At 68.2% G+C, this 229361-nt stretch carries 215 protein-coding genes, 6 tRNA genes, 1 pseudogene and 1 riboswitch (1 of these 223 cut by a window edge); of the genes and pseudogenes, 103 read left to right on the forward strand and 119 right to left on the reverse strand.

Annotation, left to right across the window (positions count from 1 at the left end; genetic code table 11):
• Window positions 1–112 precede the first annotated feature (112 nt).
• Window positions 113–442: a CAP domain-containing protein gene (locus VV02_RS26470; RefSeq protein WP_245633122.1), complete on the reverse strand. Its 330-nt coding sequence runs from the start codon at window positions 440–442 to the stop codon at window positions 113–115.
• 31 nt (window positions 443–473) lie between these two features.
• On the opposite strand from VV02_RS26470, the gene VV02_RS26475 reads away from it, so the two are divergent.
• The gene (locus VV02_RS26475; protein WP_157063444.1) at window positions 474–725 is read left to right on the forward strand and encodes a hypothetical protein; all 252 of its coding nucleotides are present in this window, start codon (window positions 474–476) and stop codon (window positions 723–725) included.
• A 295-nt stretch (window positions 726–1020) separates the two neighbouring features.
• On the opposite strand, the gene VV02_RS17750 is transcribed toward VV02_RS26475, so the two are convergent.
• The 4 genes from VV02_RS17750 to VV02_RS17765 form a co-directional block, all read right to left on the reverse strand.
• On the reverse strand, window positions 1021–2565 hold the full coding sequence (locus tag VV02_RS17750; protein WP_245633123.1) for an alkaline phosphatase D family protein: 1545 nt from the start codon (window positions 2563–2565) through the stop codon (window positions 1021–1023).
• A gap of 79 nt (window positions 2566–2644) precedes the next feature.
• Entirely contained in the window at window positions 2645–3286 is a 642-nt protein-coding gene (locus tag VV02_RS17755; RefSeq protein ID WP_052593635.1) for a response regulator transcription factor, read from the reverse strand.
• The gene (locus VV02_RS17760; RefSeq protein WP_052593637.1) at window positions 3255–4421 is read right to left on the reverse strand and encodes a sensor histidine kinase; all 1167 of its coding nucleotides are present in this window, start codon (window positions 4419–4421) and stop codon (window positions 3255–3257) included. The genes VV02_RS17755 and VV02_RS17760 overlap by 32 nt, the downstream gene beginning before the upstream one ends.
• A 9-nt stretch (window positions 4422–4430) precedes the next feature.
• The gene (locus VV02_RS17765) at window positions 4431–4838 is read right to left on the reverse strand and encodes a DUF6069 family protein (RefSeq protein WP_052593639.1); all 408 of its coding nucleotides are present in this window, start codon (window positions 4836–4838) and stop codon (window positions 4431–4433) included.
• 124 nt (window positions 4839–4962) lie between these two features.
• On the opposite strand from VV02_RS17765, the gene VV02_RS17770 reads away from it, so the two are divergent.
• Window positions 4963–5574 (forward strand): class I SAM-dependent methyltransferase, encoded by a 612-nt coding sequence (locus VV02_RS17770; RefSeq protein ID WP_052593641.1) that lies wholly within the window; start codon window positions 4963–4965, stop codon window positions 5572–5574.
• On the opposite strand, the gene dapF is transcribed toward VV02_RS17770, so the two are convergent.
• Both dapF and miaA read right to left on the reverse strand, forming a co-directional pair.
• Window positions 5571–6434, reverse strand: coding sequence for a diaminopimelate epimerase (dapF, locus tag VV02_RS17775; RefSeq protein WP_052593643.1), 864 nt, complete (start codon window positions 6432–6434; stop codon window positions 5571–5573). The two genes, VV02_RS17770 and dapF, sit on opposite strands and share 4 nt — an antisense overlap.
• Complete coding sequence (gene miaA / locus VV02_RS17780) at window positions 6431–7390, reverse strand: tRNA (adenosine(37)-N6)-dimethylallyltransferase MiaA (protein WP_052593645.1); 960 nt, start codon at window positions 7388–7390, stop codon at window positions 6431–6433. Before miaA ends, dapF begins: the two co-directional genes overlap by 4 nt.
• 101 nt (window positions 7391–7491) lie before the next feature.
• On the opposite strand from miaA, the gene VV02_RS17785 reads away from it, so the two are divergent.
• From VV02_RS17785 to VV02_RS17820, 7 genes are all read left to right on the forward strand, one after another.
• Window positions 7492–8763, forward strand: a complete 1272-nt coding sequence (locus tag VV02_RS17785) for an NAD(P)/FAD-dependent oxidoreductase (protein WP_052593646.1) — start codon at window positions 7492–7494, stop codon at window positions 8761–8763.
• Complete coding sequence (locus tag VV02_RS17790) at window positions 8760–9506, forward strand: DUF1365 domain-containing protein (RefSeq protein ID WP_052593648.1); 747 nt, start codon at window positions 8760–8762, stop codon at window positions 9504–9506. Before VV02_RS17785 ends, VV02_RS17790 begins: the two co-directional genes overlap by 4 nt.
• Entirely contained in the window at window positions 9503–10765 is a 1263-nt protein-coding gene (locus tag VV02_RS17795) for an SAM-dependent methyltransferase (RefSeq protein ID WP_052593650.1), read from the forward strand. Before VV02_RS17790 ends, VV02_RS17795 begins: the two co-directional genes overlap by 4 nt.
• Window positions 10762–12075 (forward strand): SAM-dependent methyltransferase, encoded by a 1314-nt coding sequence (locus VV02_RS17800; protein WP_052593653.1) that lies wholly within the window; start codon window positions 10762–10764, stop codon window positions 12073–12075. The genes VV02_RS17795 and VV02_RS17800 overlap by 4 nt, the downstream gene beginning before the upstream one ends.
• Window positions 12068–12856 (forward strand): DUF1295 domain-containing protein, encoded by a 789-nt coding sequence (locus VV02_RS17805; RefSeq protein WP_052593655.1) that lies wholly within the window; start codon window positions 12068–12070, stop codon window positions 12854–12856. The genes VV02_RS17800 and VV02_RS17805 overlap by 8 nt, the downstream gene beginning before the upstream one ends.
• A gap of 375 nt (window positions 12857–13231) precedes the next feature.
• Window positions 13232–14116 carry a bile acid:sodium symporter family protein gene (locus VV02_RS17815; RefSeq protein WP_052593660.1) on the forward strand — a complete coding sequence of 295 codons (885 nt, stop codon included), beginning with the start codon at window positions 13232–13234 and terminating at the stop codon, window positions 14114–14116.
• 76 nt (window positions 14117–14192) lie between these two features.
• Window positions 14193–15014: a class I SAM-dependent methyltransferase gene (locus VV02_RS17820; protein WP_052593662.1), complete on the forward strand. Its 822-nt coding sequence runs from the start codon at window positions 14193–14195 to the stop codon at window positions 15012–15014.
• Window position 15015: 1 nt separating this feature from the next.
• On the opposite strand, the gene trpS is transcribed toward VV02_RS17820, so the two are convergent.
• Window positions 15016–16116, reverse strand: coding sequence for a tryptophan--tRNA ligase (gene trpS, locus VV02_RS17825; RefSeq protein WP_052593664.1), 1101 nt, complete (start codon window positions 16114–16116; stop codon window positions 15016–15018).
• 41 nt (window positions 16117–16157) lie between these two features.
• On the opposite strand from trpS, the gene VV02_RS26480 reads away from it, so the two are divergent.
• Entirely contained in the window at window positions 16158–16307 is a 150-nt protein-coding gene (locus VV02_RS26480; RefSeq protein ID WP_157063446.1) for a hypothetical protein, read from the forward strand.
• Here VV02_RS26480 and VV02_RS17830 read toward each other — a convergent pair.
• A complete protein-coding gene (locus VV02_RS17830) occupies window positions 16277–17524 on the reverse strand; it encodes an MFS transporter (RefSeq protein WP_218917438.1) in 1248 nt (415 codons plus the stop codon). The genes VV02_RS26480 and VV02_RS17830 overlap by 31 nt on opposite strands.
• 85 nt (window positions 17525–17609) lie before the next feature.
• Here VV02_RS17830 and VV02_RS17835 point away from each other — a divergent pair, with 85 nt between their 5' ends.
• Both VV02_RS17835 and arsC read left to right on the forward strand, forming a co-directional pair.
• The gene (locus VV02_RS17835; RefSeq protein WP_052593667.1) at window positions 17610–18473 is read left to right on the forward strand and encodes a LysR family transcriptional regulator; all 864 of its coding nucleotides are present in this window, start codon (window positions 17610–17612) and stop codon (window positions 18471–18473) included.
• 32 nt (window positions 18474–18505) lie between these two features.
• Entirely contained in the window at window positions 18506–18862 is a 357-nt protein-coding gene (gene arsC, locus VV02_RS17840; RefSeq protein ID WP_052597203.1) for an arsenate reductase (glutaredoxin), read from the forward strand.
• 3 nt (window positions 18863–18865) lie between these two features.
• On the opposite strand, the gene miaB is transcribed toward arsC, so the two are convergent.
• The 6 genes from miaB to VV02_RS17870 all read right to left on the reverse strand — a co-directional run bounded on the left by miaB (window position 18866) and on the right by VV02_RS17870 (window position 25042).
• The gene (miaB, locus tag VV02_RS17845) at window positions 18866–20383 is read right to left on the reverse strand and encodes a tRNA (N6-isopentenyl adenosine(37)-C2)-methylthiotransferase MiaB (RefSeq protein WP_052593669.1); all 1518 of its coding nucleotides are present in this window, start codon (window positions 20381–20383) and stop codon (window positions 18866–18868) included.
• A 73-nt stretch (window positions 20384–20456) separates the two neighbouring features.
• On the reverse strand, window positions 20457–21296 hold the full coding sequence (locus tag VV02_RS17850) for an ATP synthase subunit B family protein (RefSeq protein WP_052593672.1): 840 nt from the start codon (window positions 21294–21296) through the stop codon (window positions 20457–20459).
• The gene (locus tag VV02_RS17855) at window positions 21283–21852 is read right to left on the reverse strand and encodes a hypothetical protein (protein WP_052593674.1); all 570 of its coding nucleotides are present in this window, start codon (window positions 21850–21852) and stop codon (window positions 21283–21285) included. Before VV02_RS17855 ends, VV02_RS17850 begins: the two co-directional genes overlap by 14 nt.
• 159 nt (window positions 21853–22011) lie before the next feature.
• Window positions 22012–22695 (reverse strand): hypothetical protein, encoded by a 684-nt coding sequence (locus VV02_RS17860; RefSeq protein WP_052593676.1) that lies wholly within the window; start codon window positions 22693–22695, stop codon window positions 22012–22014.
• A gap of 293 nt (window positions 22696–22988) precedes the next feature.
• Complete coding sequence (locus tag VV02_RS17865; RefSeq protein ID WP_052593678.1) at window positions 22989–23216, reverse strand: hypothetical protein; 228 nt, start codon at window positions 23214–23216, stop codon at window positions 22989–22991.
• 62 nt (window positions 23217–23278) lie between these two features.
• Window positions 23279–25042: an HNH endonuclease signature motif containing protein gene (locus VV02_RS17870; RefSeq protein WP_052593680.1), complete on the reverse strand. Its 1764-nt coding sequence runs from the start codon at window positions 25040–25042 to the stop codon at window positions 23279–23281.
• Window positions 25043–25281: 239 nt separating this feature from the next.
• Here VV02_RS17870 and VV02_RS17875 point away from each other — a divergent pair, with 239 nt between their 5' ends.
• Together VV02_RS17875 and VV02_RS17880 are read left to right on the forward strand one after the other, a co-directional pair.
• Window positions 25282–25629, forward strand: coding sequence for an antibiotic biosynthesis monooxygenase family protein (locus tag VV02_RS17875; protein WP_052593682.1), 348 nt, complete (start codon window positions 25282–25284; stop codon window positions 25627–25629).
• A complete protein-coding gene (locus VV02_RS17880; RefSeq protein WP_052593684.1) occupies window positions 25626–26036 on the forward strand; it encodes a YccF domain-containing protein in 411 nt (136 codons plus the stop codon). The genes VV02_RS17875 and VV02_RS17880 overlap by 4 nt, the downstream gene beginning before the upstream one ends.
• Here VV02_RS17880 and VV02_RS17885 read toward each other — a convergent pair.
• A complete protein-coding gene (locus VV02_RS17885; RefSeq protein ID WP_052593687.1) occupies window positions 25942–27222 on the reverse strand; it encodes an MFS transporter in 1281 nt (426 codons plus the stop codon). The genes VV02_RS17880 and VV02_RS17885 overlap by 95 nt on opposite strands.
• A 72-nt stretch (window positions 27223–27294) precedes the next feature.
• Here VV02_RS17885 and VV02_RS17890 point away from each other — a divergent pair, with 72 nt between their 5' ends.
• Entirely contained in the window at window positions 27295–28176 is an 882-nt protein-coding gene (locus VV02_RS17890) for a LysR family transcriptional regulator (protein ID WP_052593689.1), read from the forward strand.
• Between the two features lie 35 nt (window positions 28177–28211).
• Here the strand turns inward: VV02_RS17890 and VV02_RS17895 are convergent, their stop codons facing one another.
• The 5 genes from VV02_RS17895 to VV02_RS17915 form a co-directional block, all read right to left on the reverse strand.
• Window positions 28212–29567, reverse strand: coding sequence for a DUF2786 domain-containing protein (locus VV02_RS17895; RefSeq protein WP_052593692.1), 1356 nt, complete (start codon window positions 29565–29567; stop codon window positions 28212–28214).
• 8 nt (window positions 29568–29575) lie between these two features.
• Window positions 29576–30187 (reverse strand): regulatory protein RecX, encoded by a 612-nt coding sequence (locus tag VV02_RS17900; protein ID WP_245633124.1) that lies wholly within the window; start codon window positions 30185–30187, stop codon window positions 29576–29578.
• A 2-nt stretch (window positions 30188–30189) separates the two neighbouring features.
• A complete protein-coding gene (gene recA, locus VV02_RS17905) occupies window positions 30190–31338 on the reverse strand; it encodes a recombinase RecA (RefSeq protein WP_052593694.1) in 1149 nt (382 codons plus the stop codon).
• A gap of 233 nt (window positions 31339–31571) precedes the next feature.
• Window positions 31572–32372 (reverse strand): transglutaminase-like domain-containing protein, encoded by an 801-nt coding sequence (locus tag VV02_RS17910; protein ID WP_052593696.1) that lies wholly within the window; start codon window positions 32370–32372, stop codon window positions 31572–31574.
• The gene (locus VV02_RS17915; protein ID WP_052593699.1) at window positions 32373–32609 is read right to left on the reverse strand and encodes a DUF3046 domain-containing protein; all 237 of its coding nucleotides are present in this window, start codon (window positions 32607–32609) and stop codon (window positions 32373–32375) included.
• Window positions 32610–32683: 74 nt separating this feature from the next.
• On the opposite strand from VV02_RS17915, the gene VV02_RS17920 reads away from it, so the two are divergent.
• The 8 genes from VV02_RS17920 to VV02_RS17955 all read left to right on the forward strand — a co-directional run bounded on the left by VV02_RS17920 (window position 32684) and on the right by VV02_RS17955 (window position 43673).
• The gene (locus VV02_RS17920) at window positions 32684–33643 is read left to right on the forward strand and encodes a nitrilase-related carbon-nitrogen hydrolase (RefSeq protein WP_052593701.1); all 960 of its coding nucleotides are present in this window, start codon (window positions 32684–32686) and stop codon (window positions 33641–33643) included.
• Complete coding sequence (locus VV02_RS17925; RefSeq protein ID WP_052593703.1) at window positions 33643–34677, forward strand: agmatine deiminase family protein; 1035 nt, start codon at window positions 33643–33645, stop codon at window positions 34675–34677. Before VV02_RS17920 ends, VV02_RS17925 begins: the two co-directional genes overlap by 1 nt.
• 67 nt (window positions 34678–34744) lie before the next feature.
• Window positions 34745–35605 carry an SDR family NAD(P)-dependent oxidoreductase gene (locus tag VV02_RS17930; RefSeq protein WP_052593704.1) on the forward strand — a complete coding sequence of 287 codons (861 nt, stop codon included), beginning with the start codon at window positions 34745–34747 and terminating at the stop codon, window positions 35603–35605.
• Window positions 35605–36138 (forward strand): carboxymuconolactone decarboxylase family protein, encoded by a 534-nt coding sequence (locus VV02_RS17935; RefSeq protein WP_052593706.1) that lies wholly within the window; start codon window positions 35605–35607, stop codon window positions 36136–36138. Before VV02_RS17930 ends, VV02_RS17935 begins: the two co-directional genes overlap by 1 nt.
• 220 nt (window positions 36139–36358) lie before the next feature.
• The gene (locus VV02_RS17940; RefSeq protein ID WP_052593708.1) at window positions 36359–38458 is read left to right on the forward strand and encodes a M4 family metallopeptidase; all 2100 of its coding nucleotides are present in this window, start codon (window positions 36359–36361) and stop codon (window positions 38456–38458) included.
• Window positions 38459–38557: 99 nt separating this feature from the next.
• Window positions 38558–39892 (forward strand): S1 family peptidase, encoded by a 1335-nt coding sequence (locus tag VV02_RS26095; protein WP_083450261.1) that lies wholly within the window; start codon window positions 38558–38560, stop codon window positions 39890–39892.
• 45 nt (window positions 39893–39937) lie between these two features.
• The gene (locus VV02_RS17950) at window positions 39938–41377 is read left to right on the forward strand and encodes a M28 family metallopeptidase (RefSeq protein ID WP_052593710.1); all 1440 of its coding nucleotides are present in this window, start codon (window positions 39938–39940) and stop codon (window positions 41375–41377) included.
• A 151-nt stretch (window positions 41378–41528) separates the two neighbouring features.
• On the forward strand, window positions 41529–43673 hold the full coding sequence (locus tag VV02_RS17955; RefSeq protein ID WP_052593712.1) for an NACHT domain-containing protein: 2145 nt from the start codon (window positions 41529–41531) through the stop codon (window positions 43671–43673).
• Here VV02_RS17955 and VV02_RS17960 read toward each other — a convergent pair.
• From VV02_RS17960 to VV02_RS17970, 3 genes are all read right to left on the reverse strand, one after another.
• Complete coding sequence (locus VV02_RS17960; protein WP_052593714.1) at window positions 43643–44254, reverse strand: class I SAM-dependent methyltransferase; 612 nt, start codon at window positions 44252–44254, stop codon at window positions 43643–43645. The two genes, VV02_RS17955 and VV02_RS17960, sit on opposite strands and share 31 nt — an antisense overlap.
• The gene (locus VV02_RS17965) at window positions 44247–44909 is read right to left on the reverse strand and encodes a phosphatase PAP2 family protein (protein WP_052593716.1); all 663 of its coding nucleotides are present in this window, start codon (window positions 44907–44909) and stop codon (window positions 44247–44249) included. Before VV02_RS17965 ends, VV02_RS17960 begins: the two co-directional genes overlap by 8 nt.
• Before the next feature lie 138 nt (window positions 44910–45047).
• Window positions 45048–45821 carry a protein-L-isoaspartate O-methyltransferase family protein gene (locus tag VV02_RS17970; RefSeq protein WP_342667841.1) on the reverse strand — a complete coding sequence of 258 codons (774 nt, stop codon included), beginning with the start codon at window positions 45819–45821 and terminating at the stop codon, window positions 45048–45050.
• Between VV02_RS17970 and VV02_RS17975 the strand changes: the two genes are divergently transcribed.
• Genes VV02_RS17975 through VV02_RS17985 form a run of 3 tightly spaced genes read left to right on the forward strand, consistent with a single transcriptional unit; the run spans window position 45718 to window position 51385 of the window.
• Window positions 45718–50430 (forward strand): ATP-dependent helicase, encoded by a 4713-nt coding sequence (locus VV02_RS17975; RefSeq protein ID WP_052597207.1) that lies wholly within the window; start codon window positions 45718–45720, stop codon window positions 50428–50430. The genes VV02_RS17970 and VV02_RS17975 overlap by 104 nt on opposite strands.
• Before the next feature lie 4 nt (window positions 50431–50434).
• Complete coding sequence (locus VV02_RS17980) at window positions 50435–50983, forward strand: AAA family ATPase (RefSeq protein WP_052593720.1); 549 nt, start codon at window positions 50435–50437, stop codon at window positions 50981–50983.
• Between the two features lie 45 nt (window positions 50984–51028).
• A complete protein-coding gene (locus tag VV02_RS17985; protein WP_157063448.1) occupies window positions 51029–51385 on the forward strand; it encodes a VOC family protein in 357 nt (118 codons plus the stop codon).
• 55 nt (window positions 51386–51440) lie between these two features.
• Here VV02_RS17985 and VV02_RS17990 read toward each other — a convergent pair whose 3' ends face one another.
• Window positions 51441–52613, reverse strand: coding sequence for an alpha-L-fucosidase (locus VV02_RS17990; RefSeq protein WP_052593725.1), 1173 nt, complete (start codon window positions 52611–52613; stop codon window positions 51441–51443).
• A 164-nt stretch (window positions 52614–52777) separates the two neighbouring features.
• On the opposite strand from VV02_RS17990, the gene VV02_RS17995 reads away from it, so the two are divergent.
• Entirely contained in the window at window positions 52778–55039 is a 2262-nt protein-coding gene (locus tag VV02_RS17995; RefSeq protein ID WP_169787714.1) for a DUF4838 domain-containing protein, read from the forward strand.
• Between the two features lie 37 nt (window positions 55040–55076).
• Here the strand turns inward: VV02_RS17995 and VV02_RS18000 are convergent, their stop codons facing one another.
• Both VV02_RS18000 and VV02_RS18005 read right to left on the reverse strand, forming a co-directional pair.
• Window positions 55077–55733, reverse strand: coding sequence for an RraA family protein (locus VV02_RS18000; protein ID WP_052593728.1), 657 nt, complete (start codon window positions 55731–55733; stop codon window positions 55077–55079).
• On the reverse strand, window positions 55730–56935 hold the full coding sequence (locus VV02_RS18005; RefSeq protein WP_052593731.1) for a mandelate racemase/muconate lactonizing enzyme family protein: 1206 nt from the start codon (window positions 56933–56935) through the stop codon (window positions 55730–55732). The genes VV02_RS18000 and VV02_RS18005 overlap by 4 nt, the downstream gene beginning before the upstream one ends.
• A 267-nt stretch (window positions 56936–57202) precedes the next feature.
• Here VV02_RS18005 and VV02_RS18010 point away from each other — a divergent pair, with 267 nt between their 5' ends.
• Both VV02_RS18010 and VV02_RS18015 read left to right on the forward strand, forming a co-directional pair.
• On the forward strand, window positions 57203–57955 hold the full coding sequence (locus VV02_RS18010) for a FadR/GntR family transcriptional regulator (protein ID WP_083450262.1): 753 nt from the start codon (window positions 57203–57205) through the stop codon (window positions 57953–57955).
• 120 nt (window positions 57956–58075) lie between these two features.
• On the forward strand, window positions 58076–58909 hold the full coding sequence (locus VV02_RS18015) for an Fpg/Nei family DNA glycosylase (protein WP_052593733.1): 834 nt from the start codon (window positions 58076–58078) through the stop codon (window positions 58907–58909).
• 13 nt (window positions 58910–58922) lie between these two features.
• Here VV02_RS18015 and VV02_RS18020 read toward each other — a convergent pair whose 3' ends face one another.
• Window positions 58923–59228 (reverse strand): helix-turn-helix domain-containing protein, encoded by a 306-nt coding sequence (locus VV02_RS18020; protein ID WP_052593735.1) that lies wholly within the window; start codon window positions 59226–59228, stop codon window positions 58923–58925.
• A gap of 208 nt (window positions 59229–59436) precedes the next feature.
• On the opposite strand from VV02_RS18020, the gene VV02_RS18025 reads away from it, so the two are divergent.
• Both VV02_RS18025 and VV02_RS18030 read left to right on the forward strand, forming a co-directional pair.
• Window positions 59437–60555, forward strand: coding sequence for an SPFH domain-containing protein (locus VV02_RS18025; RefSeq protein WP_425412278.1), 1119 nt, complete (start codon window positions 59437–59439; stop codon window positions 60553–60555).
• Between the two features lie 14 nt (window positions 60556–60569).
• A complete protein-coding gene (locus VV02_RS18030; RefSeq protein ID WP_052593737.1) occupies window positions 60570–60794 on the forward strand; it encodes a type II toxin-antitoxin system antitoxin in 225 nt (74 codons plus the stop codon).
• A gap of 26 nt (window positions 60795–60820) precedes the next feature.
• Here the strand turns inward: VV02_RS18030 and VV02_RS18035 are convergent, their stop codons facing one another.
• The 4 genes from VV02_RS18035 to rimO all read right to left on the reverse strand — a co-directional run bounded on the left by VV02_RS18035 (window position 60821) and on the right by rimO (window position 65461).
• Window positions 60821–62827 (reverse strand): OPT family oligopeptide transporter, encoded by a 2007-nt coding sequence (locus tag VV02_RS18035; RefSeq protein ID WP_052593739.1) that lies wholly within the window; start codon window positions 62825–62827, stop codon window positions 60821–60823.
• 96 nt (window positions 62828–62923) lie between these two features.
• Window positions 62924–63391, reverse strand: a complete 468-nt coding sequence (locus tag VV02_RS18040; protein WP_052593740.1) for a CinA family protein — start codon at window positions 63389–63391, stop codon at window positions 62924–62926.
• Entirely contained in the window at window positions 63384–64019 is a 636-nt protein-coding gene (gene pgsA / locus VV02_RS18045) for a CDP-diacylglycerol--glycerol-3-phosphate 3-phosphatidyltransferase (RefSeq protein ID WP_157063449.1), read from the reverse strand. The genes VV02_RS18040 and pgsA overlap by 8 nt, the downstream gene beginning before the upstream one ends.
• Window positions 64016–65461 carry a 30S ribosomal protein S12 methylthiotransferase RimO gene (gene rimO, locus VV02_RS18050; RefSeq protein WP_052593742.1) on the reverse strand — a complete coding sequence of 482 codons (1446 nt, stop codon included), beginning with the start codon at window positions 65459–65461 and terminating at the stop codon, window positions 64016–64018. Before rimO ends, pgsA begins: the two co-directional genes overlap by 4 nt.
• A 57-nt stretch (window positions 65462–65518) precedes the next feature.
• On the opposite strand from rimO, the gene VV02_RS18055 reads away from it, so the two are divergent.
• On the forward strand, window positions 65519–66712 hold the full coding sequence (locus VV02_RS18055; RefSeq protein ID WP_052597212.1) for a dipeptidase: 1194 nt from the start codon (window positions 65519–65521) through the stop codon (window positions 66710–66712).
• Window positions 66713–66823: 111 nt separating this feature from the next.
• Complete coding sequence (locus tag VV02_RS18060; protein ID WP_342667865.1) at window positions 66824–67291, forward strand: SRPBCC family protein; 468 nt, start codon at window positions 66824–66826, stop codon at window positions 67289–67291.
• Here the strand turns inward: VV02_RS18060 and VV02_RS18065 are convergent.
• Window positions 67245–67649: a hypothetical protein gene (locus VV02_RS18065; protein ID WP_157063450.1), complete on the reverse strand. Its 405-nt coding sequence runs from the start codon at window positions 67647–67649 to the stop codon at window positions 67245–67247. The two genes, VV02_RS18060 and VV02_RS18065, sit on opposite strands and share 47 nt — an antisense overlap.
• A 101-nt stretch (window positions 67650–67750) precedes the next feature.
• Here VV02_RS18065 and kdpF point away from each other — a divergent pair, with 101 nt between their 5' ends.
• The 6 genes from kdpF to VV02_RS18090 are packed head-to-tail and all read left to right on the forward strand — an operon-like array spanning window position 67751 to window position 75329.
• Entirely contained in the window at window positions 67751–67837 is an 87-nt protein-coding gene (kdpF, locus tag VV02_RS27460; RefSeq protein WP_083450263.1) for a K(+)-transporting ATPase subunit F, read from the forward strand.
• Entirely contained in the window at window positions 67837–69483 is a 1647-nt protein-coding gene (gene kdpA / locus VV02_RS18070; RefSeq protein WP_052593751.1) for a potassium-transporting ATPase subunit KdpA, read from the forward strand. The genes kdpF and kdpA overlap by 1 nt, the downstream gene beginning before the upstream one ends.
• The gene (kdpB, locus tag VV02_RS18075) at window positions 69480–71492 is read left to right on the forward strand and encodes a potassium-transporting ATPase subunit KdpB (protein WP_052593753.1); all 2013 of its coding nucleotides are present in this window, start codon (window positions 69480–69482) and stop codon (window positions 71490–71492) included. The genes kdpA and kdpB overlap by 4 nt, the downstream gene beginning before the upstream one ends.
• 5 nt (window positions 71493–71497) lie before the next feature.
• Entirely contained in the window at window positions 71498–72073 is a 576-nt protein-coding gene (gene kdpC / locus VV02_RS18080) for a potassium-transporting ATPase subunit KdpC (protein ID WP_052597214.1), read from the forward strand.
• Window positions 72074–72126: 53 nt separating this feature from the next.
• Window positions 72127–74652, forward strand: a complete 2526-nt coding sequence (locus VV02_RS18085; RefSeq protein ID WP_052597216.1) for a DUF4118 domain-containing protein — start codon at window positions 72127–72129, stop codon at window positions 74650–74652.
• On the forward strand, window positions 74649–75329 hold the full coding sequence (locus tag VV02_RS18090; protein WP_052593755.1) for a response regulator: 681 nt from the start codon (window positions 74649–74651) through the stop codon (window positions 75327–75329). Before VV02_RS18085 ends, VV02_RS18090 begins: the two co-directional genes overlap by 4 nt.
• An 84-nt stretch (window positions 75330–75413) precedes the next feature.
• On the opposite strand, the gene VV02_RS18095 is transcribed toward VV02_RS18090, so the two are convergent.
• Window positions 75414–75974: a hypothetical protein gene (locus tag VV02_RS18095; RefSeq protein WP_157063451.1), complete on the reverse strand. Its 561-nt coding sequence runs from the start codon at window positions 75972–75974 to the stop codon at window positions 75414–75416.
• 181 nt (window positions 75975–76155) lie between these two features.
• Between VV02_RS18095 and VV02_RS18100 the strand changes: the two genes are divergently transcribed.
• Entirely contained in the window at window positions 76156–77466 is a 1311-nt protein-coding gene (locus VV02_RS18100) for a DUF1906 domain-containing protein (RefSeq protein ID WP_052593759.1), read from the forward strand.
• Window positions 77467–77472: 6 nt separating this feature from the next.
• On the opposite strand, the gene VV02_RS18105 is transcribed toward VV02_RS18100, so the two are convergent.
• The 3 genes from VV02_RS18105 to VV02_RS18115 are packed head-to-tail and all read right to left on the reverse strand — an operon-like array spanning window position 77473 to window position 81655.
• Window positions 77473–78159: an ion channel gene (locus tag VV02_RS18105; protein WP_052593761.1), complete on the reverse strand. Its 687-nt coding sequence runs from the start codon at window positions 78157–78159 to the stop codon at window positions 77473–77475.
• Window positions 78156–78863 (reverse strand): hypothetical protein, encoded by a 708-nt coding sequence (locus VV02_RS18110; RefSeq protein ID WP_052593762.1) that lies wholly within the window; start codon window positions 78861–78863, stop codon window positions 78156–78158. The genes VV02_RS18105 and VV02_RS18110 overlap by 4 nt, the downstream gene beginning before the upstream one ends.
• Before the next feature lie 38 nt (window positions 78864–78901).
• Window positions 78902–81655 (reverse strand): DNA translocase FtsK, encoded by a 2754-nt coding sequence (locus VV02_RS18115; RefSeq protein WP_425412279.1) that lies wholly within the window; start codon window positions 81653–81655, stop codon window positions 78902–78904.
• Window positions 81656–81792: 137 nt separating this feature from the next.
• Window positions 81793–81908, forward strand: a riboswitch (SAM riboswitch).
• Window positions 81909–81922: 14 nt separating this feature from the next.
• On the opposite strand from VV02_RS18115, the gene VV02_RS18120 reads away from it, so the two are divergent.
• The gene (locus tag VV02_RS18120) at window positions 81923–83320 is read left to right on the forward strand and encodes an aminotransferase class V-fold PLP-dependent enzyme (RefSeq protein WP_083450264.1); all 1398 of its coding nucleotides are present in this window, start codon (window positions 81923–81925) and stop codon (window positions 83318–83320) included.
• A 4-nt stretch (window positions 83321–83324) separates the two neighbouring features.
• Here the strand turns inward: VV02_RS18120 and VV02_RS18125 are convergent, their stop codons facing one another.
• A complete protein-coding gene (locus tag VV02_RS18125; protein ID WP_052593766.1) occupies window positions 83325–84269 on the reverse strand; it encodes an endonuclease/exonuclease/phosphatase family protein in 945 nt (314 codons plus the stop codon).
• Window positions 84270–84306: 37 nt separating this feature from the next.
• On the reverse strand, window positions 84307–84951 hold the full coding sequence (locus VV02_RS18130) for an alpha/beta hydrolase (protein WP_052593768.1): 645 nt from the start codon (window positions 84949–84951) through the stop codon (window positions 84307–84309).
• Window positions 84952–85015: 64 nt separating this feature from the next.
• Here VV02_RS18130 and VV02_RS18135 point away from each other — a divergent pair, with 64 nt between their 5' ends.
• The 3 genes from VV02_RS18135 to VV02_RS18145 all read left to right on the forward strand — a co-directional run bounded on the left by VV02_RS18135 (window position 85016) and on the right by VV02_RS18145 (window position 87550).
• Entirely contained in the window at window positions 85016–85666 is a 651-nt protein-coding gene (locus VV02_RS18135; RefSeq protein WP_052593771.1) for a SatD family protein, read from the forward strand.
• Window positions 85663–86415: a hypothetical protein gene (locus tag VV02_RS18140; RefSeq protein WP_052593773.1), complete on the forward strand. Its 753-nt coding sequence runs from the start codon at window positions 85663–85665 to the stop codon at window positions 86413–86415. The genes VV02_RS18135 and VV02_RS18140 overlap by 4 nt, the downstream gene beginning before the upstream one ends.
• A 151-nt stretch (window positions 86416–86566) precedes the next feature.
• Window positions 86567–87550, forward strand: a complete 984-nt coding sequence (locus VV02_RS18145) for a helix-turn-helix domain-containing protein (protein ID WP_052593775.1) — start codon at window positions 86567–86569, stop codon at window positions 87548–87550.
• On the opposite strand, the gene VV02_RS18150 is transcribed toward VV02_RS18145, so the two are convergent.
• Together VV02_RS18150 and dapA are read right to left on the reverse strand one after the other, a co-directional pair.
• Window positions 87537–89219, reverse strand: coding sequence for a ribonuclease J (locus tag VV02_RS18150; RefSeq protein WP_052593777.1), 1683 nt, complete (start codon window positions 89217–89219; stop codon window positions 87537–87539). The two genes, VV02_RS18145 and VV02_RS18150, sit on opposite strands and share 14 nt — an antisense overlap.
• Window positions 89216–90103 carry a 4-hydroxy-tetrahydrodipicolinate synthase gene (dapA, locus tag VV02_RS18155; RefSeq protein WP_052593780.1) on the reverse strand — a complete coding sequence of 296 codons (888 nt, stop codon included), beginning with the start codon at window positions 90101–90103 and terminating at the stop codon, window positions 89216–89218. The genes VV02_RS18150 and dapA overlap by 4 nt, the downstream gene beginning before the upstream one ends.
• Before the next feature lie 251 nt (window positions 90104–90354).
• Here dapA and VV02_RS18160 point away from each other — a divergent pair, with 251 nt between their 5' ends.
• The gene (locus VV02_RS18160; RefSeq protein WP_052593782.1) at window positions 90355–91149 is read left to right on the forward strand and encodes a thymidylate synthase; all 795 of its coding nucleotides are present in this window, start codon (window positions 90355–90357) and stop codon (window positions 91147–91149) included.
• Window positions 91146–92081: a dihydrofolate reductase gene (locus VV02_RS26965; protein WP_218917439.1), complete on the forward strand. Its 936-nt coding sequence runs from the start codon at window positions 91146–91148 to the stop codon at window positions 92079–92081. The genes VV02_RS18160 and VV02_RS26965 overlap by 4 nt, the downstream gene beginning before the upstream one ends.
• A gap of 102 nt (window positions 92082–92183) precedes the next feature.
• Here VV02_RS26965 and VV02_RS27465 read toward each other — a convergent pair.
• Window positions 92184–92981 (reverse strand): annotated as a pseudogene (locus VV02_RS27465) (DUF3626 domain-containing protein); the annotation flags it as partial.
• A 325-nt stretch (window positions 92982–93306) separates the two neighbouring features.
• Between VV02_RS27465 and VV02_RS18180 the strand changes: the two are divergent.
• Entirely contained in the window at window positions 93307–94476 is a 1170-nt protein-coding gene (locus VV02_RS18180) for an MFS transporter (protein ID WP_218917440.1), read from the forward strand.
• Here VV02_RS18180 and paaE read toward each other — a convergent pair.
• Genes paaE through paaA form a run of 5 tightly spaced genes read right to left on the reverse strand, consistent with a single transcriptional unit; the run spans window position 94464 to window position 98203 of the window.
• Window positions 94464–95579 carry a 1,2-phenylacetyl-CoA epoxidase subunit PaaE gene (gene paaE, locus VV02_RS18185; protein WP_052593789.1) on the reverse strand — a complete coding sequence of 372 codons (1116 nt, stop codon included), beginning with the start codon at window positions 95577–95579 and terminating at the stop codon, window positions 94464–94466. The two genes, VV02_RS18180 and paaE, sit on opposite strands and share 13 nt — an antisense overlap.
• On the reverse strand, window positions 95579–96076 hold the full coding sequence (gene paaD / locus VV02_RS18190) for a 1,2-phenylacetyl-CoA epoxidase subunit PaaD (RefSeq protein ID WP_157063452.1): 498 nt from the start codon (window positions 96074–96076) through the stop codon (window positions 95579–95581). The genes paaE and paaD overlap by 1 nt, the downstream gene beginning before the upstream one ends.
• Window positions 96070–96879 (reverse strand): 1,2-phenylacetyl-CoA epoxidase subunit PaaC, encoded by an 810-nt coding sequence (gene paaC, locus VV02_RS18195; RefSeq protein WP_083450265.1) that lies wholly within the window; start codon window positions 96877–96879, stop codon window positions 96070–96072. Before paaC ends, paaD begins: the two co-directional genes overlap by 7 nt.
• A complete protein-coding gene (gene paaB, locus VV02_RS18200; RefSeq protein WP_052593791.1) occupies window positions 96876–97160 on the reverse strand; it encodes a 1,2-phenylacetyl-CoA epoxidase subunit PaaB in 285 nt (94 codons plus the stop codon). The genes paaC and paaB overlap by 4 nt, the downstream gene beginning before the upstream one ends.
• The gene (gene paaA, locus VV02_RS18205) at window positions 97157–98203 is read right to left on the reverse strand and encodes a 1,2-phenylacetyl-CoA epoxidase subunit PaaA (protein WP_083450266.1); all 1047 of its coding nucleotides are present in this window, start codon (window positions 98201–98203) and stop codon (window positions 97157–97159) included. Before paaA ends, paaB begins: the two co-directional genes overlap by 4 nt.
• Before the next feature lie 84 nt (window positions 98204–98287).
• Between paaA and VV02_RS18210 the strand changes: the two genes are divergently transcribed.
• From VV02_RS18210 to VV02_RS18220, 3 genes are read left to right on the forward strand one after another with little or no spacing between them, the layout of a single operon-like run.
• Window positions 98288–98830, forward strand: coding sequence for a GNAT family N-acetyltransferase (locus VV02_RS18210; protein WP_052593793.1), 543 nt, complete (start codon window positions 98288–98290; stop codon window positions 98828–98830).
• Window positions 98827–99528 carry an AzlC family ABC transporter permease gene (locus tag VV02_RS18215; RefSeq protein WP_052593795.1) on the forward strand — a complete coding sequence of 234 codons (702 nt, stop codon included), beginning with the start codon at window positions 98827–98829 and terminating at the stop codon, window positions 99526–99528. The genes VV02_RS18210 and VV02_RS18215 overlap by 4 nt, the downstream gene beginning before the upstream one ends.
• On the forward strand, window positions 99525–99839 hold the full coding sequence (locus tag VV02_RS18220; protein ID WP_052593797.1) for an AzlD domain-containing protein: 315 nt from the start codon (window positions 99525–99527) through the stop codon (window positions 99837–99839). Before VV02_RS18215 ends, VV02_RS18220 begins: the two co-directional genes overlap by 4 nt.
• Before the next feature lie 28 nt (window positions 99840–99867).
• Here VV02_RS18220 and VV02_RS18225 read toward each other — a convergent pair whose 3' ends face one another.
• From VV02_RS18225 to rpsO, 7 genes are all read right to left on the reverse strand, one after another.
• A complete protein-coding gene (locus VV02_RS18225) occupies window positions 99868–100752 on the reverse strand; it encodes a hypothetical protein (RefSeq protein ID WP_169787715.1) in 885 nt (294 codons plus the stop codon).
• Entirely contained in the window at window positions 100650–101369 is a 720-nt protein-coding gene (locus tag VV02_RS18230; RefSeq protein ID WP_052593802.1) for a hypothetical protein, read from the reverse strand. Before VV02_RS18230 ends, VV02_RS18225 begins: the two co-directional genes overlap by 103 nt.
• Window positions 101370–101496: 127 nt before the next feature.
• Window positions 101497–102144 (reverse strand): DedA family protein, encoded by a 648-nt coding sequence (locus VV02_RS18235; protein ID WP_052593804.1) that lies wholly within the window; start codon window positions 102142–102144, stop codon window positions 101497–101499.
• A gap of 69 nt (window positions 102145–102213) precedes the next feature.
• Window positions 102214–102960: a 4-hydroxy-tetrahydrodipicolinate reductase gene (gene dapB, locus VV02_RS18240; protein ID WP_083450267.1), complete on the reverse strand. Its 747-nt coding sequence runs from the start codon at window positions 102958–102960 to the stop codon at window positions 102214–102216.
• A 52-nt stretch (window positions 102961–103012) separates the two neighbouring features.
• Window positions 103013–105079, reverse strand: coding sequence for an SDR family oxidoreductase (locus VV02_RS18245; RefSeq protein WP_052593806.1), 2067 nt, complete (start codon window positions 105077–105079; stop codon window positions 103013–103015).
• Window positions 105080–105358: 279 nt separating this feature from the next.
• Window positions 105359–107869: a polyribonucleotide nucleotidyltransferase gene (locus VV02_RS18250; RefSeq protein WP_052593807.1), complete on the reverse strand. Its 2511-nt coding sequence runs from the start codon at window positions 107867–107869 to the stop codon at window positions 105359–105361.
• Between the two features lie 180 nt (window positions 107870–108049).
• Window positions 108050–108319 (reverse strand): 30S ribosomal protein S15, encoded by a 270-nt coding sequence (rpsO, locus tag VV02_RS18255; RefSeq protein ID WP_052593809.1) that lies wholly within the window; start codon window positions 108317–108319, stop codon window positions 108050–108052.
• 212 nt (window positions 108320–108531) lie between these two features.
• Here rpsO and VV02_RS18260 point away from each other — a divergent pair, with 212 nt between their 5' ends.
• From VV02_RS18260 to VV02_RS18285, 6 genes are all read left to right on the forward strand, one after another.
• Entirely contained in the window at window positions 108532–108948 is a 417-nt protein-coding gene (locus VV02_RS18260; protein WP_157063453.1) for a hypothetical protein, read from the forward strand.
• Between the two features lie 46 nt (window positions 108949–108994).
• Window positions 108995–109567, forward strand: a complete 573-nt coding sequence (locus tag VV02_RS18265) for a hypothetical protein (protein ID WP_052593814.1) — start codon at window positions 108995–108997, stop codon at window positions 109565–109567.
• 65 nt (window positions 109568–109632) lie between these two features.
• Complete coding sequence (gene dhaK, locus VV02_RS18270; RefSeq protein ID WP_052593816.1) at window positions 109633–110637, forward strand: dihydroxyacetone kinase subunit DhaK; 1005 nt, start codon at window positions 109633–109635, stop codon at window positions 110635–110637.
• Entirely contained in the window at window positions 110637–111260 is a 624-nt protein-coding gene (gene dhaL / locus VV02_RS18275) for a dihydroxyacetone kinase subunit DhaL (protein ID WP_052593818.1), read from the forward strand. Before dhaK ends, dhaL begins: the two co-directional genes overlap by 1 nt.
• A gap of 10 nt (window positions 111261–111270) precedes the next feature.
• The gene (ptsP, locus tag VV02_RS18280; protein WP_083450268.1) at window positions 111271–113631 is read left to right on the forward strand and encodes a phosphoenolpyruvate--protein phosphotransferase; all 2361 of its coding nucleotides are present in this window, start codon (window positions 111271–111273) and stop codon (window positions 113629–113631) included.
• Between the two features lie 31 nt (window positions 113632–113662).
• Window positions 113663–114190: a MarR family winged helix-turn-helix transcriptional regulator gene (locus tag VV02_RS18285; protein WP_052593821.1), complete on the forward strand. Its 528-nt coding sequence runs from the start codon at window positions 113663–113665 to the stop codon at window positions 114188–114190.
• Window positions 114191–114193: 3 nt separating this feature from the next.
• Here VV02_RS18285 and ndk read toward each other — a convergent pair whose 3' ends face one another.
• The 7 genes from ndk to VV02_RS18320 all read right to left on the reverse strand — a co-directional run bounded on the left by ndk (window position 114194) and on the right by VV02_RS18320 (window position 121872).
• Window positions 114194–114622 (reverse strand): nucleoside-diphosphate kinase, encoded by a 429-nt coding sequence (gene ndk, locus VV02_RS18290; protein WP_052593823.1) that lies wholly within the window; start codon window positions 114620–114622, stop codon window positions 114194–114196.
• 30 nt (window positions 114623–114652) lie between these two features.
• Window positions 114653–115492, reverse strand: a complete 840-nt coding sequence (locus VV02_RS18295) for an undecaprenyl-diphosphate phosphatase (protein WP_052593825.1) — start codon at window positions 115490–115492, stop codon at window positions 114653–114655.
• Window positions 115489–115878 carry a DUF4233 domain-containing protein gene (locus VV02_RS18300; protein ID WP_245633126.1) on the reverse strand — a complete coding sequence of 130 codons (390 nt, stop codon included), beginning with the start codon at window positions 115876–115878 and terminating at the stop codon, window positions 115489–115491. The genes VV02_RS18295 and VV02_RS18300 overlap by 4 nt, the downstream gene beginning before the upstream one ends.
• Complete coding sequence (locus VV02_RS18305; RefSeq protein WP_052593827.1) at window positions 115875–117266, reverse strand: bifunctional folylpolyglutamate synthase/dihydrofolate synthase; 1392 nt, start codon at window positions 117264–117266, stop codon at window positions 115875–115877. The genes VV02_RS18300 and VV02_RS18305 overlap by 4 nt, the downstream gene beginning before the upstream one ends.
• Complete coding sequence (locus VV02_RS18310) at window positions 117263–117775, reverse strand: GNAT family N-acetyltransferase (RefSeq protein WP_052593829.1); 513 nt, start codon at window positions 117773–117775, stop codon at window positions 117263–117265. The genes VV02_RS18305 and VV02_RS18310 overlap by 4 nt, the downstream gene beginning before the upstream one ends.
• Complete coding sequence (gene ileS, locus VV02_RS18315; protein WP_052593831.1) at window positions 117772–121041, reverse strand: isoleucine--tRNA ligase; 3270 nt, start codon at window positions 121039–121041, stop codon at window positions 117772–117774. Before ileS ends, VV02_RS18310 begins: the two co-directional genes overlap by 4 nt.
• A gap of 300 nt (window positions 121042–121341) precedes the next feature.
• Complete coding sequence (locus tag VV02_RS18320; RefSeq protein WP_157063454.1) at window positions 121342–121872, reverse strand: hypothetical protein; 531 nt, start codon at window positions 121870–121872, stop codon at window positions 121342–121344.
• Window positions 121873–122110: 238 nt separating this feature from the next.
• Between VV02_RS18320 and VV02_RS18325 the strand changes: the two genes are divergently transcribed.
• Window positions 122111–122965 (forward strand): GNAT family N-acetyltransferase, encoded by an 855-nt coding sequence (locus VV02_RS18325; protein ID WP_052593835.1) that lies wholly within the window; start codon window positions 122111–122113, stop codon window positions 122963–122965.
• Between the two features lie 64 nt (window positions 122966–123029).
• Window positions 123030–124262 carry an acyltransferase family protein gene (locus VV02_RS18330; RefSeq protein ID WP_157063455.1) on the forward strand — a complete coding sequence of 411 codons (1233 nt, stop codon included), beginning with the start codon at window positions 123030–123032 and terminating at the stop codon, window positions 124260–124262.
• Here the strand turns inward: VV02_RS18330 and VV02_RS18335 are convergent, their stop codons facing one another.
• Window positions 124263–125174, reverse strand: a complete 912-nt coding sequence (locus VV02_RS18335) for a GlxA family transcriptional regulator (protein ID WP_052593838.1) — start codon at window positions 125172–125174, stop codon at window positions 124263–124265. It lies immediately after the preceding gene.
• Window positions 125175–125186: 12 nt separating this feature from the next.
• Window positions 125187–125765, reverse strand: a complete 579-nt coding sequence (locus tag VV02_RS18340; RefSeq protein WP_179945365.1) for a cysteine hydrolase family protein — start codon at window positions 125763–125765, stop codon at window positions 125187–125189.
• A 148-nt stretch (window positions 125766–125913) separates the two neighbouring features.
• On the opposite strand from VV02_RS18340, the gene VV02_RS18345 reads away from it, so the two are divergent.
• From VV02_RS18345 to VV02_RS18370, 6 genes are all read left to right on the forward strand, one after another.
• A complete protein-coding gene (locus VV02_RS18345; RefSeq protein WP_052593840.1) occupies window positions 125914–127266 on the forward strand; it encodes an FAD-binding oxidoreductase in 1353 nt (450 codons plus the stop codon).
• A 98-nt stretch (window positions 127267–127364) separates the two neighbouring features.
• A complete protein-coding gene (locus VV02_RS18350; protein WP_052593842.1) occupies window positions 127365–128204 on the forward strand; it encodes a nitrilase-related carbon-nitrogen hydrolase in 840 nt (279 codons plus the stop codon).
• 10 nt (window positions 128205–128214) lie between these two features.
• A complete protein-coding gene (locus tag VV02_RS18355) occupies window positions 128215–129816 on the forward strand; it encodes an NCS1 family nucleobase:cation symporter-1 (protein ID WP_083450271.1) in 1602 nt (533 codons plus the stop codon).
• Window positions 129813–131210, forward strand: a complete 1398-nt coding sequence (hydA, locus tag VV02_RS18360; RefSeq protein ID WP_052593844.1) for a dihydropyrimidinase — start codon at window positions 129813–129815, stop codon at window positions 131208–131210. Before VV02_RS18355 ends, hydA begins: the two co-directional genes overlap by 4 nt.
• Before the next feature lie 71 nt (window positions 131211–131281).
• Window positions 131282–132310, forward strand: a complete 1029-nt coding sequence (locus tag VV02_RS18365; RefSeq protein WP_052593847.1) for a TIGR03842 family LLM class F420-dependent oxidoreductase — start codon at window positions 131282–131284, stop codon at window positions 132308–132310.
• Between the two features lie 43 nt (window positions 132311–132353).
• Window positions 132354–133844 (forward strand): CoA-acylating methylmalonate-semialdehyde dehydrogenase, encoded by a 1491-nt coding sequence (locus VV02_RS18370; protein WP_052593848.1) that lies wholly within the window; start codon window positions 132354–132356, stop codon window positions 133842–133844.
• 33 nt (window positions 133845–133877) lie between these two features.
• On the opposite strand, the gene VV02_RS18375 is transcribed toward VV02_RS18370, so the two are convergent.
• Entirely contained in the window at window positions 133878–134414 is a 537-nt protein-coding gene (locus tag VV02_RS18375) for a sensor domain-containing protein (protein WP_052593850.1), read from the reverse strand.
• 319 nt (window positions 134415–134733) lie between these two features.
• Between VV02_RS18375 and VV02_RS18385 the strand changes: the two genes are divergently transcribed.
• The gene (locus VV02_RS18385; RefSeq protein WP_052593854.1) at window positions 134734–136080 is read left to right on the forward strand and encodes an aspartate aminotransferase family protein; all 1347 of its coding nucleotides are present in this window, start codon (window positions 134734–134736) and stop codon (window positions 136078–136080) included.
• A 20-nt stretch (window positions 136081–136100) separates the two neighbouring features.
• Here the strand turns inward: VV02_RS18385 and VV02_RS18390 are convergent, their stop codons facing one another.
• On the reverse strand, window positions 136101–136790 hold the full coding sequence (locus tag VV02_RS18390; protein WP_052593856.1) for a T6SS immunity protein Tdi1 domain-containing protein: 690 nt from the start codon (window positions 136788–136790) through the stop codon (window positions 136101–136103).
• A 131-nt stretch (window positions 136791–136921) separates the two neighbouring features.
• Here VV02_RS18390 and VV02_RS18395 point away from each other — a divergent pair, with 131 nt between their 5' ends.
• The 7 genes from VV02_RS18395 to VV02_RS18425 all read left to right on the forward strand — a co-directional run bounded on the left by VV02_RS18395 (window position 136922) and on the right by VV02_RS18425 (window position 144295).
• Window positions 136922–137416, forward strand: coding sequence for a type II toxin-antitoxin system RatA family toxin (locus VV02_RS18395; protein ID WP_052597234.1), 495 nt, complete (start codon window positions 136922–136924; stop codon window positions 137414–137416).
• A 33-nt stretch (window positions 137417–137449) separates the two neighbouring features.
• A complete protein-coding gene (valS, locus tag VV02_RS18400; protein WP_052597237.1) occupies window positions 137450–140086 on the forward strand; it encodes a valine--tRNA ligase in 2637 nt (878 codons plus the stop codon).
• 79 nt (window positions 140087–140165) lie between these two features.
• On the forward strand, window positions 140166–140894 hold the full coding sequence (locus VV02_RS18405) for a DUF4129 domain-containing protein (RefSeq protein ID WP_052593858.1): 729 nt from the start codon (window positions 140166–140168) through the stop codon (window positions 140892–140894).
• Entirely contained in the window at window positions 140891–141418 is a 528-nt protein-coding gene (locus VV02_RS18410) for a hypothetical protein (RefSeq protein ID WP_052593860.1), read from the forward strand. Before VV02_RS18405 ends, VV02_RS18410 begins: the two co-directional genes overlap by 4 nt.
• Window positions 141415–142401, forward strand: coding sequence for an AAA family ATPase (locus VV02_RS18415; protein ID WP_052593862.1), 987 nt, complete (start codon window positions 141415–141417; stop codon window positions 142399–142401). The genes VV02_RS18410 and VV02_RS18415 overlap by 4 nt, the downstream gene beginning before the upstream one ends.
• Complete coding sequence (locus tag VV02_RS18420; protein WP_052593865.1) at window positions 142401–143735, forward strand: DUF58 domain-containing protein; 1335 nt, start codon at window positions 142401–142403, stop codon at window positions 143733–143735. Before VV02_RS18415 ends, VV02_RS18420 begins: the two co-directional genes overlap by 1 nt.
• Window positions 143732–144295 carry a hypothetical protein gene (locus tag VV02_RS18425; protein WP_157063456.1) on the forward strand — a complete coding sequence of 188 codons (564 nt, stop codon included), beginning with the start codon at window positions 143732–143734 and terminating at the stop codon, window positions 144293–144295. The genes VV02_RS18420 and VV02_RS18425 overlap by 4 nt, the downstream gene beginning before the upstream one ends.
• Before the next feature lie 3 nt (window positions 144296–144298).
• On the opposite strand, the gene VV02_RS18430 is transcribed toward VV02_RS18425, so the two are convergent.
• From VV02_RS18430 to VV02_RS18475, 10 genes are all read right to left on the reverse strand, one after another.
• Window positions 144299–144898, reverse strand: coding sequence for a TetR/AcrR family transcriptional regulator (locus VV02_RS18430; RefSeq protein ID WP_218917520.1), 600 nt, complete (start codon window positions 144896–144898; stop codon window positions 144299–144301).
• A gap of 11 nt (window positions 144899–144909) precedes the next feature.
• On the reverse strand, window positions 144910–146106 hold the full coding sequence (locus VV02_RS18435) for an NAD(P)/FAD-dependent oxidoreductase (protein WP_052593871.1): 1197 nt from the start codon (window positions 146104–146106) through the stop codon (window positions 144910–144912).
• A gap of 2 nt (window positions 146107–146108) precedes the next feature.
• Complete coding sequence (locus VV02_RS18440; RefSeq protein WP_052593872.1) at window positions 146109–146300, reverse strand: ferredoxin; 192 nt, start codon at window positions 146298–146300, stop codon at window positions 146109–146111.
• The gene (locus VV02_RS27365; RefSeq protein WP_052593874.1) at window positions 146297–147841 is read right to left on the reverse strand and encodes a fatty acid desaturase; all 1545 of its coding nucleotides are present in this window, start codon (window positions 147839–147841) and stop codon (window positions 146297–146299) included. Before VV02_RS27365 ends, VV02_RS18440 begins: the two co-directional genes overlap by 4 nt.
• 198 nt (window positions 147842–148039) lie before the next feature.
• Window positions 148040–149320 (reverse strand): ATP-dependent Clp protease ATP-binding subunit ClpX, encoded by a 1281-nt coding sequence (gene clpX / locus VV02_RS18450; RefSeq protein WP_052593876.1) that lies wholly within the window; start codon window positions 149318–149320, stop codon window positions 148040–148042.
• 238 nt (window positions 149321–149558) lie between these two features.
• Window positions 149559–150209, reverse strand: a complete 651-nt coding sequence (locus VV02_RS18455) for an ATP-dependent Clp protease proteolytic subunit (RefSeq protein WP_052597238.1) — start codon at window positions 150207–150209, stop codon at window positions 149559–149561.
• Window positions 150210–150244: 35 nt separating this feature from the next.
• Complete coding sequence (locus tag VV02_RS18460; protein WP_052593878.1) at window positions 150245–150832, reverse strand: ATP-dependent Clp protease proteolytic subunit; 588 nt, start codon at window positions 150830–150832, stop codon at window positions 150245–150247.
• A gap of 151 nt (window positions 150833–150983) precedes the next feature.
• Window positions 150984–152675, reverse strand: a complete 1692-nt coding sequence (locus VV02_RS18465) for a phospholipase D-like domain-containing protein (protein WP_169787716.1) — start codon at window positions 152673–152675, stop codon at window positions 150984–150986.
• A 118-nt stretch (window positions 152676–152793) separates the two neighbouring features.
• A complete protein-coding gene (gene tig, locus VV02_RS18470) occupies window positions 152794–154197 on the reverse strand; it encodes a trigger factor (protein WP_052593883.1) in 1404 nt (467 codons plus the stop codon).
• 317 nt (window positions 154198–154514) lie between these two features.
• Window positions 154515–154588: transfer RNA gene (locus tag VV02_RS18475), tRNA-Pro, on the reverse strand.
• 172 nt (window positions 154589–154760) lie between these two features.
• On the opposite strand from VV02_RS18475, the gene VV02_RS18480 reads away from it, so the two are divergent.
• Together VV02_RS18480 and VV02_RS18485 are read left to right on the forward strand one after the other, a co-directional pair.
• Window positions 154761–154831: transfer RNA gene (locus VV02_RS18480), tRNA-Gly, on the forward strand.
• Window positions 154832–155064: 233 nt separating this feature from the next.
• A complete protein-coding gene (locus tag VV02_RS18485; protein ID WP_052593885.1) occupies window positions 155065–155247 on the forward strand; it encodes an antitoxin in 183 nt (60 codons plus the stop codon).
• 92 nt (window positions 155248–155339) lie between these two features.
• On the opposite strand, the gene VV02_RS18490 is transcribed toward VV02_RS18485, so the two are convergent.
• On the reverse strand, window positions 155340–156440 hold the full coding sequence (locus tag VV02_RS18490) for a PP2C family protein-serine/threonine phosphatase (RefSeq protein ID WP_157063457.1): 1101 nt from the start codon (window positions 156438–156440) through the stop codon (window positions 155340–155342).
• A gap of 99 nt (window positions 156441–156539) precedes the next feature.
• Window positions 156540–157007, reverse strand: coding sequence for a ribose-5-phosphate isomerase (locus VV02_RS18495; protein ID WP_052597240.1), 468 nt, complete (start codon window positions 157005–157007; stop codon window positions 156540–156542).
• An 80-nt stretch (window positions 157008–157087) separates the two neighbouring features.
• On the opposite strand from VV02_RS18495, the gene pepN reads away from it, so the two are divergent.
• Window positions 157088–159667: an aminopeptidase N gene (gene pepN, locus VV02_RS18500; RefSeq protein ID WP_052593890.1), complete on the forward strand. Its 2580-nt coding sequence runs from the start codon at window positions 157088–157090 to the stop codon at window positions 159665–159667.
• A 28-nt stretch (window positions 159668–159695) separates the two neighbouring features.
• Here the strand turns inward: pepN and VV02_RS18505 are convergent, their stop codons facing one another.
• Together VV02_RS18505 and VV02_RS18510 are read right to left on the reverse strand one after the other, a co-directional pair.
• Window positions 159696–161057 carry a flavin monoamine oxidase family protein gene (locus tag VV02_RS18505; protein ID WP_052593892.1) on the reverse strand — a complete coding sequence of 454 codons (1362 nt, stop codon included), beginning with the start codon at window positions 161055–161057 and terminating at the stop codon, window positions 159696–159698.
• A gap of 31 nt (window positions 161058–161088) precedes the next feature.
• On the reverse strand, window positions 161089–162489 hold the full coding sequence (locus tag VV02_RS18510) for an NAD(P)/FAD-dependent oxidoreductase (protein WP_052593894.1): 1401 nt from the start codon (window positions 162487–162489) through the stop codon (window positions 161089–161091).
• A 116-nt stretch (window positions 162490–162605) separates the two neighbouring features.
• Here VV02_RS18510 and VV02_RS18515 point away from each other — a divergent pair, with 116 nt between their 5' ends.
• Window positions 162606–164159, forward strand: a complete 1554-nt coding sequence (locus VV02_RS18515; protein WP_052597242.1) for an APC family permease — start codon at window positions 162606–162608, stop codon at window positions 164157–164159.
• 36 nt (window positions 164160–164195) lie between these two features.
• Here the strand turns inward: VV02_RS18515 and VV02_RS18520 are convergent, their stop codons facing one another.
• Both VV02_RS18520 and malQ read right to left on the reverse strand, forming a co-directional pair.
• Window positions 164196–164639, reverse strand: coding sequence for a YdeI/OmpD-associated family protein (locus VV02_RS18520; RefSeq protein WP_052593896.1), 444 nt, complete (start codon window positions 164637–164639; stop codon window positions 164196–164198).
• A complete protein-coding gene (malQ, locus tag VV02_RS18525; RefSeq protein WP_052593898.1) occupies window positions 164636–166762 on the reverse strand; it encodes a 4-alpha-glucanotransferase in 2127 nt (708 codons plus the stop codon). Before malQ ends, VV02_RS18520 begins: the two co-directional genes overlap by 4 nt.
• 117 nt (window positions 166763–166879) lie before the next feature.
• Between malQ and VV02_RS18530 the strand changes: the two genes are divergently transcribed.
• From VV02_RS18530 to VV02_RS18550, 5 genes are all read left to right on the forward strand, one after another.
• Complete coding sequence (locus VV02_RS18530; RefSeq protein ID WP_245633128.1) at window positions 166880–167779, forward strand: mechanosensitive ion channel family protein; 900 nt, start codon at window positions 166880–166882, stop codon at window positions 167777–167779.
• A 12-nt stretch (window positions 167780–167791) separates the two neighbouring features.
• Entirely contained in the window at window positions 167792–168184 is a 393-nt protein-coding gene (locus VV02_RS18535) for a globin (protein ID WP_052593901.1), read from the forward strand.
• A gap of 73 nt (window positions 168185–168257) precedes the next feature.
• Complete coding sequence (locus VV02_RS18540; protein WP_083450273.1) at window positions 168258–170057, forward strand: glycoside hydrolase family 13 protein; 1800 nt, start codon at window positions 168258–168260, stop codon at window positions 170055–170057.
• A gap of 55 nt (window positions 170058–170112) precedes the next feature.
• On the forward strand, window positions 170113–170616 hold the full coding sequence (locus tag VV02_RS18545) for a SigE family RNA polymerase sigma factor (RefSeq protein WP_052593903.1): 504 nt from the start codon (window positions 170113–170115) through the stop codon (window positions 170614–170616).
• Window positions 170613–171680: a hypothetical protein gene (locus VV02_RS18550; protein WP_052593905.1), complete on the forward strand. Its 1068-nt coding sequence runs from the start codon at window positions 170613–170615 to the stop codon at window positions 171678–171680. Before VV02_RS18545 ends, VV02_RS18550 begins: the two co-directional genes overlap by 4 nt.
• Here VV02_RS18550 and VV02_RS18555 read toward each other — a convergent pair whose 3' ends face one another.
• Both VV02_RS18555 and VV02_RS18560 read right to left on the reverse strand, forming a co-directional pair.
• Window positions 171681–172319 carry a DUF8185 domain-containing protein gene (locus tag VV02_RS18555; protein WP_052593907.1) on the reverse strand — a complete coding sequence of 213 codons (639 nt, stop codon included), beginning with the start codon at window positions 172317–172319 and terminating at the stop codon, window positions 171681–171683.
• On the reverse strand, window positions 172316–172777 hold the full coding sequence (locus VV02_RS18560) for an acyl-CoA thioesterase (RefSeq protein WP_052593909.1): 462 nt from the start codon (window positions 172775–172777) through the stop codon (window positions 172316–172318). Before VV02_RS18560 ends, VV02_RS18555 begins: the two co-directional genes overlap by 4 nt.
• A 50-nt stretch (window positions 172778–172827) precedes the next feature.
• Between VV02_RS18560 and VV02_RS18565 the strand changes: the two genes are divergently transcribed.
• Entirely contained in the window at window positions 172828–173781 is a 954-nt protein-coding gene (locus VV02_RS18565) for an acyl-CoA thioesterase (protein ID WP_052593911.1), read from the forward strand.
• Between the two features lie 27 nt (window positions 173782–173808).
• Here the strand turns inward: VV02_RS18565 and VV02_RS18570 are convergent, their stop codons facing one another.
• Window positions 173809–174141: an NIPSNAP family protein gene (locus VV02_RS18570; protein WP_052593913.1), complete on the reverse strand. Its 333-nt coding sequence runs from the start codon at window positions 174139–174141 to the stop codon at window positions 173809–173811.
• A gap of 22 nt (window positions 174142–174163) precedes the next feature.
• On the opposite strand from VV02_RS18570, the gene VV02_RS18575 reads away from it, so the two are divergent.
• Complete coding sequence (locus VV02_RS18575) at window positions 174164–175102, forward strand: epimerase (RefSeq protein ID WP_052593914.1); 939 nt, start codon at window positions 174164–174166, stop codon at window positions 175100–175102.
• A gap of 5 nt (window positions 175103–175107) precedes the next feature.
• On the opposite strand, the gene pdxR is transcribed toward VV02_RS18575, so the two are convergent.
• Complete coding sequence (pdxR, locus tag VV02_RS18580; protein WP_052593916.1) at window positions 175108–176553, reverse strand: MocR-like pyridoxine biosynthesis transcription factor PdxR; 1446 nt, start codon at window positions 176551–176553, stop codon at window positions 175108–175110.
• A gap of 77 nt (window positions 176554–176630) precedes the next feature.
• Between pdxR and VV02_RS18585 the strand changes: the two genes are divergently transcribed.
• Window positions 176631–177251, forward strand: coding sequence for a GNAT family N-acetyltransferase (locus tag VV02_RS18585; RefSeq protein WP_052597246.1), 621 nt, complete (start codon window positions 176631–176633; stop codon window positions 177249–177251).
• A 114-nt stretch (window positions 177252–177365) separates the two neighbouring features.
• On the opposite strand, the gene ettA is transcribed toward VV02_RS18585, so the two are convergent.
• Both ettA and VV02_RS18595 read right to left on the reverse strand, forming a co-directional pair.
• Complete coding sequence (gene ettA, locus VV02_RS18590) at window positions 177366–179048, reverse strand: energy-dependent translational throttle protein EttA (RefSeq protein ID WP_052593918.1); 1683 nt, start codon at window positions 179046–179048, stop codon at window positions 177366–177368.
• 71 nt (window positions 179049–179119) lie between these two features.
• Window positions 179120–179692, reverse strand: coding sequence for a single-stranded DNA-binding protein (locus VV02_RS18595; protein ID WP_052593920.1), 573 nt, complete (start codon window positions 179690–179692; stop codon window positions 179120–179122).
• Window positions 179693–179871: 179 nt separating this feature from the next.
• Between VV02_RS18595 and VV02_RS18600 the strand changes: the two genes are divergently transcribed.
• Window positions 179872–180906, forward strand: a complete 1035-nt coding sequence (locus VV02_RS18600) for a S66 family peptidase (RefSeq protein ID WP_218917441.1) — start codon at window positions 179872–179874, stop codon at window positions 180904–180906.
• A 7-nt stretch (window positions 180907–180913) separates the two neighbouring features.
• Here the strand turns inward: VV02_RS18600 and VV02_RS18605 are convergent, their stop codons facing one another.
• The 5 genes from VV02_RS18605 to efeU all read right to left on the reverse strand — a co-directional run bounded on the left by VV02_RS18605 (window position 180914) and on the right by efeU (window position 187815).
• On the reverse strand, window positions 180914–182584 hold the full coding sequence (locus VV02_RS18605) for a GTPase (protein WP_052593924.1): 1671 nt from the start codon (window positions 182582–182584) through the stop codon (window positions 180914–180916).
• Complete coding sequence (locus VV02_RS18610) at window positions 182581–184389, reverse strand: ABC transporter (protein ID WP_245633130.1); 1809 nt, start codon at window positions 184387–184389, stop codon at window positions 182581–182583. The genes VV02_RS18605 and VV02_RS18610 overlap by 4 nt, the downstream gene beginning before the upstream one ends.
• A gap of 64 nt (window positions 184390–184453) precedes the next feature.
• The gene (gene efeB, locus VV02_RS18615) at window positions 184454–185767 is read right to left on the reverse strand and encodes an iron uptake transporter deferrochelatase/peroxidase subunit (RefSeq protein ID WP_052593926.1); all 1314 of its coding nucleotides are present in this window, start codon (window positions 185765–185767) and stop codon (window positions 184454–184456) included.
• A 21-nt stretch (window positions 185768–185788) separates the two neighbouring features.
• Window positions 185789–186952 carry an iron uptake system protein EfeO gene (efeO, locus tag VV02_RS18620; RefSeq protein ID WP_052593928.1) on the reverse strand — a complete coding sequence of 388 codons (1164 nt, stop codon included), beginning with the start codon at window positions 186950–186952 and terminating at the stop codon, window positions 185789–185791.
• The gene (gene efeU / locus VV02_RS18625) at window positions 186949–187815 is read right to left on the reverse strand and encodes an iron uptake transporter permease EfeU (protein WP_052593930.1); all 867 of its coding nucleotides are present in this window, start codon (window positions 187813–187815) and stop codon (window positions 186949–186951) included. Before efeU ends, efeO begins: the two co-directional genes overlap by 4 nt.
• 143 nt (window positions 187816–187958) lie before the next feature.
• On the opposite strand from efeU, the gene VV02_RS18630 reads away from it, so the two are divergent.
• A tRNA-Arg gene (locus tag VV02_RS18630) sits at window positions 187959–188034 on the forward strand.
• 71 nt (window positions 188035–188105) lie between these two features.
• On the opposite strand, the gene VV02_RS18635 is transcribed toward VV02_RS18630, so the two are convergent.
• The 3 genes from VV02_RS18635 to VV02_RS18645 all read right to left on the reverse strand — a co-directional run bounded on the left by VV02_RS18635 (window position 188106) and on the right by VV02_RS18645 (window position 191519).
• Window positions 188106–189359 carry a serine hydrolase domain-containing protein gene (locus VV02_RS18635; RefSeq protein WP_083450274.1) on the reverse strand — a complete coding sequence of 418 codons (1254 nt, stop codon included), beginning with the start codon at window positions 189357–189359 and terminating at the stop codon, window positions 188106–188108.
• Window positions 189352–190035, reverse strand: coding sequence for a TetR/AcrR family transcriptional regulator (locus VV02_RS18640; RefSeq protein ID WP_169787717.1), 684 nt, complete (start codon window positions 190033–190035; stop codon window positions 189352–189354). Before VV02_RS18640 ends, VV02_RS18635 begins: the two co-directional genes overlap by 8 nt.
• 281 nt (window positions 190036–190316) lie before the next feature.
• Window positions 190317–191519 (reverse strand): PrsW family intramembrane metalloprotease, encoded by a 1203-nt coding sequence (locus VV02_RS18645; RefSeq protein WP_052593934.1) that lies wholly within the window; start codon window positions 191517–191519, stop codon window positions 190317–190319.
• Between the two features lie 37 nt (window positions 191520–191556).
• On the opposite strand from VV02_RS18645, the gene orn reads away from it, so the two are divergent.
• Both orn and VV02_RS18655 read left to right on the forward strand, forming a co-directional pair.
• Window positions 191557–192189, forward strand: a complete 633-nt coding sequence (gene orn / locus VV02_RS18650; protein WP_083450275.1) for an oligoribonuclease — start codon at window positions 191557–191559, stop codon at window positions 192187–192189.
• A 102-nt stretch (window positions 192190–192291) separates the two neighbouring features.
• Window positions 192292–192367, forward strand: a tRNA-His gene (locus VV02_RS18655).
• A gap of 53 nt (window positions 192368–192420) precedes the next feature.
• Here the strand turns inward: VV02_RS18655 and VV02_RS18660 are convergent.
• A complete protein-coding gene (locus tag VV02_RS18660; RefSeq protein WP_052593938.1) occupies window positions 192421–194184 on the reverse strand; it encodes a YihY/virulence factor BrkB family protein in 1764 nt (587 codons plus the stop codon).
• 233 nt (window positions 194185–194417) lie between these two features.
• Here VV02_RS18660 and VV02_RS26485 point away from each other — a divergent pair, with 233 nt between their 5' ends.
• The 5 genes from VV02_RS26485 to VV02_RS18680 all read left to right on the forward strand — a co-directional run bounded on the left by VV02_RS26485 (window position 194418) and on the right by VV02_RS18680 (window position 197376).
• Window positions 194418–194612 carry a hypothetical protein gene (locus tag VV02_RS26485; RefSeq protein ID WP_157063459.1) on the forward strand — a complete coding sequence of 65 codons (195 nt, stop codon included), beginning with the start codon at window positions 194418–194420 and terminating at the stop codon, window positions 194610–194612.
• A gap of 118 nt (window positions 194613–194730) precedes the next feature.
• Window positions 194731–194886, forward strand: coding sequence for a hypothetical protein (locus VV02_RS26490; protein WP_157063460.1), 156 nt, complete (start codon window positions 194731–194733; stop codon window positions 194884–194886).
• A gap of 54 nt (window positions 194887–194940) precedes the next feature.
• Window positions 194941–195016 (forward strand) — tRNA-Lys (locus VV02_RS18670).
• Window positions 195017–195090: 74 nt separating this feature from the next.
• Window positions 195091–196128 carry an L-threonine 3-dehydrogenase gene (gene tdh / locus VV02_RS18675; RefSeq protein WP_052593941.1) on the forward strand — a complete coding sequence of 346 codons (1038 nt, stop codon included), beginning with the start codon at window positions 195091–195093 and terminating at the stop codon, window positions 196126–196128.
• Between the two features lie 48 nt (window positions 196129–196176).
• On the forward strand, window positions 196177–197376 hold the full coding sequence (locus VV02_RS18680) for a glycine C-acetyltransferase (protein ID WP_052593943.1): 1200 nt from the start codon (window positions 196177–196179) through the stop codon (window positions 197374–197376).
• A gap of 80 nt (window positions 197377–197456) precedes the next feature.
• Here the strand turns inward: VV02_RS18680 and VV02_RS18685 are convergent, their stop codons facing one another.
• From VV02_RS18685 to VV02_RS18710, 6 genes are all read right to left on the reverse strand, one after another.
• Window positions 197457–198221: a thioredoxin-like domain-containing protein gene (locus tag VV02_RS18685; protein ID WP_052593946.1), complete on the reverse strand. Its 765-nt coding sequence runs from the start codon at window positions 198219–198221 to the stop codon at window positions 197457–197459.
• Window positions 198218–199459 carry a hypothetical protein gene (locus VV02_RS26715; RefSeq protein ID WP_052593948.1) on the reverse strand — a complete coding sequence of 414 codons (1242 nt, stop codon included), beginning with the start codon at window positions 199457–199459 and terminating at the stop codon, window positions 198218–198220. The genes VV02_RS18685 and VV02_RS26715 overlap by 4 nt, the downstream gene beginning before the upstream one ends.
• 446 nt (window positions 199460–199905) lie before the next feature.
• The gene (locus tag VV02_RS18695; RefSeq protein WP_218917442.1) at window positions 199906–201021 is read right to left on the reverse strand and encodes a HesA/MoeB/ThiF family protein; all 1116 of its coding nucleotides are present in this window, start codon (window positions 201019–201021) and stop codon (window positions 199906–199908) included.
• A gap of 85 nt (window positions 201022–201106) precedes the next feature.
• Window positions 201107–203875 (reverse strand): AfsR/SARP family transcriptional regulator, encoded by a 2769-nt coding sequence (locus VV02_RS18700; RefSeq protein WP_083450278.1) that lies wholly within the window; start codon window positions 203873–203875, stop codon window positions 201107–201109.
• 88 nt (window positions 203876–203963) lie between these two features.
• Window positions 203964–204260 carry a GroES family chaperonin gene (locus VV02_RS18705; RefSeq protein WP_157063635.1) on the reverse strand — a complete coding sequence of 99 codons (297 nt, stop codon included), beginning with the start codon at window positions 204258–204260 and terminating at the stop codon, window positions 203964–203966.
• Window positions 204261–204291: 31 nt separating this feature from the next.
• Window positions 204292–204588, reverse strand: coding sequence for a DUF3618 domain-containing protein (locus VV02_RS18710; protein ID WP_052593953.1), 297 nt, complete (start codon window positions 204586–204588; stop codon window positions 204292–204294).
• 91 nt (window positions 204589–204679) lie between these two features.
• Here VV02_RS18710 and bcp point away from each other — a divergent pair, with 91 nt between their 5' ends.
• The gene (gene bcp / locus VV02_RS18715; protein ID WP_052593955.1) at window positions 204680–205147 is read left to right on the forward strand and encodes a thioredoxin-dependent thiol peroxidase; all 468 of its coding nucleotides are present in this window, start codon (window positions 204680–204682) and stop codon (window positions 205145–205147) included.
• Between the two features lie 22 nt (window positions 205148–205169).
• Here bcp and VV02_RS26495 read toward each other — a convergent pair whose 3' ends face one another.
• Window positions 205170–205610, reverse strand: coding sequence for a hypothetical protein (locus VV02_RS26495; RefSeq protein WP_157063461.1), 441 nt, complete (start codon window positions 205608–205610; stop codon window positions 205170–205172).
• Window positions 205611–205683: 73 nt separating this feature from the next.
• Between VV02_RS26495 and VV02_RS18725 the strand changes: the two genes are divergently transcribed.
• The 5 genes from VV02_RS18725 (at window position 205684) to VV02_RS18745 (ending at window position 211278) form a co-directional block, all read left to right on the forward strand.
• A tRNA-Leu gene (locus VV02_RS18725) sits at window positions 205684–205758 on the forward strand.
• 370 nt (window positions 205759–206128) lie between these two features.
• On the forward strand, window positions 206129–207673 hold the full coding sequence (locus tag VV02_RS18730) for an amino acid permease (protein WP_052593959.1): 1545 nt from the start codon (window positions 206129–206131) through the stop codon (window positions 207671–207673).
• Between the two features lie 64 nt (window positions 207674–207737).
• A complete protein-coding gene (locus VV02_RS18735; protein ID WP_218917443.1) occupies window positions 207738–208520 on the forward strand; it encodes a glutamate ABC transporter substrate-binding protein in 783 nt (260 codons plus the stop codon).
• Between the two features lie 14 nt (window positions 208521–208534).
• Window positions 208535–210421 (forward strand): putative nucleotidyltransferase substrate binding domain-containing protein, encoded by a 1887-nt coding sequence (locus VV02_RS18740; protein WP_052593963.1) that lies wholly within the window; start codon window positions 208535–208537, stop codon window positions 210419–210421.
• Window positions 210418–211278: a metallophosphoesterase gene (locus VV02_RS18745; RefSeq protein ID WP_169787718.1), complete on the forward strand. Its 861-nt coding sequence runs from the start codon at window positions 210418–210420 to the stop codon at window positions 211276–211278. Before VV02_RS18740 ends, VV02_RS18745 begins: the two co-directional genes overlap by 4 nt.
• Here VV02_RS18745 and VV02_RS18750 read toward each other — a convergent pair.
• From VV02_RS18750 to rph, 4 genes are read right to left on the reverse strand one after another with little or no spacing between them, the layout of a single operon-like run.
• Window positions 211235–212107, reverse strand: a complete 873-nt coding sequence (locus VV02_RS18750; RefSeq protein ID WP_052593971.1) for an alpha/beta fold hydrolase — start codon at window positions 212105–212107, stop codon at window positions 211235–211237. The two genes, VV02_RS18745 and VV02_RS18750, sit on opposite strands and share 44 nt — an antisense overlap.
• A 21-nt stretch (window positions 212108–212128) precedes the next feature.
• On the reverse strand, window positions 212129–213682 hold the full coding sequence (locus VV02_RS18755) for a molybdopterin-dependent oxidoreductase (protein ID WP_052593973.1): 1554 nt from the start codon (window positions 213680–213682) through the stop codon (window positions 212129–212131).
• Window positions 213679–214287, reverse strand: coding sequence for an RdgB/HAM1 family non-canonical purine NTP pyrophosphatase (rdgB, locus tag VV02_RS18760; RefSeq protein ID WP_052593975.1), 609 nt, complete (start codon window positions 214285–214287; stop codon window positions 213679–213681). The genes VV02_RS18755 and rdgB overlap by 4 nt, the downstream gene beginning before the upstream one ends.
• Window positions 214287–215051, reverse strand: a complete 765-nt coding sequence (gene rph / locus VV02_RS18765) for a ribonuclease PH (protein ID WP_052593977.1) — start codon at window positions 215049–215051, stop codon at window positions 214287–214289. The genes rdgB and rph overlap by 1 nt, the downstream gene beginning before the upstream one ends.
• A 105-nt stretch (window positions 215052–215156) precedes the next feature.
• Between rph and VV02_RS18770 the strand changes: the two genes are divergently transcribed.
• Window positions 215157–216683, forward strand: a complete 1527-nt coding sequence (locus tag VV02_RS18770; RefSeq protein WP_052593979.1) for a glycoside hydrolase family 16 protein — start codon at window positions 215157–215159, stop codon at window positions 216681–216683.
• 6 nt (window positions 216684–216689) lie between these two features.
• Here VV02_RS18770 and VV02_RS18775 read toward each other — a convergent pair whose 3' ends face one another.
• On the reverse strand, window positions 216690–217451 hold the full coding sequence (locus VV02_RS18775) for a metallophosphoesterase (RefSeq protein WP_052593981.1): 762 nt from the start codon (window positions 217449–217451) through the stop codon (window positions 216690–216692).
• On the reverse strand, window positions 217445–217573 hold the full coding sequence (locus VV02_RS27370; protein ID WP_281177314.1) for a hypothetical protein: 129 nt from the start codon (window positions 217571–217573) through the stop codon (window positions 217445–217447). The genes VV02_RS18775 and VV02_RS27370 overlap by 7 nt, the downstream gene beginning before the upstream one ends.
• Window positions 217574–217588: 15 nt before the next feature.
• On the opposite strand from VV02_RS27370, the gene VV02_RS18780 reads away from it, so the two are divergent.
• Window positions 217589–218269 (forward strand): DUF6766 family protein, encoded by a 681-nt coding sequence (locus VV02_RS18780; protein WP_052593983.1) that lies wholly within the window; start codon window positions 217589–217591, stop codon window positions 218267–218269.
• Between the two features lie 4 nt (window positions 218270–218273).
• On the opposite strand, the gene VV02_RS18785 is transcribed toward VV02_RS18780, so the two are convergent.
• Window positions 218274–219272 carry a 2-dehydropantoate 2-reductase gene (locus VV02_RS18785; RefSeq protein ID WP_157063462.1) on the reverse strand — a complete coding sequence of 333 codons (999 nt, stop codon included), beginning with the start codon at window positions 219270–219272 and terminating at the stop codon, window positions 218274–218276.
• Between the two features lie 71 nt (window positions 219273–219343).
• On the opposite strand from VV02_RS18785, the gene VV02_RS18790 reads away from it, so the two are divergent.
• Window positions 219344–219715 carry a GatB/YqeY domain-containing protein gene (locus tag VV02_RS18790; RefSeq protein ID WP_157063463.1) on the forward strand — a complete coding sequence of 124 codons (372 nt, stop codon included), beginning with the start codon at window positions 219344–219346 and terminating at the stop codon, window positions 219713–219715.
• Here VV02_RS18790 and VV02_RS18795 read toward each other — a convergent pair.
• From VV02_RS18795 to VV02_RS18810, 4 genes are all read right to left on the reverse strand, one after another.
• Window positions 219703–220470, reverse strand: coding sequence for an MBL fold metallo-hydrolase (locus VV02_RS18795; RefSeq protein ID WP_052593987.1), 768 nt, complete (start codon window positions 220468–220470; stop codon window positions 219703–219705). The two genes, VV02_RS18790 and VV02_RS18795, sit on opposite strands and share 13 nt — an antisense overlap.
• Window positions 220467–221300 (reverse strand): glutamate racemase, encoded by an 834-nt coding sequence (murI, locus tag VV02_RS18800; RefSeq protein WP_052593990.1) that lies wholly within the window; start codon window positions 221298–221300, stop codon window positions 220467–220469. Before murI ends, VV02_RS18795 begins: the two co-directional genes overlap by 4 nt.
• Before the next feature lie 232 nt (window positions 221301–221532).
• Window positions 221533–222303, reverse strand: coding sequence for a fumarylacetoacetate hydrolase family protein (locus tag VV02_RS18805; protein ID WP_052593991.1), 771 nt, complete (start codon window positions 222301–222303; stop codon window positions 221533–221535).
• A 57-nt stretch (window positions 222304–222360) separates the two neighbouring features.
• Window positions 222361–223353: an SGNH/GDSL hydrolase family protein gene (locus VV02_RS18810; protein ID WP_052593993.1), complete on the reverse strand. Its 993-nt coding sequence runs from the start codon at window positions 223351–223353 to the stop codon at window positions 222361–222363.
• 105 nt (window positions 223354–223458) lie between these two features.
• On the opposite strand from VV02_RS18810, the gene VV02_RS18815 reads away from it, so the two are divergent.
• Window positions 223459–224325: a hypothetical protein gene (locus VV02_RS18815; protein ID WP_052593995.1), complete on the forward strand. Its 867-nt coding sequence runs from the start codon at window positions 223459–223461 to the stop codon at window positions 224323–224325.
• Here VV02_RS18815 and VV02_RS18820 read toward each other — a convergent pair.
• The 5 genes from VV02_RS18820 to VV02_RS18840 form a co-directional block, all read right to left on the reverse strand.
• Window positions 224318–224764 carry a globin domain-containing protein gene (locus VV02_RS18820; RefSeq protein ID WP_052593997.1) on the reverse strand — a complete coding sequence of 149 codons (447 nt, stop codon included), beginning with the start codon at window positions 224762–224764 and terminating at the stop codon, window positions 224318–224320. The genes VV02_RS18815 and VV02_RS18820 overlap by 8 nt on opposite strands.
• 85 nt (window positions 224765–224849) lie before the next feature.
• Window positions 224850–226430, reverse strand: a complete 1581-nt coding sequence (gene cimA / locus VV02_RS18825) for a citramalate synthase (protein WP_052597257.1) — start codon at window positions 226428–226430, stop codon at window positions 224850–224852.
• A 294-nt stretch (window positions 226431–226724) separates the two neighbouring features.
• Window positions 226725–227699, reverse strand: a complete 975-nt coding sequence (locus VV02_RS18830) for a quinone oxidoreductase family protein (protein ID WP_052593999.1) — start codon at window positions 227697–227699, stop codon at window positions 226725–226727.
• Window positions 227700–227789: 90 nt separating this feature from the next.
• Entirely contained in the window at window positions 227790–228587 is a 798-nt protein-coding gene (locus VV02_RS18835; protein WP_052594001.1) for an HAD hydrolase family protein, read from the reverse strand.
• Window positions 228588–229361, reverse strand: the 3' portion of a protein-coding gene (locus VV02_RS18840) for a branched-chain amino acid aminotransferase (RefSeq protein ID WP_052594003.1). The gene runs 333 nt beyond the window's last position; 774 of the gene's 1107 nt are visible here — the last part of the coding sequence; its start codon lies off the right edge, out of view; its stop codon occupies window positions 228588–228590. It abuts the gene before it with no gap.

Genomic DNA, 229361 nt, shown 5'->3' on the forward strand with positions numbered 1-229361 from the left:
CGCCGAGATCAAAGGTGTGGATATGCCGTCGCCATCTTGCGAGCGAATTCTGTACGCATGAGTAGGAATTCACATTCACACGTCAATGACAACGCTGCCATAAGGCGCTATATCACTTCGTGCCGAAGTCCTGCACCCAAGATCCGCCCCCATAAGCCGGGTCGACTTTCCCCGGGTGATAACCGACGCCGAGCCGATTGAGGTCGCAGTTCAGGATGTTGGCGCGGTGTCCGGGGCTCTTCATCCACGAGTCCATCACGGCGGCCGGATCGGACTGACCCGCGGCGATGTTCTCCCAGCCGCCTTGCCCGGCGAACCCGGCGTCCTCTGAGCGCGTCTGCGCCGAGGAGCCATCGAGTCCGGTGTGCGAGAAGTAGGTGTGGTCGACCATGTCCTTCGCGTGGCTGTACGCCGCCGCCCCGAGCTGGGGGTCAGCCGTCACCGGTCCACAACCATGGTCTCGGCGGGCGTCGTTGACCAGACGCACCACGGCCGCCGCGTACGGCCCTCCGCCGCCACCGCCACCGGTCGGCGAGGGCGACGACGAGCTCGACGGGTCGCCCGTCGACGATCGCGACGTCGAGCTCCGGCCCGAGCTGGTCGACGAGCGTGACCTCAGCACTGGGCGTGCACTCTCTGCCTGCGGAATCCGGACGGTGGTCGTCGTCGGCGCGGGCGTCGAGGTCGGGCCAGACGCCGACGACGTGGTCCCCGGCGACGTCTGAGAGGCCTCGTCCGAGGTGGCTGCAGTAGTGCTCGACGGCGCGGTGGACGCGGCGCCGACATCATCTGTGCCCTTCGAGAGCACCCCTGAAGCGAGGGCTCCAGCGCCGGCTCCGAGGAGTGCAAGGACGACGAGCGCCGTCCCGATCGTGCGTTGTCTCGCTGCGGTTCGCGTGTGCCGGCCTTGTCGTGCGCGCTGGCGTTCGCCCATGTGTCCGATGCCGTTCCCTTGCCTGCTTAGGTCACGAACAGGTTACGGGCTCTGCGCCTCGACCGCTGGCGGTCTCGGACAGTCCGTCAGCTCGACTGCGGCTGCAGGTCCTTCGACCACAGCACCTCACCGGCGATGTCGCGCAGGCTCGCGGTCAACAGGCCGGACTCATCGATCGCCACGTGGCCGAAGAAGTGCGCCTTGCCCGAACGAGGCGACTGGTTGGCGTAGGACGCGCCCTTGGCGAAGACCACCTCTGGACCGAAGGTCGCGTCCATCGGGCTCGGCGCGAAGGCACCGGCCGAGATCGGCCCCGCCACCAGCTCCCAGAACGGGTCGAAGTCGGAGAACGCCGCGTGTGCGGGGTCGTAGTGATGGGCCGCGGTGTAGTGCACGTCCGCCGTCACCCAGAGCACGTTGCGCACTCCGTGCCGCTTGATCTGCTGCAGCAGGTAGGCGAGCTCGAGCTCGCGACCGAGTGGCTTGCCGGGATCACGGTTGGCGATGCTCTCCTGGTTGACCTCGCCATCGGGCACGATGACGCCGAGCGGCAGGTCGGCAGCGATGACCTTCCAGGTCGCCTTTGAGCGTCGCAGCTCCCGGATGAGCCACTCGGTCTGCTCATTGCCGAAGATCGCCGTGCGGTGCTTCTCCAGCCCTGCGGTGTTGGGGCTCTTGAACGTCCGCATGTCGAGGCAGAAGACGTCGAGGTGGCGACCGCGAGTCACCTTGCGATAGATGCGGTTTCGGCCATCAGCCGTACGCCGGCCGCGCGCGTCCGCCTCACCGATCGGCTGCCACTCACGCCACGCCTGCTTGGCTCGCCCGGCCAGCACATCGACTCGCCGCTCGGTGTAGCGCGGGTCGTCCAGGATCTCGCCTGGGTACCAATTGTTCAGCGTCTCGTGGTCATCCCACTGCGCGAGGAGCGGCACGTCGGCGTACATCGCCCGGATGTTGGTGTCGGTCATGTTGTAGCGGTGCCGACCGCGGTACTGGCCGAGCGTCTGGGCGACCTCGGTGATCTCCGGGATCACGACGTTGCGCCAGACCTGCCCGTCCGGCTCGGTGACGCTCTCGGCGATCGGTCCGTCGGCATAGATCGTGTCGCCGGAGTGGATCATGAAGTCGGGCCGCAGCTCGTGCATCGTGCGGTAGCCGACCATGCCGCCCAGATCGGGATTGATGCCCCAGCCCTGACCTGCGGTGTCGCCGGTCCACACGAAGGACTGCGCACCGCGCATCGGTGCGGTGCGGAAGTGCGCCGTGCCGGACTCGCCGAGGTGACCGTCCTTGCCCTCGAAGGCGAGGCGGACGTCGTACTCCTCGCCCGCACGTAGGCCGTGCAGGGCGAGCCTGGCGGTGTGGTCGGTGTCCGGTGTGGCCCAGGGTCCGCGCACCACGCGGCGCGAGCGGCCGCGGCCGTACTCCGCGACGAGTCGACCGACACGGTCGGAGCGCGCCCAGACCACACCGCTGCCCGTGGTGACGTCACCGGACATCACGCCGTGGGTCAGCGCGGGTCGGCCGGACACGACGAGGGACGCGGCAGACGCGGGTCGCGCGCCGAGGGCAGCGACGCCCGCTCCCGCGATCGCCGAGGTCAGGACGGGTACGCCGAGTGAGGTCAACCATGACTGGAGCCTGACGGGCCGTGATGGCCGGTGAGCGTGCCCCTCGTGACGCCTGGGTGAACGTCGCTGTGACCGCTCAGATCCAGCCGTGTTCGCGAGCGGCGTGTGCGGCCTCGATGCGGTTGCGTGTCCCGGTCTTGGCGATGGCCGCCGACAGGTAGTTGCGGACCGTGCTCTCCGACAGGTAGAGCGTGCCTGCGATATCGGCGACCGTACGACCGCTGCGGGCTTCGGCGAGCACCTCACGCTCCCGGTCCGTCAGCGGGTTGGGACCGCTGCGCAGCGCTGCAGCGGCCAGGTCGGGGTCGATCACGACCTCGCCGCGATGGACCTTGCGGATGGCGTCGGCGAGGTCCTCGACCGGGCGGTCCTTGACCAGGAAGCCGCGGACACCGGACTCCATCGCCTGTCGGAGGTAGCCCGGGCGACCGAACGTCGTGACGATCACCACCGCGCAGGTGGGCAGCTGTTTGGCGAGGTCTCCGGCTGCGTCGAGTCCGGACCGTCCGGGCAGCTCGATGTCGAGGACGGCGATGTCGGGACGGTGGTCGAGAGCGGTCGGCACGATGGCGTCACCGTCAGCCACCTCGGCGACCACCTCGAGGTCGTCCTCAAGTCCCAGCAGCAACGACAACGCGCCGCGCATCATCGCCTGATCCTCGGCGAGCAGGACCGGATCGGCTCGGTCATGGTGTCTCCTCGTCGGCGACGGGCAGATGGGCTACCAGCCGAAAACCGTTGCTGTCATGGGTGATCCGGACCGATCCGGACGACTGCGTGACTCTCTCGCGCAACCCTCTCAACCCGTTGCCCTCCGCGCCACTGCCTCCCTGCCCGTCGTCCGCGACACTCACCTGGACCTCGCTGCCCTCGCGGACCAGCTCGATCCGACAGGTGGTCGCCTGGGCATGGCGTACGACATTGGTGGTCGCCTCCCGCACGACCCAGCCGACGGTGCGCTCGACAGCCGGCGAGAGGCCGGCCGCGTCGCCGCTGACCATGAGGTCGACGCCCGCTGCGGTGAGCGCCAGTCGCGCCGAGTCGATCTCGTGCTGCCACGAGGAGGTGCGATAGCCGCTCGCGGTCTCCCGGACCTCCTGCAGCGCGGCGCGGCCGATGGTCTCGATGTCTCCCGCGTGCTGCGCGGCCGCAGCCGGGTCGCGAGCCGCGATCCGGCGTACGGCCTCGGCCTTGACGACCACGACCGAGAGGGTGTGGCCGAGCACGTCGTGCAGGTCGCGAGCGAACCGCAGCCGCTCCCGGGACACCGCAGCACTCGCCAGCTCCTCGCGGGTGCGGGAGAGCTCGTGCACGGCGGTGAAGAGCCAGTAGACGCAGTAGGTCGCGATGCCTGCGAGGAAGCAGTTGAGCGCGATGATCCAGGCCACTTCCCAGTCGTCGCGCACCAGGCCCAGGGTGAGGGTCGCGACGGCCGTGACCGCCAGGACTGCCAAGGGCGCCGCGCTGGCGTCCAGCCCCGCACCGGCGATGATCGCTCCGAGCACGAACAACGTCTGCCAGTCCTCACCCCAGGCCGCCACGGCCGCGATGGTGATCGCCACCTGCCCGGCGAGCGCCGCGAGGCCGACCGGTCGGCGTACGGACTCGCCGCGACCGGCCGGAATCGTCAGGGCGAAGAACGCCGCGGTCTGCAGGAGCACCACGAGCACGGCCCAGGGTGAAGCAAGAGCCCGCAGCTGTGAGATCGGTGCGATGAGGGAGATGACGAGCCACGGGATCACCGGCCAGGGCCCGACGCCGTCGCGCGCCCAGCGCAGCAGCCAGCGCGGCAGGACGGGTGAGCTGCGGTCCTCGGTCAGCCGCGTACGGCGACGCGCCGCGGTCGGAGGCACCGGGCCACGCTACCCGCGGGCCGGCACGAGCGGTGCGGGCTCCTCGCGCGCTGGAACGCCGCTCAAGCTCACGATCAGCGCGATCCCGACCACCAGGTGCAGCGCGATCAGGCTCAGCTTCGTCGAGGTGGTCGTGCCGGCGAGGGGGCCGACCAGGATCGAGACCGCCAGCAAGGCCCCGCACACGATCCGCCACGTGCGCTCACCGTGTGGCCTGCGGCTGAGCCAGTGATGGGACAGCACGGCTCCCCCGCCTGCCATCGCGGAGGCCAGGACCACGCTGACCAGACCGATCCGCTCCGTGCTGCCGCCGGTCTTGACCTCCATCGGCACGTCGGCGGCGCGGGCGAGCGCCCATCCGATGACTCCGAGGCCGACTGCCGTGACCCATGTACCGACTGCTCTGTTCCTCGACATCGGGCTGTCCTCTCGCTGGTGCTTGTTCACACCACCGACGCTAAGGAAGCGGCCGCGCTCGCGGCAGGGTCGGCGATCCCCGCGCGCTCGTGACAAATGTCCTGGCCGGATAGCCTGCGACGCGATGTCCTCTGACCACTACTTCTCCGCTCAACCCGCCAGCGCCGATGAGCGCCGCACGATCACGGTGCCGCTCGCCGGTGTGTCGCGGCCGGTTCAGGTGGCCGGCGGCGTGTTCTCCCCCGACCGGATCGACCAGGGCACCTCGGTGCTGCTGCAGCACGCTCCAGCCCCGCCCACGAGCGGGACGTTCCTGGACCTCGGGTGTGGCTGGGGGCCGATCGCGCTCACTCTCGCGCTGCGCTCGCCGTCGGCGACGGTGTTTGCGGTTGACGTCAACGAGCGCGCTCTCGACCTGACGCGCATCAACGCAGAGTCGTTGGGCGCCAAGGGAATTCGAGCCGTGACTGCTGACCACGTGCCGGCCGACCTGCGGTTCGACCTGATCTGGTCCAACCCGCCGATCCGGGTCGGCAAGGCCGTCCTGCACGAGCTGATGCGCACCTGGCTGCCGCGCCTCGCGCCGGGCGGGTCGGCGTACCTCGTGGTGCAGCGCAATCTCGGCTCGGACTCCCTGCACCGGTGGATCGCCGAGCAGCTCGACGATCTCGAGGTGTCACGGATGACGAGCGTGAAGGGCTTCCGGATCCTGCAGGTACGCCGCCCCGCGGGCTAAGCGATCGGGAGCTCGACGCGGCCCTCCGCGACGATCACAGCGGGACCGGACAGGGCCACGCGCTGGCCGTCGAGGTGGACGCCGAGGCGCCCGCCGGGTACGTCCACGGTCCAGTCGAGCTGGTCCTGCGGCCGGTTGCCCCACCACCAGGTCGCGATCGCGGCCGCTGCAGCACCAGTGCCGCACGACTGTGTCTCGCCGACGCCGCGCTCGTGCACCCGCATCGCGATGTGTCCGTGGCCGATCGGTCGGACCAGCTCCACGTTGGTGCCATGCGGTGGGCGCGGGTCGACGTGCGGCGCGTCCGTCAGATCGAGCTGGTCGAGTGAGACCTCGGTCGGCAGGGCGACCACGGTGTGGGGGTTGCCGAGGTCGATGCTCAGCGCCGGCAACGCGCTCGGAGCGCCGACGACCTGCACGACCGAGTCCATCCCCCGCCGCTCGGCGTCCTCCTCACGGGCGAGCTGCCACGTGCCGAGGTCGACGGCGTAGCCATCGGGCACCGTGCTGATCCGCTTGGTGCCGGCGCGGGTGCCGATCTCGAAGATGTCGTCGGTCACGAGACCTCGTGTCCGCAGGTACTCGGCGAAGACTCGCGTGCCGTTGCCGCACATCTCGGCGGCCGACCCGTCGGCGTTGCGGTAGTCCATGAACCACAGGTCCGGATCGATGCCCTCAGGAGCGTCCGCGACCTTGCCCGTCCGGACGATGCGGATCAGGCCGTCGCCGCCGATGCCGCCCCGCCGGTTGCAGAGGTGCGCCACCTGCTGCTCGGTCAGGTCGAGGGCGCCGTCGAGGTCGGGCACGAGCACGAAGTCGTTGTGCGTGCCGTGGCCCTTGGCGAAGTCGATGGTCGTCACGGCGCCATTGTGGCCGACAGACCTGGACCCTCGCCGGTTGTGACCACCGACAGAGCGCGGTCCACCAGGTCCGGCGCGTCGTACGGCAGCCAGACGATCCGCGGGTCCGGGCGAAACCAGGACTCCTGCCGGCGTACGAGACGTCGCGTGGCCGCGGCCGTCGCCTCCTTCGCCTGTGCCTCGTCGAGCTCGCCGTCGAGCTGGCCCAGCACCTGCGCGTAGCCGATCGCTCGACTGGCCGTACGTCCCTCGCGCAACCCGCGCTGCTCCAGCGCGCGCACCTCGTCGAGCAGCCCGTCCGCCCACATCCGCTCGACGCGGTCCGTGATGCGCTGGTCGAGCTCGTCCCGCGGCGCGGTGAGGCCGATCATGACGCTCGGCTGCAGGAACTCGCGCCTCGGCATGGAGGAGCTGAAGGGGCGGCCCGTGAGCTCGATCACCTCGAGGGCTCGTACGGTGCGACGGCCGTTCGCCGGGAGCATCCGAGCGGCTGCTACGGGGTCGAGGCGGGTCAGCTCCTCATAGAGCGCGTAGGCCCCGCGCGCCTCGAGCTCCGCCTCCCACCTTGCCCGCACGGTCGGGTCCGTGGGCGGGATGTCGAGTACGTCGAGGGCAGCGCGGACGTAGAGCCCCGAACCGCCCACCAGCACCGGGCGCCTCCCCCGCTGCTGGATGTCCGCGATGTCCACCCGCGAGTCCTGTTGGTACGCGGCAACATTCGCCTCCTCATGAATGTCCATCACGTCCAGCTGGTGATGCGGCACATGACGCTCGGCGACCGGCACCTTGGCCGTACCGATGTCCATACCGCGGTAGAGCTGAGAGGCGTCGGCGTTGACGACCTCGCCGTCCAGCCGCTGAGCGAGGGCGATCGCGAGGTCCGACTTGCCCGTTGCAGTGGCCCCGACGACCGCGATCACGGGCGGTCGGGACTCGGGCTGGTCGGGGTGGCTCATCGGCCCCATCGTCGCAGGACCTCGCCCGACCCATCCACGTGCGGCCCTGCTCCGAACCACGCGTGACGGCATCTCACCGACTCTGAATCAAGGAGCCACCCATGGCCGGACAGCCTCGCGCAGCAGTGATCGGCACGGGCGTCGCGGGCCTCGTCGCCGCGCACGTCCTGCGTCACTCGCACGACGTGACGGTCTACGAGGCCGACGAACGCGCCGGCGGCCACGCCCACACCCACGACGTCACCCTGGTCGACGGCCAGCAGGTCGCGGTCGACAGCGGGTTCATCGTGCACAACGACCGGACCTATCCGACCCTGCAGCGGCTGTTCCGAGAGCTCGACGTCGCGACTCAGGAGACCGAGATGAGCATGTCGGTCTGGCATGCGCGCGGCAGGATCCAGTACGCCGGTGGCCAGGGTCTGCGCGGTCTCCTCGCCGATCCGCGCACGGTCGCGCGCCCGTCGTACCTGCGCATGCTGACCGAGGTGCGGCCGTTCCACCGCGCCGCTCGCCGCCTGCTGGACGAGGCGCCGACCGGCGACGCGGACGAGTCGCTCGGCGACTGGCTGGGCCGAGGGGCGTACACACCGGCGTTCATCGAGTGGTTCATCCGGCCGCTCGTGGCGGCGGTCTGGTCTTGCGACCCGGACCGCGCGCTCGACTACCCCGCGCGGTCGTTGCTCACCTTCCTGGACCACCACGGCATGCTCAGCGTGAAGGGCTCGCCGACCTGGCGCACGGTGGTCGGCGGCTCGCGGACGTACGTGGACCGTGTGCTCGCAGGGATCGGCGATGTCCGCCTGGCGACACCGGTGACAGACCTGCACCGAACGCCAACCGGGGTCACGGTCACCGATGCCGTCGGGCAGACCGAGACGTACGACGGTGTCGTCGTCGCGACCCATCCGCACCAGGCGCTCAGCATCCTCAGCGAGCCGAGTCTGCAGGAGCACGAGGTGCTTTCGGCTCTGACCTACTCGGTCAACCCAGCCCAGCTGCACACCGATAGCTCCGTCCTGCCGACGCATGTCGGTGCCCGAGCATCGTGGAACTACCTGGTCCCCGAGGAGTCCGGCGAGGGCGTCCTGGTGACGTACGACCTGACTCGCCTGATGCGGCTGCCGAGCCCTGACGGTCAGCGAGTTCTGGTGACCCTCAACGGATCTCATCGGATCGACAAGAACCAGGTCATCGCCGAGATGACCTACGAGCACCCCCTCTACACGGCGACCGCGCTGCGTGCGCGGCGGCAGCTGCCGGGCCTCTCCGACACCCGCGTGGCGTTCGCCGGCGCCTACCAAGGGTCCGGATTTCACGAGGACGGCGCGGCCTCCGGGCTACGCGCCGCCCAGGCGCTCGGAGGCCGCTGGTGAGACACCGACCAGCCCAGCTCCTGCTCACCGAGGTGAGGCACACCCGTACGTCACCGATCAGGCACGACTTCACGTACGCGTCGTGCAGCTGGCTGATCGACCTCGACGCCCTCGGTGCCAGGCGTACGCCCGCTGGAATCCCCTGGTGGATCAGGGCATTCGTGTCCTTCGAGGCAGGCGACCACGTAGGCGACCCGAGTCGGTCCTGGCGCGAGAACGTCGATCAGCTCGCCCACGAGCACGGCGTCGACCTGGTCGGTGGACGCGTGCTCGCCCTCGCCGGCGCCCGGAGCCTCGGGCATGTCTTCAACCCGCTGACGCTCTACTGGTGCTGGGACCGTGGTGGCCAGCTGGCCTGTGTGATCGCCGAGGTCCACAACACCTACGGCGGACGCCACGCGTACGTCGTGCGACCGGACCAACGAGAAGTCGCGAACGTCGAGAAGGCCTTGTACGTCTCGCCGTTCAACGACACCCGCGGCTCGTACACGATGTCGGTCCCGGTCCCACGCGACCGGCTCGACGTGCGGATCACGCTGCACGCACCTGACCAGCGACCGTTCGTCGCGACCTGGCGCGGTCGTCCGGTCGAGAGCGGCGTCGACCTACTGCGCGCAGCGCTCCGTGTGCCCCTTGCCTCGCACGCGATGTCCGCGCGCATCCGTCTCCAAGGGATCCGCCTGTGGCTGCGCGGACTTCCTGTCATCCCCCGACCTGCCCACTCCCGTCAGGAGGCCGCATGACCACGCTCGCCCCCACCATCGCCCGGCCATCGGTCGACCCCGAGCGCTGGCCGGACGTCGCCCGAGTCCCGCCCCGCGCCAAGTCGGCGGTAGCCGCCGCAGTGACTCGCTCGATCTTCCGGCGAGCCGTGCGCCGGCTGCCGCTGCGGGTGGACATGCCCGACGGCGTACGACTCGGCGGCGCCGCCATGGATCCGGCCGCGCCCACGATGCAGATCCACGACCCGTCCAGACTGATGCGTCGCATCGGGACGAGCGGGCTGATCGGGTTCGGCGAGTCCTACCAGGCGGGCGAGTGGGACAGTGACGACCTGGCGGGCCTCATCGCCGCGTTCGCGAGCGGGATCGACGCTCTGGTGCCCGCGCCCCTCAAACGGATGCGGTCGGCGTACCTCGCCCGTCAGCCTCGGGCAGACCGCCCTGACCCCCACAACTCGCGCACCAACGTCGAGCGCCACTACGACCTCTCGAACGAGATGTTCGCGCAGTTCCTGGACCCGACGATGAGCTATTCGTCAGCGCTGTTCGAGCGAGCCGACGAGGACATGGTCACGGCACAGCACCGCAAGATCGACCGGATGCTCGACCAGGCCGGCGTTCGTGTGGGCAGCCGAGTGCTCGAGATCGGCACCGGCTGGGGTGAGCTCGCCCTGCGCGCCGCCCAGCGCGGTGCGCGCGTCGACACCATCACCTTGTCGAGCGAGCAGCACGGCTGGGCCGAGCAGAAGATCGCCGGCGCCGGGCTGTCCGACCTCGTGTCGGTGCGGCTCCAGGACTACCGCGAGGTGCGCGGCGAGTACGACGCCGTGCTGTCCGTGGAGATGGTCGAGGCCGTCGGGCTGGACTTCCTCGGCACGTACTTCGCGAGCATCGAAGGGACGCTCGCGCCTGGGGGCCGCGCGGTCATCCAGGCGATCACGATGCCGCACGCGCGGGTCGAGGAGACCCGAGACGGCTACACCTGGATCCACAAGTACATCTTTCCGGGCGGCGCGCTGCCCTCCACCCGCATGCTCGACGACGCCGCGGGCGAGCACGGCCTGCGCTGCGTCGACGACTTCGCCATCGGCGACAGCTACGCCGAGACCCTGCGCCGCTGGGCCAACTCCTTCGCCGACGCCACGGAGACGCTCGAGGCGCTCGGCTTCGACGAGGTGTTCCGGCGGATGTGGACGTTCTACCTGCGCTACTCCGAGGGCGGCTTCCGTTCCGGCTACCTCGACGTGCACCAGCTGACCTACACCCGGGAGAACGCATGACACCGGCACCGGTAGCCGACCAGATCGCCAGCCTCCTCGAGCCGGTCGTGCAGGGCGAGCTCCCCGTACGCCTGTCCGCCTGGGACGGCAGCAGCGCTGGCCCCGAGGGCGCACCGCACGTCCGCATCAACTCGCCACAGGCCTTGCGTCGCCTCATCTGGCGCCCGGGCGAGCTGGGCGCCGCGCAGGCGTACGTCTCCGGCGAGATCGAGCTGGAGGGCGATCTCGCCGGGGGTCTGCGCCACCTGTGGCGGATCGTCGGCGCGCGCCAGCTGTCGGCCGTACGCCCGTCGCCTCGGTTGCTCGCCCAGGTCGCACGGCTGGCTCGGGAGTGGGACGTGCTCCGGCCACCTCCGCCGATGCCCAGCACCCAGATCGCGGTCTCCGGTCGCCTCCACTCCATGCGTCGGGACAAGGCCGTCATCAGCCACCACTACGACCTGTCCAACGAGTTCTACGCGCTCGTGCTCGATGAGCACATGGCCTACTCGTGCGCGTACGTCACGGGTGCCGAGCTGAGCGGCGACGAGACTGCGACCTACACCTTGGAGAACGCCCAGGAGGACAAGCTCGACCTCGTCTGCCGCAAGCTCGGACTCGATCAGCGTCCCGGCATGAGGCTGCTCGATGTGGGCTGCGGCTGGGGCTCCCTGTCGATCTATGCCGCGCACGTCTACGGCGCCAAGGTCAAGGGTGTCACCATCTCGGCCGAGCAGAAAGCGTTCGCAGACAACAGGATTCGCACGCTCGGTCTCGAAGACCTGGTCGAGATCAAGCAGCAGGACTACCGCGAGATCACCGACATGCCGTACGACGCGGTGTCCTCCCTCGAGATGGGTGAGCACGTCGGTGAACGCAACTACCCCGCGTACGCCGAGACCCTCACCCGCTGTGTGAAGGACGATGGGCGGGTGCTCGTGCAGCAGATGTCCCGCTCGGGTCGCCACCCAGGAGGCGGGCCGTTCATCGAGGCGTTCATCGCCCCCGACATGACGATGCGCCCGGTCGGCGACACGGTCGGGCTGCTGGAGCGAGCAGGGCTGGAGGTCCGCGACGTGCACGCCCTGCGCGAGCACTACGCGTGGACGGTGCGCGCCTGGCAGCGACGCTTCGACGCGAACCGCGAGCAGCTCGAGAAGCTCGTCGGCGTCGAGGTCGTGCGCGTCTGGGAGCTCTACCTCGCCGGCGGCCTGCTGAGCTTCGAGCAGGGCCGGATGGGAGTGGACCAGATCCTTGCCGTACGCCGGCAGGACGGCCCCAGCGCGCTGCCGCCTATGCGTCCGGGCTCGTGGAGCGCGCCGTATGCGTGACTTCCTGACTCTCACCCTCGTGTGCGTGGCGCTGCTCGCCGTCGTGCAGGGCACGACGTTCTGGATCGGGCACCGCATCGGGCGGTACAACGTCGTCGACGTCGCCTGGGGGCTCGGACTGGCCGCCGTTGCAGTGGTGGCTGCGATCGTCGGGGACGGGGACGGACTCCGGCGTGTGCTGCTGCTTCTCGTGGTCGGGTTCTGGGGGCTGCGCCTCAGCTGGCACATCTGGCGCCGTTCGCGGGGTGGCGGTGAGGACCCGCGCTACGCGCAGCTGCTCGACGGCGCCGGCACCGGTGCGGTGCTGCGGAAGGTGTTCGTCACGCAGGGTGTGGCGCAGTGGTTCATCTCGTTGCCGATCCAGGTCAGTGCCGTGACCGGTCCGCCTCGCGGTGTGGGCCGGGCCGTCATGGTGCTCGGCGTGGTGACCGCGGTTGGCGGCGTCATGGTCGAGTCAGTGGCCGATCGTCAGCTGGCAGCGTTCAAGGCGGATCCGGGTCGGCGTGGCCAGGTCATGGACTCCGGGCTGTGGGGCTGGTCCCGTCACCCGAACTACTTCGGCGACGCATGTGTGTGGATCGGCATCTACCTGATCGCGGCAGCGGTCTGGCCGGGTGTGCTCACCGTTCTGTCGCCAGCCGCCATGGTCTGGTTCCTCGTCGTCGCGACCGGCGCCCGACTGCTCGAGCGCCATCTGGCCGAGCGACCCGGCTACCGCGAGTACCAGGCTCGGACCAGCTTCTTCGTGCTCCGGCCACCCCGCCGGGACTCCGCTCCTTGACCCTCGACCTGCTCGAAGGTCTTCGCTCGTCCCATGAGCGTTCTCCTGCACCGGTGCCGGACCTGCCAGCACCCCGCCGACTGGCACGACGGCCGCAACCGTGGCTACACCTCGTGCTCGTGCTGCAACGCAGGCAGCGCTGATCCCGATCCGGAGCCGGTCGTGCAGCCAACCTTCGCGTCCCCGTCCGGCGGGCCCGAACCACTGCTTCGCCCGGGCACCGCCCGCAACGAAGGCACCATGCACGCGACCCGCACCTGCGCCTGCCAACGGTGCCAGGCGGTGTACGAACGCCTGGACCCAGTGCGACTCTCCGAAGTTGGTCGTTTGACCTAATTCGAAGACATCGACCGGACCGGCGTGGTGAGATGCCGCATGGACTCGCCGCTGACCACTGTCGGGCTGCCGATCGCTCTGGCGATCATCATGTTCGGCCTCGGGCTGTCCCTGAGCGCATCCGACTTCACCCGCGCTTTGCGACACCCACGAGCTGTCGCCATCGCCCTGCTGTGCCAGGTCCTGGTGCTGCCTGCGGTGGCTTTCGGGCTCGTGGTCGCCTTCGATCTCGATCCGGTGCTGGCCGTTGGCTTCATGCTGCTCGCGGCCTCGCCGGGCGGCACGACCGCGAACCTGTTCAGCCACCTGTTCCGCGGCGACGTGGCACTCAACATCACCCTCACGGCGATCAACTCCGTACTCGCGATCGCCACCCTGCCGATCATCACCAATCTGGCGCTCGACCACTTCCTCGACGGCGAAGGGGAGGTCGGCCTCCAGTTCGGCAAGATGATCCAGGTCTTCGCGGTGGTGCTGGTGCCGGTCGTGATCGGCATGGTCGTCCGCGCGCGCAACCGTGGATTCGCCGACCGCATGGACCGCCCGGTCCGCATCGCGTCGGCCGTGATCCTGGCCCTGGTCATCGTGGGCGCGCTGCTCGGCGCACGGGACGAGATCGGTGACTACATCGCAGATGTCGGGGTCATCTCGGTGCTGTTCTGCCTCGTCAGCCTGAGCACCGGGCTCGTCGTGCCTCGCCTCCTGGGCGTCGATCGTCGGCAGTCCATCGCGACGTCGTTCGAGATCGGGATCCACAACAGCACGCTCGCCATTGCGGTCGCGCTCAATGTGCTCGACCAGGACGACATGGCCGTTCCGGCGGCGGTGTACGGCGTCCTCATGTTCTTCGTCGCCGGCGCCTTCGGCTGGCTCATCACCCGTCGCCAGGAACCGTCTCCCGAGACCGCTCGGGTCGCCCACTGAGGACCGGTTCGGCCCACCCTGGCCGGGAGCCGGGCAGAGCTCCTTAATCGGTTGCCGTCGCCGAGACACTGGCACGGTGACCGACTACCTCGCCAGCAACCGCGCCAACTGGGACGAGCGCGCCGCCGTCCACGCCGCATCACCGGACTACGACATCGACCGGCTGCTGAGCAGCGACACCGAGCTCAGCGCAGTGGTCGCCTTCGACACGCTGCGACTCGGTGATGTCAGTGGCCAGGACGGCGTCCACCTCCAGTGCCACATCGGTACCGACACGCTCTCGCTCGCCCGCCTCGGCGCGACGATGACCGGCGTCGACCTCTCCCCCGCGTCCCTCGCGGAGGGTCGATCCCTGGCGAGTCGCGCCGGCGTCGAGATCCCCTACGTCGAGTGCGATGTCTACGACGCACCAGCCGCCCTCGACGGGCAGACCTTCGACTTCGTCTACACCGGCATCGGCGCGATCTGCTGGTTGCCGTCGATCGACCGGTGGGCCTCGACCGTCGCCGAGCTGCTGCGACCGGGTGGCCGGCTGTTCATCCGCGAGGGCCACCCGATGCTCTGGTCGCTCGACACCGACGACGACCAGAAGATTCACCTCGTCTACCCGTACTTCGAGCGCGAGGAGCCGGTCGTCATCAACGAGGGCACCACCTACGTCGAGACCGACCACGAGTTCACCTCGGTCACCACGATGGACTGGAATCATGGCCTAGGGGAGATCGTGACCGCGCTGCTGGCTCATGGCTTCACCCTCACGGAACTCACCGAGCACGACTCGGCCCCATGGGAGGCGCTGCCGGGCCTCATGACGCGGGACGAGTCGGGTGAGTGGCGCCTGACCGACCAGCCCGAACGTCTCCCCTGCACCTACACCTTGCAAGCGGTGAAGCGCTGACTCAGTACGCCATGTCCATCACCTCGCGCACCCGCTGAAGGGTCTTCTCCGCGACCTCGTTCGCCCGCGAGTTTCCTTCCCGCAGAATCTGATCCACGTACGACAGGTCCTCGGCCAGTTCTGCGCGTCGGGCTCGGTGGTCGGCCAGGCCGTCATTGACCGCGGCCGTCGTGACAGCCTTCAGCCTGGCCGCTCCCCCGTGACCGATCTGCTCGGCGAGCGACTGAGGCGAGTCGCCGAGGAAGCGCGCCGCCGTCTCGAGCATGCTGGCGACCTCCGGCCGCCGGTCCGGCTCGTAGGTGATCGTCCGTTCGGAGTCGGTACGTGCTCGACGGATCAGGTCAGCGGTCTCATCGGCGGTTGCCGAGAGAGCGATGGCGTTGCCACGGCTCTTGGCCATCTTGTGGCCGTCGATCCCCAGCACGTTCGGCGTGGGAGAGAGCAACGCGTCGGGCTCAGCGAACACCGTTGCGCCGCCTGCATATCGGGTGTTGAAGCGACGGGCGATGAGTCGAGTCTGCTCGACGTGCGGCAGCTGGTCCCGGCCAACAGGCACCACGTTGCCGTGACAGAACAGGATGTCTGCCGCCTGGTGCACCGGATACGTCAGCAGCAGACCGCTGAGCGCGCGAGCACCGGTGGCCGCCAGCTCCTCCTTCACCGTCGGGTTGCGTCGTAGCTCGGCGTCCGTGATCAACGACAGGAACGGCAGCATCAGCTGGTTGAGCGCCGGGACGGCCGAGTGGCAGAAGATCGTCGACCGGGCCGGATCGATGCCGGCCGCGAGGTAGTCCAGGACCAGCCCCCGCACGTTCTGCCGCATCGCTCCGATCTGGTCACGATCGGTGATCACCTGGTAGTCGGCGATGATGACGTACGTCTCGACGCCCTTGTCCTGCAACGCAACTCGGTTACGCAGACTGGCGAGGTAGTGGCCGATGTGCAGGGCTCCGGTGGGCCGGTCGCCGGTCAGCATCCGCAGCTCAGCGTGTGCCGGGCTGGTCGGGTCGTCAATGATCTGCTGCAGCACGTCGCTGCGCTCCCGCGCGACGTCGTACGACCGGTCCCGACGGGCGGATGAAGGTTCGGTCAGGGTGTTCATGAGTACTCCTGGGGTGAGGCCCCCGGGACACGTCGCCGCACATGACAAACGCCGCCCGAGGGCGGCGTGAGAAGGAAGAAGAGGTCTCGTCAGCGGCCGCCGGTCAGGACAGCCACCACCACTGGCGCGCGGGACGAGAGATCAAAGCCATGGACGCAGGTTACGACATGACCGCAGTCGGCATCGACTGAACGTGACGGCTCGGCGCGCTCCGGGAGCGCCACAGGAGCACACCCACTGCTCCCGCGAGGAGATAGAGGCCCGCGACGTAACCGACCAGACCGTTCCATCCGGCAGCGCTGTACGCCAGCCCCGCACACGCTCCGGCGACCGAGCTGCCGACGTAGTAGGCGAAGAGGTAGAGCGCACTCGCCTCCGCGCGGTGCTCGTGAGCGAGGCGCCCCACCCAGCCGCTCGCCACCGCGTGCGCTCCGAAGAACCCGGCCGTGAACAGCAGCACTCCGACCAGCACGCAGATCAGCGAGCTCGGCAACGTGAGAGCGAGGCCCGCCAGCGCGGTCCCCTCACTCATCACCAGCACCGCGCCGCGTCCGGCCCGATCCGCGAGCCGACCGGCGATAGCCGACGACACCGTGCCCGACAGGTACATGAGGAAGACCAGACCGACGATCGTCTGAGGGAGATCGAACGGGCTTGCCAGCAAACGGAATCCAAGGATGTTGTACGCCGACACGAAGCCTCCCATCAGCAGGAGTCCGCTCGCGAACAGCGCCAGCAGGTCGGGCTCCCGGAGGTGTTCGAGCAGGTTCCGTGCCGTCGTGAGGAAGCCGACGCGCTGCGGCCGGAAGTGCTCCGACGGTGGCGCCAGGCGCAGGAACCATGCAGTGAAGGCGAGCGAGACGAGAGCCGCCACCTCGAGCGCCCACCGCCAGCTGCTCACATCGAGCACGAACGAAGCCAGCAGTCGCCCCGCCAGCCCACCGATCGTCGTACCCGCGATGTATCGACCCATGGCAGCACCCAGGGAGTGGGCGTGCACCTCCTCGGCGAGGTAGGCCATCGCCGTCGCGGGAACTCCGGCCAGGGCCAGCCCCTCCAGCCCGCGCAGCACGACGAGCACCTCCATCGACGGCGCCCAGGGCACGATCACGCCGATCACTGCCGACAGCAGCGCGGAAGAAGCCATCACCCGGGTCCGGCCGAAGCGCTCGGACAGCGCACTCGCCGGGATGATCGCGAGGGCGAGCATGCCCGTCGTCGCAGACACGGCCAGCGCCGACGTCGCGGGAGAGACCGAGAAGTCGTCGGCGAGCTGCGGGAGAACGGCCTGGGCGGCGTACATCGCCACGAAGGTGGTCATGCCGGCCGCGAAGAGCGCCGCAGTGATCCGCCGGTAGCCCGCATCACCGCGCTGGTAGCCCGCGGGCTCGGTCGGGGCGTGGCTCATGCCTCCCATGCTGACGGCCGCGCCGATCATACGGAAATGAATCTTTGATCGCTGACTCATGCACTAGACGCATAAAGTGCTGTGCATGAGAGACGCCGTCCGCTGGTTCGTCGTCCTCGCCGAGGAGGAGAACGTCACGGCCGCGGCAGCTCGGCTGCAGATGTCGCAACCGACGCTGTCCCGGATGCTCGGGCGGCTCGAACGACGACTCGGTGTCCCGCTCTTCGACCGCCACGGCCGCCGGCTCTCTCTGAACGACACCGGCAACCGGTACGCCGAGCACGTCCGCCGCGCGGACCGTGAGCTCGCGTTGGCCGAGCAGGTGGTCGCCGACCTGACCGCTGAGGGACCACGCGTCGTACGCCTGGGCTTCCTCCACTCGTTCGGCACCTGGCTGGTGCCCGACCTGGTCCGTCGTGCCCGCGAGCACGACCCCAGCCTGTCGTTCGAGCTCGTGCAGGACGCTGCCGACGTCATCCGGGACGGCGTGATCGACGGCAGCCTCGACCTCGGGATCCTGTCGCCGCAACCGACCTCGAGGCAGGTGACCTGGCGACGGCTGATGCGCCAGTCCGTTGTGCTGGCCGTCCCGCCTGGTCACGCTGTCGAGACCCGTCGTGGCGTACGTGTCGAGGAGCTCGAGGGAGAGGCGTTCGTCTCGATGCCCCCTGAGTACGGCATGCGCCAGATGCTCGACGACGCTTGTGCCGCAGCAGGATTCGAGCCACGGATCGTCGTGGAGTGCCAAGACCTGCACACCGTTGCCGGCCTGGTATCGGCCGGGATCGGCGTCGCGCTGCTGCCTGCGGAGCAGACGCCGCGCTACAGCGCCGGTGTGGCGACCACTCCCCTGCTGGGCGCCGGCGCCGGACGAGATGTCGGCCTCGTCTGGGCGCGGCATCGTCCGCTCTCGGCACCCGCGCGGGCGGTCCGCGACATCGTGTCGTGAGGCTGTCCGAGACGGGCGATACGGTCAGCGGCATGAGTGATGTGACGCTGTTGCACAACCCGCGCTGCTCGACCTCGCGCGCCGCCCAGGACGAGATCACGGCGGCCGGTGTCGACGCCGACGTCGTGCAGTACCTCAAGGATCCGCTGGACGCCGATCAGCTCCGAGCGCTGCTCGCCAAGCTCGAGGACGAGCCGACGGATCTGGTTCGTCGGGACGCGGCGTTCAAGGAGCTCGGGCTCACCGATGCTGACGTCGCGACTGCGGATCAGGTCGTGGCCGTGCTGCTGGAGCACCCGCGGCTCATGCAGCGTCCCGTGATCGTGAAGGGTGACCGCGCGATCATCGGTCGGCCGAAGGACCGCGTCCCGGCCTTCCTCGCGGACTAGGAGTCAGATGCCGCAGGCAGGTGCGGCGACCTCAGCGGTCGCCGGCTTGCCGATGCGTGGCATTCCCAGCGCAACTGCAGGCTTCTTGGTCACACCGTCAGCAGCGTTCTCCTGCAACGCTTCCCACGCATCACCGCCACGCGTTCGGCGGATCGAGAAGGCGCCTCCCTCGATACCTGAGTCGGCCACGAGATGGTGCGGCGCGCCGTACGTCACCTCGACGGTCACCACGTCTCCCGGCCGCGGACGGTCCACGCCCTCCGGCACCGAGAAGTGCACGAGACGGTTGTCCTGGGCCCGACCTGACATGCGATGGGTCGCGGCGTCCTTGCGGCCCTCGCCGGGTGCGACGAGGACCTCGACGGCGCGGCCCTCGACCGCGCGGTTCTCCGCCCAGGAAACCTCCTCCTGGACCTTCAGCAGGCGCTCGAACCGTTCTTGCACCACGGCTTTCGGGAGCTGGTCGGGCATGGTCGCGGCCGGAGTGCCAGGACGGATGGAGTACTGGAAGGTGAAGGCGGAGGAGAACCGAGCCTCGCGTACGACCCGCAACGTCTCGTCGAAGTCCTCCTCGGTCTCGCCCGGGAAGCCCACGATGAGGTCGGTCGTGATCGCGGCCTCGGGCATGCGGTCGCGGACCCGGTCGAGGATGCCGAGGAACTTCGCCGACCGGTAGGAGCGGCGCATGTCCTTGAGGACCTTGTCGGATCCGGCCTGCAGCGGCATGTGCAGGGACGGCATGACGTTGGGCGTCTCGGCCATCGCGTCGATCACGTCGTCGGTGAAGGCAGCCGGGTGTGGGCTGGTGAAGCGCACGCGCTCCAGTCCCTCGATGTCGCCGCACGCGCGCAGCAGCTTGCCGAATGCCAGCCGGTCCCCGAACTCGACGCCGTAGGAGTTGACGTTCTGTCCGAGCAGCGTGACCTCGACGACGCCCTGCTCGACCAGCGCCTCGATCTCGGCAAGGATCTCGCCGGGGCGGCGGTCCTTCTCCTTGCCGCGCAGGGCCGGGACGATGCAGAACGTGCAGGTGTTGTTGCAGCCCACCGAGATCGATACCCAGCCGCTGTACGCCGAGTCGCGCCGCGTGGGCAGTGTCGACGGGAACGTCTCGAGTGACTCCAGGATCTCGACCTGCGCCTCGGCGTTGTGCCGGGCGCGCTCCAGCAGGACGGGCAGCGACCCGACGTTGTGCGTCCCGAAGACCACGTCGACCCACGGAGCCCGCCGGACGATCTCGCCGCGGTCCTTCTGCGCGAGGCAGCCGCCGACAGCGATCTGCATGCCGGGGTGCGCATCCTTCACGGGACGCAGGTGGCCGAGGTTGCCGTACAGCTTGTTGTCGGCGTTCTCGCGCACCGCGCAGGTGTTGTAGACGACGACGTCCGGTGCCTCGGGTCGTTCGGCCTTCGCCAGAGCCCCAACGTCCGTATAGCCCGCCGACTCCAGCAGGCCGCTGATGCGCTCGGAGTCGTGGACGTTCATCTGGCACCCGTGGGTGCGGACTTCATAGGTTTTCATGGCGACACCCAGGGTACGACGGAGCGTCCCGTTCCCGAACCGCCAAGTCTCCCCGCGACGCTCATTGCGTCTCTCAGCGCTCAAGTCCCGCATCCCGACTGCGCGTCCCACGGGCGACCCTCGCGACGTATGACAAACCCTGGGCGTACTGGCCAGGCAGCTGGGTAGCACGTTGCTCCGCAATGCGCGCAGCAAGGCCGATCGGTCGGGACCGAGCGGCTCGCTCCGCCCGCTGATCCACCACAGCGACTAAGTCGTGCTGGATCTCCGCACGCTGGGCGCGCACCAACGCCAGCTCCTCGCTCAGCGCGGCCCGCTGCGTCTGGGCGGCGGCCGGATCTTCCTCGGCTAGCGCCAGGTCGTCGGCCAACGTCCTCTCGCGCTCCGACCAGTGCTCAAGTTCCTTGCTACGCAGCAGCTCTCGCAGCTCCTCGAACACCTCGCCAGCGTTCGCATCGGTGATCTCTCGCACGATGAACGTGTCCGGGTAGATCTCGCGCAGCTCGTCCATCCGGCCCCGAACCGCGGGCGGCATCTTGCCCATGTCGCGCACCAACCAGAGCATGGTGCCATCGCGCTCGAGCAGCTCTCGATCCTTGCGCAGCTGCAGCAAGGCGTGCTCGGCGTTGGTGCCACCGGCCTTGGCTTCGATCGCCAACGGGTGCTCCAGCTCGACACCGACATCGTGGAAGCGCCGACCCAGCTTCGTCGAGTAGTACGCCTCCTGGCTGTATCCACGATCGAGCCTGCAGTCCAGGCCAGCGTGGATCTCCACCACCCATGCATCGCCCACCTGACGGGCGTGCGCCCACCGTTCGAGCGCCTCGCTGTAACCGTCGAAGTCACGTGGCACCTCGCCACGCTCTTGCTTGCGGGCGACGTACGCAACGAACTCCGCCTCAGTCGGGACCATCGCCGACGCCGAGCCGATTCATGTCCTGCGCGAGGAGGTAGTCCTCCCACTCTTTGGGAGGCAACCGGCCCGCCTCAACCCAGGCGTCATAGTTCTTCTGCGCACGGCCAAACAACCGCGCCCACTTCTCGCCCGTGCGCTCGGACATCGCAGCCCCGACATGTCGGGCGACCTCGAAGTAGCTGCCCATGGCCGGCTCGTCGATGACCGGCTCCTTGTCCGAGGACTTCTGGGGCCGCATCGCGATCCACCGCCAGGAGCCCTCGAAGTTGCGGACGAACACCTCACCCAGGTAGCGCTGGAACCGCTTCTCCCGCTCGCGCCGCCACGACAGGTCGCCCGGCTCCCGGTCCCAGTACCAGCGCAAGGCCGCCTGCTCCGCGTGCCGCAACCCCTCCACAGTCCACGGGTCGGCCGGCATGTCCGGCACGTCCTTCTCGAAGAACAACGCGAGCTCGTCGTACATCGCAGCCAGCCAAGCCACGAACACGGGGTCCTGCTGGTCGCGCTCACGCTGCTCTAGCTCGGCCGGCGTGTACTCCTCGAACCTGCCCACGATTGAGTCCTCCCATCTCGCTCACGACACTGCACTCGACGTTAGTCCACCGGGGGCTCGACTCGACCATGGCGGATCGGGCGAGCACCTCTGGACCTCGGCTGACTCCTTGAAGTGCCAAAGCCCCGACCCATCACCGGGTCGGGGCTTTGCGCATTCCTATGATCCGCCCAGCCAGGTGACAACAGCCAGAGTGACCGCCACTACGGCGACACCCGCACCTATCGCTGCTTCCAGGAGCATCCTGATGTCCGGGTCGCGGATGATCGCGCCCACAGGGCGCTGCCAGAAGCCGGGAGGTCCGTCTACAAACCTGAAGTTCGCGACCCGATCAATGGTGCGGACCGACCCTGGCCCGCCATTGCATACGGCAGTGAACACAAGCTCCTCACCGGTCTTCAGGATCAGCGGCTCCAGACGAGCATCGACGGGGCTCTCGTCGACGAGGCTCAGGTCGATGAGGCTCACAATCGCCTTCGGGATAGTTGTTGGCAGTGGAAAGGAGACGTTTGGAATGGCGAGCACAAGCGTGTCCTGGAACGTCCAACCAATCGCATCGCCGTCGGCGCCGAAGTCGTCCTTCGAGAGGTCCTTCCGGCCCGTGTTTCGCACGCGAACCTCGAGCAGCCATGGGTCGTACACCCGCTCGCCGTCGACCACTACTTCGATCTTCGGGACCGGACCCGACACTCGCCCGTCGATGATCGGAATCCACCTGCTCGTGACGTTGATCCGGCCAAAGTCCTTGCGAACTATCGGCCAGACTGCAAGTCCGATCCCGACCAGCGTGAGCAACACGAGAAGCCACGAAATCCAGTTCGGAATGTCCGGCAGCCCATCCATCGCAACCTCCCCATCGCCCTGACACGCCCAAAGACTTTCGCAGCCTAGCCTCGCGGCCCTATAGCCGCACGGGTCACGCGAATCCTCTTTCCTCCCAATGGCTTTCGTCCTTCACGTCGACTCGCCGCTACGTAGGTGCAAGAAGGATCTGCTAGGTCTTCATGGCGACACCCAGGGTACGACGGTCCCCCACCTCTCCCCGAACCGTTGCATTGGCGGACCATCACGGTGGAGGGTCGCGAGTGAGGGGCCGTCGGTCGACTGGACATTTCTCCGCAGAACGGGCTGGCCACTCACTCGGTCCAAGTGCCGGCGGGCCAGTCGGCGGAGCTCATCTCCCGTTCCTGCCGAACATCGACCACGATGGCGCTGACCAGGCCAGCCGTCATCAGCGCTGGCCATGGTGCGGTGTCCCAGTGACGCAACCGCAGCTCGTTCACGAAGAACCCCGCGAAGACGAGCGCGCCGATGAGGAAGATCGCACGCACCACGCGCTGTTCGGTGCGTCGCTCGAGCCTCATATTCGGACACTACGACGCCACGCGCTCGGGTGTGCGCCAATCTCCTGAAGGTCCGGGCTCCGTCAGAACGGTGGTGGGTCGAGGGCTGGTGCGGCCGGTGTGTCCGCGCGCACGAGCCCAGATCTGATGGCGGCCATCTCGGTGGTCATCGGGGCGGGATCGGCGTGTGGTTCGAGGAGGGCGGCGAGCTCTTGCTCCAGCCTTGAGAGGTCGGGTTCGGTGAGCTCGGCCGGGTTGTGGTGGTCGGCCAGGTGGGTGGTGATGCTCTGCCCGGTGAGGGTGGACCAGCGGACGCTGCCGTCGGGTGCTTGCTGGGAGTGCCACCAGCGGCGCGTCTTGGTCTCGTGGTGTGCCCGGTGCAGCAGGTGCAGGTTGTCTTCGTGGGTGGCGCCCTCGGAGGGCAGGCGCGCGCCGTTGACCCAGGGGGTGTCGTGGTCGAGGTCGCAGTCAGCAGCCGGGTGCTCACACCCGGGTGCTCGACAGTGCTGGTCGCGTGCTTGGACTTGTCGGCGCATCTTTGCTGGTGGCCGGTAGGTCGATGCGGAGTCGATGACCGCGCCGGTGAGGGGGTCGGTGACCAGGCGCCGCCACACTGATCCTTCGGCGAAGGCCAGGTTGCGGACCTGGTCGGCGGTCAGGAACCCGTACCCGGGCACCTCGGCCACGCCATGACCGGTCAGTGGTGCGGACCCGCTCGGGTGCGGTGGCGTCGCGTTCGTTGGTGAGCAGTCACTGATGAGTCGTCCGCGGGCCGACCGGCGGCCACCGCGGCGCATCGGGTCTGCATCTGAGCACGCGCCCGTGGCCCCGGGCAGCAGGGTGGACAGGTGCACGATGACCTGCAGCTGCGCCGCGGGTGCGTCCGCCAGGAGCGCGTCGCCGGGGACCTGGCCGCGGATCAGCAGGTCGGTGGCGATGTCTGAGCGCAGCTGAGCCAGGGTCCGCCCATCACCGGCAGCCCGCGCCCGCCGAGCCAGCGCGGTCACTCGTTGCTGAGCGGCGAACGCTCGCTCACGGGAGGCGGTGATCGTGGTGTGCGCAACCCCGTGGCTGCCGGCGACAGTGTCGACATCCCGCCGGGCGACCGCGTCCTGGGTGGCGCGGGCTGCGGCCTCGGAGGCGGACTCGGCCAGCACCAGCTGACGAGCCAGCCGGCGCCGGAACGTGGCTTGGGACAACGGCACCGACCCCAACACACCAGCCAGCTCAGTTCTCTGCGCGGCCGGGTCCGCGTCACTCTCCAGCGGCACTGCGCCGACCGGTGCGAGGACCCGCTTGGCGACCATGTCCGCGGTGAGCGGGTCCAGGTGCGCGGTCTCCTTCAACAGGGTGCGCGCCCGCCACCCCGACACCGTGCCCTGACGCAACCGCGCCCGCAGATAACCCGCCCGCTCAGCCGTCGCGGTCGCGAACGCGACCCGCTCACGACACTGCGTGATCGGCAACCCGGTCAACAGCTGCACCTCAACCGTCGCCGCAGACCTTGCCAGACCCTGCCGGCTCCTGCGCGTCGAACGAGCCTCGTGCTGACCGACATTCAGCCCCGGATCATCCTCGATTCCGGTGACCAGCTGGCCTATCGCTTCGGCCTCGATCGACTCCGCCCAAGCCTGCACACCCTGCGCGGCCGTGATCAGCACCCCCGCCGCCGCCCGCGCCGCCTCATACTCATCGATCTCAGCGGCCGCAGCCAGCGAAGGCGAGACCGGCCCGCGACCGCTGACCGCGCCGACGACATCAACGAGCCAGGACGCCAGGTGTGCGGGCAACCCAACCAGGGACAACGACTCGGGAGCGGCGTCCGCAGGCATCGGCTGGTCGGACATCGGGCCCCCTCTCGCGTGGTCGTCGGGCAGCACCAGACTTCGAATATACGTTCGACTCTAGTCGCTCGGATCAGTCACGCGCAAGGCCGAATCATTAATGGGGACAAGCAATTTCGGCTGTCGGTGGCTTCTGCTATGGCGCCCCAAACTGGCCCGCCGAGACCACCGACGCCATGGCGCGATGACCACCGAACTCGCGGCACCGACGTACGCCCATGCCTCTTGCTTAGGCTCTTGGCATGACCATCGTGAAGATCAACGCCATCACCGTGCCGGCCGACAGCGGGGACGAGCTCGGCCGACGGTTCGCCGCCCGCGCGGGCGCGGTTGACGGCCAGCCCGGCTTCGAGGGCTTCGAGCTCCTACGTCCGACCGATGACCGCAGCACGTGGCTGGTCATCACCCGATGGGCGGACGAGGAGTCCTTCGAGGCGTGGAAGACCAGTCAGAGCTTCGACCGCGCCCACCGAGGCACCAGCGGCGACCGGAATGCCGAGCCCGGCGAGGCGCCGCAGCGCCCCGTCGGCATGGAGTCCGAGCTGTGGTCGTACGAGGTCGCCACGGGTTCGGGCGGCGGTCCCCGATGAGACTCCTGCTCAACCTGATCTGGTTCGTCTTCGGCGGGCTGTGGCTCGCGATCGGCTACGCGTTCGCCGGGCTGATCATGTGCCTGCTGATCGTCACGATCCCCTTCGGCGTCGTGTCCTTCCGGATCGCGTCGTACGTCCTGTGGCCGTTCGGGCGCACCATCGTGGACAAGCCTGGTGCCGGGACCGGCTCGGTGATCCTCAACGTCATCTGGTTCGTGCTCGCGGGCTGGTGGCTGGCTCTGGGCCACATCCTGACGGCCGTCGCGCAGGCGATCACGATCATCGGCATCCCGCTCGCGATCGCCAACATCAAGCTGATCCCGGTGACGCTGGTGCCGTTCGGGAAGGACATCGTCCCGACCACAGCTGTCCGCCAGGGTCAGCGACAGCTGCACTCCATGTGACCGCTTCAGGCGCCGCCCACCGACGGAGCCGCAGCATGGGGCCTAGCAGCGCGACCACCGTCGTGAGGATGCCGGCGGCAGCCAGGGTCGGGCGTACGCCCGCGACGGCCAGCAGCGGTGCGCCGAGCAGCATCCCGGCGCTACTCGTGGCGTTGATGACGACGGACTGACCGCTCATCAGCGTCCGCCGCACCGGCCCAGCGCCGGCCGCGGCGATGATCCGGTTGACCGCGCCAATACCGAGCACCGCGAAGCAGCCGCCGATACCTCCCATGAGCGCAAAGCCCCACGGGGTCGTCCACAGGCTCATCCCGATCCATGCGAGGCCGCCAACGGTCCATGCCAGTCGCGCCACGGCCATCGGCGCCAACCGGTGCACCACCCGACCGACGAGGAGTGTCCCTGTCAGGGACCCCACGCCGTACGCCGTCATCCCCGCTGCAAAGTAGACGCCGGCCCGATCCTGCTGCGCGCCGTAGACCGACATGCCGAGGGTGAACGCGAACCACGTCAGGCAGCTGGTCCCGCGCAGCAGCCAGCCTCGTGCCACGTCGGGGCGGCCGACCAGAGCGGACCGGATGCTCGGAATCTCCTCTACTGCTCCGTCGGCGGGCTCGGTGGGCCGAACCGGCAGCGCGAGCAACGCTGAGACCACGAGCATGAACGCCTCGAACCAGAGCGCCGGCAGGAGCCATCCGAGCATCACGGCGACGCCCCCGAGTGACGGCCCGACCAGCATCGTGCCGCGACGAATGCCGTCCTGCCACGTCAGCAGCGACACGGCACCTCGCTCCCCCAGCCGGTCACCGATGTCGGCGAAGAGGGCCATGAGTCCCGGCGCCGCCAGGGCCTGGAACACGCCGAGCGCCAGTCCGGCCGCCGCGAGGGTCACGGCGTTCAGCCCGCCGAGCCAGGCCAGCAGCGGGACAACCGCCAAAGGCGCGGCCTCGCCGACCTGCACCGCGGCCAGGCCCCGTCCGGACGTGATTCGCTGCCGCAGACTCCGCGCCCACCACGGCGACGTCAGTACCGGCAGGCCGGCAGCGCCGGTCACCAGGCCGAGGGCGGCGACAGAACCCGTCTCCTGGAGCACCACCAAGGGCAGGGCCACCTGGGCGAACCGGAAGGCCAGCTCGCTCATCGCGTAGCCGGCGAAGAGTCGTGTCGCGTCACCTCGTGCACTCACCCGTCCACTGTCTGTCCTGACGTCGGTCCTCGGTAGAGAGCAAAGCGATGGATCCGCTCATAGGCTGTGCCTATGAACTCATCACCGAGCGTCGATGACCTGAGACTGGTCCTGGCCGTACGGCGCGCCGGCTCGGTTGGGTCGGCGGCTCGAGAGCTGGGCAGCAGCCAGCCCTCGGCGAGCCAGCGTTTAGCGCGTATCGAACGCCGTTGCGGCACAGTCCTTTTCGATCGTGACACGACCGGTGCCCGACCGACCGCGGCCGGGCTGGAGATGGCACGTCAAGCCGAGCACATCCTGGGTCATCTGGAGGGCGTGTACGCATCGACTGCGGCGGCCACCGAAGAGCGCCCTCTGGTGATCGGCACGTTCGCCAGTCTGGCCGCATCCGTGCTCCCGGCACTGGACGAGCTGCTTCCGGACGTGTCCATCGAGCAACGCTTCGACCACGGCAACCGGATGATCGAGTGGGTGGCCGAAGGCACCATGGACGCCACCTTCGTGGCGATCGTCGAGCAGGTCACCCTGCCTCGACGGGTCTTGGTGCATCCGGTCGGAGCTGACCGGCTGGTGCTGTTCCGACCTGCCGCAGCCACACCGGCCGGTCGCGGCAGGTGGCCGTTCAAGGGCCGTGCGGTCGTGTACTCGACGTACGACCTCGGCTCGGCCCAGCTCCAGGCGCGGCTCGAGTCGTTGGGCGCCACCGCACGTCGCGGAGTGACCATGCCGACCACTCTCGCCATGGCCCGGCGCCGAGGGCACCTGGCTGTCGTCCCGCAGAGCGCCATCGCCCGCGACCTACGCGACGGCGAGGCGATCGATCGGCTGCCCTTCACGAGCAGGCTCAGGCTGTCCATGGTCACGGGTCGCGAACCCGACCCGCGGCTCGTTCGCGTGCTGCCGACGCTGCGCCGCGACCTTGGCCTGACACCCGTCAGGGCGCCCGCACGGTAACTGAGCGGGCGCAGGCACGGCCGATCGGTGCCGACTCAGGAATCCGGCCGGCCGTCGCGGCCACCCGACCGGAGCTCGTCCGCTGACGAGAGCCGGGCTCGGTCCGCAGCGCTGCGACCCGAGTGCCAGCCCTCGGCATCTCTGGCCGGTCGCGGACCACTCTTCTTGACCTGCGGGAAGAGCGTGTCGACCGCTTGCCTCACGTCCTGGTCACGGTCGGCAAGGACACGGACCAACGCGCCGCGCTCGGGCCGAATCGACGCCTCGCCGGGACGCTCAGGCTCGCCGACGGGATCGGCCTGGGCCGCCGCAACCGCGGCGTCAGCGGCCTCCTGCAGCCGCTCGCCGATCCGCATGGCGTAGGCGGACAGGAACGACGACCGGAAGCTCCGCGTCCGGCTGCGACCGCGGGCGTCGGTGCGCTTGCCGGCCGCCGTCATCGCCTGCGTGGCCTGGACCAGGAGTGATGTGTAGAGCAGCTCAACCGCATCCGCATCGACCTCGAAACCGACCACCGTGGCGAACCCGAGCTGCTGACTCCAGACCACCTGACAACGATTGACCTGGGCGACGGCGGTCAGCAGCATCGCTTTCTGACCGTCGTACGGGTTGTCGACGCCGATCCGCCGGCCGCCGGGACCGTGTCCCTCGTGCCCGGACACCTCGTCAGCAGCAGCGACCAGCGCGGCATCGATGCTGTGGCGAGCCATCAGCGACTGGGCACCTGCGGTGAACGTCTCGGCCTCGGCCTCGAACGTCGTGGACTCCGCCTTGGCGAGCAGCTGACGCACCCTGGCCAGGATCCGTTCGTCAACAGCCGGTCGGTCCTGCCGATCCGCCACAGCGACGTCGGGTCTGGCCGTGCCGGGCAACGGGGTCAGCCTCTCGATCCTCGGGAGCTGGAGAAGCAGGTGCAGCACGGTCAGCGTCCGGGTCAGCAGCATCAGCCAGTCGGAGCCGCGGTGGCGATGGGCCTGCAGCAGAGACTGGGACCTCGGCCACCATGAGCCACGGCTGATGTCGGCCAGCTGGGCGTGCCAGCGGCGATCGACCGTTGCTGTCGCATATCCGGCGAGCTGATCGACCATGACGTCGGCCAGGAGCTCTTGCTCAGCCGGAGCCAGGCGGCGCACGGCGAGGCGATGGACGTCGGCCGGCTGCCAGCCGCCGTCCCAGGCACGCAGCACACCCTGATGGAGCTGCGCTCCCAGCTCGCTGACGACGATCTGCTCTCCGGTCGCCGTCCCGCAACGCTGAGCGAGGGCGACAGCCACATCGTCGAGCGCGTCACCACGATCCAGGGCAATGGCAGTGACCGCGTGACCGATCTGACGCCTGACGTCCTGCCGTGCCACCTCGAGCAGAGGCTCAGAGCTGTGGTCGTCGTTCACGTTCTCCCCTAGTCGGGCTGGTGCTCGGGCGCGTCCGCGATGACTTCCTTGATGACGGCCCAGGACAGCGATGATGAATACCCTTTGCGCGCAAGCATTCCCGCCATCCGGCGGGCCTGGACCGTGGGGTCGAGGCCATGCATCGAGCGCATCTTCTTCTCCGCGAGCGCCCGAGCGCGTTCGCGTTCGTCCTCGTCGTTGATGTCCTCGAGCGTCGCTGCCACGGTGTCGTCATCGACCCCTTTGCGGCGTAGCTCTTGACGCAGGGCACCACGCGCCAGGCCGCGGCCAGTCTGCTGGGAGCGCACCAGCATCTGCGCGTAGGCCCCGTCGTCGATCAGCCCGACCTCCTCCATCCGGTCGAGCACCCGCGAGGCAACCTCGTCGTCGCAGCCCTTCTGGCGCAGCTTGTCGGCCAGCTGCCGGCGACTGCGGGGCGCCATCGTCAGCTGTCGCAGCACGATGGCGCGGGCGACCTCGTCGGCATCCGGCTCCGGATCCGCCGCCGCCGTGCGGTCGGGGTCGGTCAGTGGGTCACCGGGCGGCGCGGGTTGCGGGGCCGCCCCCCGAGCGAACTCTGGGGGCGGCCCCGCGGCCCGTGCATCGAACGGTCGAGTCACGGTCAGAACTTGACCGGCACCTCAGAAACCGGCGGCGCGGCGACACCGCCGGTCTTTGCAGCGCCAGCGACCTTCCCGGCACCCACAGCCTTGCCGGCGTCGATCGCCTTGGCGGCATCGGCCGGCTTGTCGACCTGGGGACCGACTCCGAGCTTTTCCTTGATCTTCTTCTCGATCTCGTCGGCAAGATCCGGGTTGTCCTTGAGGAAGGTGCGGGCATTTTCCTTGCCCTGACCGAGCTGATCGCCCTCGTAGGTGTACCAAGCGCCGGACTTGCGCACGAAGCCGTGCTCGACACCCATGTCGATCAGGCCGCCCTCGCGGGAGATGCCGTGGCCGTAGAGGATGTCGAACTCAGCCTGCTTGAACGGCGGGGAAACCTTGTTCTTGACGACCTTGACCCGGGTGCGGTTGCCGACCGGGTCCGAGCCGTCCTTCAGCGTCTCGATGCGACGGATGTCCAGTCGCACCGACGCGTAGAACTTCAGCGCCTTGCCACCTGTGGTGGTCTCGGGCGAGCCGAACATGACGCCGATCTTCTCGCGCAGCTGGTTGATGAAGATCGCGGTGGTGCCGGTGTTGCTCAGGGCCCCGGTGATCTTGCGCAACGCCTGCGACATCAGCCGGGCCTGCAGACCGACGTGGCTGTCACCCATCTCACCCTCGATCTCGGCGCGTGGCACCAGAGCCGCCACCGAGTCGATCACGATGACGTCGAGCGAGCCGGAGCGGATCAGCATGTCCGTGATCTCCAGCGCCTGCTCACCGGTGTCCGGCTGGCTGACCAGCAGAGCATCGGTGTCGACGCCGAGCTTCTTGGCATATTCCGGGTCGAGCGCGTGCTCGGCGTCGATGAACGCCGCCAGGCCACCGGCCCGCTGCGCACTGGCCACCGCGTGCAGGGCGACCGTCGTCTTGCCCGAGCTCTCCGGGCCGTAGACCTCCACCACGCGACCGCGAGGCAGTCCGCCGATCCCGAGCGCGACATCGAGCGCGATGGAGCCGGTCGGGATGACGTCGATCGGCGGGCGGACGTCGTCGCCGAGGCGCATCACCGCGCCCTTGCCGTGGGCCTTCTCGATCTGCGACAGGACAACGTCCAGGGACTTCAGCTTGTCGCCGGACTCAGATGACCTGGGGGCTGGTGCCATAACGGCTGCTCCTTCAAAGAAACTCGTGGGCGGGCGCGCCTACCTTCGACCGACCGAGGTCCGCAGGTGCGGTGCCTCGAGTACGTGTCAGACGCTAGGAGCCGCCACCGACAACCACCGCACGCCCACGTCGTGCTGTGGACAAAGTGGCCGCCGGACGGGCACCTGTGCACAAACGTATCCGAACACGCGTACGAGAAGCACGCGACCCGCCGTACCCCGCGTGTCGGTCCTCAGACCATCGAGACCGGGCTCACCTGGTCATCGTGTGGGAGGGGCCCCTCGACCAAGGCGGTCACCCGCATCCCGCGCAGGTTGACCCGCCCGCCGAAGCGGGTGAGGAACGAGGTGTCCGCCGCGTCGCGACCCGTCGAGATGCGCAGCAGCGACTGCCGGGGCGCCAGCCCCGTCGAGTCGACCAGGTGCCACGCACCGTCGACGTAGGCCTCGGCCACGGCGTGGAAGTCCATCGGCACCAGACCTGGTGCGTAGCAGGCCACGATGCGCGCAGGGACCTCGAGCGCCCGCAGCATCGCCACCGTCAGATGGGCGAAGTCGCGGCACACACCGTCGCGCGCCAGAAACGTGTCGATCGCACTGTCGGTGACCCGGGAGGACCCGATGACGTACGCCGTCCGCTCCCGCACCCACGCGCGTACGGCCTGCAGGAGCTCCATCTCCTTGAGATCGCCGAACTCCTCACGGGCCGAGCCGAGCAGCCGGTCGGACTCGCAGTAGCGGCTCGGCAGCAGGTAGGTCAGCCGGTCGACGAGGTCCTCCTCGAACGGCTCCGCCTCCCCCACGACCGTCGCCTCGTAGCGCACCTCGTGCTGGCCGGGCTGGACGTCGACCACATGGGTCACACCGTCGTGCCGACCTCTCAGCGCGAGCACGTCGCGGGCCTCGCCCTCGGCCGTGACCGTGAACGTGTCCTCGATCTGCAGGCCGGGGCGCTGGGCAACCGCCACCTGGATCGCCAGCCGGGCAGGCGTGGCCACCTGAAGGTTGAGCACGGACGTGACGGTTCGCTTCACCTACAGCTCCTTCGGGTTCTCGCGGACGGGCACATCCTTGCCGAGCAGCCGCTCGGGCGGTACGCCCATATCGGCGCACATGGCCAGCCAGACCTCGCGTGGTTTGTGGCGTGCTTCGAGGGCTTCGTCGACCGTGAGATCACCGAGCGCGTGGATCATGTGGGTGCGCGCGAGCATTCTGCTGTACGACGCCCCGAACTCGTCGTCCATCAGCCGCCAGAACTCGCTCATCCGCACAGGGGCGACGGTCTCACACGCGATCCGGCCAAGAGGGTCCGGGCAGTGCGGAGCAGTCGGCGATACTGACCCGCATGGAGCTCATCACCGCCCCGTCCGTCCCCACTTCCTGGGCGCGCGTCGACCAGCCCGAGCGGCCACCCGTACGCGTCGGTCTGGTGCAGCACGCCTGGGACGAGGACGCCGACCGTCTGCGGGGCACCCTGCTGGACGGCATCCGTACGGCCGCCGACGCGGGCGCCCGCATCGTCTTCCTGCCCGAGCTGACACTGTCGCGCTACCCCGCCGACACGCTGCCGCACGGCACGCCGTCCGCGATCGCCGAGAGCCTCGAGGACGGGCCGACCATCACCTTCGCGCGCGATGCCGCTGCGCAGTCCGGCGCGCTCGTGCACGCGTCGCTCTACGAGCGGGCCGACGAGGGCGACGGACTCGGTTTCAACACCGCGATCCTCGTCGCGCCGGACGGTCGCCTGGTGGCACGTACCCGAAAGACCCACATCCCCGTGACAGCCGGTTACTACGAGGACAAGTACTTCCGTCCCGGTCCGGCCGATGACGCGTATCCCGTTGTCCCCCTTCAGGATCCGCAGATCAAGGTCGGTCTCCCGACATGCTGGGACGAGTGGTTCCCCGAGGTGGCTCGGCTGTACGCCCTGGGTGACGCCGATGTCCTCGCCTACCCCACGGCGATCGGCTCGGAGCCCGACCACCCCGAGTTCGACACCCAGCCGTTGTGGCAGCACACGATCGTCGGCCACGCGATCGCCAACGGCCTGTTCGTGGTCGTCCCCAACCGCTACGGAACCGAGGGTCTGATCACGTTCTACGGCACCTCGTTCATCGCCGATCCTTACGGTCGGGTGCTCGTCCAGGCCCCGCGCGACCGGGCGGCCGCGCTCGTCGCCGACCTCGACCTGTCCCAGCGCAAGGACTGGCTGGACCTCTTCCCGTTCCTCGCCACGCGGCGACCGGACTCGTACGCCGACCTCGCCGCTCCCGTACGCCCCGAGCACCAGCGGCACGTCGACTGATGGCGCCCTGGATCATGCCGTCCGAGACGGCAGAGCACTCCTGCACCTGGATGGCCTGGCCGCACGCCGGTTACACCCTGGGTGGCACCAGGCTGGAGGCCGAGGCGGCCCGTCGAACGTGGGCCGCCGTGGCCAACGCGGTTGTCGGGTTCGAGCCCGTACACATGGTCGTGGACCCGTCCGCGGCCGAGGTCGCCCGCGCGCACCTCGACCCGTCAGTCGCGCTGCACGAGGCGCCGTTGGACGACGCATGGATGCGCGACATCGGCCCGAGCTTCGTGCTCGACGGGGCCGGCCGGCTCGGCGCCGTCGACTGGGTCTTCAACGGCTGGGGCGCACAGTCGTGGGCCACCTGGGAGCACGACTCCCAGATCGGTTCGTACGTCGCTGGGCTCGCTGACGCGACGGTCATCACGTCACCGATCGTCAACGAGGGCGGTGGAATCCACGTCGACGGCGAGGGCACGGTGCTGGTCACCGAGACCGTGCAGCTCGACCCGGGCCGCAACCCGAGTGCGACCAAGGCGGACATCGAGGCCGAGCTCGCCCGCACGATCGGCGCGACCAAGGTCGTCTGGGTCCCGCGCGGGCTGACCCGCGACTACGAGGAGTTCGGCACTCGTGGGCACGTCGACATCGTGGCGACACTCCCCTCGCCCGGTGTCGTCCTGGTGCACGACCAGCAGGACCCCGACCACCCCGACCACGCCGTCAGCCGCGAGGTCATCGACTTCCTCGCCTCTCAGACAGATGCTCGCGGACGATCCTTCGAGATCGTTCGAATCCCAGCGCCTGCAACGCTTTTCGATGATGACGGGCCGGTCGACTACAGCTACGTCAACCACCTGGTCGTCAACGGCGGAGTCATCGCGTGCACCTTCGACGACCCGCACGACGAGCGTGCGCTGGGTGTGCTCGAGCAGGTCTACCCCGGTCGCCGCGTCGTCGGCGTGGACGCCCGCGAGCTCTATGCGCGCGGCGGCGGCATCCACTGCATCACCCAGCAGCAGCCACTCGCCGGAGAGCAGCACTGACCCCAGGTCCTGAGATCAGGTAATCGATTTACCTACTCGTCCGTATCACGCGGGCTACCGTGTCCGCATGCCTTCCACTCACGACCTCGCCGGTCGTCGCGTGCTCATCACCGGCGCCGCTCGCGGCATCGGTGCGGCCCTCGCCCGTCGGCTCCACGCGGCCGGCGCTGAGGTCGCCATCCTCGGCCTCGAACCCGAGCTCCTGCAGGAGGTCGCCGCCGAGGTCGGCGGTCCATGGGTCGAGTGCAACGTCGCTGACCGCTCCCAGGTCGATGACGCGGTTGCCAAGCTGGTCGCCGAGCTGGGTGGCCTCGACGTCGTGGTCGCCAACGCCGGCATCGCCAAGCAGCTGCCGCTCGACGGTGGCGACCCGACCGTCATGGAGCGCACGCTCCAGGTCAACGTGCTCGGCGTCTACTACACCCTTCGGGCCGCCGCTCCCCACATCAACCACCCGGGCGGGTACGCCCTGGTCACCTCCTCGTTGGCCGCCGGCATCAGCCTCCCGCTGCTCGGCGCATACTCCGCGTCGAAGGCAGCTGTCGAGGCGCTCGGCAACACCTTCCGGATGGAGGTACGGCCCACCGGCGCCAAGGTCGGTGTCGCCTACTTCGCCGAGATCGACACCGACATGACCAGCCGCGGATTCGGCACCGAGTCGGCGGCAGCCCTGCTCGGCGGCGGCGGCTCGGTCAGTGGCGTCGCACCGCTCACCTCCGCGATCGATGCGCTCGAACGCGGCATCACGCGACGGTCGCGGCGGATCTGCGCGCCGTTCTGGGTCCGCGGTGTGCTCCCCGTCCGCGAGGTCGCGCAACGGGTCGTCGAGCTGCGCCCGCTCCCCCGGCTGACCGAGGCGCTGGAGATGGCTCGCCACGAGAACGTCGACTTCACGACTGCGCAGCCCGACCCCACACGCCGCCCCTGATGAGTGCGCGGATCGGCCCCGGCACGCGCCGGGAGATGGGCCTGCCGGCGTACGTCATGACTCGGGTGGCCGGCAAGGTCACCCACACCGAGCCGCCGGCGATCTTCACGACGCTGGCTCGCACCCGCAAGACCTACTGGGGCTGGCTCGGATTCGCCGCGACACTCATGCCTTTCGGGAGCCTGCACCGCCGGGAGAGCGAGCTCGTCATCCTGCGCACCGCGCATCGCAAGGGAAGCGACTACGAGTGGGCTCACCACGAACGTCTCGGACGGCGAGCAGGCCTGAGCCGCAACGAAATTGAGGCGCTTGGCCGTGAGGACGCCGGCGACTGGTCGCCCAGGGAAGCCACCCTCATCGCCGCCACCGATGAGCTGCTGCGTGATGACGACCTCAGCGACGCGATGTGGACCCGGGTGCGCGAGCATCTGGACGAACGCGAGAGCATCGAGCTGCTGCTCCTGATCGGGCATTACGCGATGCTGGCGACGACCCTGTCGACGCTGCGCATCAGCCCCGATTCCAGTTCCTGAACATCACCTGAACGTTTCTTGACCGTGCGTGTGCATGGTGGATTCATTCCCCCCTGGAACGCCATTTCCTACCACCCAACACGTCAGGAACCTTGCCGCGGCACAACTGGATTCACGACTCTTCGGGCAGCCCACCAGGAAGCACTCGGCCAGAGCTGAGTGGTCCCAGGCTGGCTCCCCCCGCCACCAGACCGGTGGCTCCGTAAGAGGAGGAACGTCAGTGAAACATCTGAAGCCCGTCGTCATCGGTACGACGCTCGCCGCCGCAGTCGCCCTGTGCCCCACCACGAGCGCCTTCGGTTCCGTCTCCGGATCACCTCAACCCGTGCCACACGCCAAGGCCGTCGCCAACGCACAGTCGAACGCCGCGCAGGCCGCGACCTCGTTGGGCCTCGGCAGTGACGAGGCACTGGTCGTCAAGGACGTCATCGTCGACGCCAACGGCGCCAAGCACATCCGCTACAACCGCACCTACAAGGGTCTGAAGGTCATCGGCGGCGACTTCGTCAGCCACGCCGACAAGGCCGGCAAGGTCACCAGCGTCACCTGGAACCGCGGACTGCAGAAGATGGCTTCGCTGACCACCGCGCCGCGCATCTCGAAGTCCACCGCGCTCGCGGCGGGCAAGAAGAACGCCGCGGCGAAGAAGTCCACGGCCGGCACCGCCAAGGGCGACCTGGTGGTCTACGCCGCGTCGGGCAAGCCCACCCTTGCGTACGAGGTCGTCACCCGAGGCTCGCAGAAGGACGGCACGCCCAGCGAGCTGCACACCTTCGTCGATGCAGCGACCGGGGCGACGCTGGGTTCGCGGGAGCGGATCGAGACCGGCACGGGCGACGGTGTCCACGTCGGCAACGTCACCCTCGACACCACCAAGAACGCCAGCGGGCAGTTCCAGCTCAAGGACAGCCACGGCAACTACACGACAGACACCCACAGCCAGGGCAACGAGTCCACGGGCTCGGGTCCGGCCGGTGACCTGTACGTCGGTGCCGACGACTCCTGGGGCAACGGCACGGCCGGCAAGACCAGTGAGTCGCCTGCAGTCGATGCCCACTACGGCGCGACCAAGACGTTCGAGTACTACAAGAACGTCCAGGGCCGCAACGGCATCTGGAACGACGGACGCGGTGCACCTTCACGCGTGCACTTCGGCTCCTCGGGCGCCTACCAGAACGCGTTCTGGGACGGCACGCAGATGTCGTACGGCGACGGATCCGGTGGCACTCACCCGCTGACCGCGATCGATGTGGCCGGCCACGAGATGAGCCACGGTGTCACCGAGAACACCGCCGGTCTGGACTACAGCGGCGACGCCGGTGGTCTGAACGAGGCGACCTCGGACATCTTCGGCACCAACGTGGAGTGGTACGCCGCCAACGCCGAGGACCCGGGCGACTACCTCATCGGCGAGGAGATCGACATCAACGGCGACGGCTCGCCGCTGCGCTACATGGACAAGCCGTCCAAGGACGGCGGGTCCAAGGACTGCTGGTCCTCCACCCTGGGCAACCTCGACCCGCACTACTCCTCAGGTCCGCTGAACCACTGGTTCTTCATGGCTGCTGAGGGCTCGGGTGCCAAGACCATCAACGGTGTCGCCTACGACAGCCCGACCTGCGCCGGCACACCCGCCGTCACGGGCATCGGTCGCGACAAGGCTGCCAAGATCTGGTACAAGACGCTCTCGACCTACCTGACCAGCGGCAGCAACTACGCCGCCGCCCGCAACGGTGCGGTCAAGTCGGCCAAGGACCTCTACGGTGCGACGTCGGCCGAGTGCAAGGGCGTCGAGGCGGCCTTCACGGCCATCTCGGTCGTGGCAGGCACGGAGAAGTGTGACGGTGGCACCACGCCGCCCACCGGCGACAACCTGCTGACCAACCCGGGCTTCGAGTCCGGTGCAGTCAGCTGGACCGGCACCTCCGGCCCCATCACCAACAACTCCGGTCGCCCGGCTCACGCGGGCTCCTGGAAGATGTGGCTCGGCGGCAACGGCTCCACGGCCAACGAGAACGAGTCGCAGCAGGTAGCCGTTCCGGCCACCGGTACGCCGAAGCTGTCGTACTGGATCCGCACGGACACCTCCGAGTCCGGCAGCAGGGTGTACGACTCCGCCAAGGTCCAGGTCATCAACGGCTCGACGACCTCGACGCTGGCGACGTACTCCAACGTCGGCACCAACGCGACGTACACGCAGAAGACGTTCGACCTGTCGGCGTACAAGGGCAAGACGATCACGGTCAAGTTCTCTGCGACCGAGGACTCCTCGCTGCAGACGAGCTTCGTCGTCGACGACGTCTCGGTGACGGCGAGCTGATTCCAGCTTCTTCGCACTGACCGGCCGGCCGCCGTACCTTCCGGGGTACGGCGGCCGGTCCGGTTTGTGACCCAATCCCCTTTGGCGACAGGAAAGCTCATGACCACACGATCCCTGCGGACCGCATCCGCACTCGGGGTGCTGTGCGCCGCAACCACCCTCGCGACCGCACTCGCACCGGCGGCCACCGCCGCCCGCACACCACGCCCCACGACCGTCGCGGCCGACAGTCTCGAGTCGACGATCGCGCTCAACAACTGCTCGGCATCACTCGTGCGCTACCCGACCTCGGTCGGCTCGGACCGCGCGTTGATGCTGACGAACGGCCACTGCTACGAGGGCGGCTTCATCGACGCCGGCGTCGTGCTGCGCAACAAGGCGAGCTCACGCTCGGGCACCTTGCTCGACGCGGCGGGCAACAGCAGCGGCACGGTCAAGGCCGACACGTTGCTCTACGGCACGATGACCGGCAACGACGTCGCGCTCTACCAGCTCACCGAGACCTTCGATGCGATCAAGAACCGTACGTCGCGCTCGCCGCTCACCATCTCGGGCAGCCATCCGGTCGACGGCACCTCGATCGCGGTCGAGTCCGGCTACTGGAAGCGCGTCTGGAACTGCTCCATCAGCGGGTTCGTCCCGACCGTGCGCGAAGGCGACTGGACGTGGCACGACTCCGTTCGCTACAGCTCATCCGGGTGCGATGTCATCGGCGGCAGCTCGGGCTCTCCGGTGGTCAACACCTCGACCGGTGAGGTCGTCGCGATCAACAACACCATCAACGAGAACGGCGAGATGTGCACGGTCAACAACCCGTGTGAGGTGGACGAGTCCGGCCACACCACGGCGACCAAGGGTCGCGGTTACGCCCAGGAGACCTACTGGTTCACCACCTGCCTGACCTCGGCGCGGGTCATCGACCTCACCGTTGCCGGCTGCAAGCTGACCGGCGCCACCACGGAGCCGCCGCCGACGGGTGCCAACCTGCTGAAGAACCCCGGCTTCGAGTCCGGCGCGGTCAACTGGACCGGCACGTCCGGCCCGATCACCAACGACTCCGGCCGACCGGCCCACTCCGGGACGTGGAAGGCATGGCTCGGCGGCAACGGACGTACGAGCAGCGAGAACGTCTCCCAGTCCGTGACCATCCCAGCCACGGCCACAGCACCCAAGCTGTCCTACTGGATTCGCAGTGACACCAACGAAACTGGCAGCACGGTGTACGACACCCTCAAGGTCCAGGTCGTCAGCGGCACTTCGACGACCACGTTGGCCACGCACAGCAATGTCGGGACCAGCTCGACATACACGCAAAAGACCATCGACCTGTCGGCGTACAAGGGCAAGACCATCACCCTCAAGTACGCGGCGACCGAAGACTCCTCCCTCCAGACGAGCTTCGTCATCGACGACACCTCAGTCACGGTCGGCTGACCGTCCGCTCTCAGGCTCTTTCCTTCTCCCCCAAGGACATTCACCATGAGAAGACCCTCCCGTCGCCTAGCCGCCATCACCGTGGCGAGCCTGACGACAGTCACCTTGGCCGTGAGCACGCAGACCGCGAGCGCTGGCCCGACAGCGACGCTCGCAGACCCCGACATCTCGGTCACCAACACCAAAGCCCATCTCGACCAGCTCCAGTCGATCGCCGATGCCAACGGCGGCAACCGCTACACCGGCAAGCCCGGGTACAAGGCTTCCGTCGACTGGGTGAAGGGCAAGCTGGACGCCGCCGGCTACACGACCACGGTCCAGCAGTTCTCGACCAGCGCCGGAACCTCGTACAACCTCATCGCTGAGTGGCCGCACGGCGACGCGAACCACGTCGTCATGGCTGGCGCTCACCTCGACAGCGTGAGCCGCGGGCCGGGCATCAACGACAACGGATCTGGCAGCGCCGGCATCCTGGAGACTGCTCTGGCTTACGCCGCGAGCGGTGAAACGCCAAAGAACAGAGTGCGGTTCGGATTCTGGGGTGCCGAAGAGCTCGGCCTGGTGGGTTCGAAGTACTACGTCAACAACCTGCCTGCGGCCGATCGCGACAAGGTCGAGGTGTACCTGAATTTCGACATGATCGCCTCCCCCAACCCGGGCTACTTCGTGTACGACGACAACCCTGCGGGCGACAGCGCCCGGGACGACCTCACGACGTACTTCGACGGCAAGAGCATCCCGTGGGAGTACATCGACGTCCAGGGCCGCTCGGACCATGCGGCGTTCCGCTCGCTCGGGATCCCGACCGCCGGCACCTTTACCGGCGCAGAGGAGACCAAGACCTCAGCCCAGGCGAAGAAGTGGGGTGGAGAGGCGGGTGCAGCGTTCGACCCGTGCTACCACTCCGCCTGCGACACGAACGAGAACCTCGACCTCACCGCGCTCGACCGCAACATCGACGCCATCGGCCACATGGTGTGGACCTACGGCGCGAAGGACTACGGAAGCGATCCCGAGCCGCCGACGGGTGCCAACCTGTTGAAGAACCCCGGCTTCGAGTCCGGCGCGGTCGACTGGACCGGCACGTCCGGCCCGATCACCAAGGACTCCGGCCGACCGGCCCACTCCGGGACGTGGAAGGCATGGCTCGGCGGCAACGGACGTACGAGCAGCGAGAACGTCTCCCAGTCCGTGACCATCCCAGCCACGGCCACAGCACCCAAGCTGTCCTACTGGATTCGCAGTGACACCAACGAAACTGGCAGCACGGTGTACGACACCCTCAAGGTCCAGGTCGTCAGCGGCACTTCGACGACCACGCTGGCCACGCACAGCAATGTCGGGACCAGCTCGACCTATGCCCAGAAGACGCTGGACCTGTCGGCGTACAAGGGCAAGACGATCACGCTGAAGCTGACCGCATCCGAGGACTCCTCGCTGCAGACCAGCTTCGTGGTCGACGACACCTCGGTGACGGTCGGCTGAGCGTTCGGTCGGCCGTCGAACCTTCGGCGGCCGACCGAACCCGTTCTTGACGAAGCGACAAGACGATCCTGGGCCACCGCAGTCAGCGCCTCTGACACACTACGAACCTCCAGGGACGTTCCTGTCACACGGCGATTCGGGGGGATCACGGATGGAACAGCAGAATCCGCCGCCGTCCACCTCATCTCAGCCGACAAGGCAGCAGCGCACTCTGACGAGGTTTCTCAGCTCGCTTCTGACCCTGCTCATCCTGCCGGCAGCCTTCTTCTTCCTTCCGGTTCACTCACTTGAGGCGTGGCGAGAGCAGAACTGGTTGCTCGCCTTAGGCATCTTCGCGCTCATTGCCGGGCTGGTGGTCTGGGTCCTCGTCAAGGACGCCCGGGACGACGCCGCACCGGACATGGTGCTTCCGGCCATCGATCAGGCCGCCGCGGACCTTGCGAAAGCCGTCAGCGACGAGTGGAAGAACGAGGTCGGTAGCCGAGACCTCAGCAAGCTGCTGCCCGTCACGCTCAGACCGACGACCCGTTCGCTGATCAGATCCGGGCCGAGCGTCGGGGAGCAGGAGGTTCTCCTGCGTACGACTGAAGACGCCATGGAGGCGTACCTGGCCATTCCCAGCCGACGCTGTGTGATTCTCGGCGAGCCTGGCACCGGTAAGACGACGACCGCCGTGCTGCTGACCAGACAGCTGCTTGAGTCGTGGAAGCCTGAGCTCCAGGGCAAGCAAGTCAAAGCCGTACCCGTCTTCGTCTCGCTCGCTGACTGGAAGCCGCTGTCCAGCGAGGGCGCTGAGGCAACCGGGCTCCTCGACTGGATGAGCAGCAAGCTGTCCGACCAGTACCGCTTCCTGAACGACAAGCGGTATGGCGACAACGTGGCCATGGAGCTGATCAGAACCGGCCGGGTGCGCCCGGTCCTTGACGGGCTCGACGAGATCGGCATTCCCGATGACCCCGCTGGCACCAAGGCGCTTCAGGCCGAGGCGCTCAGCCAGATCAGCGAGGCGGCCGACGCGTACTGGTCACAGCCTGCTGAAGACCCCGCGGGTCTGGTGCTCACGTGTCGGGTGCGCGACCTCGAGGCCACGATGGGGGCTGGCGGAGTCCGCGGGGAGATCGAGGACGCCAGGGTCGTCGAGGTCCAGACCCTTGACCTGAAGGAAGCCAAGGCCTTCATCATGAAAGGTGCGACCGGTGTGCAGCGTGCTCACTGGGACACGTGGCTGGACACGGTGACGCACGGGGAGCCTGTTGCCGAGGCGTTCTCCCGACCGTTGTTCGTGTCCCTCGCCCGGGGATACCGCTTGGGCAACGGGGCTCCAGACGATCTGCAGCAGTGTCGAGACGTCCGATCGGTCGAGCGCAAGCTGTTGACCCATCTCGTGGAGAGCGCCTACGCCAAGCGCCCTGGGGGCGCAGCGGACCGCTGGGGCAGTACCAAGGCGGAGCGGTGGCTCGGGTTCGTCGCGAAGGAGATGAACGTCCGCGGTCTACGCGCCTTCACCTGGTGGGATCTGCCATCACTTCTCGGCCGTGCGCACAGCCTGCTTGCCGGGCTGATCGGATTCCTTCTGATCGCTCCCGCGGTGGCCATGGGCATCGCCATCGTCTTCAGCGATGCTCTCGGCACAGCGCAAGCCGTTGTCCTTGCTGGGGTGATCGGTCTCGTGGTCGGCAGCACCTTTGGCTGGCTGTCGATGCACACCGTGCCGCCACCTGCCGAGATGCACTTCGGGAAATCAGGCCGTGCCCGTTCGATAGCAGTGTCCGGGCTGCTCGTAGGCGCCCTCGGCGCCGCGGCCGGCATGGTCGCGGGAGGGCCAACGCTCGAACACGCGATCATGGGACTGATGCTGGCGGCTCCCATCGCCATCGCGTACGCAGGGGCGACCATCGACGCCAGCGTTCGAGTCGCTGGGTCCGGTCGCCTGATGCACAACGACATCGTCGTGGCGCTGGTGTTCACTCTGGCCTACGGAGTACCGATCGCGTTGGTCACCGCAACCGTCGCGCACCGGCCGGTGCTCGGCATCGTGTTCGGGCTGTGGGCCGGGCTGGCGGGCGGCCTGACCTACGGTCTGCCGTGGCTGGTCACCCTGCGACCAGAGCGGGTCGGTGTGATCGCGGTGGCACACCTCGTGGTTGCTCAGCTGATCAGTCGGGGTCGGTTGCCGTGGCAGGTCATCCCGTTCCTCGAAGAGGCGTGCAACCGTGGCGTGCTGCAACGAGTCGGCCCGGCCTACGAGTTCCGCCACGCGGACCTTCAGGAAGTGCTCGCGGACCGAGCGAAGTAGACCACCGCAGGAGGGGCATTCCGCCAGACGATGGGGCTGACCGTGACCTCGCCGAAGCAGGTCTGTAGCCGGCGATAGAACCGGGCGGCTGATGGCAGGACCCGACCATGGACGTACGCGAACGTGGTGAAGGTGCCACCGTCGGCCAGACCCTCGATCGCGGCGACGAGCAGTCGTTCCTGAAGCGCCTCGCCGAATCCCGCCCAAGGCAGCGAGCTGACGATGAGCTCCGCCCCGCCCAGACCGCGCTCGGCGAGCAGGTCAGGTAGCCGGACCGCGTCATCGTTGATCACGGTGACCTCTGGAAACCGGTCGGACAGCAAAGCCGCCAGGCGTGGGTTGGTGTCGATCGCCAGGTGTGTGCCGTGGCCGGCGAGACGTTGCTGGATAGCGCCGGTGAAGGCGCCGGTCCCGGGGCCGAGCTCGACCACGAGTGGGTCCCCGGCGGATGTCAAGGGCGAGATCGCCACCTGAGCAAGGGCCGGGGAGCTCGGCAGGACCGCGCCGGTCTGCACCGGGTGGCGAAGAAACTCGCGAAAGAAGATAGCTGCGTCGCCGTGCCTGCGGGCCGGCTCAGGCATGGATCAGGTCCGCATGCTGCGGTTGAGACGAGAGACGGCCCACCCAGCAAGCCGCGCCGGCGACCACGAGCCCGCCGAGCATGTCCGCGATGTAGTGCTGATGGACGAACACGGTCGAGGCCATGATCAGTGCGCACCATGCGGCGACGTAGCGACCGACCCGGGCGTTGTAGCGAAGCCAGTGCACGCCGATGATCACCGAGAACCCGGCATGCAGACTCGGGAAGCAGTTGTAGGCCTCGTCATTGCCGTAGACCGCCCGCAGCATCCTGGCGAACACGTCGTCTCCACGGACGACCGGCCGGGGAACGTGCGTCTGAGCGAACACATAGAACACGAAGGCGACGACCAGCAGCAGCACCGCTGAGACCAGCGCCGACCGCGCCAGCTGGGGTGCTCGGACCGCGAAGAGCAGGAGGCTCAACGGAGCGAGCGCCAGGATCGAGACGTAGGGCACGACGAGCTGCTTGACCAGCGGAATGTGCTCATCAATCGGCGTGCGGAGGTTCCACCGCGCTGGACCGTGATTGAGCGGGCCGTACAACGCGAACAGCCCGACCACGAGGAGGAAGAGCACCCCGAGAACGACCAGCTCGTTCCGGCTCGGACGGCGCTGGACTGCAGGCCGGGCCGCTTGAGGGATGTCACCAGCCATTGCGGCTACTCAGCGTGCAGAGTCGGCAGGAGTGGTCACGAGGAAACGCTAGTCCATGGTGGCTTGACGCGGCGGGGCAACAGCTGCTGCATCATCTACACCTGAGTCGTCTGGAACGCCGCGCCGAACCTCGCCGGATCACGATGCGCCCGGCTCGTCCAGCACGAGGGGCACGAAGCGGTACCACCCGTGCTCCTCCTGCCGCACCCCGTCCTCATCGCGGGTCACCCGCAGCATCCGGCCCTGCACCGGGAGCACCATCACGCCCCCGATCCCGACCTGCTCAACCAGCTGGTCCGGCAGCTCATCGGCCTCGGCCGACACGAGGATCCGATCGAACGGCGCCACGTCGGGCAGACCGAGCGTCCCAGGCGTGGCGACCCTGATCTGGGCCCACGTCTGCTCCGTCGCGTTGAGCGCACGTGCTCCGAAGGCGGCCAGCTCGGGGATGCGCTCGACTCCGAGCACCAGGCCGTCCGGCCCGACGAGCCTCGCCAATATCGCAGTCGTCCACCCTGATCCCGAACCGATGTCCAGGACCCACTGACCCGGCTGGACGTCAAGCAGCTCGAGCATGTCGAGTACCGTGCGCGGCTGCGAGTTGGTCTGACCCGAGCCGATCGGGACCGGCCCGTCGAGGTCTGCGAGAGGGACCTGTCGAGGGGGCAGAAATCGCCCCCGTGGTGTACGTCGCATCGCCTCAGCCGCGCGACGGCGAGCCTCCGAGTCCGTCATCCGTTCAGTATTGTCCTCCCGGACCATGCCGGGCGGCCTACCGATGTCGTACGCCGGTGGCAGGCTGAGCGGTATGTCCGCCCAGGTGCTCGACCGGTTCTCCCCTGCCACGCGTGCGTGGTTCACGGGGAGCTTCCGTGAGCCGACGGCGGCGCAGGCCGGCGCCTGGGATGCCATCAGCTCTGGCCAGCACACTCTGGTCGTCGCACCGACCGGGTCCGGCAAGACCTTGTCCGCCTTCCTCTGGGCCCTGGACCGGATGGCGTCCGAGCCGGTTCCGCAGGAGCGGTTGGCGCGCTGTCGGGTGCTCTACGTCTCGCCCATGAAGGCGCTCGCCGTCGACGTGGAGCGCAACCTGCGCTCGCCCCTCGTCGGGATCAAGCATGCGGCCACCCGGCTCGGGCTGCCCGAGCCTGACGTGACGGTTGCGGTGCGCTCGGGTGACACGCCAGCACAGGAGCGCCGCGCCTTCCAGCGACGCCCGTCCGATGTGCTGATCACGACGCCTGAGTCGCTCTTCCTCCTCTTGACCTCGAGCGCGCGCGAGGCTCTCGTCGGTGTCGAGACCGTGATCGTCGACGAGGTCCACGCGGTGGCCGGCACCAAGCGGGGCGCTCATCTCGCGCTGACCCTCGAACGGCTGGATGCGTTGCTGGACAAGCCCGCTCAGCGCATCGGGCTGTCCGCGACCGTGCGTCCGGTCGAGGAGGTCGCACGGTTCCTGGGCGGCGGGCGACCGGTCACCACGGTCCAGCCGCCCTCGACCAAGGAGTGGGACCTGGACGTTGTCGTGCCGGTGCCGGACATGGCCGAGCTCGGCCAGACCAACGGCCCGGGCGGCGCTCCCGACGACCCTCAGGAGCGCGCCTCGATCTGGCCCCACGTCGAGGAACGCATCGTCGACCTGGTCGTGCAGCAGCGGTCGACCCTGATCTTCGCCAACTCTCGCCGGCTGGCCGAGCGCCTGACTGCACGCCTCAACGAGATATGGCAGGAGCGGTTGGAGGAGTCAGCCGCCGCACCCGACGACGAGGCGACCACTCGGCGTACGACCGGGACGCCAGCTCAGCTGATGGCACAGTCCGGGCAGAGCCACGGTGCGCCGGCCGTCCTCGCGCGCGCCCACCACGGCTCGGTCAGCAAGGAGCAGCGCGCGCAGGTCGAGGACGACCTCAAGGCGGGCCGGCTGCCGGCGGTCGTGGCCACCAGCTCGCTCGAGCTCGGCATCGACATGGGTGCGGTCGACCTGGTCATCCAGGTCGAGTCACCGCCGAGTGTTGCCAGCGGCCTGCAGCGGGTCGGCCGCGCCGGCCACCAGGTGGGTGCGGTCTCTCGGGGTGTGCTGTTCCCGAAGTTCCGCGGCGACCTCGTGCAGACCGCCGTCGTCGTCGAGCGGATGCGGTCGGGCGGCATCGAGGCGCTCAGGGTGCCCGCCAACCCGGTCGATGTGCTCGCTCAGCAGATCGTCGCGATGTGCGCGATGGACGACTGGGCGGTCGACGACCTCGAACAGCTCGTCCAGCGCGCCACGCCGTTCGCCGCACTGCCCCGCTCCATCCTCGAGTCCGTGCTCGACATGCTGTCCGGCCGCTACCCGAGTGAGGAGTTCGCCGAGCTGCGGCCGCGCCTGGTCTGGGACCGCGTGGCCGGCACCCTCTCCGGTCGGCGCGGAGCGCAGTGGCTGGCCGTGACCAGCGGAGGCACGATCCCCGATCGCGGGCTCTACGGCGTCTTCCTGGCGGGCGGCAACGGGCCCGGGCGCCGGGTCGGTGAGCTCGACGAGGAGATGGTCTACGAGTCGCGCGTCGGCGACGTGTTCACCCTCGGCACCACGAGCTGGCGGATCGAGGACATCACCCATGACCAGGTGCTCGTGACCCCTGCGCCGGGGCAACCGGGGCGGCTGCCGTTCTGGAAGGGCGACACCCTCGGACGACCGGCCGAGCTCGGGCGGGCTGTGGGCGGGTTCGTCCGCGAGGTGATGGCGCTCGACGACGAGCAGGCGCGAGCCCGGGTGGCGAAGGCCGGGCTGGACACCTGGGCCGGTGACAACCTGCTCGCCTATCTGCGCGAGCAGAAGGAGGCCACCGGTCATCTCCCCCACGACCGCGCGATCGTGGTCGAGCGGTTCCGGGACGAGCTCGGCGACTGGCGCGTCGTCGTCCACTCACCGTTCGGCGCCCAGCTCCATGCACCCTGGGCACTCTGTGTGGCCGCACGACTGCGCGAGCGGTTCGGCGTCGATGTCCAGGCCATGCACGGCGACGACGGCATCGTCTTCCGGCTCCTCGACCTCGATGCCGGCTCCGACTCGGGCGATGGTCCGGCCGCGCTCGATGACCTAATGTCCATCATTGCGCTCGACCCGGACGACGTGCAGGACATCGTCACGACCGAGATCGGTGGATCTGCTTTATTTGCAGCACGATTCAGAGAGTGCGCCGCCCGCGCGCTGCTGCTGCCGAGGCGACGGCCTGGACAACGCCAGGCACTGTGGCAGCAGCGCCAGCGATCTGCTCAGCTGCTCGAGGTCGCCAGCCGCTACCCGTCGTTCCCGATCGTCCTCGAAGCCGTGCGCGAGTGCATCCAGGACGTGTTCGACGTGCCCGGGCTGGCCGACCTGATGCGCGACATTGCCGCCCGGAGGGTTCGCCTGGTCGAGGTCGAGACGACGACGCCGTCACCGTTCGCCAAGAGTCTGCTGTTTGGCTATGTCGCGCAGTTCTTGTACGAAGGCGATTCACCGCTGGCCGAGCGCCGGGCCGCCGCCCTCGCACTCGATCCCTCCCTGCTCGGCGAGCTGCTCGGTCAGGGCGAGGGCGCCGCGCTGCGGGACCTGCTCGACAGCGACGTCATCCAGCAGACCGAGGCCGAGCTGCAACGACTGGTCCCTGAGCGCCGCTGCCGCGACGCCGAGGACATCGCCGACCTGGTGCGGTGGCTGGGGCCGCTCACGCTCGATGAGATCCGCGAACGCTCCAACGACGATGTCGTCGAGCGCGTGGGCACCTTCGTCGAGGAGCTGATCACCGCGCGACGCCTGATCGCCGTTCGGGTCGCGGAGCGTGACTGCGTCGCGGCGATCGAAGACGCGGCACGGCTGCGGGACGCGCTCGGCGTGGCTCTACCGGTCGGCGTACCCATCGCCTTCCAGGAAGCCGTGGCCGACCCGCTCGGCGACCTGCTCGCCCGCCATGCCCGCACCCATGGTCCGTTCACGGTGCACGATGCCGCCGCTCGGTTCGGGCTCGGACGTGCGGTCGTCCACGACGGCCTGCGCCGTCTCGTGTCAGCGGGGCGTCTGATCGAGGGCGAGCTGCGACCGGTCGACCTCGGCGGTGGCCAGCACGGCACCGACTTCTGCGACGCCGAGGTGCTGCGTGTCCTCAAGCGTCGCTCGCTGGCATCCCTGCGCGCTGAGGTGGAGCCCGTGCCCGCGGTCGACCTCGCCCGGTTCCTGCCAGCGTGGCAGGGCGTCGGCTCGGGGCAGCGCGGTGCGGACGGGCTGCTGCGTGCGGTCGAGCAGCTCGCCGGAGCGCAGGTGCCTGCGAGCGCGCTGGAGACACTCGTGCTCCCGACGCGCGTGGTCGGCTACTCTCCTGGCCTGCTCGATGAGCTGATGGCCGGCGGAGAGGTCCTGTGGCAGGGACACGCAGCTCTGCCAGGTGACGACGGATGGGTGTCACTGCACATCGCGGACACGGCACATCTCACCCTCGGCGAGGGTGACCCGACGCTCGAGCTCGATGAGTCACATCGCGCCGTCCTCGACGGTCTCGCCGGCGGCGGCGCGTACTTCTTCCGCACCCTGAGCGATGCGGTGGGCGCGACCGACGACGCAGAGCTGATCACCGCTCTCTGGGACCTCGTGTGGAGCGGTCGCGTCAGCGCCGACACGTTGGCGCCGATCCGCGCCCTGCTGTCCGGCGGACGTACGACGCATCGCACCCGCCGCTCCGGCCCGCGCCGCACGCGACACGGCGGTCGGGCGGGCCTGGGTGGCCTCGGTGGCGGTCGGCCCACGGGGCCGTCCCGCAGCGGCCCGCCGACAGGCGTCGGGCGCTGGTCGACCTTGCCAGAGATCGAACCCAGCGCGACGGTGCGCGCACTCGCAGAGGCCGAGATCCTCCTGGACCGTCACGGTGTCGTAACGCGGGGTTCCGTTGCCGCAGAACGCATCTCGGGTGGTTTTGCGTCCGTCTACCGCGTGCTCGCGACGGCTGAGGAGTCCGGACGCGTGCGCCGCGGCTACTTCGTCGAGGGCCTTGGGGCGTCTCAATTCGCGACGGCTGGTGCAGTCGACCGGTTGCGTGCCCAGAGCCGGCCCTTGGTGTCCAGCGCGTCACCCTGGGAGAAGCCCCGCGACCGCGAGGAGTCACGTGCTGTGGTCCTGGCTGCGGCCGACCCGGCCAACCCTTACGGCGGTGCGCTGGACTGGCCAGAGCGGGTCAGGGCCGCAGCGGCCGACGACGCCACGAGCACATCGGCCGCAGCCGGGCACCGACCCGGACGCAAGGCCGGCGCGCTGGTCGTCCTCGTCGACGGTGCACTCGTGCTCTACGTCGAGCGCGGCGGCAAGACCTTGCTCTCCTGGAGCGACAACCCGGCCGACCTACGAGCGGCCGCCGACGCACTCGCCCTGTCGGTGCGTGAAGGTGCGCTCGGCCAGCTCACCGTCGCCAAGGCCGACGGCGACCGCCTGCTCGGTTCGGACCACCCGCTGGCCGCCGCACTGACCGAAGCCGGCTTCCACGCGACACCACGGGGGTTGCGCCTGCGAGCATGAAGCCATGGCGAGTCCCGACTTCCACGGCGTCGTGCTGATCGTCGGCGTTCCGGGCGCAGGCAAGAGCACGGTGGCCCGAGCCCTGGCCGAACGCTTCGAGCGATCCGCGTGCATCGAGGGCGACCTCATCCAGCACGAGCTGACCGCACGCGGTCTCGTCGCGCCGGGGCAGCAGCCGCCCGAGGAGGAGTACCTCCAGCTCGCGCTGCGCTGGCGCAACTGCGCCTCTCTTGCTGACAACTTCGTCGCCGCCGGGTTCACCGCGGTGGTCGAGCACGCGGTGTCGGTCCCGCTCTTCGTCGAGCAGTTCCAGCGTGACCTCACGGCGCGGCCGCTGTCGCTCATCGTCCTTGCACCCTGCCTCGAGGTCGCGCTCGCGCGAGATGCAGTGCGGCACAAGCAGGTTGCGCACCACTTCGTCCACATGGACGCCGAGATGCGCGAAAAGCTGCGCGACTGGGGCTGGTGGATCGACACGTCCGAGCTCACGGTCACCGAGACCGTCGACGCCATCATCGAGAGTGGCCTCAGCGCGGGTGCCCTCACACCCTGATCGATCTCGGTCGCCATGTCGGTGCACGCTCCTACGCTGAGAGCCATGGCACCCACACATCACACGATCGACTACATCGAGATTGCCGCTCCGGACGTCGCAGCCGCAAAGGCGTTCTACGAGAAGGCGTTCGGCTGGACCTTCAACGACTACGGCCCGGACTACGCCGGCATCTGCGCTCCGGACGGCGAGGGCGAGATCGGCGGGCTCAACCCCGGCCGCGCTGCCCAGCCCGGCGGTCCACTCGTCCTGCTCTACTCCGATGACCTCGCGGCCTCCGAGAAGGCAGTCGTGGACGCCGGCGGCACCATCGTCTCCGGACCGTACGAGTACCCCGGCGGCCATCGCTTCCACTTCACCGACCCCGGCGGCACCGAGCTGGGCGTCTACTCCCACGGCTGACGAGCCTGGCCTCCTGCTCGGAGCAGGGTCTCGCGAGCGATCGATGTTGTGATCCTCAGAGTTCAAAGCTGGTGACGGCGAGGTTGCGGATCGTGTGGGGCGCCTGCACTGAGACCTCGCCCCCGCCGGGCACGGCAACCACGAACTGCTCCGGTGCCTCGTCACCGAGCAGGTGGAGGAAGTCGGTGCCATTCGCGTGGGTGCTGACCACCCCTGGCGGGGTCTGGAGCCGGCTGGCGCGGGTGCCGTAGAGGGTGTGTCCATGGACCCGCAGCCAAGCGCCTACGGCGGCGAGCCGTTGACGTTGCGGTTCGGGCACCTCGCCGTCGGCGGTCGGGCCGACGTTGAGCAACAGGTTCGCACCGGCGGCTGCCGCGCGCACCAGAACGCGGACCAAGTCCTCGGCGGACTTGTAGTCGTGATCCCACTGGTGGAAACCCCACGAGTCGTTGATGGTGAGGCAGGTTTCCAGTGGATTGTCGCCGGGCAGGGTCTCGTTGAATCCGGACGTGTTGTTGCCGGGCAGGTCCTTCTCGAAGCCTTGGACATCCTCCCCGGGCTGTAGTTCCACGTGGCGGTTGTTCAGCACGACGGCGTCGGGCTGAAGCTGGTGGATCAACCCGTAGAGGTCTTCATAGCCGAAGGCACCACCTGGCTGGAACCAGTCGGCGTACTCGGGATCGTCAAAGGGCATCAACGGCCAGTCCCCGTCGAACCACACCTGCGCCAGTGGGCCGTAGCCCGTGCACAGCTCGCGGACCTGCCCGTGCAGAAATCCCACGTAGTCGTCCCAGGCCATGCCTGACGCCGTCCGCCGCGAAGCGCGGTAGGCGGGATGCGACCAGTCGATCAACGATACGTACACGCCGAGCTTCACCTCGTGCTTCGCGCAAGCCTCGGCTACCTCGGCCAGCGCGTCGCGCTTGAACGGGGTATTCGTGCACTTGTACGGAGACAGCGCGGTGTCGTACATGCTGAACCCGTCGTGGTGCCGAGTCGAATGAGTGAGGTAGCGCTGGCCCGCGTCGGCGGCGAGCCCGACCAGGTCGTCGGCGTCGAAACGCTCCGGGTTGAACTGCTCGGCCAGAGCCGAGTGATCCAACGGCACCTTCCGCAGGTCGTACATCGACCACTCGCCGGCGCCCAGCACTGAGTAGCTGCCCCAGTTGACGAACATCCCGAACTTCGCGTCCTGGAACCAGCGAAGCCCGGACTCAGACACCTGCATGGATGCTCCCACCACAGATCGACAATTGGTATTGCCAATCTGGCACGCGATAGGGCGCGCTCGCAACTCCATGTCTCTTGACAGGCCCAAGACGCCTCTGCTTCACTCGCCAGCGAGTCTGATTGGTAGGGCCATTTGGGGCAGGGCGCCAGAGGAGACAGATGATGACGAGCACCGATTCCTTCTCGAGCAACAACGCCAGTGGCGTGACGCGCAGGCGATTCCTGTCCGGTGCGACCGGTCTTGCGGTGACCGCGGCCGGGGCGACCCTCGAGCCGCAGACTGCCGCGGCCGCTGTGTCCCCTGCAAGACGGCCGATCCGGCTCGCGCGGAAGGGGCGTACGGCGTACCGCATCTATCACGGGGCCGCCGAAGGCCTGGTGGTGCGCCAAGCCGCTGAGGAGCTGGCGTCGTATCTGCATGGCATTACCTCGGCCACCTTCGACATCGTGTCGGCGGACGAACCGCCCGCGGACACCTCGACCTTGCTGGTGGTGGGTCGGGCGAACCCGCTGACCACGGCGACCAGGATCGATTTCACTGGTCTGGGCGAGGACGGCTTCGCGCTGCGGACGACCGGGTCGACGGTGTTCATCGCCGGGGCCCATCCTCGCGGGACGCTGTACGGGGCGTACTGGGTGCTTGACCGGCTGCTCGGCGTCCGCTGGTTCGCCGCCGACGCCACGACAATCCCGCACGCCGTGACCCTCGACGTGGCGTCCGACAAGCTGAACGGCGATCACGTACCCCGATTCCGCTATCGCCAGATCCTGGCGGGTAGCGGTAGCGACCCTGCTTACCGTCAGCACAATCTCCTCAACGGAGCCCGTGGCTGGGACGACGGGCAGATCGACGCGCCACCCGCGCCGGCGTCGATCAACACCTGGTCGCCCTATTGGCCGGCGGACCCGTTCGGCGGCAACTTCCATGTGATGGTTCCGGATCAGAGCCTCTGGGCCGGCGGCCAGCTGCAGTGCATGGCCCCCAAGACGCGGTCGATGGCCGCGGACTCCTTGATCAAGACGCTGAAGGAGCGGATGGCCCGTGGCGAGGATCCCTCCTTCGGTTTCGAGCAGCAGGACGCAGGCTGGACGCCGGACGCGGCCAGCCGGGCGTTCGCGGACCAGCATGGTGGCGCGTTGTCCGCGCCGGTCCTCGACCTGGTCAACGACGTGGTATCTCGCGTTCGCAAGCAGGTCCCGCAGGCTCGGCTCAGCACGCAGGCCTACCTGTTCAGCTTTCCCCCGCCGACCGGGATCGCCCCGGCGGACGGCGTTGTCATGACCATCGCACCCATCGAGGCGAACTTCGCCGAGTCGCACTTCACCGGGAGCAACCAGAAGAGCGGCGGCCACATCCGGGACTGGTGCGGGATCGCCAAGGACGTCGTCCTTTGGGACTACGTCACCAACTTCTCCTGCTACATCCAGCCCTTCCCTGACTGGTGGACGGTCGCCGACAGCATCAGGGGGCTGGCAAGATATCCGGCCGCGCAGGGGTACCTCGGTCAGTCGGCGTGGGACGCCCGCGGCTCCGAGTTCGTGAACCTCCGTGTGTGGGTTCTCAGTCGGCTGCTGTGGGAGCCCCATCTCGACGTCGATCCGCTGATCAGGGAGTTCCTCAAGGGCTACTACGGGCCGGCGAGCTCCCTCATCTACCTATACATGCGGTTGATGAGGGAATCAGTCAATCGGAGCAAGAGCGGCCTGACCTTGTACGACTCGGTCAAGGCGGAGTTCCTGAACTTCGACACGATGCGGCACGCCGACGTCCTGATGGCGCGCGCTTCCGACACCGTCCGGAGGCATCCCGATTTCGCCAAGCGCGTGCAGGCACTCCGGCTGGGGGTGGACTACGTGGTCCTGATGCGCAGCAACGAGTACCTGCGGATCGCGGCGGAGCGCGGGATCGACTGGGATCCCGATCGCGACAACAGGCTCGAGCGGTTCAAGGCCGAGATCAGTGCGGCCGGTCTCACCAGGTACCGGGAGGGCCGCGGGACACCCGAGGAGCTCCTGACCCTGGTCACCAACATGTCGGCACCCGCGGACCCGAGCATCATCAACGACGACAGCAGCCAGATCACCTACACCGGGGCTTGGCAGGTCAGCGCCGGACGATCCCTCGGCGACCACAACGACGACGTGCATTACACGCTGACCACCGGCGACAGCGCAACGATCACGTTCACGGGGACCGGGATCGACTACTACGCACCGAAGCATGACGACACGTCCTCCGCGCAGGTCACGCTCGACGGCGTCGACAAGGGCGAGTACGCTGCGCGGAGCTCCGACGGCACCTACCAGCCGCGGACCGTCATCTACGGCGTTCGCAACCTGCCGGCGGGGCAGCACACGCTGGCCGTGGCCAACGTGGGCAATGCGGCCTTTTTCACCGTCGACGGCTTCAAGATCATCACCTAGCGCACTCGCGGCACCGGCCCAGCGCCTGCTGCCTGCGTCACAGGATGCCGTGGCGTCGCCAGACGGCCCGCAGGCCGTCGCCGGCGAGCAGTTCGTGGAGCACACGCCTCTCGGCGACTGCCCGCGCACGGGCGCGTTCGAGTACCTCGTGCTCGGCTCCCTGGGGAATCACCACGATGCCGTCGTCGTCAGCCAGGAGCAGATCTCCTGGCTGCACAGTGACGCCGTCCAGGATGACGGGCTCCGCCTGGGCGACCACGCGCATCCGGGCGCGATAGTCGATCGGTCGGTTGCCACGGGTGAATGCGGGAAAGCCCAGGTCTGCGATCTTGGGGGTGTCGCGCAGACATCCGTCAGTGATGACGCCGCTCGCGCCGCGGCCGATAGCGGCTGCGCTAAACAGCTCGCCCCAGAAGGCCGATCGACTGCTGTTGCCCGTGGCAACCACGGCGACGGAGCCTGCCTGTAGCTCGTCGATGAAGTCGATCGCCTCGTCGTAGGGGTTCTCCGAATCGAGTGTCGTGGGAGCGAACTGAACAGTGGCGGCACGACCGAAGACGCGCATCCCCGGCACGACTGGGCGGATGGCTGGGGAAAGCACCTGATGGCGGCGGCCGACGGCGTCGAGGGCATCCGACAGGATCGCCGACGTGAGCCGCTCGTCGCCCGGCTCTGCCACGAACCCGGTGGTCATCCGGCCAGCTCCTGCGCTGGGCCGATCACATGGCCGTTGCCCGGCTGGAAGGGGAACCGCCGCTCGACGTCCTCGGCGAGGCGTACGCCGAAGCCCGGTGCAGCTGGGACCAGCAGGTGCCCGTCGATCAGCTGCGGAGGCGCGATGATCAGCGCGTCGCGCAGCGGGTTGTCCAGCGTGCAGTACTCGAACAGTCGCACCTTCGGATGACTTGCGCAGACGTGCAGATTGGCCATCAGTGTGACCCCGCTGCCCCAGACATGGGGCACGCAGGCCAGCCCGTGCGACGCCGCGAGATCGGCAACCCTGGCGAACGCGGACGGCCCGCCGACGAAGGAGACGTCCGGCTGGACGATATCGACTCCGCCCGCGCCGATCAGTGTCTCGTAGTCATGAACGGTGCCGTGCGACTCGACCCCGGAAACCGGTACGTCTAGCGCTCTCCTGACCTCGGCGTAGCCGGCGACGTCCTCGGCATGGCAGGGCTCCTCGTACCACCGGGCATCCAGCTCGGCGCACACGGCGCCGACCCGGATCGCATCCGGGATAGACCATGGCTCGGCAGCACAGCCCTGCACCGCGTCGAGAACGAAGCGCGTGCCGGCCGGAAGGCGCGGCACGACATGCCGCATCAGCTCAATGGTGGTGTCGGGATCACGCATCGCGCGGAACTTCACCGTGCGCAGCCCGCGGCGCACCTGCTCCAGGGCCCAGTCGGCCACCTGTTCGAACGTGGTCCCGAGCCCGCCACTGGCATAGACCTCGATCCGATCCTGCCGCTGTCCTCCAAGCAACTCGTAGGCCGGCAGGCCGAGGCGGTTGCCAACGGCATCGAGGCAGGCCGCCTCGATGGCCCCGATAGTGCCGCTCGCGATCCCACCCCTAGCCCAGAACGCGGTTCGGGCGCGTAGGTGATCGCCCACCAGTAGCGGGTCTGGGAAGCGCTGACCTTCGATGTACGGGCGCAGCGCGTCCAGGATGCCCGGGACCGCGGGCGTGGCCATGATGCCGGCGCCGACCTCGCCGAGGCCCGTGCTGCCGTCCGTCAAGGTGACCTCGACGAGGGCCGCGTCCCAGGAGCGGATCACCCCGCCCACCCAGGTCAGCTCGGCGCCAGGCGGGTAGACCGCCGAGAGCAGCACAGGACGCACCGCCGCGATCGTGAGCCGACGGTCTGTCAATGCTGCTGCGTTGGCGGTCATGGTCACGTCGCTCCTGAGGCGGCAATCATTGGAAGGACCAATGTGTCACATGCAAGCCAGTCCCGCCAGGCGAGGTACGCTATTTCCTGCGCTTCTTGAGCACCCCGCTCACGAGTGGCAGAAGATTGGTAGGACCAGCGACCTGGCCTCTGGTTCGCGCGATCCAGCCTTTGGTGAGTGGCGAGCCTCCGGTGAGCCTGTCGGAGGGGGGAGGACAATAGTCCGACGTGGCCCACCACCCGGATCGACGACCACAGAGTAGGGGCGATGACCAAAGCAGATGAAGGCGCCGGACCCGACCCGAGTGCGGGTCCGCACCAGCCACGGCTGACCGGCAAGACGGAGGATGCGATCAATCGCATCCAGGCCATGCTCCTGTCCGGTGAACTCGGCCCCGGCGACAGGCTGCCGACCGAGCGGGAGCTGTCGACCCGGTTCTGGATGTCCCGCAACTGCGTGCGCGAGGCGGTGCGGACTCTGTCGTCGATGGGTGTCCTGGAGTCCCGAGTGGGTGCAGGTACGTACGTCACGGATCTACAGCCGCAGGTGTTGCTCGATGGTTCCTCGTTCGTGCTCGAACTCCTGCGGCATCGCAACGTCTGGGAGGTCATGGAGACCCGCCGGGTGCTCGATGCGTTGGCTGCGAGTAAGGCGGCCGGCAGAATTACCGCTGAGCAGCTCTCCGAGCTGCGAGAGCTGATGGCCACGATGGACTCGGCCCTGGACCTCGATGAACGCATCGCCGCCGACCTCGCGTTCCACCGCCTGATCGCCGACGCTGGCGGCAACCAGGTGCTGGCGGCCGTTCTACGCACCGTGGCTGGTGGTACCACTGCCGCGCGGAAGCGTCGAGGGCTGACTGACGCACACGCGATGGAGCGCATGCACGCCGAGCACCTGCTCATCTACCGCGCCCTGGAGCGCGGCGACGCTGATCTCGCCGCAACTGCCGCTGCAGCACACGTCGCCGGAGTCGAGGCATGGCTCCTGGACACCGACGACTCCCCAGCCGATCAGTGACGGCCGTAGATCTGGATCTCGGACATGTTGTGCTCGGTATTCGCTGTGTCGCCTGCCATCCGCGGAGATGGGCATCTTCCCTCACAGCTGAGGAGCTCTGCTCCGTGATTCTGCGCCGATATGCCTGAGGGCGATGTCCTGCTGCGCACCGCGCGGCGGCTCCACCACGCTCTCGTCGATGAGCCACTGGTCGTCGCTGACCTGCGGTGGTCCGGGCTGTCCGAGCTCGACCTGACCGGCCGGCGTACGACTGAGGTCATCAGCCGAGGCAAGCATCTGCTGCACCGGCTCGAGGGTGGCGCCACCATCCACAGCCATCTGCGCATGGAAGGCCACTGGTGGGTGGAGCGTCGGGACCAGGTCCGGCCAGGTGTCTTGCGCTCCCCCGACCTGCGGGCCGCGCTGGCCACCACTGAGTGGGCGGCACTCGGTTGGCAGCTCGGCATGCTGGATGTCGTTGACACTGCTCAGGAGTCGACCGTCGTCGGCCATCTCGGTCCAGATCTGCTCGGTCCGGACTGGCAGGAGTCTGTCGCCGTCGACAACCTGCACCGGTCCGCGCAATCCCTCGGCGCTGCTTTGCTGGACCAGCGCAACCTGGCCGGTCTCGGCACGATCTACGCCTCGGAGTCCCTGTTCGTGCAACGACTCTCGCCGTGGCAGCCGGCGAGCGCAGTCAGCGAGGACGCCCTGCAGCTCCTCGTCCGACGCGCGCAGCGGCTGCTGAAGCACGGTGCCGAGGTCGGTCGGCCGAGCATCACCGGCGACCCGCGCGAACCGACCTATGTGCACGCCCGCAGCGGTCGCCCGTGCCGACGGTGCGGTGGACCGGTCAGGGTGTCAGCGATCGGGACGGCGCCACGAGAGCGACCGATGTTCTACTGCCCCCAGTGTCAGGGCGGACTCGGCCCGGACGATGACGGACGGCCGCAGCGACCACTCGGCGCGCGGTGACTGCGGGGTTGGCTCAGGCAGCAGACGAGACGACGGCAGGTGCGGCGTTGGCCGGCACCGGCAGACGAACCGGCTGCGACAGGGCCTCGGACACGGCGACCTTCTCGGTCACCAGCATCAGTGTCTCGGAGAGCTGCAGGCCGAGGGCGGCGCAGATCGCGGCCAACAGCTCGGACGAGGCTTCCTTCTCGCCACGCTCGAGCTCGCTGAGATAACCCAGCGAGACCTTGGCTGAGGCCGACACGTCACGCAACGTGCGGCCCTGAGTCTGGCGCTGCTCACGGAGCACGTCGCCGAGCTCACGGCGAAGCAAGATCATGGCGTCCTCCTCAGGATCTCGATGTCGGCCTACCGAAGATGGGTCCACCGTACCTCTCCCCACGGACGGCAGTCCGAAGAGAGGTCCGGTTCTCCGGCGACAACGTCATGGGTCGGGTCCCGTGTTCCCTGTTCGGACCACCTGTCGCGGATGCGGCCGAGGCGCGCTAATCTGATATCAGATTGCTATCACCTATCGAGGGGAAGCCATGAGCGACGACGAGACCCGATCCATCCCGACGACCGATGGGCAGGGTCACCCGGCCGGCCCCGTCGGCGAACCGGTCCGACATGCCCTTCCCTCCGGGCCCGCTGCGATGGGTCCACCGCGCGGTCCAGCCGGACCCGGCGGTCCAGCCGGACCCGGCGGTCCAGCCGGACCCGGCGGACCTGGGGGGCCGGCGTACGGCGACTCCGGCCGCGGCCCTGAGGAGCAGCTCCCGTCCGGCCGACCGGTCGGCCACCAGGGCATGCGGGTCGACATCGACGAGCACTCCGCCTGGGCCATGAACGGCTTCCTGGCGCTGCTCGTCGCGCTTGCTCTGGCGGTGGGCGCCGCAGTGTGCTTCGGCACCGGGCTGCCACCCGTGGGAGTCGTGCTGATCGTGCTGGCCTTCCTGATCGCGACGCCGCTCGTGGTCATCCAGCCCGGACAGACGCGCGTCGTGCAGTTCTTCGGCCGCTACGTCGGCACGGTGCGCCGGACCGGCCTCACGTGGGTCATGCCCCTCACCACACGACGCAACGTCTCGGTCCGCGTCAACAACTTCGAGACCAATGCGCTCAAGGTCAACGACGCCGACGGCAACCCGGTCGAGATCGCCGCGATCATCGTCTGGCAGGTCGCGGACACCGCAAAGGCGACCTTCGCGGTCGAGCACTACACCGACTTCGTCCGGGTGCAGTCAGAGGCCGCACTGCGACACGTGGCGACGACCCATCCGTACGACGACCCCAACGGCCAGGGCACCTCGTTGCGTGGGTCGACCGACCAGGTCTCCCAAGAGCTGGCACACGAGGTCGCGCAGCGCGTCGTGATCGCCGGTGTCGAGATCCTCGAGGTGCGGATCAGTCATCTCGCCTATGCGCAGGAGATCGCTCAGGCGATGCTGCAGCGTCAGCAGGCGAGCGCGATCATCGCTGCGCGGGAGCGCATCGTCGAGGGTGCGGTCTCCATCGTGGAGATGGCCATCGGCCGCCTCGAGTCCGAGTCGATCGTCCAGCTCGATGAGGAGCGCAAGGCCGCGATGGTGTCCAACCTGCTCGTGGTGCTGTGCGGCGACCAGCGGGCGACGCCGGTCGTCAACACCGGCAGCCTCTACCACTGAGCGCGGACGTCACCATGCCTCAGGCACCGCCGCCGGAGCGGGCACCGCGCAAGGCGGTCCTGCTCCGGCTGGACCCGGCCGTGCATGATGCGCTGGCCCGGTGGGCAGGAGACGATCTGCGCAGCGTCAACGCTCAGATCGAGCTGTTGCTCCGGGACGCGCTGCGCGAGCGCGGTCGGTTGCCTCACGATGCCGGTCCGCTCCCCCGCCGTGGCCGGCCACCCGCCGACTCACCCTGACCGATCAGACCCCGATGATCGGGGGGTCAGTTCTCTGGAGTGCGGAGGCCAGCCTCATCGGTCGTGCGTTCCTCGCCACGCACCGACGCCTGGGTGGCGCGGTAGAGCCAGCCGACGATCAGGACGAACGCGATGATGCCGATGGCCTTGCCCCAGCTCTCGAACCCGTCGCCCACGATGCCCAGTGGCGCGTCCTCGCCGGTGCCGGCGATGATCGCGGCATTGGCGACGCCGAACAGGCTCTCTCCGACGATCAGTCCAGTGGCCATCAGCACGGCCAGACGCTTGGCGTGCTCCGGGTCGTTGCGCCGGTCGGCCCAGCGCTCGTAGAAGAACCCGATCACGGCTCCCACTGAGATCAGCAAGGTCAGGGACATCGGCAGGTACAACCCCATGCCGACAGCAAGGGGCGGCAGCGCGAGCTTCGTGGTACGGCTCAGGCTCTCGTCGATGATGATCACGACGACACCGATGGCGGCGCCGAGGCCGATCCGCCCCCACTGCAGGTCTCCACCGAAGACTCCCTTGGCGAGCGCGGAGATCAGCGAGGCCTGTGGTGCCGCGAGCGCGTCGTCACCGGCACCAGGAGCGCCGACGAAGCCGAACGCCGAGTTGAGCAGGTTGAGCACGGGCGCGATCACGATCGAGCCGAACACCACGCCGACGACCAGGGCGGCCTGCTGCTTCCACGGCGTGGCGCCGACCAGCTGTCCGGTCTTGAGGTCTTGCAAGTTGTCGTTGGAGATGGTCGCGATGCTGAACACCACGGCGGTGACAAACAGGGTGTACGCGACCAGGGCGGTCGTCTGCTTGGCGTCGCCCTCACGTCCGTGGACGAGCACCATCAGCAGTGCTGCCGCGAGAACGACGACGATGCCGACGCCCGAGATCGGGCTGTTGGACGAACCGATGAGACCGGCCATGTAGCCGCAGACCGCGGCGATGACAGCACCGATCACCAGCACGAAGATCAGGCTCAGGGCGATCGTGAGGAACAGGTTGTCCTGCAGGTGGGTGTCACGCGCAAATAGCCACAGCATCAGGCCGATCGGCAGCAGCGAAAGAAGAATCGTGCCGCCGACGACCGTGATCGGCAGATCGCGCTCCGTGAGCTCGACCTGCTCGCCGGCCTGGCGCTCGCGGGTCGATGCCGCGGACTCACGGATGCCCTTGACGATCGGGCCGATGATCTTGAGCAGGGTCCAGATCGCCGCCACGGCAATGGTTCCGGCGCCGACGAAGCGCACCTCCTCGCTGAAGGTCTTGTCGACGATGTCGGCGATCGCACCGCCGGCCGACAGATCGCCGGAGGTGAACGAGGGCACGAGCACGGCCCAGGAGATCACCATCCCGATGAGCATGGCGATACCGACCGTGAGGCCGACGAGATGACCGACACCGATGAGCGCCAACGAGAGGCTGGCTGATGCAGCAGTGGCTCCGGACCCGATCTTGAACGCGGCAGTGACCTCGCTGCTCGCGACCTTGAGCGATGTCATGAGGTTGAAGGCGACGGCGGCCAGCCCGCCCTTGATGATCATTCGCAGACCGCGGGCGTTGCGCTCGGCGCTGTCGTCCTCACCCAGCCCGACCTTGAGGACCTCGGCCGCAGCCTTGCCCTCCGGGTAGGGCAGATCCGAGCCGGTGACCAGTGCCCGTCGCAGCGGCACGGAGTACATCACTCCGAGCGTGCCGCCGATGGCGCACAGCAGCACGGTCGTCCAGTAGGGGAAGTCCTGCCACCAGCCGATCATGATCAGGCCGGGCAGCACGAAGATGATCGCGGCCAGCGTGCCGGCCGCCGAGGCGACCGTCTGCACGATGTTGTTCTCCTGGATGGTGGTGCCGCCGAAGCGGCGCAGGAGCGCCATCGAGATGACGGCTGCCGGGATCGCCGTCGCGAACGTCAGGCCGACCTTCAGCCCCAGGTAGACATTGGCTGCCGTGAAGACCAGCGTGATGACGCCACCGAGGATGATCCCTCTGACGGTCAGCTCACGCGGCGTAGTGGCAGTCGTACTGGTGGCGCTCATTCAACGTCCTCGGCTCCGGGGCAGTTCATGGATGCGGCGGGGCCTTGGCCCCGCCGAGCTCATCCACGGTACCGACCGCATTCCCTGTGAACCGGATCAGGGCTGCGCGGACTCCAGCAGCAGGGCCAGCACTGCGTCCACGGTCGCCGACCGGATGTCCTCACGCCCGCCGGTCAACGCAAGGGCTTGCGCCCGTACGCCGACCGGTCCGGCCACCGCCACGAAGACCGTCCCGACGGGCTGGCCATCCTGCGGGTCTGGGCCCGCCACACCCGTGGTGGCGAGACCCCAGGTGGAGGCGAGCAGCCGGCGTACGCCCTCGGCCATCTGACGGGCCACGCCCTCCTGGACGGCACCGCCACGAGCGAGCAGGTCAGCGTCCACGCCGAGCACGGACTGCTTGACGTCCGTCGCGTAGGAGACGACTCCCCCGCGGACGACCGCGCTGGACCCCGGCACGGACGTCAGCCGAGCGGCGACCAGGCCCCCGGTCAATGACTCGGCCGTGGCGACGGTCTGGCCGGCAGCCGTGAGAGAGCCGACCAGTGCGACGACGTCAGGCACTCCGCCTCGCCTTGCGAGCGAGGGTGCGCTCGCTGGTCCGGCGCAGGCGTACGGCACGGAAGACGTAGTCGACACCGGTGACGACCGTGACGATGAGCGCCGCGATCATGACGATCCAGGCGACCACGTGCAGGAAGCCACCGAGCGGCAGCACGAACAGTCCGATGGCGAAGGCCTGCAGGGCGGTCTTCAGCTTGCCGCCACGGCTCGCGGGCATGACCCCGTGCCTGATGACCGCGAAGCGCAGGGCGGTGATGCCCAGCTCGCGCACCAGGATGATGATCGTGATCCACCACGGCACCTCGCCGATGATCGACAGCCCGACGAGGGCCATCCCCATGAGCGCCTTGTCTGCGATCGGGTCGACGACCTTGCCGAAGTCGGTGACCAGACCGCGCGCCCGGGCGATGTCGCCGTCGATGCGGTCGGTGATCGAGGCGATGGTGAACACCACGAAGGCAGCGATCCGCAGGCCGGTCGACTCGCCCTCGTCCGCCAGCAGCAACCACCCGAACACCGGCACCAGCGCGATGCGCAGCACGGTCAGGTAGTTGGCGACGTTCCAGTTGCTGACGCCGCTGCTCGGCTCGGCGGCCGGGTCCGGGATCATCGCCGGCCCGTGGCTCATCGTGCCTCCGCCACCAGGTCGATGCCCTCCGTCGCGACGACCTTGGCGGAGACCACGTCGCCGACTGCGAGCTGGGCAGAGGTCTCGAGGTAGGTCACGCCGTCGACGTCAGGGCCCTGCTGACCCGCCCGGCCGACCGGGCGCGCGTCGTCGTCATCGCCGAGGCTCTCGACCAGGATGTCCAGCGTCTCGCCGACGCGCTCCTCGGCGCGCTGCAGGTTGAGCTCCTCGACGAGGGTACGGATGTGCTCCAGTCGCGCGGCGACCTCGTCATCGGGGAGCTTGTCGGCGTACGACTCGGCCTCGGTGCCGTCCTCGTCGGAGTAGCCGAACACGCCGACCACGTCCAGGCGAGCGTGGGTCAGGAACGACTCGAGCTCGGCGATGTCGTCCTCGGTCTCGCCGGGGAAGCCGACGATGACGTTGGAGCGGATGCCGGCCAGCGGGCTGCGCTCTCGCACCTGCTCCAGCAGCGTCAGGAACGACTCACGCGAGCCGAACCGCCGCATCCGGCGCAGCAGCGGCTCCGAGGCGTGCTGGAAGGAGATGTCGAAGTAGGGCACGACGCCGGGCGTCTGGGTCATCACGTCGAGCAGGTCGGGCCGGATCTCGGCGGGCTGCAGGTAGGACACCCGCACCCGCTCGATGCCCTCGACCGCCACCAGCTCGGGAAGCATCGTGTCGAGCAGCCGCAGATCGCCGAGGTCCTTGCCGTAGGACGTGGAGTTCTCGCTGACGAGGAAGATCTCCTTGACGTCATGCTGGCCCAGCCAGCGCGCCTCAGCGAGGACGTCGGATGGGCGCCGCGAGACGAAGGCGCCACGGAACATCGGGATCGCGCAGAACGCGCACCGGCGGTCACAGCCGCTGGCGATCTTCAGCGGCGCCCACGGTCGGCCGTCCAGTCGCGCACGAATGACCCGCGGCGAAGAGGCAGGTGACGCGACCGACACGTCCTCGGGTCGTCGTACGTCCCCGTGGCCGGGGAGCGCGACGTCGCCGTTCTGGCGCTCGGCCGGGGACAGAGGCAGCAGCTTGCGCCGGTCACCAGGCGTGTGCGACGCCGGGGCGTGACCGCCCAGGATCGCGGTGAGATGGCCGGACATGTCCTGGTACGAGTCGAATCCGAGCACCGCATCGGCTTCGGGCAGCTGCGCGGCCAGCTGCTCGCCGTATCTCTCGGCGAGACACCCGACCGCGACGACGGCCTGGGTGCGACCCGTCTCCTTGAGGTCGTTGGCCTCCAGCAGCGCGTCGATGGAGTCCTTCTTGGCCTGCTCGACGAACCCGCAGGTGTTGATCACCGCGACGTCCGCCTGCGCCGCGTCGTCGACGAGGACCCAGCCCTCCTCGGACAGCCGGCCGGCCAGCTCCTCGGAGTCGACCTCGTTGCGGGCGCAGCCCAGAGTGACCAGGGCAACGCTGCGTGAGGGGGACGACATGGCGACAACTGTAGTTGTGGCTGAGCCAGGTCGACGCCACGTGATGGGATGGGTGACATGACGTCCTCCCTCGAAGCCGTGACCGAGCTGCTGCACCAGCACCCCCTGATCGATGGCCACAACGACCTCCCGTGGGCTGCCCGTCAACAGGTGCGCTACGACTTCGACAGACTCGACATCGCCACCGACACCAGCGACCGCACGCACACCGACATCGCGCGACTGCGTCAGGGCTGCGTGGGCGGCCAGTTCTGGTCGGTCTACGTGCCGGCGACGTTGCAGGGTGACTCGGCGATCTCCGCGACGCTGGAGCAGATCGACTCGGTCCACCAGATGGTCGGCCGCTACCCCGACGCCTTCGGGATCGCCCGCACCGCGGACGAGGTCGAGTCGGTGTTCGGCTCGGGGCGCATCGCCTCCCTCATGGGGGCCGAAGGCGGTCACTCCATCGGCTGCTCGCTCGCGACCCTCCGGATGATGTACGTCCTCGGCGTCCGCTACATGACCCTGACTCACAACGACAACGTCCCGTGGGCCGACTCGGCGACGGATGAGCCTGTGCACCAAGGACTTTCGCGTTTCGGCGTCGAGGTCGTGCGCGAGATGAACCGCACCGGGATGCTCGTCGACCTCAGTCACGTCTCGGCCGACACGATGCGTGATGCGCTGAAGGTCAGCGAGTCGCCGGCGATCTTCTCCCACTCCTCCGCGCGCGCCGTCTGCGACAGCCCCCGCAACGCGCCCGACGACGTACTCGAGAGCCTGCGCGACAACAACGGCGTCATCATGGCGACCTTCGTGCCCGACTTCGTGTCGCAGGCCTGTGCCGACTGGCGGCAGAGCGCCAAGGACGCAGCGACGGCGGCCGGACTGCGCCCCGGCGACCTGGAGCAGTTCATCCCGTTCTCGCAGGAGTTCGCCGCCAAGAACCCGCGGCCCAAGGCGACTCTCGAGGACGCGGTCGCCCACTTCGAGCACATCCGCGAGGTCGCCGGCATCGATCACCTGGGTGTCGGCGGCGACTACGACGGCACCGACGGCTTCCCCGAAGGTCTGCACGACGTGTCGACCTACCCCGTTGTGTTCGCCGCGCTGCGCGACAAGGGCTGGTCCGATGACGACCTCGCCAAGGTCGCCGGCGGCAACATCCTGCGCGTGCTGCGCGACGCCGAGGCCAAGGCGCACGAGCTGCAGGGCTCGCGCGGACCCAGCCTCGCGACGTACGAAGAGCTGGACGGCCGGACCGCCTGAGTCGCCCACCCGGCGCTACAGTTCCGTCTGTACGGTTGAGCCCACCTTCTGGAGGACCCATGCCTGGCAGCCGCTCCCTCAAGCAAGTCCTGGCGACCGCGCACGTCCAGCATCGAGATCGAGGCGGGCGCGGGGGACGTGATGCGGGTCGTGTCCGACCCGGTCCAGATGGCACACCTCGGGGAGGAGATCCACGAGGTTCGACTGCTGGGTGGCGCGCAGGATGCCGCGGTCGGCGTTCGCTTCGAGGGCATCAATCGACTCGGGCGACGGCGGTGGAACACCATCTGCACGATCACCGACCGCGACGAGACCCGCTTCGGCTACGACGTCCGTGCACCGAAGCCCCTCGACCTCTCGATCTCGCGCTGGCAGTACGACATCCGGCCGCTCGGCACAGATCGGTGCCAGGTCACGGAGACCAACTGGATCAAGGCGCCGGTCTGGTTCATCCCGCTCGCTGTCACCATCACCGGGACCCTCGACCGGCCGCACGCCAACCTGCGGCACATCGACAGCACGCTGCAGCGGCTCAAGACCTTCGTCGAAAAGCTCGAGCCCTCGTCGTCGGGCGACTGACGGCGTACGCCGCAGCTGACGTCCCAGCCAGGACCGCGACCAGGCCCCAGTCGCTGAGGGGTTCGTACGGCCGGGCCGTGTCTCCCCGCCAGGTCCAGGCACGTACGACCTCGCCGTCCTCGCGCTGGCCGCCTCGGTGGGGCGAGAGGCTGTAACCACGGCCGCTGTCGGCGTACCAGAGCTGATGACCACTGGTGTCCGTCCGTGCCTCCAGACTCCGGACATCGGAGCGGGTGAGGTACGGGAAGACGGCGTACACGAAAGCCAGCACGGTCAGCAGGGCGAGCGACCAGCGCAGCACGACGAGGAGCGGATGAACGGGCTCCTGCTGAGCGAGGGAAGGAGGTTGGGCATGCACCTCACCATTAAGACAAGGCGGCGCATCAAGATGGCGTCAAGACGCGTGAAGGCGGCGTCAATCTCGCTCTGCGCCAAGGATTCCGGGCGTTCGCTGGAGTCATGGCTGAATACGTCGTCGGCGGCATCATCGCGGTCGCCCTCCTTCTCTACCTGATCTACGCGCTCATCCGACCGGAGCGGTTCTGATGAGCACGGGTCTGTCGGGTGTGCTCACGATCGCCACCCTCCTGCTGATGCTCGCCGTCGTGCACGTCCCGCTCGGCGGCTACATGGCGCGCGTCTTCACCAGCGACCGCGACCTCGGCGTCGAGAAGGCGATCTACCGCATCTGCGGGATCAACCCGAAGTCGGAACAGCGCTGGTCGACCTACGCGCTCTCCGTCGCGGGCTTCTCGATCGTCAGCATCGTCGTCCTGTTCGCGATCATCCAGTGGCAGTCCCATCTGCCGATGGGTCGCGGCGCCGCCATGGACACGGACACCGCGATCAACACGGCGATCTCGTTCACCACCAACACCAACTGGCAGAGCTATGTCGGTGAGGTGGGCGCCTCGCCCTTCGTCCAGACCGTCGGGCTGACCGTCCAGAACTTCGTCTCGGCCGCCGTCGGCCTGGCCGTCGCCGTGGCTCTCATCCGCGGTCTGGCCCGCCACGCCTCGGACACGCTCGGCAACTTCTGGGTCGACCTGACCCGCTCGGTCGTACGAATCCTGTTGCCTCTGGCGGCAATTGCCGCTGTGGTGCTGCTCGCCGGCGGCGTGATCCAGAACCTCGCCGAGCCCGATCTCATCAAGGGCCTCTCCGGCACACCGCAGACGATTCAGGGTGGCCTGGTCGCGAGCCAGGAGGCGATCAAGGAGCTCGGCACCAACGGTGGCGGCTACTTCAACGCCAACTCCGCGCATCCGTTCGAGAACCCGAACGCCTTCACCAACCTGGTCGAGATCTTCCTGCTGCTCGTGATCCCGTTCTCCCTCCCCCGCACGTACGGCCTCCTCGTGCAGGACCGTCGTCAGGGCTACGCGGTCCTCGGGTTCATGGCGACCCTCTGGGGCGGCATGCTCGCCGTCGTGACCTGGGCCGAGGTCGCCGCCTCCACCGGGCCGATGGGCGCGATGGAGGGCAAGGAAGTCCGCTTCGGTGTCTGGTCGTCGGCGCTCTTCGCAAACTCCACGACGTCGACCTCGACCGGAGCCGTCAACTCGTTGCACGAGAGCTACAGCCCGATCGGCGGCGGTGGCGTCCTGCTCAACATGATGCTCGGCGAGATCTCACCCGGTGGCGTCGGCGCGGGCATCTACGGCGCGCTCACGATCGCGATCCTGTCGGTGTTCATCGCGGGTCTCATGGTCGGACGTACGCCCGAGATCCTCGGCAAGACCATCGGTCGCAAGGAGATCACCTGCGTCGCTCTCATCACGGTGACGACGCCGGCCCTGGTCCTGCTCGGCACGGGCGCTGCCCTCGCCAACAAGACGGCGAAGTCCGGCATGCTCAGCGGCGGCGCACACGGCCTCAGCGAGATGCTCTACGCCTTCACGTCGGCGTCCAACAACAACGGCAGCGCCTTCGCCGGCCTGACCGCGGACCAGCCGTACCTCAACCTCACGCTCGGTGCGTGCATGCTGCTCGGCCGGTTCATCCCGATCTTCTTGATCCTGGCGCTCGCGGGTTCCCTTGCAGCGCAACGGAAACGGCCGACCACTGACGGCACCATGCCCACCCACACCCCCCTGTTCACCGGACTGATGGTCGGCGTCGCCCTCCTGGTGACCGGTCTGACCTTCCTTCCCGTCCTCGCTCTCGGTCCGCTTGCGGAGGCCCTCTCATGAACAACCTGATTGCTACGGCGGGCGCGTCCTTCCCTGACGCGCTGCGCAAGCTCAACCCTCAGCACCTGTTCCGTGCACCTGTCCTGTTCGTGGTGTGGATCGGCGCGCTGCTCACGACCGTCCTCTCGTGCATCCACCCGTCCGTCTTCAGCATCTCGGTCGCGGTCTGGCTGTGGCTGACGATCCTGTTCGCCAACCTCGCCGAGGCCGTCGCCGAGGGGCGTGGCAAGGCGCAGGCCGACACTCTGCGCAAGACGCGCACCACCACCATGGCTCGCCGCCTGGTGACCGGCAGTCAGGAGGAGCAGGTCGCCAGTGCGGACCTGCGCCTGGACGACCGGGTGGTCGTCGAGGCCGGCGAGGTCATCCCCGGTGACGGTGACGTCATCGAGGGCATGGCCACGGTCGACGAGTCCGCGATCACGGGAGAGTCAGCCCCCGTCGTACGCGAGGCCGGCGGCGACCGTTGTGCCGTCACCGGGGGTACGACCGTGCTCTCGGACCGCATCGTCGTCCAGATCACCTCCAAGCCTGGAGAGACGTTCATCGACCGGATGATCGCGCTCGTCGAGGGCGCGGCCCGGCAGAAGACACCGAACGAGATCGCGCTCGGCATCCTGCTGATCGTCCTGACGATCATCTTCGTGCTGGCCGTCGCCACGATCCCGCCGTTCGCCGGGTTCACCGGCGAGAAGCCGACCGTCATCGTGCTGGTCGCCCTTCTCGTCTGCCTGATCCCCACAACGATCGGTGCGCTGCTGTCAGCCATCGGCATCGCCGGCATGGACCGGCTGGTGCAGCACAACGTGCTCGCCATGTCCGGCCGCGCGGTCGAAGCCGCCGGTGACGTCAGCACCCTGCTGCTCGACAAGACCGGCACCATCACGCTCGGCAACCGGCAGGCGAGCGAGATCCTGCCCGTCGGCGGGGCGCACGGCACCGACGTGAACCGGCTCGCGTACCTGTCCTCGCTCGCCGACGAGACGCCCGAGGGGCGCTCCATCGTCGACTGGGCTCGGAAACAGCTCGGCGAATATGCAGAAGCACCAACCGATTCCGTCGCTGTGCCCTTCACAGCACAGACCCGCATGAGCGGTGTCGACCTCGCCGATGGCACCGAGATCCGCAAGGGCGCCGCCGGCGCCATCCGCAAGTGGGTCGTCGAGTCCGGTGGCCAGGTCAGCGACGACGTCACGTCCAAGTCCGACGAGATCGCCGCCGCCGGAGGTACGCCGCTGGTCGTCGCCGCGCGCGACGCCGGCCAGCCGGCCCGCGCCGTCGGGGTCATCCACCTCAAGGACATCGTCAAGCCGGGAATGGTCGAGCGGTTCGCCGAGCTGCGTCGGATGGGCATCCGGACGGTGATGATCACGGGCGACAACCCGTTGACTGCGAAGGCCATTGCTGCCGAGGCCGGTGTCGACGACTTCCTCGCGGAAGCAACTCCCGAGGACAAGATGCGCCTCATCAAGGAGGAGCAGGCCGGCGGCCGGCTCGTGGCGATGACCGGCGACGGCACCAATGATGCGCCCGCGCTCGCCCAGGCCGATGTCGGCGTGGCCATGAACACCGGTACGTCGGCGGCGAAGGAGGCCGGCAACATGGTCGACCTCGACTCGGACCCGACCAAGCTCATCGACATCGTGGCGATCGGCAAGCAGCTGCTCATCACGCGTGGCGCCCTGACGACGTTCTCGATCGCCAACGACCTCGCGAAGTACTTCGCGATCATCCCGGCGATGTTCGTACCGCTCTACCCAGGGCTGTCGGACCTGAACGTCATGCACCTGTCCTCGCCCAACTCGGCGATGCTCTCCGCAGTGATCTTCAACGCGTTGGTCATCGTGGCGCTGGTTCCCTTGGCACTCAAGGGAGTTCGCTATCGGCCGATGCGAGCGGACCAGATGCTCGCACGCAACCTCTTGATCTACGGAGTGGGCGGCATCATCACGCCGTTCATCGGGATCAAGCTCATCGACCTCGTCGTCTCTCTCTTCCCAGGACTGTGATCGTCATGACTTCTTCGACCATCTCGCTGGGTCGTCAGACCCTCGCCGGCCTTCGCCTGCTGGTCGTCATGACCGTGTTGCTCGGCGCGGTGTTCCCCGCTGCGATCTGGGGTGTCGGGCAGATCGCGTTCCGGGACCAGGCTGCAGGCTCTCTCGTGCACCAGGACGACAAGGTGATCGGGTCCTCCTTGCTCGGACAGGCGTGGAAGGGCCCTCAGTGGTTCCAGTCCCGACCGTCGGCCTCGGACTACGCGGGCGACACCAGCGGCGGGTCCAACCTCGGCCCGAGCGACAAGGCGCTCACCGACGAGGTCGCCAAGCGTCGTACGGCGCTGGGCGGTGGCATCCAAGCGCCTGACGCCCTGACCGCGAGTGGCAGCGGGCTCGACCCGCACATCTCGCCCGCGTACGCCGACCAGCAGGTCGCGCGCGTGGCCAAGGCTCGCGGGCTGCAGCCCGCACAGGTGAAGCAGCTGGTCGAGGACCACACCGAGGGTCGGACCCTCGGCTACCTCGGAAGGCCCCGGGTCAATGTTCTGGAGCTCAACATCGCTCTGAACCAGCTCGGTTCATCGCGATGAACACGCGCGCCGCCGGTCACGCCGATCGGGACGGGCAGCAGCACAATCGTCGTATGGCGCGCGGACGACTGCGGATCTACCTGGGTGCTGCCCCAGGCGTAGGCAAGACCGTCGCCATGCTGTCCGAGGCGCAGCGGCGGCGGGAGCGCGGGACCGACGTCGTGGTCGGCCTCGTCGAGACCCACGGACGGGCGTACACCGCCGACATGCTCGCCGGACTCGAGGTTCTGCCTCGAGTCCGGGTGCAGCACGGTGACTCCTTCCTCGAGGAGCTCGACGTCGACGAGGTGATCCGGCGTCGTCCCGATGTCGCGCTGATCGACGAGCTGGCCCACACCAACGCGTCAGGCTCCCGCCACGAGCGTCGCTGGGAGGACATCAACCAGGTGCTCGACGCCGGGATCGATGTGGTCTCGACGGTCAACGTGCAGCACCTCGAGTCGCTCAACGACGTCGTCTTCGAGATCACTGGTGTCCGTCAGCGCGAGACCGTGCCCGACGAGATCGTCCGGGCCGCAGACCAGATCGAGCTGGTCGACATGTCGCCGGAGGCTCTGCGACGACGACTCGCGCACGGCGCCGTCTACCCGGCTGAGCGGGTCGACGCCGCCCTGTCCAACTACTTCCGCCCGGGCAACCTGTCGGCCCTGCGCGAGCTCGCGCTGCTGTGGGTGGCCGACCGTGTCGACGAGGCGATGACGCGCTACCGGCACGACCAGGACATCGACAGCACCTGGGCCACTCGTGAGCGGGTCGTCGTCGCGCTCACGGGCGGTCCCGAGCAGGAGGTCCTGCTGCGCCGAGGTGCCCGGATCGCGGCCCGTGGCGCCGGCGGTCAGCTCCTTGCGGTCAAGGTCATCCCCGACTCCGGCCTGCGTGACATGCCGGACGACTCGATCAGCACCGCACGTGAGCTCACCCAAGAGCTGGGCGGCGAGCTGCACGTCGTCACGGGTTCGGACATCAGCGCCGCCATCCTCGACTTCGCCCGCAGCGTCAACGCGTCGCAGATCATCGTCGGCGCGAGCCGGCGGAGCCGATGGCAGGCTCTCCTGACGCCGGGCGTCGGCCAGCAGGTCGTCGCCGAGTCCGGTGACATCGACGTCCTGATGGTGACCCACCCCTATGCCTCGGGACGGACCCGGTCTCAGGGACGTACGTCCGTTGGCTGGGTGCGCACCATCGGCGGCTGGCTTCTCGCCACGGTCGGCACCGCGCTGCTCACCTGGATCCTCGACCTCACCCGTCAGGAGCACGACCTCCCACTTGAGGTCCTGCTCTTCCTGCTGCTGACCGTGGTGACGGCGATCGTCGGCGGACTGCTTCCGGCTCTGGTCGCGGCCGTGCTCGCCAGCCTCGCCCTCAACTGGTACTTCACGCCGCCGTTCAACACGCTCACCATCAATGAGCCGCAGAACGTCGTGGCCCTCATCGTCTTTGTCCTGGTTGCCGCTTCTGTCGCGTCCGTCGTACATCTGAGCGCGCGACGAGCTGAGCAAGCCGTTGCGGCACAACGTGATTCGCACATCCTGGCCGACCTTGCCCACTCGTTGCTCGACGCCGAGCGCCCGTTGTCTGCGTTGCTCGAGCAGGCCCGCGACATCTTCGGTGCGGCCGGCGCGGCCGTCGTCACCAAGACGCGCGGCGGTGGCATCGGCGAGCCCGTCGTGATGAGTGGCGAGGTGCCGATTCGCGACCCCGGCGCGATGCTCACGACGGCCTCCGTCGACGACGGGCACATCCTCGTGCTCTCCGGTGGCAACCGCCGTGCCGACCAGCGTCGCCTGGTGGAGGCCTTCGCCCACCACGCGGCCGCGGTGATCCGCGGCACCCACCTGGCCGAGGAAGCCGCGTCGGCCAAACGTCTGGCCCGCGACAACCGCACCCGGGGTGCGCTGCTGGCCGCGGTGTCGCACGACCTCCGCACTCCCCTGGCGGCGATCAAGGCCGGCGTCTCCAGTTTGCGCGAGCACGACATCGTGCTGTCGGAGCAGGACCAGGCCGAGCTGCTGAAGACTGTGGAGGACTCGGCCGACCGGCTGGACGCCCTCATCGAGAATCTGCTCGACATGTCTCGCATCCAGGCCGACACCGTCAAGCCACGGACCGACGAGCTCGTCGTGCTCGACCTCCTCCAGGCCAGCGTCCGCACGGTCACCCAGCCCGAACGCGTCCGCACCTGGCTGCCCGACAAGAGGCTGACGGTCGAGGCCGACGCCGGGCTGGCCGAACGGGTCCTCGCCAACCTGGTCGAGAACGCGCTGCGTTACTCCCCCGGTCGCCAGGAGGTCGTCATCAGTGCCGAGCGTTTGCAGGACCTGCTCGAGATCCGGGTCATCGACCGCGGCCCCGGCGTGCCGATGGAGCAGAAGGAGGGCATCTTTGCGCCCTTCCAGCGCTTCGGCGACGCACCTCGAGGCACGGGCGTCGGCCTCGGTCTGGCCGTCGCACGTGGTCTCGCCGAAGCCATGCAGGGCACACTGATCGCCGAGGACACTCCCGGCGGAGGACTGACGATGGTGCTGCTGCTGCCGATCGGTCCGACGAGCATCGTTGATACCGAAGGAGATTCAGCATGACGCGAGTCCTGGTCGTGGACGACGAACCGGCTCTGGTGCGCACGCTGAGCATCAACCTTCGCGCCCGCGACTACGACGTCGAGCACGCCTTCGACGGCCGCACCGCGCTGCAGAGCATCGCCGAGGCCGAGCCGGACGTCGTCGTCCTCGACCTGGGTCTGCCCGACCTCGACGGCGTCGAGATCATCCGGCGCGTACGCCGGTTCAGCGAGGTCCCGATCATCGTGCTGTCGGCGCGCCACGAGTCCGACGACAAGGTGGAGGCGCTCGACGAGGGTGCCGACGACTACATCACCAAGCCGTTCGGGATGGCCGAGCTGCTCGCCCGGGTGCGCGTCGCCGTACGCCGCCACACTCCGACAGACACTCATCCGGCGACTGTCTCCACACCCGACTTCACGCTGAACTTCGTTGAGCGACAAGCAACTCGGAGCGGCGCCCTCATCCGACTGACGCCCACGGAGTGGAGCCTGCTCGAAGCCCTGGCGACCCGGCCCGGCCACCTCGTGAGTCAGGCGGACCTCCTGCACGCGGTCTGGGGGCCGGGCTACGACAAGGAGACCCACTACCTCCGGGTCTATGCCGCCCAGCTGCGACGCAAGCTCGAGCCCGACCCGAGCCGGCCGCGTTACCTGATCACCGACCCCGGCCTCGGCTACCGCTTCGTGCTCCCCTGAGCGCGAGGCGGCTTCGCGGCTGCAAAGTGACTCGCTTCTTCGCAGATGACTCCCCTCGAGGAGAGGCACCTGCGAGGTAGCGAGTCACCTTGAGGGCGTCGTCGACGCGGCGTCGCGGCAGTTGATCGACAGAGGTTGCGGGTTGCAGAGCAGGACCTCGAGGTCGAGCATCATCGAGTCTCGCTCGGCCTTCGGGCCGTACTGGACGCGTGTCATGGCAAGAAGTGCCATGTCGTCAGTGCCACGAGCGACCTCCAGACTCAGCGTCTGGCCCTGACCCTGGTCACACCGGGCGTGCACCTCGTGCTGGGACCCGAGGCCACTGGCTTGCAGAGTGCCCTTCGAGATCCGCGGCGCGCGGTCGGCACTGCTCGACCCCGACACAGCGAATCCCTTGATCAGAGGGTCAGTCTCGTCCAGGACGGAGGTCACCCGCCTGATCGTGAGCGAGTCACCGTGCCGCACGCAGACCGGGATGCCCGTCACGACGTATGACTCACCGCGAGCCGTGTCGAGAGCCGCGACCGTCCCGCTCGCCGAGCTGACGATCTCCGCATCAGGTGACGTGGCGGCGTACACGGCCCCTGCACTCCCGAGCGCGACCAGCGTTGCAAGCGCGCCTATCGCGACAGACTTCCGCCTCATGAATAGCCCCCTGTGCCGTCAATGTGTCTGGCCGAAAGGTAGCGCGCTCTGCTCTGCGACAAACGCTGAGATCTTTCGTGGCGGGCCGCGGTTCGCATGACGACATCCCGTTCGCCGCCTCGGGCGTCTACTAGGGCAAAGGGGCTCTGGTGAGCCTGCCGCTCGGTGGTCAGGAACGGCCATGTCCACGCGCACCCGCTCATCGCTCCTTGCTCTCCTCACCACCAGCCTGATGCTCCTGGCGTGGGGCATCTCCCCCAGCGCCACGGCGGAGCCGGCGACGTCGGTGAGCTATCCGACGACCGCGACTGCCACGCGCTACACCGGGCTGGCCTTCGACACCTGCACCGCGCCGACCGCCGCGCAGATGACCGCGTGGAAGGCGTCGCCCTATCGGGCCGTCGGGGTCTACATCGGCGGCGCCAACAGGACGTGCGCCCAGCCCCAGCTCACGGCCGCCTGGGTGACGGCCGTGGCGCGGATGGGCTGGCGGATCGTGCCGGTCTACATGGGCCTGCAGGCGCCGTGCACCTTCCGCCCGAACGCGCAGAAGATCTCACCGAGCCTGGCCGCCTCCCAGGGCACCTCGCAGGCGGCCGACGCCATCACCAAGGCCAAGGCGCTCGGTCTGCTCCCCGGCAGCGCGATCTACGGCGACATGGAGCACTACGACGCCAGCAACGCGAGCTGCCGTACGACCGTGCTCGCCTTCCTGTCCGCCTGGACCAAGGAGCTGCACCGGCAGGGCTATGTCTCGGCCGTGTACGCGCACATCAGCTCCGGCGCACTGCACCTCTCCCAGGTCTACGGATCGACCGCGTACGCCCGCCCCGACGCCGTCTGGATCGCACGCTGGGACCTGAGCTCCGCGCTGACCGGCTGGGCGGGAATCCCCAACGAGCAGTGGGCAACTGGGCAACGAGCCAAGCAGTACCGCGGTGACCACGCCGAGACCTACGGTGGCGTGAGGCTCAACATCGACAACGACCGCTTCGACGCTCCCGTCGCGACGGTCGCCTACCCGTGGACCGTCACCAGCACGACGCCACTGAACGCCCGCCGCGCGCCGTCGTCCTCCGCAGCGGTCGCCACGTCGTACGCACCGCACTCGGTCGTGCAGGTCATCTGCCAGGCGCCGGGCACCAAGGTCGGCACGACGAGCGTCTGGAACAAGCTGTCGAACGGCACCTACGTCACCGACTACTACGTCAGCACGCCGTCGAACACGACCTACACCGCACCGATCCCACGCTGCGGCTACCCGTACCAGACGACCACCAGCCTGAGCAGGCGCAGCGGCCCGAGCACGTCGTACGGCGTCCTGGGCACCCTCCCCACCGGCGCCCTCGCGTGGGTGGCGTGCCAGGGGCCGGGGTCCAAGGTCGGCACGACCGCGGTGTGGGACCGGCTCACCGACGGGTCGTGGGTGAGCGACTACTACGTGGCCAACCCGAGCAACACGACGTACAGCGGCCCGGCACCCCGCTGCTGAGCGGCGCTACTTGCGGGCGAACTTCGTCAGCGTCATGCCGAGCAGGCGCGCGACGACCAGCGCGAGGTAGTAGACGCCGGCGAGCTGTTCGAGCATCACCACAGAACGAGCGTGCCCGCCGACCGGCGCGATGTCCGACAGTCCTGTGCCCGTCATCGTCGTGAACGACAGGAACAGCAGCTCGATCCAGGCCAGGTCACCAGGATTCTTCGGCGCCAGGAACTGACCTGAACCCCAGATCACCTGCACCACGCCGTAGACGTAGGCGAACGCCCAGGCCACCACGGTGAAGCACGCGCCCGTGGCGAACAGCTCGTCGGTGGAGACGTGCTCGTCGCTGAACATGTATCGGATCAGGCCGTAGGCGAGGTAGAAGTAGAACGCTCCGTGTGTGACGCCGCTGAGCAGGAGCACCGCATCGTTCTTGTCGGCGAACACCTCGACGACGGTGAGCACTGCGGCGGGGATGCCCAGGGTGATCGAGACCCGGGTGAGCGCCGGCGTCATCCGGACCGCCGCCACCGCGAGCACCAGGACGGTCAGCTGGAACAGCGAGAAGACCGCACGCCCCAGGTCGCCGCCGGTGAACGGGTAGACCACGATGCCCAGCAGCTGCGCCGCGAGGAGGACTGCGCATGGCAGGGTCCGGATGCGGTCGAACCACCCGATGCTCGGCGCTTCGGCCGTCGTCATTCGCGGTAGTGGGACGGCGCCGTACGGTACGGGTCACCGTCGTCGGTGGACGTACCTGATCCGTCCACCAGCATCGACTCGGGCGCCCAGCCCGACTCGGAGGACACCGTCCGGTCGTGCCAGGAGGACTCGCCGTACAGCGGGCCACTGGGGGTCAGCGGCTGATAGGGCGAGACGTAGGAGAACGAGGAAGGCTCGCGCCGGTTGCTCATGGTGTAGGCCAGGGCCGCCGCGCCCGCAGCAAGCCAGCCGAGCAGGAAGGCCCACCAGGTCACGCGGGTGATCATCGTGGGCCAGACGCCCGGGTAGGCCCGGCCGTCCAGCACCGAGTTGACGTAGATGACGGTCCAGACGGTCTTGCCGGCGACGGACGCCACCAGCAGGGCCATCCAGGTGCCGAGGAAGACGGGCAGCGCGCGGCTACCGACGACCATCGACCGGACCAGCAAGTAGGTCAGGCTCCAGGTCAAGAACGCGGTGATGACCAGCCCCGCAAGGAACGCGACGACCATGGCGCCCCGCACCGGATCAGCGAACGGCCAGACGAACTCGCCCGTCCGGCGGACGAGGAGTCCGTCGAGGGTCGGGTTGGTGTCGATGCCTTCCTTGGCCACGTTCCAGGTGATGAGGGATCCTGCGACGTGCAGCACCACCGTGAGAACGGCTGCGACGGTTGCAGCGCCACCAGCCTTCGCTCGCTTCATGCACGCACGCTAGAGCACGGACGGGCCGAGAAGGACGATCACGCGCGCCGATCCGTGAGTTCCCAGGCGTCCTCGGACTCCTCGCCGTCGCCGCCACCGTCATGACCATCGTCGTACGCCGGTGTGACCACCGCGTCGTCGCTCGGGATGTCGTCGCCGCGCAGCAGGGCCAGGGTCATCGGCAGGTCGTCCGGTTTGACCAGCACGTCACGCGCCTTGGACCCCTCGGACGGACCGACGATGCCGCGGGACTCGAGCAGGTCCATGAGCCGTCCGGCCTTAGCGAAGCCGACGCGCAGCTTGCGCTGCAGCATCGAGGTCGACCCGAACTGCGTCGTGATGACGAGCTCGGTCGCCTGCAGCAGCACGTCGAGGTCGTCACCGATGTCCTCGTCGATGTCCTTCTTCGCCGCGACCACGGTGACGTCGTCGCGGTAGTTGGGCTTCAGCTGCTCCTTCACGTGCGCGACCACGTTGTGGATCTCCGACTCGGTGACCCAGGCACCTTGCACACGCATCGACTTGGACGCGCCCATCGGCAGGAAGAGCGCGTCGCCCTGACCGATGAGCTTCTCGGCGCCCGGCTGGTCGAGGACCACCCGGGAGTCGGCGAGCGAGGACGTCGCGAACGCCATGCGCGAGGGCACGTTGGCCTTGATCAGACCGGTGACGACATCGACCGAGGGCCGCTGCGTCGCCAGGACCAGGTGGATGCCGGCCGCCCGCGCGAGCTGGGTGATCCGGACGATCGACTCCTCGACGTCACGGGGCGCCACCATCATCAGGTCGGCCAGCTCGTCGACGATCACCAGCAGGTAGGGGTAGGGGTGCATGACCCGCTCGGAGCCGGCGGGCGGGGTCACCTTGCCGGACCTGACGGCCTTGTTGAAGTCATCGATGTGCTTGAACCCGAAGGCGGCGAGGTCGTCGTAGCGCGTGTCCATCTCGCGCACGACCCACTGCAGCGCCTCGGCTGCCTTCTTGGGGTTGGTGATGATCGGGGTGATGAGGTGCGGGATGCCTTCGTAGCCGGTGAGCTCCACCCGTTTGGGGTCGACCAGCACCATGCGCACCTCGTCCGGCGTGGAGCGCATCAGGATCGAGGTGATCATCGAGTTCACGAAGCTGGACTTGCCGGCGCCGGTCGCACCTGCGACGAGGAGGTGCGGCATCTTGGCGAGGTTGGCGATGACGTAGCCGCCCTCGACGTCCTTGCCGACGCCCATCACCATCGGGTGCTGGTTGCCGCGCGCGGCCTGGCTGCGCAGCACGTCACCGAGGCTGACCGTCTCGCGGTCGGAGTTGGGGATCTCGATGCCGATCGCCGACTTGCCGGGGATCGGGCTGAGGATGCGCACATCGGCGGAGGCGACGGCGTACGCGATGTTCTTGGACAGGGCGGTGACGCGCTCGACCTTGGTGCCAGTGCCGAGCTCGACCTCGTAACGGGTCACCGTCGGGCCACGGGTGAAGCCGGTGACCTGCGCATCGACGCCGAACGACTCCAGCGTGTCGGTCAGGGCCTCGACGACTCGGTCGTTGGCGGCCGAACGCGACTTGTGCGGTGTGCCGGGCTCGAGCAGCTTGCTCTCGGGCAGCGTGTAGGTCACGTCGCCCGCCAGCGCCAGCTGCTCGACGCGCTGCGGCAGCTGCTGGGTCGGCGGCGCCTCAAGAGTGCGGCTGCTCTGCTCGGCCAGCGGGCCCGGCCTGGGCTTCTTCGGCAGCGTGCTGCTGCGCTTGGCCCGCTCCAGTGCCTCGGCCGCGGCCGTGCCGCTGCCCTCGGCCTGATCGTGGTCGTAGACCTCGGCGTCGTCAGCCGGAGCCTTCTCGCCGGGGCGCAGCTCGCGGCCGCTCTTGGTCCGACGGGGTACGACCTGGGCCGCCTGCTCGAACGCTTCGTCACCGGTGCGGGTGTCGTCCTCGGACATCCGCTTGCGCGGGCTGCGCCGACGCGGCTTCTTGCCGTCGATGTCGGCGCCGTGCCGGTCGGCCTCGACGGCATCCGGCTCCTCGTCCGTGCTGTCGGCCTCGCTGTAGTAGAGGAGACGGTCGCGCGCCTCGCGCAGGCGGTAGCCGATCTGGTGGACCGGCGTCGCCGTCACGACCAGCAGCCCGAACAGGCCGAGAATGAACAGGATCGGGACAGCACCCCAGGTCCGGACCCCGGCCACGAGCGGGCTCGAGGCGAGGAAGCCGATCATGCCGCCGGCCTCGTTCATGACCTTGGTGCCGGCGTCCGGGCTGGGCAGGCCCTTCTGGATGTGGGCCAGCCCGCTGGCGGAGAACCCGAGCATGACCAGGCCAATGATGACCCGGTTGGTCGGCTGGTGGCCGCGCGGCGAGCGCAGCATGTGGACCCCGAGCAGCAGCAGGACCAGCGGCAGCGCGAAGCCCACGACGCCGAAGGTGCCGGCCACCACGGAGTGCACGATCTCGCCGAACTTGCCGGACAGGCCCCACCACTCGCGGGCCGCCACCACGATCGCCACGGCGATCAGGAGGAAGCCGATGCCGTCGCGACGGTGCTCCGGCTCCAGGTCTCGCGCCGAGCTCCCGACGCGTCGTGCGGCTCCACCAGCCACGTGTGAGACCCCCATCCACGTGCCACGCAGTACGCGCAGCGGTGAGGGCAGTCCACCATCCTTGGCACCTCTGCCGCCGCGAGTTGGCGTAGGTGCGGCCTTCTTGGCGGGCGGACGGGTCGACTTACGGCGGCCCGCGGCCTTGGGGCGTGCCGACTTGGACCGGCTCGAGGACGAGGCGGTCTTCGACGCGGACTGACGGGTAGCCACGTTGACAGAGTAGTGGTGAACCCCACCAGCCCCCTACGTCACACGCGGAATGGAGCGGTATTCAGCGTTCTCATATGCCAAGACCGGTTGTCCGACGAGTGGACCGTTCTGGCCGGCCGTCGTTATGTTGTCGAACAGGTCAAGAGTCTCAGCGTCAAGCCCCGGCTTGCTGAGCGGCAACCCTCCGCCGCGGTGGGGTGCTCCGGGTGACGACCCGGCCCACCCGGCAGCCGCCCGTGGGCAAGCGCGAGTCTCCAAGGAGCTTCCGTGTCGACGGCACCCCTTCCCCCGAACGAGCCCTCTGTTGCCCAGCCCGTGCCCCGACGCCTGAGCCTGGTGCGCCAGGCCGTCTCCCGGCGTACGACAGCGCGGGCGACCAACGGCGTCCCCACGACCGTCGGGCTCGAGCTCGGCGTCCCGACGGTCCACCGCACGGTGGTCGACTTCGGCAACCTCGATCACGCGGCGACCACGCCGGCGCTGACCGCCGTGTCCGAAGCCGTCGACAAGGTCCAGCGCCGCTACGGCTCGGTCCACCGCGGGGCCGGCTACACCAGTCGCCTCACCACGTCGTGGTTCGAGCAGGCCCGTGATGAGGTCGGCAGCTTCGTCGGGGCGCGTCCCGATGACGAGGTCGTCTTCACCCGCAACACGACCGACTCCCTGCGGCTGCTCGCGCACGCCCTCCCCCGGCGTACGTCCGTCCTGGTCTTCGAGTCCGCGCACCATGCCGCGCTGCTCCCTTGGCCGTCGCGGCGCACGACCCGGCTGCCGGTGCCCGCGAGCGCTCATGACGCAGTCTCGTTGCTCGACCAGGCGCTGGAGCGGCTCGGCGACACAGGACCTCGGCTTGTCGTGCTGACCGGTGCCTGCAACGTGACCGGTGACATCTGGCCGGTCGCCGAGCTCGCCGAGGTGGCGCGTCGGCACGGCGCGCGCACGGTCCTCGACGCCGCTCAGCTGGCACCGCACCGCGTCGTCGACATCGCCGCCCTGGGCGTCGACTGGGTCGCCTTCTCCGGGCACAAGATCTACGCCCCCTACGGCGCCGGCGCTCTGGTCGGCCGTCGCGACTGGCTCGATCAGGCTGCGCCCTACCTGCCCGCGGGCGGCGCGACACACACGGTCTCCCACCGGCACATCCGCTGGCAGCAGGGTCCGGCGCGGCACGAGGGCGGCACTCCCAACGCGGTCGGCGCCATTGCTCTGGCGACGGCCTGCGCCACCATCGCGGCGAACCGGGATGCTGTCGAGGCGCACGAGGCCGAGCTGCTGGGCCTGCTGCGGGCCGGGCTGGCCGCCACACCCGGCGTCCACGTGCACCACGTGCTCGGGGTGTCTCCTGACAGCGTCGGTGTCGCGACCTTCACGGTCGACGGCTACGCACCGTCGTTGGTGTCACAGGTGCTGGCCGACGAGCACGGGCTGGCGGTCCGTGACGGCCGGTTCTGTGCCCACCTGCTGTGCGAGACGTTGTTCGACGGAGACGGCACGGCCGTACGCGCGAGCATCGGCCTCGCCACCACCCGTGAGCACGTCCAGCGGCTGGTGAGCGGCGTACGCCGGCTGGTCGAGCAGGGTCCCGCGCTCGCTTACGAGAACACCAGCGAGGGCTGGGTCGCGCAGGACGACCCGCGCGACCTGACCGAGCCGCGCCCCTGGTGAGACCTCACCCGACACCGATCCGCAGGCGCGCCCAGATCGCCGCGTGATCGGTGTCGGGCACGCTCACCACGCCGGCGTCCACGACGCCGAGCTTGCGCACCAGCACGTGGTCGATCTGCACGAACGGCGGCGTACGCCGATCACGCGGCCAGGTGCGTACCCACCCTGATCCGGTCGCCCGGTGCGCATCGGTCATGGTCTCGGCCGCGTGCCGGAACGCGGGGTGGGCACTCGAGGCGTTGAAGTCTCCGGCGATGACGAGGGGGACGTCGCGCGGTTGCTTGGCGCGCCATGTGGCGAGCTCACCGAGCTGGTCATGCCAGCCGTGCACGAGGTCTGGCACAGGAGGGTAAGGGTGTGCCGCGCGCAGCACGTAGCGACCACCCGGCGCCTGCACCTCGGCAACCGGCTGGTCGAATCGCGGTGGTACGTGGGCACTTTCGAGTGCTTTGAGGCGGCGCGAGCTGCAGATCACCGTGCCGTCCGCCCCGGCTCGCGGCGTGCCGACCATGTTGGGGAGAAGCTTGCCGAGGCCGGCGACTCGCAGCCGGCGCCAGCCCTCTGGCGTGACCTCCACGAGGACGAGGCTGGTGACCTTGCGCTCACGGACGGTGGCGACGATGGTCGCGGGGTCAGCCGCGCCGTATTCCATGTTGGAGGCCATCACGACCTCGTCCCGCGGTCCGGCGGCGACCGTGTCCGAGCGCATCGCACGGAACGCGAGGATCGCCGGCAGGAGGGCGATGACGAGTGCCACGACCACGAGCCGTCGCTCGCGCATCACAGCCGTGGCGATCACCAGCATGAACGCGAGGAGCCCGAACACCGGGAACACGGACTGGGCGACCGGCACCCGGCCCGTCCCGTCGTACCACCGGAGGAAGACCCCGATGCCCGCCACGACGAGCAGCGCCATCACCGCCCAGCGCACGATGTCGCTCCGCTGCATCTGTTGCTCTCCTTCGACCTTGCGTCCGGCAGTGGCCTCACCGACCGAAAGCCCACGTGACCATACGTGGGAACTCGCGCCTCCAGAACGGCCCACCGTGATCACCGGCTCGCTCGGTCATCACGACGTCAGCTCCGGCGTCCTGGAGCGCGCCCGCCCAGCGGGTCGCGTTCTCGCGAAAGAACGGCTCGGCAGTGCCGGCGACAAGGTAGGTGCGCGGCAGCAGATCCGGCAGCGTGTCCGGCGGCCGATAACCGGCACCCGGCGAGGCGCAGAAGACCACGCCGTAGACGTCCGGATGGCGCATACCCATGGCCAGGGCGAGCTCACCACCGGCTGAGACTCCACATACCGCCGTACGCGCCGCCGGCAGCGCGACGCCGAACCGATCCCGAACCCAGTCGCGGACGTCCGTGAAGAAGAACGCCTCGTGGGCCTCGAACCGGGCGGGATCGATCGCGGGTGAGTACTCGCCGAGCCGCACCATCTCGTCGTCGACTGCGGTCCGGTGTGCACCGACAACCATCGTCGGAGGCGCGCCCGCGGCCTCCAGATCTGCGCCCCACCGCGAGATCAGCTGTCCGTCGCCCGCGAAGACCACGGCCTCAGGAGGCGCGGAAGGGACGTAGACCGTGACGTCACGGCCCCCGTCGTACGGAAAGGTCTCGGTGACAAGAGACATGGACGCTCCTCTCGTAGGTGAAGATCATCACTTCACTCTAGGCAAATGAAGGTATGATCTTCATATGGCCCAACGACAGCCATCTGCTTCCACAGCCACCGTGATCGGCGATCTGGTCGGATCGCGCCAGTCCCCCGATCGCACCCAGGTGCACCGCGAGCTGTCCGCGGCCTTGGAGTCCTCGACCACGGACCATCCTGCCGTCGAGACGCCCTGGATCACCGCAGGCGATGAGTTCCAGGCGCGTTACGACACAGTGGGCGACGCCCTGAACGCCACCTTCTGGCTGCGGCTCGAGCTCCTCCCGACCGTGGACGTGCGATTCGGCATCGGCTGGGGTCCGGTCACCGTCCTGGACGCCGAGCGAGGAATCCAGGACGGGCCGGGCTGGTGGATCGCCCGCGCGGCGATCGAGAGCACCGAGCGAGGACAGTCGCAGCCGGCGCTGCGCCACCTGCGCACGACCTACCAGGCGTACGACGACAGCGGGCCGCGGCCGGAGGCGGTCAACGCGGCACTCGCCTGTCGGGACCACCTGGTTGGATCACTCGACGAACGCTCCCTTCGCATCCTGAGAGGTCTCATGGGCGGTCACACCAAGTCCGACCTGGCAGCAGCCGAGGGCATCAGTCCTTCGGCTGTCTCCCAGCGCGCGATGCGTGACGGTCTGGACACGATCGTGCTCGCACAGAGCTGGCTGAGGGAGGTCTCATGAGCGTCGTCGCTGCACTCCTGCTCGCGATCGGGCTGGGCGACCTGGCCCGCAGCCGACGACCGCACGGCGTCCGCATCCCGATAGCCATCGCGCTCGCGACGCTCGTCGCCGTGGCTCTGCTCGCCGACCTCACCTCCTGGGCCGATCTTGGGCTGCTCGTGGTGGCGGCCGCGACGGCCATCGCCTGGATCACCCTCTCCTCCAAGGCACTTCGCCAGCGACGCGGTGAGTTGTGGCCGCTCGCCGCACTCGGCGCCGGGCTGCTCGCCCTGCTGGTGCTGGCCGGCGCGGGCTCGACCGCCGACGGTGCGCTCGGCCGCTGGATGCGCTGGGTCGACCTGGCCCAGCTCCACGAGGTCGAGCCGCAGCGCTTCCTGCTGATCCTCGGGCTGGTCGCGCTCCAGCTGAGCACGGGCAACGAGCTGGTCCGGCTGGTGCTGACCGCTGTCGGCGCGATCAAGCCGCAGGGTCAGCCGCAGCCCTCGGACCGCCTCAAGGGCGGCCGGCTGCTCGGTCCGATGGAGCGCGTCTTCATCCTCGGCCTCGGCCTTGCCGGTGAGGTGACGGCGGCGGGTCTGGTCATCGCGGCCAAGGGACTGATCCGGTTCCCCGAGCTCAGCTCACGTCGTACGGCCGCACAGGAGCGCTCGGAGGTCGACATCGACGAGGTCACCGAGTACTTCTTGGTCGGCAGCTTCGTGAGCTGGCTGCTCGCGATGGCCGCGCTCGGCCTGGCTGTCCTGTCCTGAGGCCGGCACACCGTGCCGGATGCCGTTCCCGACGTGCACCCCATGGGCGAAGTCCTTGATCAGCGTCCAGAGCGTCTTCATGTCTCGATCGTCCGCCGCGGGAGGCCTCGCCAACAGTGGCGTAGATGACACTGTTCGTTAAGATCTAGCCATGACGTCAGGCAGCGGTCCAGGGACGGTCTCCGTCCTCGCGTACGACGGCATGACGGCCTTCGAGGCCGGCATCGTCATCGAGGTCTTCGGGTTGCACTGGTCGGACCTCGATCTGCCTTGGTACGACCTGAGGGTCTGCGCCGAGGGCGACGCACCTCTGCGGGTCCTCGGCGGAGCAACACTGAGCACGCCGTACGGCCTGGCCGACTTCGCGGCCGCTGACACCGTGGTCGTCCCGAGCGTCAAAGACCCGTCCGGGCCGGTGTCCGATGACCTGATCGCGGCGCTGCAGTCCGCTCACGCCCGAGGCGCGCGGCTGGTGTCGATCTGCTCCGGTGCGTTCGCCCTGGCCGCAGCCGGGCTGCTCGACGGGCGGCGCGCGACCACCCACTGGCGCTACGCCGACCAGCTGCAGTGCCGCTACCCGGATGTCCTCGTCGACCCGGACCCGCTCTACGTGGAGGACGACAACGTCCTGACCAGTGCTGGCTGCGCCGCCGGGCTCGACCTCGCGCTGCACATCGTGCGATCTGACCTGGGTGCCTCGGTCGCCAACGCCGTCGCACGCCGCATGGTCGTCTCACCGCACCGCCCCGGCGGCCAGTCGCAGTACATCGAGGCTCCGATGGCGGTCGACCCTGAGGACGAGCGGCTCGCGGCGAGCCTGGCCTGGGCGCAGGAGCACCTCGACCAGCCCATCCGACTGGGCGACCTGGCCGCTCGCGCGGCGATGTCCTCGCGGACCTACCAGCGCAAGTTCTCGGCCGCGACCGGCACCAGCCCGGCGCAGTGGCTGATCGAGCGACGGGTCCAACGTGCCGTGGAGCTCCTGGAGACCACCGACTTGCCGATCGAATACGTCGGCGCGGCAACGGGATTCGCGACTCCGGCGACGATGCGCCACCACTTCACGGCACGTGTCGGTACGAGCCCGTCGGCCTACCGTCGGACCTTCAAAGCCGAGCCGATCAGGCGTCGATGACGATCGGGATGATCATCGGGCGTCGCCGGAGCTTGCTGCCGACAAAGCCACCGACGGTGCGACGGATCACCTGCTGCAGCTGGTGTGAGTCGCGGATGCCCTTGGCCCGAGCTTCCTCGAGCGCCTCCTCGAGCTTGGGCAGCACCCGTTCGAAGACCTGCTCGTCCTCGGCAAAACCGCGGGTCTGGATCTCAGGACCAGCCGCAATCTTGCCGGTGGCCGCGTCCCGCACCACGATGATCGTCACAAAGCCCTCGTCGCGCAGGATGCGCCGGTCCTTCAGCAGCTCCTCGTCGGTGGCGCCCACCAGGGAGCCGTCGACGTAGATGTAGCCACACGGCACCGAGCCGGTGATGGCTGCCTTGCCGTTGACCAGGTCGACGACCACACCGTCCTCGGCCAGCACGACGTTCTTGCGCGGCACACCGGTCTGCACGGCCAGGTCGGCGTTGGCCACGAGGTGACGCCACTCGCCGTGGATCGGCATGACGTTCTTGGGCTTGACGATGTTGTAGCAGTAGAGCAGCTCGCCTGCGCTGGCGTGACCCGAGACGTGCACCAAGGCGTTGCCCTTGTGCACGACCTTGGCGCCGAGCCGCATCAGGCCGTTCATCACGCGGTAGACGGCGTTCTCGTTGCCCGGGATGAGCGAGCTGGCCATCAGGACGGTGTCGCCCTCGCCCACGTCGATCTTGTGGTCACGGTTGGCCATCCGGGACAGCGCCGCCATCGGCTCGCCCTGCGAACCGGTGCAGATCAGCACGATCTGGTCATCGCGCAGGTCGTCGAGCTTCTTGAGGTCGACCAGGACTCCGTCGGGCACCCGCAGGTAGCCGAGGTCGGTGGCGATGCCCATGTTGCGCACCATCGACCGGCCGACCATGGCGACCTTGCGGTCGTAGAGCTCGGCGGCGTCCAGCACCTGCTGGACGCGATGCACGTGCGAGGAGAAGCAGGCGACGATGATGCGCCGGTCCGCAGTCTCGAAGACGCGCTCGATCGCGGGCGTGATGTCGCGCTCCGGCGTGGTGAAGCCCGGGACCTCAGCATTGGTCGAGTCGGTGAGGAACAGGTCGACGCCCTCCTCGCCCACGCGGGCGAAGGCGCGCAGGTCGGTGATCCGTCCGTCCAGCGGCAGCTGATCCATCTTGAAGTCGCCGGTGCACAGCAAGGTGCCACCCGGCGTACGGATGAACACGGCGAGCGCGTCAGGGATCGAGTGGTTGACCGCGATGAACTCGCAGTCGAACGGCCCGATCTTCTCGCGCTGCCCCTCCTTGACCGACATCGTGTACGGCTTGATGCGGTGCTCCTTGAGCTTCGCCTCGATGAGGGCGAGCGTCAGCGTCGAGCCGATCAGCGGGATGTCCCGCTTCATGCGCAGCAGGTAGGGCACTGCGCCGATGTGGTCCTCGTGACCGTGCGTCAGCACGATCCCGTCGATGTCATTGAGCCGATCGGCGATGTACTCGAAGTCCGGCAGGATCAGGTCGACACCGGGGTGGTCCTCGGGGAAGAGGACGCCGCAGTCGACGATCAGCAGGCGGCCGTCGTACTCGATGACCGTCATGTTGCGCCCGACCTCGCCCAGACCACCGAGGGCGACAACTCGGACGCCGCCCTTCGGGAGTGCGGGCGGCGGGCCGAGCTCGGGGTGGGGATGACTCACATCAGTCCTGACTTGGTCAGTGCGTCGCGCAGCAAGGCGCGGTGCTCCTCGGGTGCCGGGAGCAGCGGCAGGCGGCAGAAGTCGGAGTCGATCACTCCGAGCAGCTTGAGGGCGGCCTTCGCCTGGATGGCGCCCTGGCTCGTGTCCATGATCGCATCGACGATGGGGATCAGTCGGGTGTGGATCTCGCGGGCGCGTGGCAGGTCACCGCGGTCCATGGCGGCCACCATCTCGGCGTACTCGGCACCGGCGACATGGCCGACGACCGAGACCACGCCGATGGCGCCCTGCGCCAGGTGCGCGAGGTTGACCACGTCGTCGCCGGAGAACCACAGGAGGTCGGTCTCGGCGATCAGCCGGCTGGCCTCGAAGAAGTCGCCCTTGGCGTCCTTCACGGCCTTCAGCTGGTCGATCTCCGCGAGCCGGCGGATCGTGTCGGTCGCCAGGGCGGTGCCGGTGCGGCCGGGGATGTCGTACGCCATCGCCGGCAGGTCGGTCGCGGTCGCCACCGTGCGGAAGTGCTCGACGATGCCGTCCTGGGTGGGCTTGTTGTAGTAGGGCGTCACGATGAGGACAGCATCAGCGCCGAGCTCGGCCATCCGCTTGGCGACGCGCGTCGAGTGGGCGGTGTCGTTGGTGCCCACACCCGCCGTGACCTTGACGCGACCGCCGACGGCGTCCACCACCGCCTTGACGGTGGCGAAGTTCTCCTCGTCGGTGGTGGTCGCGGACTCGCCAGTTGTCCCGTTGACGACCAGGCCGTCATGGCCACGATCGGCCAGGTGGGCAGCGAGCTTGCTGATGCCGTCGAGGTCCAAGGAACCGTCGTCGTGCATCGGGGTCACCATGGCCGTCAGCACGCGGCCGAAAGGAGAGCTCGTCATGGCTCACCAGGCTAGTCGCTGAGCGCAGCGAGCGAACCGGCGGCTCACAGGGTGGAGACAAATAATGATCGCGTCGCCACCCGCTCGGGGGTCCGGGTGGCGACGCGATCAGGGGTTACATCGGGCCTGCTCAGGATTCGTTACGAGCGCCCAATGTGATCTGGATCACATTGGGCGAATATAGCACCACTCTCGCACCGTTCGAGTGGGGTACTCCGCAGTGTCGGGCCTCGCTGCTAGCGTCACTGAGCGTGAAGCAGTATCTCGACCTGCTCGACCGCGTCCTCACCGAAGGCACCCGCAAGGACGACCGCACGGGCACCGGCACGCTGTCCGTGTTCGGTCATCAGATGCGGTTCCCGCTGTCCGACGGCTTTCCGGTCACCACCACCAAGAAGCTCCACCTGCGCTCGATCTTCGGCGAGCTGCTGTGGTTCCTGCGTGGCGACACCAACATCGCCTGGCTGCACGAGCGCAAGATCTCGATCTGGGACGAGTGGGCCGACGAGAACGGCGACCTCGGCCCGGTCTACGGCCACCAGTGGCGTTCCTGGCCGACGCCGGACGGTCGCTCGATCGACCAGCTCGCCCGGGTGATCGACTCGATCCGCACCAACCCCGACTCACGCCGCCACATCGTCTCGGCCTGGAACGTCGCGGACGTCGAGGACATGGCGCTGCCGCCGTGCCACACGATGTTCCAGTTCTACGTGGCCAACGGGCGCCTCTCGTGCCAGCTCTACCAGCGATCGGGTGACGTGTTCCTGGGCGTGCCGTTCAACATCGCCTCGTACGCGCTGCTCACCTCGATGGTCGCGCAGGTCACCGGGCTCGAGCCAGGCGACTTCGTGCACACGATCGGGGACGCCCACCTCTATCTCAACCATGTCGACCAGGCGCGGCTGCAGCTCAGTCGCGAGCCCAAGCCGCTCCCCCGGCTGGTGCTCAACCGGGACATCAAGGACATCGACGCCTTCGAGCTCGAGGACATCTCGCTCGAGGGCTATGTCGCCGACCCGAGCATCAAGGCTCCGATCGCCGTATGAGCTCGGGCTCCTCGCACATCACGCTCATCGCGGCGATGTCTCGCAATCGCGTCATCGGCAAGGACGGCGGCATGCCGTGGCATCTCCCCGAGGACCTGAAGTACTTCAAGCGCACGACCATGGGCCACCCGATGATCATGGGCCGCAAGACTTTTGACTCGATGGGTGCACTCCCTGGCCGCCGCTCGATCATCGTGACGCGGCAAGCCGACTGGTCCGCTGACGGCGTTGAGACCGCCACCTCACTCGATCACGCGCTGGCCCTGGTCGACGGCCAGGACGTCTTCGTGGTCGGTGGTGCGCAGATCTACGAACAGGCGTTGCCCTTCGCCGACCGCGTCCTGCTGACCGAGATCGATCGCGATGTCGAGGGCGACACCTCCTTCCCCGTGCTCGATGCCGTATGGCGCGAGGCAGCTCGCGAGGAGCGCGAGGGTTTTGCCTGGGTCACCTATGAGCGGACTCCGCCGCGGGCGACGTACGACCTCGGCGAACGCGTTGGCGCGGGTGCGGTTCAGCGCATGGGCGCCGGCGCAGCAGTCATGCGCGATGGGCGGCTGCTGTTGACCCGTCGGTCGGACAACGGCTTGTGGTGCCTGCCCGGCGGCGGCGTCGAGGCAGGCGAGCGCTGGAGCGAGACCGCCGTGCGCGAGGTGCGGGAGGAGACCGGGCTGGAGGTCCGCGTCACGAGCCTTCTCGGCGCCTGCACCGACCCCGATCGGGTCGTGGTCTACCCCGACGGCGAGCGCGTGCAGATCTACGACGTCAGCTTTCGCGCAGAGGTTGTGGCAGGCGAGGCAGGGCCGACCGATGAGGTCAGTGAGGTCGGCTGGTTCGGGAGGGCCGACATCGCTCGGATCCCGGTTCTCCCTCTGCACCGGCACCTGATCGACGCGGCGTTTGCGCCCCAGGACCCACCAATCTGGTCCTAGGCCAACCGAGCCCGGACCAGGGCGGCGCTGCCTTCGACCGTGCTCGACCAGGTGATGCCACAGGTACTTCAGCTCCTGCAGTGTCTGCACCTCGTCCCCGTACCGCGACCACTCAGCCGGATCCCGTAGGACCGCCTGCACCGCGCGTCCGACGAGCTCGGCGTCCAGCTGCTGCTCCCTTCGCGCGAGGCGCTCATGTGCGTCCTGCGCAAGTTCCGGTGAAAGGGACGTCCGGAACTCCGGGTCCAGTGCGGTCGGCTCCAGCTGATAGCCGGGGTGCCACTCGAGCGGGACGTCGTATCGACTGCTGAGCCTCTCGAGATGGCTCGCCACCGGTGAGTGCTGGAACGACGGGTCGACGACCACAGCCACCACGTCGGTCGCCAGGTCGATCGGGCTGTGGATCTGTGCCTCGATGTAGCGATCGAGCCGGCCGCTCCCGTCGTGCTGCCCGGCAACCTCAGGCATCTCATCCCGCTGTGCCGCCGCGAGCACCGCGCCGAGCTCATCCCACACTCCTACGGCTGTCGGCTCGGTGGCGCTGTCGCCCCAGGTGTACGTCGTCCGTTCCAGCATGTGCGGACCCAGCCGCAGGTGACATGACCCGAACCTCGGGCAGGCACCCTCGGCATAGCCCACGAGATCCAGACCGCCGTAGCGCGGCCGCTCGCTCGGGTCAGCACGGTCGTACGCACCCGCGAACATCGTGTGTTCCCAACGAGTTCGGGCACCCTCGATCACAGCGTCGAGGCCGCCTGCAGAAATGCCGGTCTCGAACTGTGTGCGATAGACACCGTCGGCCGCCAACGACTCGGCTGCCGTACGACCGTCCCGCGATGGCCGGTCAGGGTGAAAGTTCACCGTCAGTACGGCGTGCTCCCGAGCCCGTCTCGTGACCACGCGATCCAGGTCAGCGGCCTGGTCTCGAGCAAGGTCGCGAACGTGCTCGATGGCACGCTCTGACGGTCGACGCATTCGAACATTCTGGCTCCTGCGCTGAACCGCTCCGTGGCCGGGCAGGACTGTTGGATGCTGGGCCCCGATACCTGCTCGGAGGAGCGCGCCTCCGGGTTCGATGGCATAGTCAGCCGGCAAGGGAGAAGCATCCGGCGGGTTGCCGCGGAGGGGCGGCGGTGTCATGCGTGTCGCGGTAGAGCTGAGGCAGTTCCTGCCGATCCTGAGGAGTCGCCGACTCGCGACCGTTCTGGGCGGCGAAGGCCTCTCCATGATCGGAGACACAGCCTTCGAGGTCGCCCTCGCCTGGATGGTGATCGAGACGACCGGATCTGTCGGCGCGCTCGCCGGCATCCTCCTCGCGCACACGGTTCCCCGCGGCGCGCTGCTGCTGCTCGGCGGCGCGTACGTCGATCGGTTCTCGCCACGCCTCGTGATGGGGATATGCCATGTGGTGCGGGCTGCGCTCATGGCCGCGTTGGCAGTACTGACATTCATTGATCGCGCTGAGCTGTGGCACCTCTACGGAGTGGCCTTTGTCATGGGCACGTCAGCAGCGTTCTTCACTCCGGCGAGCGAGTCGGTGCTACCTGCGATCGTTCCCGAGGAGCAGCTCGATCGAGGAAATGCCTTGCAGGGGCTTGCGGAACAGATCTCTTACATCGTTGGACCCGTACTCGGTGGACTCCTCACCGCAGCCGACGGCAGCTGGCTGGTGTTCGCACTCAATGCCCTGACGTTCGCTGTCGCCGCAGTGACGGTTAGGTGGGCACCGAGAGCACCGAGTGACCAGCCGTCACCGAGAGTGAGGGAGGTGATCCGCGACATCGGTGAGGGACTTAGACACGCTCGGCGGACGCGAGAGGTACGGCTGGTGCTTCTGGTGATCAGTGCTGCCACTCTGAGCTACAGCGGACTCTTTGCGGTCGGTCTGCCGATCCTTGCGCGCTCGATGAGCGAGAGCGCCATGGCACTCGCCCTGATGGTGTCGGGGTGGGGAGTCGGCCAGTTCATCGGTGCGCTCTGCGCCGTGGTCACCGGGCTTCCTCGGCGTTGGGGTCTGCTCATCATCGTCATGACCGTCGCGGAAGGCGCAGTGTTCATCGCGCTGGGCTTCATGCCGTCGGCCTGGGCAGCGGCCCTCATCCTGTGTCTGCTGGGAATCGGCGTCTCCTACAGCAGCGACGTGGCCCTGCCGACCTTCATCCAGACGACGACTCCTGCGCACCTCCTCGGGCGGATCAGCGCAGTCATGCAGGTGCCGCGAGTCGTCCTTGAGCCCCTGTCCATCGCACTCCTCGGAGCAACGCTCCACTACTCGCTGCAGTGGGGCTTCGCGCTGTGTGCAGTGCCGGTTCTCCTCGTGGGCCTCGTCCTCGCACTCGACCCGTCGGCCCGCCGCCTGAGCGCGACGAAGGACCGAGCCGTTCAGGCGTCGTAGTCGAGCGTGACGGTGTCGGTGACCGGGTGGGCCTGGCACGCGAGGACGATGCCGGCCGCGATCTCTTCCGGCTCCAGTGCGTAGTTGCGGTCCATCCGGACCTCTCCCTGGACGACCCGCGCACGGCAGGTCCCGCACACGCCACCCGTGCAGCTGAAGGGCGCATCCGGCCGCTCACGCAGCGTGGCGTCCAGGATCGACTCAGCCTTGCTGGGCATCTCGACCTCGGTGGAGCGACCATCCAGGTTGATCGTGACCACGGCCTCGGCCGGCGCGCCGGGCTCGGTCACGATGACCGGCGCCGGCTGTCCGACCTCGTCGACGTGGAACACCTCGTGGTGGACGTGGCTGTCACCAACACCGTTGTCCCGCAACAGCTCTCGTGCGCCTTCAACCATGCCGAACGGGCCACAGAGGTACCACTCGTCAACGGCGTCGACAGGGATGAGCGCGCCGAAGAGCCGCTCCAGCCGCTCCTTGTCGATCCGCCCGTTGAACAGCTCGACTTCCTGCGGTTCGCGCGACAGGACGTTGATGAGGTGGAAGCGACCGGCGTACGCGTTCTTCAGGTCCTCGAGCTCTTCGAGGAACATGATCGAGTCGGTGCGCCGGTTGCCGAAGATCAGCGTGGCCCGCGAGCTCGGCTCGTCCTCGAGAGCGCTCGCCAGCAAGGACAGCACGGGCGTGATGCCCGACCCGGCCGCGATGGCGACATGGTGGCGGGACAAACCAGGGTCGGTCGGGCAGGTGAATGCACCGAGCGGCGACATGACCTCGATCTCGTCGCCCGGCTTGACCTTCTCGTTGAGCCAGGTGGACATCACGCCCCCGGGCACCCGCGCGGACCCGACGCGAACTTCCTTGCGCAGCAAGGCTTCCGAGCGGGACAGGCAGATGGAGTAGGAGCGGCGTACGTCCTCGCCGTCGATCGTCGCGCGAAGAGTCAGGTGCTGGCCAGGAGCGAACTCGAACACCGACGCCAAGTCGTCGGGCACGGCGAAGGAGATCGCGACGGCCTCGTCCGTGAGCTGTTGGACATGGCTCACCGTGAGGGTGTGGAAGCGCGGCCGGGTGCGGGCCGGAGTGCTGATCAGAGCAGTCATCAGAGGGCCTTGAACTCCTCGAACGGCTCGCGGCACGATACGCACCGACGGAGCGCCTTGCACGATGTCGACCCGAACCGGGAGAGCTCCTCGGTGTCCGTCGAGCCACACAGCGGACAGGTCACCTGACGGACGCTGAGGCCCACAGCAACAGGGCCGTCCTTCAGTACATGTGGTGGAGCAATCCCGAAGCGTGCCAACGCATCTCGGCCATCAGCGGACATCCAGTCCGTGGTCCAGGCCGGAGACAGCTGCATCGAGACGTCCGCCTCGTAGCCGTGATCGGCAGCCACTCGCTGAATGTTGGCGCGAATCGCCTCCATCGCCGGACAGCCGGAGTAGGTCGGAGTGATCACGACGCGCAGGCGGTCGCCGTCGAGGTCGACGGACCGCAGGATCCCGAGGTCGTCGATCGTGATGACCGGGACCTCAGGGTCCGGGATCGCCCGGACCGCGGCGAGGACATCCACCGAGCTGGTCGCGACGGCCGTCACCACTGCGCTCCCGGGTGTGACCGGGCGATGTGCTGCATGTCGGCAAGGAGATGCCCCATGGCCGACGAGTGCGCGCCCGTGCGGCCACCTCGTGAGCGCCAGCGCGAGTCGTTGGGCAGCGTCAAGGTTGCCTCATCCACCACTGCACCGACACGAGCGACCACCGCGTCATGAAGACCCGACGGCGCTACACCACGCCCGGCCTCAGCAGCCGCGAGAGACACCGCGTCGTCGTCGAACAGCTCTGCCAGATAAGGGAGTACGGCCTCGAGGGCCGTCTGCATCCGGTCGTGGGACTCGAGCGTGCCGTCACCCAGTCGCAGCACCCACTGGGTTGCGTGGTCGCGGTGATAGGCAACCTCCTTGACCGCCTTGTGAGCGACCGCCGACAGGACCTCGTCCTCGGAGGTCAGGAGGGCGGCGTACAGCTCCGCCTGATAGCTGGAGAACCACAGCAGCCGTGCCATCTCGAAGGCGAAGTCACCACGTGGCTGCTCGACCAGCTGGACGTTGCGGAACTCCCGCTCGTCGCGCAGGTAGGCGAGGTCGTCCTCAGTCCGACCGGACCCATCCAGCTCTCCCACCCGCGTCAGCAGCGCGCGAGCCTGACCGAGCTGGTCGAGGCCGATGTTGCCGAGGGCCATGTCCTCCTCGATCTGTGGCGCGCGTGAGATCCACTCCCCCAGTCGCTGCGCGTAGATCAGGGCATCGTCTCCGAGCTGCAAGCAGTAGGCCGCGGCCAGCGAATCGCCTTCAGGGACAGTCGTGTCCGGCGCGCGTCCCACCCAGGTCGTGTCCCCGCTCACAAGTACTCCACGTCCTCGGGCACGTCGTAGAACGTCGGGTGGCGGTAGACCTTGTCCGCCGCCGGATCGAAGAACGAGTCCTTCTCATCCGGGCTGCTCGCTGTGATGTCATCCGCCTTGACGACCCAGACGGACACGCCTTCCTGGCGGCGGGTGTAGAGGTCGCGTGCGTTGCGCAGCGCCATCTCGGCGTCCGGTGCGTGCAGCGAGCCGACGTGCAGGTGTGAGAGCCCTCGCTTACCCCGGACGAACACCTCGTACAGCGGCCATTCCGAAGTCATGCCACGGCCTCCTTCGCGCGTGCTGCGACCTTGTCGGCGTACGCATTCGCCGCCTCCCGGACCCACGCACCCTCATCGTGGGCGCGCACGCGGTGCTCGATGCGCTCGGCGTTGCACGGTCCGTCGCCCTTGACGACGCGCCACAGCTCGTCGAAGTCGATCTCGCCGAAGTCCCAGTGGCCCCGCTCGTCGTTCCAGCGCAGGTCGGGGTCGGGCAGCGTCAGGCCGAGCTTCTGGGCCTGCGGGACGGTGATGTCGACGAACTTCTGACGCAGGTCATCATTGCTGAACCGCTTGATGCCCCAGGCCATCGACTGCTCGGTGTGCCCACCGGGAGCCGCGGCATCGCCGGTGTCGGGCGGACCGAACATCATCAGCGCCGGCCACCACCAGCGGTCGGCAGCGTCCTGGGCCATCGCGTGCTGCTTCTCGGTCCCGCGCGCCAGGGTCCACAAGATCTCGAAGCCCTGCCGCTGGTGGAAGGACTCCTCCTTGCAGACGCGGATCATGGCGCGGGCGTACGGCCCGTAGGAGCACCGGCACAGCGGCACCTGGTTCATGATCGCGGCGCCGTCGACCAGCCAGCCGATCGCACCCACGTCGGCCCACGTCAGGGTCGGGTAGTTGAAGATCGAGGAGTACTTCTGCCGCCCCGTGTGCAGCTTGTCGAGCAGCTCGCTGCGGTCCACGCCCAGCGTCTCGGCCGCGCTGTAGAGGTAGAGCCCGTGGCCGGCCTCGTCCTGCACCTTGGCCATCAGGATCGCCTTGCGCCGCAGGGACGGAGCACGCGAGATCCAGGCGCCCTCGGGCTGCATACCGATGATCTCGGAGTGCGCGTGCTGAGCGATCTGGCGGATCAGCGTCTTGCGGTAGTCGTCCGGCATCGCGTCACGCGGCTCGATGCGCTGCTCCGCCGCGATGAGGTCATCGAAGGATCCCGGCTGCGTACGACGCTGGGTCGCCGTCGGAAGCAGCTCGTCCAGTGCCCCGCCCTCCGCTGCGTTGAGCGGTTCGGAGCCGGGGCCGACGTCGTTGCTGTCCATGCTCACAGGATGCCTTCTATGACAAGAATACGCAATTCTGTATCCAGACTGTCATATGGCCCGCGGCTTGCGAGACTGGCCGCCATGACCACCGACCTCCCCGCTGCGGACGCCGCCGTCCGGACCGCCCGTCCCGCCGATGCGGCAGCCGTCGGTGAGGTCCAGAGCAGGGTGTGGCGGACGGCGTACGCCGGTCTTCTGCCTCGCGAGGTGCTCGACACCTTCGAGGCCGAGGCCTTCGCGGACATCTGGAGTCGCTCGCTCGCCGAGCCCCCGACCTCTCAGCACCGGTTGCTCGTGGCCACCGCCGGCACCGATCTCGTCGGCCTCGCCGCGGTCGGACCGACCGACGTCGCCGGCCGCGGCGAGCTGCTCGTCCTCGGCGTGGCCCCCGAGCACCGTCGGGTCGGCCACGGTTCACGTCTGCTCAACGCAGCCGTGGATACGTTGCGCGCCAACGACTTTCGCGAGATCGAGATCTGGGTGGCCGTGGGCGACGAGACGACGCGAGCCTTCCTCGAGTCAGCCGGACCGCAGCCCGACGGCGCATGGCGCGACCGGGAGGTCGCCGAGGACGGCACGACCGCACGCGAGGTACGACTGGTGGCCTCGATCGTCGGCACATGACGGCCGAGGACTCCACAGCGACCTCGAACACACGGCGTAAAGAGGTCGTCCGGCAGAGCCTGTCTGTCGCGGTCGCCACAGGTCTCTACGGCGTCAGCTTCGGTGCCCTGTCCGTCGCCGCGGGACTGTCCACCTGGCAGACCGTCGCGCTGTCGGTGCTGCTGTTCAGCGGTGGGTCGCAGTTCGCACTCGTCGGCGTCGTCGCGGCCGGCGGTGCGGGTCTGTCCGCGGTCGCCACGTCAACCCTCCTCGGCGTCCGCAACGGCCTCTACGGTCTGCAGGTCAGCCGTCTCCTGGAGGCACGCGGCTGGCGCCGGCTGGTAGCCGCACACCTGACGATCGACGAGTCCACCGCTGTCGCGGTCGTCCAGCCTGAGCGGGAGATGTCGCGCACCGGATTCTGGTGGACCGGGCTCGGCGTCTTTGTCGGCTGGAACTTCACGACCTTCGTGGGCGCCATGATCGGCAACGCCATAGGCGACCCGAAGACGTACGGCCTGGATGCTGCCGCCGTCGCCGCCTTCTGCGCGTTGCTCTGGCCGCGGCTCGGCTCTCACGAGGCTCGCGGCGTCGCCCTCGCCGCAGCGGCCATCGCGCTCCTGCTGGCTCCGCACTCGGCGGCCGGTGTCCCCGTGCTCGCCGCCGCGGCCGCAGCCGTGCTCGCGGGTCTGCTGCCGCGCAGGAGCACGGCCCCATGAATACCTGGGTGATGGTCCTGGTGGCCTGTGGAGCGGCGTACGCGCTGAAGGTGCTGGGCTACCTCGTGCCCGCTCACCTGCTCGAAGGCCCGATCGTCTCGCGGGTCGTACGGCTGCTGCCGATCTCCCTGCTGGCCGGCCTGGTCGTCGTGCAAGCCTTCGTCGGAGACGGAGGACGACTCGAAGTCGACGCGCGCGCCGCCGGGTTGGTGGTGGCCATCATCGCGCTGCTCCTGCGAGCGCCGTTCATCGTGGTGGTCGTGCTGGCTGCTGCCACCGCAGCAGGTCTGCGAGCAGCCGGAATCGGCTGACCGCCTGCTCCCAGCGGGCTACATCGTCCTACCGGTGCAGCTGGACGAGGGCCACTGCATAGGCGGGCAAGTCGAAGGCGTCGGTCGGCCGTACGAGGTCGTGCTGGATGCCGTCTCCGCGAGTCCGCAGGAGCGCGGCGCAGCCGCGGGCACGATAGCCGCGAAGTGCCAAGCGGGTTCTGACCGGGCCTGCGCTGCGATTGACCAGAAGGATCGCGAGACTGCCGTCGGGCTCGCGGACTGCGTGAGTCGCGATCGCTCCGGTCGTGGATCGGCCGATCAGCCGACCGCCGGGCCGTGCGACGGCGCTGACCAGCTGTTGTGCGTAGTAGGTGGGAAGCCTTGTGCCGACAGGTGATTCGCAGGTCTCCTGACAGTTGCCGGTGGACAACAGGCCGAGGTCCGCGGTGGGTGAACCGCGTTGCAGAGCCGAGTACAGACCGAACCAGTGCACCTCACGGGCTCCGGCGGCCAGCAGAGCGAGCTCGGTGTCCGCGAGGTAGGCAGCGTTGCTCTGGGTTGCGCTGTAGGGCATTGCGGCCGGCGCCGAGTTCACCTCACCGGCAAGAATCCGCACGTGATGGCCCTGGCGGCTGTTCGTGTCGAGCGTTCGGCGCAGGCTGGCGATGGCAGGACCAATGTTGGCGACGCTGGCCAGCTCTGGGCCGATCGTCCAGTCGGGGTTGTCGTACGTGCCCAGCCAGTGCACATCCGCGAAGTCGACGGCGCTGGTCAGGCCCGACGTCGCCGCGACCTCCTTGGTCCATGAGTTGAAGTACCGCAGCCGTGCGCTCGTCGGCGAGCTGCCCGTCAGCCAAGCAGGGTCCAGAGCAAGCAGCTCGACTCCGATCTGGACCGTCGGTCCACGGCCTTCATCGCCTTGCTGAACGCGATGACGTTCCGCGCATAACAACGAGCGTTGACCGCGGCCGACTCCCGCCCGCCCGTCAGCGGTACGCGCCGGTCCGGCTCGGTGTACTGGTCGTTGTAGACCTCCTCGCCGATGATCCAGTTGCGTACGCCGTACCCGCGTTCTCGGTTGGCGTACCTCACCCAGGCCGCCGCTTCCGCAGGAGTGCCGGTGCCGTAGTTGACGTGAACCGTCGTGTGGGCACCAGCGGCCCTGGCCACCGCTTCGAACTGGTCGAAGGTGTACTGAGGCGGGGCAGAGGCATAGCTGTAGCCACCGAGGGCAGCCGTGTCTCTGGCCGCGTCGGGATCAGGCCGCAGGGTATTGGTGCGCCAGTCGTAGAGGTCGGTCTGTCCGCCGGAGTCGAAGTTCAGGTCCTCGATCCCGGCCTGCCAGATGCGCCGCGCTGTGATCGGCGCCGTCAAGCCCGGATTCCACACCGGGTCGTCGGCACCGATGACCGTCGCGGGCAACCGGCGCACCACGTCCTTTGCGTTGACGCGCACGACCGTGACGGAGTGCGCCTCGTTCGCCCCTGCGACAGCCGAAGAACTGAGTCCGAGCACGGTGATCATCGCGCACACGACACTCTTGGCACCCAGGACCAACGTCTCAGTCATGGCGCCCAGACTGCTATCAGCGGCGACCTCGAACCAGGCCCACTCGTCCTGCGCCCCGCAGGACGAACGTCCTATGGAGCTCGGGACCGCACAATCTCACCGCGCCGATCAGCACGGTTGGCTCCAGTCAGACATCCGCCGGTGCGCGCTCCGGCTCGGGCGCGTTCGTGCGCGCCGCGCGCCGGCGTGCGATCAGGGCTCGGCCGACCTCGATGAGAGCCGAGGCGACGAGCGCCATGCCGATGCCGAGCATCAGCCCCTTGAGCGGCTCGTGCTGGAAGGCCGCTCCCCCGATATAACCCATCAGGCAGCCGTGAACCGCCCACAGGAAGACGCCCAGGCTGTCGAAAGCGGTGAACCGGCGTACGGGATAGCCCGTTGCTCCGAGCACAAGGGTGGTGGCGATTCGGCCCCAGGGGATGAAGCGCGCGATGACGAGGGTCATGCCACCGCGCTTGTCCAGCATCGTCTTGGCGCTCGCGATCGCTCTGCCGCGGCGGCTGTCGGGCGGGACCGCGTCCACTCGCGAGGCGAGCCGGCGACCGATGAAGAAGGTGAGGTGATCACCGATCAGGGCGCCGAGACCGGCCGAGAGGATCACGGCGACGACGTTCGGAGTGCCGTCCGAGCCGGCGTACACACCCGCCATGATCAGCGGCGCCTCGCTCGGAAAGATCGGCACCAGGGCATCGAGCAACGACATCCCGAACAACGCCGGATAGACCCAGACCGAGCCCATCATCTGCTCGACCCAGCTCAGGATCTGATCGATCACGTCCCCACCACGCCCCGCATGGCGTCACGCTAGGTCGGCCAGGCGACCAGCACCTGAACTCCGGATGTCCTACAGACCCAGGTAGTGCTCGAGGCCGACGGTCAGCCCCGGGTGCCCGGCCACGTCGCGTACGCCGGTCAGCACGCCGGGCATGAAGCTCACCCGGTCGAACGAGTCGTGTCGGATCGTGAGCGCCTCACCGATCGCACCGAAGGCGACCTCCTGGTGTGCGACGCGGCCGCGAAGGCGCAGCGCATGCACGGGTACGCCGTCCACGCGGGCCCCACGAGCGCCGTCGGGATCCGTGGTCGTCGCGTCGGGGACGTCTCCGAGTCCGGCCTCACGTCGCGCCTCGGCAATGAGTGACGCGGTCCTCGCCGCGGTGCCGGACGGTGCGTCGACCTTGTCCGGGTGGTGGGTCTCCACGACCTCGACGGACTCGTAGAACCGGGCGGCCTGCCGGGCGAACGACATCATCAGCAGCGCGCCGATCGCGAAGTTGGGCGCGATGAGCACTCCGACCTCCGGCTTGGCCGCGAGCTGGTCGCGCAGCGCGGCGAGCCGTGGGTCGGTCCAACCCGTGGTGCCGACGACAGCGTGCACGCCCTGCTCGACACAGTGCGCGATGTTGGCCGGCGAGGAGTCCGGCACAGTCAGCTCGACTGCGACCTGCGCACCGCCGAGGTCGCCGAGGTCGTCGCCGACGTCGAACCGGCCCACGAGCTCGAGGTCCTCCGCAGCCTCGACCGCCTGGCACGCCTGCGAGCCCATGCGGCCGGATGCGCCGATCACGGCCACCTTGATCAGATCAGTCACGACGCCCAGCCTACGAGGGCTGCCGCAACCCGGACCGACGGGCCACGGCGGGCTACCAGTGGATGCCAGGGATCAGGCGTACGGCATCGCGCGCCAGTCCAGCGACACCCGAACGCTCCGCGATCCGACCGACCGGACGCGCGGCCCGCCCGACCCGGTCGCGGACGTTCAGCGCGATGTCGAACGTGTCGCTGCCGGCGTCGTTGCCACCGTCGGCGCTACGGGTGGCGCCCGTCGACGCGGCGGCCGCTGAGTCCGGGAACATCAAGAACATCTGGTGCTGGATGAAGGCCGTCAGCGACGGCGTCAGGAAGTGGCCCACGGTCGCCAGGCTGCCCAGGGGCGTGTCGATGCGGCGCGGGTGCTCCGCGATCGCCTTCACCACGATGGCGGCAGCCTTCTGTGGCGTGAGGACGTTCATTCGGTCATAGGTGTCGGTGGCCGCGATCATCCGGGTACGCACGAGTGGCATGTGGATGTTGGTGAACGTGACGTGCTGCGAGACGGTCTCGCTTGCGGTGACGTCGCTGAACGCATCGAGCGCCGCCTTGGAGGCGACGTACGCGCCGAAGCGCGGACCCTTGGCGAGCACACCGATCGTCGAGACATTGACGACGCGTCCGAACTTGCGCTCGGCCATCTGCGGCAGCAGCTCGAGGGTGATGTGCACTGCCCCGAAGTAGTTCACGGCCATGGTGCGCTCGTAGTCGTGCAGCCGGTCGGTCGCGTTCAGCGTGGCTCGCCGGATCGAGCGGCCGGCGTTGTTGACGAGGACATCGACGTGGTCGTGGTCCGTCAGGATCGTCTTGACCACCACGCTGACCGAGTCCGGATCGGTGAGGTCGCACGCGTAGGCGTGCACGTCGCCACCCTCTGCCCGCAGCTCGGACTCGGTGGCCTTCAGCTCGAGCTCGTTGCGGGCCAGGATGATGACCTTCGCGCCCTTCGACGCGCACAGCCGTGCCGACTCCTTGCCGATGCCGGAGGAGCCGCCGGTGATCACCACGTGGCGTCCGTCGAGCGGCCCACCCGGTCCGGGTCTGCGGTGCCGGTCGGGATCGAGCTCACGCTCCCAGTAGCCGTAGAGCGCCGGGGCGTAGTCGGCCAGGTCGGGCAGCGCGACGCTGAGTCCGGCCAGGGTGTCGATCGTGCGGTCGGCGTCGAAGCGGGTGCGCAGGTGCAGGGCATCGAGCAGAACCGGCGGGATGCCGAGCTGCTGGGCGAACAGGTCCCGGCCGGTCCGCAGTGGTGCGCGACCGCTGAGATCCATTGCGGCTTGGGCGATTTCGCGAGGCAGCACGCCGATGCCGCGCGGACCACCGATGGCCGGGGCGAGCGCGTTGTAGAGCTCGGTCATGCTCTGCGGCCGAGGACTGGTCAGGTGCCACACGCTGCGGTCCGGCTGCGGACGCGTCATCAGCGCGACGATGGCGTCGGCGACGAAGTCGACCGGGACGACGTTGGTATCACCCATCTCGGGCAGCAGGACGGGCAGCGCCGCAGGCAGCCGACCGAGCTGCCTCAGCAGCCCGAAGAAGTAGTACGGGCCGTCGATCTTGTCCATCTCGCCGGTGCGGGAGTCCCCCACGACGACGGCCGGCCGGTAGACCTGCCAGTGCAGGCCGTCCGCGCCGCGGACGAGCTGCTCGGCCAGGAACTTGGTGCGGTGGTAGGGCGAGGGGAAGTGCTGCCCGAGATCGAACTGATCCTCTGAATAGCTCCCGTGGTAGTCGCCGGCCACTGCGATGGACGAGACGTGGTGCAGCACCGCACCGAGCCCCAGAGCCAGGTCGATGACCGACGAGGTGCCCTCGACGTTGGCCGCCTGCTGGCTGTCCGCATCGGCAGTCATGTCGTAGATCGCGCCGAGGTGCAGGATGTGCTCGATCCCCATGGGTGCGCCACTGGGACCGAGCCCCAGCCCGGGTGCTGTGAGGTCCCCGACGAGGGCATGCACGCGGTCACCTCCCGGCCACCCGCTCGCCAGCCTCGTCAGTCGGGAGACCGAGGACTCGCGTACGAGGACATGGACCTCAGCGGTCGCGTCCGCCTCGAGGAGACGCGGCAGCACGTGCCTCCCGATGAAGCCCGTGCCTCCGGTGATCAGATAACCCGTCATCAGCCCATCCTTCGCGGTCGCGGCGGCCCAAGGTTACCGGTGCGTAACTTTCCTGGGAAGGCCCCGCCCACATGAGCCGATGTCACAGCCCAGAACCCGTGGCCAAACCGGATGCCATCGTGACCTGAGGAGTGGCCCGACCGGTCACTCCTCAGGCGCCTTGGTACCCCTAGACCTGAGCAGCGGCTCGATCGGTCGCTCCTCAGATGCCCCAGGCTGGCCGAAGGCCCGGCACCCACAGGGGTGCCGGGCCTTCGGTTCGTGCGTGAGACTGCGCCGTCAGGCGTCCTCGGACACCGCACCAGCGTTGACGGGCTCGGCGTCGGCCGAGCCGCCCTCGGCCTTGTCGCCACCGTCGTTGCCGCGACCGCGACCACGACCACCGCGACGACGACGCTGGCGCTTGCGCTCCTCGCCACCGTCCTCGGAGTCGCTGTCACTGTCGTCGGACGGCGCGTCGGCACCCTGGTCGGCCGGAGCCGCCGCAGGAGCGTCGTTGACCGGAGCCTCGGCAGCAGGAGCGTCGTTGACCGGAGCCTCGGCAGCGGGCGCCTCAGCGGCCGGAGCGTCGGTGGCCGGAGCGTCGTTGTTGCCCGCACCGGCCTCCTCGACCACGGCGAGCGAGAGCTTGCCGCGCGGGTCGATCTCCTTGAGCTCGACCTGAACCTTCTGGCCGATCTTCAGGACATCCTCGACCGCGTCGATCCGCTTGCCACCGACGAGCTTGCGCACCTCGGAGATGTGCAGCAGACCGTCCTTGCCCGGGAGCAGCGAGACGAACGCACCGAACGTGGTCGTCTTGACCACGGTGCCGAGGAAGCGCTCCCCGACCTCGGGCATCTGCGGGTTGGCGATCGCGTTGATCGCCGCGCGCGCAGCCTCGGCCGAAGGACCATCGGTCGCGCCGATGTAGACGGTGCCGTCGTCCTCGATGGAGATGTCGGCGCCGGTGTCCTCCTGGATCTGGTTGATCATCTTGCCCTTCGGGCCGATGACCTCACCGATCTTGTCGACCGGAACCTTGACCGCGATGACGCGAGGAGCGAACGGGCTCATCTCGTCGGGCGCGTCGATGGCCTCGTTCATGACGTCCAGGATGTGCAGACGCGCGTCGCGGGCCTGGGTCAGCGCGCCGCCCAGCACGTCGGCGGGGATGCCGTCGAGCTTGGTGTCGAGCTGGATGGCCGTGACGAACTCGCGCGTGCCGGCGACCTTGAAGTCCATGTCGCCGAAAGCGTCCTCGGCTCCGAGGATGTCGGTGAGCGCGGCGTACTCGGTCTTGCCGTCGACCTCAGCCGAGACCAGACCCATCGCGATACCGGCAACGGGCGCGCGCAGCGGCACACCGGCGTTGAGCAGGGCCAGCGTCGAGGCGCAGACCGAACCCATCGAGGTGGAGCCGTTGGAGCTGAGCGCCTCCGACACCTGGCGGATGGCGTACGGGAACTCCTCGCGCGTCGGCAGCACCGGCATCAGGGCACGCTCGGCGAGCGCACCGTGACCGATCTCGCGACGCTTCGGCGAACCGACTCGACCGGTCTCACCGGTGGAGTAGGGCGGGAAGTTGTAGTTGTGCATGTAGCGCTTGCGGGTCACCGGCGACAGGGTGTCCAGCTGCTGCTCCATGCGCAGCATGTTGAGCGTGGTGACACCCATGATCTGGGTCTCGCCGCGCTCGAAGATCGCCGAGCCGTGCACGCGCGGCAGCACCTCGACCTCGGCGCTCAGGGCGCGGATGTCGGCCAGGCCACGGCCGTCGATGCGGACCTTGTCCTTGAGGATGCGCTCACGGATGAGCGCCTTCTGGACCGACTTGAAGGCCGCGGAGACTTCCTTGTCGCGACCCTCGAAACGCTTGCCCTCGCCCGCGAGCTCGGCCTTGAGGGCCTCCTTGAGCTCGTCGAGCTTGTCCTCGCGCTCCTGCTTGGCGGCGATGGTCAGCGCGGCGCGCACCTGGTCGGTGCTGTCCTTGCTGACGGCCTCGAGCACGTCGTCCTGGTAGTCCAGGAACAGCGGGAACTCCTGAACCTCCTTGGCAGCCTTGGAAGCCAGGTCGGCCTGCGCCTCGCACAGCACCTTGATGAACTTCTTGGAGGCCTCGAGGCCCTCGGCCACGATCTCCTCGGTCGGCGCCTGCTTGCCCTGGTTCTTGACCAGGTCCCAGGTCGACTCGGTCGACTCGGCCTCAACCATCATGATCGCGACGTCGTCACCGACAACACGACCGGCGACGACCATGTCGAACGTCGAGCGCGCCGCGTCGGAGAAGTTCGGGAACGCAACCCACTGGCCGTCGATCAGCGAGACGCGAGTCGCGCCGATCGGACCGGAGAACGGCAGACCCGAGATCTGCGTGGAGATGGACGCGCCGTTGATGGCGAGCACGTCGTACTGGTGGTCGGGGTTGAGCGCGAGCACCGTGATGACGACCTGGACCTCGTTGCGCAGACCCTTCACGAAGGCCGGGCGCAGGGGGCGGTCGATCAGACGGCAGGTGAGGATCGCGTCCGTACCGGGACGACCCTCACGCCGGAAGAAGCTGCCGGGGATCTTGCCCGCGGCGTACATGCGCTCCTCGACATCCACCGTCAGCGGGAAGAAGTCGAAGCCTTCGCGCGGGTGCTTGCCAGCGGCTGTCGTCGACAGCAGCGTGGTCTCGTCATCCAGGTAGCAAAGGACTGCTCCGCCGGCCTGCTTGGCCAGGCGGCCCGTCTCGAACCGGACGGTGCGGGTGCCGAACGAGCCGTTGTCAATGGTGGCTTCGGCGAAAGTGATCTCTGGACCCTCCATGGGTCCTCCTGTTCTTCAAGTGTGCAGACCACGGATCGTCGTTGTCCGTGTGCCTTCCTTCTCGGTGGTCGTACGCCTCGGGTGACCGCTCACATGCGGGCCCGTCGGTCGTACGTCCTCCTACGCCTCAAGGCGGTCACCGCGAGGGTGACCGCCTTGAGGTCGTAAGGCATGGGGTGATCAGCGACGCAGACCCAGTCGCTTGATCAGCGCGCGGTAGCGCTCGATGTCAACGCTCTCGAGGTAGCGCAGCATCCGCTTGCGCTGGCCGACGAGGAGCAGGAGGCCACGACGGCTGTGGTGGTCGTGGGGGTGCTGGCGCGAGTGCTCGGTGAGGTCCTTGATGCGCTGCGTCAGCATCGCGACCTGCACCTCGGGCGAGCCGGTGTCGCCGTCCTTGGTGGCGTACTCGTCCATGATCTGCTTCTTGGTGGCAGTGTCCAAAGGCATGAGTCGGCGACTCCGTTTCTGTGTCGTTGCGCGGTGCTCCTGGGCATGTCCACCAGGGCGCTCTGTATCCGCGGCCGGTCTACGGCAGGACCCAGGCTAGCAGCGGCCCGTCATTCCGCCCTAATCGGCGCTCTAGGGCATCACGGGCGGCGCATTCGGGCAACCTTGGGGCGGCCCACGGCGTACACCTGGGTAGGAACAGGAGGTCCGGCATGAGGCGAGGCATGAGCTGGGTCGTGCTCGGTGCGGCTGCGCTGGTGGCGACATCGTGCGGTACGAACGACGACTCACCTGGCCGTGTGCCGGCACCGACCACGACGGAGACCTCGATGACGCAGCCCGGCAACTCCGCTGTCCGTACGGCGGTCGACGACCTGGCCCGCCGCCTCGGGGTCACGAAGACTGCCGTGACGGTGGCCACTGACGAAGAGGTCACCTGGCCGGACAGCGCAGCCGGCTGTCCTGAGAAGGGGATGATGTACGCCAGCGTGCTGACTCCCGGACGACGGGTGATCCTGCGCGTCGACGGCCGGGACTACGCCTACCTCGCCGGTCGCAGCGGGCCCCTGCGCTACTGCGCCCATCCCGGTCAACCGACGTCGGGTCGCGCCACAGATCCTGCGACCTGAGAGGTCTCACTCCAGATCGCACGGTGGTGGTGCAGGATTCGGAAGCATGGACGCGGGACTGGCGGCGGTGCTGGCGGGCTGGGGTGGTGGCGCGCTCGGCACGGTAGGAGCCTGGCTGACCGCCCGGACGGCGCTGCGGTCAGCCAGTGCGGCGCACGTGCACGAGGTCCAGGATCACCTGCGAGAGAAGCGAGCGACAGCATTCGCCGCGATGGTCCGTGGCACGTGGAGCGCGTTGTCCAGGTCTCAGGCCCTGAGCAGGTCGACTCCCGGCACCATGTTTCCTGACGGACCGCCCTCGCAGGCCGAGATCACCAACGTCTACGACGCGTACGCCGTGGTCGAAGAGCTGAGAGTCCTCGCCGCAGATGCCTCGATCATCGCCGACGACGCCACCGCGCGCGAGGCGCGCCTCCTCCTGCTGGAGATGGAGAACGTCGCCCACGCGACCCAGAACATCGTCCTCCAGGCCGCCATCACCCTGCGGAACGAGCAGCCCCGTCCGGAGTCCAGCCAGTCCCCCGACTCAGTGCGCGAGCGGATCCGCCAGGCCGAGGAAAACGTGCGTGCCTTCGAGGCGACTGCTCGTCGGCTGACCGTTCCAGATCCTGCGACCTGAGCCCTCCGACGACAGGTAGCCCGGAAGCCTGGGCAAAGCCGGTTCGGGTGTGCTCGCATGGACTCATGAAGAAGCTCATCAACGACCCCAAGGACGTGGTCGTCGAGGCCCTGCGCGGGATGGCCGGCGCACACCCCGATCACCTTCGTGTCGACCTGGACAACAAAGTGATCTACCGCAAGGACGCACCGGTCAAGGGCAAGGTCGGCCTGGTGTCCGGCGGCGGATCCGGGCACGAGCCCATGCACGGCGGCTTCGTCGGACTCGGCATGCTCGACGCCGCCTGCGCCGGTGAGGTCTTCACGTCTCCCGTGCCGGACCAGATGGAAGCGGCAACGCAGGCGGTCGACGGTGGCGCGGGCGTCCTGCACATCGTGAAGAACTACACCGGCGACGTGATGAACTTCGAGATGGCGGCCGAGATGGCCGATGCGGACAGCGGCGTCGAGGTGCGCACGGTCGTCACCAACGACGACGTCGCGGTCAAGGACTCGCTCTACACGGCCGGCCGCCGAGGAGTCGGTGTCACGGTGCTGCTCGAGAAGCTCGTCGGTGCCGCCGCCGAGGAGGGCCGGCCCCTCGCCCAGGTCGCCGATCTCGCGACGAGGATCAACGAGAGCGGCCGCAGCATGGGCCTGGCGCTCACCTCGTGCACGGTGCCGGCGGCCGGCAAGCCAACCTTCGAGCTCGGTGACGACGAGTTCGAGCTGGGCATCGGGATCCACGGTGAGCCCGGCCGCGAGCGCAAGGCCATGGCACCGGCGCGAGAGCTCGCCGAACAGCTGCTGGAGCCCATCCTCGACGACCTTCCCCGCAGCAGCGGTCAGCCCGTCATCGCGTTCGTCAACGGCATGGGCGGCACTCCCCTGCTCGAGCTGTACCTCATGTTCAACGAGGTCAGCACGATCCTCGAGAAGGCCAACATCCCGATCTCGCGATCGTTGGTCGGCAACTACATCACCTCGTTGGAGATGGCCGGCTGCTCGGTGACTCTGCAGACGGCCGACGACGACCTGATCCATCTCTGGGACGCGCCCGTCAACACTCCCGGCCTGAGGTGGGGCGCCTGATGGCGACTCAGGACCGGTTCGTGGAATGGCTGGGCGATCTCGCACAGACCATGGCTGAGTCGCAGGAGCACCTCACCGAGCTCGACTCGGCCATCGGCGACGCCGACCACGGCAGCAACATGGCCCGCGGTACGGCTGCCGTCGCCGAGCTCCTCGACGGCGAGTTCCCTGATACCGCAAGCCTTCTCAAGAAGGCTGGTATGACACTGGTCAGCACGGTGGGTGGGGCGAGCGGCCCGCTCTACGGCACCTTCTTCATCCGGCTCGCCGGGCCGTTGGCGGGCAAGTCTGATGTGTCCGCAGCTGAGCTGGGCGCCGCGTTGCGGGCCGGCGTGGACGGCGTACTCCAACGAGGCAAGGCCGAGCCGGGCGACAAGACGATGTACGACGCGTGGGCACCCGCGCTGGCGGCCTACGACGAGGCGGTCACCGGCGGGTCGGACCTCGGGCCTGCGCTGGGGGCTGCTGCCAAGGCAGCAGCCGAGGGTCGCGACGCGACTGGTCCGCTGGTCGCGAGGAAGGGCCGCGCCAGCTATCTCGGCGAGCGCAGCGCGGGTCACATCGACCCCGGCGCCGCGAGTACGACGCTGCTGCTGGAGTCCGCCGCCCGCACGCTGCGCTGAGGCCGAGCCCATGATCGGGATCGTCGTGGTCTCCCACAGCAGGGCGCTGGCGGAGGCTGCGGTGGCGCTGGCCGCGGAGATGGTCGATGAGGCCGGTCGCCCGACCACGGTCATCGCGGCCGGGTTGGACGACGGCTCGTTCGGCACCGACGCCGTGGCCGTCGCCGAGGCCCTTGTCGCCGCCGACAGCGGGGACGGCGTGCTCGTGATGGTCGACCTCGGCAGCGCCGTGCTGAGTGCCGAGATGGCGCTGGAGTTCATCGACCCCGACACCGTTGCACGGGTGCGACTCACGCCTGCGCCGCTTGTCGAGGGTCTGGTGGCCGCCACGGTGGCCGCCTCGACTGGCAGCGGTCTCGCGGCGGTCGCGGCCGAGGCCGAGCGAGGACTCACAGCCAAGGAGTCGCATCTCGGCGAGCCGACCGAGGGTGCGGCGACGGACGGGGAGACCGCCGCTCCGTCGTACGACCACCAGTCCGAGATCGTGGTGCCCAACGCGCACGGTCTGCATGCCCGCCCGGCCGCCGCTTTCGTCCGCCTGGTCGCCGGCCATGACGCGGACGTGCGCGTCCGCAACCTCGACTCCGGCCGTGGTCCGGTCGATGCGCGCAGCCTCAGCGGCGTCGCGACACTTGACGCGCGACAGGGCCATCGTCTGCTCGTCGAGTCCACCGGATCCGGCGCAGTCGACATCCTGCGAGCGCTGGAATCCTTTGCGGCACAAGGGTTTGGCGATGACATCGACGCCAGCTCTCCTTCTTCTGCGAGCGCCGAGCCAACTCGTGGTTCGGGTCTGGACGTCGCGATCGGGCCGGCACTCGTCGTGGGCCGAGCGGTGGACCTGAGCTCGTACGCGCCCCAGGAGCCTGCCGGCGAGCGGCGGCGTCTCGACGAGGCGCTGGCTGCCGTACGCGCTCGGCTCGGCACGCTCTCGCGGGACGCTGCTGCGCAGCTCGGCGAGGACGCCGGTGCGGTGTTCGAGGCACACCTCGCGATGCTCGACGACCCCGGCGTGCTGACCCCCGTGCGCGCCGCTGTGGACAGTGGGGTGCCTGCACCGGAGGCGTACGCCGATCGGATGGACTCCCTGAGCGCTGAGTTCGCGGGGCTCGCCGATCCCTACCAGCGTGAACGGGCGCAGGACGTCACCAGCGTCCGCGACCGGGTGCTGGCCGCGCTCTCGGGTGTGCCTCTCGATGACGTGCCTGACGGTCAGGGTGTCCTGGTCGTGGAGACGCTGGACCCAGCCACTGCGGCCGCGCTCGATGCAACGCAGATCATCGGCGTGGTCACCCGGTCCGGTGGTGCGACCGGGCATGGCGTTCTGCTCGCCCGGGCACGCGGCATCCCGCTCATCGATGACGTCCACGAGGCCGAGGGCGTCGCTACGGGAGACGTCGTGGCGTTCGACGCGTCATCACGACGGTTCGTCGCCCGGCCCGACGAAGCCACGACCCAGGAGTTCGAGCGGCTCGTGCGGGACCGGACCGGCGAGCGCGACGACGCGGTCGCCCACGCTGATGAGCCTGTCGTACTCGCGGACGGCACCACGGTGCACGTCATGGCCAACATCGCGTCCGTCGCCGATGCGCGTTCCGCCGCTGAGCTCGGCGCAGATGGCGCAGGGCTGCTGCGTACGGAGCTGCTGTTCGCCGACCGGGGAGAGATGCCGTCCGTGCGGGAGCAAGCGGAGGCGTACGTCGAGGTCGCGCGGGCGCTCGGCGGTCCGATGACCATCCGGACCTGGGACGTCGGCGCGGACAAGCCGTTGTCGTACTTGCCCCTCCCCCGTGAGGACAACCCGTTCCTCGGACGGCGCGGGCTGCGCGCCTTCGAGGACGCACCAGGGGCGCTCGTCGACCAGCTCGAGGCGGTCTGCCGGGCCGCGGCTGAGGCGCCGAGCCCGATGCGGGTGATGTTCCCGATGGTGACGACGCCGGACGAGGTGGACTGGGCGCTCTCGCGACTGGACGAGGCCGCGGAGCGGGTCGGTGGGCGACCGGACAACCTGCAGGTCGGCGTCATGATCGAGGTGCCGGCCGCGGCTCTCACCGCCGCGGAGATCACCAGGCGTCTCGACTTCGTCAGTATCGGCACCAACGACCTCACCCAGTACGTCATGGCCGCCGAGCGCGGCAATGGCGGCGTCGCACACCTGCTGGACCCCGGCAGCCCCGCGGTGCTGCGCCTGATCGAGATCGTCTGCCGCGAGGTGCGCTCGGGCGTCGAGGTAGCCGTATGCGGTGATGCGGCAAGCCGGCCAGACCTTGCAGAACGCCTGGTATCCCTCGGCATTCGAGAGCTGAGTGCGAGCCCTCCCGCCATCCCCGTGGTCAAGGCGAGGTTGCGCCGAGCCGCGCTCGATTCGTGACCCAGGCTCGGTGGTGGCACACTGACCAGCCATGACGCCACGCAAGAAGGCGGTCGGGCCTACCGAGCGCGAGCGCTACGAGGCCGAGGTCGCCGCCTATGTCGAGGCCGGCGGCAGTGAAGACGTCCAACGCGTCATCACGGCGGTCCACGGACTGCACCGCCGCCTGTCGCAGTGGTACACCCAATCGCTGACCGATGTCGGCCTGTCCGGCGGCGAGTGGGGCGTGATCTCCCAGCTGGCGACCGCACCTCATGGCACGGTCATGACACCGACCCAGCTGGCGAGCGCCGCAGCGGTCGCACCGTCCTCGATGACGCATCGGCTCGACAAGATGTCCGATCGCGGCCTCATCAAGCGGACCCCCGACCTCGAGAAGCGCACCCGCGTCCTGGTGACACTCACCGAGGCCGGCTGGCAGATGTTCCAGCAGGTCGTGAAGAACTCCGACGTCGTGGAGTCGGACGTCCTCGAGCGGCTGACCTCAGCGCAGCGGGACCAGCTCGCCGACCTGCTCGAGCTGGCCATCACCGGCGTGGACGACGCCCTCGCCACCTGACGATCAGCCCTGAGGGAACCAGATCCCGATCTCGCGCTCGGCGGACTCCGTTGAGTCCGAGCCGTGGACGATGTTCTGCTGAACGGCCAGACCCCAGTCGCGACCGAGGTCGCCACGGATCGAACCCGGCGCAGCCTCAGTCGGATTGGTCGCTCCAGCCAAGGAGCGGAAGCCCTTGATGCAGTCCTGGCCCTCGATGACCACGAAGGTCGCCGGGCCTGACGACATGAAGTCCACCAGCGGCTCGTAGAAAGGCTTGCCCTCGTGCTCGGCGTAGTGCTGAGCCAGGCGGGCCTTGTCAGCGGTCTCGACCTTGAGGGCGACCAAGGTGTAGCCCTTGGCCTCGATGCGGCGCAGCACCTCCCCGGTGAGTCCGCGGCGGTAGCCGTCGGGCTTGACGATGACCAGGGAGCGCTCGATCTGTGCAGTCACGGTGGAGACCCTATCCGGGGCCCTCCGCGGCTACGCGGGGGGCGCACCTGCTTCGACGACGCCGCCGATCAGCAGGCCGAAGATCACCAGCGCGAGGATGACGCGGTAGATCACGAACGGCTTGAAGTCGTGGCTGGAGATGTAGCGCATCAGCCACGAGATGACGACGTAGCCGACGACGAACGCGAGCGCGGTCGCGATCGCGATCTGACCCCAGGGTGGGTTGGGGTCGTCCTCGCCGATCTTGACGATCTTGAACAGTCCCGAGGACAGGACGGCCGGGATGGCCAGGAGGAACGAGTAGCGCGCCGCGGCCTCACGCGTGTAGCCCATGAACAGACCACCGGCGATGGTGCCACCGGAGCGCGAGACACCGGGAATCAGCGCGAGCGACTGCCAGAACCCGAACGCCACACCGTCACGAGAATCGAGGTTCGCCAACGTCTTTCGCTGCCTCGCACGCGAGTCGGCGTAGGCGATCACCAGACCGAAGCCGAGCAGCATCGATGCGGTCAGCCAGAGGTTGCGCAGCGTGTCATCGATCCAGTTCTGGAACAGCAGACCGAGGATGCCGATCGGGAGGCTGCCGAGGATGACAAGCCAGCCCATCCGCGCGTCAGGGTCGGACGTGGGCACGTCACCGAGGATCGAGAGAAACCACTGCTTGATGATCCGGACGATGTCCTTGCGGAAGAACACCAGGACCGCGGCCTCGGTGCCGAGCTGGTTGATGGCGGTGAACGCCGACCCACCACCGTCGTTGTCGAAGAACAGTCGCGCCGTGATCAGCTGATGCGCTGAGCTGGAGATCGGGAGGAACTCGGTGAGGCCTTGGACGATGCCGAGGACGATGGCCTCGAACCAGCTCATGCAGAACTCCCTGTGTAGTCGCGGGTCAGCTGGTCCATCTTGTTGCCCTGGAAGAGGGCAGTGACCCACAGGGCGCCGAAGATCACTCCGACGATCACCATCGCGGGAACGATGAACGCAAACGCGAGGGTAGCGGCCTGGACGAGCCAACCGAGGGTGACTCCCCAAGGTCGACGCAATGCACCGGAAGTCAGCAGGGAGATCACAGCCAGCACGCAGCCCAGGAGCAGGTACGTCGACCGGTTGCCGTCGTCGTCGGCGCGCGAGATCCCATACGCCACAAGGGCGCCGAAGAACACCGCGAACGCCTGGCCGGCAAGGACAACCGCCGCAAAACGACGTGTCATCTTCTCGCCGACCCCATAGAGGAGGAGCCGTCCGATCACGCGTCGGACTCCCGCCCGAGCAGCATGCGGACCTCGGCCGCGGTGGTGACCGAGCCGGTGGCGAGGACGCCGCCGCCCACTCCCCCGTCGTCGGCCAGAGCCGCCGCCCGGTCCAGGGCGTCCGGCAGGTCGCGTACGACGGTCACCCGGTCCTCCCCGAAGACCTCCTCGGCGATCCGCCCCAGGACCTCGGGCGCGAGCGCGCGCGGCGAGGTCGTACGCGTCACGACGACGTGGTCCAGCACCGGCTCGAGCAGCTCGAGCATCTGGGTGGCTTCCTTGTCCTCGAGAACCGCGATGACGCCGATCAGCGCGTTGAACGTGAACGAGTCGTTGATGGCATCCCGCAGGGCTTGGGCTCCGGCCGGGTTGTGCGCGGCGTCGACGAGGACCGTCGGCGAGCGACGGACGATCTCCAGCCGGCCCGGCGAGGTGACCTCGGCGAGCCCGGCGCGCAGCAGATCCTCGTTGAGGGGCTGCTCACCGCCCCCGATGAAGGCTTCCACGGCGGCAACGGCTGCTGCCGCGTTGTGGGCCTGGTGCTCGCCGAACAACGGCAGGAACAGGTCGTCGTAGGGGCCCGCTAGTCCGCGCAACGACAGCTGCTGGCCACCGACCGCCGGCTCACGGGCTGTCACGCCGAAGTTGTGGTCCTCGCGGAAGGCCGTCGCTCCGACCTCCTCGACCCGCTCGGCGACGAGCTCGTCGACCTCGGGTTCCTGGCGCGCGATGACGGCCAGGGTGCCGGGCTTGATGATGCCGCGCTTCTCGGACGCGATCTGCTCCAGGCTGTCGCCGAGCAGCCGCTGATGATCGATCGCGACCGGGGTCAGCACAGCCACGGTCGCGTCGGCCACGTTGGTCGCGTCCCACGCGCCGCCGAGGCCCACCTCGACGATCGCCACGTCGACGGGCGCGTCCGCGAAGATCGCGTAGGCCAGCACGACGAGCACCTCGAAGTAGGTCATCCGGACGCCGTCCGAGCCAGCCGACTCGGCATCGACCATGTCGATGAAGGGCACGACCTCGTCGTACGCCGTCACGAACCTGTCCATGTCAACGGGCTTGCCGTTCAACGAGATTCGCTCGCGGATGTCGTGCAGATGTGGACTGGTGAAGCGACCCGTCGAGATCCCCGTCTCGCGCAGGAGACGCTCGATGATGCGCGCCGTGGAGGTCTTGCCGTTGGTGCCAGTGAGGTGGATGAGGGGGAACGACCGCTGCGGGTCACCCATCAGCTCCATGCACCGCGCAACACGCGCCAGCGACGGCTCGGGCGAGCTCTCAGGCGTGCGGGCGAGGATGGCCTCCTCGACCTCACGCATCCGCTTGCGCAGGTCAAGGTTGCGGGCCGCCTCCTGCTGGGCCGCATCGGGGCGCGGGGTCATGCGTCCTCGCCGGGCTGGGGCAGGGCGAGCTGCATCCAGACGTTGTCGGGCATACCGGACCCGCCCGACTCGCGCTCGGTCTCGACGAAGCCGAAGTGCTCGTAGAACTGGGCCGCGTTGTCATTGCCCAGGATGTAGGAGAGGCGAATCGCGTCGTGACCGTCCTCGACGGCCTTGTCGATCACCGCGCGCATCAGCCGGCCACCGAGACCGGTTCCCTGCTGGTCAGGCAGGACGTAGAGCTTCCAGAGATTGAGGTGGCCCTCGGACGGACCGACGCTCGTCATCCCGACGACCCGTCCGTCGACCTCGGCCACCGTCACCCGGCCCGCCCGGATGGCGGGAATGGTCGCCTCCTGGGTCCACCACTTCGCCAGACCCATGGCGACGTAGTCGTCCCCGGCGATCGGGCCGTACGTCACCGGCCAGGTCTTGTGACCGACCTCCAGCACCTCGGTCAGGTCCTCGCCGTCAGCCTGACGAATGACGATGTTCGCCCCCTCGCTCATGACGCCACCTTCTTGACCTCGATCGTCACTGTGAGCCCGTCGCCCACCTTGCTCTCCTGTCCGCGTCCCTCACCGAGGGAGTGGCCGGCACCTGCCGAGCCGAACTGGGTCGCAAGGGTTTCGCGCATGATCAGCTCCTGGTGCGAGACGGTGGCCTGCCAGACCTCATCATCCCCTGTTACGGCGAGCGAGATCCGGTCGGTCACCTCCAGGCCCGCCTTTCGACGCGCCTCCTGAACCGCACGGATCACGTCACGCGCGAGCCCCTCCTGAGCCAGCTCCTGCGTGACCTCGGTGTCCAGCACCACGAACCCACCGCCCGGGAGCATCTGCACCGCGCGGCTCGCCGAGCCGGCGGCCTCGTCGACGACGGTCTCAAGGGCGTACTCGCCCTCCTGCAGGGTCAGGCCACCGCTGGTGACAGCACCGTCCTCGGCCACCGACCAGTCGCCGGTCTTGGAACCCTTGATCGCGACCTGCACCTCCTTGCCGAGGCGCGGACCTGCGGCGCGAGCGTTGACGACCAGTCGCTGCGAGACGCCGAAGTCGGACGCGCTGGCGTCGGCGATGTCGATCAGCGTCACCTCGCGCACGTTGACCTCGTCGGCCACCACGGCGGCGAACGGCTTGAGCGATGCGGCTTCCGCTGTGACCACCGTGACGCCGGCGAGCGGCAGGCGTACGCGCAGCTGCTCGGCCTTGCGTACCGACAACGTGGTCGAGCAGACCTCACGAGCACGGTCCATCGCAGCCACGAGCTCTGCATCGGCCGGCAGCACGGAGGCGTCGGGCCAGTCGGTGAGGTGGACCGAGCGGCCACCGGTCAGGCCACGCCAGATCTGCTCGGTCGTGAACGGCAGCAACGGCGCTGCCACCCGCGTCACTGTCTCGAGGGCGGTGTAGAGGGTGTCGAAGGCAGCGTGCGCGCTGCCCTCGTCACCGGTGCCCCAGAAGCGCTCACGCGACCGGCGGATGTACCAGTTGGTCAGCACGTCGAGGAAGCCGTGCACCGACTCGCAGGCGCCGGCGACGTCGTACTCGTCCAGCTGCGACTGCACGTCCTCGACCAGGTCACGCAGCTTGGCGAGCAGGTACCGATCAACAACGTCCGTTGACTCGGTAGCCGACTTCGCTTCGTAACCGGCGGCATTCGCGTACAGACTGAAGAAGTACCAGCTGCTCCACAGCGGCATCAGCACCTGACGCACACCGTCGCGGATGCCCTGCTCGGTGACCACGAGGTTGCCGCCGCGCAGGATCGGGCTCTGCATCAGGAACCAGCGCATCGCGTCGGCGCCGTCGCGGTCGAACACCTCGTTGACATCGGGGTAGTTGCGCAGCGACTTCGACATCTTCTGCCCGTCCGAGCCCAGCACGATGCCGTGACAGATGACCGAGCTGAAGGCCGGCTTGTCGAACAAGCCGGTCGCCAGGATGTGCAGCATGTAGAACCAGCCGCGTGTCTGCCCGATGTACTCGACGATGAAGTCGGCCGGGAAGTGGTGCTCGAACCAGTCGGCGTTCTCGAACGGATAGTGCACCTGGGCGTACGACATCGACCCCGAGTCGAACCAGACGTCGAGGACGTCCTCGACGCGGCGCATCGTCGAGTTCCCTGACGGGTCATCGGGATTGGGCCGCGTGAGCTCGTCGATGTACGGCCGGTGCAGGTCCTCGAGGCGCACGCCGAAGTCGCGCTCGAGCTCGTCGAACGAACCGTAGACGTCGATGCGCGGGTACTCGGGGTTGTCCGACTTCCAAACGGGAACAGGACTGCCCCAGAAGCGATTACGGGTGATTGACCAGTCGCGAGCATTGGCGATCCACTTGCCGAACTGGCCGTCCTTGACGTTGTCCGGCACCCAGGTGATCTCCTGGTTGAGCTCGAGCATCCGGTTCTTGATCTTGGTGACCTCGACGAACCAGCTGCTCACCGCCATGTAGATCAGCGGACGCCGACAGCGCCAGCAGTGCGGGTAGGAGTGGTCGTAGGACTCTCGGCGCAGCAGCACCGTGCCCTCGGTCGTCGCTCCGGCCTCGGCCGCGCCTTTGGTGCGCGCTTTGAGGTCGTCGATGATGTGCGGGTTGGCATCGAAGACCTGCATGCCTTCGTACTCCGCCACCGGATAGGTGAAGCACCCGTCCGGGCCGACCGGGATGACCGGCTTGATGCCCTCGCGGTCGGTGACGGCCATGTCCTCCTCACCGAACGCGCCGGCGCTGTGCACCAGCCCGGTGCCGTCCTCGGTGGTGACGAAGTCGGCCTCGACGACCTTGAAGGCGTTCTCGTGACCCTCGAAGTAGGTGAACGGCGGCGTGTAGGAACGGCCGATCAGGTCCGCACCGGTCAGCCGCTCCACGACATGTGAGGCCCAGTCGGCCTTCGCATCGCCGAACAGCTCCTTGGCGTACGACGCCACGCGGGCCTCCGCGACGACGTACCGCTCCGTCGTGCCCGTGAAGTCGGACTCGACCACGACGTAGTCGATGTCGGGGCGCACCATGATCGCGAGGTTGGACGGCAGGGTCCACGGCGTCGTGGTCCAGATGAGCGCGAGTTCGCCTGTCTCCAAACGAAGTCCGACGGTGACGGCCGGGTCCTGGCGGATCTGGTAGACGTCGTCGTCCATCCGCAGCTCGTGGTTGGACAGCGGGGTCTGGTCGTTCCAGCAGTAGGGCAGGACGCGGAAGCCTTCGTAGATCAGGCCCTTGTCGTACAGCTGCTTGAACGCCCAGATCACCGACTCCATGAAGGTCGGGTTGAGTGTCTTGTAGTCGTTCTCGAAGTCGACCCAGCGGCCCATCCGCTTGACGTAGGACTCCCACTCAGCGGTGTAGCGCAGCACCGACTCGCGAGCCGCGGCGTTGAACTTGTCGATCCCCATCTCGAGGATCTCTTCCTTGGTCTTCAGACCGAGCTGGCTCATCGCCTCGAGCTCAGCCGGCAGGCCGTGGGTGTCCCAGCCGAAGCGCCGCTCGACCCGGCGGCCACGCATCGTCTGGTAGCGCGGGATGAGGTCCTTGACGTAGCCCGTCAGCAGGTGGCCGTAGTGCGGCAGGCCGTTGGCGAACGGCGGGCCGTCGTAGAAGACGAACTCGTTGTCGCCGTCGATGCCGGGATCGCGCTGCTCGACAGAGGTCCGGAAGGTGTCATCGGACTCCCAGTACGCCAGCACACCCTGCTCGATGTCCGGGAACCGTGGGGTCGCGGACACACCTTGCGGGGTCTGGTCGTCACTGCTGAGGTCGACCTTGGGATAGGTCATCGCTGCGGCATCTCTCTCGCGTCGTCGTCCTGCTCACGAGGACGACGTGTCCGGAGGTCCGGACGGCACCGCGGTACCACCTCGCTTGCCCCACTGTGCCCGCTCGAGGTGAGCGGGCGGCGTACGGCCGCTTCGCATGAGCTGTCACGGGCTCGTCCCGTCCGGTTCTAGTGAGTGCTCTCGCACCGTTCTTCCGGAGGCTCGCCGCTGATGACGGCTCAGACGCTTCTAGGCAGGAGTGTAGGCGCGTCAGCCGCGCAGACCCAAGTCCCTTGGCAGCGACGTGAGCGACGGTGTGCGTCAGCGAATGGTGGTGTCGGGCTCCATGTACCAGCGGCCCTTGATCCTGATGAGGGTCCAAGGAACATCGGCGGGAGTCCAGCTGATCGTGGCGCGATCCCCGGTGACCGTGGCCTTTCCAGCCTTCACCGACTTGAATGAGTCAGGCGGATTCCGGCTGAGCACATAGCCGAGACCTTGCACGCACTGCTGGCGGTCGGCCGGACTGAGCGCACCCGTCCCGTCCTCGCTCGCGACGAGACCGCACGCCTTCGGCAGGTCACTCGACCCCAAGGCAGACGCATAGCTCTGGGCAACGCTCTGAGGACCTTGCCCCGGCGCGGGACCCGAACCGCCCGGTGCGGTTGTTGGCAACATCGACGTGGTCGAGGCACCTCCGGTGCCTGTCGCCGTCGATGAGCCGTCTGCTGCACCGCTCGACGTGCCGGGCTCCGGAGCTGCGGTCGATGAGGTCACGGTCACCGTGGCAGGACCAGAAGCGCCCTCGTCCCCCGACGAGCTGCATCCGCTCACCGTGAAGACCGTCGCCATCGCTACGAGTCCGAACCGAAGCAGTCGCACCACAACCCCTCTCCCGAGAGGTCGCTCCTCCCGGCCCTGGTCACCATCGTGTCGGACCGAGCCGGCCAGTGGGTGGTTCGGGCGCGCGCTCGCCAGCACTCATGCGCAGTTCTGGTATTCGAACGCAGTCCCGACTGCGTTCGAATACCAGAACTGCGCGAGGCTCGTGTGCGTCTTTCCGGCGCCGCTGTGCGCCACACTGAGGCGTATGGATCCGGTGATGCGGCACTGGCAGGACATCGACAGTGCGCTCCCGAACGCCGTGGACGACCCGACCGGCGGCACCCGCATCGAGGTCGACGGCGGCTACGGCATCGCCACCACCGAGCGGGCCGATCTCACCGAGCTGTCGTCGCTCTGGACCGACGACCTCCAGCACACCCTCACGCCGAGAGTGGCCAGCCCGGACGCGATGGATCGCCTCCTCACCGCCTGGCTCGAGTCGCTGCCGGCGGCGGAGCGCGGGCTGACCAAGATCAGCTGGCCGAGCCGTGACAACGCGATGCCCGCGGTCTTCATGCGACACGGCTTCCAGCCGGCGTCGCCCCTGGCGATCCGCCCGCGTGGGCGGGCCGCGCTCGCCGAGCTGCCGGAGTGCGTACGGCCGGTGCGCCCGGAGGACGCCGATGCCATCACTCGGCTGTGGCTGGAGCTGGTGATCTGGGACGCGCAGTTCGGCAACCTGCTCAAGCGGCCGGCCTCGCCGCAGCTGATCGCCTCCGCCACCGCGGAGATCTGCGGGCGACCCGACTCGTTGAGCCTGGTCGCCGAGCACGACGGCGAGGTCGTCGGCGTGATGCTGGTCCACTCGGCGCAGCATGCTGCCTGGGTCCAGGACCTCACGAGCGCGACGCCGGCCGCCTACCTCGCCGTGGGCGTCACGACGCGGGACGGACGGAGCAGCGGGATCGGGTCCTCGCTCGCCCGGGCGGCCGCCTATCGGGCCGACCGCGAGCACGCCGCCACCGTGCTGAACTACAACATCATCAACCCGCTCTCGGGCCCGTTCTGGCACCGCCTGGGCTACCGGCCGCTCTGGCTGGGCTGGCGGCGCCGAGCCTGATCGACGCCTTACCGATGGATGGACGGCGCTGCGATCGACGTGGACCGCACCTACCGTGGAGGCGATGCCTGCCCAGCTCCTCCCTGCCGTTGAACACCCCCGTAGACCCCAGCTCCGAGCCCTGACCGGCGTACGAGCCGTGGCGGCCCTCTTGGTCGTCCTCAGCCACATCGGCCTCCCGGACCATGCTCCTCAGGTGGCCCACCAGGTCGTCGAGAGCGGCTATGTCGGCGTGCCCCTGTTCTTCATGCTCAGTGGCTTCGTGCTGGCGTACAGCCACCCTGATCTGAACGGACTGCGCGCAGGCCGCGCCACCGTCCGGTTCTACGTCGCCCGCATCGTCCGCGTCATGCCGCTCTACTGGGCCGTCCTCATCGTGCTGGCGCTGCAACGGGCTGCTGAGGCACGCGGCCAGTCGCACCTGTGGCAGATGCTCCTCGGGATCCAGACCTGGTCGGCGGATGTGCGCGTCGGCAATCAGGACTACAACGGTCCGGCCTGGTCGATCAATGTCGAGCTGTTCCTCTATCTGCTCTTTCCTCTGCTGATGCCGGCCGTGGCTTACATCGCGCGGCGCTGGGGCACGCGGGGGCTGATGGCCGTACTCGTTGCCTCCTTCGGCGTGCAGCTCCTCCTGTGCCTGATCTGGAGCGTCAAGGGCTGGGCAGACCTGCCCGCCGCGGACCCGATGAGCGGACACCGCTGGCTCTACCGCAACCCGCTGACGCGGATCCCGGACTTCGCGATGGGACTGAGCCTCGCCCTGCTGTTCGCGCGCGGGGTACGTCCCACGACCTCACGGGCCACGCTCGTCCAGGTCGGGTCGGTGCTCGCGGCAGCCGGCATCACCGCTCTGCGGCCTTGGGACGGCGCGTGGTCCGGCACCTGGCGCGTCCTGTCGTTCGGTGCCCTGTACGCGGTGCCGTTCAGCCTGCTGCTGATGTCACTCGCGACCGGCACCGGTCTGCTGGCACGCATCCTGTCGCGGCCGCTCTGGGTGACCCTCGGCACGGCGAGCTACGCGCTCTACATCACGCACCGGCCGATCGTGGAGTACATGGGCGCGGACGAGATCCAGGCGTCCGGCACCACATGGGGCTACTTCGCGATCCCGGGCCTCGTCGGACTGTGCCTGCTGATCGCCGAGGGCGGCCACCGCTACGTCGAGCAACCGTGCCGGCGCTTCGGCCTGATGCTTCTCAACCGTTGGCTACCGGCCGCGACGGCTCGGCCGCACCCAGGTCGTACGACTGACGAAAGGTGCGCGGACACCGCCCACGCTGTCACGCGCCGCTGATCAACCAGCCCGCGCCCGCAGTCGTCGCAGCATCCGCGCATCCTCGAAACCCGTTGCGCGCGCTGCAGACTCGATCGACCAGCCTTGGCCGATCAGGTGCTCGGCACGCTCCAGGCGGAGCGTCTGCTGGTAGCGCAGAGGTGTCGTACCGACGCTGGCGACGAACAGCCTCGTGAGCGTGCGTTCGCTCACTCCACCGTGCGCGGCGAGACGCGCGAGCGGCAGCGGCGACGCGAACTCCGCGTCGATGAGGTCCTGCACGTGGTGCACGACATCCGACAGGTGTGAGCGGTGACGCAGCATCACGCTGTCCTGCGGGTCCTCGCCGTTGCGCCGCGCGTAGACCACCATCGACCGCGCCACCCGAGCCGCGAGCGCCGGTCCGTGGCGCTGCGCGATCAGATAGAGCGACAGGTCGATCCCGCTCGCAATACCCGCCGAGGTCACCACCCGGTCATGGTCGGTGAACAGCACGTCCCGCTGGACCAGTGCTTTGGGGTAGCGCTCAGCGAGCGCCTGCTGGAGGTCGTGGTGCGTCGTGCACCGACGCCCGTCCAGCAGGCCCGCCCTGCCGAGGATGTCTGCCCCCGAGCACACGCTGGCGACCGTCCCGCCGGCGCGATGGTGACGTCGCAGCGCGGCCAGCGCCATCTCGCTGAGGGGCGGATCATCAACGGACGCCATCCCACGCCACCCCGGCACCAGCACGAGGTCGTCCGGGCCGAGGTCGGGCCACGTCGTCTCGGCGCGCAGAGGGAGCCCCTGCGCGGTCGGCACGTCAACCTGCTCCGCGACGTAGCGCAAGTCGTACGCACCGCCCAGGTTGGCGGCGGTGTCGAACGCCTGCGCCGGGCCGGCGAGGTCCAGCAGGTGAAGCCGCGGCAGCAGCAGGAAGACCACCTTGCTCGTCATGATCTGGTCACGCTATACCAGCTCGGCGACCGTCCGGATCGTCGCGAACCGGCCCGCGAGCGAGTACTCCGTACCGCGTACGACCTCATCGGTCGGCCGGGTCTGCGGGTCCGCGAGGATCTCCTCCAGCGGACGGTCCTTCTTCGCGTCGCGATGCTGGATCGGGAAGGTCGCTGTCGCGTCGATGACGAAGCCGACGTCGTAGCCCAGGTCGGAGGCCACCCGCGTCGTCGTCTCGCAGCACTGCTCGGTCTGGATCCCGCAGATATCGAGGTGCGTGACGCCGTGCCGCGTGAGGAGCTGCTGGAGATTGGTCGAGGTGAAGGCATTGATGGAGGTCTTGCGGACGACCGGCTCGCCCTCACGCGTCTCCAGGCCGTCCATCAGCTCGACGTGTCCGGACTCGGGGTCGAAGGCTCCGCCCGACCCAGGCTCGGTGTGCAGCACCCAGACCACGAGGTCGCCCTTGGCACGCGCCGCCCCCACGAGGGCGGTGACGTCATCGACGATGTCGGGGTTGGAGATGGCCGGCCAGGTCGGCCGCTGAAGGAAGGAGTTCTGGACGTCGATCACGACGAGTGCTGAGGTCATGTCGACCAGCGTCGTCGTACGACGCCGTCCCCACCAGACATCATCCCGTCTGCCACCGGACCGATCTGGTCAATCAGACTCCCGTCACAGCGCGGCCCCGTTCAGGGTCTCGCCCAACTCGCCCAGCGGCGCGAGGCACGATGGGTGGGTGAGCCAGATCGCCGCCCCTCCCCTCCCGTCCGGTCGAGTCGTCACCGATCCCCAGATCGCTATCGGCTATGCCACGGACCAGAGCCTGGGCTCGACCGCGCCCGACAACTTCGTAGTCGTGCGCGCGCGCGACCGGGACGACGTGGTCGCTGTGCTCGAGCATGCGCAGGCGCATCGAATTCCGGTGGTACCACAGGGCGCTCGCACATCGCTGTGTGGCGCGTCGACCGCGCTCGAGGGCGGGATCGTGCTCAATGTCGAGGCGCTGAACCAGGTCGAGGTCAGCACCGCAGAGAGGTACGCCGTCGCCGGCCCGGGCATCGTCACCGCCGACCTCAAGAAGGCCGTCGCCGCGCAGGGTCTCTTCTACCCGCCCGATCCAGCGTCCTCCCCGATGAGCACCATCGGGGGCAACGTCGCGACCAACGCGGGCGGCCTGTGCTGCGTGAAGTACGGCGTCACGGCCGACTACGTCCGTGGGCTCGAGGTCGTGCTTGCCGGCGGCGAGGTGATTCGGACCGGCCGTCGTACGGCGAAGGGTGTCGCGGGTCTGGACCTCACCGGACTCTTCGTCGGGTCGGAGGGCCAGCTCGGTGTCGTCACGGAGGTCGTCGTACGCCTGGTCCCGGCGACCGATCCGCCACTGACCGCGCTGGCGACCTTCACCTCCTTGGACGACGCGGCCAAGGCGCTCGTCGCCCTCCGAGCTGAGCGTCACGGTCCGAATCTCCTTGAGGTGCTTGACCGTTCGTCACTCGTGGCGATTCAGGCGATGGAGGACTTCGGCTTCCCTCAGGACGCCGAAGCCGTGCTGCTCGTCCAGTCGGACCGCCCTGATCACTCGGCCGAGGACGTACAGCGCTATGCCAAGCTGCTCACCACCGCAGGTGCGGAGGACGTCGCAGTGGCCGACGACGCGCAGGAGGCCGACGCGCTGATGGCCGGCCGACGAGCATTGGCGCCCGCGTTGGAGCTCAAGGGGCCGCACTTCATCGAGGACGTCTGCGTGCCGGTTGCCCAGCTGGGCAACCTGATTCGCCAGTCACGCGACATCGGCCGACGCACCGGCGTCGAGGTCGTGCTGTCCGGTCACGGCGGCGACGGCAACCTGCACCCGTGCCTGTTCTTCGACGAGCAGCCGGGCAGCCGCGAGCGCGCCGAGGAGGCGTTCGGGCAGATCGTCGACGCGGCGCTCGACATGGGCGGGACGATCACCGGCGAGCACGGCGTGGGCTCCCTGAAACGGCGTTGGCTCCCCCGCGAGCTGGGCGACGCCGAGCTGGCACGGCAGCGCACGATCAAAGCGATGTTCGACCCGTACGGGATCATGAACCCCGGACGGCCCCTCTAGCCCTCGCGGAGACCAGTCCGACTGAAACGGCTGCGTCGGCGCGAAATCGGCCTAACTTGGAACCTTCGAATCGCAAGATCGACGCGAGGAGCCAGCCGATGACCGTCAAAGCCGGGATGTTCCAGACGCACTGGCGTGGGGACAAGGACAAGATGCTCGACGCCCACGAGGAGATCGCGCACGAGGCAGCCAAGCAGGGCAACCAGGTCCTGTGCTTCCAGGAGCTGTTCATGGGGCCGTTCTTCGCCCAGGTGCAGGACAGCGAGTGGTACTCCTACGCCGAGCAGATCCCGGACGGGCCGATCATCCAGCGGTTCAGCGCGATCGCCAAGGAGACCGGGCAGGTCATGGTGCTGCCGATCTACGAAGAGGTCCAGCCTGGCGTCCTGTTCAACACCGCGGCCGTCATCGACGCGGACGGGAAGTACCTCGGCAAGTACCGCAAGACGCACATCCCCCAGGTCAAAGGCTTCTGGGAGAAGTTCTACTTCCGTCCCGGCGTCAACGACGGCTGGCCGGTCTTCGAGACCGCGGTCGGCAAGGTCGGCGTCTACATCTGCTACGACCGCCACTTCCCCGAGGGCTGGCGTGGACTCGGGCTCGCCGGCGCGGAGATCGTCTTCAACCCGTCGGCCACGTCACGCGGCCTGTCGAAGTACATCTGGGAGATCGAGCAGGTGGCCGCGTCCGTCGCGAACATGTACTACGTCGGCGCCCTCAACCGCGTCGGCATCGAGCCGCTCGGCGACAACGACTTCTACGGCACGTCCTACTTCTCCGACCCACGCGGCAAGTACGTCGGCGAGGTCGCCTCGGACCAGGTCGAGGAGCTGATCATTCGCGACCTCGACCTCGACGTCATCCGTGAGGTGCGCGACCAGTGGGCGTTCTACCGGGACCGCCGGCCCGATACTTACACGGCGCTGACGGACAAGTAGGCCACCGGCCATGGCGACCGAGGTAGCCGTCGAGCCCGCCGAGGGCGGGAGATCGCAGCACGGCCAGACCGAGCACGCCGACGGACGCGTCACCCTGGACGACCGGTCCGCACTGGCGCACTCGCCCTACTCCAACGAGGACCTCGACCCCGTCGAGCTGCCCGACCGGCACTGGAACACCTACAACTACGCCGCGCTCTGGGTCGGGATGAGCCACAACATCCCGTCCTGGCTGCTGGCGTCCGGGCTGATCGCGGCCGGGATGAGCTGGCAGCAGGCGGTCGTCATCATCCTGCTCGCCAACGTCATCGTGCTGATCCCGATCCTGCTCAACGGGCACGGCGGCACCAAGTACGGCATCCCGTTCCCCGTGCTGGCGCGCTCCTCGTTCGGCGTGCTCGGCGCCAACCTGCCCGCGCTGGTCCGAGCGTTCGCGGCCACGTGCTGGTTCGGCGTACAGACCTGGATCGGCGGCGAGGGCATCTTCCTGCTGGCCGGCAAGATGTTCGGCGACAGCTGGGCCAACGCGAGCCACATCGGCGACTTCGCCTGGACGCAGTGGCTGAGCTTCTTCGTCTTCTGGTTGATCGAGATCGCGATCATCGTGCGCGGCATCGAGACCCTGCGACGGTTCGAGAACTGGGCGGCCCCCGTGGTGATGGTCGCCGCCCTGGCCCTGCTGGCGTACGTCTATGTCCAGGCGGACGGCTTCGGCAACATCCTCAGTCAGTCCGGCTCGCTCAAGGGCGATGAGTTCTGGCGGGCGTTCGGGCCTGCGCTGATGGGGATGATCGCGTTCTGGGCGACGCTGTCGCTCAACATCTCCGACTTCACCCGGTTCGGCGGGTCACAGAAGAAGCAGATGCTCGGCCAGACCTACGGCCTGCCGACGACGATGACCGCCTTCGCGGTGATGTCGGTGCTCGTCACGTCGGCTTCCGAGGAGATGTACGGGAAGGCCATCTGGGACCCGATCCAGCTCGCCGCCCGGATCGACAGCTGGGTCGGCACCCTGCTCGCCCTCGCCACGGTGATGATCGCGACCCTGTCGGTCAACATCGCGGCCAACCTGGTGAGCCCGTCGTACGACTTCGCCAATGCCGCTCCGAAATACGTCAACTTCCGCAAGGGCGCGCTGATCACCTGTGTGCTGAGCGTGCTGATCTTCCCGTGGAAGCTCGTGTCGGACCCCAACATCTACATCTTCACCTGGCTCGGCGTCGTCGGCGCAATCCTCGGACCGGTCGCCGGCATCCTGGCCGCGGACTACTGGGTCGTGCGTCGACGGCACATCGTCGTACGCGACCTCTACCGCCGCGAGGGTCTCTACTGGTACTCCGGCGGCTGGAACTGGCGGGCCGTCGTCGCGTTCGGCGTCGCGGCGATCCTGTCCGCGGGCGGCTCGTACTCGAAGGACGGCAAGGGTCCGTTTCCCGAGGACGGGATGATCCCGTTCCTCAAGCCGCTCGCCGACTACGGCTGGCTCGTCGGCCTCGTCTCCGGCGCCGTCATCTACGTCGCCCTCATGAAGGCCGGCAAGGTGCCCGTCGCGTACGACTCGTCGGGCTCTCCCGACGACGCACCGCTCGATGAGAAGGAGGTCACGGCATGAGTACTTTGATCACCGGGGGCAAGGTCGTCTCCGCGCAGGGGGTCGTCGAGGCCGATGTGCTGTACGACGGGGAGACCATCACTGCGGTGCTCGCACCGGGGACCGCACAGGCCATCGGCATCGCACCCGTCCGCACCATCGACGCCACCGGCAAGTACGTCCTGCCCGGAGGCATCGACGTCCACACTCACATGGACATGCCGTTCGGCGGTACGTCCTCGGTCGACGACTTCGAGACCGGCACCCGGGCGGCCGCCTGGGGTGGCACCACGACGATCGTCGACTTCGCCGTGCAGAAGAAGGGCGGCTCGCTGCAGGAGGCGATCGACACCTGGCACGGCAAGGCCGAGGGCAGCGCGTGCATCGACTACGGCCTGCACGCGATCCTCGCCGACGTCAACGACACCTCCCTCAAGGAGATGGACGTCCTGGTCGACCAGGGCATCACGTCGTTCAAGCTGTTCATGGCCTATCCCGGCGTCTTCCTGTCGACCGACAGCGAGATCATGCGAGCCATGCACCGCGCGTCCGACAACGGCGCGACGATCATGATGCACGCCGAGAACGGCACGGCCATCGACGAGATCGTCACCCGCGCGATCGCCGAGGGGCACACCGAGCCGAAGTACCACGGGCTCACCCGACCGGTCGCGCTCGAGCAGGAGGCGGTCAACCGCGCGATCGCGATGGCGACGGTCACCAAGGCACCGCTCTACATCGTCCACCTCTCGAGCACGCCGGCCCTGGAGACGGTCACAGCGGCTCGGGACGCTGGCAAGAACGTCTTCGCGGAGACCTGCCCGCAGTACCTCTTCCTGGACGAATCCGAAATGGCGAGACCGGGATTCGAGGGTGCGAAGTACGTCTGTACGCCGGCCCTCCGTCCCAAGGAACACCAGGCGCAGCTGTGGCGCGGACTGCGTACGAACGACCTGTCAGTCGTCGCGACGGACCACTGCCCGTTCTGCTTCGCCACCGACAAGCAGCTCGGCAAGGACGACTTCCGGGCCATCCCCAACGGGCTGCCCGGTGTCGAGCACCGGATGGACCTGCTGCACCGCGGCGTGACGATGGGCGAGATCTCTCTGGCCCGCTGGGTCGAGATCGCCTCGACGACGCCGGCCCGGATGTTCGGGATGTACCCGAAGAAGGGCGTCATCGCTCCCGGCGCCGATGCCGACATCGTGATCTACGACCCGGAGGCGCAGCAGCACGTGTCCGCGAAGACGCATCACATGAATGTCGACTACTCGGTCTACGAGGGCTGGAACCTCACCGGCAAGGCCGAGACGGTCATCAGCCGCGGCACCGTCGTGCTCGAGAACGACCAGTTCTCAGGCGAACCCGGGCGCGGCCAGTTCGTGAAGCGCTCCCTGTCCCAGTACCTCCTGTGATGGCTGCGGCACCAGGTCTCGATACGGCTCGGCTAGCGCCTCGCCTACTCGACCAGCGGATGAGGTAAGCCATGGACTTCGGAGTAGTACTGCAGACCACGCCCCCGTCGGCGCGGGTTGTCGAGCTGGCCCAGCAGGCCGATCGCTACGGGTTCGACTACGTGTGGACGTTCGACTCACACATCCTGTGGCAGGACCCCTACCCGATCTACTCGCAGATCCTGGACCGCACGCGCAACGTCGTCGTCGGCCCGATGGTCACCAACCCCGCCACCCGGGACTGGACCGTCACGGCGTCGTTGTTCGCCACGCTCAACGAGATGTACGGCAACCGCACCGTCTGCGGGATCGGCCGCGGCGACTCGGCCGTGCGGGTCACCAACGGACGACCGTCCACGCTCGCCACGCTGCGCGAGTCGGTCGGCGTCATCCGAGGGATGGCCAACGGCGAGACGGTCGACTTCAACGGCTCATCGCTGCGCCTCCCGTGGGCCAGCAAGTCCGAGCTCGAGGTCTGGGTGGCGGCGTACGGCCCGAAGGCGCTCGCCCTCACCGGCGAGGTGGCCGACGGCTACATCCTGCAGCTCGGCGACCCACAGATCGCGAAGTGGATGATCGCCGCAGTCCGGGACGCGGCGACCAAGGCCGGACGCGACCCGGACAGCATCACGATGTGCGTGGCTGCCCCGGCCTACGTCACCGACGGCAGCGACGACGCCCTCGCCCACGCTCGCGACCAGTGCCGCTGGTTCGGCGGGATGGTCGGCAACCATGTCGCGGATATCGTTGCCAGATATGGCGATTCGTCCGGAGTGCCGGCCGCTCTTACTGACTACATCGCCGCGCGCAAGGGCTATGACTACAACCAGCACGGTCGTGCCGGCAACACCCACGCGGACTTCGTCCCCGACGAGATCGTCGATCGGTTCTGCCTCATCGGACCTCCCGAGGAGCAGCTCCGCCGACTCGAGGAGTACCGCGCGCTCGGCGTCGACCAGTTCGCGCTCTACCTCCAGCACGACGCCAAGGACGCCACGCTCCGGTCGTACGCCGATGCCGTCCTCCCCGTGATCAACCGGCCTGACGCCGCCAAGTCCTGACCCGAGTCGTACGCTCGAATGCCGGCCATCAAAGGAGATCGCTATGCCAACTCCCATCTCGCACTGGATCTCGGGCAAGTCCGTCGCCGGTACCTCCGGCAACACGGCACCGGTCTACAACCCCGCGACCGGTGAGCAGACCGGCGCAGTCGACCTCGCCTCGGTCGAGGAGGTCAACACCGCCGTCGCCGCAGCCAAGGGTGCGCTCCACGCCTGGTCACGGACGTCGCTCTCGAAGCGGTCCGCGGTGCTGTTCGCCTTCCGCGAGCTGGTGCACCAGCACGTCGACGACCTCGCCGCGATCCTGACGGCCGAGCACGGCAAGGTGCTCGCGGACGCCAAGGGTGAGGTCTCGCGTGGCCTCGAGAACGTCGAGTTCGCCACCGGCATCCCTCAGCTGATGAAGGGCGACTACTCCGAGCACGCCGGCACCGGCGTCGACGTCTACTCGATCCGCCAGCCCGTCGGCGTCGTCGCCGGCATCACCCCGTTCAACTTCCCCGCGATGGTGCCGCTCTGGATGTGCGCCAACGCGATCGCCTGCGGCAACACCTTCGTGCTGAAGCCGAGCGAGAAGGATCCGTCCGCCTCGCTGCTCATCGCCGACCTGTGGAAGCGCGCCGGGCTGCCCGACGGGGTCTTCAATGTGGTGCACGGCGACAAGCTCTCGGTCGACACACTGCTCGACCACCCGGACGTCGCGGCCCTGAGCTTTGTCGGCTCCACCCCGATCGCGAAGTACATCTACGAGCGCGGCACGGCCAACGGCAAGCGCGTCCAGGCTCTCGGCGGCGCCAAGAACCACATGGTCGTCCTCCCCGATGCCGATATCGACCTGGCCGCCGACTCCGCCGTGTCCGCCGCGTACGGCGCCGCGGGCGAGCGCTGCATGGCCATCTCCGTGTGCGTGACCGTCGGCGACGTTGCTGACGATCTGGTGCCGGCCATCTCAAAACGGTTGCCATCATTGAGGATTGGCGATGGCTCCAAGGATGGCAACGAGATGGGTCCGCTCATCACCGCCGAGCACCGCGACAAGGTGGCGTCCTACATCGACGCCGGCGAGAAGGCCGGAGCGACGGTCACCGTCGACGGTCGTACGGCGGAGGTCCCCGAGGAAGGCTTCTTCCTGGGCACCACGCTCCTGGACAACGTCACCCCGGAGATGACGGTCTACACCGACGAGATCTTCGGCCCCGTGCTGTCCGTCGTCCGCTGCGAGACCTTCGACGAAGCGCTCCAGCTCGTCAACGACAACCCGTACGCCAACGGGACCGCGATCTTCACCCGCGACGGTGGGGCGGCGCGCGAGTTCCAGTCCGAGGTGCAGGTCGGCATGGTCGGTATCAACGTGCCCATCCCGGTGCCGGTGGCCTACTACTCCTTCGGCGGCTGGAAGGACTCGCTCTTCGGCGACACCCACATGTACGGCCCCGAGGGCATCGCCTTCTACACCAGAGGCAAGGTGGTCACCTCACGCTGGCCCGACCCGGCGACGTCCTCGGTCGACCTCGGCTTCCCCACCAACCGATGAGCGCCGGGGCACCGTCCACCTGGGCCTTGTGAATCAGGTGGTACCCGCAGTGCTGATGCCGAGTGCATCGCCGGCCTTGGCCACAGCGTCCTGCGTCGCGCCGTCGATGTCCTCCGGGAACGCCCCGAGGAAGTCGATGCTCACGACCACATCGCCGACGCCGGTCCGGACGGTCGTTACTTCCACACCTTCAAGGGATCCCGACGAGGCGGTCAGGCGGACGGCCACTGCTCCTCGCCCCGCGTCAGGCGGGCTCACCGCGCGTACCTGCATCACTGAGCTGCCCTCGCCCGGAGTGGAGACCTTCACCGAAGGGCAGCTCGCGACCGCCGACTTCAGCCGATGGAGCAACGCAGCAACCTTGTTCGCGCTCCCCAGGGCGTCGATCTCCTCGTTGATGTACGGGCCGTCCTGCCCAGCGGAGAAGGCGGCGGCCGAGGAGCCGGTCGCGCCAGGTGCGGCAGCGCTGTTGCTCAGTCTGACGAAGTCGGCACAGCCCGGGCGGGATGACGAGTACACGCCTTCGTCATCGGATCCGGCGTCGGGCTCGACGGCGAACCCCGGTGGCATGTCTTCCAGGGCCAGCAACGCAGACTTCAGGTCTTCGGGACTCCGGGTCGCTCCCGCGTCGGACGCGGAGCTCGACCCCGAGGACGGGGAGGACGGCGCGCTCGAGGCGCTGGTCATCGAGCCCGTGGAGGAGGTCGCAGATGAACTGGTCGACGGTGACGTCGACGATGTGGCCGCCGTTGAGCCAGGTTGGTCGGAGCAGCCTGCAAGAACGACGGCGGTCGCGCAACCAGCAACCAGAAGGACGGTCCGCTTCACATCCGGAACGTACCCGAGTTTGCATCGATCCGGCACTGGCACAGGGCCGTAGGAGGACATCATGAGCGAATCACTCTCAGGCGAGCAGGTTGTCGACCTCGACGATGCGCACGTCTTCCACTCCTGGTCAGCCCAGGCGAACCGCAACCCGATCGCGATCGAGAAGGCGGCGGGCTCGTACTTCTGGGACTACGACGGCAAGCGCTACCTCGACTTCAGCTCGCAGCTGGTCAACCTCAACCTGGGTCATCAGCACCCCACGATGGTCGAGGCGATCAAGCGGCAGGCCGAGATCCTGTGCACCGTCGCGCCACCGATCGCCAACGCAGCCCGCAGCGAGCTCGCCCGTCGCATCTCGGAGGTCGCACCAGCTGCGCTCAACAAGGTGTTCTTCACCAACGGCGGCGCCGAGGCCAACGAGAACGCCGTCCGGCTCGCGCGGCTGCACACCGGACGCCAGAAGGTCATGGCCGCCTACCGCAGCTATCACGGCGCGACGGCCGGGGCGATCGCGCTCACCGGCGACCCGCGCCGCTGGCCCAACGAGCCGGGTGTCGGTTCGACGGTCCGCTACTGGGGCCCCTACCCCTACCGCAGCGCCTTCCACTCCGACTCGCCCGAGCAGGAGACCGAGCGAGCGCTGCAGCACCTGCGCGACCTGATCGCCTTTGAGGGACCACAGACCATCGCCGCGATCGTGCTCGAGACGGTCGTCGGCACCAACGGCATCCTTGTGCCGACGGACGGCTACCTGGCCGGCGTTCGTGAGCTGTGCAACGAGCACGGCATCGTGATGATCGCCGATGAGGTGATGAGTGGGTTCGGGCGCTGCGGCGAGTGGTTCGCGGTGGACCACTGGGGTGTCGAGCCCGACCTGATCACCTTCGCCAAGGGCATCAACTCCGGCTACGTCCCGCTCGGTGGCGTGGTCATCTCCGACGAGATCGCGGCGACGTTCGCGACCCGACCGTTCCCTGGCGGGCTGACCTACTCAGGGCACCCGCTCGCCTGCGCGACCGGTATCGCCTCGATGGACATCTTCGTCGAGGAGAACGTGCTGGACGGCGTCCGGTCGCTGGCCACCGACGTCTTCGCGCCTGGGCTGGCCGAGCTGGCGGACAAGCACCCGTCGGTCGGCGAGGTGCGCGGGCTCGGCGCGTTCTGGGCGCTCGAGCTGGTCAAGGACAAGCAGACCCGCGAGCCGCTGGTGCCGTACAACGCGTCCGGGGCGGACGCGGCACCGATGGGTGCGTTCGCGAAGGCGTGCAAGGACGGCGGGCTGTTCCCGTTCGTGCACTTCAACCGCACCCACGTCGTGCCGCCCTGCACCATCACGCCGGCGGAGGCCAAGGAAGGGCTCGCCATCCTCGACGAGGCCTTGAGCACCGCCGACACGTTCTGCTCGTGAGTTCAGGCTGCAGCTGAACCTCAGCCGCGGTGTGCCTGACCCACCATCTGGTGAATCTGGCGCAGGTGCTCGACACCGTTGCCCTTGGCGAGCGAGTCCGGGCTGACCGTGCCACCAAGGGCGAGCATCGGGTTGAAGTAGTAGATCTCGCCCTCAGCCAGCGGACCGAGCTTTTGGCGAGCCCCACCGCGCGGACCCTCGAGGTCGGCCACGTGCGACGTGCCACCGGCGAGGTGGCCGTTGAAGAACTCGTTGACGTCACGGGTGACGACAGTGTTGCTCTGGAAGTGCGGGTCGAGGCACTGGATCCGGTCCTGCCCGTCCGCCTTGTCGTAGTGGTAGATGTGCCCGAAGCTGGTGACGGCGACTGGTACCGACCGCACACCTGACCCGAGCCAGGTCTGCAGCACACCGATCCACTGACCGGGGTCGACGATCGCGACCCGCTGCTCGCCGTAGAAGCCGATGCCGCGGTCACGCCAGAGGCCGATCAGCGCCCCGGGGACACGACCCTCGGCGTAGGACAAGAACTCCTGGCTCGGTCGTGCCACATCGGCGTCGGGCGGAAGCGCCGTCACAAAGCCCTGGAGTGCGGTCGGCGCGGGCGCCTGCTGGCCCCACTGCTGGCCGTACGACGACGGAGCGCCCTCGGGCTGCCCGCCTCCGGGATGCGCTGCCTGCGGCGCGTAACCGCCGTACTGCTCGCTCATCGTTCCTCCTAGAGGGAGCTCGGCCATACCTGTCTTGCCCCGACGTTACTCGACGCGCCCGGGTACGCCATCTCCACGGCCGGTGTGGCGACGCCGCGCCTATACCCCACAACCCGGCCTACCGTGTGCAGATGCCCCAGATTCAGGCTCAGGTCATCGTCGCGGTACCGCCGGCCACCGCCTTCGCGGTGTCGCAGACCACTGGTGCCGTACGCCTCCGCTGGGACCCGTTCATCCATCACCAGGAGCTGCTCGACGATGCGGTCAAGCCGGGCAAGGGCGTCCGTACCCTCACCCGCTCGCGGCACGGCCTGCGCATGGTCAGCCAGTACGTGTCGTACCGACCGCCGAGGTCCGTCGGCATGACGATGGTCGAGGGACCGTGGTTCTTCCGCACCTTCGGCGGTGGGTGGCGGTTCGAGGAGCTCGAGGACGGCAGCACCCGAGCGACCTGGAAGTACACGTTCACCTGCCGACCGGACCTCCTGCGGCCGGTGGCGGAGGCCATCGGCCGTCGGGTCCTGCAGCGCGACATCGACCGTCGCATCGCCGCGTTCGCCGTGGCCTGCACCAGGCCCGATGTCGTCCAGGCTGCGACCGGCGGGAGCGCGCCGAAACCCGGGTGAGGACAGCCCTGACGATCTGGGACGATGTCCGGCATGACTGACGCACCTGAGCCGCGCAATGCGCGGGTCCCGGACAAGCCCACCGTCGATGGACTTGAGGACCGCTGGGGTGCCGTATGGACCGAGCAGAAGACCTACGCGTTCGACCGTGCGCGCGCGCTGAGCCTGCCACGAGAGCAGGTCTTCTCGATCGACACTCCCCCGCCGACCGCATCCGGTTCGCTGCACGTCGGGCACGTGTTCGGCTACACCCACACCGACTGCATGGCGCGCTACCAGCGGATGCAGGGCAAAGAGGTCTACTACCCGCTCGGCTGGGACGACAACGGCCTGCCGACCGAGCGGCGCGTGCAGAACTACTACGGCGTGCGCGGTGACCACGGCACGCCCTACGACCCGGACTTCACCCCGCCGCTGAAGGGCGCCGAGGGAAAGTCGGTCAAGGCCGCTGACCAGGTGCCCGTCAGCCGCGCCAACTTCATCCCGCTGTGCGAAGAGCTCACGGTGGAGGACGAGAAGACCTTCGAGTCACTGTTCCGTCGACTCGGAGTCTCGGTCGACTGGGACCAGACCTACCGCACGATCGACGAACGGTCCCGAGCGGTGGCCCAGCAGGCGTTCCTGCGCAACGTGGAGCGCGGCGAGGCGTACCAGGCCGAGGCGCCCGGGCTGTGGGACGTCACGTTCCAGTCCGCGGTGGCGCAGGCCGAGCTCGAGGCGCGCGACTACCCCGGTGCCTTCCACAAGGTCAGCTTCCACAAGCCTGACGGCGGCACCGTGGAGATCGAGACCACTCGTCCCGAGCTCATCCCCGCCGCCGTCGCCCTCATCGCCCACCCCGACGACGAGCGGTACGCCGCCCTGTTCGGTACGACGGTCACCTCACCTCTGTTCGGGGTCGAGATCCCGGTGGTGGCCCACCAGCTGGCCGAGCCCGACAAGGGCGCGGGCATCGCGATGTGCTGCACGTTCGGTGACCTCACCGACGTGATCTGGTGGCGCGAGCTGCAGCTGCCGATCCGTTCGGTCATCACCCGCAACGGCCGCATCCAGGCCGAGACGCCCGAGTGGGTCGCCGGAGGTCCGGGTGAGTCGCTCTACGCCGAGCAGCTCGCGACCAAGACCGTGCACACCGCGCGTGAGGCCGTCGTGGCCGCTCTGCGCGAGTCGGGTGACCTGATCGGTGAGCCGGTCAAGACCCAGCGCAAGGCCAACTTCTTCGAGAAGGGTGACAAGCCGCTGGAGATCGTCACCAGCCGGCAGTGGTACATCCGCAACGGTGGCCGCAGCGCAGAACTCCGTGCTGCGCTCATTGCCCGCGGTGAGGAGATCGAGTTCCACCCGGCGTTCATGCGCAGCCGCTACGCCAACTGGATCAGTGGCCTCAACGGCGACTGGCTGATCAGCCGGCAGCGGTTCTTCGGCGTGCCCTTCCCGGTCTGGTACCCACTGGACGCCGACGGTGAGACCGACCACGAGCGCCCCATCTTCGCGCCCGAGAGCGCTTTGCCGGTCGACCCGGCGAGCGACGTGCCCGAGGGTTACACAGCCGAGCAGCGAGGCGTGCCAGGCGGATTCGTCGCCGACCCGGACATCATGGACACCTGGGCGACGTCCTCGTTGTCGCCGCAGATCGTCTCCGGGTGGCCGGTCACCAGCAACGCCGGCGACCGCAACGACGAAGAGCTGTTCGCCAAGATCTTCCCGATGGACATGCGCCCGCAGGGGCACGACATCATCCGGACCTGGCTGTTCGCCTCGGTCGTGCGAGCGCACTACGAGCAGGGCAGTGTGCCGTGGACCAGCGCCGCCATCAACGGCTGGATCCTCGACCCGGACCGCAAGAAGATGAGCAAGTCCAAGGGCAACGCGGTGACGCCCGAGGACGTGCTGCGTCAGCACAGTGCCGACGCCGTGCGCTACTGGGCACTGGCCGGGCGACTCGGCTCCGACGCGGCCTACGACGAGAGCCAGATGAAGGTCGGCCGCCGGTTGGCCATGAAGCTGCTCAACGCCAGCAAGTTCGCGCTGTCCTTCGGTGAGGTCGAGGGCGACCTGGCCACGCAGGTGACCCATCCGCTCGACCAGTCGATGCTGGCCGGCCTCCGCGAGGTCGTCGAGGGTGCCACCAAGGGCTTCGAGAGCTGGGAGTACACCCGCTCGCTGGAGCTGACCGAGTCGTTCTTCTGGACGTTCTGCGACGACTACGTCGAGCTCGTGAAGGACCGGGCCTACGGCGGGCAGGGTGACGTGGCCGCCGCCAGCGCACGAGCCGCACTCCGGATCGCTCTGGGCGTTCAGCTGCGGCTGCTCGCACCGTTCCTGCCCTACTCCACCGAAGAGGTCTGGTCCTGGTGGCAGGAGGGCTCCGTCCACCGCACCACATGGCCGACCGCCGACGAGGTGCCCACAGGTGGCGACCCGTCAGCGCTCGCGGCCGTCGGGACGGCCCTGGCCGGCGTCCGCAAGGCCAAGTCGGACGCCAAGTTGGGCATGCGCGCCGAGGTGACCGCGATGACGCTGACCGGTCCGGCCGCGGCGCTGGACCACGTGCGTGCCTCCGAGGGTGACCTACGGGCAGCCGGCAAGGTGACGGGGCTGTCGTACGCCGACGGCGAGACCATCACGGTCGCCGACGTCGAGCTGGTGCCGCCACCGCCGAAGGCCTGAGGCTCGGGCCAGATCACAAGTTCGACAAGGACAAGTAGGACGAGCCCGAACCATCGGGCTGTCACGTAACGTGCGCCCCATGTCTGGGGGGCAGGATCGTCGTGCCGACCTGGCGCAGCTGACCAGCAGCCGCGCCGGTGTTGTCACCGCGGTCACTGCGCTCGGCGTCGTCGTGCTGATGTACGCGGTCACGTCCGGCGCGCCGTTCGCGCACTCTCCTCAGCGGGACTGGGACCAGCCGACCCGCACCGTTGCGAACTCTTCATCGAGTGTCCCTACCTTCCCCACGCAGACCGGAGGGTCCGGGGCTGCTGCGAGAACGACGAGCGCCCTGTTCGGCATCGTCGGTGCGCTCATCATCTGCGCCATTCTCGCGCTCGTCGGCTATCTCCTCTTCGCCGTCGCCAGAGCGCTCCGGGACGGCTGGCGAGGACGCACGAAGCGGCGCCGCAGCGCTCTGGTGCCGCTGCCGCCCGCGATCGCGGATGCCGTCACCGCGGACGCGGCCGCACAACGCGCGGTGTTGGCCGAGGGTCCGCCGGCCAACGCGATCATCGCCTGCTGGGTTCGCCTCGAGGGTGCGGTCGCCGAGGCCGGGGTCGTACGCCGACCGAGCGAGACCTCGGCCGAGCTCACCATTCGCGTGCTGGACGAGCTGGAGGTCGACCACCGCGCGCTGCGCAACCTCGCCGAGCTCTATCGCGAGGCCCGCTTCTCCCGGCACACCGTCACCGAGAACCACCGCACTGAGGCTCGGCACGACTTGGATCGGCTCCATCGCAGCATCGAGACGGGGATCCAGTCATGACGCTGCGGGACCTGACCTGGGCCAGGCGCACGCTCGTCGTCCTGGTGCTCTGGGTGGTGCTGTCGTTGATCATGGAGTGGCTGCTCATGGACCCCGACTGGATCGGCACGCTCGCCGCCGCCGCCGCTGTCGCCGCCTTGTCATGGTTCATCGCCGACCACGTGCCTGCGCTCGAGGCGCCCGCATGGCAGACCGAGCCTCCGGGTCTGGTCCGCAAGCCGCCCGCGGACGGCCGGATGGGTGCGCTCCGGCGCGTGGTGAACCAGACCACGGATCCTCCGCCGCGTCCGGACCAGGCGCCCAGCAGCGCTCCGACTCAGCTGCAGACGATCCTGCTGGACGTCACAGCAGGACGGCTGCGTGCGCAGCACTCCACGACTGGGGACGAGACGGCCGTCGATGTCGTACGCCGTCTCGGACCGGGCCAGGACCCGCACCTGGCCGCCTACCTCCTGAGCGTGCCGGCACCACAGCTTGACGACCACGAGCTCAACGACCTGCTGTCCCGAATCGAGGCCCTGTGAGTACGCCCACCACCCCGCCCCTGAGCATCTCCGAGACCACTCATCTGGCCGAGAAGGTGCTGGACAACGTCGAGCAGGTCGTCGTCGGCAAGCGCACTGCGCTCGAGCTCGTCCTCGCGACCGTGCTGGCCGGCGGCCATGTGCTGCTCGAGGACCTGCCCGGTCTGGGCAAGACCCTCGCGGCACGATCCCTGGCGCAGACTCTCGGTCTCGACTTCACCCGGGCCCAGTTCACCCCGGACCTGCTACCTGCTGACCTCACTGGGTCGTTCATCTTCGATCAGGCGCGCTCGGAGTTCAGCTTCCGAGAGGGGCCACTGTTCACCGGCCTCCTCCTCGCCGACGAGATCAACCGGACGCCGCCCAAGACGCAGGCCGCGCTGCTCGAAGCCATGCAGGAGCGGCAGGTCACGATCGAGGGCAACACGTTCCGGCTGCCTCAGCCCTTCCACGTCATCGCGACCGCGAATCCCGTTGAGTACGAAGGGACTTACCCTCTCCCCGAGGCTCAGCTCGACCGCTTCCTGACCCGGGTGTCCTTCGGCTACCCCACCGAGTCCGAAGAGCACGAGGTGCTCCGGCGGCGCACAGCCCGCAAGCAGGAGGAGGTCGTCCTGTCGCCCGTGACCGATGCCAGCGGACTGGTCGCGGCTCAGTCCGCGATCGAGCAGGTCGACGTCGAGGCCACCGTGAGCCAGTACTGCGTACACCTCGCCCAGGCGACACGCCAGCACGCGCACGTCCAGATCGGCGCCTCGCCGCGCGGCTCCCTGGCGCTGATGCTCGTGGCGCGCGCCCGCGCCGTCATCAAGGGTCGCGACTTCGTGATCCCCGAGGACGTGAAGTCCGTCGGGGTGTCGGTCCTGGCGCACCGGGTCAGTCTGAAGCCCGAGCTGTGGATGACCGACCACACACCCAGCTCGGTCGTACGATCCCTGCTCGACTCCGTGCCCGTCCCCGCCACGAGCGGGCCGTCGGACTGATGGGCCAGCGGTCCGGCGAACGTCCGCCGCCCGGTGCGCCTGACACCGGGCGCTGGGTGATGACCGTGCCGTTCGTCCAGGGCGGGGTGATGGCAGGCGGCTGCGGCCTCGGTGCCGTGCTGATGCGGCGGCCCGACCTGTTGATCCTGGCGATGCCGTTCATCATCATCACCGCCTGGTCCATCGCGGTCCGGCCGCGACGCAACCCGGTTCTGCAGAGCTCGATCCGGCGCACCTGGCTGCGCGAGGGCGAGGTCTCCGCGTGGGATGTCCGGGTGGAGAACGCCGACGACGCAGAGCAGGTCGTCGCGGTGCTCGAGCCCGCCCATCACGTCGTGACCGAGCCGGATCTGGGCATCGCCGTCGCCCCGGTGGTCGATGGTTGCGCGGCCCCGACGATCACCTGGCAGGCACAGCGCTGGGGCCGCCGCACAGTCGGCAACGGCACCATCACCGTCATCTCGCCCTGGGCGGCGTTCCGCTACGGCCCGGTCCCTCAAGGGGGCGTCCTCACTCACACGGCACCACGCGAGGAGTACTTCACCGTTGCGGCGGCTGCGCCGCATCCCCTCGGCCTGGTCGGGCCCAACCGCAGCCGGCGACCGGGCGACGGCTCGGAGTTCGCCGATATCCGCCCGTTCCAGACCGGTGACCGGCTCCGACGTATCCACTGGCCGGTGTCGGCACGCACCGGTCAGCTGCACGTGCGGACGTCGTACGCCGAGCAGGACACCGAGGTCATGCTGCTGGTCGATGCGATCTTGGATGTTGGCGTCAGCGAAGGGATCGACGGCCGGGAGAGCTCGCTGGACCTCAGCGTCCGTTCGGCGTCCGCGCTCGCCGCACACTTCCTGGCACGCGGCGAGCGGGTCGGGCTGCACGTGTTCGGGATGCAACGGCCCATCCGGGTCCCCGCGGGGATGGGCGCACGTCAGCTCCGGCGGATCAGCGACTCGCTTGCCGAGGTCCGGCCTGACACCGGTTTTGGCAAGTCCCGCGTCATGTTCGCCCGGGTCCGCACCGGCGCCGGTGCGCTGGTCATCATGCTGAGCCCCCTGATCACGCGCGACGCGGCCGAGCAGGTCGCTCACCTGGCCCAGCGCGGACTCACCGTGGTCGTCGTCGACTGCCTGCCCCCGGACGTCGAGATCGCTGGCACGGACGACCCGTTGACCGCGACCGCATGGCGCATCCGACGGCTCGAGCGCGAGCTGGAGGTCGCGCGCCTGCAGGAGCGCGGCGTACCTGTGGTCCCGTGGCGTGGTCCGGGCTCGCTGGACCTGGTGCTCCGACAGATCTCCCGCAGGCCGGCGCACCGGTCGGTCGTGCGATGAGATTCCTCGAGACGCTCTCGGAGCGGATCCGCAACATGCACGCCGACCGCCTGCGGCTTGCCCTCGCCGTGATCGTGGTCGCGCTGCTCTTCTGGTGGATCACGGTGACGGCCGGCGACCCGTCGTTCCTCTGGTCGGTGATCTGGCTCCTGCTGCTTGCGCTGACCGTTCTGGACGTCCAGCAACCGATTGGCGCGATCTTCCTGGTGACCAGCGCCTGGCTCTGGTTCGTAGGCTCACCCTCGGTCACGACGTGGTGGGCGCTGCCTGCCAGCGGGTGCCTCCTGCTGATCCACGCGCTCCTGGCGCTGGCGTCCGAGGGACCCGAGATCGCACCGGTACCACCCGTCATCCGCGCGATCTGGCGGCGCCGGGTGCTGATCGTCCTCAGCCTGACCACCCTGGTGGCGCTCATCGTGCTCACCCTCGCAGTCCGCCCGGGGCACAGCCTGCCCCTGTCGATCATGGGACTGGCCCTGCTGACGATCGGTCTGGTGCTGCTGTCGCGCTACGCCACCGTGTCGACCCGTGACGCGGAGTCGAACACCAGCGAGGACTGAGCCTCAGTCGCGCAGCGCTCGCTCCGCCACCCACGCGATCGCGTCAGCGCTGTGCGCCGGGGTCCCGGAGGGCTGCATGACGTGACTCAGCACGACTCGCACCACGACGTCGATCGCGGCTTCGGTCTGGTCACGGTTGAACGGCACCTCGTAGGGCATCACCCGCTCGGTCACGACCTGCTTGGCAACCGTGAGCAACGACTCGGAATGGGTCGTCAGCAGCGGTAGTAGCTCGGTGTCGGCGCCGTGGGTCGCCGAGACCACGGCGCGCAGCAGCTCGTTGTGCGCGGCGAGCACGAGTACGTCGTGCGCCGCTTGACGAATTGCGTCGACCAGGTCGTCCGGATGGCTGTCGAACGCGGCCTCCACCGCGGACAGGAAGCGTCCGAGCTCGGTGAGGACCAGGGCCTCGGCGAGCGCGGGCTTGGACCCGATCTCGTTGTAGACCGTCTGCCGGCTGACGCCGACCTCATCGGCCAGTCGGGACATCGTCACCGAGGACCAGCCGGACGCCGTCGTGAGCTGCGCCGCGGCCGCGATGATGCGCTGCCGCGTGCTCTGCTCGATGCGCTCGCCCGCCAGATCCGCCGTCACGGGCCACATCGTAAGCAGGCTCATGCTGCGCTCGCGACTGCGTCGTCCCAGGCACACCGCTGCACGATGCGTCGGCGCAGCTTCATGATGTCCCGCGGGCGGTTGATCGTCAGTGCACCGACCAGCTGATCGCGGCGTCGGTACAGCGCGGTGAACCCGTCGATCTCTGAGCGGGTGACGACCACATCGTCGGCCCGAGGCGTACCGACGAACTGGATGCGGTGGTCGTACCAGTCCGACCAGAAGTACGGCACAGACGACAACGGACTGGCTGCACCTGGGTCGAGCAGATGTCGGGCGGCGGCCGCACCCTGCTCCGCGGCGTTGGTCCAGTGCTCGAGTCGCATCAGGTCACCGTCGAAGAGCGGGTTGGCCACGTGCGCCACGTCGCCGGCCGCGTAGACGCCGGGTACGCCGGTCGCCAGGGTCGCATCGCAGATGATGCCGCCGTCGGCGTGCAGTGGTACGCCGCTGCCGGCCAACCAGTCCGTCACGGGCCGCACGCCGATCCCGACGACCACCAGGTCCGCGGGCAGGATGGTGCCGTCCTCGAGCCGTACGCCGGTCACTCGGCCTTCGCTGCTCTCGAACCCAGCCGTGCTGGCACCCAGCCGCAACGCCGTTCCGTTGCGGCGGTGCAGCTCCGCGCAGGCGGCGCCGACATCCGGGCCGATCGACCGCACCAGCGGCAGGTCCAGCGCCTCGACCACCGTGACGTCGAGGTCCCGCTTGCGCGCCGCAGAGGCGATCTCCGAGCCGATGAAGCCGGCTCCGATGATGACCACCCGTGGGCTGCCGTGGAGCGCCGTGCGCAGCGCGAGCGCATCGTCCACGGTGCGCAGGTAGTGAACTCCCGACAGGTGCGCAGAGCCCGGCAGCACCCTGGAGGCGGCACCCGTCGCGACGACCAGGCCGTCGTACGACACCTGCCGGTCCGCGACCGACACGACGCGCGACTCGGCGTCCAGGTGATCAGCCGGAGCGCCGAGCATCAGCTCGACGTCCAGCTCGCCGCCGAGCTCGGACTCCGTGCGGTAGGGCGTCACCGCATCGGGGCCGTCGATACCGAGGAATGCCTTGGACAGCTGCGGGCGGTCGTAGGGCAGATGCTCCTCCGCGCCGATCAGGGTGATCGCGCCGCCGTAGCCCTGCCTGCGAGCTGCTTCGACGGCACGCAGGCCGGCGAGTGAGGCTCCGACCACCACCAGGCGGTCCATCGTCAGCCCTGCAGTGTCAGCGCGAGGACGGGGCAGGCGTCGACCGCCGCGCTGAGCTCGGTGCGGTACTCCTCGGCCGGCTCCTCATCGAGGATGTGGACGAAGCCGTCCTCACCCACCTCGAAGAAGTGGTCGGCCATGGCCTCGCACATCCCGAGCCCTTCGCATCGATCGCGATCAGCGACGATCTTCACGCTACCTCCACCTTCTCGATAGGGACGAAGTCGACCTTCTCACGCACGCCGCAGTCCGGGCAGCACCAGGAGTCTGGAATGTCCTTCCAGGCCGTGCCGGCCGCGAAGCCCTCGTGCTCGTCACCGGCCGCGACCTCGTAGACGTACGAGCAGCCTGGGCAGCGCGCGACCAGCACCTCGTTGTCGAACTCGTGAGCAGTCGCGTCGTCCAGCGTCTCATCGTGCTCGTGCACCGGAGCCGGATACTTCGCCAGGTACTTGTCGCGCTTGCGTGGGCTGATGTTGGCCAGCGTGATGTCACCGTCGAAGTGGTTCAGCACGCGCTGGTCCATCACGCGTCGCCAGATGGCCGGCACGATCGTCAGCACGATCATTCCTGCGTAACCGGTGGGCAGCACCGGCGACTCCTTGTAGTCGCGCAGCGCCTGGTACCGGCGAGTCGGGTTGGCGTGGTGATCGCTGTGCCGCTGCAGGTGGTAGAGCAGCACGTTGGTCGCGATGTTGTTGGAGTTCCAGCTGTGGCTGGGGTTGACCCGCTCGTAGCGCTGACGGCCCTCCTGACCGACCAGCTGGCGCTTCATGCCGTAGTGCTCCATGTAGTTGATGACCTCCAGGAGCGAGAAACCCATCACGGCCTGGATGAGGAAGAACGGTGTGATGGCGAAACCGTTCCAACCGCCGGCCCGCGGAGCGTTCCAAACCAGCGCCACCAGCCCCAGGTACAGCACGAGCGACATGACCCACGCGTTCAGCACCTCATTGCCGATGTGGAAGGGGTGGGTGTTCTTGCGCGCGTAGCGCTTCTTCTCCAGGTTCCAGGCACTCTTCAGCGAGCCGGAGACCGTGCGCGGCCAGAACTGGTAGAAGTTCTCACCCAGGCGCGCGCTTGCAGGGTCCGGAGGGGTCGCCACCCGCACGTGGTGACCGCGGTTGTGCTCGATGTAGAAGTGGCCGTAGCAGCTCTGCGCCAACGCGATCTTGGACAACCAGCGCTCGTTGGCCTCCTTCTTGTGACCGAGCTCGTGGGCGGTGTTGATGCCGATACCACCGACAGCGCCGATCGAGATGCTCAGCCCGATCTTGCTGATCAGGCTCAGATCGAGGTGGTCGACCACCAGCGGCTTGCTCCAGCTCATCCCGCCCAGCCAGTCGGTCAGATGCAGCACATCGGTGATGGCGTGGATCGGGTTGATGCCCACCACGATGGCCATCGCACCCCAGAGCCCGAGGTACTGGATCGGCAGGTAGAGGTAGGTGATCCACCGGTAGTACTTGTCCCTCTCCAGCGCCTCGATGAGGTCGTCAGGCGGGTTCTCCTGGTCCAGTCCAACGACGAGGTCGATCGCCGGAACGATGCCCAGGATGAGGATCGGACCGATCCACACCATCCACGACCAGCCGAGGTACAGGTAGGCGATGATGACGGCGATCGCCAGGGACGGGATTACGAGGCCGATCATCCACAGGTAGCGCTTCTTGTCTTTCCACTGCTCCGTGGAGCCTTCCGGGATCGTCCCCGTGCCAGGTGTCGCGGTGACCATGACGTCCTCTCCTCCATGCCGATTAGACAAAAAGGTAGAGTTTGTACACCGCGTTGGACAAGAGGCTCGCGGATGTCAATGTGACCGGCGCCACTTTGCCCCGGAATTCCGGGCCACGGTGCGTCCAGCATGCGAGACGCGGCCGGCCCACAGAGTGGGTCGACCGCGTCAGGACTCCGGCGTACGCCGGCGGTCAGGTCAGGCGGACTCCTTGCGCTGAGCGCGCTTCCGGGCCGGGGCGTCACGCCGCACGATCGTGGGGTTGACGTTGTCAAGAACGACCTCGCGGGTGACGACCACGCGGGCGATGTCGTCCTCGCTGGGCACATCGAACATGACCGGCTGGAGCACCTCCTCCATGATCGCGCGCAGACCGCGAGCACCGGTGCCACGCAGCATCGCCTGCTCGGCCACTGCCTCGATCGCGTCGTCGGAGAACTCCAGCTCGACGCCGTCGATCTCGAACATCTTCTGGTACTGCTTCACCAGCGCGTTGCGCGGCTCGGTGAGGATCGAGACCAGACCTTCGCGGTCCAGCGGCGCCACCGTGGTGATGACCGGGAGCCGGCCGATGAACTCCGGGATCAGCCCGAACTTCATCAGGTCCTCGGGCAGCACGTCGTCGAAGTGCTCAGCCGCGTCCTTGGCGGCTCGCAGCTCCGAGCCGAAGCCCAGGCCCTGCTTGCCGGCGCGCGCCTCGACGAGCTTCTCGAGGCCGGCGAAGGCACCCCCCACAATGAACAGCACGTTGGTCGTGTCGATCTGGATGAACTCCTGGTGCGGATGCTTGCGGCCACCCTGCGGCGGCACTGAGGCGGTGGTGCCTTCCAGGATCTTCAGCAGCGCCTGCTGAACGCCCTCGCCGGATACGTCACGGGTGATCGAGGGGTTCTCGCTCTTGCGGGCGACCTTGTCGACCTCATCGATGTAGATGATGCCGGTCTCGGCCTTCTTGACGTCGAAGTCTGCAGCCTGAATGAGCTTGAGGAGGATGTTCTCGACATCCTCGCCGACATAGCCGGCCTCGGTCAGCGCCGTGGCATCCGCAATGGCGAACGGGACATTGAGCATCTTGGCCAGGGTCTGGGCCAGATAGGTCTTACCGCAGCCCGTCGGCCCGATGAGCAGGATGTTGGACTTGGCGATGTCGACCGACTCCGCGTCCTTCTTGGGCGCCTGCTCAGCGGCCTGGATGCGCTTGTAGTGGTTGTAGACCGCGACGGCCAGCGCGCGCTTGGCGACATCCTGACCGACGACGTACTGCTCGAGGAACTCGAAGATCTCCCGCGGCTTGGGCAGCTGGTCCAGACCGAGCTCGGAGGACTCCGCGAGCTCTTCTTCGATGATCTCGTTGCACAGATCAATGCACTCGTCGCAGATATAGACGCCCGGGCCGGCAATGAGCTTTTTGACCTGCTTCTGGCTCTTGCCGCAGAACGAGCACTTGAGGAGGTCGCCGCCCTCTCCGATGCGTGCCACGCGCGTCCCTTTCGTTGGTCCGGACTGCCACTGCGTCGACGCCCCCTGCCGGACTATTGCGACCGGTGAAGCGGTGCGAGCGACGCTACCTCGATTGACTACGAGGATCCCTTATTGAAACCCATTCAAGCGTGGCGCACCGCGCCGGCACACCCCTGTCCGCTGATGGCGGAACGCCCTGGGTGTACGAGCGGGGCCGGGTCTCCCGACCCGGCCCCGCTCGTACGGCATGCCTTGCTCAGTCCTCGGCCGACGCCTTGCGCGTGTTGAGGACCTGATCGATGAGGCCGTATTCCTTGGCCTCCAGGGGCGTGAGGATCTTGTCGCGCTCGATGTCCTTCTCGACCTGCTCCTTGGTGCGACCCGTGTGCTTGGCCAGCGTGTCCTCCAGCCAGGCGCGCATACGCAGGATCTCGTTGGCCTGGATCTCCACGTCCGAGGCCTGACCGCCGGCGCCCTCCATGGCGGGCTGGTGGATCAGGATGCGTGCATTGGGCAGCGCGAACCGCTTGCCCGGCGCACCAGCGCCGAGCAGCAGGGCGGCAGCCGAGGCAGCCTGTCCCACCACGAACGTCTGCACGTCGGGTCGGATGTACTGCATCGTGTCGTAGATGGCGGTGAGCGCCGTGAACGAACCACCTGGAGAGTTGATGTACATCAGGATGTCCCGGTCCGGGTCCTGGCTCTCCAGCACGATCAGCTGGGCGATGATGTCATCCGCCGAGGCGTCGTCCACCTGCACGCCGAGGAAGATGATGCGGTCCTCGAACAGCTTGGTGTAAGGGTCCTGACGCTTCATCCCGTAGGACGTGCGCTCCTCGAACTGCGGGAGGATGTAGCGGCTCGTCGGCTGCTGCCCGCGCAATCCGCCGTACAGGTGTCCGGTCATGTCTGCTCCATAAGAGTTGGTCATGTCGATCTCGCTCACTCGGCCACATCGACGCGGTCCGTGGACCGCTCGAAGACGTGGTCGACCAGCCCGTAGTCCTTGGCGTCACCCGCTGAGAACCAGCGGTCGCGGTCGGAGTCGTTCTCGATCTGCTCGACCGTCTGGCCGGTGTGCTCGGCGATCAGCTCAGCCATCTGCTTCTTGATGAACAGCAGCTGCTCGGCCTGCGTCTTGACGTCCGAGGCGGTGCCCTGGATGCCACCGAGGGGCTGGTGCATCATGATCCGCGCGTGCGGCGTCGCGTAGCGCTTGCCCTTGGCGCCGGCAGACAGCAGGAACTGGCCCATGCTCGCCGCCAGGCCCATCGCCACGGTGGCCACGTCGTTGGGAACCCACTGCATGGTGTCGAAGATCGCCATGCCGGCGGTCACCGACCCACCGGGTGAGTTGATGTAGAGCCAGATGTCCTTCTCGGGGTCCTCGGCAGCGAGGAGCAGCAGCTGGGCGCAGATCGCGTTGGCGTTCTCGTCGCGCACCTCCGAGCCGAGGAAGATGATGCGTTCCTTGAGCAGGCGGTTGTAGATCTGGTCATCCAGGCCCGCGACCGCGCGCTGGGTCTCCATCGTTGTCACTGCTTCTCCATCCGTCGTGCCCTCACGGGTGCTGACCTCTTCGTGGACCCTAACGTTCGGTCTGCGCCGCTTCGTCCCGGGTTGGCCCGGTGTTCGCCGTGAGCAGAAGGTCCGGGCCAGGCGCTGGGCGTCCAGAGAACGGTCAGACGCCTTGCCCGGAGAACACCGCGCGCTGTCTGGCCTGCCACGACCCGGCGCGGTAGTAGGGCCCCGTCCAGGCATCCGTCTCGGCGAGCTTGCCCACGCCGGCGTCGGCCGGTGAGCCGGACCGGTGTCCCTGGGCCCACGCCCGGAAGACGAAGTGCATGAAGATCCGGTGGTACTCCGTCAGATAGATGTCGGCCACGCGTCGTACGACCTCGGCCGAACCCGCCGTACCCCGACCGCCGCGGATCACGACGGTGTTCTCCTCGTTGGTCGTCGTCGAGGCCACGGAGTAGTTGGCACTGCCGGTCAGCACGGTGGGGTCGTCGGTGAGCGGGTCGATCAGGATGATCTTGGTGTGCACGTAGCGCACGTGGGTGTTGAACCCGGTCAGCCGCTCCCCCGCCCACTGCTCCAACGGACCGTCGGCGAGGTGGGCACCGGTCGAGATGCGTACGTCCGGGTCGGAGGTCGGCACCCTGTCCTTGGCGGGCGGCGGCTTGTCGAGCAAGACCGTGCGCACGACGTCCTTGTCGGTCCGCAGGGTTTCCCGGAACACCGCATTGAGGCCGAAGGCACCCGTGATGTGCGAGCTCACCGTCGCGGAGTCGAACAGCCGGGCGTACCACTCCAGAACACCGTCATCGCCGTCCCGCGGCGAGAACACGCCGTCGACACCCTTGGGCGCCGGCACCGTGTCGTGGACCGGGTCAGCCGTGGTGTGCTGCGCACGCAGCTCCGCCGTGGTCGCGGGCGACTGGAGCCTGGTCCACTCGTCGAGGAACGCCTGCGCAACCGCCTTGTCACGGATGATGTGGCCGACGTTGGAGTGGCCGAAGATCGCGCCCTGCGTCAGGTTGGTCGAGCCGGTCCACACGGCAACAGGCTTGTCCTTGTGCAGCAGCACGAGGAACTTGTCGTGCATCAGCGCCGACACGTTCTTGGCATCACGCCACGTGATCGCCGGCAGCAGCCCGGCCTTGTCGGCGGCTTTGCGCGCGTCGGCCGCCGTCGTGTCGTCGGTGCCGTGACCGCGACCGTGGACAACCAGCCGCAGGTCCGCGCCGCGCTGGCTCGCCGCCGCAAGTGCGGAAAGCCCTGTCTCCCAAGTGAATTCGTAGAACGCTCCCCGCAGACTCCACTTGGCGGTCTTGGCCTCGCCGCAGAATCCGACGAAGGCCTCGCCCAGTCCTCTCGACAACCAGGTCATCGCCGGATCGGTCTCGGCCGCCGCCTGACGGGGCTCGTACCCGGCAAACCGCTTGGCGTACGCCTGGGAGCCGGCGACGCCGCGGTTGAACCAGATCCCGTGGTGCCCGTCGTCCTCAACCTCGGTCCGCACGTCGACCGCGGCCGTCGCGAGCTCGGTGAGTGCGCCCGGACGACCGCCCATCGCACTGATCTCATAGGTGTAGTCGTAGCCCGGTTTGGCCGTGTAGTCGCCCCACTGGAACCCCTGGATCGGATGGTCGCGGGTCGACCAGTCACTGCCCGGTGTGGGGTCCGGTACGACGGACGGGAACGTCTTCATCCCGCGCAGCCAGTAGGTCTCGTCCTCGGTGTGGTCGATGCGCCGGATACCGAAGCCGAGACAGTGCTTCGGAGATGTCAGGTCCATACCCAGCAGCACGGAGTGCGTGCCGGCGACGGCATGGACCAGCAGGCCGTCGTTGCTCGCCTGTGCTCGCATACCCCGACCGTAGGCCTGCGACATGAACGGCGGAAGAATCCTTCACAGCGTCCCGAGCAATGCAGCAGCGGCCGGACCCGTCGGGTCCGGCCGCTGCTGTGCGTTGCTGGTGGGTCGATCAGGCCTTGGCCGGTGCGCTCTCGTCGGCAGCTTCAGAGACCTCGGCCCCATCGGTGGCAGGCACCTCGGTCTCGGCCTCCGCGTCGGCGGTGGCCGCCTCGTCGGTGGCCTCGTCCTCGATGGTGTCCTCGTCCTCGCCGGTGTTGAGGCTGTTGAGGTCGACCACGTCACCGTTGGTGTCGACGACCTTCGCCTGCTCCAGGACCGTGCTCAGCGCCTTGCGGCGGGCGACCTCGCCCATCACCGCGGGCACCTGGCCCTGCTGGTCAAGCGCCTGCGCGAACTGGTTGGGGTCCATGCCGTACTGCTGGGCGCTCATGATGAGGTACTCGATGAGCTCCTCCTGAGACACCTCGACGTCGTCGCGCTCGACGATCTCGTCCAGCAGGAACTGCGTACGCAGGGCCTTGCGGGTGCTCTCGTCGACCTCGGCGCGGTGCTCGTCATCCTCGAGGCGGTCCTCGCCCTCGAGGTGGCTGTTGACCTCGGCCTCGACGATGCTGTCCGGCACCGCAATCTCGACGGTGTCGAGCAGGTGGTCCAGCACCTTGTCGCGCGCCTGCACGCCCTGCTCGAACCGCTTGCGCTGCTCGACCTCCTTGCGGACGTCGCCCTTGAGCTCGTCGATGGTGTCGTGCTCGGAGGCGAGCTGCGCGAAGTCGTCGTCGAGGTCAGGCAGCTGACGCTCCTTGACGGTCTCGACGGTGACGACGCACTCGGCGTCCTCGCCCTCGTGGTCGCCACCGGCCAGCGGCGCGCTGAACGTCTTGGTCTCGCCGGCCGCCATGCCCTCGAGCGCGTCGTCCAGGCCCTCGAGCATGTTGCCGGAACCAACCTCGTAGGAGACGCCGTTGACGGAGTCGATCTCCTCGTCGCCGATCGTGGCCTTGAGGTCGAGGGAGACGAAGTCGCCCTTGGCCGCGGCGCGCTCGACGGCGACCAGCGTGCCGAAGCGCTCGCGCAGCGAGGTCAGCTCCTCGTCGATGTCGCCGTCGGTGATCTCGATCGGGTCGACCTCGACCTGGATCCCGTCGAAGGACGGCAGGGTGATCGCGGGACGGATGTCGACCTCGACGGTGAAGTGCAGCTCGTCACCCTCGTCGGCCGGCACCTTGGTGATGTCGACGTCGGGCTGGCCGAGCGGGCGTACCTCGTGCTCGTCGACGGCCTTGCCGAAGAAGTCCGGGAGCGCCTCGTTGACGGCCTCCTGGATGACGGCTCCGCGACCGACGCGCTGGTCGATGATGCGGGCTGGGACCTTGCCCTTGCGGAAGCCGGGGATCTGGATCTGCTGGCCGATGGTCTTGTAGGCCGCGTCCAGGCTCGGCTTGAGCTCCTCGTACGGGACCTCAACGGTCAGCTTGACCCGGGTCGGGTTGAGGTTCTCGACGGCACTCTTCACTGCCAGCACTCCAGATTGATGTCGGTTGCGATGGGTCCGGGTCCGGCACGGATGGCCCCCGGAACAAGCTGCCGCGGGAGCTGCACGTGACGTGAGCCGCGGCACTAGCGGTCCATGGTAACGGCTCCGGCCCACCACCAACGACACACGGTCAGATCAGGGCCGAGCGCGCAGAACCCATGCCGACTCGACGATGCCGGGCGGGTGAGCCTGCGAGCCCGTCCGGAGGAGGAGACCAAGGCCATCAGACACAGAACGATGCCGGCGGGGCGAGCCTGCGAGCCCAGCCGGAGGAGGAGACCAAGGCAAATGGAAAGTCGGGGTAGCCGGATTCGAACCGGCGGCCTTCCGCTCCCAAAGCGGACGCGCTACCAAGCTGCGCCATACCCCGTACCTGACGTTGTGGCCGCTGCCCACTGGATGGGGGCCGATCCGCGCAGGTCACGCGGCTCAGACCGACTCGAGTTGGGGCGGGGTCCGTCGGGGCAGTAGGCTAACGCCCCGCACGACCTGCTCTGCACCGGGTGACCATTTCGCTCCGGTCGCGGCCGCCGGTCGTGCTTGCGGGTGTAGCTCAATGGTAGAGCCCCAGTCTTCCAAACTGGCTACGCGAGTTCGATTCTCGTCACCCGCTCTCTACAGCACCTGGTGCTGGGCGCGACACGCCTTTGGCGTCATTCCAGGGAGTTCCCAGGAATCGGCGTACGGCCCGTCATTCTGCAGATTTCTGGACATTCACTGCGAAATTCACGCTGCGTCACCCTCGACGGACCGCGAGGGGTATGCATAGGTTGGAGGCAGTCGTTCGGTGAAGAGCCGGACAAGACTCCGGCCAGGTGCCGGTACTTCGACAAGGAGTGATCAATCGTGGGTCTTCTGGATGACGCCAAGAACAAGGCCGAGGAGCTCAAGGACAAGATCGGCGGCGACAAGCTCAGCGAGGGTGTCGACAAGGCCGGCGACTTCGCGGACGAGAAGACCGGTGGCAAGTTCGGCGACAAGATCGACCAGGGCCAGGACATTGCCAAGGACAAGCTCGGCGGCGAGTGAGCCGACGCGGCTGATGTAGCCGCGAGTAGTTGAAGGGCCGGGGCGTATCGCCCCGGCCCTTCAATTGTGCTGTCTACCAGCGCATTTCAGCGTCAGTCGCGCCACACCAGGACGACCGCTCGGTCATCGTTCTCACCGGCGAGTGCCGCCGCGCAGATGCGGTCAGCCGCACCATCGCCGTCGGCGACCGCGCGATCCGCAGCGCCCAGCATGCGGGTCACGCCTTCGGTGAGGTCCATGTCGTGCGTCTCGATCACACCGTCGGTGTAGAGCAGCAGCGCGTCGCCACGCTCGAGGCAGCCGTGGGACCGGGCGAACTGTGCGCAGTCGGGGTCCAGCACGCCCAGCAGGACGCCGTCAGCGCCGTCCACGGGCGCCCAGCGGTCCGAGGCCGACTGGTAGTGCAGGGCAGCGGGGTGACCAGCCGAACCGACGTCGTACGCGCCCGTCTGCAGGTCGAGGGAGACGTGCACGGCCGTGGCGAAGCCTTCGGGCCAGCCCTGGCGCAGCAGGTAGCTGTTGGCGGCCGGCAGGAACCGCGACGGCTCCGTGGCGCCGAGGAGGCTGGCGAACGCACTCGAGAGCATCAGGGACCGGGTGCCGGCCTGCAGACCCTTGCCGGAGACGTCCACGAGCGCCATCTCGAGGTGATCGGCCGACGAACGGTTGGAGACCAGGAAGTCGCCGGAGAACGCATCGCCGAAGGCCGGCTGGATGCTGCTCTCCGCGTGCCAGCCCTGCGGCAGGTCGGTGGGGATACGGCCCAGCTCGCGCAGCCGGTCACGCAGGTCGACCAGCATCGTCGCGCCGGCCGCCGGCGACATCCCGAGGTTGGCCCGCCGGCGGTCGACGGCGACGAGCAGCAGCATCACGACGGCGAGCGCCGCGAGCAGCGTGGGTGACGTCGTGGGGTTGCCGTGGGCGCTCGACGCGGTCAGCACCAGCGCGGCGCCGGACGCCGCGAAGACGGTGTACATCTGCACCGCGTGCAGGAAGAGTCCCGCGGCGACGACGATCGGCACGAAGGGCGCGTACGACATGTGCTGCGGCCACATCTGGAGCGCGGTCGACGTGATGAGTACGAGCGCGAGGAGGACCATGACGGCGGCGCGTTGCGCCGGCGCGGGCCCATCGACCACACGTCGGACGGGCCGGGCGATACGCCGCGGAGCTGCTGTTACATCAATGGCCACGGCGTGAAGTTATCCCCGGAAAATAGGGGTTCCCGAGATCTTTACTACTTCCTTAACCGGCTCTTCCCTGATCCAGACACTCGGTCGCGGTATACGATGTCAAGCCCCGTCAGGCAAAGATTTGTCCTGTTCGTACGCGGCCACCATGTCGAGCCGTCGCTGGTGCCGTTCTTCGCCGGTGAACTCGGTCTTCAAGAAGACGGTCACCATCTCCTTGGCTTCCTCGACGGCGGTGAATCGACCGCCGATCGAGATGACCTGAGCGTTGTTGTGCAGTCGCGCCAGCTCGGCGAGCTCGGTGTTGTAGCAGAGCGCGGCACGCACCCCGGCGACCTTGTTGGCCGCCATCTGCTCGCCGTTCCCAGACCCACCCAGCACGATGCCGAGCGATCCCTCGTCGGCGGCAACGGCTTCAGCCGCCCGCAGCACGAAGACCGGGTAGTCGTCCTGGGCGTCGTAGTCAGCGGGACCGTGGTCGATGACCTCATGGCCCTGCTCCCCCAGCCACGTCACCAGTGCCCGTTGCAGCTCGTACGCCGCGTGGTCTCCTCCGATGTGAACTCGCACGGCGCCCATCCTGCCATCGGTGTGCTGTGTCACGATGCCGGGGACTGACCCGTCATCTGTGATCACTCTGGAGCCCACCTGTGCCTGGCAAGAACCTCACCCGCGAGGAAGCGCGTACCCGCGCAGACCTGCTGACTGTCGCGTCCTATGCCGTGACGCTCGACCTGACGACCGGAGCCGAGACATTCCGGACCCGCGCCGAAGTCGCCTTCGATGCGCAGGGAGGTGCGAATTCGTTTATCGACTTCCTCGGCGAATCCGTGCAGGCGATCACGCTCAATGGTGAATCACTAGATCCAGCAACCCATTTCGACGGCTCTCGGATCGAGCTGACTGGCCTGCAGGAGCACAACGAGCTGACCATCGAGGCCACCGGTCGCTACATGAACACCGGCGAGGGCCTGCACCGGATGGTCGACCCGACCGACCAGGAGGTCTACCTCTACACGCAGTTCGAGGTCGCCGACTGCCGTCGGATGTTCCCGGTCTTCGAGCAGCCCGACCTCAAGGCGACCTACCAGTTCACGGTGACCGCACCCGCGCGCTGGGAGGTCATCAGCAACCAGCCGACGCCCGACCCCGTGGCCGCACCGCAGACGTACACCAACGTCAAGGGCGAGGAGGAGCCAGCGGCGACCTGGACCTTCGAGCCGACCGAGCGGATGAGCTGCTACATCACGGCTCTGGTGGCGGGGCCGTACGACGTCGTGCGCGATGAGGTGCAGACCCGTGGCGGCACCATCCCGCTCGGGGTCTACTGCCGCAAGTCGCTGCGCCCCTACCTCGATGCGGACAACATCTTCGACTGCACCAAGAAGGGCTTCGCGTTCTTCGAGGAGGAGTTCGACCAGGCCTACCCGTTCACCAAGTACGACCAGCTCTTCACGCCGGAGTACAACGCGGGCGCGATGGAGAACGCCGCCTGCGTGACGTTCGCCGAGATCTACATCTTCCGTGCCAAGGTCTCCGACGCCCTCATCGAGCGTCGGGCCCTGACGATCCTGCACGAGCTCGCGCACATGTGGTTCGGCGACCTGGTCACGATGAAGTGGTGGGACGACCTCTGGCTCAACGAGTCCTTCGCGGAGTGGGCGTCGACGACCTGCCAGGCGGAGGCGACGCAGTGGGAGTCGGCGTGGACGACGTTCGGCACCGCTGAGAAGGCCTGGGCCTACAGCCAGGACCAGCTCTCCTCCACCCACCCGATCGCGGCCGACATCACCGACCTCGAGGCGGTCGAGGTCAACTTCGACGGCATCACCTACGCCAAGGGCGCCTCCGTCCTCAAGCAGCTAGTGGCGTACGTCGGCCGGGAGCCTTTCGTGGCCGGGCTGCGGACCTACTTCGCCAAGCACAAGTGGGGCAACACCACCCTGACCGACCTGCTCGTCGAGCTCGAGGCGACCTCGGGCCGGGACCTGAGCCAGTGGTCCAAGCTCTGGCTCGAGACCGCCGGGGTCAACACGCTGACACCTCACATCGAGACGGACGAGGCCGGGGTGATCACCTCCGCGGTCGTCGAGCAGACCGCCACGGAGGAGCTGCCGACGCTGCGGCCCCATCGTCTGGCTGTGGGTCTTTATGCGCTGCAAGGTGATTCGCTCGTCCGCACTGAGAGCATCGAGGTCGACGTCGACGGCGCGCGCACGGAGCTTCCGGCGCTGGTCGGCAAGGTCAAGGGTGACCTGCTGCTGCTCAACGACCAGGACCTCGCCTATGCCAAGATCCGCCTCGACGCGGACTCCTTGCGGACCGCGCTGAAGCATCCGCGAGCGTTCACCGACTCCCTGCCCCGGGCTCTGGTCCTGGGTGCGGCGTGGGACATGACCCGCGACGCCCAGCTGCCGGCCCGCGACTTCGTACGGCTCGGCCTCGACGCGCTGCAGGACGAGACCGACTCCAACCTGCTGCGGGCCCTGATCGGCCAGGTCGGCGCCGCTGCGACGCGTTATGCCGCACCCGAGCACCGCGATGCTTTGCTGACCGAGGTCACCAAGACCCTTCGTGCGCTTGCGGTCTCGGCTCAGCCAGGCAGTGACGCACAGCTGCAGCTGATGGAGGCTTTCGCCGGCGAGGCGCACACGGATGACGACGTGGCCTACATCCGCGGGCTCCTCGACGGCACCAGCACGCTGGCGGGCCTGGAGGTCGACACCGAGATGCGGTGGACCTTGTTGACGTCACTCGCTGCTGCCGGCGCCGCTGATGACGCCGCGGTGGCCACCGTGCAGCAGCAAGACCCGACGGCAACCGGTGCCGAGCGCGCGGCGCGCGCCCGGGCCGCGATGCCGACGTCCGAGGCCAAGGCCGACGCCTGGACGCAGGTCGTCGAACGTGACGACACGCCCAACCAGACGCTGCGGGCCATCGGTGTCGGCTTCCAGACCGTGCACGACGCCGAGCTGCTCGCGCCCTACATCGAGCGCTACCACGACTCGATCGCGGCGGTCTGGAAGGAGCGGACGATGGCCACGGCCGGCTCGATCGCCACGCTCATGTACCCCTCGCCGCTGGCCAGTCAGGCGCTGCTGGACGCCTCCGAGCGGTGGCTGTCCGAGAACTCGACCGCTTCTGCCGGGCTCGTCCGGGCCGTGGCCGAGAACCGCGACTCGGTGCGGCGCGCGCTGCGCGCCCAGGCGTACGACGCGGCACAGGCCTGATCTGTCGTCGCCGGGCGGCGAGCCCTCGTCAGGTGAGCACTTCAATCACCTCACGTGCGGCTCGTTGTCCGGCCTCGACGGCACCCTCCATGTAGCCGCTCCAGGCGGCTGCGGTCTCAGTGGCGGCCCAGCTGATCGGCCCGATCGGTGCGGTCAGCGCCTGGCCGAAGTGGATCCAGCCACACGGCCCGGGGTTGGCGTTGTAGCAACCCCGGGTCCATTGCCGCTCGACCCAGGCACCCTCGACGATGAGGTCCGGCTGGGCGGCCCGCGGCCCGAAGTGTCGGCCGAGTTCGGCTCGTAGCGCGTCCTGCCGCTGCGCCTGCGGCCAGGCGCCGGCAACCCTGGCCGATTCACCCTCCAGGAACGCCAGGATGATTCCGGGACCGCCCGAATCTTCAGGCATACCACTGTCATTCGACATCCGGGCCGGGCCGGGAGCAGAGATGAGCTGACCATTCAAGCCGTCGGCACGCCAGAACGGTTCGTCGTAGATCGCGAACGCCTTGAGCGCCGATGCCTGTGGCATCCGCTGCGTCAGCTGGTCGCGCTGGCCAGGCAACGGCGGGTCGTACATGATCCGTCCGGCGAGAGTGGGAGCCAGCGCGACGACCACCCGTCGTCCGCGCGCGACGAGGCCGCCGCGGCAGGTCACCGTGACCTGGTCCGGCGCGTGCTCGATCTGCAGCACGGGCGACCTCAGTACGACCCGCTCCCCCAGCGCTGCTGCGAGCCGCAGCGGAATCTGCGACGTGCCACCGATGAACCGCCGTGTCTGCGCACCGCCCTCGGACTCCGACAGCAGATCGGCGGAGACCCCGCAGCTGACGACATTGACCAGCAGCCCCAGCAGAGAGACCTCGACGGTCGGCACGGCAAGGATGCCGACGGTGCAGATCTCCAGCATCGACCGCGCAATCGGGGAGAGACCCTGTGCGTCGTACCACTGGCCCACGGTGATCCGGTCCCACTCGTCGGCGTGCGGGGCTGCCCACGGCTGCTCGGCGCTCACCTCGGCAGCCATCCGGTCCAGCGTGCGCAGGACCCGCTCGACACCGGCCATGTCCTCGCCGTACGCGGAGTGGAACGCCTCTCCCCGCAGCACCCGGCCGTCGAGCTCGTACGACGTCTCGCCCTCCTCGAACTGTGGGTACAGCTCGATCCCGAGCTCGCCGGCGAGTGCCTCCATCCGGTGATGGGTGTCGCCGATCCATTGAGCACCGAGCTCGAGATGCACTCCGGGCAGCGCCTCCTCGGTGAGGATGCGTCCACCGACGCGCTCGTCCGCCTCGAGCACGAGCGGCTCGAGGCCGGCTGCCAGCACCTCACGCGCAGCGATCAGGCCGGACAGCCCCGCACCCACCACGATCACATCGGCCTCGCGCGACATCGCCACTCCTTCAGGTCGTAGGGCTGCAGTGCTAGGAGTCGAATCCCAGGCCCATCCGGTCGAGCGTCCGCAGCCAGAGGTTGCGATGACCCGCATGCTGGTCGGCGTGCTCAATAGCCTTCTGCGTCAATCGAATTGCGAGAGTTCGAGCGGGCTCGGGCGGGAACGGCAGGGGCTTGCGGCGGACCATCTCCAGGCGGGTCCGCTCGGTGTCGGCACCGCTGAGCAGGTCGAGCATCACGCGCGCACCGAACCGGCTCGAGCCCACACCCAGGCCGGTGTAGCCGACGGCGTAAGCCAGGCGACCGTCGTACGCCGTCCCCCAGAACGGGCTGAACCGGCTGCAGGTGTCGATCGCCCCACCCCATCGGTGCGTGAAGCGCAGTCCCGCGAGCTGCGGGAAGGTCTCGAAGAAGTGCTGGGCGAGCGTGGCGTACGTCGCCGGTCGCTGGTCGTACTCGGTGCGCACCTGTCCGCCGCGGTGGTAGACGGCGTCGTAGCCACCCCACAGAATGCGGTTGTCGGCTGTCAGCCGGTAGTAGTGGAACTGGTTGCCTGCGTCCGAAAGGCCCTGTCTCCCCTGCCAACCCACCGTCGCGCGCTGCTGCGGTGACAGCGGCTCGGTGACCAGGACGTAGTCGTACACCGGGACGATGTAGTGGCGCAGCCGGCGCAGCAGACCGGTGAACACATTGGTGCCCAGGGCGATCTGGCGAGCGCGGACCGCGGCGTACGCCGTGCGCACCCTGACGTCGACTCCGTCCCGCTCGAGACCGGTCACGGGGCTGTGCTCGTGGACTCGGACGCCGATGTCGAGGCAGGCGCGGCGCAGACCCCAGGCGAGCTTGGCCGGGTGGACGAGCGCAACGCCTTCGGGGTCGTACAGCCCGGCGAGATAGGTCGGCGACGCCACCAGGTCACGCGTCCGATCCTGATCCAGCAGCCGCGCACCGCCACCATGCGCGGCGAGCAGGTCTGCCAGCTCACGCAATTCGTCGACCTGCCAGTCGGCCACCGCGACGTCCAGCTCGCCCGTGCGTTCGAACTCGGCGTCGATGCCGTACCGCAGGAGCGTGTCCTCGATGCCGTCCAGATTGTGCCCGCCCATCTCCTGCAGGCGATCGAACTCGGCCGGATAGCGCGACAACCCGTTGGCCTCGCCGTGGGTGAGGCTGGCCGCGCAGAAGCCGCCGTTGCGGCCCGACGCGGCCCAGCCGACGGTCCGGCCTTCCAGGAGCACGACATCGCGACCCGGATCGTCCTCCTTGGCCTGCAACGCGGTCCACAGGCCGGTGTAGCCGCCGCCCACGACCACCAGGTCCGCCTTGGTGTCACCAACCAACGCCGACGTCGGCTCGGGAGCTGCGGGATCGGCCAGCCAGAAGACCGCAGGCTCAGCGTCCGCAAGCGCCGAAACGGCCGAGGAAATCATGATTGATGGTAGTTCCGGGGATCGGCGAAAGGCCCCGACTCGGCGGTTAACCGACGGCTACTGTTCGCAGCAGTGCACCGCTGGATGCGGGCGCCCTCGGACGGAGGTCGATGACCATGACCACGCAGTCTCCCGAGCGGCCGGCCGCCGGGGATCTGGCCGAGCACAAGGGCCTCCACGAGGACAGCCTGACCTTCTCCAGCACCTTGTCGATCGGGCTCGCCTCGGTCGCGCCCGCCTACTCCCTCGCCGCCACCCTCGGCTACGTCGTCATCGAGGTCGGCGTGCTGGCCCCGGTCGCGGTGATCCTCGGATTCATCCCGATGCTCCTCACCGCATACGCCTATCGCGAGCTCAACCGCGTGATCCCGGACTGCGGCACCACGTTCACCTGGGCGGCCAAGGCGTTCGGCCCGCGTACGGGCTGGTTCGGCGGCTGGGTCATGACCCTGGCCGGCATCATCGTCCTGACCAACCTCGCAGAGGTCGCTGCCCGCTACACCTACGACCTCGTCGGCCTGGACGCACTGGCCGAAAACCGTTTCTGGGTCACGGTTCTCGGCGTCATCTTCATCGCCGTGATGATGTACGTGTCCTACCGCGGCATCGAGATCGCCGCCTGGATGCAGAACGTCATGGTCGCGTTGCAGTACATCGCCCTGGCCGTGCTCGTGGTGGTCGCCTTCATCGCGATCGCCGGGGCGGACCGGCCCGACACCTCCATCGACGTGTCGGCGTCCTGGTTCAATCCGATGGAGTTCTTCAACGGTGGCGGCGGCTTCTCGGCGCTCGTCGAGGGCATGATCCTGATGCTCTTCATCTACTGGGGCTGGGACACGATCCTGTCGCTCAACGAGGAGACCAAGGAGCGCGCCAGCACACCCGGTCGCGCAGCGGTGGTCGCGACCGTCATCCTCCTGGTGACCTACCTGCTGACGAGCGTCGCGACGGTGTCGTACGCCGGAGTCGGCTCCGAGGGCATCGGGCTCGGCAACGAGGACAACGCCGACGACGTGTTCCGAGCCATCGGCGAACCTGTCCTGGGCGGCTGGAACTGGATCGTCCTGCTGGCCGTGCTCGTCTCGGCCGCGGCAGCGACGCAGACCACGATCCTGCCGGCCGCGCGCGGCACGCTCGCCATGGGTGTCTACCGCGCCCTGCCACGCGAGTTCGCCAAGACCCACCCCAGATACCTCACCCCGTCGACCTCCACCCTGGTCATCGGTGGCGTGGCGATCGTGCTCTACATCGCGCTCAGCCTGCTCGGCGAGAACGCCTACGGCGACGTGCTGCTGGCGATCGGGTTGCAGATCGCGCTCTACTACGGCCTGACGGCGCTCACCTGTGTCTGGTATTTCCGCAAGGACATCGCCCGCGGTGGGACCGATCTGTGGGTCAAGGGCGTCATGCCTCTCGTCGGCGGTCTCATCCTGGTGTTCGCGTTCTGCTGGAGTGCGAAGGACATGTTCGCGGCCGACTACGGCTACCTCGGGTCGTGGACCGTGCCGGGCCTCGGGTGGGACATCGGCAGCGTCTTCCTGCTCGGCATGGGGTCGATCCTGCTCGGGCTCCCCATCATGGAGTTCCTCGCCCGCCGTGCTGAGCAGCGTCCGTACTTCGCGGGCGAGACCTTGCATCGCGACACGCCCGTCCTCGCTCCGGAGGCCTGAGGCTCCGAATCCCGTTGGTGTCCGGGCAAACTCGAACTAGGCGCTCAGCTCATCGACGATCGCCTGAATGCGGCGCTGACGCGTCTCGTCCTGCTTGGCGGATTCGACGGAGAGCACCCGCTGGAGCTGCTTGCTGTATGACAACGCGTCGAATGCGGCACGCGCGCCCGGGCGCGCATCGAGAGCATTCGCGAGGACGTCGGGCACGTCCACGGTGCGCGGCGCCGTGTCGTGCTCGAGCTCGACCTCCACCACGTCACCGGCCGAGACCCGCGCCGCTTCCCGATTGATCGCGCTCAACGGCAGCATGTAGTCACCGGAGTAGACCGCGACCGTGCTGCGGTAGGTGTGGCCGCCGATGGTCACCCGCACCGGCGGCTTCTTGCCAACACCGATCGCCTCGATCACCTCTGCGGGCACGCGGAGGCCGGTCGCCGTCTTGCCGTTGAGCTCAACAGTCGTCGTGAACCGATGAGTCATCCCTGCGGCTGCTTCTGGGTCACGTTACGGATCAGGCGCTTGGCTCGCCGCGACACCATGACCTCCTCGAGCGTCACCGGCTCACCGTCCGGGCCGGCCAGGGGCAGGCGCCAGTTGGGGTACTCCTCGTCGGTGCCCGGCTGGTTGATGGTGCGTACGTCGCCCACCAGGTCCGAGACCGCGACGCCGATGAGTCGGGCGGGGCTCCAGGTGAGGTAGCGGTGCAGCGCATCGACCTGGTCCTCGACGGAGGCGGACTCGGTCAGCAGGTTGCGTCGGCGCAGCTCGGCGAGCACGGCCTCCCGCTGCGCATCGTCGGCGGCGGTCTCCTCCTCGAGCGAACGGGTGAGCAGTCCGAGCTGGTTGCGCACCCGGATGTGCTCACCGTCGAGGTAGCCGGCGGTTGGTGGCAGGTCGTGCGTCGTGACCGTTGCCAGGCACAGCTCGCGATAGCTCTCGGGGGACTTCGGCTGCACGCCGTCCTCACGCTCGAACCACAGGATGGAGGTGCCCAGCAGGCCGCGGTCGGAGAGGTAGTCGCGCACCCAGTCCTCGACGGTGCCGAGGTCCTCACCGATGACCAGGGCACCGGCTCGCTGCGCCTCAAGGGCGAGGATGCCGACCAAGGCCTCATGGTCGTACCGCACGTAGGTGCCCTCCAACGCCTGGCGACCCTTGGGCACCCACCACAGCCGGAACAGACCCAGGATGTGGTCGACCCGCAGCCCACCCGCGAGGCGCAGGATCGTACGGAGCATGTCGCGGTAGGGCGCGTAGCCCGCCTCGGCGAGCCGGTCGGGCCGCCACGGTGGCTGGCTCCAGTCCTGACCCAGCTGGTTGTAGTCGTCAGGCGGGGCGCCGACGCTCACACCTTGAGCGAGCACGTCCGCGAGCGCCCAGGCGTCTGCTCCGCCAGGGTGTACGCCGACGGCCAGGTCGTGCACGACGCCGAGTGACATGCCCGCAGCTGAGACCTCCCGCTGGGCGTCCGCGAGCTGGCTCTGCACGATCCACTGCAACCAGGAGTGGAACTCGACCTCGTCGGCGAGCCGCTCGCGCTCCTGCGCGACCGCCTCGCTGCGCGGGTCACGCAGCTCTTCGGGCCAGGTCTCCCAGGGCAGCCCGCGATCCATGACGAGGGCGCACCAGGTGGCGTAGTCGACCAGCCCCTCGCCCTCGCGTTCGCAGAACTCCTCGAAGTCCCGGCGCCGACGGTGGGTGCGCTCCTGGCGGAAGACCATCCGCAGCGCTGCCTGCTTGGCCTCCCACGTGCCGTCCCGGTCGAGGTCGGCCAGCGCGTTGAGGCGCCGCGCGTCGTCGCCGTGCCACTCGATCATCTGGTGCTCGGCCGCTGACAGGTAGCCGACCTCGGGCACCTCCTCGACCCGGATGTACATCGGGTTGACGAAGCGTCGCGACGTCGGCAGGTAGGGCGAGGGCTCCATCGTCGGGATCGGCTCAGCCGCGTGCACCGGGTTGATCAGGACGAAGTCCGCGCCCTGGCGAGCACCCCAGGTGCCGAGCTCGGCGAGGTCCGCAGCATCGCCGAGGCCCCATGACCGCTCGGAGCGAACGGAGTACAGCTGCGTCATCAGACCCCAGGCGCGCGAGCGCTTCAGCGGAGCCGGCAGCTCGAGTCGTCGCGGCGTGACGATGACTGATGTGGTGGCCACCTCGTCGCCATAGGTGACCTCGAAGCCGTGGTAGCCGAGGGGCAGATCAGGCGGCAGCTCGAAGGTGATCTCGCTGGTGAGCGTCCCGTCGATCTCACGTGGCTCGACGACGTGATCGGCCTGGACGACCTTGCGCTCCTCACCGTCCTCGAGGTGCAGCAGCGCGACCGGCTCGGCGCCGTCCGGCACATGGACGGCCACCCACGGCGTCCACCCCTGCCTGAGTACGACGACGCGCGGCAGCACCCGACGCCACGGCTCCTCCTGCCGGCGAGCGAGCGCCTCCTCCGTCTTGTCCAGCGTCGAGGCGTCGACCTCGAGTGCGGTGAGGACCGTGCGGATCGTGTCGTCGGAGACCCGGACATGGTTGCCACGCCAGTCCCAGTACTCCGTCGCGACGCCGTAGGCGCGAGCCAGGTCCAGGAGCGGGGAGGGAGCAGCGTGGGACACAGATCCTGCTTTCGCAGACGGCGGGTAGGGCTGCTCCGAGTGTCGCAGAGCACCCGTCCAGACGCGAGATGACGTGGCGGGGCGACCGGCGTACAGATGGGTTGGGAGGATGGCCCGATGAGCTGGGACTGGTGGAACGGATCAGAGAACGCGCACGGGCGCCCGCTGATGGTGATCGGCATTGTCCTGGGCGCCATCGTCATCCGCTGGCTGATCCATCGCATGATCGGCCGCGCCGTGCTCGCTATGGAGCAACGCCGGCCCTCGGCCCAGAGCGGCCGCGCCACCAGGGTGCTGCGTCAGGCAACCGGCCTGGACGACCAGCGTCGGCTCCAGCGGGCGGCGACCATGGGCTCGATCCTGCGATCGGTGACCACGATCGTGGTGTTCACGGTCGCAGCGCTCACGCTGCTGGCCGAGATCGGTGTCCCTCTCGCCCCGCTGATGGCGTCCGCGGGTGTCGGCGGTGTCGCGCTCGGCTTCGGTGCGCAGAGTCTGGTGAAGGACTTCCTGTCCGGCATCTTCATGATCGCCGAGGACCAGTACGGCGTGGGCGACGTCATCGACACCGGCGAGGCAGTCGGCACGGTCGAGGAGGTGTCGCTGCGGATCACCCGGCTACGCGATGCGAGCGGAGTCGTCTGGTACATCCGCAACGGCGAGATCATCCGGATCGGCAACCGGTCACAGGGCTGGTCCACCGCGGTGGTTGACGTCCCGGTCGCGTACGACCAGCCGATCGAGACCGTCCTCACGGTCCTGCGAGAGGTCGCGACGACCCTCAACCAGGAAGAGCCATGGAAGGACCGGCTGCTCGAGGTCCCGGAGGTTGCCGGCGTCGAGTCGGTAGCCGGCGGAGTCATGACCATCCGGATCATCGCGAAGTGCGCCCCCAACGAGAACTTCTCAGTCTCGCGCGAGCTGCGTGAGCGCTCGAAGGTCGCCCTCGACAGGGCGGGAGTCCGCGGACCCGGCTTCGCGGCGTACGGCGGCCCGGAGGCACCGGCGCCCGGCTGAGAGACTGTCGCCGTGACCGACACGTTCTACGACCAGGTCGGCGGACACGAGACGTTCGCCAAGCTCGTGCACGAGTTCTACCGGGGGGTCGCCGGAGACCCGCCGCTGCGCGCGCTCTACCCCGATGAGGACCTCGGGCCGGCCGAGCAGCGCTTCCTGATGTTCCTCGAGCAGTACTGGGGCGGGCCGACGACCTACTCCGAGCAGCGCGGCCATCCTCGGCTGCGGATGCGGCACATGCCGTTCGCGGTGACGCCCGACCAGCGGGACCGCTGGCTGCTGCACATGATGGCCGCCGTCGACACCCTCGACCTGGATGAGTCGCACGACCTGGTGCTGCGCGACTACCTCACGCGCGCGGCGTACTCGTTGGTGAACCAGCTCGACGAGGAACCCAGTACCTGATCTCGCGACCGGTCACCGGCCGTCGTACGACTTGAGGAAGCGTGCGCTCCACCGCACTATCCCTCGCGTCGAGATGCGTGGTCGAATCGATTCGACAGCGACCGGTCCGCTGCCTCAGACTGGATGGGTGACTGAGACGACCACGTCCGCCCAGCCTGCGGTCCGCACTGTCCACACCGGCACTCCCGACGGCGCGGCATGGTGGCGCGACGCGGTGATCTACCAGATCTATCCGCGGTCCTGGGCTGATGGTGACGGTGACGGCGTCGGCGACCTGCCCGGGATCATCGGGCGACTCCCCTACCTGCGCGACCTCGGCGTGGACGCCATCTGGCTGTCGCCGTTCTACGTCTCACCGCAGGCCGACGCGGGGTACGACGTCGCCGACTACCGCGACATCGATCCCGTCTTCGGGTCGCTCGCCGACGCCGACGCGATGGTCGCCCGGGCGCACGAGCTCGGCATCAAGGTCATCGTCGACCTCGTGCCCAACCACACCTCGGACGAGCACGTGTGGTTCCAGGCGGCGCTGTCCGCTGCTCCCGGCTCTCCCGAGCGCGAGCGCTACGTCTTCCGCGAGGGTCTTGGCCCGGACGGGTCGCAGCCGCCCAACGACTGGGAGAGTGTGTTCGGCGGGCCGGCCTGGACCCGGGTGACAGAGCCGGACGGGACGCCCGGCCAGTGGTACCTCCACCTGTTCGACCCCAAGCAGCCTGACCTCAACTGGGAGCTGCCCGAGGTCCGCGAGGAGTTCGAGTCGATCCTGCGGTTCTGGCTCGACCGCGGCATCGACGGCTTCCGGGTCGACGTGGCGCACGGGCTCATCAAGGAGCAGGGCCTGCCCAACTGGTCCGAGCACCAGAGCATGCTCGGCAGCGGGACCGCCGAGGCCCAGGACACCCGACCGCGACGTCGCGCACCGATGTGGGACCAGGACGGCGTACACGAGATCTACGAGTCGTGGCGGCGAATCCTCAACTCCTACAACGCAACTCACTCCAGCGACGCCGACCGCATCATGTGTGCGGAGGCGTGGGTGACGCCGGCCGAGCGTGCGGCTCGCTACGTCCGTCCGACGGAGTTCCACCAAGCGTTCAACTTCGACTTCCTCGAGGCCGAGTGGAGCCCCGAGTCCTTGCGCCAGGTCATCACATCGTCGTACGCCGCCAACGACTCGGTCGGCGCGCCGACCACGTGGGTGCTGTCCAACCACGACGTCGTACGCCACGCCTCGCGCCTCGGTCTGCCCGCCGGTACCAGGCGGCCCAACGGCATCGGCGTCGGCGACGCTCAGCCGGACGCCGCCCTCGGTCTGCGCCGTGCGCGGGCTGCGACGGCGCTCATGCTCGCCCTCCCCGGTGGCGCCTACCTCTACCAGGGCGAGGAGCTCGGACTCCCCGACCACACCGAGATGCCTGACGATGCTCGCCAGGACCCGACCTGGGAGCGCTCGGGACACACCGAGCGCGGGCGCGACGGGTGCCGGGTGCCTATGCCCTGGGCGCGGGACGCACCGTCGTACGGTTTCGGACCCTCGGAGCGCACCTGGCTCCCCCAGCCCGACTCCTACGCGGCACTCGCCGTCGACCAGCAGGATGGCGTGGACGGCTCGACGCTCGAGCTGTACCGGGCGATGCTGCGCCTGCGACGCGAGCTGCGGCTGGGTCAGGGTTCGCTGTCCTTCACCGACGAGGGGGGTTCCGTGGTGTCGGTCGTCAACGGTGCACCGGGTGGCGACGTGACCGTGATCGCCAACCTGGGCGACAGTCCCGTTGCGCTCCCAGCCGGTGCCACCGTGCTGGTGTCCAGCGAGCCGCTGGACGGGGACCGCCTGCCGCCCGACACGACCGCCTGGATCCAACTCGCCTCGTAGAGATGACAACCTGGCGTGACGGCCAGGGCCTCCTCCTGGGTATGAGGGGACATTCATGAGACGCGAGCCGGAGGGTTTCGCCGACTTCGTGGCGGCACGGGGACTCGCGCTCCGGCGTACGGCGATGCTGCTCACGCAGGATGCGCAGCTGGCCGAGGACCTGGTCCAGACGGCGTTGGCGAAGGCGTGGCCGCGGTGGCACAAGCTCGATGCGCCCGAGGCCTACGTGCGCAAGGTCATGGCGCATCAGTTCTATCGGGACCGCCGCCGTCGCTGGACCGGAGAGACTCCCACCCAGACGCTCCCCGAGCTCGCAACCGGTGCTGACTCGGCCGAGCGAATTGCGTTGCAGGACAGCGTTGTCCGCGCGATGGCGGCTCTTCCTCGAAAGCAACTTGCGGTGCTCGTCCTGCGCTACTTCCACGACTTCAGCGAGCAGCAGATCGCGGACTCGCTCGGCGTCAGCACGGGCACCGTGAAGTCCCACGCCTCCCGCGGACTGGCCACGCTCCGCGACTCAGATCACCTCTCGGACTCCACGGAAGGGAGCACGCGATGACCTTGTCGCCCGAGGACCTGAAGAGCTCGATGCAGTCCTACGCGGACGCGGCTCCCGATCTGCCAGCCGCGCGAACCGTCGCCGGGGTTGAGTCGAAGGTGACGCATCGACGCCACGTTCAAGGCGCGGCGGTGGCGGCTGCTGCCGCGCTCGTCATCGCTCTCGCAACCGTCTGGGGTCTGGCCGTACGCCCCGGCGGCGACTCGACGATGCCCGCAACCCCAGGCCCGCCTTCAGCGTCGCGCGGTACTGCGGCGGAGACGGGGCCTGCTCCAGGCACACTCGAGACGCGGGCCCGTACCCTTGGCCTGCCGCTCTACCAGGACGGACTCGTCCTGAAGGACATCTGGTCCGTGCCGACAACGAGGGCCAAGACGTTCGCCGCGGCGACACCACTCGAGCTGAACCGCAATGTCCGCAACGGGCGCGCCATCGCAGTCGGTTGCACGAGTCGCCAAGCCTCTGCTCACGGAGTCATGAAGCTGTACGACGCCACCGGACATGAGCTTGGAGGAGGTGACCGGACCTGCTTCCGCACGCTGGGATCCAGCTCATATGACGACGCCGCAATCACGATGTTCGTCCTTCCATCCAGCACCAAATCCGTTCGGGTGGCGCCTCCGGCTGAACTCGGACCGACTGCTGAGCTCGGCATCTATGACTATGTCCCTTGGGGCCAGTTCCCCTTTAACAAGGCCAGTTCAGTCACCCGGAAGACACGTCCACCAGTCAGCGTCACGATGTCCAGTCCCGTTGGCGGCCGCCAAAGTCACACCGCCAAGGTCACGACGTACAGCATCGCGACGATGTACCTTTCAGCCCCGCGTGGGCGATACCGCATTGAGGTCAATGGCCACGTCATCGATCCATGCAAGTCGCGCGAACCCACCACGCAGTGCCAGGGCGGAGTCCTGACGGTGTGGCAACCCGTGGAGTACATGTCGGTGGATGTCACTGAGGCGCCCGATTCTGAGGGCCAGACCCTGACGGTGAGGGTGACCCCGATCGGCCTCGACGCTCGCGCCACGTGGCGGATGGGTCTCGACCCAGGTCCGAAGTTCTGATCAGCGGACGAGGACGTGGCCGCCGAGTGTGGTGACACGGAACCAGCGGGCGGCCGTGTAGACCTGGGCGACCTCGCCGGTCAGGAAACCGAGGGCGTACGCGCCAAAGGCGACTCCCGCCGGCAGGCCGTCGGCGGCGCCCGTGAGGGGCATCGCCTGCCCCCACACCTCTTGGCGCAGGGTCTCGACGGCGACCGCACCCGAACCTTCAGGGGCGCCCTGGGCAATCTGCGAGATGCCTTCGGCCGCAACGGTGCTCAGCAGCTTGATGTCGATCTCCGCGATCGGATGCCACCCCGCACGTGGCGGCGACACGGCCGCCCAGCTGGTTCGTACGGTCATGGGCGGGACGTCGAGCGCGGTGTCGTCGTCCGCGATTCGGGCAAGGCGGTCACTGACTGCGGGCAGGGGTACGACGGAGTCGACTTCCGCCGGCTCCGCCAGCTCCAGCGCGCGCAGCCCGACGACCGTGCCCTGGCCGGTGATGCCCCGCCCACGCAGCACGCCCACCCAGGCTGCGAGCGTCGTACCACTCGCTTGGAGCCGGATCGCTCCGTCGGTGTCGAGCGCGCGGGCGCGGGTGACGTAGGTCGTGAGGTCGGCGACCGTCTCGCGGTCCGCGAGCTGAAGCGCAGTCACAGGTGGCCGACCGGACGTCGCTTGAGGGAGACGGGCTCGCCCTGGACCTTCTCGAGCAGCAGTCGGTCGTGCGCGGCGATCCGGACGGGCCGCTGCGTCTCCATGTCGAAGGCGACCTGGGTCGACTCCGCGGCCGCGTAGACCTCCGCGTCGGCGTCACGGGATGCCTGCACCTCGTAGCCGATGTCGAACGAGGCGCCGGAGATCTTGCTCACCCAGATCGCCACGACGATCGGCTCCGGGCGGTACTTCAGCTGGCGGACGTAGTCGATCTCGGTCCGGGCTATGAGCAGCTGCGGGTGGCGGGTGCGACCGTCGGACTCGCGGAACCACTCGCGCAGCGCGATGACGCGGGCCTCCTCGAGGAGGCGTACGAACTGCACATTGTTCACATGGCGCAGGGCATCCATGTCCGACCAGCGGAGGGGGACGTCGACGTAGTACGGGCGAAGCGGCATGGTCCCCATCATGACAAGACTCTCGCCGGACGCTCGCTAGAGTCCGGAGCGTGACCCCAGATGCATCCGTTCCCCTGCCGGACCCGGTCGACGATCTGATCAAGACCCTGGACCTGCAGCCCGTCGGCGAGGCGCGTATCCACGTCGACGCCGGCCCCGGCGGTGAGGAGGCCGACCTCGGTGACAGTGCGGCCGACATCTTCGTCGGGCAGAGCCAGCCGCAGCCGCACGGGCGGGTGTTCGGCGGGCAGGTCCTCGCCCAGTGCATCATCGCGGCCGGCAAGACGGTGGCGCAGGGCGAGGGCGAGACCCCCCGTTTCGTGCACTCGCTGCACGGCTACTTCCTGCGGCCCGGCGACTCGCTGCAGCCCATCAGGTTCGCGGTCGAGCGGTTGCGCGACGGTGGGTCGTTCTCGGCCCGTCGGGTTCACGCGCTGCAGCACGGGCAGGTCATCCTGTCGATGATCCTGTCCTTCCAGACGCCGGCCGAAGGTCTGGACCACCAGGCACAGATGCCGGCCGCGCCGTCGCCGGACCGCCTCCCCACGGTGGCCGACGAGCTCGGCCACATCGATCACCCCATGGCCGAGCACTGGTCCAACCGACGCGCGATCGACGTACGCCATGTCGAGGGCAGCATCTACCTCCAGGCCGGCGAGCAGGCCGCGGCCCATCAGAACGTCTGGATGCGTGCCGGGAAGCGGCTGCCCGACGACCCGCTGCTGCACGCTGCCGTGCTCGCCTACGGGTCTGACTACACACTCCTGGAGTCGATCCTGCGCAAGCATCGTCTGCCGTGGGCGGACCGTCGCATCCGCGCGGCCAGCCTCGACCACGCCATGTGGTTCCACCGGCCGGTCCGGGCAGATGAGTGGGTGCTCTACCAGCAGGAGTCGCCCTCCGCGTCCGGGGGCCGCGGCCTCGGGATGGGCAAGATGTTCTCTGCTGACGGCACTCTTGTGGCCACGGTAGCCCAGGAGGGAATGGTCCGGCTAAAGGAGTAATCCCGTTGCGCTGCAACGGCATTGGCTCTATGAAGTGAGCGCCTCGACAGCCTGCTCGGACGCCTCGATGACGATGGTGTGGAAGTCGACGATCCTGGACAGGATGGCCTCTCGCGGACCGTCATGCCACGGCGTGCTGCTGTAGAACCCGTCCTCCTGTACGTCACGCTGCTCGAGGCTGTCGAAGGCGCGGATCAGGTACGCCTCCTCATGGCCGTCCTCGGCGACCAGGGACGGGCCACCCGCCACGATGCGGATACCCCGCTCGCGAAGCAGCGGAAAGGCCTCCTCACGCATCACGCGGACGAACTCCTGCTGGGTGCCCGGATGCAGGCGGTAGGTGCGAATCTCAAGGATCACGCGGCCAGCCTAGAGTGCCGACATGAGCACGTCTCGCCCTCTCAAGGTCGTCATCGCCGGTGGATCCGGCACCCTCGGCCGGGCCCTGTCAGCCGACCTCACCTCCCGGGGACACGAGGTCGTGGTGCTGACCCGGTCGCCCCGCAGTGACGCGCCGTACCGCGAGGTCGGCTGGGACGGTCGTACGGTCGGGGCCTGGGTCGCCGAGCTGGAGGACGCGGACCGACCGGTGGCCTTGGTCAACCTCGCCGGCCGGCTCGTCGATGTCCGACCGACGCCGGCCAACATTGCCGACCTGCGGGCCTCCCGTGTCGAATCCACGCAGGCGTTGGTGACCGCCAGCCAGCAGGTGCCGCCACTGGAGCACTGGGTGCAGGCATCGACGACGGCGATCTACAGCGATGCGGGCGAGGACCGGATTACGGAGTCGTCCCCCATCCCAGATGGGCTGCCGCAGATGACCGGGGTCGCGCGACCGTGGGAGCAGGCGGTCGTCGACGCCAACAGCGCGCATCTCGTCATTCTGCGAACCTCGCTCGTCCTGGAGCGTGGATCGCCCGTGCTGGATCGGCTACTGCTGCTGACCCGGCTCGGCGCGGGCGGCAAGGTCGGCACCGGCCGCCAGTGGGTCAGCTGGATCCACATCGCCGACTGGCTGGCCGTGGTCCGGGCGGCTCTCGGGTTGGAGTCGGACGTGACGCTGCCGTCCGGACCGGTGATCGTGTCCAGCGAGCACCCCGTGCGCAACACCGAGCTCATGGCCACCCTGCGCCGAGCGACCCACCGCCGGATCGGCCTCCCGTCGCCGCCCCCACTTGTCCGCCTGGGAGCGGTCGCGCTCCGCACTGATCCGGCGCTCGGTCTCACCGGCCGGCACTGCACGTCGGATGTACTGCGCGACCTGGACTGGTCGTACGCCTATCCCACCCTGGACAAGGCTCTCGCCGACCTGCTCGGCTAGGTCTTCTACGAATTCGGTGCGAGGCCAACGCCTTTCAGTGCATCAGCGATCTCGTGGACGGCAGCCTGCGCCCCGGTCTCCGGGAGCTGCGCGTAGCCGAGGAGCAGGCCGTTGACCGGATGGCTGACGGCGTACTCACTCAGCGCGGCCACGACAATGCCTCGTGCCGCGAGCTCCTCGACGGCGTCGACGTCCGACACGGACGAGTCCTCCCAACGAACCGCGACGTGGATGCCTGCCTCCACTCCGAGCACCTCGACGTGCGGCAGGGAAGCATGCAGCGCGTCGACCAGCCGCCGGCGACGAGCGGCGTAGGTGCGCTGCGCCCGGGCCAGGTGACGAGACAGGTTGCCGCTGCTGATCATCTGCGCGAGGGCCATGGACGCCACGCGGCTCGCGTCGAGCCGGAGCGCACCTCCTGCGACGCGTACGGCATCGGCCATCCAGCCAGGCACGACTGCCCACGCGAGGCGGAGGTGCGGGGTGAGGATCTTGGAGGCCGTACCGATGTAGGCGACCCGGTCGGCGCCGCCGCTCATCGACCGGAGCGGGCCCAATGGTGTTGCGTCGTGGCGATACTCGCCGTCGAAGTCGTCCTCCACAATCACGGCATCCTCCCGATCTGCCCACCGCAGGAGCTGTTCGCGTCGTACGGCCGAGAGGCGCCCTCCCAGCGGGAACTGATGAGCCGGCGTGACGTAGGCCAGGTCCTGAGCAGACAGCGCGTCGACACAGAGGCCGCCCGCGTCCACCGGAATGAGATCGACACGAGCGACGTTCTGCTGCAACGGAATTCGAGCCAGCGGGTAACCCGGGTCCTCCATCGCCACGCGCTGCGGCTCCAGTGCGTGCACGATGGCTTGGATCGCCGCTGACACGCCAGGGAAGATGATGACCTCACGCTGCTCGACCGGGATCCCACGCGTCCGCCGCAGATGGGTGACGAGCGCCTGCTCGAGCTCTGGGTGCTGCATCGGGTGGTACCAGTCGAGGTCGGGCACCGTCTGAGATGCGGCCCTCCACGCCTGCCGCCAGTCGGCCTCGCGGATCAGCGTGACGTCCGGCGCGCCGGGCGAGAGGTTGAATCGAAGCCGTGCCGGCGGGATGCGCTGCGGACGAACCAGTCTGGGCTGCAACGGTTCTCGTTGATGCTGGGGGGCTGTGCCGACTCCCAATGACGCGGCGGCCACATCGGCCGTGACCGCGACCGCGGCTCCCGAGCCGGCCGCGACCGTGATGATGCCTGCGGCGGCGAGCGCGTCGTACGTCGTGACAACCAGCGATCGGGCAACTCCGAGGTCGCCCGCCAGGGCTCGGCTCGAGGGCAGCGGGTCACCAACGCCGAGCCGGCCCACAGCAATCTCGCCGACGATCGCCGCACCGAGGCCATCAGGGGTCGCCGCGGCCTCAGCATCGACGAGAAGGGAGCTCACGCGAGCAGTACGAGCCATGCGATCACCATAGTGGTCTGCATGAACTCGACTAACTGGCCGTGCGTTCAAGCCGGAAATCAGGTGCGATGGACACCATGCTCATGACGACTCCCCTGTCTCCGGTCACTCTCACCGGTCACTTGGTTCGCCTCGAACCCCTTTCTCACGACCACCATGACGGCCTGGTCGATGCAGTCAACGACGGTGACATGTCGGACCGCTGGTACACCTCGATCCCCCGTCCCGAGGACATGGCCGCCGAGATTGACAAGCGAATCGCGTTGCAGGACAAGGGAGAGATGCTTCCGTTCACCGCGATCCGCCAGGCCGACGATGTCGTACTCGGGATGACGACCTACTACGACATCGACCCCGAGGTGCCGCGACTCGAGATCGGCTACACCTGGAACCGGCAGTCAGCGCACGGCACCGGCTCGAACCCGGAGTCGAAGCTGCTGCTGCTGGAGCACGCCTTCGACACGCTCGGCTGTGAGTGCGTCGGCTTGCGAACCCAGTGGGTCAACCTGCAGTCCCGCCAGGCCATCGAACGACTGGGCGCCAAGCAGGACGGCGTGCTTCGGGCCAACCGGCGTTACCGCAACGGGGCGCTGCTCGACGCGGTGCTCTTCTCGATTTTGCGGGCGGAGTGGCCGACCGTGCGAGCCAACCTCGAGCACCGCTTGCGCCACCGCATCCCGGCGCCCGTCCAGGCATGAGGGGACGCATTCCCCGCACCACCCCGCCCAAACGTGCACTTCCCGGGGTGAGATGACCAGTCATCTCACCCCGGGAAGTGACCCTATGAGCGGGGTAGTCGTCGGCGGTCAGGCTCAGTCGCGGGTGAGGCGGCGGTGGGTCACGCGGTGCGGCCGCGCGGCGTCCGCACCGAGCCGCTCGACCTTGTTCTCCTCGTACGCCTCAAAGTTGCCCTCGTACCAGTACCACTGGGACGGGTTCTCCTCCGTGCCCTCGTAAGCCAGGATGTGCGTCGCGACCCGATCCAGGAACCACCGGTCGTGGCTGATGACCACCGCGCATCCGGGGAACTCCAGCAGTGCGTTCTCCAGCGAACCAAGCGTCTCGACGTCCAGGTCGTTGGTGGGCTCATCGAGCAGCAGCAGGTTGCCGCCCTGCTTGAGGGTGAGCGCGAGGTTGAGGCGGTTGCGCTCTCCACCGGACAGCACGCCGGCCTTCTTCTGCTGGTCCGGACCCTTGAAGCCGAACTGCGAGACGTAGGCACGCGAGGGGATCTCGACATGGCCGACCTTGATGTAGTCGAGGCCGTCGGAGACGACCTCGAACAGGGTCTTCTCGGAGTCGATACCGCCACGGCTCTGGTCGACGTAACTGATGTTGACCGTCTCGCCGACCTTGACCTCGCCGCCGTCCGCGTCCTCCAGGCCGACGATGGTCTTGAAGAGCGTCGTCTTGCCCACACCGTTGGGGCCGATGACGCCGACGATGCCGTTGCGCGGCAGCGTGAACGACAAGCCCTCGATGAGGACCCGGTCGCCGAAGCCCTTCTTGAGGTTCTTGACCTCGATGACCTGAGCACCCAGACGCGGGCCTGGCGGAATCTGGATCTCTTCGAAGTCCAGCTTCTTGGTGCGGTCGGCCTCAGCAGCCATCTCCTCATAACGCGCCAGGCGCGCCTTGGACTTGGTCTGGCGAGCCTTGGCGTTGGAGCGAACCCACTCCAGCTCCGTCTTCAGGCGCTTGGCGAGCTTGGCGTCCTTCTTGCCCTGGACGGTGAGGCGCTCCTGCTTCTTCTCCAGGTAGGTGGAGTAGTTGCCCTCGTACGGGTAGAGCCGGCCGCGGTCGACCTCACAGATCCACTGCGCGACGTGGTCCAGGAAGTACCGATCGTGCGTCACGGCGAGGACGGCGCCCTTGTAGGCAGCCAGGTGCTGCTCGAGCCACAGGACCGACTCGGCGTCGAGGTGGTTGGTCGGCTCATCGAGCAGCAGCAGGTCGGGCTTGGCCAGCAGCAGCTTGCACAGCGCAACGCGACGACGCTCACCACCGGACAGCACGGTCACGTCCGCGTCACCCGGCGGGCAGCGCAGCGCATCCATGGCCTGCTCGAGCTGGGAGTCGAGGTCCCAGGCGTCGGCGTTGTCGATCTTCTCCTGGAGCTTGCCCATCTCTTCCATGAGCGCGTCGAAGTCGGCGTCCGGCTGAGCCATCTCTTCGGAGATCGCGTTGAACCTGTCCAGGTCGGTCTTGATCTGGCCCAGGCCCTCCTCGACGTTGCCGCGAACGTCCTTCTCCTCGTTCAGCGGCGGCTCCTGCAGCAGGATGCCGACGTCGTAGCCGTCGGACAGCCGGGCCTCGCCGTTGGAGGGCTGGTCAAGGCCGGCCATGATCTTCAGGATGGTGGACTTGCCCGCACCGTTGGGACCCAGGACGCCGATCTTGGCTCCAGGGAAGAACGACATGCTCACGTCATCGAGGATGACCTTGTCGCCGACGGCTTTGCGGGCCTTGGTCATGGTGTAGATGAACTCGGCCATGCGGGGAAGGCTATCTGTGGCCATGGCGCCCCGCCGAATCGAGGTGGCCGGCGGGGCCGCCCCGGCCCGTCTCAGGAGGCCTTCGGAGTGACGTCGACGTAGTCCCGCTCCTCGTCGTACGACGTCCGCTCCTCCTCCTGCGCGGTGTCCGCGCCACTCATCGGCGCGGTCATCGGGTCCTCGGTCGAGGACGGCGGAGTCGAGCCGGACCAGGCGGCGGCAGACCACCCACGGCCGCCCTCGGCGGCGGTCACGTCGTCGTCGATGCCGTCCAGCGTCGGCCGCGACACCCGCGCAAACGAGGCCCGGCCGGCTCGCAGGTCGTGACCGACGTGCTCGGCGGTGATCTCGATCGACCGCTGGCTCTCGCCGTGCTGACCGGTGTACTCGCGGACGCGCAGGTCACCGGAGACCACCACCGGCTCGCCCTTGCGAATGCAGTTGAGCACGTTGATGCCCAGCGCGTTGAACGCCGCGACGCTGTAGAAGCTGGCCTCTCGATCGAGCCACACACCCGTGTCCGGGTCCTTCTTCCTGCCGTTGACCGCGATCCGGAAGGACGCGAAGGGCTCGCCCTTGCGGGTCGGACGCATCTCGGGATCCGCCACCACGTTGCCCACGATCGTCACCTGGGTCTTGATCATCTCTCGCACCTCTCTGGCGATGTCCCGTCGCTCGACGGGTTCGTCCCGATCCTGCGGCGAGCCTGCGCGACCGGCCCAGGACGTACGCCCGCGCTGTGGATCGTCGAGACCTCGCCTTAGGGGTTGTGGACAGCCAAATCCCTTGGCTACCAGCAGGTTCAGCGCACTACGTTGGAACGATGATGACTCCGCCGCGCCCCTCGCATGGTGACCACGTCGCGGTCCTCTCACCGGCAGCGGCGCTCCCGGCCAAGCTGCCTGCGCCGTTCGACCTCGGCCTGCAGCGGATGCGCGACGAGCTCGGCCTGGTGCCCGTCGAGTACCCCACCACGCGCCAGTGGGGCGCGAGCCCAGCCGATCGCGCCGCCGACATCAACGCCGCCTTTGCCGACCCGACCATCTCGGCGATCCTCACCAGCATCGGCGGGAACGACCAGATCAAGGTGCTTCCTCACCTGGACGCGGACCTGATCCGGGCCAACCCCAAGCCGTTCTACGGGCTCAGCGACAACACCAACCTCTGCGTCTTCCTCGACGGGCTCGGCATCGTCTCCTACTACGGCGGCACCGTGATGACCGTGCTCGGCCGCTACGGCTCTACCAGCCCGCACAGCATGGAAGCCCTGCGCGCCGCACTGTTCGAAGGCGGCTGGTACGACCTACGCCCCGCTGACGGCTGGACGGACATGGGCAAGGACTGGGCAGAGCCGAAGCACCTCGAAGAAGAGCCGGAGCTGTTCCCTGGCACAGGCTGGCAGTGGCATGGCGCCAACCAGCAGGTCGAAGGGCGCCTGTGGGGTGGCTGCTTCGAGATCATCGACTGGCAGATCCGAACCGCACGCTGGCTCCGCCCCGACGAGGACTACGACGGGCGCGTGCTGTTCCTGGAGACCTCCGAGGAGATGCCCAGCGACGCCTATGTCTACGAGGTGCTCATGTGTCTCGGCGAGCGCGGGCTGCTGCAGCGCTTCAGCGCGCTGCTGATGGGTCGCGCCAAGGCCTGGGAGATCGGTCGACAGACGACGCCGAACGAGCGCACGGCGTACGTCGAGGCACAGCACGCGGCGGTGCTACGGGCCATGAGCGAGTACTCCCCCGACGTCCCGGTCGTGCTCGATGTCGACTTCGGCCACACCGACCCACAGCTCGTCATGCCGTACGGCGGCCGCTGCCGTATCGATCCGGGCGCCGGCACCATCGCCGTGGAGTACTGAGACCCGCTCAGGCGGCGGCCGCGTCGAGCGCCTCGCGCACCCGACGGTGCTTCTCCAGCACCGCCCGCACCGGCGCGACCACATGGTCGTCGGCCACCGTGGTGACCGCCTCGTGCAGCCGTCGGCTCGCCACCTGCGCGCGATGGCGCGCCACACGGGCGGCCAGCCAGCGAGCCAGGGCCGCCAGCAGGAGCCCGACGACGACCCCGCCGACGAGCATCAGCAAGGGGATCGGGAGCCAACCCCACTTCGGTGCGTCGATGGACAGCTGCGCCCAGCCGGCCACCATGAGGACCAGCAGCCACACCAGACCGGCGACCGCGACAGCCGCGAAGACCCACTGCAGGATGCCGAAGACCGTCCACCACCAAGGCTTTCCGGTCTGCAGCGGCGTCGACAGCACGGCTTGGTCGAGTGCGTCGACCATGGAGCCGTCATCAGGCGTCGCGGCATCGTGCACCGCCTCCGCCCAGGATGGAGGCAAGCCTGCGGCGGCCCGTTCGGCGAGGCGACGGGTCGAGACCTCGACGGCCGCCCGGGCGGCTGGCGTGGCCGGCGGGAGGGACGTACGGCCTGTCAGGACGCGAGCGTCGCTGCGCGTCAGACCTGGGGTGCCGTCGTCGACCACTCGATCCAGGCCCAGCCGCCGCAAAGGCGCGGCGCGCAGTCCCGTCGTCCAGCGGGTGAAGGGCCAGCCCATGTGGCGGGCCGCGCTCTGCCGGTAGTCACGCTCCACGGCGCTTGCCACCAGAGGTACGCCGGCGGCGTGGCTGAGCGCGTCGACCAGATCCGGGCTGGCGTCCGGTGGGAGGGACAGCTCCTGATCGCCGACGTGGGCGCGCAGCGAACGCGCCTGCGATCGCAGATCTCCCAGCAGCCGCTGCTCGGCGGCGTTGCGCGTCTGGACGACACGGGCCAGCTCGCTCGCCAGCTCCCACAAGCCGGTGCTGGTCACAGCAGACGTCGGGATGACCTTGGCATCGCCGAGACCGTCACGCCGCATGAGGGCTTGCAGGTCGGCGGCACACTCATCGACCTGGGCGGGCTGCAACCGATCGACCTGATTGAGGACGACCAAGGTGACCGCGTCGTGCGTAGCCAGCCGTTGGACGTAGTCGTCGTGGAGGACCGCGTCGGCGTACTTCTGCGGATCGGTCACCCAGATGAAGACGTCGACCAGGTCCAGGACCCGGTCGGCCTCCTCACGGTGCGCCACGACGCGCGAGTCGAAGTCGGGCAGGTCGATCAGCACGAGTCCGTCGAGCTCGTCGGCCTGCGGCAGGCCGTCCGGCACCTGATGGCGTGCGTCGATCTCGAGCCAGTCCAGCAGTCCCGCGCTCGGCTCGCCGCCCCACACTGCCGCCGACGGGTGCGCGGTCGTCGGCCGACGGGCGCCGATGCGCGACACCGGCTCGCCGACGAGGTAGTTGAAGATGCTCGACTTGCCGCTGCCGGTCGCACCCGCGAGTGCCGCGACGGTGCGGGTGCCGAGCACGGCCGTACGCTCATCGACCTTGGCGCGTACGCCCGACGCAGCTGTGACCGCGTCAGCCGGGAAGTGCGGGCCGCCCGCCTCCAGCGCTGCCGTCAGGGCGCTGTTGCGCGTGATCAAGTCGTCCTGCGACACCGTCGATGTGAGCTTCTCGCCGCCCCACAGCAGCTTGCGCAGCGGGCTCATCGAGCGGCCTTCAGCGCACCGATGGCCGACTGCAGTCGGGCCGGCGCACTCGGGTCGAGGACGACCGTCGACAGGACCTGCTCGTGGCGCGCCTGCTCGGCCGCGTAGAGCTGATCCACCCGTTGCAGCAACAGCTGCCGCGCCTTGGACGCGAGGGTACGCACCGCCTGGTCACCGAAGATCGCCTCCAGCAGCCGTTGTGCCACGACCGCAGAGCCACCGGCGATGCCGATCTCGGCGCCCGTCAGACCCGCAGTCGCGGTGAACGTGACGAGCATCAGCATCACCGCGATCCCGTTGACGCCGAACGCCAGGAAACGCGCTGTCGTACGCCGTCCGCCCGCCTCACCGCGCACCAGCTCCAGCACCTCTCCCTGCCACGCACGCACGAGCTGTTGGACTCGTGCGTCGAATTCGCCTGATACCCGGGCCATCTCGGGATGCGCCGCCATCAGGTCGGTGCCGCCCGGATGCGTACGCCACTGCCGCGCGACCGACAACGCCGCCGACTCGCCATGCGAGGCGACCAGCGCCGCGACACCGGTGTGCAGGGCGTCACCGAGCTCGCCCGTGGGGACCGCTCGTCCGCGGCCGCGGAACGCAGCCGTGACCCGGTCGCGGACCTTGCCGACGCCGGCGTCCAGCTGGCGGAACCACTCCCCTGTGCCGACGAACTCCTGCCAGCGGGCCAGCACCTCGCCCCGCAGCAATGAGCCGTCGTTCATGCCCTCCTCGACCTCATCACGCGCCCGCTGATAGGCGTCGGCCGAGATCGAGCGAAGGGTGCTGACCGCTGAGACCTGCGCGTCGGACGCCTCGGCCAGGGCGCTCGCGCGGCCGGACAGCGAGTCGAGGGCGCCGTTGAGCGTGCGACGGATGACCGTTGCGCGTGCATGCGCGTCAGCCGCCAAAGACGTGATCCAAGAACGAATTCGGGTGACCTCGGATCGCGGGAGCAAACCCTCGGGATCGAGTCTGCTCTCCAGCACGGCGAAGACCGGCGACTGGCCGAGGCCCTGCTGGATCAGCATCTGAGCCAGATCGGCCCGCACCTCTTCCATCGCATCGACGGGCACTCGGTTGAGGACCATCGCCACGGACGTACCGCGATCGGTGGCCTGACGCAGCAGCTGCCACGGCACCGCATCGGCGTAGCGGACTGCGGTGGTGACGAAGAGCCACAGATCAGCGGCGGACAGCAGCTGGCGGGCCAGGTCACGGTTGGCCTCGACCACCGAGTCGATGTCAGGCGCATCCAGCAGGGCGAGCCCCTGGGGAATGTGCGGCGAAGCCACGAGGCGCAGCTGGCCCGGGTCCTCCTCGGTCGAAGGTCCACCACTCAGGCGAGCCAGGCCGGGCAGCACCCGATCGGTGCTGAACCACGATGCGTCGCCCGGATGATGGATCAGCACTGAGGCTCGCGTGGTCGGGCGCAGCACGCCTGCGCGGGAGACCACATCTCCGACCACGGAGTTGACGAGAGTCGACTTGCCCGCGCCGGTCGAACCGCCGACCACGCACAGCAGGGGCGCGTCCAAGGACGTCAGCCGCGGAAGGATGTAGTCGTCGAGCTGGTTGAGCAACTCGACTCGGTCTCGACGACTGTCCTGCACGCCGTCGAGCCGCACCGGCAACGCACTGTCGTGGACCGCCCCACGCAGCTCACGGACCGCGGCTTCGAGTGCAGCAGTGTCCGGGTCGACGCCGGCGACAGCGCCCGCCGGACTCGCTCCACCTCGAGATGCGATTGCTGGCTCCCCAGAGCTGATTCGAGCCGAACCTTGTCCGGACGGCTTCGCTGGCACGGGCCCCAGCATTCCTTGTCGGCCGCCGTGGCACCAAGTTGGCGCGCGGTCGGTTTGGTCCCGATCAGGTAAAGAGGTTCTGACCGATGTAGCCGCCCTGCTTCGCACCCGGAGGAACGGCGAACAACGCCGACCCAGTGTGCTGGACGTACTCCATCATCGTGTCCTCACGGGACATCCGCATCTGCATCGGGATGTACTGCGTCGAGGGCCGTCGCACATAGGCCAGGAAGAACAGACCCGCGTCCAGCCGACCCAGCGCGTCGTTGCCGTCCGTGAAGTTGTAGCCCCGGCGGAGCATGGCCGCGCCCTTGTTGGTGGTCGGGTGCGCCAGACGTACGTGGGAGTCCATCGCGATCAGCGGCTCCTTCGCGCGGCCGGTCGCGGTGAAGTTCGGTTCCGAGAACTCCGTGCCTCCGGACAGCGGCGCACCATGCGGCCGGTCGCGACCGATGATGTTCTCCTGCTCGCGCAGGGACGTCCGGTCCCAGGTCTCGATGTGCATGTTGATCCGCCGCGTCACCAGGAAGGACCCGCCAGTCATCCAGGCAGCCGCCGGATCGTCCTGACCGCCGACCCACACGTGGGTGTCGACGTCCTTGGTGTCCTCGGCCTTCAGGTTGGCGGTGCCGTCCTTGAAGCCGAACAGGTTGCGAGGCGTCGTCTGCGCCTTGGAGGTCGAGGACGTACGACCAAAGCCGAGCTGGGACCAGCGAATCTCCGCTGTACCAAACGCAATTCGCGACAGGTTGCGGATCGCGTGCACAGCCACCTGCGGGTCGTCCGCGCACGCCTGGACGCACAGGTCGCCGTCCGACCGGACGGGGTTGAGGTTGTCGGACGGGAAGTGTGGGAGCCGCTTGAGCTCCTTCGGCTGACGATCCGCAATCCCGAACCGATCCTTGCCCTGCGCGTCCCGGAAGAGCGACGGCCCGAAGCCGAACGTCAGGGTGAGACCCGAGGCGGGGAGACCGTCGGCCTCGCCGGTGTCGGCCGCCGGGGAGTCGTACGACGTCTCCTCCGCCTGCGCGGGCCGCCCCTGGGTCATCTCTGCGGCGGCCAGGCTCCAGGCCTGCAGGAGCGTGACCAGCTCCTCGCGTGACGTCGTCGTCACGTCGAATGCTGCGAAGTGCAGGCGGTCCTGCGCCGGCGTGACGATGCCGGCCTGGTGGGCGTCGTAGAACGGGTAGGTCCGTGACGTGCCCGTGGGCGGCGCCGCAGGCTCGGCAGCCGTCGCCCGACCGATCCCCAGACCGCCGGCAAAGGTGGCGGCCCCGACGGCCGCACCCGTGCCGGTCAGACCAAGCATCCGGCGCCTGCTCAGGCGCCCGCGGTCAGCAGAGACCTGCTCGCCGTCAGTCGGCTGCTCTTCGGACATGGTCACGAACCTCCCTCAGACTCAGAGCGTGACAGCAGCGGTCAGCTTGGACAACGGCTCCGAGAGCGCGTTGACCCCGGTCGACAGCTCCTTGATCTCAGCCGGCGTCAGCTCGTTGTAGAGCTTGAAGCCGGTGCCCTTCTTGTGCTTGTCGAGCAGCTTCTGGAGCGCCGTGAACTTGGTGGCGATGCTCGAGTCAAGTGCGGCGTTCTTCTTCTTGACGATCGGGCGTACGCCCTCGAAGCCGATCCGCGCGCCGTCCACGTTGGCCTGGAAGTCCCAGAGGTCGGTGTGCGACCACTTCTCCTCCTCGCCCGTGACCTTGCCGGTGGCGACCTCGTCCATGAGCTCCTTGGAGCCGTTGGAGATCTTGTCGGTGGGGTACTTCGCGGTGCGCGTGCGGGTGTAGAGGGTCTTGGTGTCCTTCAGCAGCTGGTCGGCGATCGTGGTGCGCTCGGTCGGCGTCAGCTTGGTGTAGCCGGACTTCGGCGGCCACAGGTCCTTCTCGATGCGGTGCCAGCCGGTCCACTTCTGACCGGGCTCCAGGTCGGCCTCGCGCAGATCCATCTTGGGGTCGAGGTCGCCGAAGGACTCGGCCACCGGCTCCACCCGCTCCCAGTGCATCCGGGCGTCGGCGTACAGCTTGCGGGCCTCGTCGTCCTTGCCGGACTTGTAGAGCCCGACGAAGGTCGTCGTCTGAGTGAGCAGCTGCTCGGTCTGGTCCTTGACGTACGAGCCGTACTGCGTGCTCGCGTTGTCGGCCAGGACCTTGTCGTCGCCGGTGGGCTCGAGGTTGGCGTCGGACTTGGTGACGGTGAAGTCCGACCGGATGCCCTTGCCCACCATGCCCGGCTTGCACGCCGTGAAGTACTTGCCGGCCGGCGCGCGGACCACGAGGTCACGCGACAGGCCGGGCGCGATGTTCTCGACCTCGCCGACGATCCGCAGGCCGTCCTCGCCGAGCAGGTAGAACTCGGTCACCTTGGTGCCCTTGTTGGTGACGTTGAAGACCAGGTTGCCCGCGGGCGCCTCCTTGGTCGACAGCTCGCACTTGTCGGTCGTGGAGCTGACCGCGAGCTTGCCCGAGCCGGAGCTGGAGTCCTTGGTCGGCTCGTTCGACGTACAGCCGGAAAGACCAACCGCGACGAGGGCGGCCACAGCCAGGGACAACGTACGACGGCTCATGCCGCGACCTCTTTCTTCGCCGCAGATGACGCGGACTTCATGGACTTGTTGTTGCTGCGGACCTGCCAGATGAGCAGGGCCATCACCGGGATGACATAGAGCAGCCACGCGCCGAGCTCGAGCTTGGTCGTGGCGGGAGAGAAGTTGAGGGTGCCCTTGAGCACGGTGCCGATCACGGAGTCGGGCTTGATCGTGGCGGACACATCGAAGGCCAGGTCGTACAGGCCGGGCAGGATGGAGGCCTCCTGCAGGTCGTGCACGCCGTACGACAGGACGCCTGCCGCGACCAGGACCAGGAAGTAGCCGGTCCAGGTGAAGAACTTGCTGAGGTTGAGCTTGAGCGCACCCTTGTAGACCAGCCAGGCGAGGACGACAGCTGTGGCGAGGCCGAGTGCGGCGCCGATGAGCGGATCGGTTCTGGACCCCTCGCCACGTGTCGCCGCGCTGGTCGCGGCCCACAGGAAGAGCGCGGTCTCCAGACCCTCACGCCCGACAGCCAGGATCGCGACCAGGACCAGGCTCCATCGCCCGCCCTCGATCGCCTTGTCCACCGCGCCCTTCAGCTCGCTGGAGAGGGTTCGCGCCGTGCGCGCCATCCAGAAGATCATCCAGGTGACGAAGGCAACCGCAACGATCGACAGGCTGCCGCCGAGCGCTTCCTGAGCCTTGAAGGTCAGGCCGTTGGGACCCCACGTGAGCAGCGCGCCGAACCCGAGGGACACCGCGACGGCCGCCGCGACACCGAGCCAGATGCGCGGCAGCAGCTCCTTGCGGCCCGACTTCACGAGGTAGGCCACAAGGATCACGACGACGAGGGACGCTTCCAGTCCCTCGCGGAGGCCGATCAGGTAGTTCGCCAGCACAGTGGGTCCGATTTCGCTCGATCATTAGGCAAGGCACCCCTTACCGCGCACGAACGATACTCCACAGCGCCGCACCTGATGCAACCTCGGCGCAGCGTCGGCTTTCCCTACACTGTGGCTGCCCGCCGTGACGGCGGGCGCACGCCCCCGTAGCTCAGCGGATAGAGCGAGTCACTTCTAATGACTGGGTCGCAGGTTCGATTCCTGCCGGGGGTGCCACACGGATAGGCCCGGGCGTCGGTCTGTTTCAGTGAGAGACCGGAGCGGGATACGGCCCAATCAGGCACAGGTCAGCCGGTCTGGGCGATTGCGCGTAGGACGTCGAAGGTCTCCTGCTCGTCCTGCTCGTCCCCGTGATCGCTGAGCTTCACCACGACGGTCCTGCTCACGGGGTCGACATAGACGTACTGCCCGTACACGCCGAGGGCGGAGAAGTCCTTGCCGTTACCGCCTGGTGGATGCCACCACTGCGCGGAGTAGCCCCAGCCGTCGACTTTGTGAGGAGCTGGGGTGGCGATGCGCTCGATCCATGCCCGAGGGACGATCTGTCTGCCCTGGGCGCTGCCATCGTTCAGGACGAGCTGGCCGAGTTTGGCGTAGTCACGGGGAGTGGCGTTGATGCAGCAGAACGCCTTCTCATGGCCGTTGTCGTCGTCGAGGTTCCAGGTGGCGCTGTCTTGTGCGCCCATCGGTGCCCAGATGTTGTTCGCCAGGAGGTCGGCCAACGGTCGGCCTTGAATCTTGGCCAGGACCTGTCCCAGGAGTTCGGTGTTGATGCTCCGGTACGCACCCTGACTGCCCGGCGGGAACTCCAGGCCGCGATGGTCGCGGGCGAAGGCAGGCAGGTCACGAGAGAGGTACATCCGGGCGGTGCCGGTCAGTGGGAAGTACTCGTTGTAGCTCTCCGGAACGTCCACGCCTGAGGTCATGTCGAGCAGGTCGCGCACCGTGATGGCGTCGTACGCCGTGCCGGTCTTCAGCTGGGGCAGGATGTCGACCAGCCGGTCGTCTTCCCGGAGCCTGCCCTGCTCGATGGCCTGCCCAGCGAGCAAAGAAACCACCGACTTGGCCCCTGACCAGGAGGGCAGACGAGTGGTGGGCCCGACCCCGTCGCCGTACCACTCGTGCGTCAGCCGGCCGTCCCTGAGGACAAGGAAGGCGTCGGTGTGCGTGGTGGCCAAGAACTGATCGACGGGTACCCTGCGACCCTTCCACGGCACGGTCGCAGGAAGCGGCTCGTCGTGGACGGGCAGAGGTGCCGGTGCGGCTGAGGCAGGGATCGTGCGGGTGGCGAACAGGTCGCCCTGCTGCGAGGGCTTGGTGGTCAGCAGCCGCACCAGCGTGGGCGGGGACGGGATGTCGAGCAGCGCGGTGGCCGCGTAGGAACCGGCCACCAGCGCGCCAAGCGCCACCGGCACCCCGATCAGGGTGCGCCGTAGCGCGCGCCGCTCCCACAGCCTCCCTGTCCCCGAGGTGGCAGAGGCGCTATCGCTCGGCGCGGACGCCCGCGAGGCGGGGTCGGCGGCGGGGCGCTGATCAGACATCGGCGTCCCTGGAGGCGGAGCGGGCGGTTGCGTCAACGGCCAGCCAGAACGCTTCCATCAGCGTCTGGAAGACGGCCTCGTCGTCCTGTGCGGCCAGGTGGGGCAGATGTCTGGCAATGGCCGGATAACGCTCAGGAGACAGGGTGGCGTACGTCCCGGCCCATGCGTGCTCGTCGGCGTCGCGCACGTCGTGCGGGAGCGCGGCGCACCCGGCACGCATGCCCGCGTATGCCAGCACGGTGTCGGCGAGCATCCGTTGGTACCGAGCCACATTGCTCTCGTCCAGACCGAGCTCGGCAAGTGCCGCAAGCATCGTCTCCATCGCGGCGAACTCCCCCGGGCCGCGGGTGGTCCGGGACGCGACGGCCGCACCGACGTACGGGTGGGCCTCGAAGACCTGCACCAAGGAGCGAGCCAGCTCCTGCAGGACCTCTCTCGGGCCCAGTCCGTCGGGCATCCGCTCCAGAGCCATGGCCATCAACCGGTCACCCACAGCAAGCAGCAGCGCGTCCCGGTCCGCGAAATGCCGCCACACCGCCGACCGATCCACACCCAGCTCTTCTCCCAGAGCTCGTCCAGTCAGCCCGTCCGGCTCCGCCCGTGCCGCGATCCGCACGGCCGCGTCCACAATCAGCTCCGGCGACAACCGCACCGCCCGTCCCTGGCCCGTAACCATGTCTGCCTCACCCTCGACGTCATCGGTGATGTCATCAATGATGACACATGGGATAGGCCAGCCAACTAGCGCGACTGAGCGTTCACTCGGGTCAGCGCCGCGCTGCAATGAGGCCGCGGCTGGCCAGGAACGCCGCCAGCTGGCGTAAGGGACTGACGACGCAGGCCGCATGATGCCGGCCGGCTTGATCCGCAGGACCCACAGCTCGTCGGTCTCGACCACCTCATCGACCGCGCTCCAGCGCCGGGTCCATCGCGTCTCCTAGCGCCTGCGCCCGCCGGTCACAGGTGCCCGAGGACCTCGAACTTGCGGTAGATCGCCGTCCCGAGGAACTGCTGCCGGCGGGCCGTGATGAGGTCGAGCAGCGAGCGCTCCTCGTCGAACGCCGCCTGGTCCGCCTGCCCACGATTGATGCGAGCGCGCAACATCGCCAGCTCGGACGCGGCGTCCTGGAACTCGTGCATCTGCCGCTTGCTCGCCTTGCCCCCATGCGTGTCCGCCCAGCCACGGGCGTAGCGACGTTCGGGCATGGACGAGAGCATCGCGACCTCGGCGTACGTCAGCCAGCCGCGGTCGGCGTACGGACTGAGCTCCACCCCGATCAGCCGTGCCTCGCGCTTGCGTGCCCAGACGAGCAGAGCGGCAAAGGTGAGGAACAGCGGCACCTGGACGACGACGTACACGAGCAGCCAGCCGCCGGCGCTCACGACGGCCGCGGCGTTCCAGAGGCTGTGCAGGATGATGGCGCAGACCAGGCCGGCCAGCGGCGCCAGCCAGCGCGCGAGCGCCGAGCGCGAGGTCGCAGCGATCCCGATGCCGATGCCCGTGCAGATCGTGAACATCGGGTGCGCGAACGGGCTCATCAGCACCCGGACGACGAACGTCCCGACGAGGCCGTCCTCGCCCGCGTCGGCGTAACCGTTGGCGAGATAGAGGATGTCCTCCACGAACGCGAAGCCGCAGGCCGCCAGTCCGGCGTAGACCATGCCGTCGAGGATGCCGTCGATCTCGCGACGACGAAACACCAGCAGTAGCAACGGTGCCAGGCCCTTGAGGCACTCCTCGACCACGGGAGCGACTCCGACCGCGACGACCGAGTTGCCCTCGTCACCGGCGCCCAAGAGGTAACCGCCGATGTCATTGAGGAATGCCGCACCCAGCGTCGCGACACAGGCTCCCCAGAGGAACGCGAACAGCAGCATCCCCACCGGCTCGGCCTCGAACCGGTCGACCCACAAGAAGACTGGCACCACGATGCCCACGACGACGATCGACAGGACGGCGCCCAGCACCGTGCCCGTGACCCCCGCGGTGGCGCCGACGAGGGCGAGCATCAGCAGCCCGCACAGGCCGAAGATCACCGTGAGCGCGGCCAGCAGCAACCACCGTCGCAGCACCGGCCGGCGAGCGACGTTGGACGGTACGACGGCTTGGCGACTGACCTCGGACGGCGCCGATGCAGGCGTCATCCCTCCCCCACTCATAGCCCTGGAGGGTAGTGCAGGTGCCTAAGGTGGGCGGGTGAGCGACACAGCACCTGGAAGAGCCCAGACCGACCGCATTGTCTGGATTGACTGTGAGATGACCGGGCTCGACCTGCAGGCGGACGCCCTGATCGAGGTCGCGGCCCTGGTCACCGACTTCGAGCTCAACCAGCTCGGGGACGGTGTCGACCTGGTCATCAAGCCTCCCGCCGAGGCGATTGCCCAGATGGGCGACTTCGTGCGCGAGATGCACGTCAAGAGCGGGCTGCTCGAAGAGCTGGATGCCGGCGTGACCCTCGGCGAGGCGCAGGAGCAGGTGCTGGCGTACGTCCGCGAGTTCGTCCCGGAGGAGCGCAAGGCGCCCTTGGGCGGCAACACGGTCGCGACCGACCGCAACTTCCTCGCCCGCGACATGGTCGAGCTCGAGCAGCACCTGCACTACCGGATCATCGATGTCTCCTCCATCAAGGAGCTGTCGCGGCGTTGGTACCCGCGGGCCTACTTCAACGCCCCCAAGAAGGGCGGCGGCCACCGCGCGCTGGCCGACATCCGCGAGTCGATCAACGAGCTGCGCTACTACCGCGAGGCCGTCTTCGTCGCCCAACCCGGCCCGGACACCAACGCTGCCAAGGCGATCGCCGAGCAGTACGTCCTGCCCGCCGCCCACTGACACAGGCTCCCGTCGGGGGCGTCGTTGGGTGGTGTCACGAGCACCGCTTCGCACCCGGTACGATGTTTCGCGCTGCCTCTCATCGACGAGGTAGTCGCCTTGGTGGGTATAGCTCAGCTGGTAGAGCGCCGCCTTGTGGTGGCGGATGTCGCGGGTTCAAGTCCCGTTACTCACCCCAAGAAGCAAAGGCCCGGCACCTTCTGGTGCCGGGCCTTTCGCTGTCCTCGATGCTCAGCTGCGGCGGTCTCGCCGGAACTGAGGCTCATCGGCCGGTGCGTCCGACTCCTGCGCCTCATCGACCGGTGCGGCCGACCCCTGGGGCCGGCGGCGGGCGTACCACCGTGACCGCCGATCCTCGCGCTCGTCCTCGATCTCCGTACGCAGCGCGCTCGGCATCGGGGGCGTCTTGACCTTCGGCGGCTTGGGCGGGGGCGGGTTCGCGGCCTTCTCTGCCTGATCCACGTCGTACGACACCCGTCGCGCCTGGCGTTCGGCCTCCACCTGGTCGCGCGCGAGGGAGGGCTCGGGGTCGAACTGGGCGCGCACGTGAGCGACCTCGGCCCAGCGCTGCTCACGGGTGATCTGCGCCTCGGCGGCCCTGCGCTCCTCGGCGGCCTTGCGCTCGGCCGCCTTGCGAGCGGCTGCGGCCTTGGTCTCCTGGGCCTGGAGCCGGTCGCGGACCTGCCTGTTCTTGGAGGCGCTGACCAGCGCGGTGTCGCGGCGTTCGACCCGGGCCTGCTGCACGAGGGCGCGATCACGCTCAGGGTCGTAGTCCTCGCCGCGCGCCTGCTCACGCAGCTCGGCGGATTGGGGCCCCTTCAACGAGCTCGGTGTGCCATCGAGATGGCGGGTGGCCGGGCGGGTCGGGTCCTCGGCACTGGCAGTCATCGCGGATGCGGTCCTCTCGTTGCTGCGACGGATGGCGAGCGCCGGCACCAGACCATGGCCCGCCGCCTCGACATCCTTCCCGGAAGACAGTCTGAGTTCGTGTGCCACCCGGACCGTCTGGTCGTACTTCTCGGCCTTCTTCTCCAGGCCGCTGTCGTCGCGCGCCGGCAGCAGGATGAGCTCCTCGGCCGGCAGGCCCGACTTTAGCTGCCGGGTGCGCTCGAGCTCAGCGTCCAGCTCGGCCCCGAACAGCAGCGCCAGGTTGGTGATCCACAGCCACAGCAGGAACATCACGACTCCGGCGAAGACGCCGTAGGTCTTCGAGTACGACATGCCGTGGGTGAGCGTGATGTAGAGACCGAACGCGGCCGACGTCAGCACCCACACCAGGAAACCGACGGCGGCGCCCCAGCTGAGGAAGACCCGGCGTGGCTTGCGCACGTTGGGAGTCGCCCAGTAGAGCAGGCAGATGATGAGGATGACGATCAGACAGACGAACGGCCACTTGGCGATGTCCCAGACCTTGACCGCCTCCTGCCCCAGGCCGATCTTCCTCCCAACCTCTTCGGCGACCTTGCCGGAGAAGACCAGTGCGGCGATGACCACGACGATCAGCAGCACCTCGATCGCGGTGACCAGGTAGAGCCATGGGCGCAGCAGCCAGACCGGCCGACCCTCGCCGATGTCGTAGATGCGGTTGAGTGCCCGGCTGAAGCCCCCGACATAACCCGACGCGGACCACAGCGCACCCAGCAGACCGATGAGCAGCGCGACGCTGGCACCACCGCCGCTGTGGAAGTTGCCGAGGACTTTCCTGGGCGTGTTGAAGGTGCTGTCAGTGACCGGCTTGTTCATGATCCCGGCGGCGATGTCGATCAGGTCGTTCGGCTTGATGTCGAACACGCCGATGAGCGAGATCACCGCGATCAGGCCAGGGAACAGCGCCAGCACCGAGTAGTACGTCAGCATCGCGGCGACGTCGGTGCACTGGTCCTGGGAGAACTTCTGGACGGCGCGTCGGAGGGCGACCGACCAGCTGGGCCGGGCGCGCGTACGCGGGATGGTGGAGACCGGCCGCTCGACGGCCGTCTCGGTCTGCAGGGACATCGAAGGCACCTCTGCTCGCGGGCTGAAGAACGTTTCCTTGCTACTCGCCTGCAACTTAGCGACCGTTAACGCCAGATCGAGGGAAGGCTGGCCCACAATGGGCTGATGCCGCGCTTCTCACAGCCCCTCGTGCGCGCCTCCGCTCTGGGCGGAGTGGCCGTCTGCTGCGCCCTGATGGGCGCCACCACCGCCGTCGCCGAGCCACACGCCGATCCGACCGGGCCGATCCCCCCATGGCCGTGGCCGCCACAGTCGACGTCGCAGCCCCCGACATCGACCCGTACGCCGACGGCGACCAGCCTGCCGACCCGTACCCAGCCGCCACGGTCCACACCGAGGCCGACGCGGACGTCGCGACCCGACCCGAGCACCACGTGGCAAGGGCCGCGGCACTCATCCACGTCCCGGCCCGGCGGTTCGCAGGATGAGCCGAGCGACACTCCAGGGCCCGGATCGACGTCAACGACCAGCGGCGCAACGACAAGCACGACCGCACCGTCCACGACGACGTCGTCCAGCACAGGGTCGGAGACCGTCACGCCGTGGGTGACTGAGTCCAGCTCGGGCGCTCAGGGTGCGTTGCTGCCTCCTCGACGACAGACGGAGGGCGGCGGCAGCTCGGGCAAGGGCGCGATCCTTTTCGGGTCCGCGACCGTCGCTCTGGTCGCTGCCGGACTCGCGCTGCGTGAGCTGCGTCGCTGACGCCCGACTCGATTTCATGCCTGCCACATCTGCCTGCTAAGGTTTCTCCTCGTTGCGCCAATAGCTCAATTGGCAGAGCAGCTGACTCTTAATCAGCGGGTTCGGGGTTCGAGTCCCTGTTGGCGCACCACTCCACGCAATCGGGGCCTGACACTGTCAGGCCCCGATTCGCTTGTCCCCCAAGGCAACAGGCAGACTGACCGGGTGCGTGCACTAGCCAAGACCAAAGCTGCTCCTGGCCTCGAGCTGATCGATGCTCCCGAGCCGACCTGTGGCCCCGACGACGTCAAGATCAGGGTGTTGAGGGCCGGCCTCTGCGGCACCGACCTGCACCTCGAGCAGTGGGACGAGTGGGCCGCGGCCACCGTCAAGGTGCCTCAGATCATCGGCCACGAGTTCTTCGGCGAGGTCGTCGAGATCGGACCACACGTCACGAGCGTGAAGGTCGGGCAGCGGGCCTCCGGCGAGGGACACATCATCTGCGGTGAGTGCCGCAACTGTCGGGCCGGACGCCGGCACCTGTGCATCCGTACGGTCGGCATCGGCGTCAACCGCGACGGCGCGTTCGCCGACTACGTCGTGATCCCTGCGAGCAACGTCTGGGTGCAGCCCGACGACATGGACCCGGACGTGGGTGCGGTGTTCGACCCGTTCGGCAACGCCACCCACACCGCGTTGTCCTTCCCCATCGCCGGCGAGGACATCCTCGTCACCGGTGCCGGTCCGATCGGCGTGATCGGTGCCGCGATCGCCAAGCACGTCGGCGCGCGCAACGTCGTGGTCACCGATGTCAGCGACTACCGGCTGGATCTGGCCAAGGCCGCCGGTGCAGACCGCGTCGTCAACGTCTCTCGCGAGCGGGTGGCGGACGCCCAGCGCGACCTCGGCATGCGCGAGGGCTTCGACATCGGACTCGAGATGTCCGGTCACCCGGCGGCGGTCGAGGAGATGATCGCCAACATGAACCACGGCGGCCGGATCGCCATGCTCGGTCTGCCGTCCGACCCCTACCCCATCGACTGGGGCCGGGTCATCACCCACATGATCACCATCAAGGGCATCTACGGCCGCGAGATGTACGACACCTGGTACGCCATGAGCGCGATGCTCCAGTCCTCCAAGGAGCTCGAACACGCCGTCCACTCCGTCATCACGCACCGCTACCCCGCCGAGCAGTGGCAGGAAGCATTCAATGCCGCTCGGTCCGGCCAGTGCGGCAAGGTCGTCATCGACTGGAGCTGACCGCGCGCCACATCGCCGGTCATCACGCAGGAGCCAAGGAGACACACGATGTACACGATCAAGGACGAGCTCGCGACCACCCTGCGCGAGATCGACGACGCGGGCCTGACCAAGCACGAGCGTGAGCTGACCTCACCCCAGGCGGCCCACGTGCGTACGGCTCAGGCCGACGCGCTCAACTTCTGCGCCAACAACTACCTCGGCCTGGCCGACCATCCCGAGATCGTCAGCGCGGCGCGAGATGCGTTGCAGCAGTGGGGTTTTGGCATGGCATCGGTGCGCTTCATCTGCGGCACCCAGTCACAGCACACCGAGCTCGAGCGCAGCATCGCGGACTTCGTCGGCCAGGAGGCCGCGATCCTCTACTCCTCGTGCTTCGACGCCAACGGCGGGACGTTCGAGGTGCTGTTCGGCGCCGAGGACGCGATCATCTCCGACGAGCTCAACCACGCCTCCCTGATCGACGGCATCCGCCTGTCCAAGGCGAAGCGCTTCCGCTACAAGAACGCCGACATGGGCGACCTGCGCGCCCAGCTGGAGGCAGCCCGCGAAGCCGGCGCGCGTCGTACGGTCGTGGTCACCGACGGTGTGTTCTCGATGGACGGCTACTACGCACCGTTGGACGAGATCTGTGATCTCGCAGACGAGTTCGGCGCTCTGGTCATGGTCGACGACTCGCACGCCGTCGGCTTCGTCGGCGCCGGCGGCCGCGGCACCCACGAGCTCAAGGGTGTGCTCGACCGCGTCGACATCGTGACGGGCACGCTCGGCAAGGCGCTCGGTGGAGCATCCGGTGGCTACGTCGCCGCGCACCAGGAGATCGTCGACCTGCTCCGCCAGCGGTCGCGGCCCTACCTGTTCTCCAACGCCGTCGCGCCATCGGTCGTGGCCGGCTCGCTGAAGGCGATCGAGCTCGCAGCGGCCTCCAACGAGCAGCGAGAAGCGTTGCAGCGCAACACAACTCTGTTCCGCAAGCTGATGGACGAGGCCGACTTCGAGCTGCTCCCGGGCAGCCACCCGATCACCCCGGTGATGTTCCCGGGAGAGGACGGAGCGCGTACGGCCGCGCAGGTTGCCGACGCCATGCTGAAGCGCGGGGTCTACGTGATCGCGTTCTCGTATCCCGTGGTGCCGCAGGGCAAGGCACGGATCCGCGTGCAGCTGTCGGCAGCGCACTCCGAGCAGGACGTGCGCGACTGTGTGCAGGCCTTCATCGACGCCCGAGCCGAGGTCAACGGCCAGCCGTGACCTCCTGAGCCTCGTCCGGCCAAGGGCCCGAGCCACCCAGGACCGCCTGCCCTGCGTCTACACGATTGCGGATCGCGTTCTCATACCCCCGTGGTGCCGCAGGTCTGCGTGCAGCTCTCAGCCGCACATCCTGAGCAGGACGTGCACGACTGCGCACAGGTCCTCGTCGACGCGCGCGCCGAGGTCACCGGCACTGACCCATTGCACTCCGTGCGGGCTGCCGACGGCGGCCGGTCAGGACTTGACCGATACTCGGCCGCGTTCGCACTCGGACACGAAGCCTTGGACGTCCAGCCGTGGTCGAAACGCCCCTTCAGCCGGTCGACGAACGCTCCGATGGCCGGCTCGTCATAGCCATCGAGCCGTTCGAGTCTTCCCCAGGCCGTCAAGGCCAGGCCGTGACTCAGCCTCGGGTTGGGCGTCAGGACCACGTCATCAATGTGGCGACGGGTGAAGTCAGTGAGGGCTCGGACCGTCTCGCGCGGCGTATCGGATGCGTAGTGGATCACCACGTGGCCGTGTTCCATCGCGTGGACGTAAAGCCCTGGCGCTACTGGCTTGTCGTAGTAGCCGGGCGCCACGGTGTACGGGTAGTGCGGTCCCGATGTAGCCGGCGTCGAGCTGTATGACACGCCACTCACCTCGTTCTGTGAGATGTGCGGGCTGTCGATGACGACGACCGCCTGGCCCGGCAGACATGAGTCGATGCGCTGCTCAGCCGTCGAGCCGGCCACTAGGCCGAAGACGTACTGATAGCGGTTGACGAACAGGAACGACACCATCGCCACGATGGTGATGACGGTGGCCAGACGCCAGAGCCAGCGCCGCGGAGATTGATAGGTCATCGAAGTTGTCCTGTCCGGCGAAGTCGGCGCTCTCGGAGCGCGAGGAAAAGGGGCAGCAGGCGTTGGCCTCCGACGACGACGAGTGCCGCGAGGGAGGACCAGAACGCCCAGGAGGCGAGGTCGGGGTGCAGAACGCTTCCGGCGACCCATGCCACCAGGCCGATGAGAAAGGGCACCGCGTAGTTCAGGAGCAGCCAGGCGACCGCGAACATGCCGACGAGGTAGGCGACTCCGAAGTACCGCGCAACGCGCCGGTCATGTGCGTCGATGGACTCGAGGTCGGCCTGCTCGGTCTCGTCGAGTCGCCACAGCCGATCCTTCGTGGTCAGCCAGGTGGCCCGGTTGAGATCGTGGCACCGCAGCATGGTGGCAACCACCGCGTACGCGTCACTGCGCATGAAGATCGCAAAGAACTGCCAGGCGATCGACAAGAACTGGACGAGGACGACTGCTGCGAGGAACCGATCGAGCAGCCCGGGCAGAGACAGCCACCCTTCCCAATTGGCCAGCCGAACGCTCAAGGCCAGGGCCATCAGGACCGCATCGATGGCGATCCCCGCGAGATAGGTGGCATAGCGCTGGCGACGTGGCACGGTCACGATCTGGCTCACGTCGGTCTCGAAGACGAGGAAGACTCCTCGATAGCTCACCCGAAACGCTGCAGGCACCCCGACCGCTCGCCCACCGAGCCAGTGCCACGCCTCGTGGACCGCGCGCAGCGCCCAGGTGACCGGTGTGAGCAGCAAGATCGACCAGATCGGATCAGGCAACCACCAGGAGTGCTCGAACGACGGACGCAGCTCTGGAGCGACGACGCAGACGCCGAGTGCGAACAGCGCGGCCGCGATGTACGCCGACCACGCAGCTCTCCCGAAGAAGCGCGCTGCCACAGGCTGCCGTACTCCTTCGATCCACCGGATCGAGCGAGTGCCGGACGCGTCGGAGCGCTCCGCTGTCGCCGCTGACTCAGCGGACGGCTCCAAGAAGCCGGCCGCGGCGAGGCCCTCCAGGAACTCCGACCCGTCGACGACCTCTCCGGCGGCCTCACTCGCGAGACGGGTGGCCTCGGTGAGCGACGCGCCAGACTGAATCGCCTCGACCAGGACGGCGCCCGGCTCCGGGACGGCCACGAAAAGCCCCAGGTCGGGGCGGCCGAGAATGCACTCTTCGTCAACCCGCGCGACCGTCACCAGGCTCAGATCCACCGACTGAGCGGCGGTCGTTGAGGTGCTGTCCATTGAGTTCCTTTGGTTGCTGCTGCTGGCTCGTAGCGCGCCACGAGCCAGCAGCGTCACCGGTCAGCTGTCCAGGCAGTCGCCACACAGCGTGGTGAGACGAGTGTTCTCGATGCGCTTGATCTCGATCTTCATGTGGGTCACCTCCGATCCTTCGCAGGTCTAGCTGTGGTTGCGCACACCGGACATGCGGGATTCCGTTTCCACTCGAACTCCCGCACGGCGCAGCCATCGGCGAAGTCAATGGTGTTCGGGCGCCCGGCGTGGGCCGGCGCCTCGATGCGAGTCAGGTACCGGAGTTCCATCCATCGCATTCCTTGCGTCATCGTTGCTGCCCCGTGGTCTCGGCCACGGGGCAGCAACGTTCGATCAGCTGTTGCCGATGCAGTCCCCGCACAGGCCAGTGAGGCGGGCGTTCTCGATGCGCTTGATCTCGATCTTCATGCTGGTCACCTCCCTCTCTTCGCAGGTCTGGCTGTGGGCGCACACACCGTGCACGCGGGATTCCGTTTCCACTCGAACTCCCGGACCGCGCAGCCATGGGCGAAGTCGATGACGTTCGGGCGACCGGCATAGGCCGGCGCCTCGAAACGGGTGAGGTACCGGAGCACCTCGAAGGCGCACAAGGACCCGAGCAGGCCCGCTACCGGGCCGATTCCACGATTGGTGCGCTCCCCGGTCCGGAAGAGCGCATCGGCGGTGCGTTCCTCGGCGTCCAGCTCATCGGGCGACGACGTCAAGCACTCTCGGCAGGCACTTGCGCCAGGATCGACCGACCACACCAGCCCGGTCGTGACGAACATGCCGCCACGCACATACGGAACTGACCTGCTCACGCAGGCGGCGTTGACCCAGTCATCGATCTCAGAAGGGCTGTCGACACCCGACATCACGACATCGGGCCCGACTGCGTCCAGCACGTCGCCGATGTCCGCCGCGCCGCTCAGCTCGGTGCTGATCGTCTCGACCTTGATCGACGGATCGAAGGCCCGCACCCAGTCCGCTGCGACATCCACCTTGGGCAGCCCGATGTCGCTGTACCGGTAGAGGTACTGACGAGCGAAGTTGCGAAGCTCGACCACGTCCTTGTCCAGGAGGGTGAGCCGGCCGACTCCGAGACCGCACAGGTGCGGGATCGTGTTGGAGTTGAGGCCGCCGGTCCCGAGGACGAGAACGTGCGACTCGCGGAGCGCTTGCTGGAAGTCTGCGCGGCCACGCTCGAGGGAAGCGAAGGACTCGAAGAACGCCAGATTGCTGTGGTAGCGCTCACGATCGGACGCGTCCTCGCTCTCGCTCGCCACACTTTCAACCAGGCCGTGGGCATCCAGGACCGTGATGGCTTCGCGAACCTCGTGAGGGCTCACAGATCGCTCCCCCACCGACAGCGCCTCGGACAGCTCCGCGACCGTCAAGCGGCCCTCTCGCAGATGGACCAGCAGCGTTTCGAGCTGACCGTCGGGATCGGCAATCACGAACTGATCGCGGATGTCATACATCAGTCGTAGCTGCGAGCCGTCGCGCTCCCAGACCACGCTCTTCAGGCTCGGTATCAGTTCTGTCGCCACCGTCGCTCCTCCCCGCCGGACCAGACGGTCACGCAGCGAGTCAGATCATCACGAGTGGGCCTTGAGTTTTTCTTGGGCCTGACAGCTACGGCCGGCGCACCGGTCCAACCGAAGCGATCTGCAGGCGTACCCGGGCGGCGTCCGGGTGGCCGAGCGCGTCCAGGATCTTCAGCGCGTGCTCTCGCGCGCCCATCGCGCCGGACAGGTCGCCGGACGCCTCGCGACAGTCCGCGATGTGTCTGAGTACGGTCGCCGCGCCATAGCGATCGCCGGCCTGCTCGAACAACGACAACGCGCTCTCATAGCACCGAAGGGCCTCAGCACGGTTGCCGAGGTGGTCTTGGGCATAGCCGAGGCTGTCCCAGCTGGCTGCCTCGTGCTTCGGGTCGCCGAGCTCGCGTTGCAGGTCCACCGCACGTCGACAGAAGTCGAGGGTCTGCTGATAGTCGCCGAGCAACGCGTGACGCCAGCCGACCTGGTTCAACGCCCTGCCCTCAAAAGATCGGTGGCCTGCGAGTCGGTACAGCTCCAGTGCGCGCTCGGCGTGCGCCAGAGCGCCGAGATAGTCGTGCTTGTCGCCGAGCAGCAGGGCCCAGATCTGATGGACGTTGCCCTCGCCGACCGTATCGCCGTCCGTCTGGAACAGGTCGAACGCTCGGGTGGCGTGCCACTCGGCCTGGTCTCCCTCCTCCATGCGGAAGTGCGCCACGGCAAGTCCACGGTGGAACTGCGCTTGTGCTGTCCTGTCGTCGAGGCGCTGAGCAGCAGCAAGGCCGACCTCCTCGGTGGCGACGCACTGCGCCCAGTGGCCTTGACAGTCCATGAAGCTCGACATGCGATCGGCCAGCTGCCATGCGTGCACGTCGAGCCCGACCTGCGCGGCGTGATCGATGGTCGCCACGAGGGCTGGGCGCTCCGCGTCGAACCAGGCCAAGGCCGAGTCCCTGTTGGCGAACCTCTCAGCCGTCACACCGGCCACCGGCGACGGAACGCCAATCGCGTGTCCTTGTGGTGCGAACACTCGCGCCGCAGCGTTGGCTGACTGGAGGTAGTGGTCCACGACTCGTAACACGCCACCGTCGTCCGGCGACTGCTCCGCCAGCTCGAGGGCGTAGGTCCGCAGGAGATCATGAAAGCTGAATCGACCTTCTGGGCGCTCGGCGATCAAGTTGGCCCGACAGAGCTCTTGGAGCAGCACGGTCGTCGCTTCCACGGACTGCGCCGCGAGGCTCGATGCTGCCGCCACGGAGATGTCCGGGCCGGGATGGACGCCGAGCAGCCGGAACATCCTCCGTGCCTCTGGGCGCTGCGCATCGTAGGACCACGACAACACCCCGCGTACGGTCGTACGCGCGTCAAACGTGTCGAGCACGCCCAGCCGCTGACGCCGGTCGGCCAGCTGGCCGGCGAGACTTCGCAGTGACGTAGCCGGCGTGACGGAGGCGTGACCTGCGACGACGGCCAGGGCGAGGGGCAGGCGGGCGCACTCGTCCACCAGGTCTGCCACCGCATCAGGTTCTCGGGACAGCCGCTCGGCGCCGAGATATCCAGCAAGCATCTGCCTGGCGTCCTCGTCCGCGAGGAGGTCCAGGGTGATCGGTAGCGCACCGTGCTCGACAACCAGGCCCGTCAACCGACTGCGACTGGTCACCAGAACCAAGCTGTCTGATGCGCCCGGGACGATGGGGCGTACCTGCTCAGCATCGCGAGCGTTGTCCAAGACGATCAACAGCCGGCGGTCTGCTGTGAGGGTGCGGAACAGTGCACTACGCGCCGCATCGTCGCGAGGTATCTCCTCACCGGGTATGCCAAGGGCTTCCAGGAACTCACCGAGAACATGCCCGGGCGTCAAGGGCCGTGCCGACGGGTCGAACCCTCGCAGATTGACGTACAGCTGGCCGTCGGGGAACTGCGTCGCTGCACGATGGGCCCAGTGGAGGGCGAGGCACGTCTTGCCGATCCCGGCCGTGCCGGCGATCGCCGAGATCACCGCCGTTCGGCGGCTCGCGGAGGGGTCCAGCAGCTCGTCCAGCGCTTTCAGTTCCTCACCTCGTCCGGCGAAGTGTCGGCTGACCATCGGGAGCTGGCGCGGTACGACGAGGGCTGGCGACGTGGTCCCCGTCGACGTGGGGTCATCGCCCCGAAGCAGGCGGAGGTGGACCTCGTTCAGCTCCTTGCAGGGCTCCTCCCCCAGCTCATCGACCAGTCGTTGTCGGAAGCGTGCGTAGAGGTCGAGCGCCTCAGCACGACGCCCGGCGAGCGACAGACCCTGGATGAGATGACCGATCAGGGGCTCCGACCACGGGTAGTCCGACGATGCTTGGAGCAGAGTGTCAATCAGCTCGTCGAGCCGACCGCCGCCGCAGAGCTCATGGCGCGCGAGCGCGAGCAGCGCCGACAACCGCTCCTCCAGGAGCTTGTGCTGCAGACGAGACACCCAGTCCCCGTGCAGTCCAGCGAGCGGTTGGCCGCGCCACAGCCGAAGCGCTGCATGAAGATCGACCACGGCTGAGGTCGATGCTGCGTTCTTGCTGACTTCGATATGGCGCCGGAACTCCACGATGTCCACGCACTCAGGCGGCACCTCGCAGACGTACCCGCCGCTGCGGCGCGCAATCGCAACGCCACCAGGCGAGAGTGACTGCCGGAGTCGGGTGATGTAGGAGTACAGCGATGCGGTCGGGTTGCCTGGTAGGGCTTCTCCCCAGACCCGGTCGACCAGCACGTCCAGCGGTACAACCTGTCCTGGAGTGGCTGCGAGTGCGGCAAGGATCAGGCGCGGCTTGGTGGAGCCGATCTCCAGCTGTTGGCCCGCATGCCAGACCTCCGGAGTCCCGAGCAGTCTGATCTCCATGGGTCAGGAAGATAAGCGGCGAGCTCCGTGTGTGCACACCGACCTCGTCGAATCTCGTCAAGGCGTGGGAGCACAGCACCCGCGGAGGCTAGAGATAAAGGCCGGTCTGTCCGTTCTCTGTGGGCTGGGCGGCGACGGCGTGCAGGTCGCGCTCGCGCAGGAGGACGTAGTCCTTGGACTGCAGCTCGACCTCGGCACGGTCCTCGGGGTCGAACAGGACCCGGTCGCCCAGCCGCACCTGGCGTACGTGTGCGCCGAGCGCCACGACCTGCGCCCACACGAGGCGCTTGCCGACGCTGGCGGTCGCCGGGATGACGATCCCGCCCCCGGACTTCCGCTCGCCCAACTCGCCGTCCTGAGAGACCAGGACGCGATCGTGCAGCATCCGGATGGGCAAGCCCTCCGAGGTGGCGGGTTCAGCCACGTGCGCGACGCAACAGGCCGAGCAGCAGCAGGAACGCGCCTGCACCGCCGACCGCGCCCGCGATCTTCTCGGTCTTGAGCTCGCCGTCCGGGGTGCGCGTCGCGTCGTTGGCGGCGAGCTTCAGGCCCTCGACCTGCCGCTTGGCGATCTCCTTGGGCTGGGCTCGGAAAGCCAGCTCGTCGATCGTCCCGGCCAGCCGCTGACGCGAGGCAGCGAGGTCGGCCTCGATCTCCTTGGCGGACCTGGCGCGCGGTGCGGCGGGCTTGGACGTCTCGCGCTGCTTGGCCATCTGGGATCTCCTTGTCGTCTGAACTGGTTGTGACCCTAACGTAGGAGCACCGCACGGACATCAGGCCGTGCGGCCACGGAGAGGACACCACATGCCCCGTCTCGAAGCCGGTGAGGCTGCACCCGATTTCAGCCTCACCGACGACCACGGCAAGCAGGTCGCGCTCGGCGACTTCCGCGGTCGCAAGCTCATCATCTTCTTCTACCCGGCGGCCATGACGCCGGGCTGCACCAAGGAGGCGTGCGACTTCCGCGACTCGCTGACCACGCTGCAGAAGGCGGGGTACGAGATCGTCGGCATCTCCCCCGACAAGCCGGAGAAGCTGGCGAAGTTCGTCGAGAAGGAGGCGCTGACGTACCCCCTCCTGTCGGACCCGGACAAGCAGGTGCTGGAGGCGTACGGCGCCTGGGGTGAGAAGAAGCTGTACGGCAAGACCGTTACGGGTGTGATCCGCTCGACGTTCGTGATCGACGAGGACGGCACGATCACGCTGCCGAAGTACAACGTGCGCGCGACCGGCCACGTTGCGTCGCTGTCGAAGGCCCTCAAGCTGGCGTGAGCTGTGGCGTGTCGGACCTCGTTCATATGTTCGAATCATGCCCCGCCTCGTCTACACCCGCGACGTCCTGGCCCGCGCCGTTGTCGATGCTGACTCCGTCGCCGATGTACTCCGGAACTTGGGACGGCCGCAGGCAGGTGGCACGCAGGCGCACATCAGCCGGTAGCTGGTGAAGTACGAGATCGACACGAGCCACTTCACCCGAAACAAACGGCGAAACAGAACCCGCAACCGGGCCGATCCGGAGCAGGTATTGACTCGGCGAGCCCTCGGTGACGCGCGGGTCAACGGCGGGCGACTTAGGCGTGCCCTCATCGCCATCGGGCGCGAGTTCACCTGTGCCCTTTGCGGACTCGGTCCGGTGTGGCAGGGCTCGCCCCTCGTTCTTCAGGTCGACCACATTGACGGCGACCTCCACAACAACGAGCGAACGAACCTTCGCTTCCTGTGCCCCAACTGTCACTCACAGTGTCCGACCTTCTCGCGCCGTCCATGGTCACACCGACGAGACGGAGCCGTCTTATGATGTGCCTTGAGCGGCCGTAGCCCAACTGGCAGGAGGCACAGGCTTTAGGTGCCTGACAGTGTGAGTTCGAATCTCACCGGCCGTACCGCGAGATACCTCAGAAGCGGCAGCCGAGCTCGAGCCCACCGACGTGGTGGGCTCGAGCTCTGGCGCTCCTGCGACGGGTAGTCGCCGGTCCGTACCGGCGCCTTCGGGTGTGCGGGTTCGAGTCCCGCCTCGCGCACCGTGCCAGACCACGACACATCGCGGTCCTATACACCACATCTGCCTCACGCGGTCGCTACGCGAACAGCGTTCCACCTGGCGATTGCGGCCGGGCCGAATACTGGTCAGTCACGTGTCCATGGCACGAGACTCCCATTGCGGCCGGAGTCCATAGGGCGAAACCATGCCGCACCGCGTTCTCGGGGATCGGATTCTCGAATTCCCCGCGTTTTCTAGAGCAAGGGGTGCACATGAGCGACTCCACAGTCACCGAGGACCGGGGAGACTCACCCTCCTCTCTGGATGCCGAGCAAGTCGGCTACAAGCAGTCGCTCGGTCGTCGACAGGTCCAGATGATCGCGATCGGTGGCGCGATCGGCACCGGACTGTTCCTCGGGTCCGCCTCGCGACTGCACAGCACCGGACCGGCCCTCGTCATCAGCTACGCCGTCGTCGGCGTCATCGCGTTCTTCTTGATGCGCGCCCTCGGTGAGCTGGTCCTGCACCGCACGACCTCAGGGGCCTTCGTCTCCTATATGCGTGAGTTCTACGGCGAGAAGGCCGCCTACTACACCGGCTGGATGTACTGGCTGAACTGGGCGCTGACCGGGATCGCCGAGCTGTCCGCCGTGGGCCTGTACGTGCAGCACTGGAAGCCGGACATGCCGAAGTGGGCCACGGTGCTCATCGCCCTGGCCGTCGTGCTCGCCGTGAACCTGATGTCTGCCAAGGCTTTTGGCGAGTTCGAGTTCTGGGCATCGATCGCCAAGGTCGGCGCGATCGTCATCTTCCTGCTCGTCGGGATCGTCGTCGTCGGGTTGCGACTCGACATCGGCGAGCACCGGGCAGGCGTGTCCAACATGTGGAGCAACCCCGGCGGGTTCTGGCCCGCATCGGGCGACTTCAACTGGTACGGGCCGATTCTCGTCATGTCGGGTGTCGTCTTCGCGTACGCCGCGATCGAGATGGTCGGTGTCGCCGCCGGCGAGATGGCCGACCCCAAGCGCGAGGTCCCGAAGGCCGTCAACGCCGTCGTCATGCGGATCGCCGTGTTCTACGTCGGCTCGCTGATCCTGCTCGTGTCGATGCTGCCGACCAGCGAATACACGTCTGGTATCAGTCCGTTCGTCACCGTCTTCGGGAGAATGGGCCTGGACTGGATGGGAGACGTGATCCAGGTCGTCCTGATCATCGCTGCCATGTCATCGCTCAACTCCGGCCTGTACTCCACCGGCCGAGTGCTGCGCAGCCTGGGCATGTCCAAGCAGGCGCCCGGCTTCACGCTCAAGATGAGCAAGTCCGGTGTGCCCTGGGCGGGCATTGTCCTGACCTCGGTGGTGTACGTCTTCGGCGCCATCCTGAACGCGCTGCGCCCCGATGCCTTCGAGATCGCGCTGGAGGCCGCTGCGATCGGTGTCCTGTTCACGTGGTCGACGATCTTCTTGTGTCAGCTGCGGCTGCGGCGGCTCTCGGACAAGGGGGTCATCCCGCCCAGCCCATTCCGGACGCCTGGTTCCCCGTGGACGAGCTATCTCGGACTCGCCTTCCTTGTCCTGGTGGTCGTCGGCATGGCGATCTCGGGCTGGCAGTCCTCGCCCTACTTCTCGCACAAGATCAGCTTCATCGTCGTGGTGATCGGCATCCCGTTGATCGCCATCGTCCTTGAGCTCGGCTGGCTGGTGGTTCGACCCAAAGTGGTGGCGAATACTGGTGACAGGTTAGGAAGCGTCTGGACCGACACGGGTCCGCGATATCCCGTCGGCGCACCGAGCACGGCGACCGAGGAGGACGAGTGACATGGGTCGTTCAGTGAGAAAGCACGCTGTTGCGGGCGCGACCGCTGCGCTCATGGTGGTCACCGTGTCAGCCTGTTCTGACGGAGCCTCGCCGACGCCGGCGACCAGCAATGGTGCGACCGGCAACGGCAAGATCACCATTGGTATCTCCGGTGACCTGCCCGGCCTGAGCCTGAAGGCTGGCGCGTCGTACTCAGGCTTCGACATCGACACCGCCAACTTCGTCGCCGGCAAGTTGGGCGTGCCGTCGGCCAACATCACCTGGAAGGTGATCGATCAGGCCGAGCGGGTCTCTGCCCTGACCAGTGGTGAGGTCGACCTCGTCGTCTCGACGTTCTCGATCACGCCGGAGCGGCAGAAGGAGATCGACTTCGCCGGACCGTACTTCGTGGCCCACCAGGATCTGCTGATCCGACGCAACGACGAGGAGATCACTGGGCCGGACACCCTCAACGACAAGACGCTGTGTGCGGCGGCGGGTACGACGTCGGCCGACTACGTGAAGGCGCACTACAAGGGCCACATCACTCTGCACGAGGTCCCGACCTGGGGCGAGTGCGTACGCAATCTCGCCAACGGCGACGTCGACGCGGTGTCGACCGATGACGTACTGCTCGCCGGGTTCGCCAGCCTGTCCAAGTACAAAGGCGAGCTCAAGCTGATCGGCAAGGGCTTCACCGATGAGCGTTACGGCGTCGGCATGAAGAAGGGCGACGCGGCTCGGCTCGCCAAGGTCAACACGGCGCTGAAGGAGTTCATCAGCTCCGGGGCCTGGAAGAAGTCGCTCAACGACAACGTCACCCCGTCGGGATACAGCATCCCCAGCGCCCCGAAGGTCGGGAGCTGAGTCGGTCCTCGCCGATGCCACCCACCGACGCGAGGGATGTCGAACCAACCATCGACACCGACGATCTGGCCGAGTTCTTCGGTCAGCATCCGCCGTTCGATGCGTTGGAGCCGGCGGCGCGCACGGTGCTGGCCTCGGCCTCCACCGTGGAGCGGTACGCCGCCGGCCAGCTGATCCTGGATGCGTTCCAGAGCCCTTCGGTCGAGGTCTTCGTGGTCTACACGGGTCGCGTCGAGCTGTGGAACGACAGCGACCGGCGCAGTCGTGACCCAGACGAGCTCCTCAGCCCCGGTGGGGTTTTCGGCTTCTCCGCCATGCTCAGCGAACGCTCCATCGGACCGCGCGCGGTGGCCGTCGACGATGCCCTGGTCGTACGTATCGCCGGCGAGGTGGCCGCGACCGCGTTCGCCTCGAAGAGTGGCGCTCAGTTCCTCGCGGAGAGCGTCGCAACCTCGCGTCGGCCGTCGGGACTGCCCAGCTTTTCCACCGTCGAGCAGCTGATCGAGTCCAAGCCCCTCGTCGTCCAGCCCGACGACCGGATCGCTGACGTCGCCCGACAGATGACCGAGCGCGGCTGCGGATGTGCGGTGGTGCCTCTCGGCGAGGACACCTACGGCCTCGTGACGGACGAGTCTTTGCGAGCACGCGTCATCAGCGACGGCGTCCCCACGACCGCGAGCGTGTCCGAGGCGCTCGCTACCTCGGTGCCGATCGCACTCGTCGGCGACTCCGCGGGCGAGGCCCTGCTCACCATGCTCGAGGACGACGCGGACTACGTCGTGGTCCTCGACACGGCGCACCGGCTGTGCGGAGTCGTCTCGGCCCGCGACTTCACGCTCTCACCGACGACCGCGGATGTGCCTCTGCACCAACAGATTCGGCGATCCGGCACCATCGATGAGCTCGTCGAGCGATCGTTGCGATCGCCCGACCTGCTGGTCGAGCTGCTGTCGCACGGGCTCGCGTCGGGCAAGGTGATCGCGGTCTACTCGGCGATCATCGACACCGTCGTACGCCGCGCCATCGAGCTGGTCTTCACCGGTCACGCCGACCTGCCGCTGGACGAGTTCACCTGGCTCTCCTTGGGCAGCAACGGCCGACGCGAGTCGGTGCTGAGCTCGGACGTGGACTCGGCCGTGGCCTTCGTCGGTGACGCTCCCCCAGACCTGTTCGATGCCTACCGTGCTGCGTTCGGCGAGGTGCACGGGGCGCTCGCGCGCGCCGGACTCAGCTCGGACAGCCATGGCGCGACCGCGCCGAGAGCCGTCTTCTCGCGCACCAATGCGCAGTGGCGCGACGCGGCCAAGCGCTGGCTGGCGTCTCCCGAGCAGAACCAGGGCGCCATCATGACGTCACTGCTCGTCGACGGTCGTCCCGTCTACGGCGATCACGGACTCCCAGCAGTCACAGCGGTTTTCGCTGATGTGCGCAACCATCCGGGCACGTTGAGCCTGCTCCTCAAGGAGTCTCTGTCCCGACGCGCACGGGTCCGTACGACCCGCGACATGCTGATGCGCCGCTCCACTCCGTTCGACATCAAGGACCAGGCGCTGCTCCCCGTCGTCAACATCGCCCGCTGGGCGGCCCTGAGCGTCGGGTCGCCGGTGCTGTCGACCGTCGAGCGCCTCCGAGCGGCATCCGGTTCGGAGATCCTGCCTGACAGCCAGGCACGCGCGGCGATCGAGGCGTTCGAGGTGCTGCAACGTCTTCGCCTGCGCTACCAGCTGATGCAGTACCAGAGCGGCGGGCGGGTGTCGGACAAGATGCCCGTCGGCTCGATGTCCGCGATCGACCGCAGCGTCATCGCCCAGGCCGTGCACGAGATCAACGCGCTGCAGCGCCGGATGGCCAACGTCTCGGCCTACTTGCCACCAGAGCAGTGGACGGGCCCGCAGGAGTGACGGCCGCCGAACACCGCACCCGCGTGGCCGTCATCGGCGACGTCGGCGGACATCTGGATGAGCTGCGCGCGGAGCTCATCCGGCTCGGCGCGGACTCAGCGAGCGGTGCTCTCCCGGCCGACCTGATCGTCGTCCAGGTCGGAGATCTCGTACACCGTGGCCCGGACTCGGCCGGCGTCGTACGCCTGGTCGACGGCTACCTGAACCGCCAGCCCGAGCAATGGGTCCAGCTCGCGGGCAACCACGAGGCGCAGTACCTGCGCGAGCCGGCCTTCGAATGGTCGGAGCCGTTGGACAAGGCCAGCGCACGACTGCTCCAGCAGTGGTGGACGAGCGGCCTCATGCGGGCTGCGGTCGCTCTCCCGACCGTCGACGGTGACTACCTCGCCACTCACGCCGGGCTGACCGCGGGCTTCTGGCGGGACAGCCTCGGCCAGCCTTCGGACGCACGGCAGGCGGCCGACCTACTGAACCGACTGGTCGACACCGACGACGACTCACTGTTCCGAGCCGGGGAGATGCTCGGCCGGCCGGCGTCGACCACGGCCGGTCCGCTCTGGGCGTGCGCGCAGACCGAGCTGCTCCCGAGCTGGATGGGAGAACGCCTGCCGTTCAACCAGATTCACGGACACACGTCGTTGTACGACTGGCACCACGAGCGCTTCCGCGTCGGCGCCGACCTGGCGCAACGAACCGTCCTCGAACCCGGCTCAGCCCACGAGACGACTTCTCTCGACGGTGGCCACATCGTCGGTATCGACCCAGGGCACGGCCGAGGTCCGCGGCAGCCCTGGCACGCCTGGGTGACCGAGCTCAGGCCAGGGTCGCGGTCACTTCCGCAATCATCTGGTCGGTAGCGCCCAGCCCGATCGACAGGTGGCCTTCACCCTCGATGAGGTGCGCCTTGATGCCAGGCACGTGCTGCCCGAGCCACTCGCCGTGGGCGTACGGCACCATCAGGTCGAGGCTGCCCTGCCACACGAAGGTCGGGATGCTGATCTCGTCGAGCTCGAAGCCCCAGTCCTGCACGAACGCGAGGTCGTCCTCGATCCAGCCCTCGGGCCCGATACGCAGCGCCTCCTGGAAGTTGGCGACCATGTCCGCCCCGGCCTCGTCAGTCAGGACAGCGCGGTCGACGTCCGGGAGCACCGAGCCGAGCGCCTCGACCACGCCCTCGGGCGTCGTACCCCGCAGCTGAGGCAGCAGGACCTCGATGAACGCGCGTACGGCGTCCTCACCCTCGCGGGCCGCGCCGAACTCCTCGATGTTGTCCTCCCCCATTCCCGCGGTGAAGTCCAGCCCTGTTGCGTCGTGCGGAGCCACGCCCGCGATGACGAGCGCACCCGTGACTCGATCCGCCAGGCGGGCGGCAACGGCCAGGCTGTGCGGTCCGCCACCCGACCAGCCGGCCGTGACGCATCGGTCGACGCCGACGTGATCGAGCAGAGCCGCCATGTCCTCCGCGACATCGACCACGCGTCGTCCGGGCCGGGGACTCGAGCCGCCGTAACCGGCGCGGGAGTACGTCAGCAGCCGGTGCCCCTGGGCGTGCGCGACCCGCTCGATCCGACGGGATGCCAGCAGCGAGCCGGGCGTCCCATGGTGGAAGAGGATCACGGATCCCCCGTCGGGACCACTGATCTGGAAGTCGAGAGAGCGGCCGTCGGGCAGGGCGAGAGTGTCCATGCTCGATGCTTGCACGTGACGTCAGTCGATGGTCACACGGATCATGTGCCAGCCGGTGCTGCCGTCGGGATCCGGGTTGGCGATCTCGCCGGTCTGCCACGCACCGGTGGCGTCGCGCGCTCGCACTGAGAGCGCGTACTTCCCAGGCTTCGGGTGCCACTCATAGACCCACTGGCGCCACGCGTCGATGTTCGCCTCTGTGCCCAGGCGCGCATCAACCCAGTCGCCCTCGTTGACCCGCACCTGCACCCCGGTGATCCCTCGGTGCTGTGCCCAGGCGACGCCGGCCACTGCGACCACACCTCCGGCACCTCGTGGTATGCGGTCCTCATCTCCCGGGACATCGATCCGGGACGAGGTCTTGACCGGGCCTTTCGCGGACCAGCCGCGTGGAGTCCAGTAGCCCATGTCGTCGGCGTAGGTGGTGACCTTGAGGTCGGTGACCCACTTGGTCGCCGACACATAGCCGTACAGACCTGGCACCACCAGCCGCACCGGGAAGCCGTGCGTCGCGGTGAGGGGCTCTCGGTTCATGCCGATCGCGAGCAGCGCGTTGCGGTCGTCGGTCAGTGCGCTGAGCGGAGTGCCTGCGGTGAAGCCGTCCGTGCTGCGGGACAGCACCATGTCGGCACCCGGCTTGGGGCGGGCCTCGGCCAGCAGCTCGCGCACCGGCCAGCCCGTCCAGATGGCGTTGCCGTTGAGGTTGCCGCCGACCTCGTTGGAGACGCACATCAGCGTCACCATCGCCTCGCGCATCGGCTTGGACTGCAAGGTCTCCCAGTCGATCTCGATCTCGTGCTCGACCATGCCGTGCACCTTGAGCCGCCAGCTCGACGGGTCGACCTGCGGCACGACGAGCGCCGTGTCGATGCGGTAGAAGTCCTTCTGCGGGACGACGAACGGCGTCACGCCGGGGACGCCCAACGACGCGCCCGCCGGCGCGGTCACCGGTGCGGCCACCCGAGGTACGACGAAGGCGCGTCGTGCCTCCGCCACTCGTCTCGACGCGTTCCCGAGTGCTCGACCTCCGGCAGCGACGAGCCCGGCACCGACCAGCGTCACGCCGCCGTAGGCCAGGACCGCCCGACGACTCGGCCGACCGAGCGTGGAGTCGTCCCCGTCCACGACCCGTCGACGCCAGCGGGACATCGCCCACAACCCTGCGAACCCGCCGAGCAGCGTTGGCACCACATCGATCCCGCCGCTGTTAGGACGACTCAGCACTGCTGCGGCGGCCACCGCGACCAGGACCACCAGTGCGACGAGCGCGAGCCGGAAGCGGTACGCGAGGAGCACCCCGATCGCACAGCAGAGGCCCAGCAGGACCAGGGCCATCCCGACGAAGAGCGCCTTCTTGTCATTGGTCCCGAACGTGTCGACCGCGAAGTTCTTCAGCCACAACGGTGTTCGGTCGACGAATGCCCCACCGACGGCCAGGACGGGCGACGGCTCGCCTTTGCTCTCACCCATCTTGATGAGGAGTCCGGCGAACAGCTCAGCGATGGAGAGGACCACCGCTCCGATCACGACCCCGCCGAGGGCCGCTCTCCCCGATCGTCGGAGGAAGAGGTTCATCTGAGCAGCTCGGTCAGATCCGGTATCAGCGCCCGCAACGCGTTGCCGCGGTGGGAGATGGCGTTCTTCTCGTCGTCGGTGAGCTCAGCCAGAGTGCGACCGTCAGGCAGCTCGAAGATCGGGTCATAGCCAAAACCGTTGGTGCCACGCTGATCTCGCGTGAGCCGACCGTCGACACGACCGACCCGTACGCGTTCGGTGCCGTCGGGCATCGTCAGCACGACAGTGCTGCTGAAGTAGGCGGTCAACCGCTCCACGTCGACGTCGGCGAGCTGAGCCTGGAGCAGGTCGATGTTGGCCTGGTCATCACCGGTGCTGCCCGACCACATTGCGCTCCACACGCCTGGTGCTGCTCCGAGCACGTCGACCGTGAGTCCCGAGTCATCAGCAATTGCAGGCAAACTCGTCGCATTGACCACTGCCTGCGACTTGAGGCGCGAGTTCTCCTCGAACGTCACTCCGGTCTCGGGCACCTCGGGCACACCGTCGATGTCACCGGCGCCGACCACCTCGACGTCACTCAGCTCCGACACCCCCGCGAGCAGCTGGCGAAGCTCACGGAGCTTGCCCGCGTTGCGGGTTGCGAGGACGAGGCGACGGCCCATCAGACAGCACGCTCCCGAGGGACGGCGGCCAGCGCGTCGTTCTGGAGCTTGGTGAGGTCGACGATGCCCTTGGCCGCGACATCGAGCAGGGCGTCCAGCTCGGCTCGCGTGAACGGCGAACCCTCCGCGGTGCCCTGAACCTCGATGAACTGACCATCGCCGGTCATCACGACGTTCATGTCGGTCCCGGCCGTGGAGTCCTCCGGATAGTCCAGGTCCAGGACCGGGCGACCGTCGATGATGCCGACGCTGACGGCGGCGACCGACCCGGTCAACGGCTCGGCCTTCGCCGGGATCAGCTTGCGTGCCTTGGCGTCCGCGATCGCATCGACGAGTGCGACGTACGCGCCAGTGATGGAAGCCGTACGCGTGCCGCCGTCGGCCTGCAGCACGTCGCAGTCGAGCACGATCGTGTTCTCGCCGAGGGCTTTGGTATCGATGACCGCGCGCAGGCTGCGGCCGATCAGGCGGGAGATCTCGTGGGTCCGGCCACCGACCTTGCCCTTGCGCGCTTCACGGTCGGAACGGGTGTTGGTCGAGCGCGGCAGCATCTCGTACTCCGACGTGACCCAGCCGGTGCCCTTGCCCTTGAGCCAGCGCGGCACGCCCTCGGTGAACGACGCCGCGCACAGCACGCGCGTCCGGCCGAACTCCACGAGCACACTGCCCTCGGCATGGTCGAGCCAGTTGCGGGTGATGCGGATGTCGCGGAGCTGGTCAGGTGCTCGCCCGTCGTGGCGAGGTGCAGAGGCATCAATCGTCATGAGCCCAGCGTACGGAGCGTGGCGGCGCCTGCTCCTTACAGGCTGCGGAACGAACCCACGCTGCGGCCCTTGTCCCCGCGCGGTCGGTCCCGACATCCTGGTGCGGTGCGCATCGGTCGCTGGGTCCTCAGCCTGCTGGTCCTGCTCACCAGTGGGCTCCTCTTCGCGCCCGCCGTCCCGCGCGCACAGGCCGACCCGACCAACCAGGTCGTCTACGACGCCGTGACCGGCCCGGGGCCGTTGCGTGCCGTCGGGCAGAGCACCCGGGTCGCGACCACCAGCTCGGACGTGGTCCTCGGCGCCAAGCTGTCCAGCCCGACACCGATCGTCGCGGACCAAGCGGTGTTCGCCGTACGACGTGCCGGCGACACAGCCGGCTACGACACGGGCTACACCACCAGCTACACGATCGACAGCACCGAGCGAACCTTCACCGCATCGCGCCGATTTCCTGTCGGCAGCTACACGTTCTGGTTCGCATACCACGTGGACGGGCAGTGGCTCGAGACGGCACGACGCGCCTTCGTGGTCACGGACGGTGGCACGTCGGCAGTCCCTCTCGACCCGATCGACGCAGCCGAGCAGTCACCGGTCCTGACGGGGATCGGCGCTGACGTGCGGACGGCGTACGCCGGTGTGCCGGTACGGTTCGCCGCGACGTTGTCGAGCCCGAGCCCTCTGGCTGTCGACCAGGCGGTCGTCGCGATCCGGGACGCCACAGGCGCCAACCACGACCTGCTGCCCTCCGGTGCCCCGATCACGGTCATCGGCCCGAACACGTCTGTGGCAGCAACAGATTCGTTCTTCCCCGGGACCTACACCTATTGGTTCGCCTATCACGACGCGTCCGGCTGGCACGACCTCGCAACGCCACGAACCTTCGTCGTCATCGACCCTCCGGCGGTGCCAGCACCTCCGAATGCATCGTGGAGCAAAGTCGCCGGCGCGTCCGACGAGTTCGCCACGTACGACCCGGCCAAGTGGCGGAAGAGCACGGGCTACCCGGCGTCGACGAACGACACGACAGGGACGTCGCTGGCCTTCAAGGACACCAACGTGACGGTGTCGGGCGGTGTAGCCCAGCTGGCGGCGAAGAAGGAGAGCTACGACGGATCGCCTTACACCGCAGGGGTTCTCGAGTCGAACTTCGACGTGCCCGGCCAGGGCAGCTACGTCGAGGTTCGCGCCAAGGTCCTCGACAAACGTGCCAACGTGCTCAGCGCCATCTGGCTGCAGAGCTTTCCGACGAGCGCTGCCTCAAACCCCAACCCCGAGATCGACATCCAGGAGACCTTCGACTACTCCAAGCTGGTGTCGACCGAGCACACGTGGTCCTACAGCCCGGAAGGCGAGGACCATCAGGTGCTGGACGACAACCGATCGCCGACCGGCGTGGCAGACACCAGCGCCGGCTACCACGTCTACGGCCTCGAACGGCGCGACGGCTGGCTGCGGTTCTACTTCGACGGTCGCCTGATGTGGCAGAGCCGACCGGCCGTCACCCAGATGGCTTCGATGCCGCGGCACCTGATCCTCAGCCTCGAGGCGCACCTCGGGCAGCCCGTCGACAGCTACCTCCCATCGACGTTCTCGATCGACTGGGTCCGGACGTACACCTACAACGGCTCATGAGGACCGTCAGCTGAGAGTCCGCCAGTGGGTCACAACGCGGCCGTCGTCGCCGATCAGGTGGACGGCGAACGATGGCGGCAGCTCAGAGGTGATGAGCGGCAGCGGCTCGGCGTCGAGGGTCACCGTGGAGACGATGCCACCGCCGATCAGGAGCGGTCGCCCGGCAAAGGTCGTCGCACAGGCGGTGTGCGCGTGCCCGACGAACGTCGCCACCACGTTGTCGTGGCGCTCCAGCACCGCCGCGAGCTCCTCAGCGTTGCGCAGGCGAATCGGGTCCATCAGCTCGATGTGGATGTCGACCGGCGGATGGTGGAGGCAGACGAATGTCGGGTCGCCCGAGGCCAGTTCGGCGTCAAGCAGGTCGAGGCTGTCCTGCGCCAGGACACCGTGGTCGACCCGCTCTCCCGCCTGCCCGCTGACGAGCGAGTCCAGCATGACGAACTTCGCCGCACCGACCCGATGCACCTCGTCAACGGCGCTCACGGTGGCCGCGTCCGGTCGTCCACGCAGCACGCGGGCGTACGGCTCGCGTACGTCGTGGTTGCCCGGGCACATCAGCATCGGCGCCGGGCCTCCCCACCCGGCGAGCACCTCGCGCGCTTCGGCGTACTCCTCCTCGCTGCCGTGGTCGACGATGTCGCCGGTGACGAGCACGACGTCGACCGGAGGACTCATCGCGGCGACGTGTGCCAATGCCGTACGCACTCGCTCCGTCGCCGTCGGGTGTCCGCCGAAGTGAGTGTCACTCAGGTGCGCGATCGTCAGCATGGTCCCTGTCTACCGTCCACCGCGCCGATACCGTGCTGGGTGACGGTCAGGAGGCCCAGGATGCGCGTGCTCTTCATCGGACTGCTCACCTTCATCGCGGTGGCGCTGGCGTTGATGGTCATCGCAGGAGTCGTGTCATGAGAGACGTACGTCGGTTCATCCGGAGCTCCAGCCTGAGCCTGGCCTTCCTCGCTCTCTTCGCCCTCGCGCTGGTCGGGCAGGCACTCGTCGGGCATGCGGCGTACAACCAGGACCAGGTCATGCAAGGCAGTGCGAAGGTCACCTTCGGCCACTACGTCACCAGCGCCGACTTCGCCGTCGACGTCGCGGAGAACTGGCAGAGCGAGTACCTCCAGTTCTTCCTCCTGATCGTGCTGACCGTGTGGCTGGTGCAGCGCGGCTCGCCCGAGTCCAAGTCGCCGGGCAGCGAGGGGCGCGAGACGGACGAGCAGCAGCTGGTCGGTGACCATGCCCGGTCCGACTCGCCGCCTTGGGCCCGCGCCAGCGGGCTGCGGGGCGCGCTGTACGCGCGGTCGCTCGGCTGGACGATGGGCCTGCTCTTCCTCGGCTCCTGGTTCGCGCAGTCCGTGGCCGGACGGACGGCGTACAACGAGGAGCGCACCTCCGCCGGTATGTCGTCCTGGTCGTGGTGGGACTACGTGCGCTCTCCCGACTTCTGGGATCGCAGCCTGCAGAACTGGCAGTCGGAGTTCCTCGCGGTCGCATCCATGGCGGTGTTCGCGATCTATCTGCGCGAACGAGGTTCACCGGAGAGCAAGAAGGTCGGCGCCCCGCACCACGCGACCGGGAGCGAGTAGTCGGTCAGGCGCCGACGGCCGTACGCAGCTCGCGGGCTCCCCACGCACGTCGCTTCCCGGACTCCGCCTCACGGACCAGACTCACGAGCCGCGCACAGACTGGCGTCGGTACGCCGTGCTCCTCGCCGAGCGCGACGATCGCCCCCTGCAGCTCGTCGATCTCGGTCGGCCGACTGCGCTCCAGGTCGTCCCACATCGAGGACCGGGCGTTGGGGTCGACCTTCAGCTGCGCTGCGGCGACCTTGGTGAAGATCGCGTCCGGCATCGTCAGCACCCGGACGGTCGCCGAGGCCGGCAGCGGGCCGAGTCGGGCCGGGGCCACGCCCGCGGCGGCGAAGGTCGCCAGCGCCTCGCGCTGGCAGGCTGCCAGAACTCTGCGGTAGTCACGCTCCGCAAGGCATTCCTTGAGCGGACGATCGGCCAGCGCCACCACAGCGTTCATCAGGTTGAGCAGGAGCTTGGCGTGCTGGACCTCACGCATGTCGGCCCGCGGCGTCCACGGCAGCCAGGTCTGCTGGGTCAGCTCGACCAGGGGACGTACAGCGGAGTCATCACCGACCATGAGCTCGCCGGAGGTGGCTCGATGATAGGTCCCAGGAGCGGACTCCACGACGTTGAAGGCCACCATGCCGGGCAGGACCACATGGTCGGGAAGGACGCTGCGGATGACCTCGGTGTTGCGTAGTCCGTTCTGCAGACTGACCACCACGGTATTCGGGTTGAGCACGGCGACCACCTCGCGCACCGCCGCCTCCGTCACCCCGGACTTCACGGCGACGAGCAGTGCGTCCGCGTCAGCGGCACCTCCCGGCGCCGTGCTGACGGTGAGTCTGGCCGCGTCCACCTGACGGTCAGAGCCGTCGTACGACGTCACGCGCAGGCCGTGCGCGCGGACTGCCTCGGCGATGCGCGGGCGACCGATCAGGGTGACGTCGGCGACCTCTGCCAGTGCCGCGCCGACGACGCAACCGATACTGCCCGCTCCGAGCACTGCGATCCTCATCGCACGAGTATCCCCTCGGTCACCTCGAATTGCGTTGCGAACGGCCCCTGCTCACCGACAGCATGAGCGACATGCCTGCCACTCACCCCGCCGACGCCGCCCGCACCCAGCTCCGCGCCGGCCTACGGGATGCCATGGTGGCGAGAGATCGTACGGCCGCCACAGCTCTGCGAGGAGCCATCGCCGCAATCGACAACGCCGAGGCCGTACCGGCTAGCTCGGCGGCGGTCGCGCTGGAGGCGGTCCCGGTGACGGCGGCGGGAGCCAATGACGTCCCGCGGCGTGACCTCAGCGGGACCGAGGTCCGAGACATCCTGCAGGCCGAGATCGACGAACGACAAGCCGCGGCAACGGAGTACGACGGGTTGCACCCGGACCGGGCAGCCCAGATCCGTGCGGAGGCCGAAGCCATCGAGCAGGTGCTGGTCGCCTACAACTCATAGACCTGACCGGCGACGGCGAGCTCGACATCACCGGGCCAGACGGAGGCCGCCTGCGCGCGGCAGGTCTCGGCGTCGTTCCAGGGCGGGATGTGCGTGAGCATCAGGCGCTTCACTCCCCCGGCCTCGACCGCTGCCGCGGCAGCTCGACTGCCAGAGAGGTGAACGCCCGTGACGTCGTCGCGACCGTCCACGAATGCCGAGTCGGCGAGCACCAGCGCCGCGTCCGCGCACAAATCGGCCAGGGCCGGGCACGCATCTGTGTCACCGGTATAGGCGAGCACCGCCCCGTCAGCTTCGACCCGGAAGCCGTACGCCTCGACCGGATGGTTGACCTGATAGGTCGTGATCCGGAACGGGCCGAGCGAGAAGGTGCCGGCATCGCGCAACGCCTCGAAGCTGAACTGGTCGCCGATGTCCTCGGGCGCATCGGTGCCATAGAGGCGGGCGAGGCGCTCACGCGTACCAGCTGGGCCGTAGACGGGCAGGCCGCCCGGCAGTGAGCCGCCCGGCATGTACTTGCGGACGACGAAGTAGCCGGCCACGTCGGCACAGTGGTCCGGGTGGAGGTGGCTGAGCAGGATGCCGTCGACCGATGAGAGGTCGAGATAGCGCTGCAACGCCCCGAGCGCACCGTTGCCGAGGTCGAGCAGGATGCTCCACTGCCGCCCCTCGTGCTCGGCCTGGACCAGGTAGCACGACGCCGGGGAGTTCGGCCCGGCGAACGAGCCCGAGCAGCCGACGACAGTCAGCTTCATGACGCGTCCGTCCGGACGGTGTCGTGCTGGAAGTCGTTGCTGAAGACGTGGTCGAACTCCGGGCCGAGCCCGAGGAAGCGGCGGGCCAGGCGGCGGAACTCGTCCGCGTCGCCCGTGGTGGTGAAGGACATGCCCGGCGGCGTCTCGTCGTCCGGGCGCAGCGCGTCGGCGTCCGCGAGCACACGGTAGACGTCCTTGGCGGTCTCCTCCGCGGACGACACGAGGGTGACGCTGTCGCCCATGACATAGGAGATGACGCCGGTGAGCAGCGGGTAATGGGTGCAGCCGAGCACCAGCGTGTCGATCTCGCGGTCCTGCAGCGGTTCGAGGTACTCGCGAGCGACGTCGATGAGCTCCTTGCCACCGGTGACGCCGGCCTCGACGAACTCGACGAAGCGCGGACAGGCCTCGCTGGTGACCTGGAGCTGCGGCGCGGCCGCGAAGGCGTCGAGGTAGGCGCGCGACTGGTGCGTCCCACGGGTCGAGATGACGCCGATCCGACCGTTGCGGGTGGCGCTGGCCGCGCGGCGTACGGCTGGCCGAATTACCTCGACGAGCGGTACGTCATAACGCTCGCGTGCGTCGTGGAGCATGGCGGCGCTCGCGGTGTTGCAGGCGATCACCAGGACCTTGACGCCGTGGTTGACGAGGCGGTCGAGGCACTCCAGCGCGAAGGCGCGGGTCTGCGCGATCGGGCGAGGACCGTACGGCGCGCGGGCGGTGTCTCCGAGGTAGGCGATCGACTCGTGCGGCAGCTGATCGAGAACGGCCCGGGCGACGGTGAGACCGCCGTACCCGCTGTCGAAGATCCCGATCGGCGCGTGAGACACCGCACCAGGGTACGGGCCGAGCCGTCATCGACCGGACTCCTGGAGTGTCGCGGTGCTCACGTTCACCGCTCAGTCGAGCAGGGCTCGGTGTGGAGCCGACTACCCCGCCGGTACGAGCACTGCCTGGGGTGCGATGACAGGTCATCGCACCCCAGGCAGTCACCGTCTTAGCGGGGTAGTCGCCTGGACTCGCGTGGGGGCGTCGGTGGGCGAGGACGGGCGTGCGCGAGGGTCAGCGGCGGAGGTAGGTGTTGCCGAGGGTGCCGATCTGGTCGATCTCGACCTCGACCCGCTGTCCGGACTCAACCGGTCCGATGCCCTCGGGCGTGCCGGTCAGGATCACATCGCCGGGCAGCAGGGTGAACGCCTGGGACGCGTACGAGATCAGGGTCGGCACATCGTGGATCATGTCCGCGGTGGTGCCGTCCTGCCGTACGTCACCGTCGACGGTCGTACGCACCCGGAGGTCGCTCACGTCGAGGTCGGTCTCGATCCACGGCCCGAGCGGGCAGAACGTGTCGAAGCCCTTGGCCCGCGACCACTGGCCGTCCGACTTCTGCAGGTCGCGCGCCGTGACGTCGTTGGCGCAGGTGTAGCCGAAGACGACCTGGGCGGCCTCCTCGGGCGTGACGTCCTTGCACATCCGGCCGATGACGACCGCGAGCTCACCCTCGTAGTCGACGCGCTCGGACTGCGGCGGCATCACCACTGGGTCGTCCGGCCCGATGACGGCCGTGTTGGGGATGAGGAACATCAGCGGATCCTTCGGCGCCTCGCCACCCATCTCACGGGCATGCTCGGCGTAGTTCTTGCCGATGCCGATGACCTTGCTGCGCGGGATGACCGGCGCCAGCAGACGTACCTCGTCCACAGTCGTCGTCTGCCCGGTCAGCTCGATCTTGCTGTAGAGCGGGTCGCCGGTGATCTCAGCGATCTTCTCGCCGGCTCCGTCGACCAAGCCGTACGTCGGGTCCTCGCCTGTCGTGTATCTCGCGATGCGCACAGGCCGAGCCTAGAGCCCGCCCATGTCGGGCGGCCGCTCGCGGGTGCGTGCAGCGGATCAGCCGGTCTGGATGATGGGGCCGGTCGGCGCGCTCGTCGGAGTCGGTGTCGGTGTCGGTGTCGGGGTGGGCTTCGGCGACTCGCTGGACGACGGAGACGGCGTCGGGGTCGGGTCGGTCAGATCGCCTACGGCCTTCAGGGTGGTCGTGGCCAGAACCTTGTATCCGGCGTCGTTGGCGTGGATGTCGTTCTTCTCGCACATCCAGGTCCACGCACAGATGTTGGCCACATTGGTCGGGATCTGCTTGCCGTCGACGGTCTTCGGCGTCCAGTTGCCACTGTCGAACGCGGTGTAGACGTCGCTCGTCCGAGCCTTGACACCGTCGGCCGCGCGGCTGATGTAGGTGTTGAGGTTGCCGGCGAGGCCCTCCGACAGCTTGGCGAGGCCCTGTCCGTCCGGGCCCTGGAGGTAGGCCGCGAGGAACGGGTTGTAGTAGTTCAGCACCACGATGCGCGCATCGGGTGCTGCGGCCCGGACCCGCTGCAAGATCTTGGGCATGTTGGCACCGACGTCCTGCAGACCCTGGGTCAGACACGGCACGTCCGGCTTGCCGCCCTGCACGCACCGCTGCACATCGTTGGCGCCGAGGTCCAGAGTGATCAGTCGCACTGAGCCCGGGTGCGCCTTCAAGAAAGCCTCGGTGGCTGCCAGCTGGCTGCCCTCGGGATAGCTGCACTTCTGACCGTTGGTCATCGTCTTGGTGTCCTCGCCGGAGCAGGCGAGGTTCTTCAGCTGGAGGCCAGGGCGCTTCTTCTGTACGCCGGCGAGCACTCCTCCGACATATCCACCATCCCTGTCATCGCCCTGGCCGGGCTGGTAGCCCGCGGCCAAGGAGTCGCCCAGCGCGACGTACCAACCACCCTCGGAGGCGGCAGCGCCCGGCAGCGACGGCGTACTGCCGGACGCAGAGGTCGAGACGGCTACGCCGACGACCGTGGTGGACGCGAGCGTGATTGCGCCGAGCAGGGCGGTCGCATTGCGGCGTTGCATGGTGCCTCCGATATGTGGTTCAGGTCACTCCCCGGGGATCACTCTCGCATCACCGACCCGCCTGCGCCTAGAGATTGCGCTACTCGCTCGTACAGTGGTGGGGCCATGTCGCAGATCCTCAGCCGTGCCGAGTGGGAGCCGCTGGAGGCCGCCCACCAGGCCCGCGTCGACGCAGCCACCGCCGCCCACCTCGAGCGGCGCCAGGAGACCGTGAAGCACCCGGTCGAGGACTTCCTCTTCACCTACTACTCCCACCGGCCGGCCCAGCTGCGCCGCTGGCATCCGGGCGCCGGAGCTGCTCTGGAGGCCGCCGAACGGACGTGGAAGTTCTACGCCGAGCAGGACGGTGCGTCGTACGTCGACCTGCCGGCCTTTGCGTCGGCCCGCGGCGACACGGTGCGGTTCGTACGCGACCTACTGAGGGCCACCCTGTCGCGACCGGCTCACCTCGGCTGCTTCGGGCTGCACGAGTGGGCCATGGTCTATCGGCTCGACCAGACCGGCGTCCGGCACGCCGACTGGCCGCTTCGGCTCGGTGGTGCGGGCACCGACGAGGTCGTCGAGTCACACACCGTGCGCTGCTCGCACTACGACGCGTACCGCTTCTTCACCCCTCCGGCTCGACCGCTGAACACCCTTCTCCCACAACGAGACTCGCAGGTCGCGATGGAGCAGCCGGGTTGCCTGCACGCGGGCATGGACGTCTACAAGTGGGCCTACAAGCTGACGCCCGTCGTCCCGTCGGATCTGGTCATGGACTGCTTTGACCTGGCCCGCGAGATCCGCCTGCTCGACATGCAGGCTGCGCCGTACGACCTCACCGAGCTCGGCGTGGAACCCGTCCGCATCGAGACGCCCGAGGGCAAGGCTGACTACGTACGACGGCAGCGCGCCTTCGCCGACCGCGGACGCACCCTCCGCGAACGGCTCCTCGAGGTCTGCGACGACGTACTGGTGACCGCGGTCAGCTGACAGGTCCGTCCCAGGACCAGCGCTGCATGGACATGCCTTCAGGCACCCTCGCCGCTGAGTCGTGGTAGTCACCCATCCGCTCGATGGCCCACGCGAACCACGTCATCAGCGTCTCGCGCAGCCGCTCGTCCGTGATGCCGATGTCATCCAGCGCGCCCTCGAAGCAGTCGAGCGCGCGCCGGTCCATGTCCGCGTGCTCGCCGTTGCCGGAGTGCATCCGAGTCACCTCGGACTGGTCGCCCAGGACTCCGCTGTACGCCGTCGGCCCGCCGAGCGCCTCGGCCCAGTAGGCGGCCAACCGCTCGTCATGGTGCGGGTGGAAGCCGTGCGAGAACGCGTGGCTCACGACCGGGTCGGCCAAGCAGCGTCGGTGCCAGGCCCGCGCCAGCTCCAGCACCCCGTCCTGACCGCCCAGGGACTCGTAGATCGTCGGCTCCATGCGGCCGAGTATGGCCCCGCCGCAAGCCGACCGCTTGGACGAATCGGACCTGGTCCGGCCGAACGGGCCAACGTCGAACGGGGCCTCAGCGGGGCTCAATGCCCTGCTTGAGCAGACCGAACGTGAACGAGTCGACCAGTGCGATCCAGTACGCATGCACGATGTTCGCCGCCACGCCCATGGTCTCCCAGGACGACTGACCGTTGGACGTCTCGATCAGTACGCGGGTGGTCGCGTCGGTGCCGTACGCCGAGTCCAGGATGCGCACCCTGAAGTCGATGAGCTCGAACTTGTCCAGCTCGGGATACGCCCCAGCGAGCGCTCTGCGCAAGGCGTGGTCGACAGCGTTGACCGGACCGTTGCCCTCGCCCACAGCGACGTGACGTTCCCCCGCTGCCGTGAGCTTGACCGTTGCCTCGGACAACGCTGGTGAGGACTCGAGCGCCGAGTCGGTCAGGACTCTCCACGACTCGATGTCGAAGTAGCTCAGCTCCTCACCCGTGACTTCACGGCGCAGCAGCAGCTCGAAGGACGCGTCGGCCGCATCGAACGTCCAGCCTTGCAGCTCAAGGTCTTTCACCGTCTTGACCACCCGGGCGAGGAGCTCCGGCTGCCCGGCGAGGTCGTACCCGAGCTCACGACCCTTGAGCTCGATGCTGGCGCGCCCGGCCATGTCGGAGACCAAGGTGCGCATCGAGTTGCCGACGAGGGCAGGGTCGGTGTGCTGGTAGAGATCCGGGTCGACCTTGAGGGCGCTGGCGTGCAGGCCGGCCTTGTGCGCGAAGGCGCTCGCGCCGACATAGGGCTGGCGGCCATAGGGGACGATGTTGGTGATCTCGCTGATGGCGTGCGACAGGTGCATCGCGTGTGCGAGCCGCTCCGGCGGAAGCAGGTCGTAGCCGAGCTTGAGCTGCAGGTTGCTGACGACCGTGACCAGATCGGCGTTGCCGGTGCGCTCGCCGTAGCCGTTGATCGTGCCCTGCACGTGAGTCGCGCCCGCCTCGATCGCCGCCACCGAGTTGGCCACCGCGCAGCCGGTGTCGTTGTGGCAGTGGATGCCCAGCCGCGCGCCCGACGCGTCGAGGACGGCGCCCACGACATCGGTGACCTGGGGCGGCAGCATCCCGCCGTTGGTGTCGCAGAGGGCGACCACCTCGGCGCCCGCCTCGGCCGCGGTCCGTACGACCTCGAGCGCGTACGCCGGATCGAGGACGTAGCCGTCGAAGAAGTGCTCGGCATCCAGAAAGACGGTGCGGCCCTCGCCGACGAGGTGCTGCACCGTGTCGCGCACCATCGCGAGGTTCTCCTCGAGCGTGGTCCGCAGCGCCAGCTCGACATGGCGAACGTGCGACTTCGCGACCAGGGTGACGACCGGCGTACGGGCATCGAGCAAGGCCTGCACCTGCGGGTCGTCGGCTGCGACACCACCCGCACGTCGGGTGGCACCGAAGGCGGCGAGCCGCGCGTGCTGGAGATCCAGCTCCCGCGCCCGCCGGAAGAACTCCGTGTCCTTGGGGTTGGCGCCCGGCCAGCCGCCCTCGATGTATCCCACTCCGAGCTCGTCCAGGTGAGCCGCGATGGCCAGCTTGTCCGTGACCGAGAGGTTGAGTCCCTCTTGCTGAGCGCCGTCGCGCAGCGTCGTGTCATAGACGTGAACAGTGGTCATCGCGAGTCCATTCTCGAACGAGTTGTCATCAGTGGTGGTGTGCTGCAACGTGATTGACCGGGCCAGTCTCTCCTGCCCGATGCGCCCGCCGACGGGCTGGGATGTGCCCGGGGACGAAAAAACCTCCCGGGGTAACGGGAGGTCGGCGCGTCGGGCAGTCCGACGCGCTACTCAATAATGATCGTCTGTGCGGGGGTGACCGCAGACCGGGGGCTCATCACGAGCGCAAGTGTGGCAGCGCTGACCACGACGCGAAACGCCTATCTCACATCGTGATCCGCCCCCGCACCATGCTCACGGCAGCAGCACGGTCCGTGTTCCCGACGGCTCGGGCTCGTCCCAGACGGTCGCGACCTCCGCCAGGGCACGCTGCCGTACGTCCACGTGGAGCGATCCCTCGGCCAGCAGGGCGAAGAGCCTCGGCAGGATCTCGGACCCGACCCGAACCAGTGCTTCCTTGGGGATGCTGCCGCCGCCCTGGCCCACCAGCTCGAGCCCGACGCTGCGCAGTACACCGCCCGGCAGACTCACGCGCGATCCGGCCATCTCACCGATCTGCACGTAGCGGGTGCGGTGGTAGTCGCCGCCGAGGTCGTCGTTCCCGAGCGCGAGCAGCGTCTGCTCCGCCGGACCTCCCCACAGGTAGTCCAGCACGAGGTCGAAGGGGTGCTCTCGATGCTGCTGCTCAACCTGAGCACGTACGTCGCCGGCCAGGTCGATGGTGGCGTCCGCACCCCACGCGGCGAGCCGCTCGAGCCGGTCGGTGTTGCGCCCGGCGACGACGACTCGCCCCGCCCCGAACTGCGCCTTCGCAAGCTGCACGGCCATCGACCCGGTCACTCCGGTGCCTCCGAGGACGAGGACCGACTGGCCGGGCTGGATCTGCCCCGCGTACTCCAGGGAGAACCACGCCGACGCGCCCGGGTTGGGCAGTGCTGCCGCGACCACGTCGTCGATGTCCTCCGGCACGTCCATGACCCGAGCCGGATTCACCGCGACACGCTCGGCCATCATCCCGAAGGGCGCCGACGCACCGCCGGTGAACACCCGGCGCCCGTCCGGCAGCACAGCCACCCCGTCGACACCGGCCACGCTGGGCAGCGGCACCTGCGAGCTCCCGTAGTGCGTCCCCGCCGCCAGCGCTCGGTCCAGGTTCTTCAGTGACGCGGCCCGCACCTCGGCGATGACCTCCCCGTCGCCGGCGACCGGCTCATCGAAGTCGTCGTACGCCGGGGTCGCGCCCAGCTCTCGAATGACTGCAGCCTTCATGGTGGCTCCTGTCTCAGCGATCTCAAGATGCTCGCCAAGGTTAGGGGCCGCCTCGCGCGACGCCGGGGCAAACGGCCCAAGCCGTCCCGGTCAGACCAGCGTCTCCAGCACCTGGGCGACCCCGTCGTCGGCGTTGCTGGCGCACTGCCGGGACGCGGCGGCGAGGACGTCGGGGTGCGCGTTGGCCACGGCGTACGACGTCCCGGCCCAGCCCAGCATCGGCAGGTCGTTGGGCATGTCACCGAACGCCCAGACGTCGTCGGGGCCGAATCCCCGCTCAGCACACCATCGTTCGAGGGCGATGGCCTTGCTGACGCCCAGCGGACTGATCTCGGCCAGCCCTTCGGCACCCGAGAAGGCGATCACGGCGCGCTCGCCCACCACCTCGGCGACAGCCTCCAGGAACGCCTGCTCGTCCATCGACGGATGACGACCGAGCAGCTTGCCCACGGTGATGTCCGCCGGCAGGTCTTCCATCGTGTCGACCAGCAGGTCGGCCGGTTTGCAGTCCGGGAGGTATTCGGGATAGGCCCGCTCGGCATGGCTGCCATCAGCACACTCGGCGGCAAAACCTATGCCTGGCAACGCTTTTCGCAGGTCAAGGAGCAACTCGGCCATGATCGTACGATCGAACCCGAGCGTGTGCTGCACGCGACGGGAGTGCACGTCGTAGACGAACGCTCCGTTGCCGCACAGCACGATGCCGTGCCCGCCGACGTCGGCAGCCAGCGCGTCCAGCCAGCGCGGCGGACGAGCGGTGACGAACACCGTCTCGACGCCGAGCAAGGTGACCGCTTGGAGGGCGGCACGCGTACGCGCACTCACCACACCGGACGGATCGAGCAGGGTGCCATCGAGATCGCTGGCGATGACCCTGGGCCGCAACATTCAGACCAGACGGGTCAGCCAGCCGCGGGTGTCCTCGGCGCGGCCGGTCTGGATGTCGAGCAGGGACTCCCGGATCTTGGTGGCGACCTCGCCGCCCTCGCCCTCGGGCCCGGTGCGAACCTCACCGTCCGTCCACACGAGCCGACCGACCGGCGTGACGACGGCGGCCGTCCCGCAGGCGAACGCCTCGGTGATCTCGCCGGACTCGGCGCCAGTTCGCCACTCCTCCAACGAGATTCGCCGCTCCTCGGGCGTCAGGTCGAGCTCCTTGGCCAGCTCGAGGATCGAGGAGCGGGTCACGCCCTCGAGGATCGAACCGGTCAGCTCCGGAGTGACGATCCGCCCGTCCTTGTAGACCAGGAAGACGTTCATGCCACCGAGCTCCTCGATGTACTTCTGCTCCACCGAGTCCAGGAAGACGCTTTGGTCGCAACCGTGCTCGCCGGCCTCGATCTGCGCCGCCAGGCTCGCCGCGTAGTTGCCGCCGCACTTGGCCGCACCCGTGCCGCCGATCCCGGCGCGCGAGTAGTGCTCGGAGATCCACAGGGACACAGGCTTGAGGCCGCCGGAGAAGTACGACCCCGCTGGCGAGGCGATGAGGCAGTAGGTGACCTCCGCTGCCGGGCGCACACCGAGGAACGCCTCGGACGCGAACATGAACGGCCGCAGGTAAAGGCTGGCCTCTCCGGTCGTGGAGTCCGGCACCCAGTCGAGATCGGTCTTGACCAGTGCGCGGAGCGACTCCAGGAAGTCCTCCTCCTCCATCGCCGGCAG

This window comes from Luteipulveratus mongoliensis (assembly GCF_001190945.1).
GTDB lineage: Bacteria > Actinomycetota > Actinomycetes > Actinomycetales > Dermatophilaceae > Luteipulveratus > Luteipulveratus mongoliensis.

Bases quoted from the DNA above. Each gene is read 5' to 3' on its own strand.
- VV02_RS18575 (WP_052593914.1), top strand. From the start codon at position 174,164: ATGAGCACGTCTCGCCCTCTCAAGGTCGTCATCGCCGGTGGATCCGGC.
- VV02_RS18100 (WP_052593759.1), top strand. From the start codon at position 76,156: ATGTCCACGCGCACCCGCTCATCGCTCCTTGCTCTCCTCACCACCAGC.
- VV02_RS18030 (WP_052593737.1), top strand. From the start codon at position 60,570: ATGCCTCAGGCACCGCCGCCGGAGCGGGCACCGCGCAAGGCGGTCCTG.
- VV02_RS18595 (WP_052593920.1), bottom strand. From the start codon at position 179,692: ATGATCAAGACCCAGGTGACGATCGTGGGCAACGTGGTGGCGGATCCC.
- VV02_RS18435 (WP_052593871.1), bottom strand. From the start codon at position 146,106: ATGGACCGCCTGGTGGTGGTCGGAGCCTCACTCGCCGGCCTGCGTGCC.
- VV02_RS18755 (WP_052593973.1), bottom strand. From the start codon at position 213,682: ATGAACCTCTTCCTCCGACGATCGGGGAGAGCGGCCCTCGGCGGGGTC.
- VV02_RS17930 (WP_052593704.1), top strand. From the start codon at position 34,745: ATGCCTTCCACTCACGACCTCGCCGGTCGTCGCGTGCTCATCACCGGC.
- VV02_RS27370 (WP_281177314.1), bottom strand. From the start codon at position 217,573: ATGACCATCAACGCCAGCGCCACCGCGATGAAGGTGAGCAGTCCGATG.
- VV02_RS17985 (WP_157063448.1), top strand. From the start codon at position 51,029: ATGGCACCCACACATCACACGATCGACTACATCGAGATTGCCGCTCCG.
- VV02_RS18835 (WP_052594001.1), bottom strand. From the start codon at position 228,587: ATGTTGCGGCCCAGGGTCATCGCCAGCGATCTCGATGGCACCCTGCTC.
- VV02_RS26715 (WP_052593948.1), bottom strand. From the start codon at position 199,459: ATGGACAGCACCTCAACGACCGCCGCTCAGTCGGTGGATCTGAGCCTG.
- rdgB (WP_052593975.1), bottom strand. From the start codon at position 214,287: ATGGGCCGTCGCCTCGTCCTCGCAACCCGCAACGCGGGCAAGCTCCGT.
- VV02_RS18540 (WP_083450273.1), top strand. From the start codon at position 168,258: ATGCGTGGTCGAATCGATTCGACAGCGACCGGTCCGCTGCCTCAGACT.
- VV02_RS18230 (WP_052593802.1), bottom strand. From the start codon at position 101,369: ATGACTGAGACGTTGGTCCTGGGTGCCAAGAGTGTCGTGTGCGCGATG.
- VV02_RS17990 (WP_052593725.1), bottom strand. From the start codon at position 52,613: ATGCAGGTGTCTGAGTCCGGGCTTCGCTGGTTCCAGGACGCGAAGTTC.
- VV02_RS17875 (WP_052593682.1), top strand. From the start codon at position 25,282: ATGACCATCGTGAAGATCAACGCCATCACCGTGCCGGCCGACAGCGGG.
- VV02_RS18830 (WP_052593999.1), bottom strand. From the start codon at position 227,699: ATGAAGGCTGCAGTCATTCGAGAGCTGGGCGCGACCCCGGCGTACGAC.
- VV02_RS18090 (WP_052593755.1), top strand. From the start codon at position 74,649: ATGACGCGAGTCCTGGTCGTGGACGACGAACCGGCTCTGGTGCGCACG.
- VV02_RS17920 (WP_052593701.1), top strand. From the start codon at position 32,684: ATGGAGCTCATCACCGCCCCGTCCGTCCCCACTTCCTGGGCGCGCGTC.
- VV02_RS18660 (WP_052593938.1), bottom strand. From the start codon at position 194,184: ATGTCCCTGCAGACCGAGACGGCCGTCGAGCGGCCGGTCTCCACCATC.
- VV02_RS18775 (WP_052593981.1), bottom strand. From the start codon at position 217,451: ATGCTGACGATCGCGCACCTGAGTGACACTCACTTCGGCGGACACCCG.
- miaA (WP_052593645.1), bottom strand. From the start codon at position 7,390: ATGAGCCACCCCGACCAGCCCGAGTCCCGACCGCCCGTGATCGCGGTC.
- VV02_RS18110 (WP_052593762.1), bottom strand. From the start codon at position 78,863: ATGAAGCGAGCGAAGGCTGGTGGCGCTGCAACCGTCGCAGCCGTTCTC.
- VV02_RS18320 (WP_157063454.1), bottom strand. From the start codon at position 121,872: ATGGCGACGGTCTTCACGGTGAGCGGATGCAGCTCGTCGGGGGACGAG.
- kdpB (WP_052593753.1), top strand. From the start codon at position 69,480: ATGAACAACCTGATTGCTACGGCGGGCGCGTCCTTCCCTGACGCGCTG.
- dapA (WP_052593780.1), bottom strand. From the start codon at position 90,103: ATGACGAGCTCTCCTTTCGGCCGCGTGCTGACGGCCATGGTGACCCCG.
- VV02_RS17870 (WP_052593680.1), bottom strand. From the start codon at position 25,042: ATGTCCGACCAGCCGATGCCTGCGGACGCCGCTCCCGAGTCGTTGTCC.
- VV02_RS17980 (WP_052593720.1), top strand. From the start codon at position 50,435: ATGGCGAGTCCCGACTTCCACGGCGTCGTGCTGATCGTCGGCGTTCCG.
- VV02_RS18455 (WP_052597238.1), bottom strand. From the start codon at position 150,209: ATGACCGGACACCTGTACGGCGGATTGCGCGGGCAGCAGCCGACGAGC.
- VV02_RS18390 (WP_052593856.1), bottom strand. From the start codon at position 136,790: ATGAGCGAGCAGTACGGCGGTTACGCGCCGCAGGCAGCGCATCCCGGA.
- VV02_RS18740 (WP_052593963.1), top strand. From the start codon at position 208,535: ATGCCACCCACCGACGCGAGGGATGTCGAACCAACCATCGACACCGAC.
- paaB (WP_052593791.1), bottom strand. From the start codon at position 97,160: ATGACTTCGGAATGGCCGCTGTACGAGGTGTTCGTCCGGGGTAAGCGA.
- VV02_RS18295 (WP_052593825.1), bottom strand. From the start codon at position 115,492: ATGAGCTGGTTCGAGGCCATCGTCCTCGGCATCGTCCAAGGCCTCACC.
- VV02_RS18375 (WP_052593850.1), bottom strand. From the start codon at position 134,414: ATGCCACCGGGGTTCGCCGTCGAGCCCGACGCCGGATCCGATGACGAA.
- VV02_RS18340 (WP_179945365.1), bottom strand. From the start codon at position 125,765: ATGACCTCAGCACTCGTCGTGATCGACGTCCAGAACTCCTTCCTTCAG.
- kdpA (WP_052593751.1), top strand. From the start codon at position 67,837: ATGAGCACGGGTCTGTCGGGTGTGCTCACGATCGCCACCCTCCTGCTG.
- kdpC (WP_052597214.1), top strand. From the start codon at position 71,498: ATGACTTCTTCGACCATCTCGCTGGGTCGTCAGACCCTCGCCGGCCTT.
- VV02_RS18025 (WP_425412278.1), top strand. From the start codon at position 59,437: ATGAGCGACGACGAGACCCGATCCATCCCGACGACCGATGGGCAGGGT.
- VV02_RS18405 (WP_052593858.1), top strand. From the start codon at position 140,166: ATGTCTGGGGGGCAGGATCGTCGTGCCGACCTGGCGCAGCTGACCAGC.
- VV02_RS17805 (WP_052593655.1), top strand. From the start codon at position 12,068: ATGCGTGACTTCCTGACTCTCACCCTCGTGTGCGTGGCGCTGCTCGCC.
- VV02_RS18750 (WP_052593971.1), bottom strand. From the start codon at position 212,107: ATGGACACTCTCGCCCTGCCCGACGGCCGCTCTCTCGACTTCCAGATC.
- VV02_RS18730 (WP_052593959.1), top strand. From the start codon at position 206,129: ATGAGCGACTCCACAGTCACCGAGGACCGGGGAGACTCACCCTCCTCT.
- paaE (WP_052593789.1), bottom strand. From the start codon at position 95,579: ATGACTGCTCTGATCAGCACTCCGGCCCGCACCCGGCCGCGCTTCCAC.
- VV02_RS18785 (WP_157063462.1), bottom strand. From the start codon at position 219,272: ATGAGGATCGCAGTGCTCGGAGCGGGCAGTATCGGTTGCGTCGTCGGC.
- VV02_RS18420 (WP_052593865.1), top strand. From the start codon at position 142,401: ATGGGCCAGCGGTCCGGCGAACGTCCGCCGCCCGGTGCGCCTGACACC.
- miaB (WP_052593669.1), bottom strand. From the start codon at position 20,383: ATGAAAACCTATGAAGTCCGCACCCACGGGTGCCAGATGAACGTCCAC.
- VV02_RS18795 (WP_052593987.1), bottom strand. From the start codon at position 220,470: ATGAAGCTGACTGTCGTCGGCTGCTCGGGCTCGTTCGCCGGGCCGAAC.
- VV02_RS18635 (WP_083450274.1), bottom strand. From the start codon at position 189,359: ATGTCTGATCAGCGCCCCGCCGCCGACCCCGCCTCGCGGGCGTCCGCG.
- valS (WP_052597237.1), top strand. From the start codon at position 137,450: ATGACTGACGCACCTGAGCCGCGCAATGCGCGGGTCCCGGACAAGCCC.
- VV02_RS18250 (WP_052593807.1), bottom strand. From the start codon at position 107,869: ATGGAGGGTCCAGAGATCACTTTCGCCGAAGCCACCATTGACAACGGC.
- VV02_RS17815 (WP_052593660.1), top strand. From the start codon at position 13,232: ATGGACTCGCCGCTGACCACTGTCGGGCTGCCGATCGCTCTGGCGATC.
- VV02_RS18545 (WP_052593903.1), top strand. From the start codon at position 170,113: ATGAGACGCGAGCCGGAGGGTTTCGCCGACTTCGTGGCGGCACGGGGA.
- cimA (WP_052597257.1), bottom strand. From the start codon at position 226,430: ATGACCACTGTTCACGTCTATGACACGACGCTGCGCGACGGCGCTCAG.
- VV02_RS18210 (WP_052593793.1), top strand. From the start codon at position 98,288: ATGACCACCGACCTCCCCGCTGCGGACGCCGCCGTCCGGACCGCCCGT.
- ileS (WP_052593831.1), bottom strand. From the start codon at position 121,041: ATGACCTATCCCAAGGTCGACCTCAGCAGTGACGACCAGACCCCGCAA.
- VV02_RS18000 (WP_052593728.1), bottom strand. From the start codon at position 55,733: ATGACCACCGGGTTCGTGGCAGAGCCGGGCGACGAGCGGCTCACGTCG.
- VV02_RS26485 (WP_157063459.1), top strand. From the start codon at position 194,418: ATGGCCGTGGCCGCCACAGTCGACGTCGCAGCCCCCGACATCGACCCG.
- VV02_RS18520 (WP_052593896.1), bottom strand. From the start codon at position 164,639: ATGACTCATCGGTTCACGACGACTGTTGAGCTCAACGGCAAGACGGCG.
- VV02_RS18215 (WP_052593795.1), top strand. From the start codon at position 98,827: ATGACGGCCGAGGACTCCACAGCGACCTCGAACACACGGCGTAAAGAG.
- VV02_RS18820 (WP_052593997.1), bottom strand. From the start codon at position 224,764: ATGGAGCCGACGATCTACGAGTCCCTGGGCGGTCAGGACGGGGTGCTG.
- VV02_RS26480 (WP_157063446.1), top strand. From the start codon at position 16,158: ATGACAAACGCCGCCCGAGGGCGGCGTGAGAAGGAAGAAGAGGTCTCG.
- VV02_RS18585 (WP_052597246.1), top strand. From the start codon at position 176,631: ATGCTCATGACGACTCCCCTGTCTCCGGTCACTCTCACCGGTCACTTG.
- VV02_RS18085 (WP_052597216.1), top strand. From the start codon at position 72,127: ATGGCGCGCGGACGACTGCGGATCTACCTGGGTGCTGCCCCAGGCGTA.
- VV02_RS17785 (WP_052593646.1), top strand. From the start codon at position 7,492: ATGGCCGGACAGCCTCGCGCAGCAGTGATCGGCACGGGCGTCGCGGGC.
- paaA (WP_083450266.1), bottom strand. From the start codon at position 98,203: ATGGACAGCAACGACGTCGGCCCCGGCTCCGAACCGCTCAACGCAGCG.
- VV02_RS18680 (WP_052593943.1), top strand. From the start codon at position 196,177: ATGTACACGATCAAGGACGAGCTCGCGACCACCCTGCGCGAGATCGAC.
- VV02_RS18395 (WP_052597234.1), top strand. From the start codon at position 136,922: ATGCCCCAGATTCAGGCTCAGGTCATCGTCGCGGTACCGCCGGCCACC.
- VV02_RS17965 (WP_052593716.1), bottom strand. From the start codon at position 44,909: ATGGCTGGTGACATCCCTCAAGCGGCCCGGCCTGCAGTCCAGCGCCGT.
- VV02_RS18105 (WP_052593761.1), bottom strand. From the start codon at position 78,159: ATGACGACGGCCGAAGCGCCGAGCATCGGGTGGTTCGACCGCATCCGG.
- VV02_RS18285 (WP_052593821.1), top strand. From the start codon at position 113,663: ATGACGCCACGCAAGAAGGCGGTCGGGCCTACCGAGCGCGAGCGCTAC.
- VV02_RS17960 (WP_052593714.1), bottom strand. From the start codon at position 44,254: ATGCCTGAGCCGGCCCGCAGGCACGGCGACGCAGCTATCTTCTTTCGC.
- VV02_RS18130 (WP_052593768.1), bottom strand. From the start codon at position 84,951: ATGTCTCTTGTCACCGAGACCTTTCCGTACGACGGGGGCCGTGACGTC.
- VV02_RS18605 (WP_052593924.1), bottom strand. From the start codon at position 182,584: ATGAGCCCGCTGCGCAAGCTGCTGTGGGGCGGCGAGAAGCTCACATCG.
- VV02_RS18020 (WP_052593735.1), bottom strand. From the start codon at position 59,228: ATGATCTTGCTTCGCCGTGAGCTCGGCGACGTGCTCCGTGAGCAGCGC.
- VV02_RS18035 (WP_052593739.1), bottom strand. From the start codon at position 62,827: ATGAGCGCCACCAGTACGACTGCCACTACGCCGCGTGAGCTGACCGTC.
- VV02_RS18310 (WP_052593829.1), bottom strand. From the start codon at position 117,775: ATGAGCGAGGGGGCGAACATCGTCATTCGTCAGGCTGACGGCGAGGAC.
- VV02_RS17925 (WP_052593703.1), top strand. From the start codon at position 33,643: ATGGCGCCCTGGATCATGCCGTCCGAGACGGCAGAGCACTCCTGCACC.
- VV02_RS18125 (WP_052593766.1), bottom strand. From the start codon at position 84,269: ATGCAGCGGAGCGACATCGTGCGCTGGGCGGTGATGGCGCTGCTCGTC.
- VV02_RS18015 (WP_052593733.1), top strand. From the start codon at position 58,076: ATGCCTGAGGGCGATGTCCTGCTGCGCACCGCGCGGCGGCTCCACCAC.
- VV02_RS18790 (WP_157063463.1), top strand. From the start codon at position 219,344: ATGCCTGCCACTCACCCCGCCGACGCCGCCCGCACCCAGCTCCGCGCC.
- VV02_RS17860 (WP_052593676.1), bottom strand. From the start codon at position 22,695: ATGGATGGGCTGCCGGACATTCCGAACTGGATTTCGTGGCTTCTCGTG.
- VV02_RS26965 (WP_218917439.1), top strand. From the start codon at position 91,146: ATGAGCTCGGGCTCCTCGCACATCACGCTCATCGCGGCGATGTCTCGC.
- VV02_RS18560 (WP_052593909.1), bottom strand. From the start codon at position 172,777: ATGCCGCTTCGCCCGTACTACGTCGACGTCCCCCTCCGCTGGTCGGAC.
- VV02_RS18305 (WP_052593827.1), bottom strand. From the start codon at position 117,266: ATGACCCCGCGCCCCGATGCGGCCCAGCAGGAGGCGGCCCGCAACCTT.
- ptsP (WP_083450268.1), top strand. From the start codon at position 111,271: ATGATCGGGATCGTCGTGGTCTCCCACAGCAGGGCGCTGGCGGAGGCT.
- pgsA (WP_157063449.1), bottom strand. From the start codon at position 64,019: ATGAGCCACGGGCCGGCGATGATCCCGGACCCGGCCGCCGAGCCGAGC.
- VV02_RS26095 (WP_083450261.1), top strand. From the start codon at position 38,558: ATGACCACACGATCCCTGCGGACCGCATCCGCACTCGGGGTGCTGTGC.
- bcp (WP_052593955.1), top strand. From the start codon at position 204,680: ATGCCCCGTCTCGAAGCCGGTGAGGCTGCACCCGATTTCAGCCTCACC.
- VV02_RS18180 (WP_218917440.1), top strand. From the start codon at position 93,307: ATGATCGGAGACACAGCCTTCGAGGTCGCCCTCGCCTGGATGGTGATC.
- VV02_RS18685 (WP_052593946.1), bottom strand. From the start codon at position 198,221: ATGACCTATCAATCTCCGCGGCGCTGGCTCTGGCGTCTGGCCACCGTC.
- VV02_RS18135 (WP_052593771.1), top strand. From the start codon at position 85,016: ATGGCCCAACGACAGCCATCTGCTTCCACAGCCACCGTGATCGGCGAT.
- VV02_RS18095 (WP_157063451.1), bottom strand. From the start codon at position 75,974: ATGAGGCGGAAGTCTGTCGCGATAGGCGCGCTTGCAACGCTGGTCGCG.
- VV02_RS18600 (WP_218917441.1), top strand. From the start codon at position 179,872: ATGATGACTCCGCCGCGCCCCTCGCATGGTGACCACGTCGCGGTCCTC.
- VV02_RS18325 (WP_052593835.1), top strand. From the start codon at position 122,111: ATGGATCCGGTGATGCGGCACTGGCAGGACATCGACAGTGCGCTCCCG.
- VV02_RS18220 (WP_052593797.1), top strand. From the start codon at position 99,525: ATGAATACCTGGGTGATGGTCCTGGTGGCCTGTGGAGCGGCGTACGCG.
- VV02_RS18430 (WP_218917520.1), bottom strand. From the start codon at position 144,898: ATGTGGCCCGTGACGGCGGATCTGGCGGGCGAGCGCATCGAGCAGAGC.
- VV02_RS18425 (WP_157063456.1), top strand. From the start codon at position 143,732: ATGAGATTCCTCGAGACGCTCTCGGAGCGGATCCGCAACATGCACGCC.
- kdpF (WP_083450263.1), top strand. From the start codon at position 67,751: ATGGCTGAATACGTCGTCGGCGGCATCATCGCGGTCGCCCTCCTTCTC.
- VV02_RS18005 (WP_052593731.1), bottom strand. From the start codon at position 56,935: ATGACCGCCAACGCAGCAGCATTGACAGACCGTCGGCTCACGATCGCG.
- VV02_RS18265 (WP_052593814.1), top strand. From the start codon at position 108,995: ATGGACGCGGGACTGGCGGCGGTGCTGGCGGGCTGGGGTGGTGGCGCG.
- VV02_RS18815 (WP_052593995.1), top strand. From the start codon at position 223,459: ATGTCGCAGATCCTCAGCCGTGCCGAGTGGGAGCCGCTGGAGGCCGCC.
- VV02_RS18335 (WP_052593838.1), bottom strand. From the start codon at position 125,174: ATGACGAGCAAGGTGGTCTTCCTGCTGCTGCCGCGGCTTCACCTGCTG.
- VV02_RS17995 (WP_169787714.1), top strand. From the start codon at position 52,778: ATGACGAGCACCGATTCCTTCTCGAGCAACAACGCCAGTGGCGTGACG.
- VV02_RS18010 (WP_083450262.1), top strand. From the start codon at position 57,203: ATGACCAAAGCAGATGAAGGCGCCGGACCCGACCCGAGTGCGGGTCCG.
- dhaK (WP_052593816.1), top strand. From the start codon at position 109,633: ATGAAGAAGCTCATCAACGACCCCAAGGACGTGGTCGTCGAGGCCCTG.
- VV02_RS18460 (WP_052593878.1), bottom strand. From the start codon at position 150,832: ATGGAGACCCAGCGCGCGGTCGCGGGCCTGGATGACCAGATCTACAAC.
- VV02_RS17880 (WP_052593684.1), top strand. From the start codon at position 25,626: ATGAGACTCCTGCTCAACCTGATCTGGTTCGTCTTCGGCGGGCTGTGG.
- trpS (WP_052593664.1), bottom strand. From the start codon at position 16,116: ATGAACACCCTGACCGAACCTTCATCCGCCCGTCGGGACCGGTCGTAC.
- VV02_RS17865 (WP_052593678.1), bottom strand. From the start codon at position 23,216: ATGAGGCTCGAGCGACGCACCGAACAGCGCGTGGTGCGTGCGATCTTC.
- VV02_RS18350 (WP_052593842.1), top strand. From the start codon at position 127,365: ATGACCGTCAAAGCCGGGATGTTCCAGACGCACTGGCGTGGGGACAAG.
- VV02_RS17835 (WP_052593667.1), top strand. From the start codon at position 17,610: ATGAGAGACGCCGTCCGCTGGTTCGTCGTCCTCGCCGAGGAGGAGAAC.
- rpsO (WP_052593809.1), bottom strand. From the start codon at position 108,319: ATGCCTTTGGACACTGCCACCAAGAAGCAGATCATGGACGAGTACGCC.
- VV02_RS17850 (WP_052593672.1), bottom strand. From the start codon at position 21,296: ATGGTCCCGACTGAGGCGGAGTTCGTTGCGTACGTCGCCCGCAAGCAA.
- VV02_RS18640 (WP_169787717.1), bottom strand. From the start codon at position 190,035: ATGGTTACGGGCCAGGGACGGGCGGTGCGGTTGTCGCCGGAGCTGATT.
- efeB (WP_052593926.1), bottom strand. From the start codon at position 185,767: ATGTCCGAAGAGCAGCCGACTGACGGCGAGCAGGTCTCTGCTGACCGC.
- dhaL (WP_052593818.1), top strand. From the start codon at position 110,637: ATGGCGACTCAGGACCGGTTCGTGGAATGGCTGGGCGATCTCGCACAG.
- VV02_RS18365 (WP_052593847.1), top strand. From the start codon at position 131,282: ATGGACTTCGGAGTAGTACTGCAGACCACGCCCCCGTCGGCGCGGGTT.
- VV02_RS17975 (WP_052597207.1), top strand. From the start codon at position 45,718: ATGTCCGCCCAGGTGCTCGACCGGTTCTCCCCTGCCACGCGTGCGTGG.
- VV02_RS18810 (WP_052593993.1), bottom strand. From the start codon at position 223,353: ATGCAACGCCGCAATGCGACCGCCCTGCTCGGCGCAATCACGCTCGCG.
- efeO (WP_052593928.1), bottom strand. From the start codon at position 186,952: ATGAGCCGTCGTACGTTGTCCCTGGCTGTGGCCGCCCTCGTCGCGGTT.
- VV02_RS17935 (WP_052593706.1), top strand. From the start codon at position 35,605: ATGAGTGCGCGGATCGGCCCCGGCACGCGCCGGGAGATGGGCCTGCCG.
- VV02_RS17955 (WP_052593712.1), top strand. From the start codon at position 41,529: ATGGAACAGCAGAATCCGCCGCCGTCCACCTCATCTCAGCCGACAAGG.
- VV02_RS18465 (WP_169787716.1), bottom strand. From the start codon at position 152,675: ATGCGAGCACAGGCGAGCAACGACGGCCTGCTGGTCCATGCCGTCGCC.
- VV02_RS17830 (WP_218917438.1), bottom strand. From the start codon at position 17,524: ATGAGCCACGCCCCGACCGAGCCCGCGGGCTACCAGCGCGGTGATGCG.
- pdxR (WP_052593916.1), bottom strand. From the start codon at position 176,553: ATGGCTCGTACTGCTCGCGTGAGCTCCCTTCTCGTCGATGCTGAGGCC.
- VV02_RS18245 (WP_052593806.1), bottom strand. From the start codon at position 105,079: ATGACGGGTTATCTGATCACCGGAGGCACGGGCTTCATCGGGAGGCAC.
- rph (WP_052593977.1), bottom strand. From the start codon at position 215,051: ATGACGATTGATGCCTCTGCACCTCGCCACGACGGGCGAGCACCTGAC.
- VV02_RS18510 (WP_052593894.1), bottom strand. From the start codon at position 162,489: ATGATTTCCTCGGCCGTTTCGGCGCTTGCGGACGCTGAGCCTGCGGTC.
- VV02_RS18645 (WP_052593934.1), bottom strand. From the start codon at position 191,519: ATGAGTGGGGGAGGGATGACGCCTGCATCGGCGCCGTCCGAGGTCAGT.
- VV02_RS17770 (WP_052593641.1), top strand. From the start codon at position 4,963: ATGTCCTCTGACCACTACTTCTCCGCTCAACCCGCCAGCGCCGATGAG.
- VV02_RS17800 (WP_052593653.1), top strand. From the start codon at position 10,762: ATGACACCGGCACCGGTAGCCGACCAGATCGCCAGCCTCCTCGAGCCG.
- VV02_RS17950 (WP_052593710.1), top strand. From the start codon at position 39,938: ATGAGAAGACCCTCCCGTCGCCTAGCCGCCATCACCGTGGCGAGCCTG.
- VV02_RS18355 (WP_083450271.1), top strand. From the start codon at position 128,215: ATGGCGACCGAGGTAGCCGTCGAGCCCGCCGAGGGCGGGAGATCGCAG.
- VV02_RS18140 (WP_052593773.1), top strand. From the start codon at position 85,663: ATGAGCGTCGTCGCTGCACTCCTGCTCGCGATCGGGCTGGGCGACCTG.
- VV02_RS18385 (WP_052593854.1), top strand. From the start codon at position 134,734: ATGAGCGAATCACTCTCAGGCGAGCAGGTTGTCGACCTCGACGATGCG.
- VV02_RS18705 (WP_157063635.1), bottom strand. From the start codon at position 204,260: ATGCTGCACGATCGCGTCCTGGTCTCTCAGGACGGCGAGTTGGGCGAG.
- VV02_RS17970 (WP_342667841.1), bottom strand. From the start codon at position 45,821: ATGGCATCCCAGGCGCCGGCCTGCGCCGCCGTCGGCTCACGGAAGCTC.
- VV02_RS18505 (WP_052593892.1), bottom strand. From the start codon at position 161,057: ATGTCGCGCGAGGCCGATGTGATCGTGGTGGGTGCGGGGCTGTCCGGC.
- VV02_RS27365 (WP_052593874.1), bottom strand. From the start codon at position 147,841: ATGGTCACCGCGACACCTGGCACGGGGACGATCCCGGAAGGCTCCACG.
- recA (WP_052593694.1), bottom strand. From the start codon at position 31,338: ATGGCACCAGCCCCCAGGTCATCTGAGTCCGGCGACAAGCTGAAGTCC.
- hydA (WP_052593844.1), top strand. From the start codon at position 129,813: ATGAGTACTTTGATCACCGGGGGCAAGGTCGTCTCCGCGCAGGGGGTC.
- arsC (WP_052597203.1), top strand. From the start codon at position 18,506: ATGAGTGATGTGACGCTGTTGCACAACCCGCGCTGCTCGACCTCGCGC.
- VV02_RS18515 (WP_052597242.1), top strand. From the start codon at position 162,606: ATGACCACGCAGTCTCCCGAGCGGCCGGCCGCCGGGGATCTGGCCGAG.
- VV02_RS18530 (WP_245633128.1), top strand. From the start codon at position 166,880: ATGAGCTGGGACTGGTGGAACGGATCAGAGAACGCGCACGGGCGCCCG.
- VV02_RS18370 (WP_052593848.1), top strand. From the start codon at position 132,354: ATGCCAACTCCCATCTCGCACTGGATCTCGGGCAAGTCCGTCGCCGGT.
- VV02_RS18710 (WP_052593953.1), bottom strand. From the start codon at position 204,588: ATGGCCAAGCAGCGCGAGACGTCCAAGCCCGCCGCACCGCGCGCCAGG.
- VV02_RS18260 (WP_157063453.1), top strand. From the start codon at position 108,532: ATGAGGCGAGGCATGAGCTGGGTCGTGCTCGGTGCGGCTGCGCTGGTG.
- VV02_RS18550 (WP_052593905.1), top strand. From the start codon at position 170,613: ATGACCTTGTCGCCCGAGGACCTGAAGAGCTCGATGCAGTCCTACGCG.
- VV02_RS17890 (WP_052593689.1), top strand. From the start codon at position 27,295: ATGAACTCATCACCGAGCGTCGATGACCTGAGACTGGTCCTGGCCGTA.
- VV02_RS18330 (WP_157063455.1), top strand. From the start codon at position 123,030: ATGCCTGCCCAGCTCCTCCCTGCCGTTGAACACCCCCGTAGACCCCAG.
- VV02_RS18145 (WP_052593775.1), top strand. From the start codon at position 86,567: ATGACGTCAGGCAGCGGTCCAGGGACGGTCTCCGTCCTCGCGTACGAC.
- VV02_RS18055 (WP_052597212.1), top strand. From the start codon at position 65,519: ATGACGTCCTCCCTCGAAGCCGTGACCGAGCTGCTGCACCAGCACCCC.
- VV02_RS18410 (WP_052593860.1), top strand. From the start codon at position 140,891: ATGACGCTGCGGGACCTGACCTGGGCCAGGCGCACGCTCGTCGTCCTG.
- VV02_RS17795 (WP_052593650.1), top strand. From the start codon at position 9,503: ATGACCACGCTCGCCCCCACCATCGCCCGGCCATCGGTCGACCCCGAG.
- rimO (WP_052593742.1), bottom strand. From the start codon at position 65,461: ATGTCGTCCCCCTCACGCAGCGTTGCCCTGGTCACTCTGGGCTGCGCC.
- VV02_RS18700 (WP_083450278.1), bottom strand. From the start codon at position 203,875: ATGGAGATCAGACTGCTCGGGACTCCGGAGGTCTGGCATGCGGGCCAA.
- VV02_RS18780 (WP_052593983.1), top strand. From the start codon at position 217,589: ATGAGAGACGTACGTCGGTTCATCCGGAGCTCCAGCCTGAGCCTGGCC.
- VV02_RS17765 (WP_052593639.1), bottom strand. From the start codon at position 4,838: ATGTCGAGGAACAGAGCAGTCGGTACATGGGTCACGGCAGTCGGCCTC.
- ettA (WP_052593918.1), bottom strand. From the start codon at position 179,048: ATGGCCGAGTTCATCTACACCATGACCAAGGCCCGCAAAGCCGTCGGC.